General features: G+C 67.8%; 206 protein-coding genes, 2 tRNA genes and 6 pseudogenes (2 of these 214 running past the window's edge). 108 read left to right on the top strand and 106 right to left on the bottom strand.

Annotated elements, in window-relative coordinates; genetic code table 11:
* From OG194_RS21625 to OG194_RS21615, 3 genes are all read left to right on the top strand, one after another.
* Window positions 1-1580, top strand: partial view of a bifunctional metallophosphatase/5'-nucleotidase gene (locus tag OG194_RS21625; RefSeq protein WP_327402462.1) — the 3' portion only. 238 nt of this gene lie to the left of the window's left edge; the window shows 1580 of its 1818 coding nt (coding positions 239-1818); its start codon lies off the left edge, out of view; its stop codon occupies window positions 1578-1580.
* A gap of 107 nt (window positions 1581-1687) precedes the next feature.
* Entirely contained in the window at window positions 1688-2029 is a 342-nt protein-coding gene (locus OG194_RS21620; protein WP_327402461.1) for a hypothetical protein, read from the top strand.
* The gene (locus OG194_RS21615; RefSeq protein WP_327402460.1) at window positions 2023-2304 is read left to right on the top strand and encodes a hypothetical protein; all 282 of its coding nucleotides are present in this window, start codon (window positions 2023-2025) and stop codon (window positions 2302-2304) included. The genes OG194_RS21620 and OG194_RS21615 overlap by 7 nt, the downstream gene beginning before the upstream one ends.
* Window positions 2305-2320: 16 nt before the next feature.
* On the opposite strand, the gene OG194_RS21610 is transcribed toward OG194_RS21615, so the two are convergent.
* The 3 genes from OG194_RS21610 to OG194_RS21600 all read right to left on the bottom strand — a co-directional run bounded on the left by OG194_RS21610 (window position 2321) and on the right by OG194_RS21600 (window position 4033).
* Window positions 2321-2926 carry a TetR/AcrR family transcriptional regulator gene (locus OG194_RS21610; protein ID WP_327402459.1) on the bottom strand — a complete coding sequence of 202 codons (606 nt, stop codon included), beginning with the start codon at window positions 2924-2926 and terminating at the stop codon, window positions 2321-2323.
* 64 nt (window positions 2927-2990) lie between these two features.
* Complete coding sequence (locus OG194_RS21605; protein ID WP_327402458.1) at window positions 2991-3191, bottom strand: DUF397 domain-containing protein; 201 nt, start codon at window positions 3189-3191, stop codon at window positions 2991-2993.
* Window positions 3188-4033, bottom strand: coding sequence for a helix-turn-helix domain-containing protein (locus OG194_RS21600; RefSeq protein WP_442811604.1), 846 nt, complete (start codon window positions 4031-4033; stop codon window positions 3188-3190). The genes OG194_RS21605 and OG194_RS21600 overlap by 4 nt, the downstream gene beginning before the upstream one ends.
* A 115-nt stretch (window positions 4034-4148) precedes the next feature.
* On the opposite strand from OG194_RS21600, the gene OG194_RS21595 reads away from it, so the two are divergent.
* On the top strand, window positions 4149-4544 hold the full coding sequence (locus OG194_RS21595; RefSeq protein ID WP_327402457.1) for a hypothetical protein: 396 nt from the start codon (window positions 4149-4151) through the stop codon (window positions 4542-4544).
* 125 nt (window positions 4545-4669) lie between these two features.
* Window positions 4670-4960, top strand: a complete 291-nt coding sequence (locus tag OG194_RS21590; protein WP_033284835.1) for a hypothetical protein — start codon at window positions 4670-4672, stop codon at window positions 4958-4960.
* A 4-nt stretch (window positions 4961-4964) separates the two neighbouring features.
* Here OG194_RS21590 and OG194_RS21585 read toward each other — a convergent pair whose 3' ends face one another.
* Window positions 4965-5180 (bottom strand): tautomerase family protein, encoded by a 216-nt coding sequence (locus OG194_RS21585; RefSeq protein WP_019070350.1) that lies wholly within the window; start codon window positions 5178-5180, stop codon window positions 4965-4967.
* Between the two features lie 146 nt (window positions 5181-5326).
* Between OG194_RS21585 and OG194_RS21580 the strand changes: the two genes are divergently transcribed.
* Window positions 5327-6202, top strand: a complete 876-nt coding sequence (locus OG194_RS21580; RefSeq protein WP_327402456.1) for a helix-turn-helix transcriptional regulator — start codon at window positions 5327-5329, stop codon at window positions 6200-6202.
* A 44-nt stretch (window positions 6203-6246) separates the two neighbouring features.
* Here OG194_RS21580 and OG194_RS21575 read toward each other — a convergent pair whose 3' ends face one another.
* Window positions 6247-6873, bottom strand: coding sequence for a TetR/AcrR family transcriptional regulator (locus OG194_RS21575; protein WP_327402455.1), 627 nt, complete (start codon window positions 6871-6873; stop codon window positions 6247-6249).
* Window positions 6874-6985: 112 nt separating this feature from the next.
* Here OG194_RS21575 and OG194_RS21570 point away from each other — a divergent pair, with 112 nt between their 5' ends.
* A complete protein-coding gene (locus OG194_RS21570; RefSeq protein WP_327402454.1) occupies window positions 6986-7720 on the top strand; it encodes an SDR family NAD(P)-dependent oxidoreductase in 735 nt (244 codons plus the stop codon).
* Window positions 7721-7763: 43 nt separating this feature from the next.
* Here OG194_RS21570 and OG194_RS21565 read toward each other — a convergent pair whose 3' ends face one another.
* The 4 genes from OG194_RS21565 to OG194_RS21550 all read right to left on the bottom strand — a co-directional run bounded on the left by OG194_RS21565 (window position 7764) and on the right by OG194_RS21550 (window position 13242).
* A complete protein-coding gene (locus OG194_RS21565; protein WP_327402453.1) occupies window positions 7764-8414 on the bottom strand; it encodes a hypothetical protein in 651 nt (216 codons plus the stop codon).
* 90 nt (window positions 8415-8504) lie between these two features.
* Window positions 8505-10952: a dolichyl-phosphate beta-glucosyltransferase gene (locus OG194_RS21560; protein ID WP_327407158.1), complete on the bottom strand. Its 2448-nt coding sequence runs from the start codon at window positions 10950-10952 to the stop codon at window positions 8505-8507.
* Window positions 10953-11014: 62 nt separating this feature from the next.
* Complete coding sequence (locus OG194_RS21555; protein ID WP_327407157.1) at window positions 11015-11719, bottom strand: GntR family transcriptional regulator; 705 nt, start codon at window positions 11717-11719, stop codon at window positions 11015-11017.
* 167 nt (window positions 11720-11886) lie between these two features.
* Entirely contained in the window at window positions 11887-13242 is a 1356-nt protein-coding gene (locus OG194_RS21550; protein WP_327402452.1) for an aspartate aminotransferase family protein, read from the bottom strand.
* A 326-nt stretch (window positions 13243-13568) separates the two neighbouring features.
* Here OG194_RS21550 and OG194_RS21545 point away from each other — a divergent pair, with 326 nt between their 5' ends.
* Together OG194_RS21545 and OG194_RS21540 are read left to right on the top strand one after the other, a co-directional pair.
* Window positions 13569-15611 carry a serine/threonine-protein kinase gene (locus tag OG194_RS21545; RefSeq protein WP_327407156.1) on the top strand — a complete coding sequence of 681 codons (2043 nt, stop codon included), beginning with the start codon at window positions 13569-13571 and terminating at the stop codon, window positions 15609-15611.
* 119 nt (window positions 15612-15730) lie between these two features.
* Window positions 15731-17254, top strand: a pseudogene (locus OG194_RS21540) (substrate-binding domain-containing protein); the annotation flags it as partial.
* A 21-nt stretch (window positions 17255-17275) separates the two neighbouring features.
* Here the strand turns inward: OG194_RS21540 and OG194_RS21535 are convergent.
* The gene (locus tag OG194_RS21535; protein ID WP_327407155.1) at window positions 17276-17998 is read right to left on the bottom strand and encodes an SLATT domain-containing protein; all 723 of its coding nucleotides are present in this window, start codon (window positions 17996-17998) and stop codon (window positions 17276-17278) included.
* A gap of 261 nt (window positions 17999-18259) precedes the next feature.
* Here OG194_RS21535 and OG194_RS21530 point away from each other — a divergent pair, with 261 nt between their 5' ends.
* The 4 genes from OG194_RS21530 (at window position 18260) to OG194_RS21515 (ending at window position 21265) form a co-directional block, all read left to right on the top strand.
* Complete coding sequence (locus OG194_RS21530; RefSeq protein ID WP_026151362.1) at window positions 18260-18604, top strand: YbaB/EbfC family nucleoid-associated protein; 345 nt, start codon at window positions 18260-18262, stop codon at window positions 18602-18604.
* Between the two features lie 69 nt (window positions 18605-18673).
* Window positions 18674-19273 carry a recombination mediator RecR gene (recR, locus tag OG194_RS21525; RefSeq protein ID WP_327402451.1) on the top strand — a complete coding sequence of 200 codons (600 nt, stop codon included), beginning with the start codon at window positions 18674-18676 and terminating at the stop codon, window positions 19271-19273.
* Window positions 19266-19925, top strand: coding sequence for a DUF5063 domain-containing protein (locus OG194_RS21520; RefSeq protein WP_327402450.1), 660 nt, complete (start codon window positions 19266-19268; stop codon window positions 19923-19925). The genes recR and OG194_RS21520 overlap by 8 nt, the downstream gene beginning before the upstream one ends.
* Window positions 19926-20107: 182 nt before the next feature.
* Entirely contained in the window at window positions 20108-21265 is a 1158-nt protein-coding gene (locus OG194_RS21515; protein ID WP_327402449.1) for an eCIS core domain-containing protein, read from the top strand.
* A 17-nt stretch (window positions 21266-21282) separates the two neighbouring features.
* On the opposite strand, the gene OG194_RS21510 is transcribed toward OG194_RS21515, so the two are convergent.
* Window positions 21283-21678, bottom strand: a complete 396-nt coding sequence (locus OG194_RS21510) for a hypothetical protein (protein ID WP_327402448.1) — start codon at window positions 21676-21678, stop codon at window positions 21283-21285.
* Window positions 21679-21756: 78 nt separating this feature from the next.
* On the opposite strand from OG194_RS21510, the gene OG194_RS21505 reads away from it, so the two are divergent.
* The 4 genes from OG194_RS21505 to OG194_RS21490 all read left to right on the top strand — a co-directional run bounded on the left by OG194_RS21505 (window position 21757) and on the right by OG194_RS21490 (window position 24981).
* Window positions 21757-22575 (top strand): helix-turn-helix domain-containing protein, encoded by an 819-nt coding sequence (locus tag OG194_RS21505; RefSeq protein ID WP_327402447.1) that lies wholly within the window; start codon window positions 21757-21759, stop codon window positions 22573-22575.
* Window positions 22572-22763: a DUF397 domain-containing protein gene (locus OG194_RS21500; protein ID WP_327402446.1), complete on the top strand. Its 192-nt coding sequence runs from the start codon at window positions 22572-22574 to the stop codon at window positions 22761-22763. Before OG194_RS21505 ends, OG194_RS21500 begins: the two co-directional genes overlap by 4 nt.
* A 428-nt stretch (window positions 22764-23191) precedes the next feature.
* Window positions 23192-24310 carry a hypothetical protein gene (locus tag OG194_RS21495; RefSeq protein ID WP_327402445.1) on the top strand — a complete coding sequence of 373 codons (1119 nt, stop codon included), beginning with the start codon at window positions 23192-23194 and terminating at the stop codon, window positions 24308-24310.
* Window positions 24311-24402: 92 nt separating this feature from the next.
* The gene (locus OG194_RS21490; RefSeq protein ID WP_327407154.1) at window positions 24403-24981 is read left to right on the top strand and encodes a Uma2 family endonuclease; all 579 of its coding nucleotides are present in this window, start codon (window positions 24403-24405) and stop codon (window positions 24979-24981) included.
* Here OG194_RS21490 and OG194_RS21485 read toward each other — a convergent pair whose 3' ends face one another.
* Window positions 24982-25701, bottom strand: coding sequence for a sulfite exporter TauE/SafE family protein (locus OG194_RS21485; RefSeq protein ID WP_327402444.1), 720 nt, complete (start codon window positions 25699-25701; stop codon window positions 24982-24984).
* 154 nt (window positions 25702-25855) lie between these two features.
* Between OG194_RS21485 and OG194_RS21480 the strand changes: the two genes are divergently transcribed.
* Window positions 25856-26356, top strand: a complete 501-nt coding sequence (locus OG194_RS21480; RefSeq protein ID WP_327402443.1) for an SgcJ/EcaC family oxidoreductase — start codon at window positions 25856-25858, stop codon at window positions 26354-26356.
* On the opposite strand, the gene OG194_RS21475 is transcribed toward OG194_RS21480, so the two are convergent.
* Together OG194_RS21475 and OG194_RS21470 are read right to left on the bottom strand one after the other, a co-directional pair.
* The gene (locus OG194_RS21475) at window positions 26322-27611 is read right to left on the bottom strand and encodes a HAMP domain-containing sensor histidine kinase (protein WP_327402442.1); all 1290 of its coding nucleotides are present in this window, start codon (window positions 27609-27611) and stop codon (window positions 26322-26324) included. The two genes, OG194_RS21480 and OG194_RS21475, sit on opposite strands and share 35 nt — an antisense overlap.
* Window positions 27608-28309, bottom strand: a complete 702-nt coding sequence (locus OG194_RS21470; protein ID WP_327402441.1) for a response regulator transcription factor — start codon at window positions 28307-28309, stop codon at window positions 27608-27610. Before OG194_RS21470 ends, OG194_RS21475 begins: the two co-directional genes overlap by 4 nt.
* A gap of 196 nt (window positions 28310-28505) precedes the next feature.
* On the opposite strand from OG194_RS21470, the gene OG194_RS21465 reads away from it, so the two are divergent.
* The 4 genes from OG194_RS21465 to OG194_RS21450 all read left to right on the top strand — a co-directional run bounded on the left by OG194_RS21465 (window position 28506) and on the right by OG194_RS21450 (window position 33251).
* A complete protein-coding gene (locus OG194_RS21465; RefSeq protein WP_266860030.1) occupies window positions 28506-29777 on the top strand; it encodes an aspartate kinase in 1272 nt (423 codons plus the stop codon).
* Window positions 29777-30844, top strand: coding sequence for an aspartate-semialdehyde dehydrogenase (locus OG194_RS21460; protein ID WP_327402440.1), 1068 nt, complete (start codon window positions 29777-29779; stop codon window positions 30842-30844). The genes OG194_RS21465 and OG194_RS21460 overlap by 1 nt, the downstream gene beginning before the upstream one ends.
* A gap of 560 nt (window positions 30845-31404) precedes the next feature.
* Window positions 31405-31980, top strand: a complete 576-nt coding sequence (locus OG194_RS21455; protein WP_019063113.1) for a SigE family RNA polymerase sigma factor — start codon at window positions 31405-31407, stop codon at window positions 31978-31980.
* Complete coding sequence (locus OG194_RS21450) at window positions 31977-33251, top strand: hypothetical protein (RefSeq protein WP_327402439.1); 1275 nt, start codon at window positions 31977-31979, stop codon at window positions 33249-33251. Before OG194_RS21455 ends, OG194_RS21450 begins: the two co-directional genes overlap by 4 nt.
* A 68-nt stretch (window positions 33252-33319) precedes the next feature.
* On the opposite strand, the gene OG194_RS21445 is transcribed toward OG194_RS21450, so the two are convergent.
* Window positions 33320-34114, bottom strand: coding sequence for an SURF1 family protein (locus OG194_RS21445; RefSeq protein ID WP_327402438.1), 795 nt, complete (start codon window positions 34112-34114; stop codon window positions 33320-33322).
* A gap of 159 nt (window positions 34115-34273) precedes the next feature.
* Between OG194_RS21445 and OG194_RS21440 the strand changes: the two genes are divergently transcribed.
* Window positions 34274-36073 (top strand): S9 family peptidase, encoded by a 1800-nt coding sequence (locus OG194_RS21440; RefSeq protein ID WP_327402437.1) that lies wholly within the window; start codon window positions 34274-34276, stop codon window positions 36071-36073.
* A 94-nt stretch (window positions 36074-36167) separates the two neighbouring features.
* Here the strand turns inward: OG194_RS21440 and OG194_RS21435 are convergent, their stop codons facing one another.
* On the bottom strand, window positions 36168-38075 hold the full coding sequence (locus tag OG194_RS21435; RefSeq protein WP_327407153.1) for an NAD-binding protein: 1908 nt from the start codon (window positions 38073-38075) through the stop codon (window positions 36168-36170).
* Between the two features lie 180 nt (window positions 38076-38255).
* On the opposite strand from OG194_RS21435, the gene OG194_RS21430 reads away from it, so the two are divergent.
* Both OG194_RS21430 and OG194_RS21425 read left to right on the top strand, forming a co-directional pair.
* Window positions 38256-39347 (top strand): permease, encoded by a 1092-nt coding sequence (locus tag OG194_RS21430; protein ID WP_327402436.1) that lies wholly within the window; start codon window positions 38256-38258, stop codon window positions 39345-39347.
* Window positions 39344-40156, top strand: coding sequence for a TIGR03943 family putative permease subunit (locus tag OG194_RS21425; RefSeq protein ID WP_327402435.1), 813 nt, complete (start codon window positions 39344-39346; stop codon window positions 40154-40156). Before OG194_RS21430 ends, OG194_RS21425 begins: the two co-directional genes overlap by 4 nt.
* A gap of 27 nt (window positions 40157-40183) precedes the next feature.
* Here the strand turns inward: OG194_RS21425 and OG194_RS21420 are convergent, their stop codons facing one another.
* Window positions 40184-40627 carry a DUF5994 family protein gene (locus OG194_RS21420; RefSeq protein ID WP_327402434.1) on the bottom strand — a complete coding sequence of 148 codons (444 nt, stop codon included), beginning with the start codon at window positions 40625-40627 and terminating at the stop codon, window positions 40184-40186.
* A 288-nt stretch (window positions 40628-40915) separates the two neighbouring features.
* On the opposite strand from OG194_RS21420, the gene OG194_RS21415 reads away from it, so the two are divergent.
* The 4 genes from OG194_RS21415 (at window position 40916) to OG194_RS21400 (ending at window position 43101) form a co-directional block, all read left to right on the top strand.
* Window positions 40916-41716, top strand: coding sequence for a hypothetical protein (locus tag OG194_RS21415; RefSeq protein ID WP_327402433.1), 801 nt, complete (start codon window positions 40916-40918; stop codon window positions 41714-41716).
* 134 nt (window positions 41717-41850) lie between these two features.
* Window positions 41851-42177 carry a MerR family transcriptional regulator gene (locus OG194_RS21410; RefSeq protein WP_327402432.1) on the top strand — a complete coding sequence of 109 codons (327 nt, stop codon included), beginning with the start codon at window positions 41851-41853 and terminating at the stop codon, window positions 42175-42177.
* 212 nt (window positions 42178-42389) lie between these two features.
* Window positions 42390-42593, top strand: a complete 204-nt coding sequence (locus OG194_RS21405) for a cold-shock protein (RefSeq protein WP_019063123.1) — start codon at window positions 42390-42392, stop codon at window positions 42591-42593.
* Window positions 42594-42762: 169 nt separating this feature from the next.
* A complete protein-coding gene (locus OG194_RS21400; protein WP_327402431.1) occupies window positions 42763-43101 on the top strand; it encodes an SCO5918 family protein in 339 nt (112 codons plus the stop codon).
* Window positions 43102-43191: 90 nt separating this feature from the next.
* Here the strand turns inward: OG194_RS21400 and OG194_RS21395 are convergent, their stop codons facing one another.
* Window positions 43192-44250, bottom strand: coding sequence for a PucR family transcriptional regulator (locus tag OG194_RS21395; RefSeq protein WP_327402430.1), 1059 nt, complete (start codon window positions 44248-44250; stop codon window positions 43192-43194).
* A gap of 255 nt (window positions 44251-44505) precedes the next feature.
* Here OG194_RS21395 and OG194_RS21390 point away from each other — a divergent pair, with 255 nt between their 5' ends.
* The 3 genes from OG194_RS21390 to OG194_RS21380 all read left to right on the top strand — a co-directional run bounded on the left by OG194_RS21390 (window position 44506) and on the right by OG194_RS21380 (window position 52291).
* A complete protein-coding gene (locus tag OG194_RS21390; RefSeq protein ID WP_327402429.1) occupies window positions 44506-45147 on the top strand; it encodes a hypothetical protein in 642 nt (213 codons plus the stop codon).
* Window positions 45148-45252: 105 nt separating this feature from the next.
* The gene (locus OG194_RS21385) at window positions 45253-47400 is read left to right on the top strand and encodes a flotillin family protein (protein WP_327402428.1); all 2148 of its coding nucleotides are present in this window, start codon (window positions 45253-45255) and stop codon (window positions 47398-47400) included.
* Window positions 47401-47476: 76 nt separating this feature from the next.
* Window positions 47477-52291 carry a DNA repair ATPase gene (locus OG194_RS21380; protein WP_327402427.1) on the top strand — a complete coding sequence of 1605 codons (4815 nt, stop codon included), beginning with the start codon at window positions 47477-47479 and terminating at the stop codon, window positions 52289-52291.
* Between the two features lie 32 nt (window positions 52292-52323).
* Here the strand turns inward: OG194_RS21380 and OG194_RS21375 are convergent, their stop codons facing one another.
* Window positions 52324-52683: a hypothetical protein gene (locus tag OG194_RS21375; protein WP_327402426.1), complete on the bottom strand. Its 360-nt coding sequence runs from the start codon at window positions 52681-52683 to the stop codon at window positions 52324-52326.
* A 281-nt stretch (window positions 52684-52964) separates the two neighbouring features.
* Here OG194_RS21375 and OG194_RS21370 point away from each other — a divergent pair, with 281 nt between their 5' ends.
* Window positions 52965-54002: an acyl-CoA desaturase gene (locus OG194_RS21370; protein WP_327402425.1), complete on the top strand. Its 1038-nt coding sequence runs from the start codon at window positions 52965-52967 to the stop codon at window positions 54000-54002.
* Between the two features lie 6 nt (window positions 54003-54008).
* On the opposite strand, the gene OG194_RS21365 is transcribed toward OG194_RS21370, so the two are convergent.
* The 4 genes from OG194_RS21365 to OG194_RS21350 form a co-directional block, all read right to left on the bottom strand.
* A complete protein-coding gene (locus tag OG194_RS21365) occupies window positions 54009-54758 on the bottom strand; it encodes a GAF and ANTAR domain-containing protein (RefSeq protein WP_327402424.1) in 750 nt (249 codons plus the stop codon).
* Window positions 54755-55501, bottom strand: a complete 747-nt coding sequence (locus OG194_RS21360; protein ID WP_327402423.1) for an ANTAR domain-containing protein — start codon at window positions 55499-55501, stop codon at window positions 54755-54757. Before OG194_RS21360 ends, OG194_RS21365 begins: the two co-directional genes overlap by 4 nt.
* 64 nt (window positions 55502-55565) lie before the next feature.
* Window positions 55566-55955, bottom strand: coding sequence for an STAS domain-containing protein (locus tag OG194_RS21355; protein ID WP_327402422.1), 390 nt, complete (start codon window positions 55953-55955; stop codon window positions 55566-55568).
* A 184-nt stretch (window positions 55956-56139) separates the two neighbouring features.
* Window positions 56140-57540, bottom strand: coding sequence for a helix-turn-helix domain-containing protein (locus OG194_RS21350; protein WP_327402421.1), 1401 nt, complete (start codon window positions 57538-57540; stop codon window positions 56140-56142).
* A 200-nt stretch (window positions 57541-57740) separates the two neighbouring features.
* Here OG194_RS21350 and OG194_RS21345 point away from each other — a divergent pair, with 200 nt between their 5' ends.
* Window positions 57741-58508, top strand: a complete 768-nt coding sequence (locus tag OG194_RS21345; protein ID WP_327402420.1) for a DUF4232 domain-containing protein — start codon at window positions 57741-57743, stop codon at window positions 58506-58508.
* Window positions 58509-59042: 534 nt separating this feature from the next.
* On the opposite strand, the gene OG194_RS21340 is transcribed toward OG194_RS21345, so the two are convergent.
* The 3 genes from OG194_RS21340 to OG194_RS21330 form a co-directional block, all read right to left on the bottom strand.
* Window positions 59043-60569 carry a hypothetical protein gene (locus tag OG194_RS21340; protein ID WP_327402419.1) on the bottom strand — a complete coding sequence of 509 codons (1527 nt, stop codon included), beginning with the start codon at window positions 60567-60569 and terminating at the stop codon, window positions 59043-59045.
* A gap of 980 nt (window positions 60570-61549) precedes the next feature.
* Window positions 61550-62467, bottom strand: a complete 918-nt coding sequence (locus OG194_RS21335) for a hypothetical protein (protein WP_327402418.1) — start codon at window positions 62465-62467, stop codon at window positions 61550-61552.
* A 614-nt stretch (window positions 62468-63081) separates the two neighbouring features.
* Window positions 63082-63777: a hypothetical protein gene (locus tag OG194_RS21330; RefSeq protein ID WP_327402417.1), complete on the bottom strand. Its 696-nt coding sequence runs from the start codon at window positions 63775-63777 to the stop codon at window positions 63082-63084.
* A 173-nt stretch (window positions 63778-63950) separates the two neighbouring features.
* On the opposite strand from OG194_RS21330, the gene OG194_RS21325 reads away from it, so the two are divergent.
* From OG194_RS21325 to OG194_RS21315, 3 genes are all read left to right on the top strand, one after another.
* Window positions 63951-64301: a hypothetical protein gene (locus OG194_RS21325; protein ID WP_327402416.1), complete on the top strand. Its 351-nt coding sequence runs from the start codon at window positions 63951-63953 to the stop codon at window positions 64299-64301.
* A gap of 322 nt (window positions 64302-64623) precedes the next feature.
* Window positions 64624-65121, top strand: a complete 498-nt coding sequence (locus OG194_RS21320) for a hypothetical protein (RefSeq protein WP_327402415.1) — start codon at window positions 64624-64626, stop codon at window positions 65119-65121.
* Window positions 65122-65324: 203 nt separating this feature from the next.
* Window positions 65325-65900 (top strand): hypothetical protein, encoded by a 576-nt coding sequence (locus tag OG194_RS21315; RefSeq protein WP_327402414.1) that lies wholly within the window; start codon window positions 65325-65327, stop codon window positions 65898-65900.
* A gap of 172 nt (window positions 65901-66072) precedes the next feature.
* On the opposite strand, the gene OG194_RS21310 is transcribed toward OG194_RS21315, so the two are convergent.
* A complete protein-coding gene (locus OG194_RS21310) occupies window positions 66073-66519 on the bottom strand; it encodes a hypothetical protein (RefSeq protein WP_327402413.1) in 447 nt (148 codons plus the stop codon).
* Between the two features lie 658 nt (window positions 66520-67177).
* Here OG194_RS21310 and OG194_RS21305 point away from each other — a divergent pair.
* On the top strand, window positions 67178-67771 hold the full coding sequence (locus OG194_RS21305) for a hypothetical protein (RefSeq protein WP_327402412.1): 594 nt from the start codon (window positions 67178-67180) through the stop codon (window positions 67769-67771).
* Window positions 67772-68699: 928 nt separating this feature from the next.
* Here the strand turns inward: OG194_RS21305 and OG194_RS21300 are convergent.
* Window positions 68700-68897, bottom strand: coding sequence for a hypothetical protein (locus tag OG194_RS21300; RefSeq protein WP_327407152.1), 198 nt, complete (start codon window positions 68895-68897; stop codon window positions 68700-68702).
* A gap of 29 nt (window positions 68898-68926) precedes the next feature.
* Window positions 68927-70033 carry a DUF1152 domain-containing protein gene (locus tag OG194_RS21295; RefSeq protein WP_327402411.1) on the bottom strand — a complete coding sequence of 369 codons (1107 nt, stop codon included), beginning with the start codon at window positions 70031-70033 and terminating at the stop codon, window positions 68927-68929.
* Window positions 70034-70114: 81 nt separating this feature from the next.
* Here OG194_RS21295 and OG194_RS21290 point away from each other — a divergent pair, with 81 nt between their 5' ends.
* From OG194_RS21290 to OG194_RS21280, 3 genes are all read left to right on the top strand, one after another.
* Window positions 70115-70855 carry a GntR family transcriptional regulator gene (locus OG194_RS21290; RefSeq protein ID WP_327402410.1) on the top strand — a complete coding sequence of 247 codons (741 nt, stop codon included), beginning with the start codon at window positions 70115-70117 and terminating at the stop codon, window positions 70853-70855.
* Between the two features lie 276 nt (window positions 70856-71131).
* Window positions 71132-71569, top strand: a complete 438-nt coding sequence (locus OG194_RS21285) for an ATP-binding protein (RefSeq protein WP_327402409.1) — start codon at window positions 71132-71134, stop codon at window positions 71567-71569.
* Window positions 71570-71655: 86 nt separating this feature from the next.
* Window positions 71656-72384, top strand: coding sequence for a GntR family transcriptional regulator (locus tag OG194_RS21280; protein ID WP_327402408.1), 729 nt, complete (start codon window positions 71656-71658; stop codon window positions 72382-72384).
* A 13-nt stretch (window positions 72385-72397) separates the two neighbouring features.
* Here OG194_RS21280 and OG194_RS21275 read toward each other — a convergent pair whose 3' ends face one another.
* On the bottom strand, window positions 72398-72859 hold the full coding sequence (locus OG194_RS21275; RefSeq protein WP_327402407.1) for a hypothetical protein: 462 nt from the start codon (window positions 72857-72859) through the stop codon (window positions 72398-72400).
* A gap of 153 nt (window positions 72860-73012) precedes the next feature.
* Here OG194_RS21275 and OG194_RS21270 point away from each other — a divergent pair, with 153 nt between their 5' ends.
* From OG194_RS21270 to OG194_RS21225, 10 genes are all read left to right on the top strand, one after another.
* Window positions 73013-73369, top strand: a complete 357-nt coding sequence (locus tag OG194_RS21270) for an SCO3933 family regulatory protein (RefSeq protein ID WP_327402406.1) — start codon at window positions 73013-73015, stop codon at window positions 73367-73369.
* Between the two features lie 5 nt (window positions 73370-73374).
* Window positions 73375-74760: an FtsK/SpoIIIE domain-containing protein gene (locus tag OG194_RS21265; RefSeq protein ID WP_327402405.1), complete on the top strand. Its 1386-nt coding sequence runs from the start codon at window positions 73375-73377 to the stop codon at window positions 74758-74760.
* A gap of 3 nt (window positions 74761-74763) precedes the next feature.
* Complete coding sequence (locus OG194_RS21260) at window positions 74764-75393, top strand: DUF2637 domain-containing protein (protein WP_327402404.1); 630 nt, start codon at window positions 74764-74766, stop codon at window positions 75391-75393.
* 19 nt (window positions 75394-75412) lie between these two features.
* On the top strand, window positions 75413-75604 hold the full coding sequence (locus OG194_RS21255) for a hypothetical protein (RefSeq protein WP_327402403.1): 192 nt from the start codon (window positions 75413-75415) through the stop codon (window positions 75602-75604).
* On the top strand, window positions 75604-75795 hold the full coding sequence (locus OG194_RS21250; protein ID WP_327402402.1) for a mobile element transfer protein: 192 nt from the start codon (window positions 75604-75606) through the stop codon (window positions 75793-75795). The genes OG194_RS21255 and OG194_RS21250 overlap by 1 nt, the downstream gene beginning before the upstream one ends.
* Before the next feature lie 9 nt (window positions 75796-75804).
* Window positions 75805-75999, top strand: coding sequence for a hypothetical protein (locus tag OG194_RS21245; protein WP_327402401.1), 195 nt, complete (start codon window positions 75805-75807; stop codon window positions 75997-75999).
* Between the two features lie 13 nt (window positions 76000-76012).
* Entirely contained in the window at window positions 76013-76255 is a 243-nt protein-coding gene (locus tag OG194_RS21240; RefSeq protein WP_327402400.1) for a SpdD protein, read from the top strand.
* Between the two features lie 130 nt (window positions 76256-76385).
* A complete protein-coding gene (locus tag OG194_RS21235) occupies window positions 76386-77690 on the top strand; it encodes a replication initiator (protein ID WP_327402399.1) in 1305 nt (434 codons plus the stop codon).
* On the top strand, window positions 77683-77865 hold the full coding sequence (locus OG194_RS21230) for a helix-turn-helix domain-containing protein (RefSeq protein WP_043667491.1): 183 nt from the start codon (window positions 77683-77685) through the stop codon (window positions 77863-77865). Before OG194_RS21235 ends, OG194_RS21230 begins: the two co-directional genes overlap by 8 nt.
* On the top strand, window positions 77865-79034 hold the full coding sequence (locus OG194_RS21225; protein WP_327402398.1) for a site-specific integrase: 1170 nt from the start codon (window positions 77865-77867) through the stop codon (window positions 79032-79034). Before OG194_RS21230 ends, OG194_RS21225 begins: the two co-directional genes overlap by 1 nt.
* Window positions 79035-79129: 95 nt before the next feature.
* On the opposite strand, the gene OG194_RS21220 is transcribed toward OG194_RS21225, so the two are convergent.
* The 3 genes from OG194_RS21220 to OG194_RS21210 form a co-directional block, all read right to left on the bottom strand.
* Window positions 79130-79203 (bottom strand) — tRNA-Pro (locus OG194_RS21220).
* A gap of 54 nt (window positions 79204-79257) precedes the next feature.
* Window positions 79258-80037: a Pr6Pr family membrane protein gene (locus OG194_RS21215; RefSeq protein WP_327402397.1), complete on the bottom strand. Its 780-nt coding sequence runs from the start codon at window positions 80035-80037 to the stop codon at window positions 79258-79260.
* A gap of 177 nt (window positions 80038-80214) precedes the next feature.
* A complete protein-coding gene (locus OG194_RS21210) occupies window positions 80215-81141 on the bottom strand; it encodes a metallophosphoesterase (RefSeq protein WP_327402396.1) in 927 nt (308 codons plus the stop codon).
* A gap of 154 nt (window positions 81142-81295) precedes the next feature.
* On the opposite strand from OG194_RS21210, the gene OG194_RS21205 reads away from it, so the two are divergent.
* Window positions 81296-81763 carry a GatB/YqeY domain-containing protein gene (locus tag OG194_RS21205; protein ID WP_327402395.1) on the top strand — a complete coding sequence of 156 codons (468 nt, stop codon included), beginning with the start codon at window positions 81296-81298 and terminating at the stop codon, window positions 81761-81763.
* 127 nt (window positions 81764-81890) lie between these two features.
* Here the strand turns inward: OG194_RS21205 and OG194_RS21200 are convergent, their stop codons facing one another.
* Window positions 81891-84167 (bottom strand): transglycosylase domain-containing protein, encoded by a 2277-nt coding sequence (locus tag OG194_RS21200; RefSeq protein ID WP_327402394.1) that lies wholly within the window; start codon window positions 84165-84167, stop codon window positions 81891-81893.
* A gap of 407 nt (window positions 84168-84574) precedes the next feature.
* Here OG194_RS21200 and wblA point away from each other — a divergent pair, with 407 nt between their 5' ends.
* On the top strand, window positions 84575-84913 hold the full coding sequence (wblA, locus tag OG194_RS21195; RefSeq protein ID WP_019063745.1) for a transcriptional regulator WblA: 339 nt from the start codon (window positions 84575-84577) through the stop codon (window positions 84911-84913).
* 50 nt (window positions 84914-84963) lie between these two features.
* Here the strand turns inward: wblA and OG194_RS21190 are convergent, their stop codons facing one another.
* The gene (locus OG194_RS21190; protein WP_327402393.1) at window positions 84964-86415 is read right to left on the bottom strand and encodes an ArsA family ATPase; all 1452 of its coding nucleotides are present in this window, start codon (window positions 86413-86415) and stop codon (window positions 84964-84966) included.
* Complete coding sequence (locus OG194_RS21185; RefSeq protein WP_327402392.1) at window positions 86412-87389, bottom strand: ArsA family ATPase; 978 nt, start codon at window positions 87387-87389, stop codon at window positions 86412-86414. The genes OG194_RS21190 and OG194_RS21185 overlap by 4 nt, the downstream gene beginning before the upstream one ends.
* A 95-nt stretch (window positions 87390-87484) precedes the next feature.
* Here OG194_RS21185 and OG194_RS21180 point away from each other — a divergent pair, with 95 nt between their 5' ends.
* From OG194_RS21180 to OG194_RS21165, 4 genes are all read left to right on the top strand, one after another.
* A complete protein-coding gene (locus OG194_RS21180; protein ID WP_019063748.1) occupies window positions 87485-87643 on the top strand; it encodes a DUF4177 domain-containing protein in 159 nt (52 codons plus the stop codon).
* Complete coding sequence (locus tag OG194_RS21175) at window positions 87640-88107, top strand: RidA family protein (RefSeq protein ID WP_327402391.1); 468 nt, start codon at window positions 87640-87642, stop codon at window positions 88105-88107. The genes OG194_RS21180 and OG194_RS21175 overlap by 4 nt, the downstream gene beginning before the upstream one ends.
* A gap of 195 nt (window positions 88108-88302) precedes the next feature.
* Window positions 88303-89178, top strand: coding sequence for an NUDIX hydrolase (locus OG194_RS21170; protein WP_327402390.1), 876 nt, complete (start codon window positions 88303-88305; stop codon window positions 89176-89178).
* 520 nt (window positions 89179-89698) lie between these two features.
* Window positions 89699-90529 (top strand): MBL fold metallo-hydrolase, encoded by an 831-nt coding sequence (locus OG194_RS21165; protein ID WP_327402389.1) that lies wholly within the window; start codon window positions 89699-89701, stop codon window positions 90527-90529.
* Here the strand turns inward: OG194_RS21165 and OG194_RS21160 are convergent.
* From OG194_RS21160 to OG194_RS21150, 3 genes are all read right to left on the bottom strand, one after another.
* Entirely contained in the window at window positions 90526-91350 is an 825-nt protein-coding gene (locus tag OG194_RS21160; RefSeq protein WP_327402388.1) for a nucleotidyltransferase domain-containing protein, read from the bottom strand. The two genes, OG194_RS21165 and OG194_RS21160, sit on opposite strands and share 4 nt — an antisense overlap.
* Window positions 91351-91409: 59 nt before the next feature.
* Window positions 91410-92453 carry an outer membrane protein assembly factor BamB family protein gene (locus OG194_RS21155; RefSeq protein WP_327402387.1) on the bottom strand — a complete coding sequence of 348 codons (1044 nt, stop codon included), beginning with the start codon at window positions 92451-92453 and terminating at the stop codon, window positions 91410-91412.
* A gap of 73 nt (window positions 92454-92526) precedes the next feature.
* A complete protein-coding gene (locus OG194_RS21150; RefSeq protein ID WP_019063754.1) occupies window positions 92527-93201 on the bottom strand; it encodes a Crp/Fnr family transcriptional regulator in 675 nt (224 codons plus the stop codon).
* 252 nt (window positions 93202-93453) lie between these two features.
* Here OG194_RS21150 and nth point away from each other — a divergent pair, with 252 nt between their 5' ends.
* The 3 genes from nth to OG194_RS21135 all read left to right on the top strand — a co-directional run bounded on the left by nth (window position 93454) and on the right by OG194_RS21135 (window position 96319).
* The gene (gene nth / locus OG194_RS21145; protein ID WP_442811602.1) at window positions 93454-94332 is read left to right on the top strand and encodes an endonuclease III; all 879 of its coding nucleotides are present in this window, start codon (window positions 93454-93456) and stop codon (window positions 94330-94332) included.
* Window positions 94333-94416: 84 nt separating this feature from the next.
* Window positions 94417-95106 carry an NUDIX hydrolase gene (locus OG194_RS21140; protein WP_327402385.1) on the top strand — a complete coding sequence of 230 codons (690 nt, stop codon included), beginning with the start codon at window positions 94417-94419 and terminating at the stop codon, window positions 95104-95106.
* Between the two features lie 13 nt (window positions 95107-95119).
* Complete coding sequence (locus tag OG194_RS21135; RefSeq protein WP_327402384.1) at window positions 95120-96319, top strand: MarP family serine protease; 1200 nt, start codon at window positions 95120-95122, stop codon at window positions 96317-96319.
* A gap of 60 nt (window positions 96320-96379) precedes the next feature.
* Here OG194_RS21135 and OG194_RS21130 read toward each other — a convergent pair whose 3' ends face one another.
* From OG194_RS21130 to OG194_RS21105, 6 genes are all read right to left on the bottom strand, one after another.
* A complete protein-coding gene (locus OG194_RS21130; RefSeq protein ID WP_078623198.1) occupies window positions 96380-96559 on the bottom strand; it encodes a hypothetical protein in 180 nt (59 codons plus the stop codon).
* Window positions 96560-96719: 160 nt separating this feature from the next.
* Entirely contained in the window at window positions 96720-97670 is a 951-nt protein-coding gene (locus OG194_RS21125) for an alpha/beta fold hydrolase (protein WP_327402383.1), read from the bottom strand.
* On the bottom strand, window positions 97667-98152 hold the full coding sequence (locus OG194_RS21120) for a phage holin family protein (protein WP_327402382.1): 486 nt from the start codon (window positions 98150-98152) through the stop codon (window positions 97667-97669). The genes OG194_RS21125 and OG194_RS21120 overlap by 4 nt, the downstream gene beginning before the upstream one ends.
* 43 nt (window positions 98153-98195) lie before the next feature.
* Window positions 98196-99632: a Na+/H+ antiporter NhaA gene (gene nhaA, locus OG194_RS21115; RefSeq protein WP_327402381.1), complete on the bottom strand. Its 1437-nt coding sequence runs from the start codon at window positions 99630-99632 to the stop codon at window positions 98196-98198.
* A 211-nt stretch (window positions 99633-99843) separates the two neighbouring features.
* Complete coding sequence (acs, locus tag OG194_RS21110) at window positions 99844-101847, bottom strand: acetate--CoA ligase (protein ID WP_327407150.1); 2004 nt, start codon at window positions 101845-101847, stop codon at window positions 99844-99846.
* Between the two features lie 125 nt (window positions 101848-101972).
* Entirely contained in the window at window positions 101973-104498 is a 2526-nt protein-coding gene (locus OG194_RS21105) for a bifunctional SulP family inorganic anion transporter/carbonic anhydrase (protein ID WP_327402380.1), read from the bottom strand.
* 336 nt (window positions 104499-104834) lie between these two features.
* On the opposite strand from OG194_RS21105, the gene OG194_RS21100 reads away from it, so the two are divergent.
* Complete coding sequence (locus OG194_RS21100) at window positions 104835-106106, top strand: hypothetical protein (protein WP_327402379.1); 1272 nt, start codon at window positions 104835-104837, stop codon at window positions 106104-106106.
* Between the two features lie 21 nt (window positions 106107-106127).
* Here OG194_RS21100 and OG194_RS21095 read toward each other — a convergent pair whose 3' ends face one another.
* On the bottom strand, window positions 106128-107108 hold the full coding sequence (locus tag OG194_RS21095; RefSeq protein ID WP_327402378.1) for an ATP-binding protein: 981 nt from the start codon (window positions 107106-107108) through the stop codon (window positions 106128-106130).
* 101 nt (window positions 107109-107209) lie between these two features.
* Here OG194_RS21095 and OG194_RS21090 point away from each other — a divergent pair, with 101 nt between their 5' ends.
* On the top strand, window positions 107210-108034 hold the full coding sequence (locus OG194_RS21090; RefSeq protein ID WP_327402377.1) for an oxidoreductase: 825 nt from the start codon (window positions 107210-107212) through the stop codon (window positions 108032-108034).
* A 29-nt stretch (window positions 108035-108063) separates the two neighbouring features.
* On the opposite strand, the gene OG194_RS21085 is transcribed toward OG194_RS21090, so the two are convergent.
* The gene (locus tag OG194_RS21085; protein WP_327402376.1) at window positions 108064-108228 is read right to left on the bottom strand and encodes a hypothetical protein; all 165 of its coding nucleotides are present in this window, start codon (window positions 108226-108228) and stop codon (window positions 108064-108066) included.
* A gap of 153 nt (window positions 108229-108381) precedes the next feature.
* On the bottom strand, window positions 108382-109215 hold the full coding sequence (locus OG194_RS21080; protein ID WP_327402375.1) for an HAD family hydrolase: 834 nt from the start codon (window positions 109213-109215) through the stop codon (window positions 108382-108384).
* A gap of 584 nt (window positions 109216-109799) precedes the next feature.
* Between OG194_RS21080 and ssd the strand changes: the two genes are divergently transcribed.
* The 4 genes from ssd to OG194_RS21060 all read left to right on the top strand — a co-directional run bounded on the left by ssd (window position 109800) and on the right by OG194_RS21060 (window position 114548).
* Window positions 109800-110903 (top strand): septum site-determining protein Ssd, encoded by a 1104-nt coding sequence (ssd, locus tag OG194_RS21075; RefSeq protein ID WP_327402374.1) that lies wholly within the window; start codon window positions 109800-109802, stop codon window positions 110901-110903.
* 437 nt (window positions 110904-111340) lie between these two features.
* Window positions 111341-112498: a TadA family conjugal transfer-associated ATPase gene (locus OG194_RS21070; protein ID WP_327402373.1), complete on the top strand. Its 1158-nt coding sequence runs from the start codon at window positions 111341-111343 to the stop codon at window positions 112496-112498.
* Between the two features lie 87 nt (window positions 112499-112585).
* Window positions 112586-113446 (top strand): type II secretion system F family protein, encoded by an 861-nt coding sequence (locus OG194_RS21065; RefSeq protein WP_327402372.1) that lies wholly within the window; start codon window positions 112586-112588, stop codon window positions 113444-113446.
* A gap of 289 nt (window positions 113447-113735) precedes the next feature.
* Window positions 113736-114548 (top strand): type II secretion system F family protein, encoded by an 813-nt coding sequence (locus OG194_RS21060; protein WP_327402371.1) that lies wholly within the window; start codon window positions 113736-113738, stop codon window positions 114546-114548.
* A gap of 550 nt (window positions 114549-115098) precedes the next feature.
* On the opposite strand, the gene OG194_RS21055 is transcribed toward OG194_RS21060, so the two are convergent.
* The 3 genes from OG194_RS21055 to OG194_RS21045 all read right to left on the bottom strand — a co-directional run bounded on the left by OG194_RS21055 (window position 115099) and on the right by OG194_RS21045 (window position 116472).
* A complete protein-coding gene (locus OG194_RS21055; protein ID WP_327402370.1) occupies window positions 115099-115311 on the bottom strand; it encodes a hypothetical protein in 213 nt (70 codons plus the stop codon).
* A 76-nt stretch (window positions 115312-115387) separates the two neighbouring features.
* Window positions 115388-115606, bottom strand: coding sequence for a DUF397 domain-containing protein (locus OG194_RS21050; RefSeq protein ID WP_327402369.1), 219 nt, complete (start codon window positions 115604-115606; stop codon window positions 115388-115390).
* A complete protein-coding gene (locus OG194_RS21045) occupies window positions 115603-116472 on the bottom strand; it encodes a helix-turn-helix domain-containing protein (protein ID WP_327402368.1) in 870 nt (289 codons plus the stop codon). The genes OG194_RS21050 and OG194_RS21045 overlap by 4 nt, the downstream gene beginning before the upstream one ends.
* 118 nt (window positions 116473-116590) lie before the next feature.
* On the opposite strand from OG194_RS21045, the gene OG194_RS21040 reads away from it, so the two are divergent.
* The 7 genes from OG194_RS21040 to OG194_RS21010 all read left to right on the top strand — a co-directional run bounded on the left by OG194_RS21040 (window position 116591) and on the right by OG194_RS21010 (window position 124260).
* Window positions 116591-117106 carry an ATP-binding protein gene (locus OG194_RS21040; RefSeq protein ID WP_327402367.1) on the top strand — a complete coding sequence of 172 codons (516 nt, stop codon included), beginning with the start codon at window positions 116591-116593 and terminating at the stop codon, window positions 117104-117106.
* Window positions 117103-117489 (top strand): hypothetical protein, encoded by a 387-nt coding sequence (locus OG194_RS21035; RefSeq protein ID WP_327402366.1) that lies wholly within the window; start codon window positions 117103-117105, stop codon window positions 117487-117489. Before OG194_RS21040 ends, OG194_RS21035 begins: the two co-directional genes overlap by 4 nt.
* On the top strand, window positions 117453-118106 hold the full coding sequence (locus OG194_RS21030; RefSeq protein WP_327402365.1) for an ATP-binding protein: 654 nt from the start codon (window positions 117453-117455) through the stop codon (window positions 118104-118106). Before OG194_RS21035 ends, OG194_RS21030 begins: the two co-directional genes overlap by 37 nt.
* A gap of 690 nt (window positions 118107-118796) precedes the next feature.
* Window positions 118797-120764, top strand: coding sequence for an ATP-dependent nuclease (locus OG194_RS21025; RefSeq protein WP_327402364.1), 1968 nt, complete (start codon window positions 118797-118799; stop codon window positions 120762-120764).
* Complete coding sequence (locus OG194_RS21020) at window positions 120761-122521, top strand: ATP-dependent helicase (RefSeq protein ID WP_327402363.1); 1761 nt, start codon at window positions 120761-120763, stop codon at window positions 122519-122521. The genes OG194_RS21025 and OG194_RS21020 overlap by 4 nt, the downstream gene beginning before the upstream one ends.
* Before the next feature lie 182 nt (window positions 122522-122703).
* Window positions 122704-123714 (top strand): hypothetical protein, encoded by a 1011-nt coding sequence (locus tag OG194_RS21015; RefSeq protein WP_327402362.1) that lies wholly within the window; start codon window positions 122704-122706, stop codon window positions 123712-123714.
* Between the two features lie 207 nt (window positions 123715-123921).
* The gene (locus OG194_RS21010) at window positions 123922-124260 is read left to right on the top strand and encodes a histone-like nucleoid-structuring protein Lsr2 (RefSeq protein ID WP_327407149.1); all 339 of its coding nucleotides are present in this window, start codon (window positions 123922-123924) and stop codon (window positions 124258-124260) included.
* A gap of 187 nt (window positions 124261-124447) precedes the next feature.
* Here OG194_RS21010 and OG194_RS21005 read toward each other — a convergent pair whose 3' ends face one another.
* Window positions 124448-125050 carry a TetR/AcrR family transcriptional regulator gene (locus OG194_RS21005; RefSeq protein WP_327402361.1) on the bottom strand — a complete coding sequence of 201 codons (603 nt, stop codon included), beginning with the start codon at window positions 125048-125050 and terminating at the stop codon, window positions 124448-124450.
* Between the two features lie 176 nt (window positions 125051-125226).
* A complete protein-coding gene (locus OG194_RS21000; protein ID WP_327402360.1) occupies window positions 125227-126030 on the bottom strand; it encodes a TetR/AcrR family transcriptional regulator in 804 nt (267 codons plus the stop codon).
* A 123-nt stretch (window positions 126031-126153) separates the two neighbouring features.
* Here OG194_RS21000 and OG194_RS20995 point away from each other — a divergent pair, with 123 nt between their 5' ends.
* The 6 genes from OG194_RS20995 to OG194_RS20970 all read left to right on the top strand — a co-directional run bounded on the left by OG194_RS20995 (window position 126154) and on the right by OG194_RS20970 (window position 130156).
* Window positions 126154-126390 carry a hypothetical protein gene (locus tag OG194_RS20995; protein WP_327402359.1) on the top strand — a complete coding sequence of 79 codons (237 nt, stop codon included), beginning with the start codon at window positions 126154-126156 and terminating at the stop codon, window positions 126388-126390.
* Window positions 126387-126584, top strand: coding sequence for a hypothetical protein (locus OG194_RS20990; protein ID WP_327402358.1), 198 nt, complete (start codon window positions 126387-126389; stop codon window positions 126582-126584). Before OG194_RS20995 ends, OG194_RS20990 begins: the two co-directional genes overlap by 4 nt.
* Window positions 126585-126769: 185 nt before the next feature.
* Window positions 126770-126928: a hypothetical protein gene (locus tag OG194_RS20985; RefSeq protein WP_327402357.1), complete on the top strand. Its 159-nt coding sequence runs from the start codon at window positions 126770-126772 to the stop codon at window positions 126926-126928.
* An 11-nt stretch (window positions 126929-126939) separates the two neighbouring features.
* Window positions 126940-129126, top strand: coding sequence for a type IV secretory system conjugative DNA transfer family protein (locus OG194_RS20980; RefSeq protein WP_327402356.1), 2187 nt, complete (start codon window positions 126940-126942; stop codon window positions 129124-129126).
* A complete protein-coding gene (locus OG194_RS20975) occupies window positions 129119-129370 on the top strand; it encodes a hypothetical protein (protein ID WP_327402355.1) in 252 nt (83 codons plus the stop codon). Before OG194_RS20980 ends, OG194_RS20975 begins: the two co-directional genes overlap by 8 nt.
* Before the next feature lie 105 nt (window positions 129371-129475).
* Window positions 129476-130156 (top strand): replication-relaxation family protein, encoded by a 681-nt coding sequence (locus tag OG194_RS20970; protein ID WP_327402354.1) that lies wholly within the window; start codon window positions 129476-129478, stop codon window positions 130154-130156.
* A gap of 32 nt (window positions 130157-130188) precedes the next feature.
* Here the strand turns inward: OG194_RS20970 and OG194_RS20965 are convergent, their stop codons facing one another.
* The 13 genes from OG194_RS20965 to OG194_RS20905 all read right to left on the bottom strand — a co-directional run bounded on the left by OG194_RS20965 (window position 130189) and on the right by OG194_RS20905 (window position 146020).
* On the bottom strand, window positions 130189-131925 hold the full coding sequence (locus OG194_RS20965; RefSeq protein WP_327402353.1) for a diadenylate cyclase: 1737 nt from the start codon (window positions 131923-131925) through the stop codon (window positions 130189-130191).
* An 11-nt stretch (window positions 131926-131936) separates the two neighbouring features.
* On the bottom strand, window positions 131937-132578 hold the full coding sequence (locus OG194_RS20960) for a hypothetical protein (protein ID WP_327402352.1): 642 nt from the start codon (window positions 132576-132578) through the stop codon (window positions 131937-131939).
* The gene (locus OG194_RS20955; RefSeq protein ID WP_327402351.1) at window positions 132578-133495 is read right to left on the bottom strand and encodes a nucleotidyltransferase domain-containing protein; all 918 of its coding nucleotides are present in this window, start codon (window positions 133493-133495) and stop codon (window positions 132578-132580) included. The genes OG194_RS20960 and OG194_RS20955 overlap by 1 nt, the downstream gene beginning before the upstream one ends.
* Window positions 133496-133621: 126 nt before the next feature.
* Window positions 133622-134500, bottom strand: a complete 879-nt coding sequence (locus OG194_RS20950) for a hypothetical protein (RefSeq protein ID WP_327402350.1) — start codon at window positions 134498-134500, stop codon at window positions 133622-133624.
* Between the two features lie 331 nt (window positions 134501-134831).
* Window positions 134832-136250: a tyrosine-type recombinase/integrase gene (locus OG194_RS20945; RefSeq protein WP_327402349.1), complete on the bottom strand. Its 1419-nt coding sequence runs from the start codon at window positions 136248-136250 to the stop codon at window positions 134832-134834.
* Complete coding sequence (locus tag OG194_RS20940) at window positions 136250-136468, bottom strand: helix-turn-helix domain-containing protein (protein ID WP_327402348.1); 219 nt, start codon at window positions 136466-136468, stop codon at window positions 136250-136252. The genes OG194_RS20945 and OG194_RS20940 overlap by 1 nt, the downstream gene beginning before the upstream one ends.
* 89 nt (window positions 136469-136557) lie before the next feature.
* The gene (locus OG194_RS20935) at window positions 136558-137304 is read right to left on the bottom strand and encodes a replication-relaxation family protein (protein ID WP_327402347.1); all 747 of its coding nucleotides are present in this window, start codon (window positions 137302-137304) and stop codon (window positions 136558-136560) included.
* Between the two features lie 184 nt (window positions 137305-137488).
* A complete protein-coding gene (locus tag OG194_RS20930) occupies window positions 137489-139711 on the bottom strand; it encodes a type IV secretory system conjugative DNA transfer family protein (RefSeq protein WP_327402346.1) in 2223 nt (740 codons plus the stop codon).
* A gap of 299 nt (window positions 139712-140010) precedes the next feature.
* The gene (locus tag OG194_RS20925; RefSeq protein ID WP_327402345.1) at window positions 140011-140523 is read right to left on the bottom strand and encodes a hypothetical protein; all 513 of its coding nucleotides are present in this window, start codon (window positions 140521-140523) and stop codon (window positions 140011-140013) included.
* 123 nt (window positions 140524-140646) lie between these two features.
* Window positions 140647-142842, bottom strand: a complete 2196-nt coding sequence (locus tag OG194_RS20920; protein ID WP_327402344.1) for an SGNH/GDSL hydrolase family protein — start codon at window positions 142840-142842, stop codon at window positions 140647-140649.
* Window positions 142843-143155: 313 nt separating this feature from the next.
* Window positions 143156-143644, bottom strand: coding sequence for a DUF3846 domain-containing protein (locus OG194_RS20915; protein WP_327402343.1), 489 nt, complete (start codon window positions 143642-143644; stop codon window positions 143156-143158).
* 171 nt (window positions 143645-143815) lie between these two features.
* The gene (locus OG194_RS20910; protein ID WP_327402342.1) at window positions 143816-144175 is read right to left on the bottom strand and encodes a hypothetical protein; all 360 of its coding nucleotides are present in this window, start codon (window positions 144173-144175) and stop codon (window positions 143816-143818) included.
* Window positions 144176-144376: 201 nt separating this feature from the next.
* Window positions 144377-146020: a recombinase family protein gene (locus OG194_RS20905; protein WP_327402340.1), complete on the bottom strand. Its 1644-nt coding sequence runs from the start codon at window positions 146018-146020 to the stop codon at window positions 144377-144379.
* Window positions 146021-146072: 52 nt separating this feature from the next.
* On the opposite strand from OG194_RS20905, the pseudogene OG194_RS20900 reads away from it, so the two are divergent.
* The 3 genes and pseudogenes from OG194_RS20900 to OG194_RS20890 form a co-directional block, all read left to right on the top strand.
* A pseudogene (locus tag OG194_RS20900) lies at window positions 146073-146198 on the top strand (DUF4244 domain-containing protein); the annotation flags it as partial.
* Window positions 146185-146562, top strand: coding sequence for a TadE family type IV pilus minor pilin (locus OG194_RS20895; RefSeq protein ID WP_327402339.1), 378 nt, complete (start codon window positions 146185-146187; stop codon window positions 146560-146562). The pseudogene OG194_RS20900 and the gene OG194_RS20895, both read left to right, overlap by 14 nt.
* A gap of 50 nt (window positions 146563-146612) precedes the next feature.
* Window positions 146613-146957: pseudogene (locus OG194_RS20890) on the top strand (Rv3654c family TadE-like protein); the annotation flags it as partial.
* On the opposite strand, the gene OG194_RS20885 reads toward OG194_RS20890, so the two are convergent.
* Complete coding sequence (locus tag OG194_RS20885) at window positions 146923-149469, bottom strand: DEAD/DEAH box helicase (protein WP_327402338.1); 2547 nt, start codon at window positions 149467-149469, stop codon at window positions 146923-146925. The pseudogene OG194_RS20890 and the gene OG194_RS20885 overlap by 35 nt on opposite strands.
* 80 nt (window positions 149470-149549) lie before the next feature.
* Between OG194_RS20885 and bldG the strand changes: the two genes are divergently transcribed.
* The 12 genes from bldG to OG194_RS20825 all read left to right on the top strand — a co-directional run bounded on the left by bldG (window position 149550) and on the right by OG194_RS20825 (window position 169084).
* Window positions 149550-149891, top strand: coding sequence for an anti-sigma factor antagonist BldG (bldG, locus tag OG194_RS20880; RefSeq protein ID WP_003975386.1), 342 nt, complete (start codon window positions 149550-149552; stop codon window positions 149889-149891).
* Between the two features lie 118 nt (window positions 149892-150009).
* Window positions 150010-150447 carry an ATP-binding protein gene (locus tag OG194_RS20875; protein ID WP_327402337.1) on the top strand — a complete coding sequence of 146 codons (438 nt, stop codon included), beginning with the start codon at window positions 150010-150012 and terminating at the stop codon, window positions 150445-150447.
* 311 nt (window positions 150448-150758) lie between these two features.
* Window positions 150759-153167, top strand: a complete 2409-nt coding sequence (locus tag OG194_RS20870; RefSeq protein ID WP_327402336.1) for a sodium-translocating pyrophosphatase — start codon at window positions 150759-150761, stop codon at window positions 153165-153167.
* 204 nt (window positions 153168-153371) lie between these two features.
* Window positions 153372-153968: a small secreted protein gene (locus OG194_RS20865; RefSeq protein WP_327402335.1), complete on the top strand. Its 597-nt coding sequence runs from the start codon at window positions 153372-153374 to the stop codon at window positions 153966-153968.
* A 137-nt stretch (window positions 153969-154105) separates the two neighbouring features.
* Window positions 154106-155626 carry a class I SAM-dependent methyltransferase gene (locus tag OG194_RS20860; RefSeq protein WP_327402334.1) on the top strand — a complete coding sequence of 507 codons (1521 nt, stop codon included), beginning with the start codon at window positions 154106-154108 and terminating at the stop codon, window positions 155624-155626.
* Between the two features lie 759 nt (window positions 155627-156385).
* Window positions 156386-158716 (top strand): serine/threonine-protein kinase, encoded by a 2331-nt coding sequence (locus OG194_RS20855; RefSeq protein ID WP_327402333.1) that lies wholly within the window; start codon window positions 156386-156388, stop codon window positions 158714-158716.
* Between the two features lie 95 nt (window positions 158717-158811).
* A complete protein-coding gene (locus tag OG194_RS20850) occupies window positions 158812-159009 on the top strand; it encodes a hypothetical protein (protein WP_327402332.1) in 198 nt (65 codons plus the stop codon).
* Between the two features lie 409 nt (window positions 159010-159418).
* Window positions 159419-162259 (top strand): type I DNA topoisomerase, encoded by a 2841-nt coding sequence (topA, locus tag OG194_RS20845; protein WP_327402331.1) that lies wholly within the window; start codon window positions 159419-159421, stop codon window positions 162257-162259.
* Window positions 162260-162395: 136 nt separating this feature from the next.
* Window positions 162396-165734 (top strand): dTMP kinase, encoded by a 3339-nt coding sequence (gene tmk, locus OG194_RS20840; protein WP_327402330.1) that lies wholly within the window; start codon window positions 162396-162398, stop codon window positions 165732-165734.
* Between the two features lie 122 nt (window positions 165735-165856).
* Window positions 165857-167062, top strand: a complete 1206-nt coding sequence (locus OG194_RS20835; RefSeq protein ID WP_327402329.1) for a DNA polymerase III subunit delta' — start codon at window positions 165857-165859, stop codon at window positions 167060-167062.
* Window positions 167063-167181: 119 nt separating this feature from the next.
* Window positions 167182-168846, top strand: coding sequence for an alpha/beta hydrolase (locus OG194_RS20830; protein WP_327402328.1), 1665 nt, complete (start codon window positions 167182-167184; stop codon window positions 168844-168846).
* 164 nt (window positions 168847-169010) lie between these two features.
* Window positions 169011-169084: transfer RNA gene (locus OG194_RS20825), tRNA-Thr, on the top strand.
* Window positions 169085-169131: 47 nt separating this feature from the next.
* On the opposite strand, the gene OG194_RS20820 is transcribed toward OG194_RS20825, so the two are convergent.
* From OG194_RS20820 to OG194_RS20755, 14 genes are all read right to left on the bottom strand, one after another.
* Window positions 169132-170529 carry a tyrosine-type recombinase/integrase gene (locus OG194_RS20820; RefSeq protein ID WP_327402327.1) on the bottom strand — a complete coding sequence of 466 codons (1398 nt, stop codon included), beginning with the start codon at window positions 170527-170529 and terminating at the stop codon, window positions 169132-169134.
* A 76-nt stretch (window positions 170530-170605) separates the two neighbouring features.
* Window positions 170606-170809, bottom strand: coding sequence for a helix-turn-helix domain-containing protein (locus OG194_RS20815; RefSeq protein WP_327402326.1), 204 nt, complete (start codon window positions 170807-170809; stop codon window positions 170606-170608).
* A 491-nt stretch (window positions 170810-171300) separates the two neighbouring features.
* Window positions 171301-172776, bottom strand: coding sequence for an ATP-binding protein (locus OG194_RS20810; protein ID WP_327402325.1), 1476 nt, complete (start codon window positions 172774-172776; stop codon window positions 171301-171303).
* A gap of 2 nt (window positions 172777-172778) precedes the next feature.
* A complete protein-coding gene (locus tag OG194_RS20805) occupies window positions 172779-173627 on the bottom strand; it encodes a bifunctional DNA primase/polymerase (protein ID WP_327402324.1) in 849 nt (282 codons plus the stop codon).
* Window positions 173624-174274 (bottom strand): class I SAM-dependent methyltransferase, encoded by a 651-nt coding sequence (locus OG194_RS20800; protein WP_327402323.1) that lies wholly within the window; start codon window positions 174272-174274, stop codon window positions 173624-173626. Before OG194_RS20800 ends, OG194_RS20805 begins: the two co-directional genes overlap by 4 nt.
* Window positions 174271-175008: a DNA methylase gene (locus OG194_RS20795; RefSeq protein ID WP_327402322.1), complete on the bottom strand. Its 738-nt coding sequence runs from the start codon at window positions 175006-175008 to the stop codon at window positions 174271-174273. Before OG194_RS20795 ends, OG194_RS20800 begins: the two co-directional genes overlap by 4 nt.
* Window positions 175009-175092: 84 nt before the next feature.
* Complete coding sequence (locus tag OG194_RS20790) at window positions 175093-175557, bottom strand: hypothetical protein (protein WP_327402321.1); 465 nt, start codon at window positions 175555-175557, stop codon at window positions 175093-175095.
* 207 nt (window positions 175558-175764) lie between these two features.
* Window positions 175765-177891: an FtsK/SpoIIIE domain-containing protein gene (locus OG194_RS20785; protein ID WP_327402320.1), complete on the bottom strand. Its 2127-nt coding sequence runs from the start codon at window positions 177889-177891 to the stop codon at window positions 175765-175767.
* A 58-nt stretch (window positions 177892-177949) separates the two neighbouring features.
* Window positions 177950-178252, bottom strand: a complete 303-nt coding sequence (locus OG194_RS20780) for a hypothetical protein (RefSeq protein WP_327402319.1) — start codon at window positions 178250-178252, stop codon at window positions 177950-177952.
* 2 nt (window positions 178253-178254) lie between these two features.
* Window positions 178255-178572, bottom strand: coding sequence for a hypothetical protein (locus tag OG194_RS20775; RefSeq protein WP_327402318.1), 318 nt, complete (start codon window positions 178570-178572; stop codon window positions 178255-178257).
* 2 nt (window positions 178573-178574) lie between these two features.
* Window positions 178575-178973, bottom strand: a complete 399-nt coding sequence (locus tag OG194_RS20770) for an RRQRL motif-containing zinc-binding protein (RefSeq protein ID WP_327402317.1) — start codon at window positions 178971-178973, stop codon at window positions 178575-178577.
* Complete coding sequence (locus tag OG194_RS20765) at window positions 178973-179890, bottom strand: DUF2637 domain-containing protein (RefSeq protein WP_327402316.1); 918 nt, start codon at window positions 179888-179890, stop codon at window positions 178973-178975. The genes OG194_RS20770 and OG194_RS20765 overlap by 1 nt, the downstream gene beginning before the upstream one ends.
* On the bottom strand, window positions 179887-180333 hold the full coding sequence (locus OG194_RS20760; RefSeq protein ID WP_327402315.1) for a Pycsar system effector family protein: 447 nt from the start codon (window positions 180331-180333) through the stop codon (window positions 179887-179889). Before OG194_RS20760 ends, OG194_RS20765 begins: the two co-directional genes overlap by 4 nt.
* On the bottom strand, window positions 180330-180599 hold the full coding sequence (locus OG194_RS20755) for a DUF6284 family protein (RefSeq protein ID WP_327402314.1): 270 nt from the start codon (window positions 180597-180599) through the stop codon (window positions 180330-180332). Before OG194_RS20755 ends, OG194_RS20760 begins: the two co-directional genes overlap by 4 nt.
* 496 nt (window positions 180600-181095) lie before the next feature.
* Between OG194_RS20755 and OG194_RS20750 the strand changes: the two genes are divergently transcribed.
* Together OG194_RS20750 and OG194_RS20745 are read left to right on the top strand one after the other, a co-directional pair.
* Entirely contained in the window at window positions 181096-181890 is a 795-nt protein-coding gene (locus OG194_RS20750) for a GntR family transcriptional regulator (RefSeq protein WP_327402313.1), read from the top strand.
* Entirely contained in the window at window positions 181887-182552 is a 666-nt protein-coding gene (locus OG194_RS20745) for a YdcF family protein (protein ID WP_327402312.1), read from the top strand. Before OG194_RS20750 ends, OG194_RS20745 begins: the two co-directional genes overlap by 4 nt.
* A 199-nt stretch (window positions 182553-182751) precedes the next feature.
* On the opposite strand, the gene OG194_RS20740 is transcribed toward OG194_RS20745, so the two are convergent.
* The 3 genes from OG194_RS20740 to OG194_RS20730 all read right to left on the bottom strand — a co-directional run bounded on the left by OG194_RS20740 (window position 182752) and on the right by OG194_RS20730 (window position 186570).
* Entirely contained in the window at window positions 182752-183609 is an 858-nt protein-coding gene (locus OG194_RS20740; protein WP_327402311.1) for a trypsin-like peptidase domain-containing protein, read from the bottom strand.
* A gap of 19 nt (window positions 183610-183628) precedes the next feature.
* Window positions 183629-184297, bottom strand: coding sequence for a TRADD-N-associated membrane domain-containing protein (locus OG194_RS20735; RefSeq protein WP_327402310.1), 669 nt, complete (start codon window positions 184295-184297; stop codon window positions 183629-183631).
* A gap of 1089 nt (window positions 184298-185386) precedes the next feature.
* Window positions 185387-186570 (bottom strand): IS3 family transposase gene (locus OG194_RS20730; protein WP_327407148.1). Its coding sequence is split into 2 segments (ribosomal slippage): window positions 185387-186298 and window positions 186301-186570, totalling 1182 coding nucleotides; the frame shifts between segments, so codons are not numbered across the junction.
* A gap of 140 nt (window positions 186571-186710) precedes the next feature.
* Between OG194_RS20730 and OG194_RS20725 the strand changes: the two genes are divergently transcribed.
* Window positions 186711-187499, top strand: a complete 789-nt coding sequence (locus OG194_RS20725) for a thioesterase II family protein (RefSeq protein ID WP_327402309.1) — start codon at window positions 186711-186713, stop codon at window positions 187497-187499.
* Between the two features lie 27 nt (window positions 187500-187526).
* Here the strand turns inward: OG194_RS20725 and OG194_RS20720 are convergent.
* The 6 genes and pseudogenes from OG194_RS20720 to OG194_RS20700 form a co-directional block, all read right to left on the bottom strand.
* Window positions 187527-188339, bottom strand: a pseudogene (locus tag OG194_RS20720) (helix-turn-helix transcriptional regulator); the annotation flags it as partial.
* A gap of 11 nt (window positions 188340-188350) precedes the next feature.
* Window positions 188351-189049, bottom strand: coding sequence for an AfsR/SARP family transcriptional regulator (locus OG194_RS20715; RefSeq protein ID WP_327402308.1), 699 nt, complete (start codon window positions 189047-189049; stop codon window positions 188351-188353).
* A gap of 202 nt (window positions 189050-189251) precedes the next feature.
* Window positions 189252-190529, bottom strand: coding sequence for an MFS transporter (locus OG194_RS20710; protein WP_327402307.1), 1278 nt, complete (start codon window positions 190527-190529; stop codon window positions 189252-189254).
* Between the two features lie 69 nt (window positions 190530-190598).
* A complete protein-coding gene (locus tag OG194_RS20705; RefSeq protein WP_327402306.1) occupies window positions 190599-191168 on the bottom strand; it encodes an AfsR/SARP family transcriptional regulator in 570 nt (189 codons plus the stop codon).
* Between the two features lie 18 nt (window positions 191169-191186).
* Window positions 191187-191423, bottom strand: a pseudogene (locus tag OG194_RS47645) (winged helix-turn-helix domain-containing protein); the annotation flags it as partial.
* 193 nt (window positions 191424-191616) lie between these two features.
* A complete protein-coding gene (locus OG194_RS20700) occupies window positions 191617-192438 on the bottom strand; it encodes an SDR family NAD(P)-dependent oxidoreductase (protein WP_327402305.1) in 822 nt (273 codons plus the stop codon).
* 271 nt (window positions 192439-192709) lie between these two features.
* Here OG194_RS20700 and OG194_RS20695 point away from each other — a divergent pair, with 271 nt between their 5' ends.
* A complete protein-coding gene (locus tag OG194_RS20695; protein WP_327402304.1) occupies window positions 192710-193417 on the top strand; it encodes an SDR family oxidoreductase in 708 nt (235 codons plus the stop codon).
* A 265-nt stretch (window positions 193418-193682) separates the two neighbouring features.
* Window positions 193683-194435: a hypothetical protein gene (locus OG194_RS20690; protein WP_327402303.1), complete on the top strand. Its 753-nt coding sequence runs from the start codon at window positions 193683-193685 to the stop codon at window positions 194433-194435.
* An 868-nt stretch (window positions 194436-195303) separates the two neighbouring features.
* On the opposite strand, the gene OG194_RS20685 is transcribed toward OG194_RS20690, so the two are convergent.
* The 7 genes from OG194_RS20685 to OG194_RS20655 all read right to left on the bottom strand — a co-directional run bounded on the left by OG194_RS20685 (window position 195304) and on the right by OG194_RS20655 (window position 202201).
* Window positions 195304-198093 (bottom strand): AAA family ATPase, encoded by a 2790-nt coding sequence (locus OG194_RS20685; protein ID WP_327402302.1) that lies wholly within the window; start codon window positions 198091-198093, stop codon window positions 195304-195306.
* A gap of 71 nt (window positions 198094-198164) precedes the next feature.
* The gene (locus tag OG194_RS20680) at window positions 198165-198992 is read right to left on the bottom strand and encodes an alpha/beta fold hydrolase (protein ID WP_327402301.1); all 828 of its coding nucleotides are present in this window, start codon (window positions 198990-198992) and stop codon (window positions 198165-198167) included.
* 207 nt (window positions 198993-199199) lie between these two features.
* Window positions 199200-200069 carry an aldo/keto reductase gene (locus OG194_RS20675; RefSeq protein WP_327402300.1) on the bottom strand — a complete coding sequence of 290 codons (870 nt, stop codon included), beginning with the start codon at window positions 200067-200069 and terminating at the stop codon, window positions 199200-199202.
* 77 nt (window positions 200070-200146) lie between these two features.
* Window positions 200147-200425, bottom strand: coding sequence for a WhiB family transcriptional regulator (locus tag OG194_RS20670; RefSeq protein ID WP_327402299.1), 279 nt, complete (start codon window positions 200423-200425; stop codon window positions 200147-200149).
* A 103-nt stretch (window positions 200426-200528) separates the two neighbouring features.
* The gene (locus tag OG194_RS20665; RefSeq protein ID WP_327402298.1) at window positions 200529-201362 is read right to left on the bottom strand and encodes an alpha/beta fold hydrolase; all 834 of its coding nucleotides are present in this window, start codon (window positions 201360-201362) and stop codon (window positions 200529-200531) included.
* 54 nt (window positions 201363-201416) lie between these two features.
* Complete coding sequence (locus OG194_RS20660; protein ID WP_327402297.1) at window positions 201417-201851, bottom strand: GlcG/HbpS family heme-binding protein; 435 nt, start codon at window positions 201849-201851, stop codon at window positions 201417-201419.
* Between the two features lie 47 nt (window positions 201852-201898).
* Window positions 201899-202201 (bottom strand): tautomerase family protein, encoded by a 303-nt coding sequence (locus OG194_RS20655; protein ID WP_019064730.1) that lies wholly within the window; start codon window positions 202199-202201, stop codon window positions 201899-201901.
* Window positions 202202-202568: 367 nt separating this feature from the next.
* On the opposite strand from OG194_RS20655, the gene OG194_RS20650 reads away from it, so the two are divergent.
* The 3 genes from OG194_RS20650 to OG194_RS20640 all read left to right on the top strand — a co-directional run bounded on the left by OG194_RS20650 (window position 202569) and on the right by OG194_RS20640 (window position 204537).
* On the top strand, window positions 202569-202976 hold the full coding sequence (locus OG194_RS20650; protein WP_327402296.1) for a nuclear transport factor 2 family protein: 408 nt from the start codon (window positions 202569-202571) through the stop codon (window positions 202974-202976).
* 57 nt (window positions 202977-203033) lie between these two features.
* A complete protein-coding gene (locus OG194_RS20645; RefSeq protein WP_327402295.1) occupies window positions 203034-203324 on the top strand; it encodes a YciI family protein in 291 nt (96 codons plus the stop codon).
* 238 nt (window positions 203325-203562) lie between these two features.
* Entirely contained in the window at window positions 203563-204537 is a 975-nt protein-coding gene (locus tag OG194_RS20640) for a zinc-dependent alcohol dehydrogenase family protein (protein ID WP_327402294.1), read from the top strand.
* A 126-nt stretch (window positions 204538-204663) separates the two neighbouring features.
* Here the strand turns inward: OG194_RS20640 and OG194_RS20635 are convergent, their stop codons facing one another.
* The 5 genes from OG194_RS20635 to OG194_RS20615 form a co-directional block, all read right to left on the bottom strand.
* Complete coding sequence (locus OG194_RS20635) at window positions 204664-207453, bottom strand: helix-turn-helix transcriptional regulator (protein ID WP_327402293.1); 2790 nt, start codon at window positions 207451-207453, stop codon at window positions 204664-204666.
* 1615 nt (window positions 207454-209068) lie between these two features.
* Window positions 209069-209710, bottom strand: a complete 642-nt coding sequence (locus OG194_RS20630) for a hypothetical protein (protein ID WP_327402292.1) — start codon at window positions 209708-209710, stop codon at window positions 209069-209071.
* Window positions 209711-209834: 124 nt separating this feature from the next.
* Entirely contained in the window at window positions 209835-214586 is a 4752-nt protein-coding gene (locus tag OG194_RS20625; protein WP_327402291.1) for a putative T7SS-secreted protein, read from the bottom strand.
* Complete coding sequence (locus OG194_RS20620) at window positions 214586-215221, bottom strand: hypothetical protein (RefSeq protein WP_327402290.1); 636 nt, start codon at window positions 215219-215221, stop codon at window positions 214586-214588. The genes OG194_RS20625 and OG194_RS20620 overlap by 1 nt, the downstream gene beginning before the upstream one ends.
* Before the next feature lie 58 nt (window positions 215222-215279).
* Window positions 215280-215660, bottom strand: coding sequence for an SseB family protein (locus OG194_RS20615; protein WP_327402289.1), 381 nt, complete (start codon window positions 215658-215660; stop codon window positions 215280-215282).
* Between the two features lie 1451 nt (window positions 215661-217111).
* Here OG194_RS20615 and OG194_RS20610 point away from each other — a divergent pair.
* On the top strand, window positions 217112-222148 hold the full coding sequence (locus OG194_RS20610; protein ID WP_327402288.1) for a DUF3320 domain-containing protein: 5037 nt from the start codon (window positions 217112-217114) through the stop codon (window positions 222146-222148).
* A gap of 71 nt (window positions 222149-222219) precedes the next feature.
* Here OG194_RS20610 and OG194_RS20605 read toward each other — a convergent pair whose 3' ends face one another.
* Complete coding sequence (locus tag OG194_RS20605; RefSeq protein WP_327402287.1) at window positions 222220-223131, bottom strand: WD40 repeat domain-containing protein; 912 nt, start codon at window positions 223129-223131, stop codon at window positions 222220-222222.
* Window positions 223132-223312: 181 nt separating this feature from the next.
* Window positions 223313-223702 carry a hypothetical protein gene (locus tag OG194_RS20600; RefSeq protein WP_327402286.1) on the bottom strand — a complete coding sequence of 130 codons (390 nt, stop codon included), beginning with the start codon at window positions 223700-223702 and terminating at the stop codon, window positions 223313-223315.
* Between the two features lie 260 nt (window positions 223703-223962).
* On the opposite strand from OG194_RS20600, the gene OG194_RS20595 reads away from it, so the two are divergent.
* Entirely contained in the window at window positions 223963-224871 is a 909-nt protein-coding gene (locus OG194_RS20595; protein WP_327402285.1) for a hypothetical protein, read from the top strand.
* A gap of 570 nt (window positions 224872-225441) precedes the next feature.
* Here the strand turns inward: OG194_RS20595 and OG194_RS20590 are convergent.
* Window positions 225442-225714 carry a hypothetical protein gene (locus tag OG194_RS20590; protein WP_327402284.1) on the bottom strand — a complete coding sequence of 91 codons (273 nt, stop codon included), beginning with the start codon at window positions 225712-225714 and terminating at the stop codon, window positions 225442-225444.
* A 311-nt stretch (window positions 225715-226025) separates the two neighbouring features.
* On the opposite strand from OG194_RS20590, the gene OG194_RS20585 reads away from it, so the two are divergent.
* Together OG194_RS20585 and OG194_RS20580 are read left to right on the top strand one after the other, a co-directional pair.
* Window positions 226026-227285 carry a sensor histidine kinase gene (locus OG194_RS20585; RefSeq protein ID WP_327402283.1) on the top strand — a complete coding sequence of 420 codons (1260 nt, stop codon included), beginning with the start codon at window positions 226026-226028 and terminating at the stop codon, window positions 227283-227285.
* On the top strand, window positions 227282-227995 hold the full coding sequence (locus OG194_RS20580) for a response regulator transcription factor (RefSeq protein WP_327402282.1): 714 nt from the start codon (window positions 227282-227284) through the stop codon (window positions 227993-227995). Before OG194_RS20585 ends, OG194_RS20580 begins: the two co-directional genes overlap by 4 nt.
* A gap of 97 nt (window positions 227996-228092) precedes the next feature.
* On the opposite strand, the gene OG194_RS20575 is transcribed toward OG194_RS20580, so the two are convergent.
* A complete protein-coding gene (locus OG194_RS20575; RefSeq protein ID WP_327402281.1) occupies window positions 228093-228431 on the bottom strand; it encodes a DUF4333 domain-containing protein in 339 nt (112 codons plus the stop codon).
* Window positions 228432-228648: 217 nt separating this feature from the next.
* On the opposite strand from OG194_RS20575, the gene OG194_RS20570 reads away from it, so the two are divergent.
* Both OG194_RS20570 and OG194_RS20565 read left to right on the top strand, forming a co-directional pair.
* Window positions 228649-229041 (top strand): hypothetical protein, encoded by a 393-nt coding sequence (locus OG194_RS20570; protein ID WP_327402280.1) that lies wholly within the window; start codon window positions 228649-228651, stop codon window positions 229039-229041.
* A 160-nt stretch (window positions 229042-229201) separates the two neighbouring features.
* Window positions 229202-229519: pseudogene (locus OG194_RS20565) on the top strand (DUF5994 family protein) (its annotated part continues 138 nt past the right edge of the window); the annotation flags it as partial.

Below are 229519 nucleotides of genomic sequence, written 5' to 3'. Positions count from 1 at the left end.
CCAAGGGCAACTCCGTCGGCGTCGCCCGCGTCGCGACCCTCATCAAGCAGCAGCGCAAGGCGAAGGGCGAGGGGCACGTCCTCCTCGTCGACGCCGGTGACATCATCCAAGGCACCTCGCTGGGCTACTACTTCGCGCGCGTGGACCCCATCACGAGCGGCTCCAAGCACCCGATGGCCACGGCCATGAACCACATGCGCTACGACGCCGCCGCCCTCGGCAACCACGAGTTCAACTACGGCATCGACACCCTGCGCAAGTTTGAGCAGCAGTGTCACTTCCCGCTGCTCGGCGCCAACGCGCTGGACGCGAAGACCCTGCGCCCCGCCTTCGCCCCGTACACCGTGAAGAAGATCCGCGTCCCCGGCGCCCCCGACATCAAGGTCGGCATCCTCGGCCTCACCAACCCGGGCATCGCCCTGTGGGACAAGGACAACGTCAGCGGCAAGATGGTCTTCCCTGGCCTCGTCGAGCAGGCCAAGAAGTACGTCCCGCGGCTGCGCGCGCTGGGCTGCGACGTCGTCTTCCTCACCGACCACTCGGGCCTGGACGGCAGTTCGTCCTACGGCGACGAGCTGCCGTACGTCGAGAACGCCTCCAACCTCGTCGCCGAGCAGGTCCCCGGCATCGACGCGATCCTCGTGGGCCACACCCACGTCGAGGTCCCGTCGTACACCGTGAAGAACGAGGAGACCGGCGACGACGTCCTCCTCTCCGAGCCGTACTGCTGGGGCTACCGCCTGAGCGTCTTCGACTTCGAACTCGAACTCGTCCGCGGCCAGTGGAAGATCACCAGCAAGACGGCGCAGACCCTCAACCCCAACACGGTGGACGAGGACCCGGAGATCAAGAAACTCCTGGAAGCCGACCACGAGTTGGTCGTGAAGTACGTCAACACGTCCGTCGGCACCTGCACCGAGGACCTCTCGGCGGCGGAGTCCTGCTGGAAGGACGTGCCGATCATGGACTTCATCCAGCAGGTGCAGATGGACTCGGTCAAGGCGGGCCTCTCGACGGCCGACGCGGCCCTCCCGCTGATCTCGGTCGCGGCCCCCTTCAGCCGCACGGCCGACATCCCCAAGGGCTCCGTCACCATCAAGGACATCGCCGGCCTCTACATCTACGACAACACCCTCTACGGCAAGAAGCTCACGGGCGCCCAGCTCAAGGACTACCTGGAGTACGCGGCGAAGTACTACCACCAGGTCCCGGCGGGCACGAAGGTCGACACCGCGACCCTGACGAACGCCAACAGCTTCTGGGACTACATGTACGACGTGGCCGCGGGTGTCTCGTACGACATCGACATCGCCCAGGCCGAGGGTTCGCGGATCAAGAACCTCACGTACAACGGCACTTCGGTCACGGACGACCAGGTCTTCGTCGTCGCCGTCAACAACTACCGCGCGAACGGCGGCTCCGGCTACCCGCACATCGCCGCCGCGGAGACCGTCTACAGCGCCACCGACCAGGTCCGCGACCTGATGATCGCCTACGTCACGGCGAAGGGCGCCCTGGACCCGGCGGACTTCGCGGCGGTCAACTGGAAGCTGACGCAGGCGGGGACGCCGGTCTTCTAGGAGTTCCGGCAGTTCGCTTCCTGACAACCGCCTGCTGATTCCTGTGAGTTGCTGTGAATGATCAACTTAACGGCCTCCTCACACCGGACATTCACTAAGTTCCGTCCATGTCATACCGAAGACGGTTTTCCCCGGCGGCCGTACGAGGCACGGCCGCCGGGCTGACCTGGCGGGTACCGGTCCTGTTCCTGGAGGGGGCGCTCGCCGTGTTCGTCGCCGTAGGCCTCTACGGCGACGGGTCGAACGGCATGTGCGACTTCTCCACCCAGGACCTTCACCGGCACGTCGCCTACGCGCTGGGGGCCTCGCTGCCCGTGACCTGGGCGCTGCTGTACCAGGGCAACATCTGGCTGCGGTGCGTCAGTTGGACGGCCGTGGTCCTACGGCTGTTCTTCGGCACCGCGGCCGGGACGCTGATGCTGATCGCCGGGGGGACGAGCCTGTGCTGAAGCCGCTGCGCGAGGAACTGGTCGGGCTCTGGGCCGAGTCACTCCTCACCGCGACGTCCGCCGCGTGGTGGACCTACCTGGTGTGGGCCCACCGCAACGCTTTGTACGCCGACCCAGCCCCCGTGGCACCGATCCTCACGGTCGTGCTGTCGCTGCCGGTGACATGGACCCTGTGGCTTCGAGCGGTCCGACTGCGCGGTGCGAACCTGGTACTGGTCGCGGTACGCGGCATCGCGGTGCTGACGTTGTCCCTCTGGCTCTTCCAGGACCTGTAGATCTGTGACCCGCAGGTCAGTCTGGGCAGGCGAGCGGCAGGCCGAGGCAGGCGTGCAGTGCTTGGCTCAACCGCCCGTCGACAGCCGCACGTTCAGCGGCGGTGCCGGGTGACTCCTCCGGCGGGATGAGTGCGTACGGCAGTGCCGTGGTGAGCACGGCGAGCGTGGCCGTGTCCTGCTCGGTGCCGCTGGGCAGATGTGCGGTCACATGCTCGGTCAGCCAGTGCTGGGCCGTCCGGTGCCACGGGGTGTCCGGACGGAGAACGGCGGCGTACGTCAACGCCGGTTCGGTCCGCGCCATGGCCGCGACGACCGGATGCTCCCGCAGCAGCCGGGCCGCCCGCACCACCATGCGCACCCCAAGGCAGCGCGGTGGCGGCAACGGGCCGGGTACTTCCCGGGCCAGGTACAGCAGACGTTTCAGTTCCTGCATCGTGGCATCGCGGAGGAGCGCGTCGGGAGAGGCCCAATTCCGGTAGAAGAACGGGCGGTTGGTGCCTGCCAGCTGTGCGATGTGGGTGATGCCCACGCGCCGGGGTCCCCGCGCGGCCAGCGCGTCCAGAGTCGCGCGGTACACGGTGGCCATTCCGGGCGGTTCCTGCACCCGCTGTGAGCTGCTCATGTGAGCAGCTTGGCGCGGGGGGAGGTAGGTGTCTTGGAAAAGTGTGTCAGTTTCCCCGAAAGTGTCACACTTTTTCGGGGTAGGGGTGGGGGGAGGCGAGGAAGGTGCACCAGGCCGCGTCGGAGACGGTGACGATCCCGCCGCCCGGATTCTTGGAGTCGCGGATGTGGATGGTGTGGGGGCAGGTGGCTATCTCGACGCAGTTCCCACCGCCGTCGTCGCTGTAGCTGGACTTGAACCACCGCAGGGCGCGGGTGTCGCTCATCTCTCTTCTCCTGCCAACCGCTCGATGAGGCTCAGGGAGTCGTCGGGGCTCAGAGCCTGTGCGCGGATCTTCGCATAGCGGTGCGCCAGTTGGGACACTTCCGGCGGATCGCTGACCAGGATCCCTTGGTCCTCGATCTCCAAGTAGACGACGTGCTCGTGCTCCTTGGTCACCACGAGCTTCATGGAGCCGCGGGCCCCCGCGTACGTTCCGCGCAGCCCGCGATCCAGCGGCAGCACCTGAACACACACATTGTCCCGTTGCGCGTCCTCAGCGAGCGAGCGCAACTGCTCCCGCTGCACGTCCCAACTGCCGAACGGCCGCCGCAGCACGCTCTCTTCCAGGATCAGCTCGATCATCGGGGCCGGGTCGCGGTCGAAGAGTTTCCTGCGGGCCAGCCGCGCTTCGACGAGTTCCTCCCGCTTCTGCTCGGACACCGGCGGATAGCCGCCCCCGATCAACGCCCGCGCGTAGGCCTCGGTCTGGAACAGGCCGTCGACGACCAGCGTCTCGTACGAGGAGAGGGTGACGGCCCCCGCCTCGATCTCCGCGAACCCACGGAACCGGACCGGGTACTTCTCCAGCAGCATCCACTTGCGTGCCTTGTCGAAGACCCCGAGCCCGGCCCCGACCGTCTCCTCCAGCTTGACGAGCATGTCGTCGCTCGCGGGCTGCGCGCACGTCTCCATCGCGCTGATCGCCGAACCGGTGTAACCGATCTTCTTGCCCAACTCGGTCTGTGTGAGCCCCTGTTGCTCACGCAGCGCTTTCGCCAGGGCGGCGACGACATGCGCCGCACCACCCGCCTCCGACTTGTTCTCCGCCCGCGCCATCGCGGTCACCCCCGGACTCAACCGAACTCAACCGGTCACCAACACCCGCGCCCGTTTCCAACCGTCGCGGACGGTCGACGCAGAGTCATGGAAGACGCTAGCCGGACCAGCCGAAACTATCCGCATGGATACGCAAAGTGACCTGAAATGGATCCCCGCGACCGGCATCCAACTCCGCAAGGCAGGGGTCCAGTTCGACGCGGTGCGAGTGGACGGCGACGAGGGCAGAGACCTCGCGGACAGGCTCGCGCGCATGACGGGAGGGGCGCCGGGCCCCGTCGTAGAGGAGGCGACGGGCAACAGGGCGGTCTACTTCCTGGTCCCGGTCGGCAGCACGTCCCACCGCCCATGGCCACCGGGGGTGACCCGCCTCACCGCCGGCCCGAACCACATCTCGTACATCCCGGTACCGGCCCTCGACGGCCAGACCTGGCCCCTTACCTGGCGCTACCGCCCGACGGCCCCGGACCACTTCGTCCACACCCTGTTGCTGCGGACCGCCCTACAGCCCCAGGAGTGAAGAGCACCCCGGACCGCATCACCGGTGAACGGAAAAGGGGGCGCCCTCGCCGGGACGCACCCTTTGTCCGGGCATATCCTGAATCCGTCCACCCCGCGCACGCCGACCAGGAGAAGGTGACTGCGATGCGCATGATGCTGAAAGCGTCCATGGACACGGAGAAGGGGAACGACGCCATCCGGAACGGGACTCTCGGGAAGCTGATGCAGGAGACCCTGGAGCAGATCAAGCCCGAGGCCGCCTACTTCACCGCCGAGGACGGCAAGCGCACCGCGTTCCTGTTCTTCGATCTGAAGGACCCCTCCGACATCCCGTCGATCAGTGAACCGCTCTTCCTCAACCTGGGTGCCGAACTGACCTACACCCCGGTGATGAACCCGGAGGAGGTCGAGGCCGGTCTCGGGAAGATTCGTTAGGCGCTCATTCCTGCGGCGTTCCCTGGATCTTGGCGAGGGTCAGGACGCCGCCGCCGATGCCCCAGCCCGCGTCGGCGACCTCTTCGACCAGGACGAGCGTGGTGGCGCGGGCACCGTCGCCGAAGATCTCGGCGTACAGGTCCGTGGTGCGCGTGATGATCTGCTCCTTCTGCTCCGCGGTGAGGGCGCCGGCGGGGACCTTGAAGTTCGCGAAAGGCATGGTGTTCTCTTTTCTCGTGGTGCTTTGTGTGGTGCTTTGCGGGATGGGACAACCATCCGTCCGCGTCGCCCGCACCGCCACGGCTGAGCCCACCCAGGGGTTGGCGGCCCCTGGCTCGGAACTCGTGGAGAGGAGACGATGGGCGGGTGAACCTTCCCGAGCTCGCGGCGTTCCTCAAGTCCCGGCGTGACCGGGTCCGGCCGGCCGATGTAGGGCTGCCCGTCGGGCCCCGGCGCCGGGTGCCCGGGCTGCGGCGCGAGGAGGTCGCGCAGCTGGCGGGGCTGTCCGCCGACTACTACACCGAGCTGGAGCGGGGGCGTGGCGCACAGCCCTCGGCGCAGACCCTGGCCGCCCTCGCCCGCGCGCTGCGCCTCGGCGGCGACCAGCGCGACCACCTGTTCCACCTCGCCGACCGGCCGCTGCCCGAGTCGGCGCACGGAGTGGGCGCGCGGCATGTCCAGCCCGCGCTGCTCGGGCTGCTGGACCGGCTGGCCACCACCCCGGCCCAGGTCATCACCGACCTGCACGAGACCCTCGTACAGAATGAACTGGCCGCCGCTCTGCTCGGGCGGGCTCCCGAGCCGCGCGGGCCCGCCACCGGGTTCGCGTACCGCTGGTTCACCGATCCGGCCGCCCGCGCGGTCTACCCGCCCGAGGATCATGCGCACCACTCACGGGTCTTCGTCGCCGACCTGCACGCGGTCGCCGCCCGTCGGAGCCGTGACAGCGAGGTCGCCGGGATGACGGCGGCGCTGCGGCGGCGAAGCGCGGAGTTCGCCGCCCTGTGGGACACCCACGACGTGGGCCTGCGCCGCACCGATCACAAGCGCATCGTGCACCCCACGCTGGGCGTCATCGAGCTGGACTGCCACAGCCTGTTCAGCGAGGACGGCCGCCAGCGCCTCCTGTGGTTCACGGCCCCGCCCGGCACCGAGGGCGCCGCCCAGCTCGAACTGCTCGGCGTCATCGGCACACAGGACATGGCGACGTCGACCGAGGACACCTCCCGCACCGCCGGCTGAGACCGTCGGCCGACACAACGGAACGGTCACCCGTCACGCTCGCCTCATGTGAGCTTCAGGTGCGCCTCGATGTGGTCGAGCATCGCGTCCAGCGCCACTTCCAACGGCCTGACCTGGCGCTGGAGTTGGGTGAGCAGAAGGCCGCCCTGGAGTGCGGCGAGCGTCGCGAGGGCGAGGTCGTCGGGGTCGGTGTCGAGTTCACCGCGGTCGTGCATCGCCTGGAGGCCGCCGCGGATCGCCGACTCCCAGCGCAGGAAACCGCTGGCCGCCGCGAGCCGTGCCTCGGGGTTGGTCTCGGCGATCTCGCTGCCGAGGGAACCTATCGGGCAGCCGCCGCGGCACTGCATCCGGAGCTGGTACTCCACCAGTGCGTCCCGCCACTGCCGTAGGCCCCGCATGGTGTCGAGCCCGGCGAACAGCGGTTTCTGCATGTCCAGCACCGCCTCGGTCTGGAACTCGATCACGGCCAGCAGCAGTTCCTGCTTGTCGGCGAAGTAGTGGTAGATCTGCGAGCCGCTCACCCCGGCGGCGGCCCGCACGTCCTCCAGGGTCGCCTCGGTCACGCCCCGCTTGTACATGAGCTGCGCGGCGGCGGCCACGATCCGGCGCCGGGTCTCCCGCCCCTTGCGGGTCAGCTTCTTCTCGGGGGGCCGGCGTACCTCGGTGCTCATGCCCGCAACGCTAGCAGATTCTGGATTGGACAACCCATTTTTTTCGGACCAGTGTGGGTCACCCAACCCATTCCGGTCGTCCCAAGTGGCCGGACTCCTGGAAGGACTCGCCATGGAACTCTCCGACAAGGTCGCCCTCGTCACCGGCTCGACGGGTGGCATCGGTGCCGAGACGGCACGGCTGCTGGCCGCGGCCGGTGCCGAGGTCGTCGTCTCCGGCCGCAACGCCGAGCGCGGGGCCGCGACCGTGCGGTCGATCACCGACACCGGAGGCAGGGCGCGCTTCGTCGCCGCCGACCTCACCGACCCGGCCGCGCTGCGCCACCTCGCCGAAGCGGCCGGACCCGTCGACATCCTGGTCAACAACGCCGCGATCTTCCCCGGAGCGCCGACCGTGGACCAGGACCCCGGCACGCTCGACGAGACCCTCGCGGCCAACGTCCGCGCCCCGTACCTCCTCACCGCGGCCCTGGTTCCCGCGATGATCGCCAAGGGCTCCGGCTCGATCGTCAACGTCAGCACCATGGCCGCCCGCATCGGCCTGCCGGGGCTGTCCGTCTACAGCGCCACCAAGGCGGCGCTGGAGTCGCTGACACGCACCTGGGCGGCCGAGTTCAGTCCGGCGGGCGTGCGCGTGAACACCGTCGCGCCGGGTCCCACGCGGACCGACATGGTCCTGGCGAGCATGGGTGAGGAGAACGCCGTGCAGTTCGCGAAGACCACCCTGCTCGGCCGGCTCGCGGCCCCGCGTGAGATCGCCGAAGTGATCCTCTTCCTCGCCTCGGACCGCGCGAGCTACCTCACCGGCGCCACCCTCGCGGCCGACGCCGGACGCACCGCCGTCTAGCCGGGAGGGTGGGAAGCCGCGGCGGACCCATATGGCCGGCGTACTAGCTGAACACGATCATCGAGCCCTGCGCCAGGCTCCGCGTCGCCGCCGCGTGCAGCCCGAGCCACACGTGCCGCTCACGCGCGAACGGGCTGGGGTCGTACGGTGCGGCCACGGCCGGTTCCTCCAACTCCGTGGGAGCGGCGGGGGGTTCCGGGGTCGCCGGTGGGTTCGACGGGTCGATGCCGATCGTCGGGGCCACGAACTCCAGCTCGCGCAGGAGGGTTTGGGACGAGCCCAACGGGCCGCCGCCCGCGAGGAGTTCGTCGTTCGAGAGCGGGTGCGGGAAGTCGACGGGGACGTAGGCGCCCGCGTGGTCGTAGTGCCAGACCAGGTGGGACTGCTGGGCCGTCGTCTCGAACATCTCCAGGAGTTGTTCGTAGTCGCCGCCCAGGTCGTCCACCGGCGTCACCGGGAGACCGCAGACCTGGAGGAGGTAGGCCCGGCGCAGGAAGTGCAGCGCGTCGTAGTCGAAGCCCGCGACCGGGGCGACCTCGCCGGACAGGCCCGGCATGTACTGGTACACCGGCACCGGGGGCAGCCCGGCCTCGGCCAACAGGGAGTTGTAGAGCGCGAGTTCCTCGGCGAACGGATTGTCGGGGGTGTGGCACAACACGTCGACGAGCGGGACCAGCCACAGGTCACAGGCCAAAAGGGGGCTCCTCGGTTACTCGCTGCGCATCGTGGATCTCGCATGGTGGTCAGGCAAGAGTAGGGGGAAGAGTAGTCGGTGCGGCCCGGGTCAGCTCCCCTCGTGCAGGTCCCATACCCACACGCCGTGCACCCACTTACCGGGTTTGCCGACCAGCTTTTCCACAGCGGTGCGGAGCTTGTCGTCGTTGGGCTGCGGCGCGATCACCAGCGCGCCCGCGTGCCAGTACGCGAAGTCGACCTTGGCCTGCGCCTGCCAGTTCCTGCCGATGGTGGGGATGACGCCGGTGTAGCGCACGTCACGCAGCATGTTGGAGGTGTAGCGGGGCGAGGCGCCGTAGATGCCGATGCGGTCGTCGCCGTAGGGGCCGTTGAAGTAGCCGCCCGGCATCTTGAAGCCGAGGCCGGAGGCCGTCTGCCAGTGCAGGGGTTCCGCCGAGCCCGGGTCGGCGAGCGGGACCGGGACGATGGATTCGCCGGCGCGGACGTACGACTTGTAGGTGCCGTCCGTGAAGAAGGCGGGCACCGCGGAACGGTCAACTGCCTTCAGAGGCGCGGGGATGATTGGGATCACGGCCATGCACACGGCCAGGAGACCGATGTACTGCGTGCCGAGTTGGCGCGTCGCCGCCAGCTTGTCCACCGCTATCGCCAGCAGCATGCCCAGCGCCGGTGCGCACACCATCGCGACCCGGCCCTCGATCACCGACTCGAAGAGCGGCTTGTGGGCGAGCAGGGCCCACGGGCCCGGGTAGATCGTGTCCGTGAGCGGGATGCGGATCTTGGGGCCCATCGACAGGATCGCCGCCACGATCGCCGTGAACGCCAGCGCCTTGACCAGCGCGTGCTCCCACAGGCGTACGACGATGGCGAAGGCGAGGGCGACGAGCGGCCAGCCGTAGAAGGCGTTCTGCTCGGTGGGGTTGAGGGAGAGGGCGTTCGCGCGGGTCGCGTCGCCCGCGATCAGGGAGCGTTCGGCGAAGGAGAGCAGGGCGAGGGGGCTGTTGCCGGCGTTGTCGCCGTGCAGGACGCTCTTGTAGCTCTGCGGGCCCATGAACTGGTAGTAGAGCGGGATCAGGATGATCGGCGCGCAGATCCCGGCCGCGATGCCCAGGCCCTTCAGCAGGGGGCGCCAGGACGCCCGGACGACATCCCTGTCGAGGACTCCGTAGGACGCGGCGAACAGGATCATGCCGATCGACGCGAGGAGGAGCGGTTCCTCGCCGAGGAAGATCTGGTAGGCCGCCATCAGGCCGAGGACCACGCCGTCGCGGACGACCCGGGTGCCCGTGCACAGGCGCAGGGCGCGGTCGATGATCAGCGGGATCATGAAGAGGATGACGAAGTTCGGGTGCGCGTTGGCGTGGCTGACCATCGGCGGGGCGAAGGCCGCCAGGGAGGCGCCGACGAAGGCCGCGGCCCGTTGTCGTACGACGCGCTTCACGATCAGCCAGTACCAGGCGGCGGCCGTGGCCGCGAGGCCGAGCGCCATGCAGACGCTGAGCGAGACCGCGGGGCCGGCCAGCAGGGTGAGCGGCGCGAAGGGGACGGACAGGCCCAGCATGACCGTGTTGGCCATGAGGTTCACGCCGTCGGGGAAGCCCTGGAGGTTCGAGAAGAACGGGTTGTGGAGGTGGGCCACGTTGTCGGCCGTGACCGCGAAGAACCACTCCCACTGGTTCTGGTCCTGGAGCGAGTCGACCAGGTAGCGGTGGTCCGGGTCGAAGAGGCGGCCCGAGTAGAGGCCGACCGACATGAGGAGGAAGAGGACGACGACCAGGACGTCGACCGGGCGCAGGGAGCGGGCGCGGAGGCGGCCGAGTTCCGTGAGGACCTTGGCGTAGTCGAGGGGTCGTACCTTCGAGCCGGACTGGTGGGCCCAGCGCACCGGCACCTCGGCGACCTCCCAGTCGGCGCGGCGGAAGTGCTGGAGGACTTCCACGTCGATGCCCCAGCCGTTGATCCGGGAGGCGGCGAAGGCCTCGCGGGCGCGGTCGCCCTCGAAGAGCTTGAAGCCGCACTGGGTGTCGCGTATGCCGGGCACCGCGGCCTGGCGTATGAGGAAGTTGCCCGCGCGGCCCAGGAGTTCGCGTATCGGGTGCTGGTGGCTCTCTATCGTCGCGCCCGGCGCGGCGCGGGAGCCGATCGCGGCCGCTCGGCCCTCGCTCAGCTCCTTGTCGAGTTTCTCCAACTCCTCGATGGGCGCGGCCAGATCGGCGTCGGTGACCAGCACCCGGTGCCCGTGCGTGGCGGCGACCCCGAGGCGCAGGGCGTTGCCCTTGCCGCGGTTGCGGGGGCTGGTGACCAACCGCACCCGCGGGTCGGCGCGGGAGGTGACGACCTCGCGGGTCCCGTCGTCGGAGCCGTCGTCGGCGACGATGATCTCCCAGTCGCCGAAGCGGCCCTGGTTGTCGCCCAGGTAGGTGGTGATCGCGTCGAGCGTGGGCCCGAGCCGCCGCTCCTCGTTGTAGGCGGGCACGACGACACTGAGGTCCACGGCGACGACACTGGGGTCCACGGAAGAACTGGTGGGGTCCATGGAGGAACTGGTGGGGTCCACGGAGGCACTGTCCACGGCCGGAGCGGCCCTTTCCGGTCCGGTCACCGGGCGGCCAGCCGCTCGATGAGGTCGAGGGAGTGCGTGTTGTACGCCAGGACGATCGAACGCGCGGCCGGGGTGTCGCGGCGCGCCAGGGCATCGACCAGTTCGGTGTGTTCGGACCACAGTCGGCCGCGCAGATCGCTCAGCCGGCGCAGGTGCTGCACCGTGCACACCCAGGACTGGACGCGCAGCCGGTGCAGGAAGTCGCCGAGATACGGATTGCCGAACATGGCGCTCAACTCGCGCCAGTAGCGCAGGTCGTAGCCGATCAGGATGGTGAGGTCACCTGCGTCGGCGGCGCGCTGCGCCTCCTCGCCGCGGCGGCGGACACCGGCGAGCGCGGCGACCGTACGGGGGTCGTCGGTGCGGTCGAAGACGGGGTGGCCCTCGATCAGGGCCAGGAACATGCCCTCGGTGACCAGGGCGCGGGCCTCGATCATCCCGCGGTGGTCGGCCACCGAGTACTCGTGGACGCGGAAGCCGCGGTGCTGGTCGGCTTCCAGGAGTCCCTGCGCGGAGAGATCGACGAGAGCTTCCCGGACCGGAGTCGCGGAGACGCCGTACTGCTCGGCGATCTCCTTCACCGTGAACTCCTGACCGGGCTGGAGCCGGCCCGCCAGGACCTCGTCGCGCAACGCGTCGGCGATCTGCTGCCGCAGGGTGCTGCGGGTCACGGCGCCGCTGCCGCTGCTTCCTCCGGGCATCGTCGGAGCGTCTCCCTCATCGCGTTCGATGGCGTACTCGTATATGTCTACGAGCACGCCACCTTACGCGTTCGGGTTCCCGCCCTGCCCGAATGCGGGCACCAGGTGAACGGACCCGCCCATTCCGGGCGTTAAGAGGTGTATTTGGCGCCGAATTACACGCCGTTCTACGCGGTGAATTCGTCCGCGACGGAGAGCGCCGCGTCCAGCGCCGCGAGGCCCTCCTTCAACTCGGCCTCGCTCACGTTGAGCGGCGGGACGACGTGGGTGCGGTTCATGTTGATGAACGGCCACAGCCCCTGCTGCTTGGCGGCGCTCCCGAAGGCGGCCATCGCCGCGTTCGCCTCACCGGCCGCGTTGTACGGCACCAGCGGCTCGCGCGTCTCCCGGTCCTTCACCAGCTCCAGCGCCCAGAACATCCCGACGCCCCGCACCTCGCCGATGCTCGGGTGCCGCTCGGCCAGCGCCCGCAGCGCGGGCTCGACGACCGTCGTACCGAGGTGCTTCGCGTTCTCCACGACCCCCTCCTCGGCCATGACGTCGATCGTCGCGACGGCCGCGGCACAGGCCAACGGGTGCCCGGAGTACGTCAGTCCGCCCGGGTAGGGCCGCTTGCCGAAGGTGTCCGCGATCGCGCCGGAGATGGCGACACCGCCGAGCGGCACATAGCCGGAGTTCACGCCCTTCGCGAAGGTCATCAGGTCCGGTACGACGTCGAACAGATCGGCCGCGAACCACTCACCGGTCCGCCCGAACCCGGCCATCACCTCGTCGAGGATGAAGACGATCCCGTACTTGTCGCAGATCTCCCGGACCCCGGCGAGGTAACCGGGCGGCGGCACCATGATCCCGGCGGTCCCCGGAACCGTCTCCAGGACGATCGCGGCGACGGTCGCCGGACCCTCGAAGGCGATCGTCGTCTCCAGGTGCTCCAGCGCGCGCTCGCACTCCTGTGCCTCGGTCTCGGCGTAGAAACGGGACCGGTACAGGAAGGGCGCCCAGAAGTGCACGACCCCGGCCGAGGCGCTGTCGCTGGCCCAACGGCGGGGATCCCCGGTGAGGTTGATCGCCTGCTGCGTACCGCCGTGGTACGAGCGGTAGGCGGAGAGGACCTTGGGGCGGCCGGTGTGCAGCCGGGCCATGCGCGTCGCGTGCTCGACGGCGTCCGCGCCACCGTTGGTGAAGAAGATCTTGTCCAGGTCCCCGGGCGTCCGCTCGGCGATGAGCCGGGCCGCCTCGGAGCGGGCCTCGATCGCGAACGCGGGCGCGAAGGTCGTCATCGTCGCGGCCTGCTCCTGGATCGCGGCGACGACCTTCGGGTGTTGGTACCCGATGTTCGTGTAGACGAGCCCGCTGGTGAAGTCCAGGTAGCGCTTCCCGTCGTAGTCCCAGAAGTACGACCCCTCCGCGCCGGCCACGGCGAGCGGGTCGATGAGCTCCTGCGCGGACCAGGAGTGGAACACGTGCGCACGGTCCGCGGCCTTCACGGCGGCGCCGGCCTGGGGGTTGGGCTGAGGGGTCATGCGGCTGAGCGTAAATGTCCGCGATGCGGAAACGGAATCGGCGTCCTGTCTGTGGTCGGGGGGTTTCCGCGACAGGTTGTCCAGGGTGGGGCGAGCGGTCCGGTGCGGGGGGTCGCTGGAAGCCGGGGGTAAATCTAACCGTTGTCCGCGCACGTGACCGGTTAGAAATGACCCCAGCCTGTAGAGGGGAGCGTGGGTCCCCCGTTACGGAACCGTAGACAGCGCTCCGGTCATCGCGCCCTGTGCCCGCACTATTCTCGGTCTGTCGCGGAGCACAGGAGCGCGACCGGGGCGTGACCGGGGAATTCAGGGGAGGCGGCGCGGTCGTGGAGAAACTGGGGGCGGCCGATCCGCAGCGGATCGGGGCGTATCGGCTGCTGGCCCGGCTGGGGGCCGGTGGCATGGGGCATGTGTATCTGGCCCGGTCGGACCGGGGACGCACGGTCGCCGTGAAGCTGGTGCGGGAGGACCTCGCCGCGCAGGAGGAGTTCCGGGCCCGGTTCCGGCAGGAGGTGCGGGCCGCGCGGCGGGTCGGCGGCCACTGGACGGCGCCCGTGCTGGACGCGGACACCGAGGCCGAGGTGCCGTGGGTGGCCACCGGGTACGTCGCCGGGCCGAGCCTGCAACAGGTCGTCGGGCGTGACCACGGTGCACTGCCCGAGCGGTCGGTACGGATCCTCGCGGCCGGGCTCGCGCACGCGCTCCAGGACATCCACGCCGCCGGCATCGTCCACCGCGACCTCAAGCCGTCCAACGTGCTGGTGACCATCGACGGTCCCCGCGTCATCGACTTCGGCATAGCGCGAGCCCTGGAGACACAGGCCGGGGACGGGCTCACCCGCACCGGCTCACTGGTCGGCTCGCCCGGTTTCATGGCGCCGGAACAGGTGCGGGGCGACCGCATCACCCCGGCGTGCGACGTCTTCTGCCTCGGTTCCGTCCTCGCCTACGCGGCGACCGGCACCCTTCCCTTCGGCGCCGCCAACAGCGGTGTCCACGCCCTGATGTTCCGCATCGCCCAGGAGGAACCCGACCTGTCGGGCGTCCCCGAGGGCATCGCCGACCTGGTCCGCGACTGCCTCCGCAAGGACCCGGCCACCCGCCCCACCCTCAACCGCATCCTCGACCGCACGGGCGCCGAGGACACCGTCTCCGGCGGCCGGTCCAGGGACCCGTGGCTGCCGGGCCCGTTGGTGGCCCAACTCGGCCGCCATGCCGTGCAGTTGCTGGACACGGAGGACCCGGAGACGACGGAGTTGGAACGCGTGGAGGTGGCGGGTCAGGCTCCGGAACCGGAGAGAGGGGACAGCGCTGACCCGGAGGCGGTTCAGGGCGCCGCGCCTGTTTCACCAGCGGTTCCTCCGGTTCCCGCCTCCGCTCCCGCGCCCCCTCCCCCTCCCGTTTCCGCCCCCGTCGCCGTAGAAAAGCCGGACCTCCTCGGTAAGACACCCGCCGTCTCCGAGGCCTCGCCCGAGCACGCCCCCGCCTCCGACGAGTCCTCCCCGGCGCCACCCGCACCGGCGCCGGACACCCACCTCCCGACGGTGGTCGCGGACCCGGCCGGGGCCACCCGGACACCGCCCCCACAGCCCCCGCACCCGGCCTACGGCTACCCGCAGCAGCACCCCCAGCCGGCCGTCGCCCCCGACTACCCCCAGCCCCCCGCCCGCCAACTCCTCGGCTGGGGCGGCCAGGTGCCGTACAACCCCTACCCCCACAACGGCGGCCTCGGCGCCACCCCGCCCTACGGCCCGGGACCGGCCGGCATGGCCCCGCCGTACGGGGAACCCCAGCCGCCGCGCAGGAACGGGCGCTCCACCGTGCTGCTCGTCGTGGTCGCGCTGGTCGTCGCGCTGGGCGCCGGTGGTTCGGTGTACGCGTTGATGAAGGGCGGGAGCAACAGCGGCCGTACGAAGGCCGGTTCGGGCGGCCAGGCCACCAGCGCCGCGCCCACCACTCCGGGGCCGAGCACCGGGGAGCCGTCGTCGAGTCAGTCGCCCTCGCCTTCTCCGACGACGTCCGACGGTGCCGTACCCAGCGGATACCTCGGCACCTGGAACGCGTCCATCGACAACGCCGCGGGCCACAACACCCGCCAACTCACCATCCGGCAGGGGAAGGTGGGGTCGCCGGTGCTCACCCTCGTCGCGGACGGGCCCGGCTACCACTGCGAGTTCACCGCCGACCTGGCTCAAGAGCCGGGCGGGGAGAGCCCGTTGGCGATCGGGGCGTCCACCGTCACCTCCGGGAAGCCGCTCTCGTCGTGCAACCCGGGTTCCGCCACCGAGATCACCCTGCTGTCGTCCACCACGCTGGAGCGCGTGAGCACCAGCAACGGGGAGAAGCTGACGTACACGAAGGCGGGCTGAACTCCCTTCACATCAGCGCCAGTTGAACGTCACGCGAACTTCGGCCAAGCCCCCCTGCGTGTTGTCCGGTGCCGCTCGTACCGTGACCCCACGATCCGGCTGGGGAGCGGGGGCCCGCAGTGGAGTGGCTGAGCGCGGAGAACGTCGTCGCCGTGGGCACGGCGATGCTCGGCATCGTCGCGTCCGGGGTGATGGTCTGGTACGAACGCCGGGTACCGCGCCGGAAGCGGATCGGTTATCGCGTCCAGATGGACAACCCCATTGGTGACGACGTGCGTTCGGGCCGCGCGAACCGCCGCCTCGGCCTCTTCGACGAGGCCCCCGGCATGTCCGACGCCACCCTCGTCCTGCTGCGCATCGAGAACGACGGTTCGCAGAGCATCGCCGACAACGACTACACCGGGCGTGAACTCCACGGCCTCACCGCGGTGTTCACCGACCGCACGATCCGCGGCGTCTCGGTCACCCAGCCCGTCGGCACCGACCATCTGATGGACCACTTCACCCCGGCGGCCGGCCTCGGCTACGACACCAACACCCTGCGCATCCCGCGCGTCCCGCTCAACCCCCGCGACCACTTCAAGCTGCTGGTGCTGCTGTCCGGCGGCGACGTCGGCTGCGCGATCCGGCTCATCGGCGGCATCCGCGACGGCGAGGTGCACCCCAACCGCAGCGCCACCCCGGACGACAAGGCGCCCCTGTTCAGCCGCGCCTCCCGGCTGATCACCATCATGCTCACGGTGTGCGTGGTGACGCTCGCGGCGATCGTCGTGGTCCGCGACGACACCCCGCCCCCGATCGGCTGCGCCCACGGCACCCTCACCGTCACCGGTTCGACCGCCTTCGCACCGGTCGTCGAGGAGGTCGCGAAGAAGTACGAACGGGACTGCGAGGGCGCGAAGGTCGTGGTCGACCCGCACGGATCGACCGCGGGCGTACGGGAGTTGGAGGCCACCGGGCTCGCGTCGACGAAGGGCTCCCCGGCCGTCGTAGCGCTGTCGGACGGACCCAAGCCGAGCGACATGCCGCGACTGCGGGAGAACCGGGTCGCGATGTCGGTCTTCGCGATCGTCGTCAACGACGGCATCCACCTCGACGACCTGTCCACCGCGGACGTACGACGCCTGTACCGGGGCGAGATCAGGAACTGGCGGCAGCTCGGCGGGCCGGACCTCGCCGTGCATCTGGTCAGCCGGGACGCCAACTCCGGGACGCGACAGGTGTTCCAGCGCCGGGTGCTGAAGCGTGGGGAGATCGCGAATTCCTCTGTTGACTGCGTTCACAAGGACGATCCGACGGCGCCCGTCATCCGCTGTGAACTCGACTCCACCGACCAGGTGTTGACGCAGGTCGCCGAACTCCCCGGCGCCATCGGCTACAGCGAACTCACCCTCGCCTCCGGCGCCAAGGGCCTGCACACCCTCCGGCTGGACGGCCACCCGCCCTCCGTGGACGCCATCGAACACGGGACGAGCGCCTACCCGTACCGCGAGATCGAGTACGCCTACACCTACGGCCAGCCGCCGGCCGACTCCCTCGCGTCGAGCTTCCTGACCTACCTCTCGCGGGGCAACGGCCAGGACGTGATCCGCACCCACGGCCACATCCCGTGCTGGACGCCGGAGGGCCTGAAGCTCTGCGCCCAGCTCAGCGAGCGGATCGGCTCATCGGGGCTCGGGCGGCCGCTGCCTCGGCATGTTCGGGCGGCTGCCCCCGCCCCCCGGCCCCCCCGGCCCCGGCGGCATCGGGAACCTGCCCTGCACGACGGTCCCCTCCTGCCGGCTCCCCGGCACCACCGCGGACTGGATGCCCAGCGGCCCCGCCCCGGTCCGGAACTCCACCATCCAGTCGGCGGTCTCCACCCGGACCAGTTCCGTCACGTCCTCAGAGAAGCGCCGCAGCACCCCCAGGCACCGGTCCGCGGCCTCGCTCGCCGTGCCCTCCGCGGGCCCCAGGAACTCCCGCACACCCTCCGACGCCCAGTCGAACTGGAGCACCTGGAGACGCCGCTGCACGGCCTGCGCCGTAGCGACGTCCCGCATCCAGCCGGACGTCATCCCGAAGAACCGGTCCCCGGCCACGCACGCCGCCCCCAGCAGCAGCGCCGGATAGCCCCAGGAGGCGAGCCCGCCCGCCACCCCGGCGAGGTCCAGCAGGGGCAGCGCCGCCCCGGTGAGCGCGCCCAGCGCCGCGCCCGCGCGCAGCACCCGCGCCGCGCGCCGCTTCCACACCCGCTCGGTGAGATACCGGGCCGCCGTCTCCAGCGCCCCGTGCTCGACCCACCGGTACAGCTCGTCCAGCCGGGCCGTCGGCTCGCCCCAGTCCCCGAGCGGAAACGTCCGCCCGGCCAGATCGCCGCCTTCGGGCTGAATCTCCGGCTGACCCACCCGACACTCCCTTACGTCGTGTGACACCTGATGCTGATGTGCCGGACCCTTCCTACCGCCCAATGGGTGGCGAAGGATCTGGTTTCACCTCTTTTCCGCCCGGAAGTGGGTCTTGATCAGGTATAGGACACGGTGAAGACTCACTCGAAAGAGTGCCGAAGCGATGACTGCCCGGACCACGTAGGCTCGTGCCGAGCGGGGAAAACCTCGCCCATACAGCCGTATCCATGACTGACAGCCGTACGAAACCAGGAGCTGATCGTGATTCCCGGTGGTGGCCAGCCCAACATGCAGCAGCTGCTGCAACAGGCCCAGAAGATGCAGCAGGACCTGGCGGCCGCGCAGGAGGAACTGGCGCGGACCGAGGTCGACGGACAGGCGGGCGGCGGGCTGGTCAAGGCCACCGTCACCGGCTCCGGCGAACTGCGCGCGCTGAAGATCGACCCGAAGGCGGTCGACCCCGACGACACCGAGACCCTCGCGGACCTCATCGTCGCGGCGGTCCAGGCGGCCAACGAGAACGCGCAGACCCTCCAGCAGCAGAAGCTCGGCCCGCTCGCGCAGGGTCTCGGCGGCGGCAGCGGTATCCCCGGTCTGCCTTTCTAAGACGGCCCGCGGCCAACTACGGTACGTACGGCACGTACCGCACGACTTCCAGGAAGGGCAGGCAGTCCGTTGTACGAAGGCGTGGTCCAGGACCTCATCGACGAATTGGGGCGACTCCCCGGCGTCGGTCCCAAGAGCGCGCAGCGGATCGCCTTCCACATCCTCCAGGCGGAGCCGACGGACGTACGGCGGCTCGCGCAGTGCCTGATGGAGGTCAAGGCGAAGGTTCGCTTCTGCGCGACCTGCGGAAACGTCGCGCAGGAAGAGCTGTGCGGCATCTGCCGCGACCCGCGCCGCGACCTCACGGTGATCTGCGTGGTCGAGGAGCCGAAGGACGTCGTGGCCGTAGAACGGACTCGTGAGTTCCGGGGCAAGTACCACGTCCTGGGCGGCGCGATCAGCCCGATCGAAGGCGTCGGACCGGACGACCTGCGTATACGAGAACTTCTCGCGCGGTTGGCCGACGGTACGGTCACGGAACTGATCATTGCCACGGACCCGAATCTGGAGGGCGAGGCCACGGCCACGTACCTCGCCCGCATGATCAAGCCCATGGGCCTCAAGGTCACCCGCCTGGCCAGCGGCCTCCCGGTGGGCGGCGACCTGGAATACGCGGACGAGGTGACCCTCGGCCGCGCCTTCGAGGGGAGACGACTCCTAGATGTCTGACGCCACGCTCCATGCCACCGCACCGGACCCGGACGACTTCGCGGTCCAGATCGCGGACCAGGTCGAGAGCTTCCTGGTGGCCGTGTTCGAGGTCGCGAAGGGCGAGGACCCCGACTCGGCGGTCCCCTTCCTCCTCCTGGAGGTGTCCCAACTCCTCCTGGCAGGCGGCCGGTTGGGCGCGCACGAGGACATCCTCCCGGACGAGCGGTACGAGCCCGACCTGGGCCCGGAGCCGGACGTGGACGAGATCCGCGAGCGCTTCGCGGTGATGCTGGAGCCGATCGACGTGTACTCGGAGGTCTTCGACCCCTACGAGCCCCGCAAGGCCCCGGTACCGGCCCGTATCTCCGACGACCTCGCCGACATCATCACCGACCTCCGCCACGGCATGGCCCACTACCGCGCCGGCCGCACCACGGAGGCCATGTGGTGGTGGCAGTTCTCCTACTTCTCCAACTGGGGCTCCACCGCCTCGGCGGCCCTCCGCGCCCTCCAGTCCCTGGTAGCGCACGTCCGCCTCAACCAGCCCCTCCCGGAACTGGACGGCCTGGACACGGACGTGAGCATGGGCGACGAGACGCTGGAGTTCGAGGCGGGCGCGGTGATGGCGGAGGAGATCGCGGGGCCGTTGGGGATTCGGCCGGTGAAGTAGCCGACCGGCGTGGATCGGTGTGACTGAGCACACCGGTTGGCGAGTTGAGCAAACCCATGGGCAGCGGTGGCTGCCCATAAGGGCAAGGTCGTTGCGCCAGGGAGCAGCATCCACGCAAGGCGGTTTCACGCTGCGGTTGGGCATGGTGGAGTTCCCGGCAAGCCAAGGAGAGGTCCTCACCGATGCGCTACGACGACAAGGCCCGCACGTCCCCTCAGTCTCCGGCGCGGACGCCACTGAAGCCGGTGCCGTCCCGGACGCCGGCGGCGGCCGGTCCGTCCGGGGACCTGATGGCTTTGCAGCGCAGTATCGGCAATGCCGCCGTGGTGCAGTTGCTGGCTGCTCAGCGAGCCGAGGAGGAGCACCAGCACGGCGAGGGCTGCGGGCACCAGCCGGTACAGCGTTCCGCTGCCGAAGAGGTCCTGCGTTCGGCCGGCCGCCCGCTCGAATCCGCCAAGCGTACGGAGATGGAAGCCCGGCTGGGGGCCGACTTCTCCGATGTCAAGGTGCACACCGACGCCGTAGCCCAGCGTTCGACCGCCGAACTCGGCGCACGGGCCTGGACCTCGGGCAATCATGTCGTCATAGGCCAGGACGGCGGTGACGATCACACGCTGGCCCATGAACTCACGCACGTGATCCAGCAGCGCTCGGGCCCGGTCGACGGAACTGCCGGAGGCGACGGCCTCAAGGTCAGCGATCCGGGCGACCGCTTCGAGAAAGCGGCCGAGGCCAACGCCGCACGGGCCATGTCGCAACCCGCCCCCGCTGTGCAGCGGGCGACGCCGCAGGAGACAACCAGGTCGTCCGGCGTGGAGACATCCGTGCAACGGGCCCGCTACGCGACCTCGAAAACGCAGCGTGACCCGGACAGCGACAACTACGACTCGGATGACGACAACTTCGACACGTTGATCAGCCGGCTGACTCCTCCCACGGACTACTCGACCGTGGCAAGCATGGTCGCGGAGGGATCCGAGCACGGGGTCTACCTCTGGCGCGGCACCAGCCTGGCCACCGCCAACAGCATGGCGAGCAGGGGAAGCGCGGGGGGAAGGACGGCAGACCCGAGTGTCAGTGCGCCGAGCAGCGCGAGCAGCCGATCCCAGGTGGGACACGGCGGCCAGCTGCCGGAGTTCACCACGGGCACAGGGGTGGCCGAAGGCTTCAGCTTCCGGAACGCACTGGTCGTCGTCTATGTCGCCGCGAAGTATCTCTCCAAGGGCAGCTCCAGCGAGGACGGCTGGATCGCGGATCCCAAGGCGCCGCTCACTGTGGTGGACATCGTCGACCGCACCCGCCAGCAGGGTTCCGGCCGACGCGGCGCGAACGCGTCCTGAATCAGCCGACCGCCGCCTCAAAGCACCGCGAGCAACCGGCCCGCCTCCACGAAAGGGGCCGTGACCGTAGGTTCGCTGTACCAGCGCAGTGGCCAGGTGTTGCCGTCGAGCGCGGGAATCCCGATGTACGTGACGCTGCGCGTCCCCCTGCCGCCGAACTGCTGCACTCCCAGGGGCCAGTTGTGCCGGCGAACCTCCCCGGGCGCCAGCAGGAAGTACATCCACCGGAACCCCGCGGCCTCGCAGACAACAGGCCCCGCATCCCCGTCGGTCGCCTCGATGAGACGCGCGGCGACCCGTTCTCCCCGTACGCCCTCGATGCGTAGGGCGTCGAAGTGGACGCCGGTGAGGCGGAGTTGGTGACCGGACGCGGGGATCCAGTCCGGCAGGTGAATTGAGTCGGTCATGGTCACACGGTGGCGCGCACGAAGCTACGCTCGGTAGTGACTGAGGTGATACACGCAGAGGTGTATCGGTCGGAGGTGGGTGCTATGCAGGGCCAGTCCAACGCCAACTCCCTGCCACCGCCTGTGGCCTGGCGGTACAGCGGGAACCAGCTGAAGCGCTGGCGCACCAAGGCCAACGTGAGTCGGGAGGAGCTGGCCGCCGCCTCCAACTACTCGCCGGACACCATCAAGTCCATGGAGCAGGGCGTACGGATGCCGACGCCGCGCGTGCTCGACGTGGCGGATGGGCTGTGCCGGGCTGAGGGGTTGTTGAGCGCGGCCAAGGACTACTTGCAGAGGGAGAAGTTTCCGGCGCGGGCGCAGGACTTCTTGGATCGCGAGAAGGAGGCGATCAGCCGCTGGTCGTATGACGCCCTGTACATCCCCGGACTGTTGCAGACGAAGGGCTACACGCGGCTGCTGATCGAGAACCGGTATCCGCCTTTGGACGAGGAGACAGTGGAGGAGCGGATCTCCGGCCGGATGGAACGTCAGGCGATCCTCACGGAGCGAAAGCCGCCGGTGGCGTTGAACTTCGTCATTTACGAGGCCGCGCTGCGCAGTCCCCTGGTGGACGCAGAGCAGCTGCGCCACCTGCTGGAGGTGTCCCGCCTGCGGAACGTCGTGATCCAGGTGCTCCCCTTCGAGCGGGCCATTTCCGCAGCACTGTTGGGGCCCATGGTGCTGTTGGAGACCCTTGATCACGAGCGATTCGCTTACGCGGAAGGCCAGTTGGGGAGCAGGCTGTCGGCTGATCCGGAACTCGTCAGCCCTGTGACGGAGCGGCTTAGCATGATCCGCGCAGAGGCTCTCGGTCGTGCAGAGTCGGACCGTTTCATCGAACGGATGGTGGATCAGCCATGAGTGACCAGTTGACGTGGTTCAAGTCGAGCTACAGCGATGACGAAGGCGCCGACTGCGTCGAAGTGGCCTTCTCCGGCATCATCCACATCCGTGACTCGAAGAACCTCTCAGGACCCGAACTTGCCCTCCCCGCTCCCGCCTGGACGGCGTTCCTCTCCGGAGTCTCCGCAGTTCAGCCCGGAGCTTGAGGACCCTGTTGGCCAATCCCGTCAGCGGGTCGGGGCGACCCTGTCCAGCTGAGAAAGTGTGACACTTTCGCGAGAAGTGTCACACTTTTCTGGAGGGGGTGGCCCGGCCGCACCGGATTCGTCAACGGCATCCTTGAGCCCCGGGCTCCGGGCCCCGGGCTCTTTTCTTGGGTTCTGGGTTGGGTGAAATACAAACCAACCAACCAAGCCTGTACGTGAGTTGAGGTGGGTTTAACCCGAACGGGTGACATTCCATGATCGGCTTGCGCCGCAAGGTAAAGCCACTCTAGGTTCGCGGCAAACAAGCAAATAATTCGGCCCCGGTCGGTGCTACCAACACCGGCTCCGGGGCCTGACCTACGAATCGAAGAGAGTCGATCGTGGCTTACGCCCAGCCTAGCCCTGCCCTGCCGTCCCCGTCGCACCCCATGGCCAATACGGGCTACGGAAAACGCGCCACGGGTGACGAAGACCCGCACGCCGACCCGGACTTCGCACACCTGAGCCCCCGAGACGCCGAGATCGCCGTCTTCGTCGACCACCTCGACAACGGCCACGCCATGGGTCACAAGGTGATCGCGGCCGAGCATCCCCACTACGGCCAGCAGGCCTGCCGTACGTCTCTCAAGAGCCTCACCGAGGTCGGCCACCTGCGCTGGATCAAGGAACACATCACCGTCGAGGACAGGTCGATGCGGTGGGTGACGCGGACGTACTGGTCGCGTACGCCCAGGTCGGCGCGGTGGTGGGCCGAGTTCGCGCGGGAGCGCCACGGCAGGGACGTCACGCATGACTACCAGCCGGGCCTGGCGAGGACGGAGGACCCGGCTCCCGAGCCGGCGAGCGAGAGCGGCAGTGGGAGCGGGAGCGGGAGCGAGAGCGACGGGATCCCGGAGGCGGGCCCGACCTCCGAGCCCAACACCACCTCCAAGCCCAGCACCACCCCCGACCCCCGCGCCACCCCCGAGCCCAGCGCCGCGTACCGCGCACTCGTCCAACTCCGCGCCACAGACCCCCGTATGTCCCTCTCCGAAGCCGATTGCCGAGCGCTCGAACCCCTCGCCGCCGAGTGGTTGACACGAGGCGCCACCCCGGCCGACATGGCCCGCGCGCTGACCGACGGACTGCCACCCACCATCACGAACCCGGGCGGATTCGCCCGCACCCGACTGGAGAGCAAGATGCCCCCGAAGAAGGACGACGCCGCCGGGACCCGTCCGCTCCGCGCCCGTGTGACCCGCGTGCTCATGGCCTGCGCCACCTGCGACGCCGACGAGCGGACGGCGAAGATCATCAACGGCGTGTGCGAGGAGTGCCGCGCGGAGCCGGAGATGAGTGAGGAGGAGATCAAGAAGGGCTTCGAGGACATCGCCTACCTGGGAACCACGACGGCCCGCTTCCTGAAGCAGAAGCTGGAACGCCGTACGGGCGGGCCCGTGCCCGACACGTTCCGCTCCGTGCCGATCGAGGACCGCGTCCACTATCACTACCGCGACAACCGCGACCGCATCGCGAACGGCCTCCCGCCGAGGCGCTGGAACCCGTGACGGTCGAGATAGCGGCACGGAGGAGAGGGCGGAGGCCTATGAGCGTGCAGGACGTGCCGGTCGGGGCACTATGGAGTCGAGGAGGCGACGCCATGACCCCCAGGACCGAGCAGCAGCCCCAGATGTCCGTCGAGGAGTTCGAGCAGTTGGAACGCCATGCCCCCGAGACCGTGTGGCTGGAGTTCATCAATGGGAAGGTCCAGGTCAAGCCGGTGCCGGATGGCGACCACAGCGAGATCATCGCGTGGCTTCAGAGGTTGTGCATGCAGCAACGTCCCGAGCTGTGGCTGCATGGAGAGCGCGGCTTGAAAACGGAGCGATACCGCAAGGGACGTGCCCGGGCTGACGGTGTGCTCGTGCCGGAGGGCAGCCTCAAAGGCCATGGTGAGTGGTCGGAAACGGACCAAGCCCTGATGGTCGTGGAGGTCACGTCGCACGATTCCGACACGAATCAGCGCGACCGAGTCGAGAAGCCCGACGGGTACGCGGCAGCAGGTATTCCCGTCTACCTCCTCATCGACCGCGACGACCGCACAGTCACCGTGTTCACTCATCCCGAGGACGGCCGCTACCGGCAACAGGTGAACGCGCCGTTCGGCGCCCCCGTTGAGATCCCCGACCCCGTGAACATCACCCTGGACACCGACCCCCTCAAGGAGTTCGTCGACTGATCACAACCCCCACACCCCCTTCCCCACCGCCGTGACCCCACCCGCCAACGCCAACGACAACACCAGCACCCGCGCCCGCGGTTCGGGTATCCGCCCCGCGAGCCCCCGCCCGATCACCCCGCCCACCACCATCGCGGCGACGACCGCGACCCACCGCGCCCCACTCAACGACGGCACCCCGTTCGCCGCCACCGAGAACGCGTTGACGACGACGCCGTAGAACTGCGCGTTCGGCACGAACTCCCGTACCGTCCACCCCGCGTTGACCGCGTACAGGGAGATCGGCGGCCCGCCCACCCCCGCCGCCGCGTTCATGAAACCGCCCGCCGCACCCGCCGCCACCGCGCCCTTGGTGCCCCGCAGGGCCGGGACCCGGGCACCGCGCATCACCAGCAGGACGGCTGCCGTCACCAAGCCTCCCATCACCAACAACAGGACCGGCGGCGGCAGTTGGCGGGTCATCCACGCGCCCGCCGGTACCGTGCAGACCGCCGCCGCGCACAGCGGCACCATCGCGCGGGCCCGGACCTTGCGCCAGCCGCCCGCCAGACCTACGACACTGATCGCACCGGCGGCGCAGTTGGCGAGGACGACTCCCTGGGACGGGCCGAGGAGCAGGATGAGGGCCGGTACGGCGACCAGGGCGAAGCCCATGCCCGTGAGCCACTGGACGGAAGCGCCGAGGAGGACGATTCCGCCCAGGAGTATGTCGGTGGTCATGGAGCAACATCATTCAGGGGAGGGGGTACGGGCCGCTACACCCCGTTAGTTGGTCGAGCCCTGGCCGCCCCCTGTACGTCCGCTGCACGGGCCCTAACCAGCGGAAAGAGAGTCTGGAGTCATCCCAAAGAGCACCAGTACCACTGGAGTTGAGATGACCCGCAGATCCATCAGCAAGCGTGCAGCCGTCGTCACCGCCACCACCGCCCTCGCCCTCGGTACCCTCGGCACCGTCGCCGCGACCGCCGGGCCCCAGCGCGACGCCAAGCCCAGCAAGAAGCAGATAGCCGCCCTCTTCGACGGCTGGAACGCCGCGTTGCAGACCGGTGACCCGGCGAAGGTCGCGAACCGGTACGCGCCGGACGCCGTGCTCCTGCCCACCGTCTCCAACAAGATCCGCACCGACCGCGCCGAGATCATCGACTACTTCGACCACTTCCTGCCGAACAAGCCGGTCGGCAAGAAGGTCGAGACGATTGTCAACGTGCTGGACAGCAACTCCGCGATGGACACCGGCATTTACGAGTTCACGCTCACCGACCCGGACACCGGCGCCAAGCGGGTCGTCGAGGCCCGTTACACCTACGAGTACGAGAAGCGCGGCGGCAAGTGGCTGATCGTCAACCACCACTCCTCGGTGATGCCCGAAGGGTGATGACCACCGACAGTCCGTTCCCCGGTGCGTCCCGTAGGGTCACCGTTCCGCCGTCGTCCGTCACCAACTGCCGTACGACGGACAGGCCCAGGCCCGAACCGGAGCGCCCGGTGAGGCCCTGGCCGCGCCAGAAGCGGTCGAAGGCACGGGACTTGTCCGCGTCGGACATGCCGGGGCCCTCGTCCGTCACCGTCAACTCGACCTCGTCGCCCCGGAGTTCCGACCGTACGGTGATCGTCGCGCCGTCCGGCGACACCTCCAGGGCGTTCGACAGCACGTTGTCCAGGACCTGTTCGAGATGACCGGGGCTGGCCAGCACCAACGGACGGCCGTCGACGACACTTCCGCCGAGCGCGATGTGGACTCCGCGCTCGTCGGCGGCCGGTCTCCACACCGAGAGGCGTTCGGCGACGATCTCCCGAAGCGGGAGAGGTTCCGCCGCTGTTACCTTCGCCTCGGCCCGCGCCAGTACCAGCAGGCCGTTGACCAGGCGGCTCATCCGGACCACCTCCGCCGTCGCCTGTTCCACGTCCTCCCGTACGAACTCGTCGTCCACGCCGTCCGCGATGTTGTCCAGCGAGAGTCTCAACGCCGTTAGCGGGGTGCGGAGTTGGTGGGAGGCGTCGGCCACGAAGATGCGCTGCGAGGCGATCAGGGTGTCGAGGCGTTCGGCACCCTGGTTCAACGTCCTGGCCAGCGTCTGCGTCTCGTGCGGGCCCGTCACGGGGGAGCGGGCCGTCAGGTCGCCGTCGCTGAACTTGCTCGCCATGTCGTTGAGTTGGCGGAGGGGACGAGTCAGGCGGCGGGCCACGATCGCGCCCAGGCCGGCTGCCACCGCCAGGACCCCTACCGCGAGGATCGCGCGGAAACCCCAGATCTGCACCAGGCGCCGGGTCAGGTCGGAGGTCGGGTACGTGATGCGTACGGCGCCGACCGTGCGACCGTCGCGCCGCGCCGGTGCCGTCACCTCCAACTCCCCGTCGCCCCAGTGCGTCGCGGTCTTCGCCCGGGAGGCGGGCAGGACCTCGGCCGTACCGGGGGTCTCCTGCGCGTACGCCACGACCATGCGGTCAAGGGCGGCGCGTGAGGCGGCGTCGCCGCTCAGCAGGAGGGCCATGGTCTTCGCCTCGCGTTCCACCGACTGCTCGGTGTCACCGCGGAGTTGGGCGGTCAGCGTGAAGGCGACGGGCACGGTGAAGGCCGTCAGCGCCACGGCCACGAGCAGGACGTAGCTGACGATGAGCTGCCGGATCATGACGGCGACGTTCCCTCGGCGGTCGTAGCCTCCGTGATCTCCAGGCGGAAGCCGACCCCCCGTACCGCCTCGATCGTGATCGCGCCCGCCAACTTCCGCCGTAGCGCCGCCACATGGACGTCGAGCGTCTTCGTCGGGCCGAACCAGTTCGCGTCCCAGACCGCTTCCATGATCTGTTCGCGTGACATCAGCGCGCCGGGCTCCTCGGTGAGGAACGACAGCAGGTCGTACTCCTTGGGGGCGAGCGGGATCTCCTCGCCGTCGAGGCGGACGCGGGCCGCCTTGCGGTCGATGGTGAGGCGGGTGCCGTAGGAGTCGGGGCCGGAGGCCTCCAGAGCCGCCCGGGGCTGGGCGCGGCGCATCACCGCCCTTATGCGGGCGATGACCTCGCGGACCCCGAACGGTTTCGAGACGTAGTCGTCCGCGCCCAGCTCCAGGCCGACCACCCGGTCCGTCTCGTCGCTGCGCGCGCTGATCACGATGATCGGGACGTCGCCGCGGGCGCGCAGCGCCTTGCACACGTCGAGGCCGTCGGTGTCGGGCAGGCCGAGATCGAGCAGGACGACGTCGTAGGGGGCGGAGTGGGCCAGGGCGGCGGCGCCCGTGGTGACCCAGTCGACCTCGAAGCCGTAGCGGATCAGTCCGCGTCGCAGGGACTCGGCGACCGGCTCATCGTCTTCCACCAGGAGTACGCGCACACGGCGCACCTTAATGCTTGAAACTTAATTCACAGCTCTCACTTGTGACGCTCGGCACTTTTCCCGCACCCCTTAAGTGGGCATGCGCTGACCTGGGCGTCCGAAGCTTCCGAATCTCACCATGCGATACCGCGGAAGCGAATTTCGGGTGCTCGTTAAACTGAGCCGACACACCAGGACTGAGCGAGGAGCGCACGTGGGCCTTGTCGTGCAGAAGTACGGAGGCTCCTCCGTAGCCGATGCCGAGGGCATCAAGCGCGTCGCCAAGCGAATCGTAGAAGCGAAGAAGAACGGCCACCAAGTGGTCGTCGTCGTTTCCGCGATGGGCGACACGACGGACGAGCTGATCGATCTCGCCGAGCAGGTATCTCCGATGCCCGCCGGGCGTGAGTTCGACATGCTGCTGACCGCCGGAGAGCGGATCTCCATGGCGCTGCTGGCCATGGCGATCAAAAACCTGGGGCACGAAGCCCAGTCGTTCACCGGTAGCCAGGCAGGCGTCATCACCGACTCGGTCCACAACAAAGCGCGGATCATCGACGTCACGCCCGGTCGGATCCGCACGGCGTTGGACGAGGGCAACATCGCCATCGTCGCCGGGTTCCAGGGTGTGAGCCAGGACAAGAAGGACATCACCACGCTGGGGCGGGGCGGCAGCGACACCACCGCCGTCGCCCTCGCCGCCGCGCTGGACGCCGAGGTGTGCGAGATCTACACGGACGTCGACGGTGTGTTCACCGCCGACCCGCGCGTGGTGCCGAAGGCGCGGAAGATCGACTGGATCGTCTTCGAGGACATGCTGGAGCTCGCCGCCTCCGGCTCCAAGGTGCTGCTCCACCGCTGTGTGGAGTACGCCCGCCGATACAACATCCCGATCCATGTGCGGTCCAGCTTCAGCGGACTTCAGGGCACCTGGGTCAGCAGTGAACCGATTGGGGACCAGAAGGTGGAGCAGGCCATCATCTCCGGTGTCGCGCACGACACCTCCGAGGCCAAGATCACGGTCGTCGGCGTGCCCGACAAGCCGGGCGAGGCCGCGGTGATCTTCCGGACGATCTCCGACGCGCAGGTCAACATCGACATGATCGTGCAGAACGTGTCGGCCGCCTCGACGGGCCTCACGGACATCTCCTTCACCCTCCCCAAGGCGGAGGGCCGCAAGGCCATCGACGCCCTGGAGAAGAACAAGGGCGGCATCGGCTTCGAGTCGCTGCGCTACGACGACCAGATCGGGAAGATCTCGCTGGTGGGCGCCGGGATGAAGACGAACCCGGGCGTCACCGCCGACTTCTTCACCGCCCTGTCCGACGCGGGCGTCAACATCGAGCTGATCTCGACCTCCGAGATCCGCATCTCGGTCGTCACCCGCGCCGACGACGTCAACGAGGCCGTCCGCGCCGTGCACACGGCGTTCGGCCTCGACTCCGACAGCGACGAAGCCGTCGTCTACGGAGGCACCGGCCGCTGATGGCCACCACCGGAGCGACCGTGCGTCCGACGCTCGCCGTGGTCGGCGCGACCGGGGCCGTCGGCACGGTCATGCTCCAGATCCTGTCCCAGCATGCGGACATCTGGGGCGAGATCCGCCTGATCGCCTCCCCGCGCTCGGCCGGCCGCAAGCTGGCCGTGCGCGGGGAGCAGGTCGAGGTGGTGGCCCTGACGGAGGAGGCCTTCGACGGGGTCGACGTCGCCATGTTCGACGTCCCCGACGAGGTCTCCGCCCAGTGGGCGCCGATCGCCGCCGCCAAGGGCGTGGTCGTCGTCGACAACTCGGGCGCCTTCCGGATGGACCCGGAGGTGCCCCTGGTGGTCCCCGAGGTCAACCCGCACAAGGTGCGGCACCGCCCGCGCGGGATCATCGCCAACCCGAACTGCACGACCCTGTCGATGATCGTCGCCGTGGGCGCGCTGCACGCCGAGTTCGGGCTGCGCGAGCTGGTGGTGTCGTCGTACCAGGCGGTGAGCGGGGCCGGGCGGGCCGGGGTGGAGACCCTGCGCCAGCAGCTGTCCCTCGTGGCCGGTACGGACCTGGGCACCAAGCCCGGTGACGTACGGCGGGCCGTGGGCGACAACACCGGGCCGTTCCCGGAGCCGGTCGCGCTGAACGTCGTACCGTGGGCCGGTTCCTTGCGTGAGGACGGCTGGTCCTCGGAGGAGATGAAGGTGCGGGACGAGTCCCGCAAGATCCTCGGGCTGCCCAAGCTGCCGGTCGCGGTGACCTGCGTGCGCGTCCCGGTGGTCACCACGCACTCCCTCACCGTGCACGCCCGGTTCCAGGGCGAGGTCACTGTGGACGGGGCGCGCGAGATTCTCGCTACGGCGCCTGGTGTCGTCCTCTTCGACAATCCGGCCGCCGGGGAGTTCCCCACGCCCGCCGACGTGGTGGGCACCGACCCGACCTGGGTGGGGCGGCTGCGGCGGGCGCTGGACGACCCGACCGCGCTCGAACTCTTCGTCTGCGGGGACAATTTGCGCAAGGGAGCGGCCCTCAATACCGCCCAGATCGCCGAGCTGGTGGCGCGCGAACTGGCCTGAGCGCGGGCCCAACTCCCCCTGCCCCGCCGTAAATCCGCTGGCCAGTGCCGCCCGGGTTTGTAGGATCAGTGTGCGCGATGTGGCCGGATTAATGGTTGGGAACCCTTGAATCCAGCCACCTCCGCATCCGAAGATTTCACTCCCCGCTTCCCGCAACCGCGCGGCGAGCGGGGAGCGTCTTTGCGAACGCCCTTCAGGTGGGCGCGTGGTGATGCGGTCCGGGACGTGGGGACGTCCCGGACATTTCGTGACACAGGGGAAGAGCGGGTAGGCATGAGGGTGTTCGACGCACTGCCGGTTGTGCTGCCTGACACCAGACGGGTGGGTGATGACGCCGGGCAGGTGGGCGGTGACGGCAGACAGGTGTGTGGACTGTCTGTTTCGTCTGACGTAAATGTGACGGCCGACGCGTACAACCCCCAAGGGGGGAAGTGTGTCCAACTGGCGTGGCTCAGGTACTCGACTTCTCCCCCACTCTCGGCTCCGCTCGAGCGGGGGGACCCCCACCGGCACGCGGAACGGCCCTCCGGCCTCCGCGTGGATCCCGTGCGCCCGGCGGCATGCCGGTGATCGCGCCGATGCCCGCAGCGCGGCCCGCCCGCATCCCGAACCAGCGCGACGGTGTCGACGACGCCGTCGCGGCCGGAACGACGGTCGACCATCTCACCGAGACCTACCGGGCGCACTACCGCTCGCTGCTCGGCCTGGCCGCACTCCTCCTCGACGACACCGCCTCCTGCGAGGACGTCGTCCAGGAGGCGTTCATCCGGGTCCACTCGGCGCGCAAACGTGTCCGTGACCCCGAGAAGACCCTGGCCTATCTGCGCCAGACGGTCGTCAACCTCTCCCGCTCGGCCCTGCGCCGGCGCATCCTCGGCCTCAAGCTCCTCTCGAAGCCGATGCCGGACATGGCCAGCGCGGAAGAGGGCGCCTACGACCTGCTGGAGCGCGACTCTCTCATCAAGGCCATGAAGGGACTCCAGCGCCGCCAGCGCGAGGTCCTGGTGCTGCGCTACTTCGCGGACATGACCGAGGCGCAGGTCGCCGAGTCGCTCGGCATATCGCTGGGCTCGGTGAAGGCCTACGGCTCGCGCGGGATCGCCGCCCTCCGGATCGCCATGGAGGCCACGGCATGAGCGACAAGGCCGACGGAAACGGCACGGCCGAGGGAAACGGTTCGCGTGAGCGGCGCGAGCCGGACATCCGGCGCGGCCCGACCTGGGCGCGCAAGGAACCGCCGAACGAAACACATGCTGGGAACGGAACTGTGAACCACGGCCCCGACGAACAGAGCCCCACCGGGCCGAGCCTCGACGGGCAACACCCCGGAGGGGACAACCCCGAGAACCCCGGGGACACCCCTGAGAACTTCGGGAACTTCGGCGGGGACACCCCTGACAGGGACAGCCCCGAAGGCTTCGACCCCGACGAGTTGGCGCTACGGCGGCTGCTGCACCAGGCGGTCCAGGAGGTCGAGCCGCGCGACGGCACGCTGGACCATCTGCGCAAGGCGGTACCGGTCCGCCGGGCCCGCAAGCGCCAGGCCCTGGTCGGCATGGCGGCCACGGTGCTCTTCTTCGGCACCGCGATCCCGGCCCTCGTGCACGTCTCGAACTCCACCGGCTCGGACGCCGATCCGTCCATCATGGGCAGCAGCTCACAGGCGCAGGGCGGCACCAGCCAGGGCAAGGGCCCGGACGGCGGCTCCAGCACCTCGGGCGGCACCTCGGGGCGGGCCTCGCAGAACCCGGGCGGCCACAAGAACGACGGCACGGGCAAGACCCCCGGCCGCGGCACCGTGAGCGCGAACCCCTCGGCCAGCGCCGGGACGTCCGCGCCCGTCTGCACGGCCGACCAGCTCGGCGCCTCCAACTCGACGGTGGACGCCGCCGACTCGGCCGGCATCGTCTACGGCACGTTCAGCGTCACCAACACCTCCGGCATCAGCTGTACCGTCGGCGGCCCCGGCACCGTGGGCACCTCCGCCATAGGTGCGGCCGACTCCAGCAAGATCGGCGTGGCGCAGCACAGCTCCGGGGACGCGGCGACCGGCCTGCCCGACCCGTCGACGGAGGTCTCCCAGTTGGTGCTCCAGGCGGGCGCCTCCTATGTGGTCAAGTTCGCCTGGGTGCCCTCCGAGACCTGCCCCACCACCGGCACCAGCACGGGCGGCACCACCACCGGCGGTTCGACGGCCAGCCCGTCACCCAGCGAGGACACCAGCACCAGCAGCGGGTCCACGAGCGGCGACACCGGGACGTCCACCCAGCTCGTGGAGGACGGCACGCTCGACGGCAGCGTCCAGGTCACGCACACGGCGGAGGCGGGCTCCCCGACGGTCACGGCCACGGTGCCGAACGCGTGCGCGGGCACGGTCTACCGGACGGGTCTGCTGGCGGGGTCGTAGACCGGACCGCGGGTCTGTAAGTCAGTCAGCCGGGTCGGGGGACCCGGCTGTGTCTGTGTCCGGCCACGTCAGACGGTGGCGTGGGCCGCTTCCTCGTTCTCGTCCTCAGGGACGAGGCCCAGCTCCGCATCGCGCGCGAACTCCACCTCGCGGCGCAGCAGCCGGAACCACATGAAGACGACGAAGCCCGCGAAGACGAACCACTCGCCGGTGTAGCCGAGGTTCTGGAACGCCTTCAGGTCGAGGCCGGTGTTCGCGGGCGCGGTCGCCGGTACGGCCCTCATCCCCGAGTCGCCCTTGTCGAGCGTGATCCACGCGTCGTACAGGTGGTACGGGACGAGGTTCACCAGTGAGGCCGCGCTGATCGCGGCGGTCTGACCGGACGGCAGGCCGCCCTGGGCGCTGACGCCGTTGTCGCCTGGGGTCTCGGACGCTTGCAGCGAGCCGGTGACGGTGACCTCGCCGGTCGGCGCGGCCGGCGCTCTGGCCGCATCGGGCTTGCCGGGGATCCAGCCGCGGACGACGGGGAGGGCCTTGCCGCCGTCGGTGCGCAGCAGGGTCAGGACGTAGAAGCCGTTCTTCCCGTCCAACTGGCGGTCGGGGACGAGGAGTTGCCTGCCGTAGTGGCCGGTCGTGGTGGCCCTGCGGCCCGAGGTGTTCTGGTCGACCGGGAGCAGTGAGGCGAGGGGGCGGGCCGCTTCCGTGCGGTCGGTCTCGACCTGGCGGGTGGCCTGGTGGCTGCTGTCCACGCGCGCCTGGAACCGGCTCAGCTGCCACGACCCCATGAAAATGCAGAAGGGGATGGCGAGCAGTACGAAGACGTTGATGCCCCACCAGCGCGATGTCAGCAGAAACCGGTACACGCCGTCCACGGTACGGGGCTGTCGTGAGGCCGTTGGCCCGGGGGTCGGCCCGAGGGTTCACCAGGCGTCGGCAATGCTCCGGCCGGGTCTTGGTCGAAGTTATCCACAGGCTGAGGATCCGGTCAGTGCAATGTCTGTGTGGGCGGGCAGTATGGGGCCATGACTGAGAGCAACGGGTCCGAGAACACACCGGACTGGGAGAAGCGCTTCCGGGCGCCCCGCGTGTCCCTGCCCGACTGGGCGGAGGACGCACCCGACCGTTCCCTGTTCGTGTCGAACGCGACAGGGACGTATGAGCTGTACGCCTGGGACCGGGCGACGGGCGAGCAACGCCAGGTCACCGACCGGCCGAACGGCACGACGGACGGTGTGCTCTCCCCGGACGGGGAGTGGATCTGGTGGTTCGACGACAAGGACGGCGACGAGTTCGGCGTCTGGCGCCGCCAGCCCTTCAAGGGAGGCCCGGACGAACCCGCCGTCCCCGGCCTCGAACCGTCCTACCCGGCCGGGGTCGCCCTCGCCCGCGACGGCAGGACCGCCGTGGTCGGCCGCTCGACGGACGAGGACGGTACGACGATCCACCTCGCCCGCACCGGTGACGAGACCACGCTGATCTACCGGCACCGTGAGTCGGCGGGCGTCGGCGACCTCTCGCACGACGGTTCGCTGATCGCGATCGAGCACACCGAGCACGGCGACGCGATGCACTCGGCGCTGCGCGTCCTGCGCCCGGACGGCACGGCGGTCGCCGATCTGGACGACACCAAGGGCGGCACCGAGGAGCTGGGCCTTGAGGTCCTCGGCTTCGCACCGGTCGACGGAGACACGCGTCTCCTCATCGGCCATCAGCGGCGCGGCCGTTGGGAGCCCCTGGTGTGGGACGTGGTGAAGGGCGGCGAGACGGACCTGTCCCTGGACCTGCCCGGCGACGTGAGCGCCGAGTGGTACCCGGACGGCTCGGCCCTCCTCATCGCGCACAGCTTCGAGGCCCGCAGCGAGGTCTTCCGCTACGACCTCGCCTCGGGCGGACTGGAGAAGGTGCCGACACCGCCCGGTTCGGTCTCGGGCGCCACGGCCCGACCCGACGGCAGCGTCGAATACCTCTGGTCGTCGGCCGCCGAACCGTCCGCCGTGCGCTCGACGACGGGCGAGGTCGTCCTGGACCCGCCCGGCCTGAAGTCCCCCGGCTCGGTCGCGGTGGAGGACGTGTGGGTGGAGGGCCCCGGCGGCCGCATCCACGCCCTGGTCCAGAAGCCGGCGGGTACCACCGGCCCCCTCCCCACGGTCTTCGACATCCACGGCGGCCCGACCTGGCACGACAGCGACTCGTTCTCGGCGGGCCCGGCGGCCTGGGTCGACCACGGGTACGCGGTCGTCCGGGTCAACTACCGCGGCTCGACCGGCTACGGCCGCGCGTGGACCGACGCCCTGAAGTACCGCGTCGGCCTCATCGAGCTGGAGGACATCGCGGCGGTCCGGGAGTGGGCGATCGGCTCCGGCCTCGCCGACCCCGACCGCCTGATCCTCACCGGCGGCTCCTGGGGCGGCTACCTCACCCTCCTCGGCATCGGCACCCAGCCCGACGCGTGGACCCTGGGCATCGCGGCGGTCCCGGTCGCCGACTACGTCACGGCCTACCACGACGAGATGGAAGCCCTGAAGGCCATGGACCGCACCCTCCTGGGCGGAACCCCCGAAGAGGTCCCGGCCCGCTTCGAGGCATCCTCCCCGCTGACCTACGTCGACAAGGTCACGGCCCCGGTCTACATCTCCGCCGGCGTCAACGACCCCCGCTGCCCGATCCGCCAGATCGACAACTACGTGAAGCGGCTTGAGTCGCGGGGTGCGGTGCACGAGGTGTACCGGTACGACGCGGGGCACGGGTCGCTGGTGGTGGACGAGCGGATCAAGCAGGTGAAGCTGGAACTGGACTTCGCGGAGCGGCACTTGGGGAAGTAGGCAGCGTTTCCCGACGGGTTGATCTTCTCGGGAGTCGCGTGAGGAGCGGGGATCCGAACTCCCCGCTCCCTACGTCCCCGCCCGGCCCCGCTCCCTACGTCCCCGCCCGATCCCGGGGTCGCCGCCCCAGCAACTCCGCCAGCCCCCGCCGAGTAGCCGCCAGCACAACCCGGTCCGAGTCCCGCAGGACATACGTGTCGGGGAGGTCCCAGACCAGCCCCGACCGCCGTACGTCCTCGGAGGCGTCCCGCGTCGCCGTGTCCAGCGCAAGGACCCGCCACGACCCCGCCCGGAACGCCTCGGCGATCGTCTTGCCCTCCAGCTGGGGATGCCCGCCCACGGTCATCGCCGCGAACAGCAACACCCGCCGCTCGACAGGGATCGCGCCCAGGATCTGCCGCCCCATCATCGCTCCGGCAAAGGCAGGCGCGGCCAGGTGGGACACGCTCCGGCTCCGGGTCAGGGCGCCGGGGTGCGCGGCCCGCAGGGTCCGGTACACGGCGGTCGCGAAGTCGTCGTCGTACAGCCGGAGCACGACCCGTAGATCCGGTCGCACGGAACGGGCGTACAGCACCGCTTCGAGGTTCGTCGTGTCGGAGCTGGTGACCGCGAGGAGGGCGTGGGCGCGGTTGACCTTGGCGGATTCCAGGACGCCCTCCTGGGTGACGTCACCCAGGATCACCGGCACCCGCAGCCGGCGCGCGACCGCGAGCCCGCGGGCCTCGGGGTCGGCCTCGACGCACACCACGGGGATGTTGAGTTCGCGCAGCCGGGTCAGCACCCGGGTGCCGATCTTGCCGAGCCCGAGCAGCACGACATGCCCGCCGAGCCCCCGCGGCGGCTTGCGCAACGCGGACGCCGTACGGAAGGTGCCCAGCGCTTCCAGCACGGCGGCCAGCAGTACCGGCAGCATCAGCAACCCGACGAGACCGGAGAGGAGTTGAAGGATTTGCCGTCCCAACGGCGCCCCGATCGCGGGGTCGTCGATCGCGAAGAGATCGAGCAGCGTCAGATAGAAGGCGGTCACGGGATGGACCTGGGTCACCAGCCACAGCGACACGGCGAGCGCGATCACGCACGCCACCATGCCCGCCAGCGACCACCGCAGCCGCCGCGAGAAGAGCGAGGACCACGCCGGGACGACACCGCCCCCGCGCCCGACCGGCAACTGCGGTCCGGCGTACGACACCTGCTCCAGGACGACGGTCCCGCGCCCGGTGGCGGAGGCGACGGCCGCCGCGTCGGGCAGCAGGCGCGGGCCGTGTTCGCCCATGCCCTCGGAGCCGTCCGCGCCGGCCGGGTCGCTGCTGGTCGCCGAGAGCAGGGCGAGCGTGGCAAGGCCAGGATCGGCGACCTGCCCGGGCCCCGGCGGCGGCCGTTCCACCGCGCGCAGCAGCAGCCCGTCGGTCTGGACGACCTTGCTGGTACCGGCGAGGGCGGTGGCGGCCAGCGCGGGCGCGGCGGTGTCGGCGTCGGAGAGCACGGTGGTGGACGCGTCGAACCCGGCACCGGGCCCGCCGCCCGCCCCGTCACCGGTCGCCAACGCGGCGGCCTGGTCGAGGAGTTCCTCGATGTGCTGGCCCAGCCGCCGGTTGTAGAGGCGGATCACCAGCCGGATACGGGGGTTGAGGCGGCGGGCGGTCAGGGCGGCGCGGATGTTCGTCTCGTCGTCGTCATAGACGAGGGCCAGCGCGGTCGCCCGCTCCACGCCCACCTCGGCGAACACGGCCTCGGTCAGCCCGGCGACCTCCAACACCCGCTCCCCGCGCGGGGGTTCGGGGGCGACAGGTGCGGTGCCACCGCCGCCGTTGCCGTTGGTCCGGCCCACCGCCGCGTTGACCCGGTCGAGCAGCGCGGCCGAGGCGGCACGCGCGCGGCCGACGACGGGCGGCCGGGCGGTGGCCTCGGAGAGCGGGACGACGAGGGTGATCTGCTCGCCGTAGACACTGCGGAGTTCGACGGCGAGCCGGTGCGCGAGCGCGTCGTCGCCGCACACCACCATGTGTGCCCGGGCGTTGCCCGGAGGGGTCTGATTCGGAACGCTGCTCGCCACGAGGGGAAAGACTGCCCCAAGGAGGCGGGTGGTTCCAGTATTCCGCTGAACACCCGTGCCCCGACTGCCGTATGCAGAGACAGGGAGCAAAACTCGCGAAACCAGGCGTCTGCCGGAGGTACCTCACTCGTGGCCATCACCACCGAACCAGCCGCGCCGACCACGGAGACGCCGCCGGAACCGCACCTGAATCAGCACGCGGAACCGGACGCGAAGCCGGACGTGCCCGTCCAGGAGTCACCGGTCGCGCCCGCCAAAGCGGCGAAGGACGGCTGGCAGTTCAACTCGCCGCTCGTGCTGACCATGGTGCTGCTCGTGGTGGTGCTGGCGCAGGGCCCGATCCGTCAGGCGCTGTCCGCGCCGGTGATGCAGAGCTGGATGACGGTCTTCGTGGCCGTGGTCGTGCAGGCGCTGCCCTTCCTGGTGCTGGGCGTGCTGCTGTCGGCGGGGATCGCGGTGTTCGTACCGGCGACGTTCTTCACCCGGGCGCTGCCGAAGAACCCCGTGCTGGCCGTGCCGATCGCCGGCATGGCGGGCGCGATCCTCCCCGGCTGCGAGTGTGCGTCGGTGCCGGTGGCCGGGGCGCTGGTGCGGCGGGGCGTCACCCCGGCGGCGGCGATCGCGTTCCTGCTCTCCGCCCCGGCGATCAACCCGATCGTGCTGACGGCGACGGCCGTGGCGTTCCCGCGCAACCCCGAGATGGTCCTCGCCCGGTTCGCCGGCAGCCTGCTCGTGGCCTGCGTGATGGGCTGGCTGTGGACGCGGATCGGCCGCACCGACTGGCTGCGCCTGCCTGCCCACGAGCCGCACGAGGGGGAGACCAGGGGGGCCGCGTTCTGGGGCTCGGTCCGGCACGACGTGATGCAGGCCGGCGGGTTCCTCGTCCTCGGCGCGATGTCGGCGGCGACGCTCAAGGCGGTGGCACCCGCGAGCTGGCTGCGCACGGCCGCCGACAACCCGGTGGTCGCGATCCTCGCCCTCTCGATCCTCGCCGTGCTGCTGTCGATCTGCTCGGAGGCGGACGCGTTCGTCGCCGCGTCGCTCACCCAGTTCTCGCTCACGGCCAAACTCGCGTTCCTGGTGGTGGGCCCGATGATCGACCTGAAACTCTTCGCCATGCAGGCGGGCACCTTCGGCCGGGGCTTCGCGATGCGCTTCGCACCCGCCACCTTCGTCCTCGCCATCGCGGGCGCGGTCGTCACCGGGGCGGTGCTCCTGTGAACCGGCAGGCACAGGCGGCGGTCCTGTTCCTCGTCGGCGCGGCCCTCCTGCACGCGGGCTTCACCAACCTCTACCTGCGCTACGTCAAGGCAGGCCTCCAACCGCTCCTGCTGCTCTCCGGCGCGGTCCTCATCGTCACCGCACTGGCCACGGCCTGGTACGAGTGGCGCCGGACGCGGCTGGAGAAGGCCCAGGCGGAAGCGCACACGGCACACACGGAAGCCCACACGGAAGCCCACGCGGAGGACCACGCCGAGGACGAGGCTCACAAGGGAGACGAGGCCCACAAGGGACACGTCCACCGCGAACCCCGTATCTCCTGGCTCCTGATCCTCCCCCTCTTCGCCCTGATCCTGGTCGCCCCGCCGGCCCTCGGCTCCTACAGCGCGGTCCGCACCGGCACAGCCCTCCAGCAGCCGTACGGCCTTCTCAAGCTCCCCGACAGCAACCCGCTCACCCTCGGCCTGGTCGACTACGCGAGCCGCGCGGTCTACGACCACGGACGGTCCTTGGGCACCCGGCAGTTGAAGGTCACCGGCTTCGTCGCGCTGGACAAGTCGGGCTCCCCGTTCCTCGTCCGCATGGCCCTCAACTGCTGTGCCGCGGACGCCCAGCCGGTGAAGATCGCCCTGACCGGCAAGATCCCGCCGGTACTTCAGCCGGACACCTGGCTGGAGATCACCGGCACCTACACCCCCAAGCAGACCAAGGACCCCATCAACAACCGCCCGATCCCCTACTTCCAGGTCACCCAGGCCAAACCGGTCCCGACGCCGAAGGACCCGTACGACGAGAGCTGGAACCAGTAACAGCTGGGACCAGTAACCGGCCTGGTTTCAGAGGACGTTGGCGATCGCGGCGGCCATGATCGGCTCGGCCGCCTCCTCCGCCAGCTCCGGCGGTACGACCAGCAGGTCCCACCGGCCGCGCCCCGGCGCGAGCAGGACGACGGTGTTCGGGGCGTGCACGGCGGTGGTCCGGTGCAGCCGTACGACCTGGTTGGCCACCAGCATCCGGCCCGGGGCGGTCGACCAGACCCGCCCGTTCACCATCACGCTGACGATGTGGCCCCAGGTCCGGGGCAGCCCGGCGAGCAGCCGCGGCACCTCGGTGAGGACGTCGTAGGAGTGCGGCCACCAGGCTCCGTCGAGGCGGCGCGGTACGGAGGTGTGGGCGGCGAGGCGCAGCCGGAGGGCGGGCGGGGCGGTCTGCTCCACGTCCGTGGAAGAGGCGTCGGTGTCCGAGGCGGGCGAACTATGGGTGTCCGTGGGCGCGTTCATGTCGCGGTCCCTGTCCCCGGCCGTCCGTCGTGCGGCGGTCCGGTGCCGTGGTGCACTGGGAACGACGACGGCGCCAGAGCCGAGGTGCGGAGAACTCCCGGTACCCCTCACCGTACTCCCGGCCCGGGCGGACCGGCCTGCGCCGGAGGCACTCCGAGGCCCTCCGCGGTCCGCGGGCGTACCGTGAAAGGACCGAGGATTTCTCGCGCACCGGACCGCACCGGTGCCGTTCTCGGCGAACCACGACGCCGGGGCGGATGTGTCCGCGCCCGGGGCAGGGCTCAGCCCATGACCGTGAATGTGCCCGGTCGGCCGGTGACCGCGGAGGCGCCCGCGGCCCCTGCCGGACACGGCGGTGCCGGTACGGCGAGCTGGGAGACGACGTGGCCCGCATCCGGCCACGAGCCCGGCCCGTCCGGCCATGAGCGGGGTACGTCCAGCGGGGAACGCGGCGCGTCCAACCGCGAGCGCGGCCCGTCCCCCTGGGAAGGGGACCGCGTCCGCCCCCTCAGCCGCCGCCAGATCGAGGACCGCTTCCAGGACCTCGGCGTGCTGTACGAGGAGACCTGCGGCGGGACCCGCAGGGGCAACCGTTCCCGCACCGCCTTCCTGCGACGCCTGGCCGGTGACGTCCGGCGCCCCGGTTTCACCCTCCTGATCGCCGAGAACACGACCCTGACGGCCTGCGCCTACGGCTTCCCCGTGCGCGCCGCCGATCCCTGGTGGCAGGGCCACGACACCCGGCTGCCCCGGCTGCTGCACGGCCTCGCGGTCACCGGGGGACTCTTCGCGGTCTCCGGGATCGTCGTCCCGCCCCGCGTGCGCACCCACTACCAGGACCGGGAGTGGAACCTCGCCCGGCGCCTGCAACGCCGGCTGCTCGCCGATCACGCGCCGGCCCTCGGCGTCACCCTGGTGCCCCGCACCGACACCGAGACCCTGTCGGCGTACCGGGCGTGGGGCTGGCAGGACGTCGCGGGAGCCCCGTCGGACCCCGTGAGAGCACCCGAACGGAGCTCCCTGCGGGGCCCCGACGGTCTTGATCCACGGCTTCCGGGCGCCTGCCGGGTGCTGGTTCTGGCCCCCTGAGAGCGTCGACCGGCGTCAGAACATCTGTGCTCGCCGCCACAGAGATTCCCCGGGTGCGACTAGAGTTCCCGTACGGGGGAACCAGCTCCCGCGGCAGGCCGATCCCGCCCGGGCGGCCCGCAGGAAAGGTGTACATGCCCGCAGAAAGCCAGCAGCCCACGGCCGACCGGCTCGACGACGACGACTACCCCGCCTACACCATGGGCCGGGCCGCCGAGCTGATCTCCTCCACCCCCGGTTTCCTCCGGTCACTGGGTGAGGCCGGGCTGATCACCCCGACGCGGTCGGACGGCGGTCACCGCCGCTACTCGCGCCATCAGCTCCGTACGGCCTCCCGCGCGCGCGAGCTGGTCGACCAGGGAACGCCCATCGAGGCCGCGTGCCGCATCATCAGCCTGGAGGACCGGCTGGACGAGGCCCTGCGCGTCAACGAGGAGCTGCGCAGCTCATCCCATCGGTAGAAAACCTGATGTCTCCGAAACAGAAATTCACCGTTTCGGGCGGTGCTTTTCGAGCCCCTTTCCCCCGTCGCGGAAAAGGGTTCCGTGCTAGGCTGACTTCAGTTGCAGTTGTGGTTGCCAATTTTGAACCGGACCTCCGGTGCAGGTGATCATCACGGCGATGGAGGAGATTCGTAAAGTGCGGATCTCGTGCACTGCCTAGGAGTTAAGACATGGCCACCGGTACCGTGAAGTGGTTCAACGCGGAAAAGGGCTTCGGCTTCATCGAGCAGGACGGCGGCGGCGCTGACGTCTTCGCCCACTACTCGAACATCGCCACCCAGGGCTTCCGCGAGCTGCAGGAGGGTCAGAAGGTGACCTTCGACATCACGCAGGGCCAGAAGGGCCCGCAGGCGGAGAACATCGTTCCCGCCTAAGCACGCGAAGCTGCGAAACAGGGGCCCGCACCTTGGGTGCGGGTCCCTTTTCGTATCTGCTCATTTACTTGCCGTTCTTCGGCCACCCGCCGTTCTTCGGCCGTTCTTCCGCATTCCCCGCGGAGAAATCCTCCCCTCTCCGCCCGCTCGAACCCCTAGGTGAGGCACCATGCGCTGCGTGATCGCCCGTTACCCCTTCGATCTGACGAAGAGCGAGGTGGAGGAGATGCTCAAGGGCATCCGCCCGGAGCAGCCCGTCACCGGCCAGTGCGCCGTCATCAGCCGCAAGCTGTACCCGGTCAAGCAGGTCGGCGAGGTGATCACCAAGCAGGACCGCCGTGACTTCACCGCCTTCGAGGTGACCAGGGCCCTCTCCCGGCTCGGCTTCACCTGCCACGAGAACCCGCCCGCGCCCGCCACCCCGGCGCCCGCACCGGCTCCCGCCACGGAGAACCCCACGGACTCCGGCCCGGACTCGTCCTCGTACATCGGCACCACCCTGGGCTGACGCCTCCGCCCGCACGTCCCCGCACACCCCGAGCGACCACGCCGCCGAAGATCCATCCGGGCGCGAGGTCGCTCTTTGCGTACCGGCTCCTCACAGCTCCTTGTCGGGCCAGTCCAGCAGCCGGGCCCCGATGACCGCGGTCTGTAGCGTGTACCGCTGGCCGGGGTCCGCCGGGTCCGCGCCGGTCAGCTGATGGATGCGCTCCAGCCGGTAGGTCAGCGCGCGCACGCTCAGCGAGAGCCGGCGCGCGGACTCCGCCGCCACACAACCGGAGTCGAAGTACGTCGACAGGGTGTCCAGCAGCGGCCGCGCACCGCCGCGCGCCCTGGTCAGCGGGCCCAGCGCGTCGAGGACCAGATCCGTCATCGCCTGCCGGTCGCGTGTGAGCACCGGATAGACCAGCAGGTCGGCGGCGCGCAGGAGGGGGCCCTCCAGGTCGAGCCGCTCGGCCAGTTCGAGCGTGTTCAGGGCCTCCTCGTACGACTGGACGATCCCGCCCGCGCCCGGCTGCGGCCGGCCGATCGCCGCGCGGGTGCCCTCCGCGGCGGCGTAGGACTGCTTGGCGAAGTGGGCGAGGATGTCGTCCTGGTCGCCGGGCGCGACACACAGCATCCGGCCGGCCTTCGTGGTGAGCAGGATGTTGCGGTCGCCGAAACGGCTGATCATCGCGCGCTCCACCTGACGCGGCACCGGCGCGCTCTCGTCGTACGGCGTCGGGCCCTGGACCACGGCGACCGCGTGCGAGTGGGAGAGGCGCAGGCCGAAGCGCTCGGCGCGTTCCGCGAGCCGGCCCAGATCGCTGCGGCCGTAGAGCAGGTCGTCGATGAACTCCCGCCGCGCCGCCTCCTCTTGGCGTACGGCGAGGCGCTGCGCGCGTTCGTAGCCCTCGGCGAAGGCGTCGACCACCTGCTGTACCGCGGCAAGGGTGCAGTCGGCGGAACCGGGGGTGTCCGGCCAGGCGGCGCGGGTGGCCGCGAGATGGGCGTTGACCAGGGAGCGCAGTCCGTGACCGGCCTCGGCCGCCTGCTCGCCCAGGGTGCGGCGGGCCTCCAACTCGGCCCGGTTCAGGCGGCGTCCGGTGTCGGCGACCTCCGCCAGGAGCGACGCGTACCCCGCCAGATACTGCTCAGGTATGTCGCGTTCCGGCAACTCCGCCCCCTGTTTTCTTGACGCCCTGGTGACGCTTTCTTAGCGCGTCACCGGCATCAAGACCCTAATGAACACTGCCGGGTTCCGGCAATGCGCGGGCGTGCACCCCGCGTGCACCATGGCGCCAGGGGAGCACCGCGGAAGGTTCCGGTGCCGGACACCGGCAGGTGTACGGCACCGGAACCACGATCCGCGCGTCCCCGGAAGTTTTGACGCGTCGTGGACACAGCGGACAGGGAACGGGGGGCCGGGATCATGGGGGCGTTCTTCGCTGCCGCGACCGGTTTTCCCACCGTCGTCTTCACCGCCGCGCTCACCGTGGTCGTCCTGTTCTGGCTGCTGGTTGCGCTGGGCGCGGCGGACGCCCACGGACACGCCCATGCCCACCTCAACTCCCGTGCGCACGGCGACGGTTGGGGGCTCGGCGGAGTTCCGGTGACCCTCGCCTTCTCGCTGTTCACCGCCGTCGGCTGGCTGATCAGCTACTGCGCGAGCGTGCTGCTCGTCCCGTCCGGCCCGGTCGGGGCCCTGGTCGGGGCGGTCGTGCTGATCGGCACGGTGTACGTCTCCTGGCGGGCGACCAAGCTGTTCGTACGACCCCTGCACCGCCTGTTCCCCGACGAACACGGGCCGTCCCGGCTGGACTTCGTCGGGCTGACCTGCACGATCCGCACCGGGCGGGTCGACGCGGGGTTCGGCCAGGCGGAGGTCAGGTCGGCGGACGGCTCGGCCGCGGTGGTCCAGGTCCGGCAGACGGGCGGCGACTCCGGTGAGGGCGCCCTCGCCAGTGGCAGCACCGGACTGCTCTACGCCTACGACGAGACCGGCGAGTTCTTCTGGGTCGCGCCCTACGACAGCGCGCTCGACCCGAGGACCGGCCCCGGCACGACGGGATAAGCCGCCAACGCCTGTCGGCCTACGGCTGTTGCCTACGCCTGTTGGCCAACTCCTGTTGGCCCACGCACGTTTCCTCACCCTTCTCATCTCTTGGGGACCCATGTCATGAACGCCATCACCGTCGGCATCGGTGTGTTCGTCGCCGTTGTCCTGCTCATCGCGCTCACCCTGCTCCTGGTGGTCGGCCGGCTCTTCCGGAAGGTGGAGCAGGGGCGGGCGCTGATCGTCTCCAAGACGAAGAAGGTCGACGTCACCTTCACCGGGGCGGTCGTGCTGCCGGTGCTGCACAAGGCCGAGTTCATGGACATCTCGGTGAAGACCATCGAGATCCGGCGCACCGGGCGCGAGGGCCTGATCTGCCAGGACAACATCCGCGCCGACATCCACATCAGCTTCTTCGTGCGGGTCAACAAGACCGTCGAGGACGTCATCAAGGTCGCGCAGGCCATCGGCACCCAGACCGCGAGCGACCCGGTGGCGATCCAGGACTTCTTCGCCGCGAAGTTCTCCGAGGCGCTCAAGACCGTCGGCAAGCAGCTGGACTTCGTCGATCTCTACACCAAGCGCGAGGAGTTCCGGGACCGGATCATCCAGGTCATCGGCACCGACCTCAACGGCTACCACCTCGACGACGCGGCCATCGACTTCCTCGAACAGACGCCGATGACCCAGCTCGACAACCAGAACATCCTGGACGCGCAGGGCATCCGCAAGATCACCGAGCTGACGACCATCGAGCACGTGCGCACCAACGAGTTCCAGCGCACCGAGCAGAAGGAGATCACCCGCCAGAACGTCGACGCCCGGGAGACCATCCTGGAGCTGGAACGCCGGCAGGCCGAGGCGGAGATCAAGCAGCGCCGTGAGGTGGAGGTGCTGCGGGCGCGCGAGGAGGCCGCCACCGCGAAGGTGCAGGAGGAGGAACGGCTGGGCGCGCAGGCCGCGTTCCTCCGTACCGAGGAGCAACTCGGCGTCCAGCGCGAGAACCAGGCCCGCGAGATCGCCGTCGCGCAGAAGAACCGCGAGCGGGTCATCGCCGTCGAGAACGAGCGCATCGAGAAGGACCGGCTCCTCGAAGTCATCGCGAGGGAGCGGGAGACCTCGCTGTCCGGGATCGCCCGCGACAAGGAGGTCGAGGCGGAGCGGCGCGAGGTCGCGGACGTGGTCCGGGAGCGGATCGCCGTGGACCGTACGGTCGCCGAGCAGGAGGAGGCGATCAAGAAGCTGCGGGTGGTCGAGGAGGCCGAGCGCACACGGCAGGCCGTGATCATCGCCGCCGAGGCGGAGGCGCAGGAGAAACTGGTCAAGGACATCAAGGGCGCCGAGGCAGCGGAGGCCGCCGCCAAGCACCGCGCCGGTGAGCAACTCACCCTCGCCGAGGCCCGGTTGAAGTCCGCCGACCTCGACGCCCGCGCCAAACTGCGGCTCGCCGAGGGCATCCAGGCGGAGGCGGCGGCCGCCGGACTCGCCGAGGTCCAGGTCCGCGACAAGGAGGCCGAGGTCACCGTGAAGGCCGGCCGGGCCGAGGCCGAGGCCACGGGGGCGCGGCTGCGCGCGGAGGCGGAAGGCACCGAGGCCCGGCTGCGCGCGGAGGCCGAGGGCACCCGGGCCAAGGCGCTCGCCGAGGCCGAAGGCGCGCAGGCGAAGGTGCTCGCGCAGGCCGAGGGCGTACGGGCGAACGCGCTCGCGGAAGCCACCGGCATCGGCGAGAAGCTCAAGGCCGAGGCAGAAGGGCTCACCGAGAAGGCCGCCGCGATGGCCGCCCTCGACGACGCCTCGCGCGGCCACGAGGAGTACCGGCTGCGGTTGCAGGCCGAGAAGGAGATCCGGCTCGCGGGTCTCGACGTTCAGCGACAGGTCGCGGAGGCGCAGGCCACGGTCCTCGCGACCGGTCTGGAGCACGCCGACATCGACATCGTCGGCGGCGACTCGGTCTTCCTCGACCGGCTCATGTCGTCGATCTCCTTCGGCAAGAGCGTCGACGGCTTCGTCGCCAACTCCCAGACGGCACAGGCCTTGGCGGGTCCCTGGCTGGACGGTACGTCGAACATCGCCGACGACCTCGCCCGCGTCCTCGGCCCGGTCTCCACGGCCGACGTGCAGAACCTCACCGTCTCCGCGCTGCTGATGAAGCTGATGACCTCGGACACGGCGAACGCCGGTCAGGTACGGCAACTGCTGGACAAGGCAGGTGAGTTGGGCCTGGCGGACACTCCGCTGGCCGCGCTCAACGGCCACCCGGTGAAGGCCTGACCCCACCAACGGTCCGGAACTGCCGCACAGGGGACGGCAGTTCCGGACTCACCCCCTGAGAATCCGAGAGGGACCCATGACCACCGGCCTGGACACCGGCACCTACGAGGTCCTGCGCGACCGACTCGCCGCACAGGCCGCCGAACTCGCCCGCCGCGCGGAGACGCTCAACGCCCGCCGCACCGACGAGTTCGGCTCCACCCGCCTCGAACTCACCGGTACCGAACGCCTCGACACCGAGCACCCGGCGGCGCCGCGCGACCTCGTCGCCGTAGGAGACACCCTCCTCTTCGGCCGCCAGGTCTCCCTCGGTGTCACCCGGGAGACGACGGTCGCCGACGTCCTCGCCCTGCACGACCGCCACGACCTGCGCCGACTGCCCGAGGATGCCGTACCCGGACTCCTCGACGACCCGGACTTCGTGCGGGAGTTCACCGCCCTGCACCGGTACTACCGCCAGGCCCGCCTCCTCCAACTCCGTTGCCTCAACGGCAAGTTGCTGGCCGTCTTCCGGACCGGCGAGAAGGCCGACGACATCCGGGTCCTGCGCTGGGCACTCACGGACGACGGACGCTCGGCGACCTTCCTGGACGCGCACGGCGAACGCGACCACGTGTTCCCGCCGCCGTACGACGTCGACTGGACATCGACGACCCGCGACGACCTCGCCCCCGGCCGGCACCCGCACGTCCGGATCCAGGACGGGCTGTACGTCGACACGGTGGGCGGCACTCTCACCGTCAAGGTGGAGGACAACACCGAGACGGGGGAGGGGATTTACTCCGAACCGGTGGACGAGCCGTTGCAGTCGGCGGCCGACGCGGAGATCGCGTACGCGCGGGCGGGTGTGCTGGTGCTGCTGCGTGTGCGTCCTTACAAGGAGGAGGCCCACCGCTACCTGGTCTTCAACACGCTGACCAAGGGGGTCGTACGGCTCGACGGGATCGGGCTGTCGTGTCAGCGGCTGCCCGAGGAGCAGGGGATCGTCTTCCCGGGCGGATACTGCCTGGCCACGGGGGCTTACAAGACCTTCGAAGTGGACACCGCCGGGCTGGAGTTGGAGCGGGTGGTGCGCTCGCCCAACGGTGAGGACGTGCTGTTCGCGTACCGGGCGCGGGTGCCGGGGCGGAGCCTCCTGCTGCCGTACAACATGATCCGCAAGGAGGTCGCCAACCCGCTGTCCTGCCAGGGGTGGGCGCTCTTCGACGACGGTGTGCTGATGGTGCTGCGCGCGGGTGGTGAGAGGGAGGCGGCGCGCGTTCATCCGGTGCGGGTATGGCGTACTCCGTACGTCTCGGACACCTACGCCGCCGCTCGACTCGTCGGCTCCGGACCGCTGTTCCGCGTCGGGAACGCCGATCTCGTGCGCGGGATCTCCGACTGTCTGTCCCTCGCGGGTGCGGTCGCCGGGATGGAGCCCACGGCGGAGGTGTACGAGGCACTGGTCGGTTCGTGTGTCCGGGCGGCGGACTCGTACCACTGGCTCGGGGACGTCGAACTCGGGGATCTGGGCGGCCCGTTGGAGGATGTCCGGGTCACGGCGGAACAGGTCCTGGCCGAGTTCGAGACCGTCCGGACGCTCACCGCCCGCGCGGCCGACGCCCTTGACGATGCCACCGGCCGGTTCACCGGGCTCGTACGGCGGCTGCGGGGCGAGGTGCCCCGGGACGCGGCGGGGTGGGTCGCCGGGTTGACCGAACTCCGGCGCACGCAGGGGCACTTGCTGACGCTGAAGGAGATGCGGTACGCGGACACCGCGCGGATCGACGCGTCGGCGGCCGGGGCGGAGGCGGAGCTCGGGGCGTTCGGGCTGCGGGCGGTGGCGTTCCTGGCGGGTGAGGACGCGTTCGCCGGGCACCATGAGCTGATCGGTGAGTTGATCGCGGAGGCGGGGGAACTGGCCACCGTCGCGGAGTCGGCGCCGGTGGCCGCCCGTCTCGACGAACTCACCGACGGGCTGCGGACGGTGACCGAGGTGATCGCCGGGCTGGACATCGGTGACGCCACGGTCCGTACGTCGATCCTGGAGCGGATCGCCGAGGTGCTGGGCGGGGTCAACCGGGCCCGCGCCACACTGGACGCCCGGCGCAGGGAGCTTCAGGACCGGGAAGGCAGGGCGGAGTTCGCGGCCGAGTTCGCGCTGCTGGGCCAGGCGGTGACCGGCGCGCTCGCGGGCGCGGGGACACCGGAGGCCTGCGACGATCAACTCGCCCGGCTGCTGGTGCAGTTGGAGAACCTGGAAGCGCGCTTCACGGACTTCGACGACTTCCTCGCCGAACTGACCGGCAGACGTACCGAGATCTACGAGACCTTCTCCGCCCGCAAGCAGACGCTGGCCGACGAACGCGCCCGTAGAGCCGAGCAGTTGGCGGGCTCGGCGAACCGGGTCCTGGAGACGGTGGGGCGCCGGGCGGCCACACTCGTCGACGCCGACGCGGTCAGTACGTACTTCGCCTCCGACCCGATGGTGACGAAGATCCGCCGCACCGCCGGCCAACTCCGGGACCTGGGCGACCGGATGAGGGCGGAGGAGCTGACCGGACGGCTCGCGGCGGCCCGTGAGGAGGCGGTCCGTGCCCTGCGCGACCGCACCGACCTCTACACGGACGGCGGCCGGACCCTGCGCCTGGGCCGCCACCGTTTCGCCGTGAACACCGAGCCCCTCGACCTCACCCTGGTCCCCGCAGGCGACGGCCTCGCCTTCGCCCTCACCGGCACGGACTACCGAACCCCCGTCACCGACCCGGAGTTCGCGGCCACCCGCGAGTTCTGGGACCGCCCGCTGCCCTCCGAGTCGCCGCGGGTCTACCGCGCGGAACACCTTGCCGCCCGCCTCCTCGCCGAACACGGCGCCCAGGCCCTCGCCCAGGAACCCGACCTCGCCGCCCTCGTCCGCCGGGCCGCGCAGGAGTCGTACGACGAAGGCTACGAACGCGGTGTGCACGACCACGACGCGACCGCGATCCTGGCCGCACTGCTCCGCCGGTACGAGGGCGCGGGCCTGCTGCGGCACGAACCGGCCGACCGGGCACGGGCGTTGCTGTTCTGGACGCACGACACGAGTGCGGAGGAGCGCGCGAGCTGGACCCGCCGGGCGCGGTCGCTCGCGCGGGCCCGCGACGCCTTCGGACCGACCCCGGCCGTCGCCGACTTCCTGACGGAACTGGCCGAGCGGACCGGCGAGTCCGCCGCCGCGTACCTCTTCGACGAACTGACCACCGGCCCCGAGGGCTTCGTGATCAGTGCCGCCGCACGCGCCCTCCTCGACAAGTTCCGGCGCACGGTGGGGAGTTCGGCCTACGACGACGATGTGCTCGCCGTCGACGACCTGGCCGCCCGCCGCCAGCTGGTGGAGGCGTGGCTGACGGCGTACACGACGGCGTCCGGCATGGAGGCCGACCCGGGCGACCTCGCGGAGGCGGTGGCCGCCGAACTCTGCCCGGACGTACCGCGGTACGAGTCGGACGCGCGGCTCACGGAGACGGTCGGGGGACTGCTGGGCACGCACCCGCGCATCGAGGCGGGCTCGTTGTCGCTCCGGGTCGACGAACTCCTCGCCCGGACCAGGGAGTTCAGGGCGTCGGACGTCCCCGGTCATCGCGCGTACCAGCGGCGCCGTACGGCCCTGGTGGCGGCGGAACGTGCCCGCCTGCGCCTCGACGAGTACCGGCCGCGCGTGCTGTCGTCCTTCGTGCGGGGGCGGCTGGTCGACGAGGTGTATCTCCCGCTGGTCGGCGACAACCTGGCCCGGCAGATCGGTACGACGGGGGAGGGGCGGAACCCCGGCACGAGCGGTGGCCTGCTGCTGCTCATCTCGCCGCCGGGGTACGGCAAGACGACCCTCATGGAGTACGTCGCCGACCGCCTCGGGCTGGTGCTGGTCAAGGTCAGCGGGCCCGCGCTCGGGCACGGTGTCACCTCCCTCGACCCGGCCGAGGCGCCGAACGCGACCGCCCGGCAGGAGGTGGAGAAGGTCAACTTCGCGCTCGCGGCCGGCAACAACGTGCTGCTCCACCTCGACGACATCCAGCACACCTCGCCCGAACTCCTCCAGAAATTCATTCCGTTGTGCGATGCGACACGGCGGGTGGAGGGCGTGCGGGAGGGCGTACCGCGTACATACGACCTACGGGGGAAACGGTTCGCCGTCTGCATGACCGGCAACCCCTACACCGAGTCGGGCGGGCGTTTCCGGGTCCCCGACATGCTGGCCAACCGTGCCGACGTCTGGAACCTCGGCGATGTCCTGACCGGCAAGGAGGCGGTGTTCGCGCTGAGTTTCCTGGAGAACGCGCTGACCTCCAACCCCGTCCTCGCCCCGCTGGCCGGCCGCGACCGCGCCGACCTGGACCTGCTGATCCGGCTCGCGGAGGGCGACGCGACGGCCCGCGAGGACCGGCTGTCCTACGCCTGCGACCCCGCCGAACTCTCCCGGATCGTAAGGGTGTTGAGGCACCTGATCACCGCCCGCGACACCGTCCTCGCGGTCAACTCCGCGTACATGGCGTCGGCGGCGACGGCGGACACGGCCCGCACGGAACCGCCGTTCCGGCTCCAGGGGTCGTACCGCACCATGAACCGCGTCGCCCAACGCGTCGAGCCGGTGATGAACTCCCGTGAACTGTCAGCGGTGTTGGACGACCACTACACCGCCGAGGCGCAGACCCTGGGGGCGGGCGCCGAGGCGAACCTGCTGAAGCTGAGGGAGCTGCGCGGCACCCTGACCGGCGAACAGGCCGTGCGCTGGGGCGAGTTGAAGACGGCGTACGCGCGGGAGCGGGGTGCGGCGGAGGACGAACCTCTGCGTCGCGCGGTCGCCGCCCTCGGGGTGCTGGCCGAGCGCATCGGCGCGGTGGAGTCGGCGATCACCCGGGCGAGCGGCCCGGGATGATGCCCACCGATCCCTGAGCCCCCGCCCAACTGCTAGAGCTGGAGCAGCCGTTGGGTGATCTCGCGGTACTGCCGCAGCGCGTTGCGGAACTCCTCGGAGTCGGACTCGGACCCGGACTCGGGGTCCTGGTCGGCCCAGGCGGCGCGGAGGAGGTCGCGGCGGGCGGCGAGGGCGGTCACGAGCTGGGCGGTGGCCTCGTCGTAGGCGCTCTCCGCCTCTTCCAGGGCGTCGCGCGGGGTGTCCGCGAAGGTGTTGAGCGCGTGTCGCAGCCGTTGGAGGACCTTGTCGCGCTCGCTCGACGGGAGCAGCGGCTCCGGGCCCGGGGTGCGGCGTTCGGAGGGGGTGCGGTTCTGGCCCGCGGGTTGTTGGGCGCGTGTCTGGTCGTACATCATCGGGAGTCGCTTCCGTCCCGCCCGAAGGCGTTATTGGGATCGTCCGTGCACCGGCCACTGCCCTGCGCCGTGCTGCCAGTCAACGTGCGGCGACGGTTCGTGTCAACGCGGCGGTCACGCGCTCGCGGCCGACGCGTTCCGGTGTGTGCCGGAGTACCGTGGAAGGACCGAGGCCTTCGCGCGCCGATGTCCCGCTCCGGCGCCGTGCCCTCGCGTTTCCCTTCACAGGGGCAGCCCGTGACCCCGGCCGCGCCATCCGCAGCGAGGCCGAGGAGTTTGGCATGGCCACCGTCTCCACCCCACCACCTGTCCCGAAAAAGTGTGACACTTTCGGCGAAAGTGACACACTTCTGCCGGACACCTACCCCCCACCCCCGTCCTACGACGGCACCTCCCCCTTCCCGCCGGACGAGGGCCCGACGCCCGTCCGGGACGGCGGAGACCGGATCTACGTCGGCGTCACCGCGGCGATCGTCGTCCTGCCGTTCGTGGGGCTCGGCCTGGCCGGCTGGCTGCTGTGGGGGCGGCTGATCCACCCCGTCGACATCGTGCTCGCGGCCGTCCTCTACACGGTCACCGGTCTCGGCGTCACGGTCGGCTTCCACCGCGGGCTCACCCACGGCTCGTACCGCGCGGTCCGGCCCGTGCGCGTCGCGCTCGCGGTGGCCGGGTCGATGAGCTTCCAGGGCGACGTCATCGGCTGGGTCGCCACCCACCGCCGCCACCACGCCTTCACCGACCGGCCCGGCGACCCGCACTCGCCGTACCGCTACGGCACCCATCTGCGCGGCCAGTTGCACGGACTGTTCGACGCCCACGTCGGCTGGCTGTTCCGCAACGAGCAGACACCGCCCGAGCGTTACGCCCCCGACCTCGTCGCCGACCCCGCCATCCGGGCCGTCTCCCGCGCCTTCCCGTGGCTGTGCCTGCTCACCCTCGCGCTGCCGTTCGGCCTCGGCTGGGCCATCGGCGGCAGCTGGCTGTACGGAGTAACAGGCCTGCTGTGGGCGGGACTTGTGCGTATCGCGCTGCTCCACCACGTCACCTGGAGCGTCAACTCGCTCTGCCACATGATCGGTGAGCGCCCCTTCCGCACCCGGCGCCACGACCGCGCCACCAACCTGTGGCCGCTGGCCCTGCTCTCCTTCGGCGAGAGCTGGCACAACCTCCACCACGCCGACCCCACCAGCGCCCGGCACGGCGTCGACCGCGGCCAGATCGACCCGTCCGCCGCCGTCATCCGCCTGATGGAGCGCGCCGGTTGGGCCTACGACGTGCACTGGCCGTCCGCGGACCGGGTCGCCGCCCGCCGCGCCTGACCTCGGCTACGACGCGCGCGGTGGTGCCGGGATGGTCCTGGTGTCGAAGCCGCCCTCGATGATCTGCGCCGCGAGATCCGACAGACGCAGATGGCGGGCGCGGGCGTAGGAGCGGAAGGCGGTGAAGGCGTCGTCGACGGACGTGTTCCAGCGCTCCGCCAGCACACCCTTGACCTGCTCGATGAGGATGCGGCTGGTGAGAGCGTTCTGCAACTGGCTGTTCTCGACGTGCGACTGCTCCAGCGTGCGCTGCTGGAGCACCGCGATGGTGGCCACGTCGGCGAGGGCCTGGGCGAGGGCGATGTCGTCGTCGCCGAGGCGGTGCGGGGTGCTCTGGAAGAGGTTGAGCGCGCCGACGACCCGGTTGCGCAGCCGGAGCGGAATGGCGTGCGTGGTCACGTACCCCGTCTCGCGGGCCTGCGTCGCGAAGCGCGGCCAGGCCGCGGTGACCTCCGTCCGCGTCAGGTCGATGTTGGTGCGGGCGGCGCCGGTGCGGTAGCACTCGACGCAGGGGCCCTGGTCGTGCTGGAGCGCGAGGAGTTCCAGCAGGCGGGTGTGCTCGTCCGAGGCGGCGATGATCTGGAGTTCGCCGTGCGCGTCGACGAGCAGGATGCCGGCCGCCGACACGTCGAGCAGTTCGACGCAGCGCGCGGACAGCCGGTGCAGCAGGTCGATGACGTCGAAGTCCTCGACCAGAGAGTCCGCGACCTCCACGAAGATCTCGGCCAGACGTTGTTCGCGGGCCATGGCGATCATCCCTTTCCGGTGTCGGGCGAATACGGCCCGCTCATATCGTCGTCCAATTCGTCGCCGAAGCGCAGTCGGCGGGCGACCACGTCCGCCGCGACCTCTCCGAGGGGGCGTTCATTGCCGTAGGCGTGGGCCCTCAGGCGCAACAGGGCCTCCTGTATGGGCACGCCCAGTTGGACACTGATCATGCCGGTCGCCTGGTGCACGACCGGGCGGTTCAGCCCGGTCGGCCAGTCCGGCATCGCGTCCGGCCCGGGCGCTGTGCCGTTCGCGTGCCCGTTGCCGTTCAGGAACGCGCCGGTCAGCGCGGCCGTCAGGGCGGTGGCGTCGGCGTACTGCTGCTCGCTCATCCGTCTGTCCCCGGCGCACAGCACGGTCAGCACACCGACCCGGATGGCGCCGATGCCCAGCGGGAACCCGCACACGCCCTGGACGCCCATGTCGCGCGCGGCCGGCAGCAGCACGGGCCACCGCTCGGGGCGCACCCGGTCAAGGTCCGGCTCCAGCACGGGCGTGCCGGTGCGGACGGCCTCCGGGCCGGGGCCCTCGCCCAGGGTGAACTGGAGTTCCTCGAAACGGGCGCTCAGCCCGGGATGGCACCACAGCGGTTCGGCCGTGCGGGCGGGGCCGATCAGCAGCGACAGGGCGACGCCCTCGGCACCCAGCGCCCGGGCGCAGGCCTGCGCGGGATCGCCGCCCTCACCGAGGCGCAGCGACCGCAGGACTTCGGCCATGCCGTCGCTGATCACCGAGCTCCGTTCCGCGGCCGCCGGGGCGCTTCGAGACGATGCGCCGACCGACGTGTGCCGTACCCTACGTGGCCCGGCGCTCCAGCGCGCGGTCGGCGGGCACGCCCTTCCAGGCGTCCCGCACGCTCGTGTACCGGGGGAACCGCCCGACCAGACCGGCGGCCCGGAACACCAGTAACGGCCCCGGCCGGGAGTGCACGACACGCAGCCACCCGAGCCGCTCACGACACTCCTCCCAGGCCGCGCTCAACGGGTCCAGAACACTGCCGTCCATGAAGGTCACGTCGAGCAGATCGACGACGACGAAGAGCCGACCCGTCCCGTGCAGGGCCTCCTTGAGCTCCTGCGCGAAAGCCGGCGCGGTCGTCAGATCGAGCTCACCGCTCGCCCGCACCACGCGTGGTCCGTCTGGTAGTCCGCCTGGTTCGTCGAACAGATCTGGATGCGGGCCCATGTGCCCCATCTCCCCTGTAAGAGAGTGGCTTTCGCCTTCTTGCGCAGGGCCTCTGTTGCGCGGAACGAGACTGCACGGAGAGGGCCGGGGTCCTGGGCTGCCGTACGACGAGCGTACTGCCGGGAAGGGATATGCCGGGAGCCGTTTCCGGCTAATGGATACCGGTTTCGGCCTTGTCCTTGCCTCAGTCGGCCTGATGCGGTACCCACGCGCTGTCGTCCAGCGAATACCCGTAGCGCGGACGCCCGCTCATCCCGCTGGTGTGGAACGGCTTCCCCTGGTCGTCGATGCGCAGCACCCCGTGCCGGGTCCCGCTGGTCCACGCCAGCTCCAGATACCAGCGCACGTCATGGGAGGCCGCGGCGGCCGTGACGTACAGGACCTCGGGATCACTCTCACTCACCTTGTACGGCAGCCCCGTCTGGCCCGCCTTCGGCGTCGCCACCGGCCGCGTCGCGTCCAGCCCGACGTCGAAGGAGTGCGTGGGCACCCCGCCACCGCAGCCGACCCCGACATACCCCATGGTGTACGCGTTCCAGGCCAGCGGCGACCCGCTCTGCACCACCCGCACGTTCAGCGACTGGAGTACGACGGTCTCCTGCCCGGTGCCCTGAACCGTCAGCTCCAGGTACTGACTGTCCGCGGACACGGCCCCCAGCGCACTCACCCAACTCGGCGCGTCCTGCTCGGTGGGCGGCGGCGGCACCTTCCCCGCGTCCTCGTCGACCAGGTAGGTCTGACTGCACGGGCTCTCCCAGGCATACGGCCGTGAGGTCACCGTGAGTGGAACGGCGGCGGTCGCCGCGCCGCCGTCGGCCTTGTCACCCGGGGCGGCGGACGCACCGGTCTTCGCCGTGGCGGACTTGGCGGGGTTCGCGCTGTCGGAGGGCGAGGTGGAGGGGGAGGGCGAGGAGGTCGCCTTCGCCTTCGACGACGGGGAGGCGGAGGAGGTGCCGTTTCCGGTGGAGGTCACGGAGCCGGCTTCCTGCTTGCGGTCGCCGTTGTTGTCGCCGCCGGACACGAGACGGGGGACGAGTGCGGTGGCGGCGACGACTATGGCTACGGCGGTGGCGGCGAGGAGGGTGGTGCGGCGGCGGGGGCGATTGGTGTTGCGGGGGCCGGGGTTGGGGGTGGGGATGGGCGTGGTGGTCGGCTCGGTGCCGGTGCCGGTGCCGGTGCCGGTGCCGGTGGGAGTGGGAGTGGAAGGGGAGGGTGTGGGAGCGGAGGGGGTGGCGGGCGCGGGGGTGCTCGTGCCCGGCTCCGCGGTTGCCGTAGCGGCGGGGGTTGCCGGGGTAGCCGCTGTGGCTGTCCCGGCGGCGGCCTTCCGCTCCCGCTGGCGTGCACCGTCGGCCAGGATCCACCGGCGGTGGGCCTCGACGAGCTCGTCCGGGGTGGCCTTGCAGAGCCGGGCGAACCGTTCGACGGGGGCGTACTCGGTGGGCACGGCATCGCCGTTGCAGTACCGGTGCAGCGTGGACGTACTCATGTGCAGCCGCTTCGCGAGCACGCCGTAGCTCAGCCCCGACCGGTCCTTGAGCTCCCGTATCAGCGCCGCGAAATCGGCCGTCTCCTCAGGCCCTGCCACCCTGCCCCCATTCCAGTCGAGCGTTCCAGGGAGCCAATGTTCCCCCAGGTAAGAGCCGGTGCGAACGTTCCAGGTTCCCGTACATCCTGGCCGTCGTAGCGGCTGGGACGGAAGGCGGCACAAGCTGCGGTCATCAAAGCACGCAGCCCGCCGACAGGTTGGGCGGCGACAACTCCCTCCTCCCGAAAGGCACAACAGCCATGTCCGCGTTCACCGCCCGTCCCCGCACCCGCCTCTTCGCCGCCGCCACGGTCGCCCTCGCCGCGCTCTCGCTCACGGCGTGCAACGACAAGATGGGAGTACAGGACGAGGGCGTGGCCAACCCGACGTCTTCCACGGTGGGGACGCCGGCACCGTCGGGGACGAAGACGGGCGGGGCGGGACAGACCAGTGGGTCGACCGGGTCGACCGGGTCGACCGGGTCCACCGGGTCCACGTCGGGTGGCTCCTCGACGGGCAACAGCAGTGGGACGGGCGGCAGCACGGGCTCGGGCGGGACCAAGACGAGTGGGGGCTCCGGCTCCGGCACCTCGGCGAGCGGCAGCGTCCCGTGCAACGGCGCCAACACCAAGGTGACGGCCCAGCCGGTCTCGCGCCCCATCAACCACATGCTGCTCACCGTCACCAACACGGGCTCCAAGACCTGCGACCTCTACTACTACCCTGCCGTCAACTTCGACGACGCCCAGTCCGTACCGCCGGTGATGAAGGACTCCCAGCCCCAGGCGGTGACCACCCTCACCCCGGGCCAGTCCGGCTATGCCGGCGTGGCCCTCGCCGGCGGAGACAACGGCACCGGCACCAACGGCCGCACCGCCAAGTCCCTCTCCGTCTACTTCTTCGACCGCGACAACAACAGCATCAGCCCGGCGGCAACCCCGGCCCTGCCGACGAAGGGCGTGTACGTGGACGACTCGCTGAAGGTGACCTACTGGCTGTCGGACGCGCAGGACGCGCTGACGTACTGAGCGCCGGGGACGGGGACGCGGACGCCGGGAACGCCATAGGGCCGGTACTGGGATCAGTACCGGCCCTATGCACTACTACTTGGCTGTCGGGGTGGCGGGATTTGAACCCACGACCTCTTCGTCCCGAAGCAACTTGGGTGGGGGTGGTGCCTTGGGCTGGTGTGCCTCTCAACTGGGCTGATGATCCGCAGACGTCCGTGCGCGTCCGCTGTTGTTCGTCGGCGTTGTCACGCAGTTAGACACGCACTTGATCCTGTTCCCGGTGCGCAGCATTAACGCGACTGTCCGTGGGCCCACGGACAGTCCGCCTGCTCACGTCACCCCGTCCGCGCACGATTCATCAGTCGGCCTGTGGTGCACACGGCTCCGGAGGCCCTTTCGGCTGGAGCCAATGCACCGCTCAGAGGCTAAGAGGAAGCGACTGGCGAGCGCGCGGTCCCCATACCGTCCACAAGGTGCAGAGATTCCTTCGGACAGTGGTGAAGTGCTTCCACGAGGATGTAAAGAGAGGGCCAACGACGGTGTCAGGGGCGCCTACGCGCGAGGTCTGATCAACTTCTCGCCCCTCGGCACAGACGTCATCTGGTGAGGTAGGCCCATGAGCATCGACGTCAGGTCGTCCTCTTCCTCACTCGTAGCGAAGATGACCTGGCTTCCAGCGGCACCGTTCTCGGCAGCTCGCTTCAAGAGTTGCTGAAAGCTAAAGCGAGCAGCTTCTTGCTGACGCGGTTCATCAAAGATGAGTAGCTGGGGGTGATTTGTCTGAAACTCCCGTGATACCTCCATGAAGGAAAATAGATAGGACCAGATGACTCGAATCATGTCGCTTGCCGATAGATCGAACCCGAGATCGAAGCCTTCGTGATTAGGGCGATAGGTTTTCGGGGAGACGTCGATCGATTGAGGTTCGAGAGATCGGAATCCGTATGCTTCAAGCTGTGACGTCAGAGATTCCTTAAGCGAGCGAATCTTGACTTCGTCAGCAGCGGTCAGCTCTCTCCGCCTAAGAGCGGCTAGAGCCTCCTTGTTCTGCTGCCAAGTTGCCGCGAGCGAATCAAGCTCATCGATCGAAGACTCGATGGAGTCCCGGATTCCGCGTAGCGCAGTCAGCCTTTCCTCAGCCCTGAGCCGTTGAGCCAGTTTGGCGGCATCTGGCAGAGAGCTTGGGTTAATCAGGGCGTCCTTCTGCGAGCGGATCGTTGCTCGTAGACCCCCCATCTCTTCGCGCAACCTAAAAACCCTGACTTGGCTAATTTCTGCCACTCGGCTGGCATCTAGCTGCATGGAGCGAAATGTTGTCAGCTCCTTATCGAGGTGCGAAATGTTGTCCTCGATAGTCAATGGATAGTCTGTGATGTCGAAGCCGTCGGGAAGACTCTGGCCGCACGTGGGGCACGTTTCGTCAGGAAGACCGTAACCTCCAGTCGCCCCGAGCCGCTGTAAGAGGGCTGCGTCCTTGTGTTTCCGCAGGTCCTCCTCCAGTGCTTCGATGCGGAGTTCTAGAGACTGAACCTGCTTTTTAGCCTGTTCCCAATCCTCAATCGCTGAGGACAGTACGATACTGAGGTGCGTTGCCCTGTCTTGATTGAGTGACAAAGACTCTTCTATCTCAGGGGCGGCTTCGCCAACAGATGTGAGGCGCTGAGCAGTCTGCTCTTCTAGTTCAGATGCTAGACGATTAATTTCGTCGTCTAGTGAGGTCCAGCCGGATCCGGAGTCTACTTCTAGGGAGACCAGGCCTTCGCGCTGCCAGGCAGAATTCGGCTTCTTAGGGATTCCCCGTACGAGGATGCCAGCGCGAGTGGCGATATCTGAAATATTGCGTTCTACATTCTTCCAGTCTGCCTCGATAAGCGTGATAGCAGAATCGACCCTTTGAGACTCTAACACCATGTCTATGGCGTCTAGTGACAAGATGAATTCAGCGGAGCGTTTTGAGACGTCTTGAATCCCAAGGTAGGTCGGGATGCGCGCTTGGACCCCTGACCAACCGTGTTTCTGCTCAACGAAGAAGTAAGGGAAGAGGCACTCCAAATATAGGGTTCCTTCGCTGCCATCCATGCGAGTTACTCTAGGAAGTTCCCACCCAAGGAACTTGGCCAGTTCATAGTGAAATCCGGCTTCTCTCTGAGCAGAACCCGCCCTGCGAACAAAATACTCGCGCTGAGTATATGGAGCTCCAGAGTCGGAGAGAGTAGGGCCGCTTCGTGTCCTTATCAGGGTCGTGTCGAACCGTGCACTCTTGACTGGGCGGCCAATAGTTAGAATCTCACCCTGCCCGTTCTCGATTTCGATAGAGACACTCGACTCTTCGACGCGGTATTCTTGGCCGTCGACTTCGACCCTGTCGGTCATCGCATGCGGAAGCGGGATGTCCCGACTGGGGCTCATCATCCCTTCGAGGCCGAGCCCATAAATTATGGACTGAAGGCATGTCGACTTACCGCTTGAGTTATCGGCTCGGAGTATATTAAGGCCAGGCCCGAACTCCAGCACAGTGCCACAGGTGGGGCCAGAGGTGCGCACATTAAGAGAGAGTTTTCGGATCTTCAACATCTAAGACCTCCACTCCAACAGATCGCTCACGGACTTCTGAGTGATGCGCGCGGGTAATGTGGCAAGGAACTCTTTTTCTGGCGCTAGAATCTCCCTGCTAGCCCACAGCAGGGTAGCTAGGCGTTCCCCCTTATCCGTCAAGGAGACAGAGGAGTTTTCGTTCCTCCTCGCTAGGCCTGTGGCGATTGCAAGATTGATCGTTCGGGTTGTTGAGGGGTCATGCCTAATAATGAGGCCATTCGGCCTGTGATGCTCCAAAAACCATTCTTTGATGACTTTGCGGCCTTGAGCGGATCGCAACGCCCAAGCCAAAACGTGGATTTGCTCTAGATTTGCGGTATTTGCGCGACAACGTCGAAGAATTAGCACGGCCGAAGCAAGCCGCCAACCCGTGCGAAGGTCGCCAGGGATCGGGTCAGGTCGGCGAGTAAATACGACGTTGGTTGAGATACCTGAGAATGCCCGCTCTAGGACCGCAGCACTGCTCATGAAGCACTCTCGCTAAATTCGAAGTCCAATGGGCAACGCATGAGCCAATCGGCTATTGATCCCCATGACATGGCGTCAATAAAAGAATCATCAAGTGCGGGAACTTGGCGGGCCAGTTCCTCTTTTAGCGATCTCACGATGGTTGTAACGTCGGCCGCACTGTTGGTGCTACCAGGAGGGTACTCAAGGACTAGCTTGCGCTCTTTTCGCACCTTGCTCCCTGTTGCCGCCTCCCATTGGTCCGGGTACTTCTCTCGGAGGCGAGCCAGTGCGTTCTCGGAATCAAGAAATTGATTAACTAGTTGCTCAAGGTAAGTGCGACTGGAGCCGGGGGATAGCTTCAGCTTGGCAAGCTTACCGAGGGCTATCTCGGCTAGTTGGGAATTCCCCTCCATCCAGCTGTCTACCTCTCCTGGAGGGGTGGGGACGACATCGATTAGCGAAGTCGCTCGCTCCAGGATTTCGCTTCGCGCTTTAGCGTAGCTGGCATCAGTGGCGACGGTCACTTTGAAATCTTCTGTAATGAATGGAAGATTCTTCGACCGAACTTCTTCTGACTTGGTACTGGCATGTTGAACAAGTTGAGCAGAGTCGAAAATCGGCACGAGGAAGATGTATGTATTTATTTTTACATTTCCAAGAAGACGTTGGAGGTCCTTTTGCTTAGTGCTGAGCTTGCGCAAGTCGATCGAGAGCTTGTCTCGTTGTTTTCCGTATCGCTCTGAAGTGGATAGCGGTTCTACCGGCGCGTAGCACTGAAACGCTCGACCACAGAAGGTGAAGGCCTCAATTCCGAGGTCTCCTCCATGGCGAGCTGGCACCTCTTGTACCTGGTCTGCACCATAGTGCCGGCGAGCGAGCAGGAGGCAGTACTGCTCCCACTCATCGCCGGAGTAGTGATGTGTCGCCGTCAAGTAGCCCCCCCACCTCATGGGCTTATGACCAGCACGGACGCGCTGGTCCGCCTCGGTGTCGCCCCCGCTCCGGAGATCATAGGGAGGAATGTTTCCCATGTGGCGCGGTATTCAATCCCCGCTGTCTGAAAAACGAGGTTGGTGGAGCAGGTTTGGCCGGCGGTCTGCCCTACGTGAGGAGGCGGCCAAAAAGCCGTGGAGCCGACCGTCCCCAGCAGGGACTGAATGGGCCACAGATTTTTGCGCGTTGACCTGCATGCTTTCCAACTTTGGCGGTGTCCCTCGGGGTTCCGTACGGGGCCGTTCACCTGGGTTCACGGGCGGCTGATTCATGGACGGGAGTGGCCGTCTGGTCCCGCCTGAACGTCGGCGAACGGTGGTGAATGAGACGGAAGCTGAGACGGTTGCTTGGCGGCAGTCACCGATCAGCTGCTCGCTCGCCACTGCGGTGGCCAGGTGGCTCGCTCAGCAATGACCTCGCCTGGAACGTGAAGGCTGGCACGGGCCTTCTCGCATCTTCGAATATCCCTGGCGGGACTGGGGTTTGTATGAGCCTCAGGGAGGGCCAACAGCCACTTGCACCTTCTCAGGGCGCTTCGCTACATCAGCGGCTCTCACTCCTGCGTCAGTCTCTCGTTCCGCTGCTCCGTGTAGGCGTCGTACTCGTCTTGGTCCAGGATGCGGACGGGAAGCCTTCTGGACAGCGGTGCAACGCCATCCGCCACAAGGGTTACGACGAGAGCCGTGTCGTCGCGGCCAAGTTCCAGGACGTCGCTGAAGTCAAGGGCTGGAAGCGCTCGTGACCACTGTCCGTGGACGATGCTGTCGGTTCCGCCGTCCCACTGGATTGCCGTGACTCCCACGGTGGTCACAAAGTCGACTGGTTGCCACCCCTCCTGATCGCCGAGCCCCCCGAGACCTTTGAGTTCGACGCGGACGCCTACGTTCTTGGCGGCGTAGACGCTCTTGTTCTGTAGCGTCACCCTCGCGATCGCCTGCTTGAAGCCCAGAATTTTGCGTCCCCAGTCCCCTTCCTCACCGGGTGCCGACAGGAAGACTGGCTCGTTCGGGAAGCTGAAGTTGAACGTGATCTCAATGTCCAAAGCAGGGCGGCCTGTGGCGGCCAAGTAGGCCAGCAGCGCCACAAAGGCGGCCACGGCGGTCAGGAGACAGGTGTAGATCACCAGGGCCGTGTTCGCGATGGCCACTCGGTCATGAGTTCCAAGCCCCAGCGTCCAGCCGGCGACTGTAGAGCCCACAACGAGAACTGCACCAGTGACTGCGGCCGCGAGCGTCACAAGGGTGATCAAGCGTCGGGGGTCGCGAGGGAGTTTCACGGGTGGAGTGTTCCACTCGGGACCATACGGTGCGCGAGTTGCAGAAGTACGGGTAGCTGGATCGCTTGTCACAAGACGGACACTTCGCCGCACACCTGTCCGGCAGCCCGCCATGATGCCTCGTCAGAACCAACCTCGGGGGACTCATGCGCCGCACTACCATCGCCCTACTCGCTGTCTGCCTGCTCGCCCTCGCCGGATGCTCATCTGGCGGCGAACCGAAGAAGGAAGCCGTTACCGTCACAGCCACACCCACCGCGACCCCGTCGCTCAGCCAGGCGGAGAGCATGCGCCTGTGTACTGACGCTGTCGCCGGGGCGGCCCCGGGCTGGGAGGACTGGAACTTCAACCCCGGTGAGTGGCAGGAGGACCCGCGGACGCCGAAGGAGTGCCTGCCGTTGGCGGACGAGGAGAATCCGCCTAGCGGGAACAGGGCGTTCATGCAGGCGCTGCTCGATGGGCTGGGGAAGGCGGATGATCCGCGTGCTCGGTCGTAGGTGAGGCGGTCGTGCTATGGCCCCGCGGGTGTCCGGGCGGGGCCGAGGTCATGCGGTGGGCTTTCCACCCGGACCCCCGGTGTCCAGCTCAAAGGTGGAATCCCGGACGCGCGGATGCGGCAACACCCGGTCGGGCGGGATTGAACAACCTCGGAAGGGCCGTCGAGCTGGAGTGTGTTGGTTCCAGTACATAGGTCGCGGGAAGCGGCGAAGGCGAACCGCGAAGCGCTGCAGGAAGCCCTCTCAGGTGTGCGGCCGTTGGCCTCGTGTTAGCGGATATCGGTCATGTGGGTAACACGCTTGAGTGGACTGGATATCTCCGGTGAGCACGCTGGCCGGCGCCGTGGTCGGGGTGGGTTCCGCGCTGATCGCTGAGCGCATCCGCTCGCGTCGTGACCTGGAGAGGGAGGGCGCGCAAACACGAAGGTCGGTCTACTCCGACTTCCTCATGGCACTCAGCCGAGGGCACTCTGAGATGCGGATGGTCGTTCTCAAGCCTGACTGCCCAACCGGCGACCGGCTCTACGGTGATCTTCATCTGGCCTTGGACAGCTCGGGCGTCTGGAGACTGAGACAGAGCCTGTCGCTCACGGCATCGGCTGAGATCATTCGACTGGCGGTGAGCGCGTGTGAGGCCTTGACTCGTATGAGGGACGGGCTCATTGAGGATCCGGATGTCAGCAGCGATCTGTACCTTCGAGTGAGAGCCGACCTCTGGAGTGAGAATGCGCGTCTTCGGGAGGCCATGCGCAGAGACCTGGGCATGGACGGACCACCGGATCCCGAAGTTGGTCAGTACCGCTATCCGGCCGCTTCATGAACAACTGATGGGGGCTGGCCGTGGAGTGTCTTGCCTGTAGTGCGTAAGTCGGGTGAGCCGGTCACCCCATCCAAAGAAGCCCTCTGACCTGGCAAGATTCGCGCGCCACACGGCGATCGCTCGGCAGACTGCGTGGCCTGGCAGGCCCCGACAGTTTGCGTGATCAGCACACTTGATCATGGTCAGAGGATGAAGATGATCCGGTGTTCGAAACTGCGCTCACGATCTTTAGTATTCTGCTTCAAACGCTCGGGTTGGTTGCGGCTGCGACTGGCCTCTACAAGACGTTCAAGGACTCCTCAGCTCCTGGCGATCGCTTCTTCAGCAGCGTGCTGCCGAATCAAGTCGAAGTGGCCCGGCAGGTTTGGACTGCCTTTGACCGTCTGCTTCGATGTCTCCTTCGACGCCCTCGACCGGCTGTGACTCACGCTCTTGGTACGGCTCTGTCCGTCGAGTTTGCGGGGAGCGCCAGCGGGCTCGTTCAGTTCGGCCGGCTGCCGGACCTCGTGCAGGATGCCGAGGCCTTCAGGGTCGAGATTGAGAACCGCATGAACCGTGTCTTCAGGCTTGCCCAGGACGTGCAACACGATCTGGGCCAGGAGGCGAAAGTCCGAGGCCAGGAAGACCAGCGCCTAGGGGAAGACCTTCAGGCTCGTATCGCCAACATCGATCAAGAGGCGAAGCGGGCCACGATTCGAGGCTTGCGTGAGCAGGTGTTCGGGCTTTTCTGTGTTGCTCTTGGGCTTGTGGTGCAGAGCGCCCTTGACCTGGCCTTCTAATCCCGGAACTACCGTGTTCCCCAACTTGGCTTGGGGGATCGGCGTCTGCGTCGGTATCCAGCGCGCCGTCTCCGAGCAGGGGCGAGTAGTTGGCAGCTGTCGTTGTTGGCTGCCGGCGGACGGCCCACAGACGGCCCGTCGGACCGGGCACGCGAGGGGGCGGGCGTGATCGTCACAGTAGTGACCATATGGACAACACTCCGCCGGCCGCCGCGACGCCTAGGTGAAGTGCCACCCATAGTGCGTAGAGGCGCAACCTGAACAGCTTGGGGAAACGGAGCTGCTGCCTTTGGTAGGTGTCAGCCCATCCCGCGTCGATCGAGAGGCTCGGATGCAGGTCCCCTAGTTTCTTCCGAAGGCTCAAAGCTTGAGCGTCGTGGAGGGCTTGTCGTTCCCGATACTTCATACATGCCAATGCTCCATACGAGCCGAGCAGCATCATGGGCAGTGTGACCGCGAGCATCGTCGGCCCTAGTCCGCTCTGAGCGATGAATCCCAGCCCCGCTGCCACCACCAGGATGACGATGTTGGTGAGCGTCGCGCGTTGGTTCTCAAGCTGCCGCATCTGGTCGCGCTGATCTTTCCAGAGCTCAAGTAAGACGTCGCTACTGTCAGCCATGGCCCCCCGATCCGTCTCTTCCAACGGCAACGTACGGGCTGAGAGTGCAAGGTCGCTGTGCTTTCATGACGGAGCCATACCCGAGAATCGCCCTGTGCCCGGTGCTTGGGCGACCGCAGGATTTGAACCTGTGGCCTCATCCTTATCAGGTCGATCAGGGGGCGTTGGCGACGTGGGTAAACCGACCGCAGTCCTCAGCTGATCGTCCGCCGAGGTTCGACGCCGAGCGCCGTTGTTCGGGCCTGTTGGTGTCAAGCGTTGATGTCATTCGCCTGGGCGAGCTTGACAGGTCAGCCATTCACCGGAGCGAATCCGGGGGCCGTCTGCGCCTGAACCTACGACAGCCCGCCACGACGACGGGCTCGCCGATCGACCAGGCGCGCGTATGCCTCGCGGTACCCCCACCAACCTCAACCACGCTTCCGATTTGCTGACCAGTGCCACCCACATCGGCCAGCTGATGACGAAGATACGAGAGCTATCGGGTGGGAAACGAAAGCAGGCCACTCCGAGGACCCTGGGGGATGCGCGCAACCATTCCAAATGCAGAGATTCGAACAAATCATCGGACGTAAAGCCGCAGCTCAGGCGCCACTTAGGGGGTCCTAACGTTTTAACGTTAGGTCTCACGTTAGCCCATATGGTATGCTTGTGGCCCATGGAGGAGACTCGCACGCTTGAGACGGCCCTGGAGGTGGCCCAGCAGCAGCTGGCCGCAGCCGAGCACGCGCTCGTCGCCGCGCGGGAGCGCGCGCATCGGGAAGTGACAGCCGCGCGCGAACAAGTCCAGCGCCTCTCCATGGCCGTATATAGCCTGCGCGACGTTCTGGCGGCGCAGGGCGTTGACCCTGGACAGCTCCCCCAAGTTTCAGCCCACGTTTCAGCTGAGGCGGGAACGGCACACGTCGTCGGTACCGCAGAGGGTGCGACCTTGGATACGGCTGCCGTCGATGTGCATCAACCCACGGGGCTTGAGCCGCGCTCCTCCACGGATCGCGCGGTAGCGATCCTGGCCGACGCCGGCCGCCCTATGCGCATGTCTGAACTGCGCAGGGAGTGGGTCCGTCGAGGGTGGGTCAACCCAAACTGGAAGACTCCAGACGCGGCCATCACGATGGCCTTCCATCGCGCCAGAAAGGCCAGAAAGGTCGGTCGGATGCTGGACGGCTCGTGGGTTCTACCCATGATGGTGCGTGACGAACTGGCCCGCGCTCGCCATCAGGACGATTCCGGTGGGGGTGGCGACGAGTGACCCTCCCGAATGGGCCGTCCGTCACTTTGGCGTCAGGACGGCGACCAAGAAGCGCCGCATTCCACACAGTGCGGGTGCCCGGTGTACCCGGAGACCGCACCGTCCGGGCTCAGGCATACGGCGCCTGGACCATCGGCGGTCCTGAGCTCGAACCAGCCACTCCCGCATACACACGTCCCCGTACCTGGCTCCTCCCGCCGGGGCGCGGCCCGCCATGAGTTCAGATCAACAACAGTCACGTCATACCCCAAGAGAGGAACAAACGATGTTCGCAGGACGTCATCGGCCCCTGGGGCCGAACGGAGAGTGGAAGACCGGTCAGAGGGTGCCGGTGAACGGCTACTACGTCGACCAGTACGGAGTGGAGAGCCGTCACGAGGAAGGGCGGAACTTCCCGCCGTGCATCGACCGAAAGGGCGAGTGCGCCTACCGGACTCTGTCCCGCGCGGTTGCAGCCGCGTGAAACCAGTGATGCTAGATAGTTAGCGCTATCTGACATCTGAGTAACCCATCGAGGGGTGGAGGGCCACAGGCCTTTCACCCCTCACCCTTTTGCCCTTCGGCCGAGCACACTCCGCAGTCCGGGAGGTACCGGGTAGTAGACCCAACTACACAACTTTTGTCTATAGCTGGGTTGTAGATCCACCCGCGTAGCTTCGACGCACACATTTACAGTACCCCGCCTGTGCAACCCTGCACGCGCTGGGGGAGCCCTACGTAGAATCTCAGCCGACCGCTCAGCCGCAACGTACGTCTCTGAGCCCGGCCCATTCCCGTGAGCGCGGTACGGGCGCCGGCCGGGCTGGAGCGGGGCGGAGACAGGAGCGCAGGCCCGGCCGGGGGTCGGGCCGCGCGCGGGGAGCGGAGCGAGCCGCCTTGAACCCGTAAGGAAGGTTGTAACTCAGGTGCCTGATGGGCGTTGTGAGCCCTATGCGCGCTCGGGCTTCGAGGCTGCTGCCATGCTTCGGGATTCCGCTGCGGCTCGATGAAGGGCCTGGGCTACCTGCTCGGCGTCCTCTGGGGAGAGCTGCATCTCTTGGGTCCAGAGGATCGACAGCCTGATGTTGCCGGTCACTAGGTTCAGGGCAACGTCGGCTTCGGCCCCGGTGCCGGTGGCATCCTGCACAGCCAAGTTGAGGTCGCTCCTGAACACGCTCACGGTGACGCGGCCTCGGTGGCGGTGAGATCCCACAGCGGAGCTGCGTACTGCTTTGGCGCGGTCTCTATGAGTAGCGCTCGTATGGCTTCTCGCTGGCTGCCTGGGAGGCCCAGTGCTTCGGCGAGGCGGCGGAACGTCGTGTGAGTGACTCCGCGGCTTCTGGCCTCGTTCTCGAAGTGGTCGAGCTGAGACAGCACCGTACCGGGGTCGAACTCTTCCGCCGGCTGGTCCTTGAGCCAGGCTGCCTTGTTGCGTTCGTAGTCGATTTCCGAGTAGCCGCAGATCTCGCGGCTGTGCGTCTCGGCCTCGTCCAGAGTGGTCGTCGACAGGATGGCGCGCGCCAGCTCGTTGCGGCTCAGGGCGTCGTCCAGATCGACTTCATGGACCGTTGGGCCGTCGTCTGTGAGGGGAATGGGGAGTCCGGCGTCCCGTACTTCGCAGACGCCTCGTACTCCTCGTGCAGTTGCGGCGAGCATGCCGGTTGCCTCAGAGGGGTGCCATTCCAGGATCGAGCTGACCGGCTCTACGTCCTTCGAGGTGAAGGTGTGGACGAGAGGTCCAAGTAGGCCGTGCACCTGGGCGATGGGAAGTTCGCCGTCCAGACCGGGGCCGGCGACCAAGAGTCGGATAGGCGCGTTCACTTGGCAGCATGCGGCGAGCGTCAGAGCGTCGGCGAGCGGGCTCTTGAGTGTCGGTTCGTCGCCTCGCGCGAGGATGTCGCCGCCCACGTCCAGGAGATCGATCGACGTCGGCTCCAAGTGGCCGACCAGCTCTTCGAGTTGGCGTGTGATGCTTTCGGTGCCGTGCTGCGGATCAATCAGGGCGAAGGTGTGCGGGAGCTCCGCGGCAAGCCGGGGGAGGGTAGATCCGGCCGGAGCGATTGGACGGGCCTCAGATGGCACCGACCAGACGGACTGAGTGACGACTTCGAGTCCTGTGAAGTCGGAGGGGAGTCGGGGTCCCGGAACGGGGTCCACCAATAGGCGGTCCCACGCGTACGTGAGGATCACCGCCTGGTCCTCGTCGCCGTAAAGGGCGGCGTGAAGCATTGCGGCGGCGACTGCGTCGCCCCCTCCCCCTGCTGCGACGATCAACCGCGTCATGGGCCCAAGCCTACGGGGTCGGTCCTTGACCACTCACTCTATAGTGGCTAGAGGCTATAGCCACTTGGACGAGGAGGGGACATGCCTCAGATTGAGGAGGCTCAGCCGAAGTATCTCCAGATCGCGCACTTCATCCGTGATCAGATCCTTCGGGGTGACCTACGACCGGGGGACGAGGTTCCTTCGGAGCGGCAGTTGGCGGTGAGCTGGAAGGTGTCCCGGCCCACGGCGGCTCGGTCGTTGGAAGCGCTGAGCCATCAGGGGCTCGTAGAGAAGCGGCAGGGGTCCGGCACGTACGTGCGTAGCCTCGAAGTGAACCGCCGGGCGCGGGAGTTGTACGGGCGGGCCCGGCAGACCGGGAAGATCTACACCTCCGGTGAGTACGCGGTGATCTCGTCGGCTGGGTGGCTGGATGCGCCGGACCACGTTGCTGAGGCGTTGGGTCTCGTGAAGGATCGGCGGGCCGTGCATCGTCGGCGGGTCACCAACAACCAGGACGGGCCCCTCTCCCTGTCGACCTCCTGGTTCGCGCCGGACGTCGGGCAGCGGGCACCCAAGCTCCTGGAGCCGGAGCGGATCCAAGAGGGCACCTTGATGTACGTCGAGAACTCGACGGGGCGGCAAGGGAGTTACGCGGAGGACCGCATGTGTGCCCGGCCGGCGACTGAGGAGGAGGTCGTCGATCTTCAACTTGAGCCATGCTCCGCCGTGTTGATCGTGCATCACGTCGTCTTCGACCTCCAGGACCGGCCGTTGGAGTTTGCCGAAGCCACCTATCCCCCGCACCGCTGGGCGTTCGAGCAGGGGTATCCGCTCACCTGATGGGTCGTCACTTTGCTGAACCGCTTGCGCATCGCAAGTGGCTAATGCCACTATCCATTAAGTGGCTAAGGCCACTTGATCGGAAGGGGGCACGGGGTGACGAGTCAGCAGCCGGACCAGGGAGTGCGCTTACCTTGCCGGAGATGTCGGGGACGTGGCTGGAAGCGTGTCAGTTCGCGTACTTCCCTGGCGCTCGCCGCTGCTGCTGACCGCATCCGTGCCACATCGAAGCGGCGCTGCCTCGACTGCGACGGCAGCGGCAAGGAGTGAACGCGGATGACCTACGCGATCGACCACCATCCCTCTGAAGGCTCACCACGACTCGGCGCGATGAGCCTGCATCCGACTCCGGAGTCCGTCCCCCGGGCCCGACGTTGGTTCCGGAAGTTCATCGCCCCGTACAACCCGGCCTGCTCGGTCGAGGACTGCGTGCTGATGATCTCGGAACTCGTGACCAACGCCATCCGCTACGGGCGGGCTGACGAACCGTGGGTCGTGCGGGTGGAGTGGTTCCGGGACGGGGCCTCGCTCCGGGTCGAGGTCCACAACCCCGGATTCCCGGCGAACGTGCGGTTGCGGCATCCGGACGCGAACGATGCGCATGGGCGCGGGCTGCTGCTGGTCGACTCCATCGCCGAGTCATGGCACTCCGGGCCCAGTCGCTTCGGCGGCACGGTTGTCTCCTTCGTAGTGGCCAATGCCTGGCCGGCCTGAAGGGGCGCCTGGGTTCTCTTCCATGGGTACTGCCGCTAGTCTGGTTGACCGGTTGACTTGGCCAATCTCGACAGGCGGCGGCGTTGATGGCGTATGACGTGGAGGCACCGAAGTACGTTCGCCTCGCTCAGACCCTTCAGGGTCGCATCGAGGACGGCACATACGCCCCCGGAACCCGCGTGCCCAGCGAAAACCAACTGGTACAGGCTTTCGGGATGTCCCGCCCGACCGTCGTCCGGGCGCTGGAGCTGCTGAAGCGTGACGGCTGGCTGGAGTCCCGGCAGGGCTACGGCACGATCGTGCGCGGTCGTCCCGCGGTGGTCGAGGAGAAAGATCGCCGGGGGAGTGCGGAGCTCACACGTGATGAGTCTCGGGTCCCGGGGCGGCTGGTTGAGGTCGGCCGGGTCGCTGTTCCGGCGCGCGTCGCCTCCGTGCTTGGGCTGCCGAAGCGCGCCAAGGTCCTCATGCGCCGTTTCCTGGTCGAAGAAGACGGCGAACCCGTCGAGCTGGTCTCGTCGTACTTCCCCGCGGGCCTGATCGAGGGCACTGAGCTGGAGAGTGCCGCCCCCCTGAGTGGTGGTACCCGTGCGCACCTGGAGGCGCGGAAGAAGGTTCGGTTCGACCATGTGACGGAACGTGTCTCGGCTCGACTGCCGGACACTGGAGAGGCTCAGCTACTTGGTCTGCCCGATGGCGTCCCTGTACTCAGCGTCCTCGTCATCGCGCGCGATGCGTCGGGCCAGGCGTTGCAGGTCTCTGACGTGCTGCTTCCTGCTGATGGGCAGGAACTCGAAGACACCTACCGGTTGAGCTGACGAATTCTCTGGCTCATGTGCGTGGCTGACGGCTGGCCAGGCGGTAGACCATGTACGTAATTCCCAGGATGACGTCTGCCGCCGCCCACAGCCCGATGATCAGGCCCACGCCGATCGCGGTGCCGACGTTGCCGGCGTCGTTGCAAGTCTTCAGCGCGTCGCCGGTCATCCCCTGACATGAATCCGGGGTGCCGCTGCCGCTCGCAGCTCCGGTGATCACCCAGATCAGGAACAGGATCTGGACTGACAGGAAGACCCAGAAGAAGACGCGATGTCGCTTGCGGGGGAGAGGTGCTGCCTGCCTCTGGTAGGGAGGTTGGCCAGGCGGTACGCCTTGAGGCTGTCCCGGCCAGGACTGCGACGGAGGCGCTGGCGCCTCGGGATTTCGTGGGCCCCAGGACTGTTCTGGCGAGGCCTTGGGGTGCCCGGCGTGATGCAACCTGCTCATGATCCGGCCCTTCTGGGCGTTGCTCATTCCATCGTGCGCCTCGGGGATCACTTGTGCTCGCCGGGTCGCTGAAGACTGCTCGTGAAGCCACTTGACAAGTCAACCCGGCAACTCTAACTTCGAACTTGCTAAGTCAACCTGTCAGGTGATGGGTTGTCGATCTCAGAAGGAGAACTCTCTGTGCGTGTAATCCGAGTTGACGCCTCGTCCGCCACGATCCTGCTCACCGAAGCGCCGGCACCGAAGGTGCGCGACCGACAGACCGGTGAGATCGCCAAGGACGCCGTGAGCGGTGAGGCGCTGATGACCGTGGGCGTCGTCTACATCGACGAGGGCGACTCGTCGATCGTCCAGGTCACCATCCCTGAAAGCGGCGTTACGGAGGGCCTGACCGTTGGCGCTCCGGTGTCCCTGCCGGGGCTCATCGCCCGGCCGTGGGAGAGCGTGTTCAACGGCCAGCAGCGGCACGGCATCGCGTACCGAGCGACCGCGATCGCGCCGGGTGCCTTCCCGGTCCCGGTCGCTCAGGCGGGTTGATCGCCGTGACGGACCTGATCACCTTCGCCGAGTTGGGCGGGCCGCTTGCTGCGATAGGCGGCGCGGCCTACGCCCGGCACGCCAACCCGGCGGCGTACTGGTCCACGGTCGGGCTTCCGGTCTCGGTGGCCCGACTGTTGGCCTCGTACTCCTCGACCATGGACGCCTGCGGTCTGACCGTCGAGCCGTCCCGGTTGCGGATGCTGGCCATCAGGGCGACCACTCGCCGGGAAATTCGTCCAGTGCCGCCCCGCCGGGGCATCATCCGGCCCACCACGACCGGCCTGCGCGTCCGGCTCCGGCTCGCACCGGGCCAGGAACCCGCCGACGTCGCTGCCTCGGCGGAACGACTCCGCCATGCCTGGGGCGTGCACGCCGTGTACGTCAAGGACGTCAAGCCCGGTGTCGTCGAACTCCGGCTCATCGGCTTCGACGTCCTGCGCAAGGTCCGGATGCCTCGCCGAATGGACGGCGGGTTGCTCAAGGTGCCGGTAGCGCTTCGAGAGGACGCCACGGCGTTCTTACGGGACTACCGCGCCGTACCGCATGAACTCGTCCTCGGCGCAACGCTGTCAGGCAAGTCCATGTACCTGCGCAACCTGATCGTCGGGCTCGCTCAACAGCCCGTCGCTCTGGTCGGCATCGACTGCAAGCGGGGCGTCGAGCTGGCGCCCTTCGCCTCTCGTTTCGCCGCGCTGGCGACCGACCCTGACGAGGCTTCCGAGCTGCTGCCCGTCCTGATCAAGGAAATGGAGGACCGCTACGACCTGATCAAGGCCCGGCAGGGGATCGCACCCAACACCCCCGACGAGGAGATCACTTCAGACATCTGGGGTCTGCCGAAGAGCGAACGCCCGGTGCCCATCGTCCTTTTCGTCGACGAGGTGGCCGAACTCTTCCTCGTCGCGACCCGCAAGGACGAGGAACGGCGGGACGAGATGGTCACTCATCTCATTCGGCTCGCCCAGCTCGGTCGTGCGGCCGGCATCTACCTGGAGGTCTGCGGGCAGCGCTTCGGCGCCGAACTCGGCAAGGGCGCCACCATGTTGCGGGCCCAGCTCACCGGCCGCGTCTGTCACCGAGTCAACGACGAGGCCTCCGCCAAGATGGCGCTCGGAGACATCGCCACCGAGGCGGTCTACGCCTCCTGCGCCATCGCCGCCGAGATGCCGGGCCTGGCCGTGGCAGGCGACACCTCCGGCGGCTGGTCCCGCATCCGCACTCCCCACCTGTCACTCACCGACGCTGCGGCCACCTGCCGTGACGCGGCCCACCTCGCGCCGGACGTACCGGCGCTCAAGCCCTTCCAGCCGTACGTCTCGCCCGTACTCCTCAACACCCCCAAAGCAGCACCCGCCGTGCGCCTGACCTCCGAGACAGCGGGGGACTGAGCGATGAGCGCTCACCGCATGCGGCTGGACCCGGTCCTGGTCCAAGCGGCCATCGCCGCAGCCCTGTCCTTCGCCCATCTGCACGACCTCGCTGCGGCGGCCGGACAGGCGGGGTGGAAGGCCTGGGCCTATCCGATCAGCGTTGATCTGCTGCTCGTCGCTGCCTGGCGGCGCCTGCGCTCCGGTGCGGCGAAAGCCTCTGGCTGGTGCTGGTTCACCGTTGCTCTGACTACGTCGCTCGGGGCCAATGTCGCCACAGCCGGCCTGCTCGACCTTGGGAACGTCCCTGCCTGGCTTCGCATCCTCGTCGCGGGCTGGCCGGCTGTCGCCTTCCTCGGCGGAACGCTTCTCGCCCACGGCACCCAGGACGGCGACGAGGTGGCGGTGCCGAACCAGGGCGAGGCACCCGTGCCGCCCCTCACGCCAACTGCCCCTGAACTGCCCGCTGCTGAGCCACAGCCCGCCGCGCAGCCCACCGCCGCCCCTGTCCCGCCCGCCCTCGTCGCCCTCGCCCGCAAGGTCGCCGACGAACACCGGACACGGACCGGGACGGACATCGACACCCCGACCCTTCGCACCCGGCTCGGTGTCCCGCTTCCGCTCGCCGAAGCCATCGCCACCAAACTCACCTGACCCCGGAGGACTTTCCACCGTGCAGCCGTCCACGCTCCGCGCGCTCAAGCGTGCCGCCGAGCTGACCCGACAGAACCGCCTCACCGAAGCCGTGCTGATCGCCGAACCGGTGATCCTCGCCGCCGACACCTACGAAGGCGACGAGATCTTGCGCTGGCTGGCCGACCACGTCACCGACTTCACCGGCGAGACCGACAAGGAGTTGCCCTGATGCCTGCCAACCGCCGTTTCCGCCGCGTCGTACGCATCGGCCCCGTCCAGGTCGCCACGTACAACGACGACCGTGGCCGCGAGAAGCACATCGCCGCCTGCACCGCCCCGCGTTGTGGTGCCTCCGCCGACTACGACAGCCGCGCCGCCGCCGAACTCGCTGCCCGCACCCACCGCTGCCGCGTCCGCTGAGGAGCTCTCGTGACCGTCTCACTGCCGCTCGTCTTCGTCCTGGGCGTCATCGCCTGGGCCGCGATCAAGTTCCTCGGCGTCCGCATGTGGGTCGCCGTCGTGATCGCGCTGTTCGGCTTCTGGCTCTCTCACACATTCCTCGCCCCCGCCATCGAGTCCGGCACCCGTTCCGGGGTCGGCGTCGTCAACGGCACCGATCGCTGAAAGGAGCTCCGCCATGTTCCGCCCCAAGCTGCCCGACGTTCCCACCCCGCCGCCGACCCTCACCCACCACCAGCCGCACGTCCCGACCATCACCGCCGGTCGCTCGCTTAGCCCCTACGCGGTGCCGGTCACCGTCGTCCTCGTCGGCGGGGTCGTCCTCACCGCGCTCCTGGCGGCCGTTGCCATCACAGCCGTGTCGGTGGCCATCGCTGCGGTAGTCCTGCGCTCGCTCCTCAACGGCACCAATAGGCGTTGACCGGCCGCCGGGGCGGCAAACGCCGCCAAGCATCCCGCCGCCCCGGGGCCGTCCCTCCCAACCGCAGAAACAGCCGAAAGGAAGACCCATCATCACCCGGCAGACTCCGCCCCCGCTGGCGGAACTCTCCATGCTGGCCTCCCTGGGCACCATGCCCGAGCTGGCCAGGCAACTCTCCGGACTGGGCGGCTGCACCCGCCCCATACGTCTCGACGGCCACCGCACCGAATACGCGGTCGACACGGCAACCGGCGAGATCGGCCGAACCCTGCACCACCTCGACTCGACTGCCCTCCCCGCCGGCCAACTCCTCGTCCGCTGCAACAACCGCCGTGCGACTCGCTGTTCGGCCTGCGCCGAGACCTACCGCCGCGACACGTACCACCTGATCACTGCCGGTCTACGAGGCGGCAAAGGCACCTCGGACCAGGTCGCCACACACCCGCGCGTCTTCGCCACCTTCACCGCCCCCGGCTTCGGCCCGGTCCACAACCGCCCGTCCAGCGGGCGCCCTTGCCGCTGCGGTGCCCGGCACGCCGAGGACGACAGCACGCTGAGCACGCCCCTGAACCCGGACACGTACGACTACGAAGCGGCCGTGCTCTGGAACGCCCATGCAGGAGCCCTCTGGCGACGCTTCTCCATCTACCTCCGCCGGGAGATCGCCAAGCGGGCTGGCCTCACTCAACGAACCTTCCGTGACCATGCGCGCATCTCGTTCGCGAAGGTCGCCGAGTACCAAAAGCGCGGTGCCGTTCACTTCCACGCGGTCATCCGCATCGACGGCCCAGAAGGGGGCGATACCTCACCGCCGGCCTGGGCGACGGCAGAGCTTCTGACGGACGCCATCGAGGCCGCAGCGACCGCCGCCCGCATCAACGGCCCAGAGATCGACGGCCGGACGCATACCTTCGTCTTCGGCCGCCAACTCGACGTCCGTACGATCCAATCCGCCGACTTCGACAACGGCCAGGAACTCACCGAACGAGCTGTAGCCGCGTACATCGCCAAGTACGCCACCAAAGGTGCTGAGACGGCGACAGGCACCCTCGACCGACCTCTCAAGTTCCTCGCTGAACTGGCCCAAGCGCGCATCACGGACCACGCCCGACGCATGATCCGCGTCGCCTGGACCCTCGGGGCACGCCCCGAACTCGCCGAGCTCCGCCTTCGGGCCTGGGCGCACATGCTCGGATTCCGCGGCCATTTCTCCACCAAGTCCCGCCGCTACTCGACCACCCTCGGCGCACTTCGAGGTGCTCGCGCTGAATGGCGTCGTGCCCAAGTCGCTCCGGTCATCGACACCGATCCGGACTCGACTCTCGTGCTCTCGCACTGGGTCTTCGCTGGAACGGGCCTTTCCCGTGGCGAAGCCTGGCTCGCCGAATCCCTCGAACCCGCCCCCGGCACGGAAGGAGAACCAACACATGCGTGACGACGAACTGTTGACCGTGGTCGACGTCATGGCTCGCTTGAAGGTAGGGCGGTCCACGGTCTACGACCTGATCCGCACCCGGCGTCTGCGTTCCGTCGCCATCGGAAGGTGTCGGCGTATCCCTGCCTCCGCTCTCCACGACTTCATCTCTGGGCAGTCGGAGCGTGCTGCCTGATGACCAAGCGTCGTAGTCGCGGTGACGGCGGGCTCCACTGGGACGAGAAGAGACAGCGTTGGATCGCCACGGCGAACCTCGGTTTCGACCCGAGCGGGAAGCGGATCGTGAAGCGGGGGAGTGGCAAGACCAAGACCGAGGCCAAGAACAAGCTCAAAGAGGTGCTGCGGGACCACGAGGACGGCCTCGCCATCGCGCCCACCAACTACACGGTGAAGGACGCGGTCACGGACTGGCTCGCCTACGGCTTGGCCGGCCTCGACCCCAGCACCGTCGAAACGGCCACGCTCATGAGCGAGAAGCACGTTATTCCGTCGCTCGGTGCCCGCAAGCTCCGTGACCTCAGCGCGGAAGACGTGGACCGTTGGTTGGCCACCAAGGCGAAGACACTCAGCACGCGCACACTTCAGGGCCTTCATTCCTGCCTGAACCGTGCGGTCAAGCGGGCCATGGCGCGGGACAAGGTGAAGCGCAACGTCGTCGAGCTGTGCTCGGTGCCGCAGGGACAGGCGGGGCGGCCGTCCAAGGCGCTCACCTTCGTCCAGGCCGAGGCCGTACTGAAGGGGGCTGCTGGAACCTCCATGCACGCGTACATCGTCGTCGCGCTGCTGACCGGTGCCCGTACCGAGGAACTGCGGGCGCTCACCTGGGATCACGTCTTTCTGAAGGGGCGGCAGAACTTCGACCCGCCGCAGCCTCCGCACATCGCCGTCTGGCGGTCGGTGCGGCGGAGCGGGGACACCAAGACCCGGAAGTCCCGGCGCACCCTCGCCCTGCCGGCGCGCTGCGTGGAAGCGCTGTGGCAGCAGTTCGAGGAGCAGGGGTGGGACCGGCTCGCCGCTGACGAGGAGTGGGAGGAACACGGGCTCGTCTTCTCCTCGGCCGTGGGCAAGCCGCTCGATGCAGCCAACGTCCGCCGTGCCTTCCGCCAGGCGCTCAAAGACGTTGACGGTGTCGACGCTGCCGAGTGGACGCCCCGGGAGCTCCGGCACAGTTTCGTGTCGCTGCTCTCCGATCGGGGCGTTCCTCTGGAGGAGATCTCCCGGCTCGTCGGGCACTCGGGTACGGCCGTGACCGAGGAGGTGTATCGGAAGCAGATCCGGCCCGTGATCCAGACCGGTGCCGTGGTCATGGATGGCATCTTCGGCGCGGATCCGCGCAAGCCCTAGGCACTCAGGAATCGATAGTCACGCAGATAGACACGCAGTAACGTCAGAGGGCCCTTACCGAATCGGTAAGGGCCCTCTGAACTGCTGTGTAGCTGTCGGGGTGGCGGGATTTGAACCCACGACCTCTTCGTCCCGAACGAAGCGCGCTGCCAAGCTGCGCTACACCCCGATGTCGCCACTTATCTTGCCTGAGCTGCTGCTCGCCGTGGCGACATCGTTTACTTTAGCCCACCGGTGGCCGGAGACGAAATCCGGTTTTGGCGCGGTGGCGGATCAGGTTGGGGCGGGCGTGGTCGAGGGCCACGAGGAGGACGGAGAGGGCGTAGAAGGCGAGGCCGAGGAGGAGGGCGTTGCCCAGGACGCTCTTGTAGCCGTGCTGTTCGACGTCCAGGAAGGTGTAGAGGTAGCGGCCCGGTGTGCCGGGGAGAATCAGTTCGCCCCGGGCCAGATACACCGCCAGGTACGTCATCGGGTACAGCAGCCACGTCGTCGCCATCCGCAGATGCAGCCGGCCGGGGGCGGTCAGGAACAGCCAGTCGATCACCGCGGCGATCGGGATCACCGTGTGCAGGACCTGGTTCGTCACCGCCTGCCAGCCGCTGAGGGGTCCGCCCGTCATCGCGAACGGGCTCGACGCGTGCGCCAGGATCAGGTGGTACACCAGGCCGGTGATCGTGATGTAGAGCAGTGCCGCGCCCGTGACCAGGGGGGAGAGGGGGCGGCGGGCCGTCCAGGCGCGGCGGGCCGTGGCGATCATGACCAGGGCCAGCAGGATGTTGCTCTGGATCGTGAAGTACGTCAGCACCCGGATCGGGCTGCCGAGGAAGAGGTCGACGGTCACCGCCGCTGCCGCGACGAGCGCGACCAGCAGTCGGTACGCCGCTGTCAGCGGGCGACGGTACGGGGCCACCACCGCGGTGGCGGGAACGGGTGAGGCGAGCAGCGCGGGCATGCCGGGTACCGCGGGGAGGTCCGGGATGTCCCTGGGTATCGGGGCGGTCATGCCCTCACGCTAGGCAGCGGGGACGAATCGGGCGATACGGGTGGGCTGGACGAGGTACTTCAGTGACCGCGACCTCACGAGGACCCTCGCAGCAGTCCCCGGTACTTCCCTGTACCCGTCCCCCCCGGAACCCTCAACTCCCCCCTGCTTCCCCACTCACTACCGACTACCGACTACCTACTCCCGCCCCACCAACGTCAACAAAGTCGCCTCCGGCGGACAGGCGAACCGCACCGGCGTATACCGATTGGTCCCGCACCCCGCCGACACATGCAGATACGACGTCCGCCCCTCCACCGAGTGCCGGGACAGCCCCTTGACCCGGTCCGTGTCCAGGTCGCAGTTCGTGACCAGGGCGCCGTAGAAGGGGATGCAGAGCTGGCCGCCGTGCGTGTGGCCGCCGAGGATCAGGGGATAGCCGTCCGCCGTGAACGCGTCCAGGGCCCGGAGGTACGGCGCGTGCACCACGGCCATCGAGAAGTCGGCGTCGTCGGACGGGCCGCCGGCCACGCGCGCGTAGCGGTCACGCTTGATGTGGGGGTCGTCCAGGCCGGTCAACTCCACCGACGCGCCTTCGAGTTTCAGCGTCCCCCGCGTGTTCGTCAGGTTCAGCCAGCCCGCCGCGTCGAAACCGTCCCGCAGGTCCTCCCACGGGTTGTGGACGGCTCCTACGACGGGCGGGTTGCCGTTCAGCCCGTGGCGGCCCGCGGTCTTCTCGAACAAGTACCGGGCGGGGTTACGGGGTGTGGGGCCGTAGTAGTCGTTCGAGCCGAAGACGTACGCGCCGGGGAAGTCCATCAGCGGGCCGAGCGCGTCGAGGACCTCGGGGACGGCCTCCGGGCCGGAGAGGTTGTCGCCGGTGTTGATCACGAAGTCGGGGCGCAGGCCCGCGAGTGAGCGCAGCCAGCGCTGTTTCTTGCGCTGGCCGCCGACCATGTGGATGTCGGAGACCTGGAGGACTCTGAGCGGGCGCATGCCGGCCGGCAGCACCGGGACCGTCACCCGGCGCAGACGGAAGGAGCGGACCTCGAAGGCCGCCGCATAGACCACACCGGCGGCACCGGCCGCCGCAATTCCCAGAGGTACTCCGTATCGCGCGCGCATACCGCCATCGTGTCAGACCCCACTGACACCCCGTCGGCCGCGGCCACTTAAGAGGCACCTTGAGCGACTCCTTGAGCGGCCCCTCAAGCCGCCCCTCAAGCAGGCCCTTAAATCCGTGGGCGGCCGGACTCACGCACCTGCGAGAATCGGACTCATGACCACCACGCTCAAGTCGAAGCTGCAGGAAGACCTCAACGCCGCGATCAAAGCGCAGGACAAGCTGCGCTCCTCCACGCTCCGGCTGACGCTCTCCGCGATCACCAATCAGGAGGTCGCTGGCAAGGAGAAGCGTGAGCTCTCCGACGACGAGGTCCTCAAGGTGATCACCAAGGAGGCGAAGAAGCGCCGCGAGGCCGCGGACGCCTTCGCGCAGGGCGGCCGCCCCGAGTCGGCCGCGCAGGAGACGGCGGAGGGCGAGATCCTCGCCGAGTACCTGCCCAAGCAGCTCGGCGACGAGGAGCTGACCGCGATCGTCACCCAGGCCGTCGAGGAGGCCAGGGCGTCCGGCGCCGAGGGCCCCCGCGCGATGGGCGCCGTCATGAAGATCGTGAACCCGAAGGTCGCCGGCCTGGCCGAGGGCGGCCGCGTCGCCGCCGTGGTGAAGAAGCTCCTCGCCGGCTGAGCCGCCACTCTGGAGAAATCCGTCCGGAGAATCGCATTTCTCTGCGACGACGGGGGCGCCCCTTTCGAAAAGGGGCGCCCCCGTCGTCGTAGACGAAAAGCCTGAACAGCGGATGACCGACGGGGAGTCAGCCCCTGTTGCCGCCGTTCCCGTTGCCGTTGTTGCCGCCGTTGTCGTTGCCCTGGATGAAGCCGTCGGGGAAGGAGAACGTCGGGGTCGGGGTGGTGCCGCCGTCGGTCGTGCCGGTGGTGCCGCCGTCGGTCGTCAGGCCGCCGTTGTCGTTGCCCCCGTTGTCGTTGTTCTTGCCGCCGTCGTTGCCCTTGTCCTTCTTGACGGGGTCCGGGATGTTGACGAGCTGGAAGGACTGGGCCTGCTTGCCCTCCAGGGCGCCGGACATGGCGTCCTTCCAGATCGGGCCGGGGGTGTCGGCGCCGTAGACCTCGTCGTGCCAGACGCCGCCGATGCGGATGCTGGTCATCTCGACGTTCTGCTTGGGGCTGCCGACCCAGACCGCGCCGGCCAGGTTCGGGGTGTAGCCGACGAACCAGGCGTTCTTGCGCGCGTCCGTCGTACCGGTCTTACCGGCGCTCTCGCGGTCGGTGAGGCCGGCCTCCTGGCCGGTGCCGGAGTCGACCACGCCGCGCAGCACGGTGTTGATCGTGTCGGCGGTCTTCTTGCTCATCGCGCGCGTGCAGGTGGACTTGGGGACGGCGAGCGACTTCTGCTCGTTGCCCACCTTCTGGGTGATGGACTCGATCGCGATCGGGGTGCAGTAGGTGCCCTCGTTGGCGAACGCCGCGTACGCGGTGGCCATCGTCAGCGGCGAGAGGCCCTTGGAACCGAGCGCGATGGCCGGGACCTCGGGGATCTTGTCGCCGTTGCCCTGCACGACGCCGAGCTTGTTGGTCATGCTCACCACGGGGCACAGACCGATGTCGGAGATCATCTGCACGAAGTAGGTGTTGACCGACTTGGCCATCGCCTCCTTCAGTGCGTACGGACCCTTCTCCGACTCGCTCTCGTTCTCCACGGTCGCGCCGCCGGTGTTGACCCAGTTCTTGCCGCTGCAGGTCGAGACGGGGCTCGGGTAGTCCATCGAGTACGGCGCCGGGTACTGCTGGGTGGCCGGCAGGCCCTGCTCCAGCGCGGCCGCGGCGACGAACGGCTTGAACGTCGAACCGGTCGGGAAGCCGAAGTTCGAGCCTCCCATGTCGGCGTTGACCGAGTAGTTGTACTCGGTCTCGTTCTTGCCGTAGCCGTACGGCCTCGACTGGCCCATGCCGAGGATCTTGCCGGTGCCGGGTTCGACGAGCGTGGCCGCCGCGGCGACCGAGTCCGACTTGTAGATGTGGTCCTTGAGCGAGGCCTGCACCGAGTCCTGCGCCTGCGGGTCCAGCGTCGTACGGATCGTCAGGCCGCCCTGGTTCCAGATCTTCGCCCGGGCCTCCTTGGTCTTGCCGAAGACCGGGTCGCTCAGGAAGACGTTCTCGACGTACTTGCAGAAGAAGCTGGCGCCCTTGACCGCGGTGATGCAGCCGTTCTTCGGCTGGCTGACCTTCATGCCGAGGTCGGTCTTCTCGGCCGCCAGGGCCTCCGCCTTGGAGATGTCGCCGACCTCCGCCATGCGGGCCAGCACGGTGTTGCGCCGCTTCTTGGCCTCGGCCTCGTCGTTGATCGGGTCGTAGCGCGTGGGGGACTGGACGATGCCCGCCAGCAGCGCCGACTGCTGGAGGTTCAGATCCTTGGCGTGCTTGGAGAAGTAGCGCTCGGACGCGGCCTCGACGCCGTAGGCCTGCTCTCCGAAGAAGGTGATGTTCAGGTAGTTCTCAAGGATCTTCTTCTTGCCGAGCTTCTCTTCGATCTGGATCGCGTACTTCAGCTCCTTGACCTTGCGGCCGAGGGTCTGCTGGGTGGCCTGCGCGACCTTCGTCGGGTCGTCACCGGCCTCCTCGACGAAGTAGTTCTTCACCAGCTGCTGGGTGAGGGTCGAGGCGCCCTGGGACACCCCGCCGCTCTGCGCGTTCTTGTTGAGGGCGCGCAGGACGCCCTTCAGGTCGATCGCGCCGTGCTGGTAGAAGCGCGAGTCCTCGATCGCGACGATCGCCTTCTGCATGTACGGCGAGATGTCCTTGAGCTCCACCACCGTGCGGTCACGGGAGTAGACCGAGGCGATCTGGTTGCCCTTGCTGTCCAGGATCGTGGTGCGCTGGCTGAGCTGAGGGCTCTTCAGACTGTCCGGGATGTCGTCGAACCCCTGGACCGACCCCTTGGCCGCTAGTCCCAGCGCGCCGGCCGCGGGCATCGCGATTCCGGCCATCACGGCACCGGCGAGCACACTGACACCGAGGAACTTGGCGGTCTGTTGCAGGGGGGACAGACCACCACCCGAGCGCTTTTTTGGCATGGGGGCAGCCTACGTTCTCATTCGCCGGACACGTGTATAGGCGTTGGCCTAAGCTGCTCTCAACTGTCACAGCAGCGCGGTCACGTATCAATACGTCCGGCGACCCCGAATCGTTCCGGTCGTTCCCGGATTTTTTCTCGGAGGCGTGTCCGAATCCGCCTCCTGTGTCACCTGGTGCCCCTTGTGGCGCATGTCAACTGTCCCGCTTTGCCGGGAAAGTCACGCATGTCGTCAGCTCACTCCCCCGGGTGATCTGCCGCTTACCCATAGTCCGTTCGGGCCATTCAAGATTGGGCCCGAAGGGGGTGTTGCGCTGTGCCCACCTTCCGTAACGTCCTCAACTGGCGGCGGTGAATATGCCGCTGCCGCCGTGGGGGAGCCTCGATTCGGGAGAGGACGGCGCCGGTATGGGCTGGGTTACCGACTGGAGTGCGCAGGCGGCCTGCCGCACTACCGATCCGGATGAACTGTTCGTTCAAGGAGCAGCGCAGAACAGGGCGAAGGCAGTGTGCACCGGATGTCCGGTACGCACGGAGTGCCTCGCCGATGCGCTCGACAACCGCGTCGAATTCGGCGTGTGGGGAGGAATGACGGAGCGGGAGCGCCGCGCACTGCTGCGCAGGCGGCCCACTGTCACTTCATGGCGCCGGCTACTGGAGACCGCGCGTATCGAGTACGAACGAGGGGTCGGCATCATCCCCCTCGACGACGACGAGATCTACGAGAACTACGCGGCGGTGGGCTGACGCCGGTCCCGTAGGGGCCGATCGACCCCGGGCGATCCCCGGGGTACGCGTCAGACCTTCGTCTCGGGCAGCTCCGGCCGACCGGCCGCGAGCCGGTTCCCGATGTCCCGCAGCCCCGCGAGGTCGTGTACATCGCCGGGCAGCGCGGCCACTTCGGCGACGGCCACCTCCGGGTGCCGCGCGGTGAAGCGGTCACGTGTGCGCTGCTCACGTGAGAGCAGCCGCATCCGCTCGGCATGCAACGTGAGCAGGCCCGCGGTGAGTTGGTCGACGGAACGCCCGTCGTCGGCCGGCTGATCGTCGGTGTCGTCCGTGGCGGCGGACCGCTCCTGGTCCGTGTCGGCGGGGGAGCCTTCGTCAGGAGCTGTGGCGCGAACTGCTGCCTCGGTGACGGGCGATGACGCGGGAGATTCTGAACTGCCGTACGTGTCGGGAGAGTTACGAAGTCCAGCTTTCCCGCCCACCTGATCGACAATGCGGGGCTCCTCAAGATTTTCCGCGGCGGCGAGTGCCCGCTCGGCCGACAGCCGGGCGGCTCCGCTGCCGTGCACCCGGTTGAGGACCAGACCGGCCAGCGGCATCTCCTCGGCCGCCAGCCGCTCCACGAAGTACGCCGCCTCGCGCAGCGCGTCCCGCTCCGGGGCCGCGACCACCAGGAACGCCGTGCCGGGCGCCTGGAGCAGCTTGTACGTCGCGTCCGCGCGCGTGCGGAAGCCGCCGAAGGTGGTGTCCATCGCGGCGATGAACGTCTGGATGTCCTTGAGCAGTTGACCGCCGAGCAGCTTGCCGAGCGTGCCGGTCATCATCGACATGCCGACGTTGAGGAACTTCATCCCGGCCCGGCCGCCCAGCTTGGCCGGCGCGGTCAGCAGCCGGATCAGCTTGCCGTCCAGGAACGAGCCGAGACGTTTCGGCGCGTCCAGGAAGTCGAGCGCCGAGCGGGACGGCGGGGTGTCCACGACGATCAGGTCCCAGTCGTGCTGGGCGCGCAGCTGGCCCAGCTTCTCCATCGCCATGTACTCCTGCGTGCCCGCGAAGCCCGCCGAAAGCGACTGGTAGAAGGGGTTGTTGAGGATCACGGCCGCCCGCTCGCGGTCCGCGTGCGCCTCGACGATCTCGTCGAAGGTGCGCTTCATGTCGAGCATCATCGCGTGCAGTTCGCCGTCCCCGTCGACGCCCTTCACGCGCCTCGGGGTGTTGTCCAGCGAGTCGATGCCCATGGACTGGGCGAGCCTGCGGGCCGGGTCGATGGTCAGGACGACGACCCGGCGCCCTCGCTCGGCGGCCCGCAGCCCGAGCGCCGCCGCGGTGGTCGTCTTGCCGACCCCGCCGGAGCCGCAGCACACGACGATGCGCGTCTCCGGGTCGTCGATCAGTGGATCCACGTCGAGCACGCGCGCGTGGGAGATGTGGTGGGAGCGGGAAGTTTCCTGTGAACGGTCGGTGCCTTGTGAACGGGAGTCGTGGGCGGGGTCCTGATCGCGGGCCGGGTCCGGACTCATGACATCCCCTGCTTCCGCAGCTCGGTGGCGAGTTCGTAAAGGCCCGCGAGGTCCATGCCCTCGGCGAGCAACGGCAGTTCGTGCAACGGCAGGTCCTGCTCGCCGAGCACGGCCCGCTGGTCGTGCTCCAGCGCGTACCGCGCGGCGTACTCCTCGGCCTGCGCGAGCAGCGGATCCACCAGCTTCTCGGCGTTGCCGCCGCGCCGGGCCCCGCCGAGGCCCGCGGACGACAACGCCTGCGCCACGGCGGTGCGCGGGACGGCCCGTACGAGATCGAGGTCGGCCGCGTCCAGCACCTCGGGGCGGACCATGTTCACGATGATCCGACCCACCGGCAGCCGGGCGGCCCGGAGTTCGGCGATGCCGTCCGCGGTCTCCTGGACGGGCATCTCCTCCAGCAGCGTCACCAGGTGCACCGCCGTCTCCGGCGACTTCAGCACCCGCATCACCGCCTGCGCCTGATTGTGTATCGGGCCGATCTTCGCGAGCCCGGCGACCTCGTCGTTGACGTTGAGGAAGCGGGTGATGCGGCCGGTCGGCGGCGCGTCCATCACGACGTAGTCGTAGGCGAACCGCCCGCTCTTCTCCTTGCGGCGTACGGCCTCGCAGGCCTTGCCGGTCAGGAGGACGTCCCGGAGTCCGGGCGCGACCGTGGTGGCGAAGTCGATCGCGCCGAGTTTCTTCAGGGCGCGGCCGGCGCTGCCGAGTTTGTAGAACATCTGGAGGTAGTCCAGAAGGGCCAGTTCAGGGTCGATGGCGAGTGCGTACACCTCCCCGCCCCCGGGAGCGACGGCGATCTTCCGCTCCTCATAAGGCAGCGTCTCCGTCTCGAAGAGCTGCGCGATGCCCTGGCGACCCTCGACCTCGACGAGAAGCGTCCGCTTCCCCTCGGTGGCCAGGGCCAGCGCGAGGGCCGCGGCCACCGTGGTCTTGCCGGTACCGCCCTTGCCACTGACGACCTGGAGCCTGCTCACGCCTTCGAGCCTAACCAGTCCGCGCCCGAACCAAGCGGGAGGCTGTGGATAACGCGACGGCGGAGGGGTGGTCGGCAGCGGCTAAAGTCGGCCGCATGACCAAGTGGGAATACTCGACAGTGCCGCTTCTCGTACACGCCACGAAGCAGATTCTGGACACCTGGGGCGAGGACGGCTGGGAGCTCGTCCAGGTCGTGCCCGGGCCGAACAACCCCGAGCAACTGGTGGCCTACCTCAAGCGGGAGAAGGCATGAGCGCCGTCGACGCCCGGCTGGCCGAGCTCGGTCTGACCCTGCCGGCGGTCGTCCCGCCGCTCGCCGCGTACCAGCCCGCCGTGCGGTCCGGGGTGTATGTCTACACCTCCGGCCAACTGCCCATGGTGGACGGCAAGCTCCCCGTCACCGGCAAGGTGGGCGGTGAGGTCACCGCGGAGGAGGCCAAGGAACTGGCCCGCACCTGCGCGCTGAACGCCCTCGCCGCCGTCAAGTCCGTCACCGGTGACCTCGACCGCATCGCGCGCGTGGTGAAGGTCGTCGGCTTCGTCGCCTCGGCCTCCGACTTCACCGGCCAGCCCGGTGTCATCAACGGCGCCAGCGAACTGCTCGCCGAGGTCCTCGGCGACAAGGGCGTGCACGCGCGGAGCGCGGTCGGCGTGGCGGTACTGCCGCTGGACTCGCCGGTCGAGGTCGAGATCCAGGTGGAGCTGACGCAGGCGTAGTCGTTGTCCCGGGGTGGACGACGAGCGGGCTTGATCGTTGTCGCTGTCCCGGGGCGGGTGATCGGCCGTGGTCGCCGGCTTGCGAGTGCGGTGGGTGCAGTTGCTGCCCCGGGTGCGGGATCGGGCGTTGTCGCTGTCCAGGGGTACGTGTTGTTGCCTCTCGAACATCCGCGCACTACGGGATAGCCTCCGCCCATGGCGAACGGTCAGTGGTACCCGGCGGAGTGGCCCGAGCGCATCAGGGCGCTCGCGGAGGGTCGACTCACGCCGGTGGAACCCCGGCGGGCGGCCACGGTGATGCTCCTCAGGGACACCGGTACCGACACCGGCCCCGCCGTCCACATGCTGCGCAGACGCGCCTCCATGGCCTTCGCCGGGGGCGCGTACGCGTACCCGGGCGGCGGTGTCGACCCGCGCGACGACGACCATCACGTCCGCTGGGCGGGCCCCACGCGCGCGTGGTGGGCGAACCGGCTGGGCGTCGACGAGACCGCGGCCCAGGCGATCGTGTGCGCGGCGGTCCGGGAGACGTACGAGGAGGCGGGCGTCCTCCTGGCCGGCCCCACCCCCGACTCGGTGGTGGGCGACACCACAGGCCCCGATTGGGAGGCGGACCGCGCCGCCCTGGTCGCCCGTGACCTGTCCTTCGCGGAGTTCCTCGACCGCCGCGGCCTGGTCCTGCGCTCCGACCTGCTGGGCGCGTGGGCCCGCTGGATCACCCCGGAGTTCGAGACCCGCCGCTACGACACCTGGTTCTTCGTCGCCGTCCTCCCGGAGGGCCAGCGCACCCGCAACGCCTCCACGGAGGCCGACCGCACGGTGTGGATCACCCCGGGCGAGGCGGCATCGTCGTACGACAAGGGCGACCTGACGATGATGCCGCCCACCATCGCGACCCTGCGCGGACTGATCCCGTACGGCAGCGCGGCGGAGGCGTTGTCGGCGGCCCCGGAACGCGATCTGACCCCCGTCCTTGCCCGGGCCCGCCTGGAGGCCGACGAGGTCGTCCTGTCCTGGCCGGGCCACGGGGAGTTCACGAAGCACATTCCTTTGGGCGGGGCGCCCGCATGATCGGTTCGGGGAGGGGCGGGTGTCGTGCGGCGGGCACGGCGGGGAACGTCTCGCGCGCGGCTGCTACGGCTTGCGAGGCCGTCGGTGTGACCGGTGCCGGGGAGGCGGCCTGCCGTGCGGCTGTTGCGGCGCGGGGTTGTTCTCGCGCAGCTGGTCCGGAGGGCGATGCCGACCGCGTGATCGGTTCGCCGAAGGGCGGCTCCTGTAGGACCGCTTCAGCGGAAGGCGCCCTCCGTAGGGTCCGCCCGGCGAGGGGTGCCTCACGCATGATCGCCCCGAAGGAAGACGCCCTCCGCGCGGCCGCCCCGGCGAAAGACACCTCCCGCGCGGCCGGCCCGTGCGACCGGCCCGGCGAAAGACGCCCTCCGTGGCACCGGCCCGACGGAAGACGCCTCCCGCCGATCCACCCCAGCGGAAACCACCGGACCGAAACCCGCCCCACCGAAACCCACCCCCACATGACCGCCCCACCTGGCACCACCCCCCACCCGACCCCCCGCCCCACGGAAGGCGCCCCCGTATGACCGACGCAGCCGCCCTCCCCGGTCAGCCACGTGGCGGGGTGTTCACCGGCCCCGCCACCGCCCGTGCCGTCAACGTGCTCGCGCCCAACGCGTCCGCGATGACGCTGGACGGGACGAACACGTGGATCGTCGCGGAGCCGGACTCCGAGTTGGCCGTGGTGATCGATCCGGGGCCGTTGGACGAGGGGCATCTGCGGAATATCGTCGACATCGCGGAGAAGGCGGGGAAACGGGTCGCGTTGACCCTGTTGACCCACGGGCACCCCGACCACGCGGAAGGTGCCGTCCGGTTCGCCGAGTTGACCGGTACCAAGGTGCGCGCGCTGGATCCGGCGTTGCGGCTCGGGGACGAGGGGCTCGCCGCCGGGAACGTGATCCGGGTCGGCGGGCTGGAGTTGGTCGTGGTGTCGACGCCCGGGCACACCGGGGACAGCCTGTGCTTCCATCTCCCGGCCGATCAGGCCGTCCTGACCGGGGACACCATCCTGGGGCGCGGTACGACCGTCGTGGCGCATCCTGACGGCCGCCTGGGGGACTACCTGGACTCGCTGCGGCGGCTGCGGTCCCTGACCGTCGACGACGGCGTCCACACCGTCCTGCCGGGTCACGGGCCCGTCCTGGAGGACGCCCAGGGTGCCGTGGAGTTCTATCTCGCCCACCGCGCCCACCGGCTCGCCCAGATCGAGACGGCCGTCGAGAACGGCCACCGGAGCCCGGCCGAGGTCGTCGCCCACGTGTACGCGGACGTCGACCGCTCCCTGTGGCCGGCCGCGGAACTGTCCGTGCGGGCCCAGTTGGACTACCTCACGGAACACGGCCTCATCTAGTCAGTGGGGCGTGACGCCTTCACGCCGTGCACGCGCGCGTACTCCTCGGCCAGCCACTGGCCCAGATCGTCGACGTACGACCGCAGGAGGCCCGCGTCGCCCGGCGGGTCGTATCCGGACTCCGCTGCCTCGTGCAGGGCCTCCGCCCGCTCCGGGTAGTACGCGGCGAACGCCTCTGCCATCTCCCGTAGGTCGCTGGTCCAGCCGTTCCAGCGGGGCATCACGAGCGTGAAGCCGGTGCGGACCAGGTGGCGGGACATGAAGCGGACCAGGGGGCGGCGGGCCGCGTCCGTGTCCTCGGCCGTGGCGATGCGTTCGCGCCAGCGGGGGAGCAGTAGCCCCAGGTCGCCGTTCGTCTCCCGTGCCAGCCGCGCGTCGGGGCGGTAGCGGGGCAGGTCCTCGGCCAGGTCCTCGCCGAGCAGCGGGGTGCACAGGCACGCCACGAACCACCCCAGGTCGTACCTCTCCGGCTCGCTCAGCAGCCGTGCCCGGCCGTACAGCAGCGTGCCGACGCCGTCGATCTCCGGGAACTCCTTGTCGAGCGCCTCGCCGAGGTTCCGGGCCCCGGCGCGGTCCTCCTCGGTCGGCTCCCGCCGGGTCACCACGAGCAGGTCCAGATCGCTGCGCCCCACGCGCGCGGTGCCGCGCGGGATCGACCCGTAGAGGTACGCGCTGTTGAGGCGTCCCCCGTAGAGGTCGATCAGCCGGTCGCGCGCGGCGGCGACGACCGGCCGGAAGGCGTGCGGGACACGCCCCAAGGAGCCCTCGCGCTCGATGTATCCCTGGGCGTCGAGCCCTCGGTGGGGAACGGTTCCGGCCATGGGATCACTGTGCCGGGAGACGGGCCCCCGGGGAGTGCTTTTCCGGCCGCCGATCTGGGTCATCGCCAGCGGAAGACCCGTAGTCCGTGGCTGTAGTCGCCGGCCTCGCAGCCCACCGCGACCAGGTCGCCGGACGCGGCGACGAGCGAGTCGAACGCGGTGCCGGGCAGCCTGCGCCGGGTCACCACGCTGCCGTCGGCGGGGTCGAGCACGCTGAGGCGGCCGCCGTACTCGTGCACGACCAGCAGTCGGCCCCGGTGGGCGAAGACGCCGTCCTGGTACGTCTCCTTGCCGTGCCACTCCCACAGGAACTCGCCGGAGGAGACGGAGTACGCCCCGAGCCGGTTGCCCCGGTCGAGCTCGGCCCTGTCCTTGGGGACCAGGCCGACCACCAGGACGTCACCGGCCACCGCGACCTGCTCGCCGAACCTCTCGTACCCCTCCGGGAGGGCCAGCGTCACGGCCTCCGTCCCGCCGTCGCCCAGAACCAGGAGGCTGTGCCCGCCGCGCACGCCGCGTGTCCTCAGGGATGCCACGAAGGGGCGGGCGCTGATCACGGACGCGCTCTCCACGCGCGGGTCGGTGAGTTCGTATTTCCAACGGACCTCCCCCGTGTCCACGTCGAGGGCGCGCATCACCGGCCGCGCCTCCCAGTCCTTCCAGGACTCCCCGGCCGTCGCGAGAAGTCCCCCGCCGAGGGCGACCTTGGACGGTATGTGCCCCAGCTGGGCCGCGTCCTGTTTCCGGCGTCGTACGACCTCGCCGGTGCCGATCGCCAGCGAGGTGAGGCCGACGCGTTTCGTGTCCCGGCGCCCGTCTTCGTAGTGCATGACCACCCCCACGCCGTCCTCGGCGTCGGCGGACACCAGCCCGACGACCTGGTCGCCGGGCGGCCGCCAGGTCCACAGCGGATCGCCGGTGGTGGCCCGGAACGCCTGTACGCCGTCGACGCGGGCGATGACGACGGTGTCGTCCGTCAGCCACAGGCCCAGCGGTTTTCCGCCGAGGTCGCCCTTCTCGTCGGGCGTTCTCCACAGCCGGCGCGCCGATCTTCGCCACCAGGAGTGTTTCCAGGCCGAATCCGACGCCTTGTCCTCGTACATCCCCACCCCTGGCGATACGCGAAGGGCCCCGCCGTACGAGCAGGGCCCTTCGAAGTCGTACGAAATGCTGTGGCTAACGCGAGCGCTTCGCCAGCCGCTCCACGTCCAGCAGGATCACCGCGCGGGCCTCCAGACGCAGCCAGCCGCGGCCCGCGAAGTCGGCGAGGGCCTTGTTGACCGTCTCGCGGGACGCGCCGACCAGCTGGGCCAGCTCCTCCTGCGTGAGGTCGTGCACCACGTGGATGCCCTCCTCGGACTGCACGCCGAAGCGGCGGGAGAGATCCAGCAGGGCGCGGGCCACGCGGCCGGGGACGTCCGAGAAGACCAGGTCGGACATCGCGTCGTTGGTCTTGCGCAGCCGACGGGCGACCGCGCGCAGCAGCGCGGAGGCCACCTCGGGGCGGGCGCTCAGCCAGGGCTGGAGGTCGCCGTGGCCGAGGCCGAGCAGCTTGACCTCGGTCAGCGCGCTGGCGGTCGCCGTACGCGGGCCCGGGTCGAACAGCGACAGCTCGCCGATCAGCTCACCGGGGCCGAGGACGGCCAGCATGTTCTCGCGGCCGTCCGGGGAGGTGCGGTGCAGCTTCACCTTGCCCTCGGTGACCACGTAGAGCCGGTCGCCGGGGTCGCCCTCGTGAAAGAGGGAGTCCCCGCGCGCGAGGGTCACCTCACTCATGGAGGCGCGCAGCTCCGCGGCCTGATCGTCATCGAGCGCCGCGAAGAGCGGGGCGCGCCGCAGAACGTCGTCCACGAGTTCTCTCCTTGTCGACCTGCTCAGGGGATGGTGCTCCCCGTTGGTACCAGGGGACCGTGCTCCCCATTTTGCCGGACCGTCCAAACAGTGTGATCTGTCACAAGGATGCCGCACTGGTGTCCCGAGGTAAGCGGCAGGGGTCCAATTGGGGGCTGATCTTCGGGGTCCGGGGCGGATGTCAGTGGCGGGCTCTAGGCTGGCCGGGTGTCCAAATCGCCGGTGAGAGCACAGGCCAAGGGGGCTGGGCGGATGGTTGTACCTCGTGATTCCGCTGTGGGCGAACAGGGCCCTGACGGCGGCAAGGGTGGCGGCAGGAAAGTGACAAAGGGGGCAAAAGTGGTGGTCGGCGTGAAGAGTGAATCGCACACCGCCCTCGTCCGCCGTGCCCGCCGGATCAATCGAGAACTGGCCGAGATCTATCCGTACGCCCACCCGGAGCTCGACTTCGAGAACCCCTTCCAGCTCGTGGTCGCCACGGTCCTGTCGGCGCAGACCACCGACCTGAGGGTCAATCAGACGACCCCGGCGCTGTTCGCCAAGTACCCGACCCCCGAGGACCTGGCCGTCGCCGACCCGGAGGCGGTCGAGGAGATCCTCCGCCCGACCGGGTTCTTCCGGGCCAAGACCAAGTCGGTGATAGGGCTCTCCAAGGCCCTGGTCGCCGACTTCGGCGGCGAGGTGCCCGGCCGGCTCGAAGATCTCGTCAAGCTGCCCGGTGTGGGCCGCAAGACCGCCTTCGTGGTGCTCGGCAACGCCTTCGGGCGGCCCGGAATCACCGTGGACACGCACTTCCAGCGGCTCGTACGGCGCTGGAAATGGACCGAGGCGACCGAGCCCGACAAGATCGAGGCCGCCGTGGGAGCGCTCTTCCCGAAGAGCGACTGGACGATGCTCTCGCACCACGTGATCTTCCACGGCCGCCGGATCTGCCACGCCCGCAAGCCCGCGTGCGGCGCCTGCCCGATCGCCCCGCTCTGCCCGGCGTACGGCGAGGGCGAGACCGACCCGGAGAAGGCGAAGAAGCTGCTCAAGTACGAGAAGGGCGGCTATCCCGGCCAGCGCCTCAACCCGCCGCAGTCCTATCTGGACGCGGGCGGGAAACCGGCGCCGCCACTGGGATCGGCGTGAGGCGAATCGGTGTGACATCGGGGGCCGGATGACGGAACGATCTCGGAGGTATCGGGCGTTGATCAGTGGGAACGGGGGTGGGGGATGACACGCGCGAGCAATACCCAGGGTGTGGTGCTCAGCAAGGACGGGCTGCCGGGCTGGCTGGATCCGGTGGTGCACGCCGTGGAGACGGTCGAGCCGCTCCAGTTGAGCCGGTTCCTGCCGCCGAAGGACGGGGCAGGGCGGCAGTCGGCGGTGCTGATCCTCTTCGGGGAGGGCGATCAGGGGCCCGAGCTGCTGCTCATGGAGCGGTCCAGTTCGCTCCGTTCGCATGCGGGGCAGCCGTCCTTCCCCGGTGGTGCCCTCGACCCCGAGGACGGTGATCCGACGGGTGACGGGCCTTTGCGGGCCGCTCTCCGCGAGGCCGAGGAGGAGACCGGGCTCGACCCGGCCGGAGTGCAGCTCTTCGGGGTGCTGCCCAAGCTGTACATCCCGGTGAGCGGCTTCGTGGTGACGCCGGTGCTGGGCTGGTGGCGGGAGCCGACACCGGTGGGCGTGGTCGATCCGAACGAGACGGCACGCGTGTTCACGGTCCCCGTGGCGGATCTCACGGATCCGGCCAACAGAGTCACCGTCACGCACCCCAGCGGCTTCCTGGGTCCGGCATTTCTGGTCGAATCGACCCTCGTCTGGGGCTTCACGGCCGGAGTCATCGACCGCCTGCTGCACTACTCCGGTTGGGAGCGGCCCTGGGACCCCGAGAAGCAGGTCCCGCTCGACTGGCGGTCATGACAGGGTGTCCGTCGTGAATGTGCTGGACATCCTGCTGCTGGTCGCCGCCGTGTGGTTCGCGATCGTGGGCTATCGCCAGGGGTTCGTCGTCGGCATCCTGTCGGTGATCGGGTTCCTGGGCGGCGGTCTCGTCGCCGTCTACACGCTGCCCGTGATCTGGGACGCGCTGACCGACAAGTCGGAGGTCAGCACCACCGCGGCCGTCGTCGCGGTCATCATCGTCATCGTCTGCGCCTCCGTAGGCCAGGCCCTGACCACCCACCTCGGCAACAAGCTGCGCCGGTACATCACCTGGTCCCCGGCCCGCGCCCTGGACGCGACCGGCGGCGCCCTCGTCAACGTCCTCGCGATGCTCCTGGTCGCCTGGCTGATCGGCTCCGCGCTGGCCGGCACCACCCTGCCGACGCTCGGCAAGGAGGTCCGCAGCTCCAAGGTGCTGCTGGGGGTCTCCCGGGCGCTGCCCGCGCAGGCCGACACCTGGTTCGCGGACTTCTCCTCGGTCCTCGCGCAGAACGGTTTCCCGCAGGTCTTCAGCCCGTTCGCGAACGAGCCGATCAACGACGTCCAGCCGCCGGACCCGGCTCTCGCCTCCAGCGCGGTCGCCACCCGCGCCCAGCAGTCCATCGTCAAGGTCATGGGCACTGCCCAGAGCTGCGGCAAGGTCCTGGAGGGCAGCGGCTTCGTCTTCGGCGACCGCCGCGTCATGACCAACGCGCACGTCGTCGGCGGCGTCGACGAACCCACCGTCCAGATAGGCGGCCAGGGCCGCAAGTACGACGCCAAGGTCGTCCTCTACGACTGGCACCGCGACATCGCCGTACTCGACGTACCGGACCTGAAGGCGCGCTCCCTGCAGTTCGCGACCAAGGACGCCACCAGCGGCAACAGCGCGATCGTCGCGGGCTTCCCGGAGAACGGGTCCTACGACGTCCGTGCCGCACGCGTGCGTGGCCGCATCACGGCCAACGGCCCGGACATCTACCATCGCGGCACGGTTCGCCGCGATGTGTACTCGCTCTACGCGACCGTCCGCCAGGGCAACTCCGGCGGCCCGCTGCTCACACCCGAGGGCAAGGTGTACGGCGTCGTCTTCGCGAAGTCCCTCGACGACCCCGACACCGGGTACGCGCTCACCGCGGACGAGATCCAGCCGGACATCGTCAAGGGGCGCAGTGCCAACGAGCAGGTGGACAGCGACAGTTGCGCGCTGTGAGAGGTGCCCGCCGTGAAAGGTGTGCGCACTGAAAGGCGTGCCCTGTAGGAGGTGGGTGCGTCAGCCTCGGGGATGACGCAGCCGTACCGAGACCCAGCGGGCCCGGCGGCGCAGAATGCGCGGGATCCCCACCCTGAGGTCTGTGCCCTGGAGTTGCGGGGCGCCCCGTTGGTGGGAGCTCAGACCGTGGTCCGAGCGGCGATTGCGTGCTGCGTCACTGTAGTCGTGCGTCCAGCCCATACCCCGACGTCTGCCCCTGCCCCAAGGTCGATAACCACCCCTTGGGGCCCCAATTGGCCTATGCGCGAGGCAAGTAGCCGTTCGTAGGACAGGTGTTCATATCCGGATACCGGGCGCAGCGGACCGGTCACGCACCGGTCACGAATCGGTCACCCACCGGTCAACGATCCGGTTCGGGATCCTTGAGCCAGTTGACCAGTTCGGTCGAGAAGGCCACCGGGTCCTCCTCGTGCGGGTAGTGCCCGAGACCGTCGAACAGCCGCCAGCGGTACGGCGCTTCGACGTACTCCCCGGAGCCCGCGGCGCTGCGGGTGCGCAGCACCGGGTCGAGCGAGCCGTGCAGATGCAGGGTCGGCACCCGCACCGGCCGCTTCATGCGCCGGTTGAACTGGATGCCGTCCGGGCGCGCCATCGACCGCACCATCCAGCGGTACGGCTCGATCGAGCAGTGCGCGGTCGACGGGATCAGCATCGCCCGCCGGTACGCCTCGACCGCCTCGTCGTCCGGCAGGCTCGCGCCGGACCAGTCGCGGATCAGCTTGCCCACCAACTCGGCGTCCTCGGCGAGGAGTTGCCGCTCGGGGATCCAGGGGCGCTGGAACCCCCAGATGTAGGAACTCGCCGTCGACTGCCTGACGTCGGAGAGCATCGCGTTGCGCCAGCGCCGGGGGTGCGGCATCGAGGAGACGGCGAGTCGGCGCACCAGCTTGGGGCGCATCGCCGCCGCCGTCCACGCCAGATAGCCGCCCAGGTCATGGCCGACCAGCGCGGCGTCCGGTTCGCCGAGCGAGCGGATTACGCCGGTGACGTCGAGGGCGAGGTTGGCGGGGTCGTAGCCGCGCGGGGTGCGGTCGCTGCCGCCGACGCCCCGCAGGTCCATGGCGACGGCCCGGAACCCGGCGTCGGCCAGCGCGCCGAGTTGGTGCCGCCAGGTCCACCAGAACTGGGGGAAGCCGTGCAGCAGCAGCACCAGCGGTCCGTCGCCCACCTCCGCGATGTGGAAGCGGGCGCCGTTGGCCGCGACATCCCGGTGGGTCACCTCGCGCCCGCCGGGAATGTCGAGCCGTACGACCGAAGCAGGTTGCGCCCAAGGATTGGCGGGGTCCGTCATGAGGACGAGCGTGCCACAGCCTCGATGGCTTCGGGGACACGGTCCTCGATCGCCGCGCGGGGATGCGGCTTGGCGTTGCCCAGGACGCCCGCGGTCTCCTTCACCGAAGCGGCCACCTTCTGCGGGCCCTTGCTCTTCGCCGCCTTCTTAAAGAAGAGCACGCCCACCAGCCCGAGGACGACCGCGACGAGCACGTTCGCGGCGAAGGAGAGCAGGAAGCAGAGGGCCATGTTCCAGCCGCTCCAGGTCCGAATGCCGTACGCCAGCGCGAAGTTGAGCATCGGCAGGGAGAACAGCAGGACCACCGCGGCGACCGTGAACGCGCCGCCGCCCGCTACACCGCGCTTGACGTCCTGCTTGAGCTGCGCCTTCGCCAGCGCGATCTCGTCGTGCACCAGCGCGGACATCTCGGTCGTCGCCGAGGCGAACAACTGGCCGATGCTGCGTTCGGCGCCGACCGGGCTGCCGTCGGGTGCGCTCATCGCGTACTCCCTCATCTGCATGTGTTTGTACCGTCTGGTCAGATCATGCCGGACCGTCGTTGTCCTCGCCTGCCCCGCCCGCCACTTCGGCAAGCCCGCGTCGCTCGGCGGCCTTCACCTCGGCGAGCCTGCGGTGCTCGGCGGCCTTGCGCTCGTGGATCTCCGCCATGCGCAGGTGGTACGACGGCTCGTCCTGCTCGTAGATGTCGGGGATGCCGTCGAGGTCCTCGTCGCGCTCCTCGTCCTCGTACATCCTGCGGTACCTGGCGTTGCGCAGCTTGAGCAACACGGTCGCGCCGAGGGCCGCGACGACGGAGCCGACGAGGACGGCCGCCTTGACCTCGTCGGTGAGCATCTGGTCGCCGTCGAAGGCGAGTTCCCCGATGAGCAGCGACACGGTGAAGCCGATGCCGGCCAGCGAGGCGACCGCGAACACGTCCGGCCAGGCGAGGTCGTCGCTGAGCGAGGCCCGGGTGAAACGGGCCGTCAGCCAGGTCCCGCCGAAGATGCCGACCGCCTTGCCGACGACGAGTCCGAGGACCACGCCGAGGGTCTCCGGTTTGGTGAACACGTCGCCCAACGCGCCGCCCGAGATGGCGACTCCGGCGCTGAACAACGCGAACAGCGGCACCGCGAGGCCCGCCGACAGCGGCCGTACGAGATGTTCTACGTGCTCTCCGGGGGAGTGCTTCTCGTCCTCGCGGGTGGTGCAGCGCAGCATCAGGCCCATCGCGACACCGGCGATCGTCGCGTGGACGCCGCTGTTGTACATCAGCGCCCAGATGACGAGCGCGAGCGGGACGTAGACGTACCAGCCGCGCACGCCCCTGCGCAGCAGCAGCCAGAAGACGGCCAGGCCCACGGCCGCCCCGGCGAGCGCCACGAAGTCGATGTCGGCGGTGAAGAAGACCGCGATGATCAGGATCGCGAACAGGTCGTCGACGACGGCGAGGGTGAGCAGGAAGGCGCGCAGCGCGCTCGGCAGCGACGTGCCGATGACCGCGAGGACGGCGAGCGCGAAGGCGATGTCGGTGGCCGTGGGCACCGCCCAGCCCTGGAGGGAGCCGCCGCCGGTGAGGCTCGTGAGGGTGTACACGAGTGCCGGTACGGCCATCCCGCACAGGGCCGCCACGACGGGCAGGGCGGCGGCCCTGGGGTCGCGCAGGTCGCCGGCGACGAGTTCGCGCTTGAGCTCGATGCCGGCGACGAAGAAGAAGACGGCGAGGAGGCCGTCGGCGGCCCAGTGGGCGACCGAGAGGTGCAGGCCGAGGGCGCCGGGGCCGAAGTGGTAGTGGCTGACGCTCTCGTAGCTGTTGTGCAGGGCGGGAACGTTGGCCCAGATCAGCGCGGTGACCGCGGCGATCAGGAGGAGGACACCGCCGACGGTCTCGGTGCGCAGCGCGTCCGCGACGAAGTTCCGCTCGGGCAGGGACAGCCGTCCGAGCACTTTGCGGGCGGCGGTGGGGCGGGGCGCGGTCACGGGGAGACCTCCGGGGTGGCGGGCAGCACAGAGCACTTGCCGACCAGACTTCCCGGCGCACCTTGTCGCGTCCTTGACGCTTTACTTAGCTTACCTAAGGTGCGGCGGGATGAGCCCTGCGGATCTCACGTTATGCGCGAATGGGGCGCCCGGCATGTTCGCCGCCGGGCGCCCTTCATCGTCGTATGCGCAGGTCAGTCCGCTGTCCTGGTCAGTCCTCGCTCGGCGCGGCCGGGAGCTTGTCCTGGATCAGGGTCATGACTGTGGAGTCGGTCAGGGTGGTGACGTCTCCCAGCTGCCGGTTCTCCGCCACGTCCCGCAGCAGGCGGCGCATGATCTTGCCGGAGCGGGTCTTCGGCAGCTCGGCCACCGGCAGGACCCGCTTGGGCTTGGCGATCGGGCCGAGGACGGCGCCGACGTGGTTGCGCAGGTCCGCGACGAGGTTCTCGTCCTCGGCGTTCGCCGTGCCGCGCAGGATCACGAAGGCGACGATCGCCTGGCCGGTCGTCTCGTCGGCCGCACCCACTACGGCCGCCTCGGCGACCGCGGGGTGGGAGACGAGTGCCGACTCGACCTCGGTGGTGGAGATGTTGTGCCCGGACACGAGCATCACGTCGTCCACCCGGCCGAGCAGCCAGATGTCGCCGTCGTCGTCCTTCTTCGCGCCGTCACCGGCGAAGTACCGGCCCGGGAACCGCGACCAGTACGTGTCGAGGAACCGCTGGTCGTCGCCCCAGATCGTGCGCAGCATCGACGGCCACGGCTCGGTCAGGACCAGGTAACCGCCGCCGCCGTTCGGGACCTCGTTCGCCTCGTCGTCGACGACCGTCGCGGAGATGCCGGGCAGCGGGGTCTGCGCGGAACCGGGCTTGGTCGCGGTCACGCCCGGCAGCGGCGAGATCATCATCGCGCCGGTCTCGGTCTGCCACCAGGTGTCCACGATCGGCGTCCTGTCGGCGCCGATGTGCTTGCGGTACCAGATCCACGCCTCGGGGTTGATCGGCTCGCCGACGGACCCCAGGATGCGCAGGCTGCCGAGGTCGAACTTCGCGGGGATGTCGTCGCCCCACTTCATGAACGTGCGGATCGCGGTCGGCGCGGTGTACAGGATCGTCACCCCGTACTTCTGGACGATCTCCCAGAAGCGGCCCTGGTGCGGGGTGTCCGGGGTGCCCTCGTACATGACCTGGGTCGCGCCGTTCGCCAGCGGGCCGTAGACGATGTACGAGTGCCCGGTGACCCAGCCGACGTCGGCCGTGCACCAGTAGACGTCGGTCTCCGGCTTGAGGTCGAAGACGGCGTGGTGGGTGTACGCGGCCTGGGTGAGGTAGCCGCCGGAGGTGTGGAGGATGCCCTTGGGCTTACCCGTAGTACCGGAGGTGTAGAGGATGAACAGCGGCTGCTCGGCCTCGAACGCCTCGGGCGTGTGCTCCGCCGACTGCCGCTCGACGATCTCGTGCCACCACACGTCCCGCTCGTCGTTCCACGCGACGTCCTGGCCCGTACGGCGGACCACGAGCACGTGCTCGACGCCGCTGTCCGCGCGGTCGACCGCGTCGTCCACGGCCGGCTTGAGGGCGGAGGGCTTACCGCGCCGCCAGCCGCCGTCCGTGGTGATGACGACCTTGGCGTCCGCGTCCTGGATGCGGGTCGCGAGCGCGTCCGCCGAGAAACCGCCGAACACCACCGAGTGCGCGGCGCCGATGCGCGCGCAGGCCAGCATCGCGACCGCGGTCTCCGGGATCATCGGCATGTAGACGGCGACCCGGTCGCCCTTCCGAACTCCGAGCTCCAGCAGGGCGTTCGCGGCCTTGGAGACCTCGTCCTTCAGCTCGGCGTACGTGATTGCGCGGCTGTCGCCGGGCTCGCCCTCGAAGTGGATGGCGACGCGATCGCCGTTGCCCGCCTCGACATGCCGGTCCACGCAGTTGTACGCCACGTTGAGCGTGCCGTCCTTGAACCACTTGGCGAACGGCGGGTTCGACCAGTCCAGCGTCTCGCTCGGCTCCTTCGCCCAGCTCAGGCGGCGGGCCTGCGCGGCCCAGAAGCCGAGCCGGTCAGCCTTGGCCTGCTCATACGCCTCCGCCGTGACATTGGCGTTCGCCGCCAGGTCGGCGGGGGGTGCGAACCTGCGCTCCTCGCGCAACAGGTTGGCCAGGCTTTCATTGCTCACGGCATCTGCCTTTCCCAGGGTGTCCGTTGTGTCCCGGGCCAGCTCATCAGACCCGGGGGTCCGATGACAAGGGTCGCCGAAATATTGGTTTAGACCTGTCATCGGACCCGCTGGGCGATGCGCGTGACGGGGGTCTTTCGTACCCACGGACGCCGGGTGAACAAGGTTCAGGCCGACATGTCCGCCACCCCCACCCCGTCGAACACGTCGTCCCCGTCCTCCCCGGTCAGCAAGTACGCCTGCGCCTCGCCGACATGGAAGTACATCCCGTGCAGTTCCAACGCCCCCTCCCGCAACGCCCGAGCCACCGACTCGTGCCCCCGCAGATGCTCCAACTGCTGCACCACATTGGTCAGACACAACTGCTCTACGGCGTCTGCGGGCGCCCTTCCGGCCAACCGAGCCCAGGGTCGGCCGTCGTCGGCCATCCGCTCCAGGCTCGGCACCCCGTGCCGCAGCCACCGCTTCAGCGGCGTCTGGGCGCCCCCGGGCTCGGAGTTGAGCAGCGCCTGCATGGCTCCGCACCCGGAGTGCCCGCACACCGTGATCGATCTCACGCGCAGTACGTCCACCGCGTACTCGATCGCGGCGGCCACCGAGTCGTCCCCGCTCTCCTCGCCGGGCGGCGGCACGAGGTTGCCCACGTTCCGCACTACGAACAGGTCGCCGGGACCACTGGAGGTGATCATCGACGTCACCAGCCGCGAGTCGGCACAGGTCAGGAAGAGCTGCGAGGGCCGCTGCCCTTCCTTCGCCAGCCGGGCCAGCTCGCCCCGCACGAGCGGTGCGGTGTTGCGCTGGAACGCGCTGATGCCACGGGCCAGTTGGTGACCGCCGGGGCCGGTGTCCTTGCCGGTGCCGGGGTGGGGTCCGGTGCCTGCGTCGCCCGGTGTGGCGGTGCCGGGTGCGGGACGGTCCGTGGGCTCGCCCGGGTGTCCGCTCGGCGGGGCGGACCGCGGGTGGTCGCACTGATGGTTGCGCCAGGGCGTCCAGGGGTGGCAGCGGCAGGCGGTGGACGTCGTCGGCTCGCCGGCCGTGGTGCGGGCCGGGGCCTTGGTCGTCGTGCCGCTCGTCGCTGTGTCGGTCGCGGTGTCGGCCGGTGTCGTGTCACTCCCGGTGCGGCCCGGCTCGGTGTCGCGAACTCCCGTACGGCGCCCGGTCAGTTCGGCGGAGCCCCCGCGCGCGGTGTGCGCGGTCTGCCAGTCCTGAAGTGACTCGTACGCCGCGTGGTCCATGAACGAACCGTCCAACTCCACGACGACGTGGGTGCCTTGGGGTACGAGATGCAGGGTGCGGCTGAGCCGCGGCACCGCGAGGAACGTCAACTGCCCCCGGACGTGTACGTGATGGACTCCTTCCTTCTCGTCGTGCGTGATGCGGGTGTGGGCAAGGCGGTTGAGGGCGACGGCGACGGCCACGGTGACCCCGAGGAGCACGCCCTCCAGGACGCCGAGGAAGACCACGCCGAGGGTGGTGACGGCGTAGACCAGCACTTCGCGGTGGCGGGTCACCGTGCGGATGTGGTGCAGGGACACCATCTGGATGCCGACGGCCATCACGAGTGCGGCGAGCGAAGCGAGGGGAATCAGCTCCAGCACCGGGACCATCAGCAGCGCGGCTACCACTACGAGAACGCCGTGCAGCATCGTGGAGTTCCGGCTCACGGCACCGGCTTGCACATTCGCCGAACTCCGTACGGCCACGCCCGCGACGGGCAGTCCGCCGAGCGCGCCGGAGACGATGTTCGCGGCGCCCTGGCCCAGCAGTTCGCGGTTCAGGTCGGAGCGGCCGACGCGGGCGGAGAGCCCGGGCTGCCCGGCGACCAGCTTGTCCACGGCGACGGCGCCGAGCAGCGACTGCACGCTGCACACCAGGGTGGTGGTGAGGACAGCGGCGGCGATGCCGAGCACCAGGCCCTCGGGGAGTCCGGCCAGCGCGTGACTGCTCCAGGACGGCAGGTCGACCTTGGCCAGGCTCAGCCCGGTGAGCGAGGCGGTGAGGGTGGCCCCGGCGACGGCGACGAGCGCGGCCGGGATCTTGCGCATCAGGTGCCCGAGCCGACCGGGGACGCGCGGCCACAGCAGCAGAAGGGCCAGCGTCAGCACGCTCATCGCCACGTCGGCGGGGTGCAGGTCCGCCAACTGGGCGGGCAGGGCAAGGAGGTTGGCGAGGACCGAGCTCTGCGGGGTGCCGCCGAGCACGATGTGCAGCTGGGCGACGGCGATGGTGACACCGATGCCGGCGAGCATGCCGTGCACGATCGCGGGGCTGACGGCGAGCGCGGTGCGGGCCACGCGCACGCAGCCCAGGGCGAGTTGGGCCAGGCCCGCGAGGACGGTGACCGCGCAGGTCGTACGCCATCCGTAACGGTGGATCAGGTCGGCGGTGACCACGGTGAGCCCGGCGGCCGGGCCGCTGACCTGGAGGGGGCAGCCGCCGAGCAGTCCGGCTACCAGGCCGCCCGCGGCGGCGGCGACCAGGCCGGCCTGGAGGGGCGCGCCGGTGGCGAGGGCGATGCCGAGGGACAGGGGGAGGGCGATCAGGAAGACCGCGATGGAGGCCGACACATCGGCGCCCGCGACACGGAAGCGGCGGGGCGAGGGCGGCGGCGGGCTGTGCGGCTGGTGGATGCGCTTCGTCCGATTCGCGTTCGAATTCGAGTCGGTGGCGCGGGTACGTACGCAGGCTGACATGTCTTCCCGTCTCCTCCGGGGCAGCGCGGTCGCGGAACTGGTGGTCCCCGTCGATGGCGGGGGTCGGTCGCGGCCGTGGGGTCACGGCGTGCAGCGGCGGGATATCTCAACGCTCGGTAAATGGATCGTAATGCAGAGTAAAGGTCGAGCATAGGGTTTGCGAGCAAATGGGCTAATAAGTCACTACGGAGAGTGAAGTGAGAATTTCATCGGCTTGTCGTACTAATCCCACCTTCGGCCCCGTGCGACCTTGGCGGCGCTGCCGGGATTCCCGGCACATCACCAGAAAACGCCCTGACCGGCGTCGGTCCGAACGAAGGAAGAAGGTGGGCGGACATGGCCGCCACCCAGAGGATCACCGCGGGCGCCGTGATCGCCGCGGCCTGTGCCGCGTCGCTCGCCGGTTGCGCGATCGGTGACAACGGTTCCCCGCAGGGGGCGCACGGTCCGCACAAGGCGGCGCCCGCCCCGGCACCCAAGAGCGGAGTCCGCCTGATCGGGGACGGCTCCACGTCGTACACCGGGGCGCAGCCGCATCTGCCCAGACCCGAGCGGCTCAAGCCCGGCCAGAAGCCCCCGCAGTTCGTGGTCTTCTCCTTCGACGGCGCCGGCGAGGACAGCCAGAAGTTGTTCTCCCACTTCCGCAAGGTCTCCAAGGCCAACCACGCGAACATGACGTACTTCCTCAGCGGCGTGTACATGCTGCCGGAGGACAAGCGCGACCTCTACAAGCCCCCGGAGCACTCGCCCGGCAGCTCGGACATCGGCTTCAACGACGAGCAGGGCATCGCCGACACCGTGAAGCAGCTGCGCCTGGCGTGGCTGGAGGGCAACGAGATCGGCACCCACTTCAATGGCCACTTCTGCGGCAAGAACGGCGGGGTCGGCGAGTGGTCGGTCGCCGAGTGGAAGAGCGAGATCGCCCAGGCGAAGCAGTTCGTGAAGACCTGGAAGACCAACTCCGGGATGAAGAAGGCGTCTTCACTGCCCTTCGACTACGACAAGGAACTCGTCGGCGCCCGCACGCCCTGCCTGGAGGGCCAGGCCAACTTCATGAAGGCGGCCAGCCAGCTGGGCTTCCGCTACGACACCAGCGGGGTCAACGACCAGATCTGGCCCAAAAAGAAGGAGGGGCTGTGGGACCTGTCCATGCAGCTCGTCCCCTTCCCCGGCCACACCTACGAGCAGCTGACCATGGACTACAACTTCATGGTCAACCAGTCCGGCACGCAGACCCAGGGCGACCCCGACAAGTTCGACCAGTGGGGCGACGAGATGCGTGACGGCCTGCTCAAGGGCTTCGACCGGGCCTACGACGGCAACCGCGCGCCCCTGGTCATCGGCAACCACTTCGAGTCCTGGAACGGCGGCACGTACATGCGTGCCCTCGACGAGGTCATCGAGAAGGTCTGCAACAAGTCCGAGGTGCGCTGCGTGTCCTTCCGGCAGCTGTCCGACTGGCTGGATGCCCAGGACCCGGGGACCCTGGCCAAGCTGCGCACCCTGAACGTCGGCGAGGCGCCGAAGCCGGGCTGGACGTCCTTCCTGACCGGCCGCCCCGCCCCGGCCCCGAAGGGCGTCCCCGGGGCGCCGGCGGTCAAGCAGTAGACGATCGAGAAGGGACGCGCCTCACACCGTGGCGGTGACGCTCTCGTCGAGCACGAACCCGGGGTCGACCTGCGCAGCCAGGTCGGCCCCGGTGCGCTCGTTGCCCCAACTCTGCGCGTTCTTCAGGTGGAAGTGCACCGTCTGCCGCGTGTAGCGCTCCCAGTCACGCAGTTCGTACGTCGCGTCGGCGGCGATCTCCAGCAGGCGCAGAGCGCTGCGGTTGGCGTCCTCCAGGAGCTCGAACCGGGGCGGCCGGCCCTTCTCCATGGCGCGCACCCAGTCCGAGTGCCCCACCGTCACGAGCAGGTCGTCCCCGACCTCGGCGCGGAGGAAGTCGAGGTCGTCCTGGTCCCGCACCTTGTTGCCGACGACCTTCAGGACGACTCCGAAGTCGCGGGCGTACTCCTTGTACTGGCGATAGACGGAGACCCCCTTCCGGGTCGGCTCGGCCACCAGGAACGTGATGTCGAAGCGGGTGAACATGCCGGAGGCGAAGGAGTCCGAGCCCGCCGTCATGTCCACCACGACGAACTCGTCGCGCCCGTCCACCAGGTGGTTCAGGCACAGCTCCACCGCTCCCGTCTTGGAGTGGTAGCAGGAGACCCCCAGGTCGGCGTCGGTGAAGGGGCCCGTGACCATCAAACGGACGGCGCCGCCGTCGAGTTCCACCGGTCGCGCGCAGGCGTCGTAGACCGGATTGTTCTCGCGCACCCGCAGCAGCCGGGAGCCCTCGCCGGGCGGGGTGGTCTTGATCATCTGGTCGGCGGAGGCGATGCGCGGGTTGGTGCCGCGCAAGTAGTCCTTGATCAGGGGGAGGTGCTCGCCGAGTGCGGGCAGTGCGGCGGCCTCGGACTCGTCCAGGCCGAGGGCGGGGCCCAGGTGCTGGTTGATGTCCGCGTCGACGGCGACGACCGGTTGGGCGGTGGCCGCGAGGTGACGTACGAACAGGGAGGACAGGGTGGTCTTCCCGCTGCCGCCCTTCCCGACGAAAGCAATTTTCATGTTCACGAAGCGTAGTCGTGGCGTAGCTGTACGTGGCAGGTGTGCGTGAAGAAGACCACTCAATCGTGGGGTGCACCTCTGGGATGGCTAATGTCGTACTCATGAGTACGACAGGTGCGACCGCCGATCCGCTCGCGGCCCTGGGCATGCTGCCCGGAGTGGCCGAGTCCGTCGAGTCCATGCGCAAGGCCGTGGACCGGGTCTACGGGCACCGCGTCATGCGGCGCCGCAGCAACGAGCTCACCGCCGAGGCGGCACTGCGCGGCGCGCGTGGCTCGGCGGCGCTGTCCGGGGCCGACTGGGCACTCGAAGAGGTGCGCCGGCGTACCGACTTCAGCGGTGACGCGGAGGCCCGCACGATGGGCGCGGCCCTCCGGCTGTCCTCCGAGGCGGGCCAACTGCTGTCCATCTGGCGGCAGTCGCCCCTCCGGGTGCTCGCCCGGCTGCACCTGGTGGCGGCCGCGAGCGACGACGGCACGGTCGGTCGGCCGCGACAGCAGGGCGAGCCGGTCGACGAGCCGCTCGTCGAACTGCCGCTACCGGGCGCGGCCGAGGTGTCCGGGCGCCTGGACGGGCTCGCGGACCTGATCATCGCGGGCGGCTCGGCACCGGCGCTGGTGACGGCCGCCGTCGTGCACGGCGAACTGCTCGCCCTGCGCCCCTTCACCTCCCGCAACGGCCTGGTCGCGCGCACGGCCGAGCGGATCGTCCTCATCGGCAGCGGCCTCGACCCGAAGTCGGTCTGCCCGGCAGAGGTCGGCCACGCCGAACTGGGGCGCGCGGCCTACCTGGCGGCGCTGGACGGCTACGTATCCGGCACCCCGGAGGGCATGGCCGCCTGGATCGCGCACTGCGGCAGGGCGGTCGAACTGGGGGCGCGCGAGTCGACGGCGGTTTGCGAGGCGCTCCAGCGCGGGGCCGCCTGACAGCGAAACGGCCCTCTACTGGAGGGCCGTCAAAGGGATGCGGCGGTACGAGGATTCGTACCGCCGCTGGCATGTTCCACCGTGTTACCAAGCGTCCTCGAAATATTGCCCATCAGGTCGGGAACAATGCCCGTCACCTGGTGCGGCTGGCCCGTAATCGACGGGTCGACGTCGCGTGGGTGCTCGGTGGCCATGCGCGGTCCGTGGGGCCAAATGCGGTATTAAGGTGATCCTTTCGGATGTCCTTGGTCTCGCGGGCCGTTGAATCCTTTGTACTCCAGCCCTGAGGGAAGCGGAACCCCTGGTCGCGGTTCTTTACTTTTACGTTCAAAGGGTTACCAACCGGCTTAAACGGTCACCGCTTTGCGCCGGTTCGCGTACCAGACGAGCCCCGCAGTGGCCGCCGCGGCACCCACGGCCGCCGCCACGACCAGCGCGGGGCGGGGCGGTACGGAGAGCGCGGGCAGCCGCTGCTTGAGCCGGACCGGGCGGTTGAAGTCCAGAATCGGCCACCCGCGCGCGAGGGCCTCGCGGCGCAGCGTGCGGTCCGGATTCACGGCGTAGGGGTGGCCCACGGACTCCAGCATCGGCACATCGGTCGCCGAGTCGCTGTAGGCGTAGCAGCGGTCGAGGTCGTACCCCTCGGACTGCGCCAGCTCCCTGATCGCCTCGGCCTTCGTCGGGCCGTACGCGTAGTACTCCACCTCGCCCGTGAAGCAGCCGTCGTCGCCCACGACCATGCGGGTCGCCACCACCCGGTCCGCGCCCAGGAGTTCACCGATCGGCTCGACCACCTCGGCGCCCGACGTGGACACGATCACCACGTCGCGGCCGGCGGTGTGGTGCTCCTCGATGAGGGAGGCCGCCTCGTCGTAGATGATCGGGTCGATCAGGTCGTGCAGCGTCTCGGCGACGATCTCCTTGACCTGCTGGACGTTCCAGCCGCGGCAGAGTGCGGACAGGTACTTCCGCATCCGCTCCATCTGGTCGTGGTCGGCGCCGCCGGTGAGGAAGACGAACTGCGCATAGGCGGTCCGCAGGGCGGCCCTGCGGTTGATCAGTCCGCCTTGGTAGAAGGACTTGCCGAAGGTGAGCGTGCTCGACTTCGCAATGACCGTCTTGTCCAGGTCAAAGAAGGCTGCTGTGCGAGGCAAGGAGTGGTTTTCCACAACCCAGAGCATAGGCGCAGCCCATTCGGCGTAAGGTGAGGCGCGTGGGTTTGCCTGAGAGGCCTCTCGGGTACACCATGGAAGTCACGGATCGTTCGCGACCGTGCTAACGCGGTCCGGCTCCTCCCCCCCCGAGTCGGCCGTGAAGGCGACCCCCACTCTCCCCCCCGGTGGGGGTCGTCGCATGTCCGGACGCTTTTTCCCTCCCTGTACGTGGTCGTGAGGCCAACCCGAGGCGGCTGGTGCCGCCTCTTTTTCATGCCCAGAAGCCGTCACCGCGTGTAGCTGCCGGACTGCGCTGTGGAACTCGTACAGAGGTGAGTACAGGGGTCACCGGTATGAGTGAAGGCGATATTCACAGGCCCTGAGTTGTCCACAGTTTTCGACCAAGATCCACACGATTTCCGCGATGCCCGCACCGTGATTCCAACGCGTCCTCGCTCGCGGCGAGTTCATGGCCCGTTCCGTTTGTCGGACGCGTTTGGCCGGTTTCTGTCGGCCGTGCATATGGAGGGCCGGTCGCCGGTTCTCCACACCTTTGGAAATCGCGGGCCACAGAGGTGACGCGAGAGACACAGCGATGGGGGATGGAAAACATGGCCGGAACCGTCACACACGATCCGCCGCACGCCGCCGGAGGGCGACAGGGCGGACCGCTGATCGTCACCGAGGACGTCGAACTCCTCGACGACCTGCTGCGCCTGTGCGCCGCGGCCGGCGCGACACCCGAGGTCCATCACGGGGTGCCGGAGCGCCAGGGCGGCTGGGAGACGGCCCCGCTCGTCCTGGTCGGCGACGACGCGGCCCGCCGGGTGCGTGGGGCCGCCCGACGGCGCGGGGTGGTGCTGGTCGGCCGGGACCAGGACGACTCCGGGGTCTGGCGGCGGGCCGTCGAGATCGGCGCCGACCACGTCCTGATGCTGCCCGACGGCGAGCAGTGGCTGGTCGACCGCATCGCCGACGTGGTCGAGGGCGTCGGCCGCCCCGCGCTCACCGTGGGCGTCATCGGCGGCCGCGGCGGGGCCGGAGCGTCCACGCTCGCGTGCGCCCTCGCCGTCACCTCCGCGCGTGAGGGGCTGCGCACGCTCCTGGTGGACGCGGATCCACTGGGCGGCGGACTCGACGTACTCCTCGGCGGCGAGACGGCGGAGGGCCTGCGCTGGCCCGCGTTCGCTGCCTCGCGCGGCCGGGTCGGCGGCGGCGCCCTGGAGGAGTCCCTGCCCGAACTCCACTCGCTCCGGGTGCTCAGTTGGGACCGCGGCGACTGCGTCGCCATCCCGCCGCAGGCGGTACGGGCGGTGCTCGCCGCGGCCCGACGGCGCGGCGGCACGGTCGTGGTCGACCTGCCCCGCCGTATCGACGACGGGGTCGCCGAGGCCCTCGCCCAACTCGACGTCGGCCTCCTCGTGGTCCCCGCTGAACTCCGTGCCGTCGCGGCGGCCGGCCGGGTGGCGTCCGCGGTCGGCATGGTCCTGCGCGACCTCCGCGTGGCGGTGCGCGGACCGTACGCCCCCGGTCTCGACGACCGGGAAGTGGCCCGTCTCCTCGGCCTGCCGCTGGCCGGCGAAGTGCCGGTCGAATCGGGGCTGTTGCGGCCGCACGAGGACAAGTCGCCACCGGGGACGGCGGGGAGGGGGCCGTTGGCGCGCTTCTGCCGGGAGTTCCTGGAGCGGGCGTTGGTCGAGGTGGGTGGCGTATGAGGCGGCTGCTGCGGAGTGCGGGGGACTCCGAGAGGGGTGGTGCGGCGGGGGTGCCTGGGCCGGTGGGGACAGGCGGTTCGGTGGGTGCACCGAGGGGTGCGTCCTTGGGGGACGGCGGTTCGACGGGTGTCCCGGGGAGTGGAGCGATCGGGGCTGAGCGGGTGCGGGATTCGGGGGGTGCTTCGGAGCGGTGGGTTTCGGGTGGGGTCGAAGTGAGTCGGGCCGCCGGGGGCGATCGGGTGCGGGGTTCGGGTGAGGTCGGGGTGAGTGGGGCGGTAGGGCGTGAGCGGGGGCGGGATTCGGTGGGGGGTTCGGGGCGGTGGGCTTCGAGTGAGGGCCCGGCGAGTGGGGCCGTTGGGGTCGATCGGGCGCGGGGCTCGGCGGGGGCATTGGGGCGGTGGGCTTCGAGTGAGGGAGGGGCGGGTGGCGGGGCGGGGATGCCCGTCGGACTGCTCGACGGTGTGCGGCGGTGGCTGGCCGAGAGCGGGGGTGAGCCGACGCCCGCGCGGGTGGCGCAGGCTTTGCGGGAGCAGGGGCGGGTGCTGGGGGACGCCGAAGTGCTGGGCGCCGCCGAGCAGTTGCGGTCCGAGCTGGTGGGCAGCGGCCCGCTGGAGTCCCTGCTCGCCGACCCCTCCGTGACCGACGTCCTGGTGTCGGCCCCGGACCGGGTCTGGGTCGACCGGGGCGGCGGCCTGGAGCTGACCACCGTCTCCTTCCCGGACGCGGCAGCCGTACGACGCCTCGCACAGCGGCTGGCCGCGGTGGCCGGACGCCGGCTGGACGACGCCCGCCCCTGGGCCGACGCCCGGCTGCCCGACGGGACCCGCCTGCACGCCGTACTGCCCCCGGTCGCCGTCGGCTGCACCTGTCTGTCGCTCCGCGTCGTACGACCGCGCGCGTTCACGCTGGACGAGTTGGTCACGGCGGGCACGGTGCCGCCGGGCGGGGACCGCATCCTGCGGGCGCTGATCGAGGCTCGGCTCTCGTTCCTGATCAGCGGCGGAACCGGAACCGGCAAGACGACGCTGCTGAGCGCGCTGCTCGGGCTCGTCGGACCGGGTGAGCGGATCGTGCTCGCGGAGGACTCGGCGGAGCTGAAGCCGGACCATCCGCACGTCGTACGGCTGGAGAGCAGACCCGCCAACCAGGAGGGCGCCGGACTCGTCACGCTTCAGGACTTGGTCCGCCAGGCACTCCGGATGCGGCCGGACCGGCTGGTCGTCGGTGAGGTGCGGGGGCCTGAGGTCGTTCATTTGCTGGCAGCCCTGAATACGGGCCACGAGGGCGGGTGCGGGACCGTCCACGCCAACGCGGCGGCCGACGTCCCCGCCCGCCTGGAGGCCCTGGGCACGGCCGCCGGCCTCGACCGGGCGGCGCTGCACAGCCAGTTGGCGGCGGCCCTGTCGGTGGTCCTGCATCTCGTACGGGACCGGGCGGGGCGGCGACGGATCGCCGAGGTCCATGTCCTGGAGCGGGATGCGTCGGGGTTGGTGCGGACGGTGCCGGCGTTGCGGTGGGGGGTGGAGGCATTCGCGTACGAACGGGGGTGGGAGCGGTTGCGGGAGTTGATTCGGGGTGGGGGTGAGGGGGGCTAGGGGGGGCGGGTGAGTCGGAGGGGCCTATGGACGTGAGTGCGGGACGGGCGGCAGTGGCAGTGGCGGTGGCAGCGAGTGGGAGTGGTGATGGGTGAGGTGTCGGTCGGGGTGGTCGCGGTGTGTGCCGGGGGCCTGGTCTGGTTGATGGGTGGGCGGCAATTCGGGGCCCGGCGGGCGGAGTTGTTGTTCTCGGGTGGTGGCGCGGTGGGCGTTGGGCCGCCCTCGTGGGAGCGGGCTGTCGGTGAACTGCGGCGGATCCGGGGGCGATTGCGGGCTGAGTGGTGGTCGCTCGGTGTCGGGCTCGTGTTGGCGGTGCTGGGGGCCTCGGTCGTTCCGGTTGTCGCGGGGGCGGTCGGGGTGCCGTTGCTGCGGCGGGTGCGGGTGGCCGGGGAGGCGCGGCGGGCGCGGGAGTTGCGCGGGGACGCGGTGATCGCGCTGTGTTCGGCGCTCGCCGGGGAGGTGCGTGCCGGGCGGCAGCCGGGGGAGGCGTTGCTGCGGGCGGCGAGTGACTCCGGTGGGCTCGGTGAGGCGCAGGCCGGGGTGTTGGCGGCGGCGCGGTTCGGCGGGGATGTGCCGGGTGCGCTCACCTCGGCGGCACGACAGCCGGGCGCGGAGGGGCTGTTGGGGCTGGCCGCGTGCTGGCGGGTCGCCGTGGACCAGGGCGCGGGGCTCGCGGCGGGACTGGACCGGCTCGAAGGGGCGTTGCGTGCCGACCGGGAGCAACGGGCCGATCTTCGCGCCCAGTTGGCGGGGGCGCGGGCCACCGCGGTGATGCTCGCGGGGTTGCCGGTGCTCGGGTTGTTGCTGGGCGCGGCGATGGGTGCGGATCCGTTGCGGGTGCTGTTGCACAGCGGGGCGGGGTTGGGGTGCTTGGTGGTCGGGGGGTTGCTGGAGGGGCTGGGGTTGTGGTGGGCGATGCGGATTGTGCGGGGGGTGGAGGCGGCGTGAGCGGGAGTGGCGGTTGCCGGGAGGAGCGGTGCGGGGGGTGCTGGTGGGCCGGGTTCGGGGTGGGTGGCTTGGGTTGTTGCGGGGTGTGGGTGGGTGGGGGCTTGTCGCGCAGTTCCCCGCGCCCCTAAGGGCATAGGGGTTCGCGGGGTGAAGGGTGCGGTGGGCGCCCCCGCGGTGGAGCCGCATGCCGATACGACCCTGCGCCCCTGAGGGCATCGGGGTCGGCGAGAGGCCGGAGCGGTGTGGGTGTGGAAGCGGAAGTTGGCTGGAGTCGGAGAGAGGAGGCGGCGTGAGTGCGGAAGTTGTCCACAGGCTGGGGGTTGTCTTGGGGGCGGTGTCGGTCGTGGGGTGGTTGGTGCGGTGGCTGGACGGGGTGCGGTGTGAGCGGAGGGCGCGGCGACGGTTGGCCGGGCTGCTGCTCCGGGAAGCTCGGGACGTTCGGGAGGCCAGGGAAGTGGCTTCTGCCGGGCGGCGGTTCGAGGCTCGGGAACTTGCGCGGAGGTGGCTGCCCGCAGTGGGCGTGGTGGGTGCCGGGTGGGTGTTGGTCGGTGGGGTCGCCGGGGTTGTGGTGGGTGCCGTCGTCGCCGTCGGGCTGTGGCAGTGGCGGCGTCGGCAGGTGGCCGACGACACCGTCGCCGAGCGCGATGCCGCCACCGCCGCCCGCCAACTCCCGCTCGCCGCCGATCTGCTGGCCGCCTGCATCGCCGCCGGGGCCTCGCCGGTGATCGCCTCCCAGGCAGTGGGAGAGGCCCTCTCGGGGCCCTTGGGGGAACGGCTGGCGCGTGCGGCGGCGGAGGTACGGCTCGGTGGTGAACCGGCTGATGCCTGGCGGAGGTTGGCCTCGCTTCCGGGTGCCGGCCCGCTGGCCCGGCTGCTCGAACGGGCCGACGAGTCGGGGCTTCCCGCCGCCGGACCGGCCGCGCGGCTCGCGGCGGAGGCTCGCGCCGACTGGACCCGCACCACGACGGCACGGGCCCGGCGGGCGGCCGTCCTGATCACCGCACCGGTGGGGCTGTGCTTCCTGCCCGCGTTCATCGCGGTCGGCGTGCTGCCCGTGGTGATCGGGCTCGCGGGCGGGGCGGTGGGAGGGGGTGGCGGCTGACGGGAGGAGCGAGGGCGAGCGGTGACGGACGTAGGACGAAGAACGGCTGACGTATGGCGGGCAGTCGCTGGACCTCAGCGGCTGACCGAGCGGGCAAGTGAACCGACAGGAAACTCACGGGGGTTGAGATGTACAAGGCAGTGCAGGCAGTGCAGGCAGTAGCGGTACGGGCCGTGCGAGCGGTGCGGGTACGGGCACGGTTGGGTGCCTCGGCGCGCGGGGATGCCGGGATGGCCACCGCTGAGTAGTCAAATGTCTGGCTATGCACCCATCCCGACAGGGGTCAGTCTACCGCCCTGACGGCCTGTAGGGCAGTCCTGCGGAGCGGGCAAACGCGCAGCTCAGGGTGGGTGTGGCGCGTGTCTCGGGCGCCGTTTGAGGGGCGTTCCGGGTGTCGCTGTGCTCGACTAGCCACCGATCGCCGACGGGTGCCGATCTGGCATTAATTGCGACCAATGAACGGGCAAGATCGACAACAAGAAGCGCCCGACCCACAGCGAGGGGGCGGGCGCTCAGAGCACGGTGTTCAGGGGCCGACCTTCCGGCCAGTTCAGTCCTCCACGATGAAGGTGATGATCGGTCCGGCAGCGCCCCAATGAACGATCGAGTGTGATGTGACGCGTCCTCGACCGATGGCGTCGGCCAGTGCCGGGTATCGCTTAAACAAGGCATCATGGTTGAGATCCACAACGGCGGGAGTGCCAGGCGTTACGTCGATCCCGAAATCGCGAATACTCCAGAGAACAAGCCGCTGTCCTGCCATCTGCTACCTCTCTGCCAGCAAGACCCGACCGTCAGTCGGTCGGGTCTTGCTTCTTGTTGCTGGTCAACATCCAGGATCACACCTGGCTGAACTCGCCGTCCACGGCACCAGCAACGAACGCGGTGAACTCCTCGGTCGAGAACGTCAGCACCGGCCCCGACGAGTCCTTGCTGTCGCGCAGTGCCCGGCTACCGCCAGGTATAACGGCCACTTCAACGCAGTTGCCGTTGTCTCCTGAGTACGACGACCTCACCCACTCCAGTGGGCTTGAGCCGGGTTGAGTGTGTGGCTTCATCGGCCCTGTTCCATTTCGTGAAGGGCGTTTTGGATGAGCGCCCGGGACTTGCTGACATTGGCTGCGGCCATGTTGAGACGACGGAACCGTCCCGTGTACGTCTCCACGTCCGCTGCGTCTTCGTAGTAGAGGGTGCTGGTGGGTGACTCGGTGTAAACAACGTCCGTTTCCGCCGAGGTTGGGAAGCTCATGATCACGAACGGCCCGAAGAGGCAGGCGTTCATGGGGTCCTCGCGCGGCAGGATCTGAAGCTCGATGTTCTGCTTCTTGCTGTCCGCGACCAGGGACTCAAGCTGTGCCTTCATCACGTCACGGCCGCCGACCTGGTGGTACAGCACGTTCTCCGCGAGGATCACCCAGAGCTGGAGCGGGTTATCCCTGGTCAGGATGTTCTTCCGCTCCCGGCGCACGTTGATCTGTGCTTCGACACGCTCTTTGCCAGCGTCCGGTGCCTGCAAGCGGATGAGTGCGTCGGTGTACTCAGGCGTCTGCAATAGACCGGGGATCAGGTTGGTCTCGACGTTGTACAGCTCCGAGGCGTCCCACTCGACGGCGGCGTAAGCCGCGTACGCCGGATCAACCACGTTGACGTACCGACTCCACCAGCCCTTTTGCTTGGCCTCGCGAGATAGCTTCTCGATCGCGGCACGCTCGGTGGGGTCGGTGACGTTGTACGCATCCATCAAGGCGCGAAGGTCGGGCAGACGGATGCCCGACTGCGCGTTCTCGATCCGGCCAACCTTCGATTCCGCCGACCCAAGCACTTTGGCAGCGTCGGCGTGCGTCAGTCCGGCAGCGCTCCGCAGCTCACGCAGCGTCCGCGCCAACCGTCGTTGACGAAACGTCGGGTTGTTGTTGATGGGCACCGGTCGGCCGCCTCTCTTACTCCTTCTTGCAGGTCAAGTGTGCCGCTCGCCTCACCGTGAGGGCAACAAGCATTCGGGTCCACTCAAAGTGGGGACTTGACACTTTGGGGTCTCCACGATGCACAGTACCTACTGTGGCGGTGTGTCTGCTCGCACGGTGCTGGCCCCACTCGCCGCCCGCCCGCGAACCCGTCCGAGGGGACCGAGTATGGCTGAACCCAGGTCGTTGCAGGTGCGGTATAGGAGATACCGCCCATCTGTGCCGGTGGCTCGTGCTAAAGCCAGAGATCTTGCCAAGGAGTGGTCGTTAGCTCCACACCTCGCCGACTTCCTAGAGTGGGTAGTCACCGAATTGGTGACGAACGCAGTGATCCATGGCCGGGCAACCCGAGGAAGTCGTGTTTCGGTGGCCTACCACCTTGACGACGACCTTCTTCGAGTAGAGGTCCGCGACGCAGCTTCGGGTTCGGTGCGCGTGAGTCCTTCCGACTACCCGGACGGAGAGGTTGCTCCAGGGGGTCGTGGACTTCAGATCGTGGCGGCGCTCGCTAACGACTGGGGCGTGGAGCCTCGGGTCATCGGGAAGAGCGTGTGGGCCGAGATCGCCGTGTCCTCGAAGGAGGGGACGGCATGACTGGTGACACGATCCACCCCCGTCCGCTGTGCGCTGGGTACCTGCGCCGACTGGACGGCATCGACGCGCAGGTGGAACAGCAGCTCGTCGTGAACATGTGCGCCCTCGCAGAGCGCGAGGGTTTCACGCTGACGCTGGTGTTCATCGAGAAGCAGCCCGGTCACGTCGTGGCCCTGCACGCGGTGACTCGGTACTGCCAGAACCACGACATTCGCAACGTGATCGTGCCGAGCAGCGAGCACTTCAACCATCTGCCCTCGCTCGCGTACCTCGCTCAGGAACTGCTCCAGCAAGACATCGGCGGTCGGGTATGGATCGCCGCTTCTACCGAGGAAGAAGACTCGTCATGCCCGCCGATCACCAAGAACGGCGGGACAACATGACCGCCGCCAACATCGTGACTCCGATCCCTCTGTTCACTGCATCGCTTCGGTTGACCGCGATCCCTGCGGCTGTGGCGTACTCACGGACGTTCGTCCGCCACACGCTGACGCGGTGGCAGCTCGAAGAGCACGCCGATACGACGACGCTCATCATGAGCGAACTCGTCACCAACGCCGTGAAGGTCAGCGGCATCACCGACCTCAAACCAAAGCCGTGGCAGATCAAGCCTGAGCACGTCATCGGGATACAGCTCCGCGCCATCGGTGCGAGTCTGTACACCGAAGTGTGGGATCGAATGGAAACGGCCCCCACCCAGAAGAACCCGACGCTTGAGGAGACAAGTGGGCGCGGTCTGCTCCTCGTTGATGAACTGGCGGAGCAGTGGAACGTCTACCGTTCGCCGTTTGGCGGGAAAGTCGTCTGGGCTGAGCTGCCCATCGGCGCGCCCGTAGAGACGTCGTCCTTCAACCAGCTACACCCTCCGATCGTCCTACCAACCGGCATCCAGGCATCACGAGGGCCGGTTGAAGATCAGGCGCGTACCGCGCTGTTCGACCACCTGCTAGAGACGACGCTTTCGGCGATGGCTGCGTCACGGGGGAACGATGCGACCTAGGGGCTGTGGCCGGCTGACGGTGGATCGCCTCGACCAAGAGCGAGTTGGTGCCTGATGAAGCCGCAACAGATATGGGGACTATTCGACTGGTACCAAGGGACCTGCTTCCGCTGCGAAGCGCTCGGCGTTCCCGTGGCTCACGTCGGGGAGATGGTCGTCCGGGACACGGAGCTGCCGCTGTTCGCATGTCACCACTGCATCTTCCGCATGCAGCAGTCGCACTGGTTCAGGACGACCAGACGAGCATGGCCGCTGCGTCGGTTGCAGCTCCCTGGAGCAGCAGAGCCACGCGCTTCATGTCCTCAACTCGGCCGCTGGTCACTGTTTGGCAGGAGGCGGAAGGGGAGACATCGGTCTAGTGCGTGATCCGCGGAGGCTTGGTCAGGCCGACCTACGGGCGGCGGCCGGCGCGCGGTAGAAGGGGGGAAGCAAGTGACAACTTCAGAGAACAAAGAACACCCCATGACCATCGTCATGGGGTGTTCTTTGGTGGGACGGAGCGGAGCAGTTGCCTCCGAAGACCTTCCGTATGTCTGTTCGGTCGAGTCGGGCGCTGTCGTATTACCCGTCAGTTCGCCTGCGCAGCAAGGGAGTTGTGTGGCAAGGTGCCAGGGCTTCCTTATGTGACACATGGTACAGAAGGAGGCTTTTGTTTAGAATAGTAGACATGGAATATATGAGGACCTATTTATGAGCAACGAGAAAAAAGAGCCTGGGATGTACTTGCGGAGTCTCCGCCTCAAGAACTTCCGATCCTGTTATGACACGGAAGTCGAGTTTCAACCAGGTATCACGCTTCTCGTTGGCGAGAATAACTCTGGCAAGTCCAATGTGATCGAAGCGCTGCGACTTGCAACCGCACCTCTAAACCGTAGAGCTACGAGATACTTTGATGAGTCCGACCTATCTCACGGCCAGGAAGGTCAGGAAGCTGAACTCCACGCGTCTTATGACGGTCTGACGAAAACTCAGCGCGCGCATTATATTACAGCTTTGGACGTCACCACCAACCAAGCCATCTACTCGGCAAAATATGCGATCGACTCAAAGCGTCGACACAACGTGCGATCGACCTTCACAGCTGGCCCTGTGGGTGGAACGGACGCCGAGCCCGAGAAGCGCGAGCAGATCGCGCACGTCTATCTTGCACCACTGCGAGATGCCAAGAGGGAACTCGATTCGTCAGACGGAAATCGGCTCCTCAGAATCATCCGACACCTCACCACCGAAGAAGAGCGAGAAGACTTTTTAAATAGCGCCAACGATTCATTCAAGGAACTGAAGAAGCACGGTGTCCTGACTACCACCACGGGCGAAATTCAGGGGCACCTCGGTGAACTGACAAACTCCGTACGTGGGCAAAGCGTCGAGGTTACATTTGCCGACTATGAACTGAACCGGTTGGCGCGAAGTCTCAGGGTAAAGATGGCAGAACATGGCATCGAACCCGCCGATCTCACAGAGTCTGGATTGGGATACGCCAACCTACTCTTCATTGCTACGGTCATCCTGGAACTGCGTAAGGCTCAAGATGCCGAACTGACACTATTTTTGGTTGAGGAGCCGGAAGCTCACCTTCACCCGCAGTTGCAGGCTGTGCTACTTGATTACCTGCGCGAGCAGTCCGAGGCTTCGCCTAATGACGATACTCAGAAGCCAGCCGGTCGAATCCAGGTCATCGCCACGACCCACTCGCCGAACCTCGCCAGTAGCGTTGGTATCGAAAACGTTGTAGCGCTCCGGACCAAAATTGAAAAGGAAACGATCAAAAATGGCGAGGGCACCGAGGAGGTAGCTCGCCGCAAGACACATGTGCTTCCCCTGTCTAAGATCAACCTTAGCGATCCTGAGCGGCGGAAGATTAACCAGTACCTGGACGCAACGCGAGCCGGACTCCTCTTTGCCCGTCGAGTAATCCTTGTTGAGGGAATTGCGGAGGCTGTACTCCTTCCTGCGATTGCGCGCTACTGCATGTTCGGTGACGACAACGACCCTGAGCAAGTGAAGTTGCGGCGGAAATTTCATGGGGTCACAATCATCAACGTGGGTAGCGTCGACTTCGCGCCGTACATCACACTTTTGCTCTCTGAGGTGAATGGCTGCCGTTTGCTGGATCATTTGACGGTTGTCACCGATCGAGACCCAGATCCGGAGCTACCGAAGAAGAAAAAGAAGAAGGATGAAACAGAGCAGAACGAGCAGTCTCAGGAGGACTCCGATGCCACCTCTACGGAGCTAGGCGAGGAGGAGGATGGAGATCGCACGGCCAATCGCACCAAGGTAAGCAATCGGAAGGAACTTCTCACTGAACACGCTAGGCTCATTGACGCCACCGACTATCTGACGGTAGCCGAGGCACCTCACACCTTGGAAGCAGACCTTCTCGCGCCAGAGGGAAATGAACCAACGCTAAAGCAGGCGTATTTGAATCAACATCCGCAGTCGCAGCATCATTGGCAAGACATCACGACCCACGAGAAGGGTCGTGCCTTCGGCTTCTATCAGAAGCTTTGCAAGTACGACAAGTTCATCAGCAAAGGTCAGTTCGCCCACGATGTGGCGCTCTCCATTGAGGACAAAGAGCCCTTTAAAGCACCCGACTATCTGGCCGAGGCCATCCGGGGTGTGTTGGAGGACGGAACGGGTGGTGCGAGTTGAACGCCATCAGCTTGACCGAAGCCCAGCAGGCTCTCGTTGACGCAGAAGAGAGCCTCTTCGCTGCCGCCTGCCCAGGAGCGGGAAAAACTCGCGCTATGGTGGCACGGTTCTTGAAGCGAACCGCCGAAGAGAATCGCCAGGGTGTGGCCCTGATCTCCTTTACTAACGCAGCAGTCGATGAGGTGCGACGTCGGTGCGGGGATCAGGTGGATTCCCTGAAGGCACCAAGTTTTGTCGGGACGTTCGACACCTTCATCCATCGATTTATCGTCACGCCGCTTTTCGTGAGGGAGTACAAGGTGCCCCCGAAGTACGTGCAAAGCTGGAAGGACATTTCAAGCACGAACTTCCGCATGAGTGAGATTCCTCGGTCCGGGGAACTTGAATTCAGTTGGTTCGACTTTGATCGCAACGGTGGTGCCACTCTTGTTATGGATCGAGTTGATCCGCGCTTCGGTAATGCTGAAGCGAAGACAGCACTCTTGGCGAATCGAAACAAAGCGGAGAGCAGGGCCTCGCACATCTTTGGCAAGCTGCTTGAAGCGGGCACTGTTAGTTGTGACGCAGCCCGGTTGCTAGCCGAATTCTGGGTGCAAGACAGTGAGGCTATGGGGATCATCGGTCCGCTGTTGCAGTCACGCTTTTCAGAAGTGATCGTCGATGAAGCGCAGGACTGTGGTCGCGAGGAGCTACTCGTCTTGCAGTACCTTCTTGATTGCGGCATCAGGGTCGTGATGGTCGGTGACATTGACCAGTCGATCTATGAATTCCGTGATGCGACACCAAGCGCCGTCCAGGACTTCGTGAAGAACCTGCCGATGCAGTTGGAGCTTGGCAACAATTTCCGTAGCTCTCCGGCGATCACTGCCTTTAATAGTGGACTCCGGTCAGGTTCCCTAGTCGAGACGGCTAGTGGGGAGACGTCGACACTGCAAATTCCGGTGCAGCTTGTCGAATTCTCAGCGCTTGATGACATTGTTCCAGCGGCGTTGCAGATTGCCGAAGAGCATGAGCTAGCGGCGAGCGACCTTATGCTCCTCGCTCATGCCGGAGCTCATGGTATGCAGGCGGCTGGTGTAGTTGCTGTTGGGGGATCAGGGAACAATAGGGTCCTTTCTATCGCTGATGCAGGGTTCAAGCTCAGGTCGACAGAGTTCAATTCGCAGACACGCTTGAAAGTCATTGGCCAGGTAGAGCGCGCCGTCCTGGCGGCGCTCACCAGTGGTAAGGATTTTGAGCACAAGGGTCTTGAGGCTATTTGCGAGAAGCTCGGCATTGAAACGCGATGGCTCCGCAACTTTGCTGTACGTATGGCCGTCGTACTCGATGCTGAAGGGAAGACCGCGAAGGAATTTGCGGTTGAGGTACGAGAATTCCTCAAGACTGCCGATTGGGGTGATGCGACTCCTCCGGCAGCCGGAGATCTCGGGAATCTGTTTAAGGCGCCAAGGGAAGTCGATTGGGGAAACGTCGCCAGCTTGGGAGACAATCCCCTGATTCCATACTCAACGGTGCATGGCGTGAAAGGAATGGAGTTCCCAGGCGTCGTGCTAGTGCTCCCGGATACGCCAAGAAGCAAGGCAACGGACGAGGTCTTGGATGCCTGGGAGAGCGGTCAGGATATTGAATCTCGACGCGTACTCTATGTTGCCGGTTCTCGTGCACAGAAGTTGTTGGTGTTCGCTGTCTATAGCAGGCACATCGATCGTGTCGTTGCTCTTCTCGACGCCAAAGCCATTCCGTACGTACGTTCTTGAAGTGGATCTCAGCCGTCTGGATCGAACCGACCTAGCGCAGGCCGGCCACGCGTGGTGGGTCTGTCGATTCCAGACGAGCGCAGCCCTCGGGTTGATTGCAACGTCCTCGGAGGGCATGCACACCGTGGCACGTCAGTAGAAAAGTGATGGAGGTTGTCAGACTCGACGCCTACCGTTGGTTCATGACGGACGACCAGCTCATGCCGATCACCAGACGTAAGCCGCTTGATCCCTACTCTTCGCGTGCGCCGCATCTGGTCGGCATCGTCGACACCAACGCCCTAATGAGCAGTATCGAGAACGACTGCCGCAAGGGCTTCCGGTCGCGGCTGCTGCGGATGAGCGACAACGGCACTGCTGTCTTGTACGCCGCTGACCACGTCTACGAAGAGGTCTACCGGCGACTCCCGAGGATGACGAAGAGCAGTCCGGTGCCGCTTGAAGATCTCTACGCCCACTTTGAAGCCGAGTACCTTCCGGCGTTGCGGTTCGTCACGATGTCGGACGTGGACGCCCCGGATGCTCAGGTGTTGGCGATTACCGATCCGGACGACGTACCGACAGGATGGTTGGCCAAACTCATCTCACCGTGCGTCGTGTTCTCAGGTGACCGTGACCTCAAGGAACCGGGGTTCGCTCCAAAGGATTGGCAGCGGGCGGCAACTTCCGCCGTAGATGTTTCTGACGGTCACATGGGCCAGCTCCTCACAGTGAACGTTGCCGCCCTGCCCGTCAGGGGTGTGGTGGAGCTGATCTCGTTCTCAGGTCGCAAGATCGGCATCCCTCCCTGGCTGCTTGGTGTCGTCGTCCTTGGCCTGGGCGCGCTCCTCTTGAAGAAGCCGGATCGACGTAAGGCTGCCACTTTCGTTGCAGGCAAAGTCTTCGAGTACATACTCGAAGAGTTGGCACGCTACGAGACACAGGAGCGACAGGGTATCGAGAGTTTGCGTAAGGTCATCCTGCCTGCACCGACACGGCCAACGATCCGACAGCAGGTCGCGATCACGTTGGCGCGACAGAACGACCCGCTGCTAGCCACAGAGGTACACGAGCTGCTCCAAGAGCACTTCCCGGATGAGCCGGTGGTCAGCGTCCGGGACGTACGGGTTGCTCTGGAAGAAGGAACGGAGTTCGTCCGTGTGCAGCGCTACCGATGGCAGCTCGGCCGCGAGGTCGGTCCGCGGTCGTCTTGAACGAGGCGATCCAGCGCGGGCCGGCCACGGCCTGGTGGTCGGTTGGTTTCAAGTGGTACCCCCAGAAATGAAGAACCCCGAGACCAGTAAATGAAGTCTCTCCACACTGATTTTCTGGCCGCGTTGCGCGTGTGGTTGCTGCACTGATAAGAAGTCAGCAACATCAACACGTTGTTCACCTGGAACCCGAAGAAGGACGAACCCACGATGGCACAGCAAACCATTATTCAACTGCTTGATGACCTCGACGGGTCCGAGGCTTCCGAGACGGTCGTGTTCGGCCTTGACGGCAAGACCTACGAGATCGACTTGAACGAGAAGAACGCGGCCAAGCTGCGCAAGGTGCTGGCTGCGTACGTCGACAAGAGTAGGAAGCTGAGCCAGGCTCGCGGCGGCAGGCGTGGAGGTGCAACTCAGTCGGCAGCTGCAAGTGGTGACACCGCTCTGATCCGTGCGTGGGCCAAAGAGAACGGCTACGACGTGAACGACCGTGGCCGCGTTCCGGCGGAGATCAAAGAGGCGTACTCGAAGGCAAAGGCCGCCTAGCGCTCACAGGCTCACCGCAAGGTCGCCGATGCAGTTGGAGTCTTGGGTTGCGTCGACCTAGCACAGGTCGGCCGCTGCCTCTTGATGGGCTCGTTCTAACTACACACCCCAGAAATGAGAAACACCCCGCCAGCCTTAACGGGCAGCGGGGTGCTCTCGTTGAGGGTGCGGGGTGGTTGGTGGATGTCTACAGAAGGTGGGCGAGCATGAGGTCGGCAGCGTCTTTCCCGGGACGTTCCGGGTGCTGCACGATCCACGTCAGGAGCCCAGACAGAGCGAAGTCGGCGATGTCATTCACCAGGGTGGCACTGTCCTGGGCATGCGCATCGGTGCAACGCATCAGCAGCTTGCCGATAAACTCCGCGAGGTCACGGAAGCTCAGGACGTGCGTTGCTTCGTCGCCCTCGCTGTGGCTACGAGAGTCACGGCTTAGAGGAAGAAGTGCGACAGCCATCGCCGGTTGTTGGGCCAGGCATACAGCCAGATTCCAGATGAATGTCGTGAAATATGGCTCGGGCGACGTCATGATGGGAAGTCGCTTCTCCATGTCCGCCATGAGCCTCAGAACTGACGGTGCGTAGGCCGCAATCGCCAACGCTTGCTTCGTCGGGTAGTGACTGAAGATCGTTGCGGTGCCGACGCGAGCCAATTTGGCGACGTCGTCACGCTTCACACCGTGGTAACCATACTGATCGAACAAGGTTCTCGCAGCGGCCAGAATCACTCTGTTGGTGCGCTCGCGCTTGGTAGCAGCGGCACGCTTGCGTGAGCCGGACTCGTCTGTTGACACACTTCTCTCCTTAAGGCTTCGGGTCAGGCGTGCCAGCAACTACGAGCTAGTTGACGGGACGCTTGACCCGAAAAGGAGAGGGGGCAATTACCGATTACAGTAATCTATGTGTATTTATAACAGATATTGGACAATTGGTCAATATCTGCAAGATGGGTACAGCTGTCGGGTAGGTCCTAATCCAACCACCCAGATCGCTTTTTCTTGTCGTACCAAAGGTTGGCCTTCTGGATGGCAGACGGGATGCGCTGGAGAATAACATCTTTACTGACGCTAACGCCGATGCCAGAAAGTAGCAGCTTACCGACTTGTTCGGTCACGCGAGCTGGCATGCCATCGTCGTTAACCCCAGAGAGAGAATGATAGACGGTGAGCAGAATTGCTCGCGCATGGTAGGAACTCATTACATCGGGATCTTCGAAGAAGAACTCAAAGTGGCCTACCTTCTCTTTTTCGAAGACGTTCTGCATGAGCATCCCCGTCAGAATCGCATTGATTCCACGGTTAATCGTTTCCGCAAGGCTCAACTGGTCATAGTCGGCAAGTCGAAATCGTTCCGTTTGCTCAGACTGAGCCTCAAAATACGAACGAACCATGGATGACGTAAGTGCACGGTGATCGTCACTGGTCTTGACTACAAGATAGATGTAGCCGATTAGGGCGTCCACATATCTTGCTGATGCTCGGAGCGGATCTTTGTCGTCTGCGGCTCGCGGTGGATGCAGTTCGCATTTGAGCCATTCGACCGCTGGTGATAGCAGCCGTTGATACACACGACTCAACACTCCATATTTTGTTCTGAAGTGGTTGTGCACTGTTGCTACGCCAACCCCAGAAGCCTTAGCAATCTCGTCCCGAGTGAAGTCGCCCTCGGGCAGCTCACCGTAGAGCGCGAGCGTCCCACTGATGACCTGCTCCCAAGTGCGCTTGCGCTTCGTCTCGGCGGCTCGCTGGCGGTAGCTCCACGCTTCCTCGGTCATGACGCCAGTCTAGATGATCGCGGAAGCATCGGTCACAGTGACCCTTGTGTCCAACCGACTGATCTGTCATCTTGAACCCATCGAGCTAGCCGCCTGGTCGGCTCGGAGGTGAAGGAGAGGTTCATGGAGCGGGAGATCGAGGCCGTAAGTCCCTACGACCCACGTAGCCACGCGTACGGGGTGGGTGTCGAGTTGGCGAGGCGCCTGCGAGAGGACGGCCAGGCCCGGCAGCGTCGCACGCACATCAGGCGGCGGATCGTCCACATCATCAACACGGAAGAACGGATCGTCACCGAGGAAGAGATCACGACCGAAGAGGACGCTTTCGGCCGCAACCTCATGGGAGGGGATTACCGATGACCGGGTTCATCATTCTGGCGGTCCTGGCCTTCGGGCTGTACCGCATCGTCAAGTGGCTCAACAAGCATGTGGCTCCTCGGATCATCCGGTACCAGCGTGACCAGAGGATCGAGACGGCCATCCGGTACGGCATGTACGACGATGAGGCGGCCAATCGCATTGCCCGTCAGATCGAGGAAGAGCAGCGCCAGTAAGCAGCTCTCCGGCCCCCTCATTGTCATCGACTTCACGCCTGTAGAGGAAGACAGCCAAGAATGCTTGGCCATCGTCACCTTATACGCCGTGATGACGAGGAGGGGGCCGCGCTATTGGTCCATCCGTTCTTCATCCCCGCCGGCCGAGCGCGTCGGTCGTCGGCATCTACCCCTCGGAGGGTGTCGTGAGAAAGGCCCGAAGTGTGTTGGTGACGCTGCTCCTTGGCGCGATCGCCGTCAGAGCGGTGTGGTGGGCAATTGCCCCGTTGGTGCCGTACCTCGTGAGTGGACTCGCCATCGTGTTGGTGCTCGGCTTCATCTACTACCGCATGACCAAGTGGTGACGGCCGTGTCTATGAAGCGCGAGACCTACGACCTGACGTTCCCCGCCGACATGAAGGCTGACCAGGTGGCGACGTGGCTGCGTGCGGTCAGCGGCACACTCACCAGCGGCCCCCGTCGCCTACTGGGCGTGTCGTCCATCGTGATGGAGGTGGAGGCAACTGAGCGGGGGATCACGTACCGGCTTCAGGTACCCGAGGAAACGGCGCACTTCGTCGTCAGTCAGTTCCGCTCTATGTTGCCCGGTTCTACCGCTCAGCCGGCGGCGGCCGAAGAACGCCGCCACTCATGGACAACCGCGGTGGAGCTTGGTCAGACGAACCCACGCCGCAGCCTCGGCGGGATGGACGCGGAGTCCTTGTCGGCGAGCGTGCTCACGAACATGCAGGCACTCGGCCGAGGTGAAGCGCTGCTTCTCCAGTGGGTAGTTTCCCCGGCAATTCGTGAGCGCCTACCGCAGGCGCCGGCTGAGGGGATGACCCCCGGTTCTATGGGGCGGCTCCTGGGCGGCAGGGTGGACCGGGACTTGGTCGCCGACCGCAGGGCGAAGCTCGCGGAACCCAACTTCCTCGGGGTGCTGCGGGTGGCGGTGAAGGCCAACGCTTCCGCGCGTGCGGACCAGTTGCTTGTACAACTTCGATCCAGCCTCGCCAGTGTCGGGGGAGCCGACAACCACTTGAAGCGACGGCTTGTGTCCTCGCGCAAGGTGGTCGAGCGCGTCCACCAGGCCACCGTGCCCACGGTATTTCCGGCCGTACTGGCTGCGTCGGAGTTGGTGGGGTTGCTGGCCTGGCCGATCGGGAACCCGTATGTCGCGGGGCTGCCTGCAAGCCGGACGCGTCAGTTGGTCGCCACGGGAGCGATTCCCCGGACCGGCCGGGTACTCGCGCGGTCCAACTTCCCCGGCAATGAACGGCTGCTCGCTCTGTCTCCCGAGGAGTCCACCTGGCACCTGCAAGTCGTCGGGCCAACCGGCAGCGGGAAGACGGCGCTTCTTACCAACCTCATCGCGCAGGACATGAACGCCGGTCGCGGGGTGGTGCTCATCGAGAGCAAGGGGGACTTGTTCAAGGCGGTACTCGACCGGGTGCCGGAACACCGGGTTCATGACGTCGTACTCCTGGACGTGGGAGACACCGACTATCCGGTCGGCTTCAACATCTTGCAGGGCAGCCCTTTCGTGGTGGCGGCGGACATCCAGAGACTGTTCGATCATCTGTATCCGCAGGACGCCCGGGGTGTGCGGGTACGCCAAGGGTTCTATCACCTGATCCTGACGCTCATGATGAGCGCCGGGATCTCCTCGCCCATGACGTTCGCGGATATCGGGCCGCTGGCGGTGCCCAGGGCGGATCAGGTGGAGTTCTCGAAGAACCTGGTTCGTGGGGTCGCCCATATCGAGGACTTGGCGGCGTGGTGGGCTGGAATAGATGACCGGATGCGCGCTTCGCACTTCCAGCCGCTCATGGATCGGATCTGGCAGCTCAACAACCGGCCGTCGATCCGGAACATCATCGGGCAGAGCGCCAGCACGATCGACCTACGCGACGTGATCCGGGGAAACAAGATCCTGCTCGTGAACCTCGGTCGGGCGACGGAGGGGAAGGACACGGCCGGACTGCTGGGCTCGCTCCTCCTCAATGCTGTCTGGAGCGTGGTGCAGGCAGGTGCGGCTAATCCGGCTCAACCCACGATGCTGTACCTCGATGAGTTCCAGGACTTCATCAACCTGCCGATCGCGCCCGCCGACATGTTCGCCCAGGCCCGTTCGCTCGGCCTCGCGATGACGGTGGCGCATCAGTTCCTCGGACAGCTCACCCGCGAACTCCAGGACGCCACCCAGAACAACGCGCGCTCGACGGTGGTGTTCCAGACCTCGGCGGACGAAGCCCGTTCTTTTGCACGGCAGTTCGGCCGCAGCGTCACCGAAGAAGACTTCCTGAACCAACGCCGTTTCGAGGTGCTGATGCGCCTCGCCACGAGCGATGGGGTGAGTTCACCAGTAACTGGCGTGACTCTCCCACCTGTTGATGCAACCGGCTCTGCGGATGAAGTGCGGCGCCGATCGAGGGCGACTTACGGCCGCTCCGCGGCAGCAGTGAACGAGGAGATTAAGCAGCGGCGCGGCGGTCAGCCGGCCCCGGCAGCATCTACCCGTCGACCGCGCTTCGGTGGACCGAGGAGTTCAAGCGATGCGTAGCGTACAGAACTTGCTGTCGGAACTGGCCTACGTCGGGCGCAGCATTGAGTACCTCGAAAACGTGCTGAGCGATGTCGAAGCCGTGGCGGAGCGTCTTGGTCGACGCATCGGAGACGACCCGCTCCTTGAAGGGATGATCGAGCACGAGACCAACGTGTGGGCTGCCGCCATGAAGCACCAGTGCGACGCCGCGACGCGGACCGCCGAAGTCTGGCGCGAACGAATTCAAGGTCTGGAGACGTAGGCGAACCCCGTAGGGCAGGAGTAGGCCGACCGTAGGTCTACCCCTGTACCCGTAGCTGGTCTGACCAGCAAGAACACCGTGACCTATCAGGGCGGAGGAACCACCGTGGAACTGACCCATCGCGACTACGACGTTCTCAAGCTCACGCGCACCTTTGGGCAGCTTGCTTCGACGCACCTTACGGAGCTGCTGTTCGCGGATAGGTCGCATTCGGTGCCGGACAAGGTACTTGGTCGGTTGGTGCGACTCGGCTACCTGTCGCGGGTAGGTCGTCGTGCCACTGGCGACAAGGGCGGGGCTGGGGCGTTCGTGTACCAGCTCGGCCGTGCTGGTCGTCTCCTCCTGGACGTCGAGGGGCGACCGTCTCCCAACGTCAGTAACCACGCCCTCATGATTGCGGACACCTACCTGGATCTGCGGCGAGCCGAGAAGGCGGGTGTCCTCACCGTGAAGCGCTGGGACGTTGAGTTGCCGGTTCCTCCGGTGGTGCGGGCGGATTTGTTCGTCTCGCTGGATTTTCCAGGGCAGCAGCGCAGCAGTAGCTACTTCCTAGAGATCGACCTCGGTACGGAAGCCCCTGTGCGTATCCGAGAGAAGGTCGCCGGGTACTGGCGCGCGGTGCAGGTGAGTGATGCGGAGTTCTTCCCGTACGTGGTGTTTGTGGTGTGTCAGCAGGTGCGGAAGAACGAGATTGGACGCATCTTGCGAACACTGCCCGAGGAGCAACAGGAGATGGTGTGGGTGGTCTTGATCGGGGAGCTTATCCCGCAGTTGATGAAGCTCTAGGGTGTTGTCAATAGTTCGGCGCAGCGTAGCACCTAAAACCAATATGTATCATTCATTGCAGAATTGGGTTTCAATCGAACTTCGCCAACCTGCATTCCATTGTTCTCCATTCGCCACTCCTCCAGTTCATCTCGCGCTTGATTCAATGAATCACATTGCGCTTGAGATAGGTAGAATGTGAGCGACTTGATAACATCCCAGGCGCGATAGGTGCTTTCGAAATCTGGCGGCCGGTTAGTTGCCAGTTTAAGAAAATTGGATACAGCCTTCTCGACGTCCTCTTTGCGCACGCGTTGCGGCATGTGAGGCAGGATGTCAATGCCGCCATCTGCGCTATACACCACGACGATAGCTGGTGGCGAATCGTTTCCCAGATACCTCACGGCATTGTTGAGTCGGCTACCACGGGCTGGATCTCCCTCGCCGCGAGCTGCGCCGTCGAGGATTACCCCGATTGCATGGCACTGACCGCTCGGATTCAAAAGAACGGCACCGTCCATGTTTGTGAGCTGTGTAATCAACTCTGGAGCAAGACGCGCAGGCGCTACCGACCAACATTGTGGGGATAGTCTTTGCGCCTCTTCTGCCGCATCGGCGGAGATTACCAACATTGCTCCGTGCCTGTGTTGTCCAGCGGCACGAGCTGCCTCAAGTAGAAGATCCTTGTCTCCTTGCGGAAACAGCCGCTCTGTCAGGTCGATGAAGTAATCTTCGTCCAATACATACATCGGCAAACTGGGAATTCCGTCGCGGACAGCAAGGAGGGCGACACCAGCATGAGAAAGCTCCCATACGCCACGAGACACAAAAGTTACAACGAAAACAGACTCGGTCGTTGCGTCATACTCAGGCTTGATACTCCCTAGGCCGTAGACTTGCTCACCGTCGAACAGAACATCTGCTGTCGTTCCACTGGCCTCCAAGATTTTGCGGACACCCAACATATTTCGAGCGCTCATCGGCCGGCTGAGACTCACCATTACTTTGATTGCCGAGTTGTCTGACTTGGCAAGCACTAGCCGCCCAGAGCCTTCACGTCCTTCGTACGGCAACGTGGAAAGGCTGTTCATCAACAAGTGAGCGTCACTACCGAACAAATATCCGACGCAATACAGCAGGGCATGCATCATGGATTCGGTGGCGGAACGTACCACTTCTCCCGGGCTAGCGCCAAGAACCCGAAGGTCAGCCCCAGCATCAGGGAGATATAGCGAGCGTCTAGCTAGTCCTAGTGCCTCCGAAGTGACGGCATGGAACAGTGACGGGTGAATTTTAAATCGATCCCGCTTGACTGTAGAAATCCGCGGCACAGCAGCAACAGCTTGCCGATCAACACTGATGACGATGTGTACAGCATAATCATCAACGCGGATCGCATCACCAGCGAAGAACACTCTATCTTCTTCGCCAGGCAATGCGGATAAGGTTTCTTCGAGAGCTTCGGCCCTCATTCGATTCTTTAGCCCAGCATGGAAACTGTCATTCATCCGAGGATCACTGTGAAAGGAGTTGCTGTCCGAGTTGGCGGCGTACTTCTGATCCGCCAACTGCTGTACGTCTTCAAGGTCTGATGGCTTATATCGAACCTCACCTTGTTCGATACAAATGCTGTACTCATGTTGGCCGGAGACTTCAAATCCAACCAGTATTGTCTTTGGGTTACCGCTGAATCCGATTGCCTTGAAAACTAAACCAATCTCGGTATCCAGGGCACTTCGAAAAATATCTTGATAGCCCCATATGAACTGATCGATATAACGCTTAGCCATCGCCTGAGCCCCTAGCCTTCCTTCACGTACGGTCGGGCATCGTTGAATCCGTCACCTGCAAGAGCGGCTGCTGCGCCACTGTATCGAGCAGGTGACCACTCGCCCAAATGTAGCTCTCCTTGTGTTGGACGGTCCGTGAAGTAGGAACCCTGCAATCCTTCTCCGGACTGCAAACCGATATCAACCTGAGCAGCGCCCCTATGAGGCTGACTCCTGTCCCGCACTCCAGGCCGTGGTGTATTGAGGTACTGCCAACTGAGTCGCCAACGCCCGTCAGGATCTTTGATGAGTTTGGCGCGCTCGCTAACCGACTCCGATTCAACTGTAAAGAGAGTAACCGTGACTTTAGAAGCCGTCTGGGAGATAAACACAGCTGTTGGTATGGGAGGCACTCGTGTCTTATCAGGCCTGATATACTCCGACACCATTTCACCGCGCCAGGTTCCTGCGATCAAGGGGACGCCCGTGAAGTATCGCACGAATTTCCACTTCCAGATGAATCGTTCCCATAGCGCGAACACCAACGTGGCGATCAATCCGCCAATAGAGAAGATACGGAACGGGACCTGCGTCAGGCCCTGGCCATCGAGCACCGCCAGAACCAATCCCACTGCCGCAGCGATGGCAATGCTGATACGTACTTTGAGGTTCATCAGTCGCCCAGTTCCAAGTGCTGCCAGGTTTTCAACGCGAGTTGATGTGCATCATCTATCGACCACTTCTGACGATCGCCGAACAGCGGTTTAATGTCGTTCGGCTCGTTCCAGCTTTTTGCGGTGCCATTCGGTTTGGTCTTGTTCCAGATGTGTCGAACAATGGCCGTAAAGTCATCCGTAAGCGGCGTGTCACTCTGGTGGTTGAAGAAGTTGTCGGGTACGCAGTAGACGAGGCACTCCATGAAGTAGCTTGGCAAAGCCTCGATTTTCCCTGCGGTCACCAAGTCGTTTTCTACGCGCTTCAGGATGCGTACCATCTGCTTGTAGCGCATCCCTGTTCGGTCATGGTGATTCTTAGCAACGCCATTCGCGTACTGCTGTTCTGGGTAGTTGATGACCCACTCACCGTTAGTGCGCAGAGTTCTGGTGCCCTCGAAGTAACGCACGTTGCCTTGAGCGTCGTAATAATATTTCCGATGTCGGAAGGAGGGCACGACATCTGCTTTTACGCGACCACCGTTTTCGGCGATCTCAATCGCTGTCGAACCTGAGGTGTCACAGTCAGTGCCGTACGCGGCACACATTGCCTTTTCGAGCTCGCCCCGGAAATCCGCACCGGCATATCGCTTGCGGGTGATGGGGTGGCGAACAACTTTGTCGCCCTCACGCAAGTCTGCGTCATTGAAGTAGTAGAAGCCTTCATGAATGACAGCGATATCGACGTCACTGTCAGCGCGTACGTTGGTGTTGTTCTTGTATGACCCCTTCGGCAAGAGACTCAAAGTGATGTCAGTGAAGCCGCTCCATCCGTTGACAGCGGCGCGAACCATCCGCTTCGCTCGCTCCTGCTTCTCTTGTTCAGTATTACTTGACCGCGCTTTATAGCGGGTTAGTTTCTCTTCCAGCGCTGTCACATTTTCTCCCCGTGTCAGATTTATTGCCATTATGCGCTCGATGGGATATTTTTTCAAGGCTCCGAACAGGCGAGCGACGTGGCCCCTCTCTGTAATTATGGATCACCTGTTCTATCGTACGAGCGACTAAAGGCCGGGCTGGCTGCGAGTAGGCATGTCTTGTCCTTCTGTCATCCGGGCCACCTTGAATATCGCTACACTCCCCAAGAGCGGTGAGGGACCGCCGCTAAAGGGGTAGTTGTCCGCTGCTCCGGCATAGAGAGCGAGCCCTTTTTCTGCGAGCTCCTCCAAGATGGCGGTGATGCTTCGCTGTGCGTCCCGTACCGATGAGCGGGAGAATTCGATGTCTCCTGAGATGTCGCTCCAGTCCCTCAAGGTCTGAATGGCACCATCAATGACATCTTGCTCCTCGTCGGTGCAGTCGTCCGGCTCGACGTGCTCGAACCACCCGAGGCAACCTGAGAGGATCGGCCAGAGATCACGACCACTTTTTACGTGGCTGAGTAGCACGACTTCAAACTCGGGCTCGTCCACCGTGATGACGTCGATGATCCTGTCGATCTGCTCACGTCCGAGCTTGCAAATCTCATCGGCGAGCGTCTTGAGTCCCCATACCTCGATGGTGACGCCTCGGTACAGGGGACGAAGCTCGTTGTCGATGAACTGGTCAACCTCGCCCGGCAAGGTGTCGTTGGTGAGGAAGCGCCACACCCTCACGGCACGGTGCTCCTGGAGGCAGCCCTCCAAGTCACTGCGGATCTTCACCTTGGTCTTGTCGATCCGTTCACCGCGTGTGGCGTGCGCCGCGAAGAACACCCGAGCCTTCGGGCAGTACCCGTCGTTCTTGGTGTCGCCCTTCGGCCCAGCCGCCCGCACAGGCTGGTAGTCACCGGGGTACAGCTCCAAGCCGAGCCGATCCATGCAGTCTTGGAAGGCATTGCCTTCAAGGCGGAGGAGCTGGCCTTCAACAAGCTTCCTCATCGAGTTGCTGTCCACGGTAACCATTACCCCACGCTCGATCGTCGTGCGTCGTTGGATCGGGTGGATCTAGTGGCTGCGGCCGGCGTCGCGTAGGTCGGTCGGATCATCCTTGCGCGGTGGCGCGTCTCTAGGTCGGAGGAGTCCTCGTCGCGCGGTGTCACCCGCGGACACCCTCTAAATGGCCCGGCGACATCGCGTGCTGGGTCTATTGTTTTGACTGGTATCTCAACCTCTATTCTCATCTGTATTCATTTTCTCACCATTTAGTTGTTTTTCCAATCGTTCAATTATGCCTGTCGGCAAGGCGAACATAGGTGACTTATGGCACTCGGCCGGCATGGGTGAATGACTTAATCTATGCGACACGTTCCGCCTCCATGTCACCGTCGTCTTTGACGACTAAGTTGACGACAACGATGCCCAACATCAGACGCCTTCGACAGTCCATTAAAGCCCTATCCACCTCTATCTTGCGTTCCGTGACACCGTTCTGAATAGTCTTGCCAAGGATGAGGTCCAGGGTTAGAGTCCCTGTACCCGCACCAGGGAAAGAATCCAACCATCGTGTTGGATTTTTTCTTGTTTGACGACTAAGTTGACGACAACCACTGTTGTCGAAGACGGTCGCTAGCGTCCTCGAACTCTCCCTCTGGATTGGTTTTTCTGGTATCAAGGCGCTCTCCATACGTTCAAGGGCATTGCGGTTCGTACTGCTATCGCCGTGCTGGTAAAGCTCCTGGGTTGTAGTGATGCGGGCATGACCAAGGATGATCTGAGCATCTCTCGCTGGTATACCGAGATCCTTGAGCATTGTTGCGGCCGTGTGTCGCAACGCATGAACCTTTATGATCCGTAGGCCGTATTGCTTACAGATCGCTTGAAACGAGCGCACGAAGTTGCGTGGCTCTATTGGTGTACCGGCAAGTGTCGTGAAGACTAGCTCTGACTGGATCGATCGTGCTTTCTGCTCGGCATGGTGATCCTGTAACGCTTGGATGAGCGGACCTACTAAAGGTAGGTTACGATTTCCAGCCTTCGTCTTCACTGGCCCTTGGATGAGGTTACGCCCAACTCTCTGGAGCTGCTGCCGAATACGAAGTTCGGAGCGTTCAAAGTCAATGTCCCTCCAGCGCAGGCCGAGAACTTCACCTCTTCTCAGACCGTAGAGTAGGAGGAGCAGGAAAGCCGGATAGAGTCGATGGAGTTGAGTGGCCTCAAGGAATCGTGCCGCCTCGCTGACGGCCCATGGTTGAACCTCGACACTTTGGATAGCTGGCAGTTCAACCAGATGGGCGACGTTCCGAGTGATTAGCTCCTCGCGCTGAGCTCGTGTCAGAGCAGAACTGAGTACCTTCTTGATGATGTGAACTTTTGCGATTGAGTGTCCGTCTGCAAGTTGCTTATTTACGTACGTTTGCAGCAGCGGGACGGACAGCTTTTGTATCGAACGACTTCCGAGGCCAGGTTTGAGGTAGAGACGAGTAATCTGTTCGCACTGTGCATAAGTGGCGGGTCGCCGATTGGGCTTGACCACCTCGGCAAGCCAGTAGTCTAGATAATCCCCCAGAAGCCATGTCCTGTTGGGCGTTGGTATGCCTTTAGCTTCTTGGGCCTTTAACTCGCTCAGTTTCGCCTTAGCCTCGGCGCGGGTCGCGCCATAGACGCTAACCCGCTTCTGCAATCCGTTGGTAGTGAGGACGTAGGCTTTTGCCTCCCAGCGTCCGTCTTTGCGTGGGGAGACCGTTCCGTCGCCGTTTGCACCACGGCGAGCCATCAGGCTAACGACTCCTTCCAGCCCTTCAATACGTACGCTTCAATTGAGTACAGCGGGATCAATGTCCGCCGCCCAATCTTGATCGCTTCAAGCTGTCCCGATCTCAGCAGGTCGTACAGCTTCCACTTGCTGATCCGCAATTTCATATACGCTTCACGGACGGTCAGCAGGATCACGCTGTCCCCTCCGGGAGTTAGCTGTTTAATCACTTCATTCATAGGAATTTCCTCCTTCTCTCTATCTAGTTAATCCTAAATCGTTGACTTTGTTAACGATTATGGTGGACTTCGACAGTGTGGTTTCGACATCACGCGGCAGCCCCTTGGTTGTTTTCGCTTAGAAGTTGCGGGCCGTCATCGAGGAGTCCGACATCAAAGAGCACCTGGCCGTCGAGTGCGAGCTTTCCAATCACACTCGCGATTCGCTCACGTCGGCGTTCGGTTTCTACGAGCCACACAACCTTTGGGAAGACTCCGCGCCATTGTTGCTCCATGCCACTGCGCCAGTAGTCGATGTACCGCTGTGACTTCCTCTGGATGGTGGGCAACGTCTCGGTGGACAGGTCGACCTCGATGAACGCGCTGTACTCGGTAGCCGCTCGGCCTATCCGCGCGTACGCATCCGGCTTGATCTGTATCAACTCGCCACCGGCTCCGGTGAAGTGACGCCAGTTGGCGGGCTCCGCGTCGTAGGCCAGTAGCTCTGTCGTACCTTCACGGTGGCGCTCGACCAGTTGGACGTAGAGTTCTGCGACGGCGAGCATGTGGTCTTGGAAGTACGGTTTCGACTCCCAGACACGGCGACGTCGACCGCCGAGCGGCCCGTCTGTGTTGAGGACGGCTTGGCCAACACCACTCAGTCCGTAGATGTAGCCGGACGATCCCGCCCGTACACCCCCGATGATCCGAGAGAACCGCACTACGACGCCGAGCGTCGTAAGCCGAGTCATCATCAATTGCGCACGGCGGGTGCGAGCACGGGGCGATCCATCCGTCACGGCCAGGCGGCGAATCTGGTTCAGGCTGAGGAGCCGAACGCGGTCGAGGGACGCCAACACAGCATGGTCACGCGGACTGAGCCGAGAACGCAACCGTTCCACCCGCGCCGTGGGGATAGAGAGTGGTCTCACCATAGGAACACTCCTGGTGGTGAGAGTTTCTTTGGTGCCTCCTCTCCAGTAACAGAGGAGTACCGACCACCGCGTACGACACGATGCGAAGCACGGAGCGAAGGGCAGGTCATGCCGTCCTCCGTGGCTGTTGCCCTATGGGTCCGCCTGGTGATTGGTCGTTGCCCTGCCAGCGCTGACGAAGCGTTGCGTCGAGCCCAGCGCCGTCGACCCCGTACCGCGCCACACTCTGGCGGCGTAGGTCAGTGGGATCACTGAGGACGCGGCCGTCCGGCTGACGCGTACGGATAAGGAACGGTTCGCTTGGCTGGTGGTTCACCAGGACTTCGGCGTACGCCTCGTGGGCCCCGAGGAGTGCGAGGTCATCCGCGACCAGGCCGCCGCCAAGAACGCTCGCTAGTGCCGAGCCGTCCTCACTGCTGGGGCGAAAGACAACACGACTGCGAGCGTTGGCGATGAGTCCGGCCCGCATCTTTGGCGAGAGCTGGCCCATGTGCTGATGCGCCACGGTGAGCCCGACACCAAGGCCGCGCGCCTGGGCGAACATGTCGCCGAGGTCTACGGGGAGGCGCAGGTAGTTCTGAACCTCGTCAATGACCACCATGGCCGGCTGCCGGTGGGTCGAGGGCATCAAGGCTCTGCGCTGCATCGCTTGCCAGAGCTGCGTCACCAGCAACGCCCCGATCATCTGGGACGTCTCGCTTCCGATGACGCCGGTGTTCAGGTTCACCAGCACGATGCGCGGACGGTAGAACAGCTCGTCCAACCCGAACCGCGGCGAGGCTTGGCCGAGGAGTCTTCGGATGGCGGTGCGGCTGAGGAAGGCGCGCGTCTTGTTCAGTACGGGCGCGACGACTTGTTGCCGCTCTGCTTCTGACAGTCCGTCGTACCAAGAGAAGAACGGGGCCAGGACGAGCGGGTCGTTGACACTCGCGAGCACTCGTCGGCGGAACGCGGCGTTGGTCAGGATGACCGGTAGATCGGCGAGCGTGCTTTGGTCGCTGCGGGCAAGCGCCACCAGGGCGTGCATGAGGACATCGGCACTACGTGGCCCGAGGCTTGTCCCATACAGCTCACGGAACAAGTGCAAGAGATGGTCGGCGCGTTGCTCCGCGTCCTCGGTACTCCCGGCGAGCGGATTGAACCCGACGACCTCGCCGAGTGATCCCGGCTCGATGATGACGACGTCCTCACGACGCTCCGCGGGTACGCCGGCCAACACTTCTTCTACGAGGTCACCGCGCGGTTCTAGAACGAAGACACTTCGGCCTGCGTGGATGTCGGCTCGGAGGAGCTGTGCCAGCAAGGTTGATTTGCCGCTTCCAGTCGGTCCGACGACATGCAGGTGGTGCAGGGAACTCTCCGTCGGCAGGGTGACCAGTCGATCGCGCTGACTTGGGTGCAGGCCGGCGCCGAGGACGCGGTCGCGCGGTTGGTGACGCCGTTCTACCGGCACGGTGATCTGCGGTGGTGCCGGGTACTGACGACCGTGCGCCGTGCGTAGACGAGCAGCTCCATCTACGGGCCACCCGATGACGGCGGCTAGTTCGGCAGCATTGAGGATGCCCGACCACCGCAACGTCGCTGCTTGGTCAAGCTGGCTCACGTCACGCATCGTCGGGCGGCTGATGCGCAGTTCTGCATGAGCGTTGCTGACGAGCTGGAGCGCCGCGCCTAACATCCGCACGATGGCGCGGGCGTACTCAGGATCGCGGGCACGAGCACCGATCCGGCCGCGTACGGCGAATAGTGGCTCGGCGGCCTTCTGCTTCCAGAGTCGCCGATCGTCCGCCGTCTCGTGAGCAACGGCGACTAGGCCAAGAGCGCGGGCGGCGTTGAACGGTTCTGGTCTGCTGCGGCGTGATTGTGCAGGCCCGATGACCCATTGGACGGCAGCAGATTCGCCCGTCCCGAGGGCGTTCATGATTTCGAGGAGTCCAGCCGTGACGCTGGCCGCCATGTCTGTCCTCAGCGGCTGCCCGAGGCCAACCGGCTGAATGGTCGCCGTGACCATCGGTACGGGACGTGGAGGACGGTAGAGGGGAACGAGTACCAGGCCCGGAAGCTGCGCCGTGAGCTGTCCCGGTAGTTCGCCGCTGATCTGTTGGTCGACACCGACCAGCCAGCGAACATCGCCACCTGATGAACCGCGCATCTCAAGGACGACGGCCGGCGTGCGCTTGAACCAGCCGATCACTGGCCGGTAGGCAAGCGGCTGAAGCGCCTTGACCACCTGGGCGACGCTCAGCTCGTGAGGAAAATGCACCTCGAACCAGATCGGGCCCGAGTGGTCTGGTGGTCCTCTGCGCTTGATAGTGGGGTTTTGTGTCATGGCATCCCTCCTTCCAGTTACACGGGTTCTTGGAAGTTGAGGGCGTCAAGAAGAAGGCTGAACACCAGGGTTCAGGGAACCTGCGCTGACGTAATTACTCAACTTTTCATTTGGGAGCAATCTCGTCGGGCGTCTGTGGTCTGCTGTCGATCGGGGCGGTTGCTCTTACCTCTTACTATGCCTGGCCGGTATTGGGGTTAGCTGAGGCGGAGTGGAGGCGACGGTGCGGGGTTGGCTGAAATCAAAAGATCCACCGCGATGCGATGGACCCGATACCTAAGAAATCAACATGTAGCCTGTTACTTCTTCAATTTTCCCATGAGCCCCACTCCGCCAGCTATCGCAAGGATACTTAAGATTGCCAGAGTGAAGGGGTTGCCAAAAAGTGCATAGGCCAAGAAGGGATTGGCATCTGGACCATTTCCTCCCCATGCGGAAGTTGCGGCAAATGGCAAGAACGCAAGAAACACAATGAGGAGTATTCGGACAATAATCCTTGAGAGCTTTCTGATAGGTCTGCCCTTGAGGGTATTATAGATGTACCCTAATCCAAGCAATGCGATGAGTAAAGCCGGAAAGGGTGGAATTAGAAAGGCATCAAGGAACGGTGGTGCTATATGTAATAAATAGTCAGCTGACATTATGAAGATGTATAGGCAAATGACAACCATGGCGCCGACCGGAAAGATGAGTAGCCACCTGTCTGGACTAAATCCGGTGTCCGAAGGCGTTTCCGCTACGATTGGCGGCTGATTACTGGAGGCTATTGATTTCTTCTTTTTTAGAGTGGTGGATTTTGAGGTATTTGTCATCTTCTTACATCATAACAATTCGCGATTTTGAAAACAATAGATGAAATTGAAGAAGCCCCCAGTCCCGTACTGCTGTTGTGCAGTTCGAGGGACCGAGGGCCGTGGCTCTTCAGTTACGTCGGTTTACCCAGCGTTGATCACCGGTGCGACAAGTGTGGCGTACCCCTGCTGCCCGAGAGCATTGGGGTGAAAGACGTACGCCTTGTTGGTGAGCGCCTGGTCGAGGTTCTGGAACCAGGTGGTGCTGCTGGTGCCGCAGATCTCATGCCCTACGAACGGCGAACTGCTCCCGTCTGCCGGGATGTAGCGCAGTCGAGCGTTGCCGACCGCACCCACCGTCGTTGAGATCTTCTGGTCGAGCTGCGTCACAATGTAGCGAGCCGCCCGAGCATTGCCGTAGTGGGTGGTTCCTTGGTACAAAGTTGGGCATCGAGCATCGATGGGATCGTTGACCAACTTGTTGGCCACCACCTGCGGGTACCCGATCACGTAGACCTTGGCGTTCGGTGCCATGGTCAGAATGTTCTGGTAGGCCGCAGTGAGCTTGGTTGCCAAGTCGCCGTTAATGTGATTCAGCGCATTGGTGTATGCGGGTGTATCAGAGTCGCACGAGCTATTCGGCAACGCACAAGCGCTAGCGAAGTCTGAGAACCCGATGTCGTTGCCCCCGATGGTGATGGTGACAAGTGTCGTCGTCGTGTCCGGCCACCAGTCGGTCTGGAAGCTCTCGTTCCACCGGTCGTAATCCCAGATATTGCCCGTGACTGCCCCCGAGCATGCTCGGAATCCAGCTGTGGTCAACGTCGGGATCTTGACGCTACTTCCAGAGAGTACCTCCGGGTAGGCGACGCTGCTGCGGTGACAGGTGTTGATGGTGGAGTCGGTCCCCGCCAAGAACGGCGAGTTACCTTCTCCCGATGAGAACGAGTCACCGAGCGCCCAGTAAGCCGCTGTCGGTCGTTGGGATTGAGTGAGTACGCTCCCGCGCGGATAGTCCATGCTGGCCCCGGTCATAGTGATCGGGTACAGCTTGGTGCCCGTGCTGCCACTGGGGCAGCTCTTGACGCATTGAGCGACGACGTACAGGCCATTCGGCCCGGATATCGGCCCGTTGAACCCGGTGGTGATCAGATCGTAGCCGTAGAGTGAGCCGGATGCCGGGGTGGCATTGCCGCTCAACGTCTGCGTTCCCGTGAGAGCACCAGTCGTCGTGTCGATGAACGACACCTGAATGGCGGGGACGAGGGGCGTTCCGGAGTTACCCGTAGCGACCCAGACTTCGCGGACGAAGCTGACCTTGCCGCCTGTATCGGAGACGAGAGTCGGCCTGTCGTAGGAATTCCCCAGCCCGTCTGCGTTCGGCAGGGTGACATCGCTGCCTACCTGGATGCCGAATGCGTTGAGTGTCACCAGGTGATACTCATAGGTGGTCGGCGTGAACGGGACGTTCGGTGCGCTCATCTTCTGTTCGTAGACGAGTGCGACCACGCCGCCATTGGCGAGGCTTTGCATCCAGATGCCATTGACGTTTGCCCCAGGCACCGAAACCTGCGTACTCCACGTGGTCTTACTGACTGTGGGGTCGTAGATCGTGGGGTCGAAGGCGACAACGTTGATGCTTCTGTAGCCACTGCCCTGAACGTACTGGTCGTAGTACAGCTGCCCCGTGGCGTTGAGCGACTGCTGATCCGTGACGTTTGTACTACCCAGGAACGTACCGCCGTAGCTGTAGTACTGAGCGCCTCCACTCTGCTGCCCGCGCACCATGACGCCATCCTTGTAGGGATAGACGTTCATGGTGCAATCGTTCGGGCCCTTGACGTCCATCACCTTCGTCGGCACGGTTTGGCCGGCTGCGAGGGTGGGATTGAGCCCGATGATGTGAACGCCATCCGACTCGCGGACCGTGGCATAGACGTTCCCGTTAGCACCTACGGCGTATTGGGACGGCAGACTGGAACTGCAACTCAGCGGATACTTCCACTTGAGCGTGTTGCCGTGGTACGCGAGCAGGTCCGGGCCGGATACTCCGTAGAGGTCACCGGTCTTGTCCACGACGGGGAACTCGATGCAGTTGTTGGCTCCATCGATTTGCGGCGTGGTCGGGATGTCTCGCGTCACGACGCCCGAAGCGTTGTATGTGACGAGATCCGTTCCCTCACACCCGACAGTGACGTCACCAGCAGGGCTGGTAACGATGGCGTTGTGTGCGATGTTGACGGGTGTCCACGAAGTCGTGAACGACGTTGCTGCGTTCGCCGTCCCCGAAGAGACCGCGACCAGACCGAGCGACATCAGCATGCCCATCAAGATGGACACGATCGTCACTCGTGTTGAGCGCCGTTTCTGACGCATGTGGTGTTTCACCATCTTTCATTACTTGGTTGAACCGAGTTTTTAACGTGCGGAAGCGAAAAAAAGAAGGCCTTGCCGCATTCGGCATGGCCGCACCCATTGATCGCCCCTGTTTGACTGAGAGCCAGGTGTATTTATGACAGGTTTCTCCATTTCTGCAAAGCCGTAGAATTTACAACAATCAGCGCAAATTAAAAGACTTCCGCCTCCCTTACCTTTTGGAGGTAAAAGAAACCCCCTCCGAAGAGGGGGAATCCCACGGACTAACCGCGACTTGCTATACGCCGATGATCCGAGCACTTCTGACGGTGGCGAACGTTTCTTCGTGGATGATGGCGTAGTTGTACGCCTCCAACCATCCGGTGAACGTCACCGCCTTACGCGACCAAGGGCCGTTGGGGTGGTGTAGGAACTCAACGCCGTACGTCTCGGTTTCGAGGAGCAGCTCTATCAACTGCTGGGGCACCGACTTGGTGAATCCGCGTCCATCGGCGCTACCTACGAGGATTGCGTCCCCACTGATATACGCCTGTCCGCGGAGCCCCTTGGAGTGCTGCCACAGTAGAACGGTGGCACGTAGGTTGTAGGGCAGGGACCAGAGCATCGCTTCGTCATTCGCGAAGATCGAAGCCGGCGGACTGTCGAAGTTGAACGCCTCGTACGAACCGCCGACGATGCCTTGCATGGTTTCCACGTTCTCCGCGTCGAACTCAACCCGCTTGATGGGCTGCTCCTCGACGCAGGGGAAAAGGATGCCGGATATCACGTAACCACTTGCTCTCTCGACCGTGGGACTGTGTCTGGAGTGACGGTCATTTCACTCCAGATTTGAACCTCACGGTGAAGTTGTTAAGCCCCGCCCCGATGGTCCTTTCGGGCCACCAGGACGGGGGATTTCCGTGCTACCGGGAGCGTTGGCAGAACGGAGCTAGGGGGGTTAGCTGCCGTTGCCGACCTTGGTTCCGGGGACGCGGCCACGGGTGCCGCGTGCATCCTTCAGAATCTGAGGCATGTCGGTTGCAGCCTTGTTGAACTCCTCCAGGGGAACGTAGGCATCGCGCTTCTTACCGTCGGGCGTCGTGATCTCGATGATCACGAGGTCATCGCTGATGTCCTTGAACGCGCCCAGTTCGGTTGCCAGGACGTCCAGCGCTTTCGGCTGGTCGATGTCCGGGTGCTGCCGGACGACGACTGCGGCGAACTGCTTGTCGGTCCCCTGCTTACCGCTAAGGTCTGAGACCTTCTGACTGACGATTGCCATCTTTCTGCTCCACTCGGTGTTTCGGTGCTCGGTCAAGGCTTGTTCCTTGTCCGTACTCTTATTAAGCCAAAACGATTTTACGGAGCGCTTGGGAAGTTTGGTTGGTGAAGGCTGCTGGCGTATAATTAGTGATAATGACGGCAGAAGATCTAGACCGATTGCAGAAATCGACAGCAAAAAGCGGAGTGCCCCTAAAAGTGGAGCACCCCGCTATCGTTGCCAAGCTGGCACTATTGGTTAGTGAAGCCAGACAATCTCAACTGAGTCGGGATCGAAGCGCCACCCGTTCCACATCTTCCCGCCAGGCATACTCGGGTGAATCACGACCTTCTCGACCACAAGCCGGATAACGCTGGCTCGCCACTCGATGCTTGCGTTGTCCCAGATCGCGCGTAGGCCGCCGTCGGTTGGGACAGCAAGGCTCTTTGCCTTGGCGCTCATGAGTTGCTTCTTCTCGGTGTCGAGCTTCGCCATCTTGTCGAGGACCGTTTGCTTCATGATGCGGTAGTCCTCCTTTTCGTGATCGCCTGCCGCGTACTCGGCAGCCAACAACTCGCGTCGCGCTTGAAGTTCAGCAAGTCCCTGGATCACTTCGGCCATGCGGAGTTCATTATCTGCTGGAACCAGTGCACGCAGGATGTCTGGTGAGTCGAACCGGTACAGCACTTGCTCTGTGACGAATGCTTCGACGGCATCGGCGATGCGGAAGACGGAACAACACCCGGAGCGGCTACCGTCTCGATTCCATTTCTTGCAAGCATACCGCCGTTGGTACTTGATGGTTCCGTCTGCGAGTGGGTACGTCTTTCCTTGGCCGTACATCACTCCGCCGCAGTACTGGCCTTTCCTCTCTGTGTCACGCCACGTACCGCCACATTCCGTGAAGCCGCTCAGCAGATAGGTGCGGGCTCGGACACCCCCTTTGTTCACCCAGTACTTTTCGCGCCCGTTGAACATGACCTCCATGGCGTCGTGTTCAGCGCGGGTGAAAACGTACGGCCACTTCGCACGGTGCCGCTCGTTCTTATGAATCCGCGTGCCGCCAGTCTCCGGGTTCTTGAGACACGGGCAATCAGTGGGGTGGCCGGTGGGGTCGAACTGCACATAACTTTCGTTGAGCATCGTGCGCCTGAACTTGCCGATGTCCCAACGCCCGTCGCAGATAGAGATCTTGTCCTTGAGCTTGGTCTTTTGGCCTACCCTCGTTGTCTTTATGCCTTTGTCGTTCCAGTTCTGAACACACGTGAACTGGCTGTCTCCGGCGAGCGTCTTGCGCTTTCCTTCGTGGAGCGCCGCGATTTCATCGTCCCGTACTTGGTACGGGTCGACGATGTCCTTCTCTTTGACCGGGTCGTACCCGATGACTTTTCCGTACCCGAAGGTGCGCGGACCGCCATCCCACTTTCCCTCGCGAGCATTCTGGAGCTTTTTGCGGAGGGCGAGTTCTTGGATGTCTTCAGCTGTACCTGCATCCATGACGTTCTGGATGCGGTCCATCTTTCGGTTCGCCGACACTGTGAGGTCAAGTGATTGGCCGCGTACGTAGCGGTACTTGACGCCGTGGAACCGAGCGAGTTTGAGCTGTCGCTCGTTCTCTTCGGGCTTACGAGTGAGGCGCGCTTTGGTGTAGGACAGCACGACCTTGACCGGGCCAACTTCAAGTTGACCCATCATGTCTTCGTAGTCCGATCGGTACTCATCGCTGTTGGTGCTAGCGGAGATGTCGTTGTCGCAGTAGATGCGAACGAGGATCAATCCGAGCTGTGCGGCGAGTGCCTTGATGTCTTCTTCTTGGCGCTGAACACCAAGCTCTTTACCTTCTCGGTCATCGCTTATGCGCAGATAACCGAATGCGAGTTGTCCCTCCAATTGGTCGAGCATATTCGTTTATTCCTTTTCATGATCCATTGTAATGGATGCATAGGAATTTGACGAGTACGCGATGGGGCTGGTCGCGGCGGTGGCGTTCGCGGTGGTGCTCTACAAGGTGGTGACCAGCGGGGCGGTCAGCGCGGAGTTGCAGGACATCGTGAAGCGGGCCCTCGATGCGAAGGTGTGAACGCCGGGGCGGGGACGAGGGGTTCGTGACGGCGGAGGCGGCCGTGGTGCTGCCCGTGCTGGTGATGTTCGCGATGGCGCTGGTGTGGGGGTTGTTGGTGGTGGCCGCGCAGATCCAGTGCGTGGACGCGGCCCGCTCCGGCGCCCGCGCCGCGGCTCGGCAGGACCCGGCCGACGCGGTCGTCCGGGTGGTCCGGGACACGGCCCCGCGCGGCGCGGAGGTCACCGTGGCCCGGGAGGGCGACCAGGTCCACGTCGTCGTGGTCGCGAAACCGCCGGTGCTCAGCGGTCTGCCCTTCGAGGTGCGGGAGGAGGCCGTGGCGTTGGCGGAGGAGACGGTGGGCGAGGGGAGGGCGGGGCCGTGAGGTGTCGTATTCGGGCCGCTGCGAGGCGCCGTGTCCCGGCCCTGGAGCACATGAGATCCCGTCACTCGGACCGTGGGTCCGCCACCGTGTGGAGCCTCGGGGCGATGGCCGTGATGTGCGTCGTGTTCGGGGTCGTGCTGGCCCTGGGGCAGGCCGTCGTGGCCCGGCACCGTGCGGCCGGCGGTGCGGATCTCGCGGCGCTCGCGGCGGCCGACCACTGGGCGGAGGGCGGTACCGGGGCCTGCGCCCGGGCGGAGCGGGTGGCACGGGAGCAGGGGACGCGGCTCGTGCGGTGCGCGGTCGTGGGCGAGACGTCGGACGTGACGGCGTCGGCGGGCCGGGGCCCGTTCGCGGCGGAGGTCAGGTCACGGGCGGGACCTGCGGGGCCGGTACCACCACCGCCCCTGGCACCACTGCCTCCGGCACCACAGGTGCCTGCGCCTCCAGCGGGCCCTGCGCCTCCGGTGCCTCCCGCAGCAGCTCCCTGAGTAGCCGCACAGCCCCCCGCTTGTGCAACGGATCGTTGCCGTTGCCGCACTTGGGGGACTGGATGCAGGACGGGCAGCCGGCGTCGCATTCGCAGGAGGCGATGGCCTGGAGGGTGGCGGTGAGCCAGGCGTGGGCCGTGTGGAAGGCGCGTTCCGCGAAGCCCGCGCCGCCCGGGTGGCCGTCGTAGACGAAGACCGTGGGGAGCAGCGTGTCCGGGTGGAGCGGGACCGAGACTCCGCCGATGTCCCAGCGGTCGCAGGTGGCGAAGAGGGGGAGCATGCCGATGGAGGCGTGTTCGGCGGCGTGGAGGGCGCCGCCGAGGATCTCGGGGTTGATGCGGGCCGCGTCCAACTGGTCCTCCGTGACCGTCCACCAGACGGCGCGGGTGCGGAGGGTGCGCGGGGGGAGGTCGAGTTTCGACTCGCCCAGGACTTCGCCGGTGATGACACGTCTGCGGAGGAAGGAGACGACCTGGTTGGTGACTTCGACGGAGCCGTAGCACAACCGGCCCTGGCCCCAGGGGATTTCGATGTCCGTCTCCAGGACGGAGATGGCCGTGGTGTCGCGGGCGACCGTCGAGTAGGGCGGGTTGGCCTCCTCGACCAGGGCTACCGAGTCCTCCAGGTCCAGGGAACGCACGAGGTACGTGCGGCCCTGGTGGAGGTGGACCGCGCCTTCGTGGACGGTCGTGTGGGAGGCGGCCTCGTCGACCGTGCCCAGGAGGCGGCCCGTGCCGTTCTCGACGATCTGGACCGGGTTTCCGCCCCCGCCGCGGATGTCGGTGAGGTCGGCGGCCCGTTCGCGGCGCGTCCAGTGCCAGGCCTTCGCCCGGCGGCGGAGCAGCTTCGCGGTCTCCAACTGTGGCAGCAGGTCCGCCGTCGCCGGGCCGAAGAGGTCCAGGTCCTCTTCGGTGAGCGGGAGTTCGGCTGCCGCCGCGCACAGGTGGGGGGCCAGGACGTAGGGGTTGTCCGGGTCCAGGACCGTGGACTCCACCGGCTGGTCGAACAGGGCCTCCGGGTGGTGGACGAGGAAGGTGTCCAGGGGGTCGTCGCGGGCGACCAGGATGGCCAGCGCTCCCTGGCCGGAGCGTCCGGCGCGGCCCGCCTGTTGCCAGAGGGAGGCGCGGGTGCCCGGGTAGCCGGCGATCAGTACGGCGTCCAGGCCCGAGACGTCGATGCCGAGTTCGAGGGCAGTGGTGGCGGCTAGGCCGAGCAACTCGCCGGAGTGGAGGGCGCGTTCGAGGGCGCGGCGTTCCTCGGGGAGGTAGCCCCCGCGGTAGGCGGCGACCCGGCGGGCCAGTGAGCGGTCGACCTCGGCGAGGCGTTCCTGGGCGATCAGCGCGATCAGCTCGGCGCCGCGCCGGGACCGTACGAAGGCCACCGAGCGGACTCCCTGGACGGCGAGGTCGGTGAGGAGGTCGGCCGTCTCGGCGGTGGCCGTACGGCGGACGGGTGCGCCCTTCTCGCCGTGGAGTTCGGTGAGCGGGGGTTCCCAGAGGGCGAACACCAGTTCACCGCGGGGCGAGGCGTCGTCGGCGACCTCGACCACCGGGAGGCCGGTGAGGCGGCGGGCGGCGACCGAGGGCTCGGCGGCGGTGGCGGAGGCGAGGAGGAAGACGGGGGAGGAGCCGTAGCGGGCGCAGAGGCGGCGCAGGCGGCGGAGCACCTGGGCGACGTGGGAGCCGAAGACGCCCCGGTAGGTGTGGCACTCGTCGATGACGACGTACTTCAGGGACTTCAGGAAGGAGGACCAGCGCGGGTGCGAGGGCAATATGCCGCGGTGGAGCATGTCGGGGTTGGTCAGGACGTAGTTGGCGTACTGGCGTACCCACTCGCGCTCTTCGAACGGAGTGTCGCCGTCGTACACGGCCGGGCGGACGGCATTGCCCAGCGGTTGTGAAAGTTCCTTCACGGAGCGGAGCTGGTCCGCTGCCAGGGCTTTTGTGGGCGCGAGGTAGAGCGCGGTGGTACCGCGGCCGTTCGGCGCCTCGGAGCCGTCGAGGAGCGCGGAGAGGACCGATACCAGATAAGCCAGCGACTTGCCCGAGGCGGTGCCTGTGGCAACGATCACTGACTCGCCGTCGAGGGCGTGCTCGGCGGCCTGTGCCTGGTGGGCCCAGGGGTGTTCGATACCGGCTTCCTGGACGGTGGCGATCACCTCCGCACGAATCCGGTCAGGCCAGACGGCATGGCGGCCCTCGCGCGGGGGCAAGTGCTCCGTATGAGTGATGCGCGAAGCCCGGCTCGGTCCCGACGCCAGCCGGTCCAGAACCGTGCTCGGCGAGAGGCCGGACACGGGGTCCGCCGAGGGTCGATCGGTTCGCTGATTCTTGGCCATCGGCACCGAGTGTGTCACTGGCGTGACGGACAATGGAGCCAAGGCGTCGTGCACGCCCTGCGGTAAGTGATTGAATGCCATCGCGGCTGGCGAACCGTCCTGGGGGCTCTGCCGAGGTGTCCCATGGGATGACCGCTCGATAGCAAGGTGCTGGAGGATCCGTGGACCTGTCCCTGTCGACCCGTACCGTCGGCGATCGTACGGTCGTCGAGGTCGGTGGCGAAATCGACGTATATACCGCGCCCAAGTTGCGCGAACAGCTGGTCGAGCTGGTGAACGACGGGAGTTTCCACCTCGTCGTTGACATGGAGGGTGTCGACTTCCTCGACTCCACCGGGCTCGGTGTGCTGGTCGGCGGCCTGAAGCGGGTGCGTGCCCACGAGGGCTCGCTGCGCCTGGTCTGCAACCAGGAGCGCATTCTGAAGATCTTCCGTATCACCGGCCTCACCAAGGTGTTCCCGATTCACACCTCGGTCGAGGAAGCGGTGGCGGCCACCGACTGACCGACCGTTTCGGGAGCGGCGTGTGACCGCTCCCCGATCGGCCGTATAGACGACCGGTGGACCGGGCTTTCGGCGGCCCGGCCCTCCGACAGCACGCCCGTAGTCCCGAGGGGGATGCATGGCCACCGTTGAACTCCGCTTCAGCGCGCTGCCCGAGCACGTCAGGACCGCCCGACTGGTGGCGGCAGCGGTGGCGCGCAGGGCCGGAGTGGACGAGGCCGTACTCGACGAGGTCAGACTCGCCGTAGGTGAGGCCTGTACCCGTGCCGTCGGGCTGCATCAGAGCAGTGGGATCACCGCCCCGGTGAAGGTGCTGCTGATCGAGGAGGAGAAGCAGTTCTCCATCGAGGTCGGCGATGAGGCACCACGTTCGGCTCCCGGCGACAAGGCGCCCGGGTCCCTGGGCGACGATCCGGACGCGGAGACCGAGGAGGACGAGATGGGTCTCGCTGTCATCAGCGGGCTCGTCGACGACGTCGAGGTCACCGCGGGGGAGCACGGCGGAACGATCCGTATGACCTGGCCGACGACACCGCCGGCCACGGCGCTTTCCTGAGAAAGCGCCGCACACCACAGCCGAAGGGCCCTGCTGAGCAGGGCCCTTCGGCATTTCCGGGCGAGTTCCGCGACGGTGCGACGGCAGGGCTTCCCCGGTGCGAAAGAATTCGTGAATCAATTCACGATCAATACGGATCGACGTCCCGATCATCGCCTTGATCGGCGCCCCGATAATTTGATCAAGCATCAATGCTTTTAAGGCATTACTATGCGAAGACCAATTCCGTTTGCCGCGCACTGTTTTGATCAGGTTCCGGTACCTACAATCCGTCCACATCTTGAGCTCAGCACAGGCGTCAAGGAGGACGAATGGCGGGGCTTTCTACCCCTCAGCAGTTTGACCACCCCACAACCTTCGCAGCAGCAGTTCTGACCGACGACAACCGCATCCTCGTGATGGTGATCGGCCTCGTGGCGCTGGCAGCGCTCGTGGTCGCGGGCGTCCTGGTCCGCGAGGTGCTCGCGGCCGGCGAGGGCACGGACAGCATGAAGAAGATCGCGACGGCGATCCAGGAGGGCGCGAACGCCTATCTGGGGCGGCAGTTGCGCACGGTCGGCGTATTCGCCGTGATCGTTTTCTTCCTGCTTCTGCTGCTTCCCGCGGACGACTGGAATCAGCGCGCCGGACGATCGATCTTCTTCCTGATCGGCGCGGTGTTCTCGGCGACCACCGGCTATATCGGCATGTGGCTCGCCGTACGCAGTAATGTCCGCGTCGCCGCGGCGGCCCGGGAAGCGACCCCGGCGGAAGGTGAGCCCGAAAAGGATCTCACCGCCGTCTCGCACAAAGCAATGAAGATCGCTTTCCGCACGGGCGGCGTCGTCGGCATGTTCACGGTGGGGCTCGGTCTGCTGGGCGCCTCGTGCGTGGTGCTGGTGTACGCGGCCGACGCGCCCAAGGTGTTGGAGGGATTCGGCCTCGGTGCCGCCCTCATCGCCATGTTCATGCGCGTCGGCGGCGGCATCTTCACCAAGGCCGCCGACGTCGGCGCCGACCTGGTCGGCAAGGTCGAGAAGGGCATCCCGGAGGACGACCCGCGCAACGCCGCGACCATCGCCGACAACGTGGGCGACAACGTCGGCGACTGCGCGGGCATGGCGGCCGACCTCTTCGAGTCGTACGCCGTGACGCTGGTCGCCGCGCTGATCCTCGGCAAGGCGGCCTTCGGCGACTCCGGGCTCGCCTTCCCGCTGCTCGTGCCGGCGATCGGGGTGGTCACCGCCATGATCGGCATCTTCGCGGTGGCGCCACGCCGGACCGACCGCAGCGGCATGTCCGCGATCAACCGGGGGTTCTTCATCTCCGCGGCGATCTCGCTCGTGCTGGTTGCGGTCGCGGTCTTCGTCTATCTGCCGTCGTCGTACGGCGATCTCGACGGAGTCACCGACGCGGCGATCAAGGGCAAGGACGGCGATCCGCGGATCCTCGCGCTCGTCGCCGTGGCCATCGGCATCGTGCTCGCCGCGCTGATCCAGCAGCTGACCGGCTACTTCACCGAGACCAACCGCCGTCCCGTGATGGACATCGGCAAGACCTCGCTCACCGGCCCGGCCACCGTCATCCTCGCCGGGATCTCGCTGGGCCTCGAATCGGCCGTCTACACCGCCCTGTTGATCGGTCTCGCGGTCTACGGGGCGTTCCTGCTCGGCGGCGCCTCGATCATGCTGGCGCTGTTCGCGGTGGCGCTGGCCGGTACCGGTCTGCTCACCACGGTCGGTGTGATCGTCGCCATGGACACCTTCGGGCCGGTCTCCGACAACGCGCAGGGCATCGCCGAGATGTCCGGCGACGTCGAGGGCGCGGGCGCGCAGGTGCTCACCAACCTGGACGCGGTGGGCAACACCACCAAGGCCATCACGAAGGGCATCGCCATCGCCACCGCCGTCCTGGCGGCGTCGGCGCTCTTCGGGTCGTACCGGGACGCGATCCTCACCGCCGCCAACGACGTCGGCGAGAAGGTCTCCGGACCGGGCGCGCCACTCAACCTGATGATGGACATCTCCCAGCCCAACAACCTGGTCGGGCTCATCGTCGGAGCAGCGGTCGTCTTCCTCTTCTCCGGGCTGGCGATCAACGCGGTCTCCCGGTCCGCCGGGGCCGTGGTCTACGAGGTGCGGCGGCAGTTCCGCGAGCACCCCGGGATCATGGACTACACCGAGACACCGGAGTACGGACGCGTCGTCGACATCTGCACCAAGGACGCGCTGCGCGAGCTGGCCACGCCCGGTCTGCTCGCCGTGCTCACGCCGATCGCGGTCGGGTTCACGCTCGGCGTCGGCGCGCTCGGCTCGTTCCTGGCGGGCGCGATCGGCACCGGCACGCTGATGGCGGTCTTCCTCGCGAACTCGGGCGGTGCCTGGGACAACGCGAAGAAACTCGTCGAGGACGGCAACCACGGGGGCAAGGGCAGCGAGGCCCATGCCGCCACGGTGATCGGCGACACGGTCGGCGACCCGTTCAAGGACACCGCGGGTCCGGCCATCAACCCGCTGCTGAAGGTGATGAACCTCGTCGCGCTGCTCATCGCGCCCGCGGTCATCAAGTTCAGCTACGGCGACGACAAGAACACCGGGGTGCGGATCGCGATCGCGGTCCTCGCGTTCCTCGTGATCGCCGTCTCGGTGTACATCTCCAAGCGGCGCGGGATCGCCGTGGGGGACGACGGCGACGACACCGACCGGACGGCCAAGTCGGCGGATCCGGCGGTCGTTTCGTAGGCGGTTCGTAGGCGGTTCTACGAAGTCCGGCTCAACGGGCGGGCGGGTGGCGCGAGTTGTGGGCGCCGCCCGCCCGTTCTGTGTGTTCAGGCCCTCGTCGTGAGCCTTCTCTCGCTTGGTGCAAATGGCTTCAAAAGGACTTCTATCGGACCTTAGGCCCGGAGGTGCGGCCTGTCCGCCGTGTATGTTCCGGGGCCGAGAGCCATGGAAGGGACCAACCCGGTGAACAAGAAGCTCGCGGCCGCACTGTCCGGCGGTGCGGTACTGGTACTGGCGCTGTCGGGATGCGGCGGCAGTGGCGACGACAGCGATGCCAAGCTGGACGCCTGGGCCAAGCAGGTCTGCGTCGCGGTGCAGCCGCAGGCGAAGAAGATCGAGGCCGCCAACACGGCGATCCAGAAGGAGACCTCGGACAACAGCACCCCCGAAGAGGTCCAGAAGACCGACTCGCAGGCCTTCCAGGACATGTCCGACGCCTACAAGGCGATCGGGGCCGCCGTGAACACCGCCGGGGCACCGGACGTCGACAACGGCGCGAAGAAGCAGCAGGACGCGGTGAAGGAGCTCAACGGCATCTCCACGTCGTACGCCACCCTGAAGGGGCAGGTGGACGCGCTGAACACCAAGGACCAGGCGAAGTTCGCGGACGGCCTCAAGGACATCGCGACCTCGCTGGACAAGCTCAGCACGAGCGGGAACGACGCCCTGAAGACCCTCGAAGAGGGCGATGTCGGCAAGGCGATGACCAAGCAGGAGGCCTGCAAGACGGCTACTCCGGTGGCTTCGTCGTCGGCGGCCTGACGCATTCCCTGTAGGCAGCGATCTTTCAGTAGCTGAAAGATGCCCCGGTACGCGTGCGTGCCGGGGCCTTCGCATGCGCGGGGGCCTTGTCGGTCGGTGCCACCCGGGTTGTCGGTGGGAGCGGCCACAATGGGGGTGTGAGTAACTCCACCCTGCCCACCCTGCCCGTATCCGACCGCCCGGAGGTCGCCGCCCGACTCCGGGACGCCCTGCTCGGCGCCGCCTTCACCGCCGACGGACTGCTCGACCTGCTCGGCGCCCCCGCGTACGCGGCGCTGGCCCGCAGCGAGACCGTGCCGGCCCTCCGGGCGACCAGAGGCGACACCCCGCTGGAGACGCTGGTCCGGCTGTTCCTGCTCCAGCAGCCCGTGCCGCACGCACGCGTGGCGGACGTCCTGCCCGTCGCCGCGTGCGTGGAGAGCGGGTGGCTGGTCTCCGTAGGCACCGACGAGGTCGCCGCGACCGTGGACGTACGGCCGTACGGCGGGCCCGACGGCGAGGACTGGTTCATCGTGTCCGACCTGGGATGCGCGGTCGGCGGGGCCGGCGGGATCGGCAGCCGTGAGGAGGGCGTCGTCCTGGGGGTGGGCGGCGCGTCCACCACGCTCGCGGGGATCACCGTACGGATGCCGGTCTCCGCCGCGCTCGACCTCGGCACCGGTTCCGGCATCCAGGCGCTGCACGCGGCCCGGCACGCCACGCGCGTGACGGCCACCGACCTCAACCCCCGTGCCCTGCGCATCACCGCGCTCACCCTCGCGCTGTCCGGCGCGCCGGCCGCCGACCTCCGCGAGGGCTCGCTCTTCGAGCCGGTCCGGGACGACGAGACCTACGAACTCATCGTGTCCAACCCGCCGTTCGTGATCTCGCCGGGCGCCCGGCTGACCTACCGCGACGGCGGGATGGGCGGGGACGATCTGTGCCGGTCGCTCGTTCAGCAGGCGGGCGATCGTCTGCGCGAGGGCGGATTCGCGCAGTTCCTCGCCAACTGGCAGCACGTGGAGGGGGAGGACTGGCAGGACCGGCTGCGCTCCTGGGTGCCGCGCGGGTGCGACGCCTGGATCGTGCAGCGCGAGGTCCAGGACGTCACGCAGTACGCCGAGTTGTGGCTCAGGGACGCGGGCGACCACCAGGGCGACACGGCCGCGTACGAGGCGCTCTACGACGCGTGGCTCGACGAGTTCGAGGCGCGCAAGGTCAAGGCCGTGGGCTTCGGCTGGATCACCCTGCGCAGGACGGACTCCGACGCACCCTCGATCACCGTCGAGGAGTGGCCGCACCCGGTCGAGCAGCCGCTCGGCGACACCGTGCGCGTGCACTTCGACCGGGTCGACTATCTGCGCGCCCATGACGACGCGGCCCTGCTCGCCGCCCACTTCAGACTGGCCGACGAGATCATCCAGGAACAGGTCGGCCTGCCCGGCGCCGAGGACCCCGAGCACGTCGTGCTCCGCCAGCACCGCGGCATGCGCCGGGCGACCAAGGTCGACATGGTCGGCGCGGGCTTCGCCGGCGTCTGCGACGGCACGCTGAGCGCGGGGCGCATCCTGGACGCCATCGCCCAACTCGTGGGCGAGGACCCGGTTCTGCTCCGTGACCGGACGCCGGCGCAGATTCGGTTGTTGGTGGAGCAGGGGTTCTTGGAGCCGGTGGGGTGACTGGTGTGCGGCGGCGGACTGGCGTGGCGGGGTGACTGGTGTCCGGCGGCTGACCGGCGTGCCGGGGTGACTGGCGTCGGTGGCTGACCGGCGCAGGCGACGAACGGGTGCGGACGGCTGACTGGCGCCGGGCGGCGGTCGGTTGAGGGCGGCTGGCGTGGGGCGGCGGTCGGTTGGGGGCGGCTGGCTTGCGAAGGGCGGCGGGCGGTTTCGGACGGCTGACCGGCATGGGTGGCGACCGGTTGTCGGCGGCCGACCGTTTCCCGAGGATGGAGCGGGCCTGTTGCTCTCGGGTCGACTGGCAGTTCCCGGAAGGGAGTTGGTCCCGGCCGGGCGGTTGTTCTCGGTCGGTGCCTGCGTCTGCCGACCGACCGGCCGCTCGCGTCTGCCGACCGTGCCTCGGCCGCCGGACTGCCGCGCCGTCGACTGTGTCTGTGGCCGACCTGTCCCTCGCGCCGTCGACTGTGCCTGCCGCCGATTCGTCCCTCGCGCCGTCCACCGTGCCTACGGACGCCCGACCATGACGCCGCCGAGTGCCCGCCGTATCCGCCGATCGCCCTGCCGTACGGCGCCCCGGCCCCTCGCCGCCCCTGTCACGCCTGAGGCCTCCCCGTACCGCTGAGCCGCATGTGTCCGCACCCGGCGAGATTGTTCGGATCGGTGCGGAGAAGCCCTCTTGTCAGTGGCGGGTGCGAGGCTAGTTTCGGAGACAGGTTCCACGCGTCCTCGGGGGAGGCGCGCCGTCTCGGGGGAGGCGTGATGGCCGGGGATACGCCGGAACAGGACGAGGGCAGGGTCGTCGACGGCCGCTATCGGCTGCTGCGCGTGCTCGGCGCGGGCGGCATGGGGCGCGTATGGCTCGCGTACGACGAGGAGTCGGCCTGCGAGGTCGCCGTCAAGGAGATCGCGCTGCCGGGTGCGTCGGGGGATGGCGGCGAGCGCGCGCAGCGCATCGCACGGGCTCGCGGTGAGGCGCGGCACGCGGCCCGGTTGCGCGGCCATCCGCATGTGGCGACCGTGCACGACGTGGTGCTCCACGAGGGCCTGCCCTGGATCGTCACGGAGTACGTCCCGGACGGCGTCGACCTCCAGGCGGTCCTACGGCGTTCGGGCCCGCTGCCGCCCGCCCTGGTGGCCCGCATCGGGCTCGCCGTCCTCGACGCGCTCACCGCCGGACACCGCATCGGCATCCTGCACGGGGATGTGAAACCGGCCAACATCCTTCTGGCGCCGGACGTTTCGGGCGATCCATACGCGCGCGTGCTGCTCACCGACTACGGCATCGCCCTCCAGCCCGAGGCCCACGAACCTCGCCTCACCGGCACCGCCGGCACTCCCGGCTACCTCGCCCCGGAGCGGGCTCGCGGTGAGCCGCCGACTCCGGCCGCGGACCTGTTCTCCCTGGGCGCCACGCTGTACGCCGCCGTTGAGGGCCGCGGCCCGTTCGACCGCCACGGTGACTCGGCGACGCTCACGGCTCTGCTCGACGAGGAGCCGACGCCGACCGTCCGTGCGGGTGAACTGGCGCCGGTGCTCCAGGGGTTACTGGTCAAGGACCCGGCGTTGAGGTCGACGCCTGAGATTGCGGCGCGGGGGTTGGAGCGGGTGGGGCGGCGGGTCGGTGCGGCGCCGGGGAGCGGGTCGACGCCGGAGGGCTTCTGGCCGGCGCCGGGCGACCTGGGTTCGGCACCGGGCGGCTTCGGCCCGGCACCGGGTGGCTGGGAGGCGGCCGATCAGCCGCAGGGCGCCGCGCCGGGCCACATCGCGAGCGGGCCGCGCGGATACGCCATGGGCGGTCCCTACGTAGGCGGTCCCTACGCCCCGCGGACGCCGGGAGGGTCCGGGGCCACCCCTCACGGCTCGGCGCCCTACGGTGACCAGCCCGCGGCCCCTCCCGGGGGCTCCACGCCCGCGGGCCTGCCAACCCCTGGCACCCCGCACACTTCCGGCACTCCGCCGACTCCCGGTACGCCGAACACCCCGGGTGGCTCCGCATCGCCGTACGGCCCCCAGGGGCAGGCTGGTTCGGGTGAGGGCGGCGGGCCGTACGGTCGATGGAATCCGTACGCGAACAGCCCCACGATGCCTTATCAGGGCGGCTGTCAGGGTGCCCGGCCGGAGGCCTACCCGGCCGGCGCGCCCACGCCGCCGTACGCGGGCGGTCAGGGGCCGACGTATCCGGGTGGCCCGGGGCCTGTCGGCGGTGGGCGGCGCCGGGTGCCGATCGCGGCGATCGTCGCTCTCGTGGTGGCCGTCGCGCTGGTCGTCGTCGGTGGGGTGTGGGCGGTGAGTTCGCTGAGCGGCGGCAAGGACACGGCGGCGACCAAGAAGGCGTCCCCCTCCGCGTCGGTGTCGGCCGGTTCCGCCTATCCGTACGGCGAGGGAGTCGGGCTCAAGAAGGCGTTGCGGACCGGGGATTGTGTGCACGCGGTGTGGTCCGGGACGGCGTTCGCGTCGCGGCCCGAACTGAGGGTCGTGAGTTGTGCGCACGGCGTTCCGGACGGGCAGGTGATGGCGGTCGACGCGGCGAGCGACTTCGCCGACGCCCGGGCTCACGGGGGCGAGCGGTGCGCGGGGAAGGTGGGGGAGGCGGCCCGGGCTCTGGCCGACGCGGGCGTCTACGCCCTCACTCCGACCGAGGCGGGCTTCGGGGCGGCCGGGGGCGGTACGGCGTGTCTCGTGCTCGGCCGGCATGTGCCGATCGGCGGGGAGATAGGGCGCTTCCGGAGCACCGGGTCGAGCGTGTGGACCACCGAGATGAGCCTCGGTGACTGTTGGCTGTACGTCGACCACAAGACGTACTTCACCGCGACCCTGACCGACTGTGCCGATCAGCACACCGACCAGGTGATCGGTTTCGTGACGGCCCCGCGGACGATGACGTTCCAGGAGGCGCTGCGGCAGGGGAACAAGCTGTGCGGCAACAGGTTCGAGTCGACTTGGGCGCCCGGATCCGACCGTTCCGTCTTCGGGTATCTGTCCGACGAGAGCAACTGGAGGGCCGGTTTCGACTCGGTCGTGTGCACTGTGGGCCAGGCCGATCGGTCCCGGACGACCGGGGCGATATCGTCCTCCGGCACGACCGCGTGAGCGCTGTCCGCCGCGAATTCACCGGGAGTTGGCCTGTCCGTCGCCCATGGGTGCCAGCCTCCCGGACCGGGGTATCAGGTCGGGAGGGGACACGTATGGAGAGCGGGCCGGCGATCTTCGCGGGGTCGGTGTTCGCCCTGTTCGGAGCCGCGCTGCTGCTGTGGACCGTGGCCAGGGTCCGGCACCGCGAACCCGTCGCCCAGGGTGTGAGCCCGGTCGCATCGGCGACCCTCGCGAGCCTCGCCGCGGTCGTCGCCCTGCTCCTCGGAACCTGGTGCTTCCTGCACGTCTGAGCCCCGCGCCGGAGCTGCGGCGCGGCCAGGTGGGAGATCACCCTCCGGATGGCTCCGAAAAGCCCGGTGGGGACTCCGGGCGGCAGGAATGGCGGTAGTCGGGTTACCGTTCGAGTGGCCGTTGCGGGCTTTTCCCGTTTGACACGGGGGCGGGATGTACCGTCACACTCCGCAGCGTCACCATGACCCGACCCCGGGACTGAGCACCCCCGGGGAGATGCAGGCACGTCCCCACGCCGCCCGGCACGCAGTCTCGCCGAGCCGGTCGAAGGCCCTGGTAGCCCCGCTACGAGGACCTCCCACCGGATCACCGAGAGCACGTACCGAACGACGCGGAAACGCACCTGCTCCTCCCCGGAGCCGCCTGCCCCGGGGGAGGCCCCAGCGTCGACCGGAGAGAAGAGCGAAGTTGTCCCCGACCAGCGAGACCGCACACGGCGGCCGCCGACTCGTCATCGTCGAGTCCCCTGCCAAGGCGAAGACGATCAAGGGCTACCTGGGCCCCGGATATGTCGTCGAGGCGAGCGTCGGGCACATCCGCGACCTTCCCAACGGCGCCGCGGAGGTGCCCGAGAAGTACACCGGCGAGGTCCGCCGCCTCGGTGTGGACGTCGACCACGACTTCGCGCCGATCTATGTGGTCAACGCCGACAAGCGGGCCCAGGTCAAGAAGCTCAAGGACCTGCTCAAGGACTCCGACGAACTCTTCCTCGCCACCGATGAGGACCGCGAGGGCGAGGCCATCGCGTGGCACCTTCTTGAGGTCCTGAAGCCCAAGGTCCCGGTCAAGCGCATGGTGTTCCACGAGATCACCAAGGACGCGATCCGCGCCGCCGTCGCCAACCCGCGCGACCTCAACCAGCCCCTGGTCGACGCCCAGGAGACCCGCCGTATCCTCGACCGCCTCTACGGCTACGAGGTCTCACCGGTCCTCTGGAAGAAGGTCATGCCGCGCCTGTCGGCCGGCCGTGTCCAGTCCGTCGCCACCCGGCTCGTCGTCGAGCGTGAGCGCGAGCGCATCGCGTTCCGTTCCGCTGAGTACTGGGACCTGACCGGCACCTTCGGGACCGGCCGGGCGGGCGACGCGAGCGACCCGTCGACCCTTGTCGCACGCCTCCAGGCCGTCGACGGCAAGCGCGTCGCCCAGGGGCGCGATTTCGACTCCCTGGGCCAGATCAAGGGCGCGAACACCCTCCACCTCGACGAGACCAACGCCCGCGCGCTGGCCGCCGCCCTGGAGGACACGCGGTTCGCCGTCCGGTCCGTCGAGTCGAAGCCGTATCGACGTTCTCCGTACGCCCCGTTCCGTACGACGACGCTCCAGCAGGAGGCCAGCCGCAAGCTCGGTTTCGGGGCGAAGGCCACCATGCAGGTCGCGCAGAAGCTGTACGAGAACGGCTACATCACCTACATGCGTACGGACTCCACGACCCTGAGCGAGACGGCGATCACCGCCGCCCGCGCCCAGGTGACGCAGCTGTACGGCGCCGACTACCTGCCGGCCCAGCCCCGCGTGTACGCCGGGAAGGTCAAGAACGCCCAGGAGGCGCACGAGGCGATCCGCCCCTCGGGTGATCGTTTCCGCACGCCCGCCGAGACCGGCCTGACCGGTGACCAGTTCAGGCTGTACGAGCTGATCTGGAAGCGGACCGTCGCCTCCCAGATGAAGGACGCGGTCGGCAACTCCGTCACCGTGAAGATCGCGGGCACCTCGTCCGACGGCCGGGACGTCGAGTTCAGCGCCTCCGGCAAGACGATCACCTTCCACGGCTTCTTGAAGGCCTACGTAGAGGGCGCCGACGACCCGAACGCGGAGCTGGACGACCGCGAGCGCAGGCTGCCGCAGGTCGCCGAGGGCGACGCGCTCAGCGCCGAGGAGATCACGGTCGACGGGCACGCCACCAAGCCCCCGGCCCGCTACACCGAGGCCAGCCTCGTCAAGGAGCTCGAAGAGCGCGAGATCGGCCGCCCGTCGACGTACGCGTCGATCATCGGCACGATCCTCGACCGCGGCTACGTCTTCAAGAAGGGCACGGCCCTGGTGCCGTCCTTCCTGTCCTTCGCCGTCGTCAACCTCCTGGAGAAGCACTTCGGTCGGCTCGTCGACTACAGCTTCACCGCCAAGATGGAGGACGACCTCGACCGCATCGCCAGCGGCGAGGCGCAGGCCGTGCCGTGGCTGCGGCGCTTCTACTTCGGCGAGGGCGAGGCGACGGGCGCCGCCGAGGCCGGCAACGGCGACGGCGACCACCTGGGCGGCCTCAAGGAACTCGTCACCGACCTGGGCGCGATCGACGCCCGCGAGGTGTCGTCCTTCCCGGTCGGCAACGACATCATGCTGCGCGTCGGCCGCTACGGCCCCTACGTGGAGCGCGGCGAGAAGGACTCCGAGAACCACCAGCGCGCCGACGTGCAGGAGGACCTGGCCCCCGACGAGCTGACGGTCGAGCTCGCGGAGGAGCTGCTCGCCAAGCCGAGCGGTGACTTCGAGCTCGGTGCCGACCCGGAGTCGGGCAACCAGATCATCGCCCGCGACGGCCGCTACGGCCCGTACGTCACCGAGGTGCTCCCCGAGGGCACCCCGAAGACCGGGAAGAACGCCGTCAAGCCGCGTACGGCCTCGCTGTTCAAGTCGATGACCCTCGACACGGTGACGCTCGCCGACGCCCTCAAGCTGATGTCGCTGCCGCGCGTCGTCGGCAAGGACGCCGAGGGCGTGGAGATCACCGCGCAGAACGGGCGCTACGGGCCGTACCTGAAGAAGGGCACGGACTCCCGCTCGCTGACGGCCGAGGACCAGCTCTTCACGATCACCCTCGAAGAGGCGCTGGAGATCTACTCCCAGCCCAAGCAGCGCGGCCGGGCCGCCGGCAAGCCGCCGCTGAAGGAACTGGGCACCGACCCGGTCAGCGAGAAGCCCGTCGTCGTCAAGGACGGCCGCTTCGGTCCGTACGTCACCGACGGCGAGACCAACGCGACCCTCCGCTCCGACGACAGTGTCGAGGAGATCACCCCGGAGCGCGGCTACGAGCTGCTCGCCGAGAAGCGGGCCAAGTCGCCCGCCAAGAAGACGGCGAAGAAGGCCCCGGCGAAGAAGACGGCGGCCAAGAAGGCGCCCGCCAAGAAGACGACGACGGCGAAGAAGGCCGTGGCGAAGAAGACGACGACGGCCGCCAAGAAGACGACCACCGCCGCCAAGACCGCGACGGCCAAGAAGACGGCCACCTCCAAGGTGACGTCCGAAGACTGATCGGACGGTTGGGGAGCGCACGCTTCCTGCACCACAGGGTCGCGAAACGAACGCCCCGGCATCACTTTGGTGTCGGGGCGTGCGCAGGTCCGGGCGGGCGCGGCTTGTTGTCGGTGGCTGCCGATAGGCTGAAAGCATGACGCCAGCCGAGCAGCCAACGGCCCACCAGCCGGCCCCCGACGACGCCCTTGTCGCGGACTCCCGCGAGCGTGCCGTCCGCGCCCTGCTGCGCCAGCCGCAACTCAAGCGGTTGTGGAGCGCACAGCTCGTGACGGGTGTCGGTGACACCCTCGCCCTGCTGGTCCTGGTCGTGCTCGCCTTCCAGGCGGCCATCGCCCAGGGCTCGTTCGGTGGTGGTTATCGGGGTGTGGCGTTCGCGGTGGCGACCGTCTTCGGGGCGCGCATCCTGGCGACGCTGCTCTTCGGGGCGGTGCTGCTCGGCCCGCTCACCTCGCTCACCTCCCAGGAGGGTCCGCTCGACCGGCGCTGGACCATGGTCGGCGCCGACGGTCTGCGGGCCGCGCTGCTGATCGTCGCCCCGCTGTGGATCGACTGGACTCCGGACAACGCACTGGCCGTGCTCCTGGTGACCGCCTTCGTGACCGGGGTCGCCGAGCGCTTCTGGACGGTGTGCCGCGAGAGCGCCGGGCCCGCCCTGCTGCCCGCTCCGCCGCTTGAGGGCGCCACGGTCCGGCCGCTGCCCGACCACATGGACGCGCTGCGCCGGCTGTCGCTGCGCACCAGCTTCGTGGCGATCCCCCTCGCGGCCGCCGCACTCGTCGTGGCGGCCCTGCTCAACAACCTGCTGGGCACGGGCGTCGCCTGGTTCGACCAGCACCACGCCGCGCTCGGTTCGTACGTCGCGGCCGGCCTGTTCGCCGCGTCGCTCTCCGTCCTGACCGCCCTGGAACTGCCCGGAATCCGCACCCCGCGCGCGCGGTCGCCGCTCGAAGGACTGCGCCGCCCCCGGACGGGCACCGGCGTCGACAAGGGCCGTACGGGCGCGATCGCGCTGCTCGTGGTCGCCTGCGCGGCCGTCGCCGCGGCGATCTCCGCCGCCGTCGCCGTGTCCGTGCTCCAGGCCCAGGATCTGCACGGCGGCCCGGTGACCTTCGGACTGCTGGTCCTCGGACTGACCGGCGGGGTTGTGGTCGGCATCCGTACGGCACCCGCCCTGCTGCCGACGCTGTCGCGGCGCCGCCTGCTGACCCTCGCCATCGCCTTCACCGGCATCGCGCTGCTCGCCGCGGGCCTGGTCCCGGACGTCACCACCGTGCTGCTGATCGTCACGCTCGCCGGCATCGGCGCGGGCGTGGCCGCCAACACCGGGCACACCCTGCTCGACCAGGAGGCCGAGGACTACCGGCGGGCCCGCACCACCGAGCACCTGCACGCGGTCGTACGGGTCGCGGTCGCGCTCGGCGCGCTGATCGCCCCCCTGGTGGCCGCGCTGATCGGCCCGCACCGCCTGGAGAACGGCAAGTTCGTGTTCGCGCACGGCGGCGCCGCGTTCACCCTGATGCTGGTCGGCGCCCTGCTGCTGCCGGTCGCCGCACTGGTCCTGGCCAAGGTCGACGACCGCGCGGGAGTGCCGCTGCGGCACGATCTGCGCGACGCGCTGCTCGGCGGCGACGACCCCGACACCGTGCCCGCGAACACCGGCTTCTTCATCGCCCTGGAGGGCGGCGACGGCGCCGGGAAGTCCACCCAGGCCGAAGCCCTCGCCGAGTGGATAAGGGGCAAGGGACACGAGGTCGTGCTCACCCGCGAGCCCGGCGCGACACCGGTCGGCAAGCGGCTGCGGTCGATCCTGCTCGACGTGTCGTCGGCGGGACTGTCCCACCGCGCGGAGGCGCTGCTCTACGCCGCCGACCGTGCGGAGCACGTCGACACGGTCGTACGGCCCGCCCTGGAGCGCGGCGCGATCGTCGTCTCCGACCGCTACATCGATTCCTCCGTCGCCTACCAGGGCGCCGGCCGGGACCTGTCCCCGACCGAGATCGCCCGCATCAACCGCTGGGCGACCGACGGACTCGTCCCGCACATGACCGTCCTGCTGGACGTGGACCCGGAGACCGCCCGCGAGCGGTTCACCGAGGCGCCGGACCGACTGGAGTCGGAGCCCGCCGAGTTCCACGCGCGCGTACGGTCCGGTTTCCTCACCCTGGCCGCCGCCGACCCGAGCCGCTACCTGGTGGTCGACGCGGGCCAGGAGCCCGAGGCCGTCACCACGGTGATCCGGCACCGCCTCGACACCGTCCTGCCGCTCTCCGAGGCCGAGATCAAGGCCCAGGAGGAGGCGCGCAAGGCCGCCGAGGAGGAGGCCCGCCGCAAGGCCGAGGAAGAGGCCGCGCGCAAGGCCGAGGAAGAGCGCCTGGAGCGTGAGCGTCAGGAGCAGCTCGCCCAGCTGCGCGCCGAGGAGGAGGAGCGCAAGCGGCGCGAGCTGGAGGAGGCCCAGCGTCGAGAGGCCGAACGACAGGCGGAAGAGGCCCGGCAGCGCGCCGAGGACGCACGCAGGCGTGCCGAGGAGGAGAAGGCCCGCCTCCTCGCCGAGGAAGAGGCCCGCGCCGCCGAGGAGACCCGCCGCAGGGCGGAGGCCGACCGGCTTCGCAAGCAGGCCGAGGACGAGGCCCGGCTGCGCGCCGAGGCCGAGGCGCGGCGGCTGGAGAAGCAGCGCAAGGCCGAAGCGGCCCTGCTCGCTGCGGAGGAGGCCCGCCGCTTGGCGGCGGAGGCGGCGGCCGCGGCGGAACGGGCGGCTCGACAGCCCACGGCTCCTCCGGTTCCGGCCGCTCCTTCGGCTCCGGCGGGCAGGCCTGAGGCGTCGACTGTGCCGACGCCGGTGGTGAAGCCGGGTGCGGGGACTGGTGACGGTGCGCGTGGGCGGTCGGCGGAGGACACGGCTGTGCTGCGGCCGGTGAGCTCCGGCTCCGGTTCCGATTCCGGTTCAGGTTCCGGGGACGAGACGGCCGTGCTGCGGTCGGTGTCCGGAGACTCCGAGGCGTCCGATTCCGCGGTGCGTGACTCCGCGGTGCGTGACTCCGAGCGGACGGCCGAGCTGCCGCAACCGCCCGCTCCTGCGGGGGCCGCGGACGAGACCGCCGTACTGCCGCCGGTGTCGGCTGCGGAGGAGACGGCCGTGCTGCCGCCCGTGCGGTCCGATGCCGCGGACGAGACCGCGGTGCTGCCGCCGGTGCGTGGTCAGGAGCCGTCGGACCGGGTGCCCGCGGGCTTCTTCCGGGACGAGCGTCCGGGCGACCGGACCGAGGGCGGCGAGGACCGTACCCGCGAGCTTCCCCAGGTCGACGAGCAGGGTGCGCCCCGGCGCCGGCCGCGCCCCGACTGGGCCGAGGAGACTCCCCTGGACGACCTGCCCTCGCTGGCCGACGAACTGCTCGGTCCGCGCGAGGACGGCGACTTCGACCGTGACGACGACACCGGGCGTGGGCGGGGTCGTGGCCGGGGGCGCAGGGGCTGACGGAAGCGGGGGCGGTGACCTGTGCGTCGCCCCCCCCGAGCCGCTCCTCGACCCCCGTTGTCAGTGGTGACCCGCACAATGGATCGCGTAACCCCAAAGCGTGACGAAAGGGCCGGTGACCCATGACCGTGTGGGATGACCTGGTGGGCCAGGAGAAGGTGAGCGAGCAGCTCGATGCCGCCGCTCGGGACGCCGACGCCTTCGTCACCGCGGCGACCACCGGCACGGCCCCGCCGGAGGCGTCGAAGATGACGCACGCCTGGCTGTTCACGGGGCCGCCCGGCGCGGGACGCAATCAGGCGGCGCGGGCCTTCGCCGCCGCACTTCAATGCGTGAGTCCCGACCGCGCGCTCGGCGGCAGCCCCGGCTGCGGCTTCTGCGACGGCTGTCATACGGCGCTGATCGGCACCCACGCGGACGTCACCACCGTCGCCGCGGTGGGCGCGCAGATCCTCGCCGACGACATGCGGGACACGGTCCGCAAGTCCTTCACCTCGCCGGCGACCGGCCGCTGGCAGATCATCCTCGTCGAGGACGCCGAGCGGCTGAACGAGAAGTCGGCCAACGCCGTCCTCAAGGCCGTGGAGGAACCCGCCCCCCGCACGGTGTGGCTCCTCTGCGCCCCCTCGATCGAGGACGTCCTCCCCACGATCCGCTCCCGCTGCCGCCACCTGAACCTGAGCACGCCGTCCGTCGAGGCCATCGCCGACCTGCTCGTACGGCGGGAGGGCGTCGAGCCCGCCGTGGCGATGGGGGCGGCTCGCGCCACGCAGGGCCATGTCGACCGGGCCCGCCGCCTGGCCACCGACCCGGACGCACGCGCGCGGCGGACCGCCGTACTGAAGCTGCCGTTGCGCGTCGAGGACGTCGGCGGGTGCCTCAAGGCCGCCCAGGAGTTGGTGGACGCGGCGGCCGAGGACGCGAAGCAGCTGGCCGAGGAGATGGACGACAAGGAGACCGAGGAGATGAAGGCCGCGATGGGCGGCGGCCAGGGCAGCCGGATGCCGCGGGGCACGGCCGGGGTGATGAAGGACCTGGAGGACAAGCAGAAGCGCCGGAGAACGCGTACGCAGCGCGACAGTCTCGACCTCGCGCTGACCGACCTCACCGCGTTCTACCGGGATGTGCTCGCCCTCCAGTTCGGTTCCCGGGTGGCGATCGCCAACGCGGATGCCGAGGACGCGTTGGAGCGGCTCGCGCGCGCCGGCTCCCCGGAGTCCACGTTGCGCCGCATCGAGGCGATCGGGGCGTGCCGCGTGGCGCTCGACCGGAATGTGGCGCCGTTGCTCGCGGTGGAGGCGATGACGTTGGCGCTCAGAGCCGGCTGAGTGGGCCGAGTCGGCTGCGGCGGGCCGACTGTCTGGGCGTGAGGTTGACGGCGTAACTCGTCCGGGGCGGATCGTGCACGTACGGCATTCAAGTGATCGCACAGCGTTACGCTCGCTGAATGCACATGAGGCGCCCCCTTCGCCGGTCGGACCGGAGCAGTCAGCCGAGCCGGCCGAGTCAGCTCAGCGAGGTCGAGGTCGAGGCCCGTCGAAGTCGTCGGAGCCGGCGCAGTCGTAGGACCGGCGGCACATTGCTCGCCGTAGCCGCGCTGCTCGTGTCCGCGTGTTCCCCGGGGAGCTCGACGACCGCGACGAGTCCGGCCGCGGACGTGGCGCTGGCCGCGCTGCCGCAGTCGACGCCGTCCACCCTGGCGTCGTACTACGGGCAGAAGCTCGGTTGGCACACCTGCGGTGTCCCCGGTTTCGAGTGCGCCACGATGAAGGCACCGCTGGACTACGCCAAGCCCGCCGCGGGGGACATCCGGCTCGCGGTCGCCCGCAAGAAGGCCACCGGCAAGGGCAAGCCGCTCGGTTCGCTGATGGTGAACCCGGGCGGGCCGGGCGGTTCGGCGGTCGGCTATCTCCAGCAGTACGCCGGGATCGGCTACCCGGCCGAGGTGCGCGCCCGCTACGACATGGTCGCGATGGACCCCCGCGGCGTCGCCCGCAGCGAGCCCGTCGAGTGCCTCGGCGGACGGGCCATGGACACGTTCACGCAGACCGACACCACCCCCGACGACCGGCGCGAGACCACTCGACTCGTCGGCGAGTACAAGAAGTTCGCGGAGGGCTGCGGCGCACACTCGCCCGATGTCCTGCGCCATGTCTCGACGATCGAGGCGGCGCGGGACATGGACGTCCTGCGGGCGGTGCTGGGGGATCAGAAACTGACGTACGTCGGGGCGTCGTACGGGACGTTCCTCGGGGCGACGTACGCGGGACTGTTCCCGGACCGCGTCGGCCGCGTCGTCCTGGACGGCGCGATGGACCCGTCCCTGCCCGCGCGCCGCATGAACCTCGACCAGACGGCGGGCTTCGAGACGGCGTTCCAGTCCTTCGCGAAGGACTGCGTACGGCAGACGGACTGCCCGCTCGGCGGCAAGGGCACGAAGCCCGCCAAGGTCGGGACGAACCTCAAGGCCTTCTTCAAGAAGCTCGACGCACACCCGATCCCCACCGGCGACGCGGACGGCCGCAAACTGGGCGAGGCGCTCGCCACCACCGGCGTGATCGCGGCGATGTACGACGAGGCGGCCTGGCCGCAGTTGCGCGAGGCGCTCACGTCGGCGATGAAGGAGAAGGACGGCGCCGGGCTGCTCGTCCTCTCCGACAGCTACTACGAGCGGGACGCCGACGGCCGCTACTCGAACCTGATGTTCGCCAACGCCGCCGTGAACTGCCTCGACCTCCCGGCCGCCTTCTCGACCCCCGACCAGGTTGAGCAGGCCCTCCCCGCCTTCGAGAAGGCGTCCCCGGTCTTCGGCGACGGCCTCGCCTGGGCCTCCCTGAACTGCGCGTACTGGCCGGTCAGGGCGACGGGCGAACCCCACCGCATCGAGGCGAAGGGCGCCGCCCCGATCGTGGTCGTCGGCACGACCCGGGATCCGGCGACGCCGTACCGGTGGGCCCAGGCTTTGGCCCACCAGCTCTCTTCGGGGCGGCTGCTGACGTATGTGGGGGATGGGCACACCGCGTATGGGCGTGGCAGTACGTGCATTGACTCCGCGATCGACGCGTATTTGCTGCGGGGGGCGGTGCCGGGGGAGGGGAAGCGCTGCTCGTAGCGTTGGTGGGGGTGCGGTCTGGGCTGTGGTGGGAGTGCGGTCCGGGCTGTGGTCGGGGTGTGTCCGGGGTACCTCCGGGGGTGCTTCCGGGGGGTGTACGGAGCACCCCCGGAAACTGTGTAGACTTTCCGACGTTGCTGATCGCACCATGGTGTGGACAGCGCGCCGCCTTAGCTCAGATGGCCAGAGCAACGCACTCGTAATGCGTAGGTCTCGGGTTCGAATCCCGAAGGCGGCTCTGTGGAAGCCTCAGGACTCACTCGCCGTGACCTGGGGCTTTTGCTTTTAGCGGATGCGGCGGCGGCGCTGAGCGCGGGCCGCGCGACGGTCGGCGGTCTCAGTTCTGGTCTCAGTCACGGGTTCTGGCGCCGCTTCGGACGCGGGCATGAAGTGGTCGCCCATACGGCGCATCGCGTCCTTTGAGAGGTGCGACCGCCCCTTCACGTATCGCCGGGTCTGGCTGATCTGGGTGTGGCGCAGGATCTCCATGATCGTGGGCATGTCCACCCCGAGTTCGTTGAGGATCGTGCCGGCGGTGTGACGGCTCCCGTCGTAGAGGCGACGGTCTGTGATGCCCGCCTCTACAAGCAGTTCCTTGAACTCCTCCCAGTCGGCGCGCGGATCGAGGGGGCGACCATCTGGCCGTGTGAAGAGCGCGTCGAACTCCTGCCACGCGTCCCCAGCGACGGCGCGCATTTCCTCCTGCTGCTCCTTATGCGCGTGCAGGTAGGGGACGAACGGCGGCGGAATCGGCACAGGGTTCGTGCTCTTCTTGGTCTTCGGACGGGTGAAGACCAGGCCACCCCCCTTTCGATCAGGGCAGGCAGTGGCGTGCCGCCGGCAGTCCTTCGGGCAGGGCTTGGGGCAGCCACGCTTGTAGTTCTTGTGTGTCCGGCAGTCCGGGGGGCAGGGTTCGAATCGGTGCAGGCGTTCACCGCAGGCGCGAGCGTCCGCGCACCCGTGGCGCCAAGTGAGGCGCTGAAGCTGCCACTTGGGGTGAAACAACTCCGCTTCGAAGTCGACGTAGGTCCACCGCAGGCCCAGGGTTTCCCCTTGACGGAATCCCATCCCGACACCCACGCACCACCGCATGAAGGTGGGCCGCTTGGCGGCGGCTTGCAGGAACGCCTTTGCCTGCTCGGTCGTGAACGGGTTCGCCTCGGTCTCGTCGATCGAGGGTGGGTCCACGAGCGTGGCCACGTTCTCGCCGATGATGCGGCGGCGGTGGGCGATTTTCAGTGCGCGGGAGAGGATGCGGTGGACCTTGACCACGTGGGATGGTGCGTGGCCGTTGTCGAGCATCTTCCGGTACATCCGTTCCAGGTGCTCGGGGGCGAGCTTGTCGAGGCGGTGCTGTCCGACGCCGGGGACGATGTCGTTGCGGGTCTTGGACCAGTAGTCGTCCAGAGAACGGGGCTTGAGCTTCAGGCTCGCGATGTCGGTCAGGTACGTCGTCATCCACTGCTCTACGGTCGGCTTGCGGCCGGCCTTCGGGGCGCGTCCCTTGTCTCGGAGTTTCTCCAAGTCGCGGACTTTGCGGCGCACTTCGGGTTCGGTGCGTGCCCTGCGGTGGCGGCGGTCGGGGCTTCCGTCGTCTTTGACGCCCATGGTGACGCGGCCGTGCCACCAACCGTCGCTGCCCTCGTAGACGGATGACTCCATGTTCGGATTGCGGGGGCTCATGTGCTCCTCTGTGTTCCTTCATACGGGAGGCGGCCCCGGACGTTGGTCCGGGGCCGCTTCGGGGGGTGCGCCTGCGTTAGTTGGGCTGGGGTTCCATGGCGTTCACGAATGACTCAAGGTCGCTCCGACGGATGCGGCGGGAGCGGCCTCGCTTGACGTACTTCAGGGCGCCTTCAGCCATCAGCTCGTAGACGGTCGAACGACCGAATCGGAGGACCACAGCGGCTTCCTTTGGGGTGTAGAGCAACTGGTCGGCGGGGGCGGCTATCGCGGTGCTCATCCGGGTGCCTCCTGGGCAATTCGTCTTCGCCTTCAGGGAGTTGCGCGGGGGACCTTGCCCGCGCCTGTCCGAGGTGTGGATTTGTGCGTCATTGCGTCGCCAGCGTCATTTAGGCCTCTGACCTGCGGTTTTAGATGACGCTGGAGGTGAGGCCTGCGTCATGGGTGCGACATGGGCAGCGTCATCCGTGACGTGGCCCATGACGCAGATGACGCAGGATGACGCAGGCACGGCCGTCTCCGTCATGCCTGTATTCGCAGATCAGGGGCCGTTTTCCGGCTCGCATGACGTAGATGACGCAGCGTCTTCCCTCTTAGGACAAAAGAAGGGGGTGTTCTGGTGTAGTGCGCGCTGCTCAGAGCGCGAAGAAGGGGCCGCTACGCGGCGCGTCCTTGGAGCGGCGCGCTGCGCCGAACAGCAAGAGGAGCACGCCTCCGCCGGGCGGGGGTGGTGCTCTTCTTGCTTGTCCGCGTGAGCGTGTGGAGCACGGGTCAGAGCATCCGCTGCTGCTCGTGCGGTGGCGCCGGGGTGGGGCGGGTCAGTTCGAGGTAGCGGCCCTGACTGGTGCGGCCGGAGTCGATGAGGACACCCCGCGCGGCGAGGGTGGGCTGTAGGCGCTTGAGCCGGTCGGAGAGCACCTTGCCGGTAGTCGGCCACCCCTTGGGCACGGCCCTGAGTTCGTCGCCGCTGTAGAGGCGGCTGAGGCAGGACAGCCACTCCGTGGAGGTCATGCGCTGTGCCATGCCCGGCTCAATGGTCTCGGCGTGCCTCAGGACGGTCTGTGCCAACAGGTCGCCCTCGATCACGTCGTCGTTCAGGTCGTCCAGCCGGGCCCGGTACGCGGCCAGCGCCCCGAGCCCGGTGGCCGCATCGAGCTGCGCGCAGAGGTGGGCGAAGTCGGCCATGCGCAGGTCGGTGGGGGTCTCCGCCTGCGCCGCGCGGACCTTGACCGTGAGGTCGAGCAGGGACCCGAGCACGACGGGCAGAACTTCCGCGTACTCCGCCCACAGTTCCGCCTCGGTCCGCCGCACGCCGGGCCGCTCCAAACGGAGCGGGAGCAGGCGTTCGGCGAGGTCGGGCCGGATGACACCGACGTCGATACCTGTCAGCAGCAGCGGCCGGCGGTAGCCGACGCGGAACACGTCCCCGTCCGTGAACAGGGCCCGCTTGACGCTCTCGGCTCCGGTGACGATGCAGCACATCGCGTCCGACAGGTCAGGCGACATGTGCGAGAGGTTGTCCAGCGCCGTGACCCATCCCGCCGCGACCGCCGCGATCAGGTTCTCCTCATCCTTCGGAGCCCGGCGCAGGTCCCCGCTCATGCCCTCGATGATCCGCACCAGCATCCGCCCGCCGGTCGACTTCCCCGCTCCCTGCGGCCCGGTGAGGAACGGCGCGGGCACCGGGACGGACGGACCGAGACAGCCGATCAGCCAGGCGATGGCCAGGCACTCGTTCTCCGCGCCGGCGAAGTTGCACAGGCGCATCAGCAGGTCGATGCCCTTGCCGTTGGTGTCCTTGACGGGCAGGGGGAGTTCACCGGTGAGCTGGGTGCGCCGCCAGCACACTTCCTGCGGGTCGGGGACGGTGATGTCCCAGCCGGTGGGGTGGATGCGGACGGACTGTCCGTCGTCGCGGCCCAGGTCCAGCCAGGTCGCCCCGTCGTAGCCGGGGGCGACGCGGATGTGCACGGGCTGTACGTCCTCGGTCAGTGCGAGGGCTTCGATCAGGTCCAACGCCTCTTTCAGGGCCGACCCGTTGAACGCGCCGCGTCCGTCGCGGTAGAGGCCGACCATGAGTTCCTGGCGGTGGCTGCCGGTCGTGCCCTGGGAGCGGATCGGGCGGGCGATGGGCTGGCCGTTCTTCTGCGCGTACACGGTCCCGTCCGGAGTGCGGAAGTACCGGAAGTGCGCTTGCGCGTAGTCGGTGATGACCTCGCGGGCCGGGGTCTTCTCGTCATCAGCCATGGTCACAGTCCCAACGTGGTCAGGGCGTTGGTCCACGCGTCGGTGCAGTGCCGGGGCGTTTCGCCCTTGGCCTGCGCGGCGGTGAACAGCCGGGCGACGTGCGTGTCCGTGAGGCAGCCGCACCGCCCGTGCGTGGAGAGCACAGCGAGGAACGTCCGGTACACGGTGGCGTGCACCGCCTCCCGGGCGCCGGTGATGCGCTGCTCAGCCATCGCGATCCCACGGTCCAGGAACACGGGCGTACGGTGCCGGCACACCCCGCTTTGGCCTCCCAGGGGTGCTGAGAGGGGCTTTGGCGCCCTGCGGGCCGCCGGGGGGTCCGTTAGTGCCAGAGTGCGCACAGCATCCGGGAGAGCGGCCATGGCGCCGCTGCCCCATCCGAGCCAACGGGCGTACCCCATAAGGGACTTGACGTCGACACCGGGCCGTACCGCGTTGGCGGACGGCATGACGCCCTGGTAGATCCAGTGCTCACCCCGGGGCGTTGGCACGGTCAGGGTGGCGGGCAGGGTGTCACGGGCCCGCGCGATGGCTGCCGCGTTGTCGAGGTCGACGACGGTCAGTCCTGCGCCGCCGGGGTGGTAGGCGACCGCCGCCGCCTGTCGCCATGCCGCCTCCCACTGGGGGGAGTTGAGGACGTGCGGGTCGGTGGTTGCGGCGGCCCACGCGTGGCAGACGCCGGGGCAGGTGCAGGGGCCGGGGGTCTTCATGTTGGGCCGGCCGCCGCATGCGTTCTTCGCGCAGGTGCGGCAGTTGCCGAACGGGACCTTCCCCGCCCGCAGCGGCAGCACCGGCACGCCGAACGTGGCCAGGTGCAGCGCGGTGTTCAGGAGGCTGGTGGCGGTGGTCATGCGGCGGCCCTCCCTTCGAGGGCGAGGAACTGTGCGGCGATCCACTGGGTGTAGGCGGGGGGTACGGCTTTGCGGGCTTCGAGGTTGGTCATCCAGGTGCAGCCCATGGCGTCCGCGTACGCGCGCTCGCCCTTGTGGACGAAGGCGAGCAGGTCTTTGCGGTGCCAGCAGGGTGCGACCAGCTCGCCGCCGCCGCCCCACGAGGTCTCGAACGCGCGGTGGCGGCGCAGGTTGAGGCCGAACTGGGTTCCGCACAGCAGGTAGTCGGGGCGCAGGATGCCGGTGGTCGCGGTCTCGGGGACGTTCTCGATGACCCACGGCCGCCCGGTGGCCTGCATGACGTCGCGTCCGGGGCCGATCAGGTCGGGGTAGTCGTCGGGGTTGGCGCGCGACCTGGTGACGGTGGCGTAGCGCTCGCACGGCCACGAGCCGTGGACCAGGTCGAAGGCGTGTCCGTGTTCGGCGGTGTAGTCCAGGCCGTCGGCCTGGATGAACGGGAAGGGGTAGTTCGGCATGGGCGCGATGTCGACGCCCACCACGTCGAATCCGGCGAGGTAGTAGCCCATGGACAGGCCTCCGGCGCCGCAGCACACGTCCAGCACCCGAAGCCCGTTCGGCCGGCGCAGCGGCAGCACGCGCGCGTTCATGCGGCGGCCTCCGTCCGGGCGGTGGCGAGCATGTCGAGGGCGGCGCGGCCGATGAACTCGGTGAAGGCGGGCGGGATGGCCTCGGTCAGTTCCTCGCGCACGTCGGTCCACGTGATGCCCATGGCCGACTGGAGTTCGGGAATCGTCGGTTTGCCGCCGCCGTTGCCGTACGCGGCGACGTAGGGGCCGTCGAAGTACTGGCCGTGCCGCCACCCGCGCACGCGGCCCCGGTGGGGGACGTGTTCCGGCTGCTCGGCGGTCCAGCGGCCCAACTCGAAGTTGCGGTGGCGGATGACTCCGAGGCCGTACATCTCGCCGCACAGGGTGATGTCTTTGCGGATCTCCGCGCGCCCGTTGGGCTGCTCGATCACGAAGGGCAGACCGGTGAGTTCGAGCAGCGCGCGGGTCGGGGCGACCAGGTCCACGTGGGTGCCGCCCCACCCCTGGGAGGCGTTGGTGCCCACGGTCAGGGCGCATCCGTGCTGGCAGGGCGGGGAGGCGTGCACGAACGCATACCGGTAGATCTCGCCGGTGCTGATCAGGTGGGCGAGGTAGGTGAGGGCGTCTCCGTGGTGGTAGGCGAAGGGGTAGTTGGGGCGGTGGGCGATGTCGCAGCCGTCCACGTCGAACCCCGCGCGGTGGTAGCCCGTGGCGGCGCCGCCGGCGCACGAGAACAGGTCCAGCAGTCGCGGCCGGTGGGCGCGCTCTCGCCGGATGTCAGTGGGTTGGGTCATGCTGGAGACCTCCAACAGGTCTGTTGAGGACGGGTTGGACAAGAGCGGCCCCGGTTCTTGCCGGAAGGGGGGCCGCTCTTGGCGTCACTGCTCGTTGTTCGTCTTGGCCCACACCCCGGTGGTCCGGGTGTGGATGTTGCGCTGGTCCTGGTAGACCGGGCCGTCGTAGTGGTGGTGGACGTCCGGGGCGGGCTTGGCGCCCTTGAGGAGCCGGGCGAGCGCGAGGACCAAGGCGGTGGGCGCCCCGAAGACGAGGCCGCACACGAGCGGGTCGGCGAACTGGGACACGTACATGAGCACGGCCGCCGTGCCGCCGACCATGGTGGTCGCGGTGGCGCCGGCGAGCATGAGCACGCTCGCGTCGGTGGCGCCCTGGCTCATCGGGGGGCGTCCGGGCTGCGTGACGGGCGGGGTGTCGCCCCGGGCGGGGACGGGGGTGGTGTCGCGGTAGGCGGTGGGCCGGTAGGCGTCGGCGATGATCCGGCGAGCCTCGGCAGCCGCTTCGACGTCGCTCATCACGGCGTCCTGCGGGGTGGTGTCGGGGTACATGCGGAATCCCTTCCGAACACGGGTTGGGGAGGCGGACACACCCCCTTCAGGGGGTGCTGTGGAGGGGGTTTTCGGGGGCTGACCTGGGGTGCCTCCCCGCCTCCCCAAAACGATGTTTCCGCTGATCAACATGGGGGAGGCGGGACGGGGAGGCGGTTGGGGAGTTCTCCCCGCCTCCCCGCGCCGGGCGGGTGTTCCTCCCCGTGATCAGGAGGCGGAAGCGGAACCGTCCGTGTCGCGTTCGGCGAGGGCGGCGGTGATGTCGTCGCGGCGCACGACCATCCGCCCGTGGGACTTGTAGGCCTCGATGCCGTAGGACTCCAGCACGCGGCTGAGATCGCCGAACGACCAGGCGCCGTAGGCGTCCTCGCTCAGCGCGGCGAGCCGCTTGATGATGTCCTGCGTGAACGCGCGCTTCCCGTCGCCGGCCACCGCGTCGATGTCGGCGAGCGGGTCACGTGCCTCGCCGCGGTCGACGGCGCGCAGGGTGGTGACTCCGTTGCGCAGGGCCTTGGCCCGTTCGGTGATGGCGTCGGCGCCGGCGTCGTCGATGAAGTGGGTGCGGACCGTGATGGAGGACTGGCCCTTGGGGATGGCGATCCCGTCCGAGGCGACGACCAGGGTTCCCTTGTCGAGGCCCTGGCGGAGCAGGTGCGGGGCGGCGCCGCCGTTGACGGCCTTCTCCCCGAGCGCCATGACGGCCTGCGATTCGGTGCCCAGGGCGAGCGAGGCCCGGGTGTGGGCGCCCTCGCGGACCAGTTTGGGGAGGTTCTGGTCGGTGGGGTCCTGGGTGCCTTCCCACATCAGCACGTCGACGACGCGGCCCTGGTTGTGGACCTTGCGCACGGCCATGAAGTAGCGGGAGGTGGCCTTGGATCCGCCGTAGGGGCGCTTGTCGTCGTCCTTGGCCGGGCACATGAACGCGACCTGCGCTTCGTCGACGATGCCGATCAGCGGCTCGAAGACCGTGGAGGGGTCGCGGCGGCGCTGTTCCAGCCGCTGTTCCATCTCTTCGACCAGGCCTTCGACCATCTCGGTCGCCGCGATGACGTCCTCGTCGGTCGGGCCCTGGATCAGGGTGGTTGCCAGGCCCTCGAACATGGCCCAGTCCCCGGCGCCCTTCAGGTCGGCGATCCGGAACTCGACAGTCTTGTCGAGCGCGGCCCACAGGGCGAGGGCGCGCAGGGCTGCGGTCTTGCCCTGGTTGGACAGACCGGTGATGAGCAGGTGGCGCTGATACAGCGACAGTGCGGCACCGTCCCCGCGCAGGTCCTGCCCCCACGGGGCGCGGCCGGTCTTGTAGTTCGCGGTCAGCGTCTCGTCGGTGACCAGCGGAGACGGGCCGATCGGCTCATCGAGCGCCCCGGAGTCGGCGACCCACAGGCGGACCGTGCGGGCCGCTTCGGGGATGGTGATGAACACCTCGTGCTCGTGCCTCGTGAGGTTCTCCGCCAGCTTGCGGCGGCGCTGCTGGACCTCGTTGGTGGACACCCCGGAGGGCAGGGTGACGTCGACCTCGACACCGCATCCGGCGATCCGGATCGGACCGAGCATGGACGCGCCGGCGTCGCCCATCTCCTTGATGGCGTTGCGCAGCGCGGGCACCCCGAGGTCGCGCAGCGCCTTGACGACGATGGATGGGGTGATCGGCTCACCCTCCCCGTTGCGGACGTTGGCGGGCAGCGCCCACTGCGGGGCAGCCTGCTGTTTGCTGCCCACGGTCCACAGGGCGAGCAGGGCGAACAGCGGACCGAGGACGATCGCGGTGGGCCAGATGATTTGCACGATCCGGATCAGGGTCGCGATGAACTCGATCGTCGCCTTCAACGGCGTGATCACGTCGCGGATGTCGTGGTTGTTGATGGCCATCACGACCCCGAGCGCGACCAGCACCCCGACGCTCATGGCGGCACCGACCCCGACACCCTTGGCCGCTTCCACGGGCGAGTGGAGGAGGTCCATGCGGCGGTGGTGGCGGGCCTGGCGGAAGCGCTGCAACCGGTCCTCCCACTCCTCCGCCACCTCCAGGTTCCCCGCGACCTCGGCGGCACGGATCATGCGCTCGTAGCGGGCCCCGGTCTTCCCGTCCCACGCACGGCGGGCCACGATCCGCCCGCCGTTGAACGTGTAGAGGCTGTGCCGGGCCACCGCACGGGCGGCGGACTTCGTGGTGTCGTGGGTGACCGCCGTCTTCACGGCACGGCCGGAGCGCACCCACAGGGGGACCAGGGGCGCGGGCGGGGCGTCGGGGACCACGGTCAGGACCGTGGGCGCCGACGCCGACTCGGGGCCGGTGGGCGGGGCTTTGACGAGTCGTACGACGTTCTCGGACATGCGGGAACTGCTCCTGACTGCCCTTGCGGGGGCGGGAGTTCGAGGAAAGACGAGGGGGTCAGCGCTGGTGCCGGCTGCGGTTCTCGGCACGGCTGAGCTGGGACGGCTCACTACGGGGGCCGTCGAACCAGCAGAAGGGGCGGGTCGTGTCGGCGGCCTTGAACACGCGGATCGCGGCGCCGGCCGGAGCGTCGGGAAGGGCGTAGACGCGGCCCCCGTCCAGGGAGGCGAGGATGCGGGCGCCGTGGTGCTCGCACCCGTCCGCGCCGGCGCCCACCGTGTCCAGCACGGTCACGGCGGGCGGTCCGTCACAGGGGGTGGGGTCCTGCGGGTGGGCGGCGGCGCAACGCTGCTGGTCCACGCTCACCACCACCCCGACGCCTTCTTCGCGGCCTTGGCGCGGGCGGCCTCGGTGATGAGCCGCTGTTTCTCGGAGTGCAGGGCGGTCAGTTCGGCGTTCAGCCGCATCTCGGCTGCGGAACCGGTGGTCTCCATCTGCTGCTCGGCACGGCCGGGGTTCCTGCCGCGTACGACCTGGTAGGAGCCGCCGGCGATGGCGCGCGCCATCGCCCGGCGCTCCGAGCCGTTCAGCGGCCACCACTCGCCCTTGCGGACCGCTTCCAGCTTGTTCGCGGTCTTCTGGATCTCGCGGTCCAGGCGGCGGATCTCGGATTTCGACATGCTCAACTCCCGTCCGGAGCAGGGGTGTTGGTGGGGTAGGCGCACAGCACGCACATGCCGAGCGAGCGCGGCATGCAGTAGCTGTAGACGACACCGCAGACCGGGCACGTCTGGCGGGCGAGCATGGCCAGCGCGAGGGCGCCCCACTTCCGCGACGTCATCGGCCGTACCGGCAGCGCGAGGTCGATGCGGTACAGGTAGGCGACCCGGACCGTGCCGGAGCGTCGGTTGATGCGCATGACCTGCGCCGCTATCGGCTGACCGCCCGGACGCAGGCCACGCGCCCGCAACTGGCGGCGGGTGGCGTACTGCTCGTCGCTGGGGGCGTACTTCCAGGGGAAGGTGGGGACGCCGTAGCGGGCTCCGGAAGGGTCGTAGCACTTGCCGTAGGCGGCGGACATCACGGCGTCCCGACAGCCGTACCGGCGCGCTCGGCAAGCAGCGCGTCACGCAGCATCCGGGCGTTCGCCGGTGAGGTGTGGATCTCGCGGCGGATGCCCTCTGCGGTCACCTTCGCGTCCGGCAGTCCCGTGGTCGCGGTGCGGGCCTCGTCGAGCAACTGCGCCTGCGTGCGCTTCGGTCGGGGCGATCGGCCCGCCTCGGGGACGCGGCCGGTCGCCGCACGCGGGCGGGTCGATGCCGCCGCAACCGTTGTCCGCTTCGGAGTCGACCCGATCGAGTTGACCGAGGTCGACTCGATGGCGGGTGCGGGCTTGAGTGGGAGAGTCGACTTCAGGAAGCCGAGCGGCACCGGATTGGGCGTCGGTACGGGGTTCGCCACGGCGGGCGTGTTGATCGGTGCGGGGGTCGATTCGGGCAGGTCAGCCGTAGACCGTTTCATTGTGGTCTCAGTAGATTCCTCCGCATTTGCGACCGGGGTCGGAGTCGGGGCGGGCTGGTGGTGCAGGACCTTCGCGACGAGATCGGAACCGAAGTAGATCGACCCGACCGGAAGCGACGTCGCCAGCAGCACCAACGCCCAGTTGGCGGGGTCCCAGTCGGCCAACCGTCCCCAGTCGACCGTGGCACCATGCAGGGCGGGGACCAGGCCGTGCACGTAGTTGAGGACCAGGGACGCGCCCGTGTAGGTGCCCAGCACCCGCAGTGCGAACTTCCGGTCGTTGCCGGCGAGTACGAGGGTGGCGACCAGGGCGAGCGCCATCAGGCCGTCGACCACGAACGGGTACAGCGTCGCGGCGGTGTGGTCCGCACCGATCGCGTTGGCGATGTCCCGCAACGCGTTCCAGGACACCCGGAACGCCATTCCGACCACCACGACCAGCGCGGTGATGAGCAGGCTCTTCCCCAAGCGGTTCACCGCACACCTCCCGCCGCGATCAGCGCCGCGAGAACGAGCAGGGCGCCGCCGGTCAGGGTCAGGTCGACCGCGCGGCGCAGGCAGGTGAACTTGGCGACCGCCAGGCGGGACAGCCCCGCGATGTCGGCAGCAAGGTCACCGGATACCGCGTCGGCGATCTGCTCGGGGGTGAGGGTGGCCCACAGCGGGAAGCCGTGCCGGCCGCTCAGGTTGGGACGCGTCGACCGCAGCAGCAGCCCCGCCGCCGCGAGCAGCAGTCCCATGCCGAGCACGCCGACCACCACGGCGGGCGGGTTGAGCGGGAGGCCGTGCGCGATGGTCCAGGCGCCGGCCAGGACCGCGCCGACGAACGCCAGCAACAGGGCGGTCTTGTTGTCGGTCCGCGCAATCTCCGCCTTCACCTCGGCGTGCGCAGCGGTCAGATTCTGATTGGTGGTGCTCACGCGCCCACCTCCGGAAGCATCCCGTCGGTGGTGCGGTTGGCCTGCTCACGGCGGGCCGTCAGCAGGCGGCGCCAGGCGCGGCGGATGCGCTGCTGGTCCAGCTCGCTCGGGGTGCGGTCCAGGGTGATGATCTGCGCGTTGAGCAGGTCGACACCCGCCGTGATAGCGGGCATTTCCTGCTCGATCGCGTCCAGTTCCGCGTTCGTGGGCTCGATCCAGTCGGCGAAAGCGGTAACAGCCTCTTGAACAGTGACGATGTGCTTCATTGGGTCGTGTTCCCTCTCAGCGTGGAACGGCCCGAACAGCGGCCCCGGTGTTCGAGCACCGGGGCCGCGCGCCGTTGAAGTCGGGTTTCCGGCTCCCCTCAGCGCTGCTCGTACGAGACGAGCAGCGGAGGCAACCGGCCGCAGCGGATGAGCTGCGGAAAGGTCGGGTTGCGCTGTACCGCGCTCGGGACAGAACCCGTGCGCGCCCGCCCGCTTGTTTGCGGAGGTGGGGCAGGTTTCCCTCAAACACTCTGTTGAGTTCTCAAAGAACAGACCCTCCCCAGCAAGCGCGGTAACCCCTGGTCAGAGGGGTTCTCGTCCTCACGAGACCCGCCGGGCGCTCTGCGGTAGTGCAGGTCGAAGCAGCCCAAAGAGGGCCTTTTCCGTTCGCTGTCCTAGGACTGCGAGCGGCCTGAGAAGAGAATGCACCGCAGTCCTGGGACTGTCAACAGTCCTAGGACTGTGCTTCACTGGGACGCGTCGAAAGGAGGTCTGCGTGGCACCGAAGTGGCGCGAACTGGCCGACAGGTTCGCGGAACAGATCAGAAGCGGCGAGATCAAGCCGGGCGCCCAGTTGCCCCAGATCAGAGACCTGGTCGCGGCCGGCGAGGGGTCAAAGGACACCGTTCACAAGGCGTACAAGGAGCTGGAAGCTCAGGGGCTGGTGACGTCCTCGCGCGGCCACGGCACCGTGGTGCGCCAGCAACAGCCGCTCAAACGGCTCGGCATCGCGCGGTACGACAAGGCGAAGTGGCGGGACGGTGATGAGGTCGCGTTCATCGCGGACCGCGTGGCGTCTGGTCGCTCATACCGCCGGAACGAGCAGACCCAGACGGTCAGCCGAGTCAAAGCATCGGCAGCCGTGGCCGCAGCTCACGGCTTGCCCGAGGGGGCCGATGTCTACGCACGGGCGCGCGTGGTGAAAGAGGGCACGCAACCGACTCACACCCTGACCAGCTACTACCGGCCCGAGCACGTCGAAGGAACCCGCATCGTCGACCCGACCCCGGGCCCTGCCGGGCGAGGCGGCGGGTTCCGTGTCCTGTACGACGCCGGATACGAGATCGACCACATGACCGAGGAACTCTTCGCGCGGGTGCCCACGGCGGAAGAGGCTCAGCTACTCCAGCTCTCGGCGGGTGAGTGGGTGGTGGAACTGCACCGCACCACGTACACGGCCGATGGGACCGTAGTTGAGTTCGCCATTGGGGTGCATGCGGCGACGCGGTTCGCATGGTCCTACGACTTCAAAGTGCCCGACTCAACGAAGGCGGAGGGTGAGAGCAAGTGATCCCTGCACAGGCATGGCCGGATGTCCGACTTCTGTGGGACTACCACCGCATGCACCACACCCCACGGCCCTGCTCCGTGGCTGTCGGATTGGGCAGTCACGACCTCGGCGTGGCTGACGTGACAGCGGAGCTGTATCACCAGGGCATGGCGCCAGTGATCGTATTCACAGGGGCGACCAGCCCAACGACCCGAGCACGCATGCCGCGTGGCGAGGCTGTTCACTACCGAGAGCGGGCGTTGCAACTCGGGGTGCCGGATTCCGCCGTACTCCTGGAACCGCATGCAACGAACACCGGCGAGAACATCGAGCTCAGCAAAGCGGTGCTGGCAGAGGCCGGCGTCACGGTCTCGTCTGTCCTGCTCGTGAGCAAGCCGTATGAAGAACGGCGCTCCTACGCCATGATGCGAAAACTCTGGCCCGAGGTTGAGGTCGTGTGCGCGTCCACGCCGATGGGCTTGGAGGAGTACACCGACTCCATCGGAGACGCTCGCATGGTGATCGACATGATCGTCGGAGCCCTGCAACGAGTGCTCGTCTTCCCTGGATGGGGTCTGGCCATCGAGCAGGCTGTGCCGGATACCGTCGTGGCCGCGTACGAGCGCCTACGTGACCAGGGATTCACGAGTCGACTCATCCCGGACGCGGCGCAACGTACCTGATGGGGTGCTGTTCGCTCCGCCTCATCCTCTGACCAGTACGAACAAACCTCAAAAGCGAGTATGGCGTAAGACGCAGGGATCCCAAGTCTTTTCGTCCGTAGACGTACAAAGGGCCTGGTCTAATGGGCCGGGCCCTTCGTATTTTTCCGTCTCCGAATCCCGCAAAGAAGCTAATCGCATAATTGCCTCAGAGGGTTTTCTAGTTCACTTTAGAGACTCTCCGCTGTCCCATCTTGGCGAGACAAGTATCAATGGTCTCCAGTATTGCGTGGCGATTGAAGACGATCCCCAAGTCTAGCTCGCGCGCGAGAGCGACATGAGGAACGTGATTCGCCACTACGGGTTCGTCAGTTACTTGCTGTATCGATGCGGCGATGATCCCTACAAGGACCATCCGATTGCCGGTCGTGACATTGGTTGGCCCGGATCGATACGTTCCTTCGTTGAGGAGGAACACGGGACTTCCACTGCTTCCTCCGAAAATGGAACCATCGACCAAGAAAATCTTCTTTCCGCCGAATGGCATCTCAATCGGGGTGGCCGATATCCCTCTCCTGGTGATCGGGGTGAGGTGGAATGGATCCTGATGGCCGCTTGGGTATCCGATGAACGTTATCTCCTCAACCGCATCGATGAAGATTTCTTCCTCGGTGAACTCCATGAGAGCTGTAGGTATGGTCTTGTAGAAGAGGTCGCTAATCGTGTTGATTATTTTAGAAATTGGTATGACGGCGATATCGACCTGTGGATCCGGGTGGCCAATCCAGGCATCTCCGCTGATCGCGATGTCGCGGCGTTCCCCGTATCTCGGTTCGCCAGTTTCGGGCGACTTTGCCAGGAATCCAAGAATTATTTGATCGGTGCCCTCAAGCACATGCTTATTGGTGACGATTAGAGGGACGACGAGTTCATCCCCGACGAAGGCGTGAGCGAAAAATCCGGTCCCCACGGTACCCAGGCCTTTGTTGCTTATTCTGATCGTCGAGAAGAGCAGTTCTTTGGATGAGGTGTTAATCTTCATGGTTGCCTGTATTGGGATTTCTGAGATCCTGGCCACGCGTACTCATATAGATCATCTACTTTGACTCGCCTGGCTCAAGTTCTCCAGTGGAGTTTTGCCCTTGATCAGGGAAAACTCGGTTGACCATATTTTCTGGGCTCGACTGCATATCCAATGCCTTCATTGCGGCAGCGGCATTCAGACGGTCACGCGCGACTGGATCCCCGACTCGATCGATCAAAGTAGTTGCCTTTTCGAGTCTGTGATCCTGATCGATTTTGACATCCAGACGGTCGGCCTGCTCAGTCACGTGAGCACGAGCCCGTCTTGCGTGAACAGCAAGAGCGCCCCCTCCCACGGTGAAGAGGGCGCCTGTAAGGCTCGTCACGATCGGCAGGTAACTCAGGTCGGGGTTCCCGGCGTGCACCAACGCCAGTACGCCGCCAGCAAGGATTACAGCCGCGCCGCCGGACATGAAGCAAATACTGAGCCGGAAGGTCCACTCAGCCTGTTTGAGTGAATACCTGAGGAAGTCGAAAAAGAAGCGCTGACGCTGCTCAGCCAGGCTCTCACGCTGGGCTTCTGCTGGCGACGGCTCGGCAGGTGCCCCCGTGCCGACGTTGTTCACGACCATGTCGGCACCGCTCACATGGAACGTGTTGAGCTGCACGCCTCGCCCAGTGAAGTTGACGCCATACGGGCTGGTCGGCTCCGGCTCCTCTGCCTCACCGGTTTCGTTCTTCACCTGAATCCCCCGCTTCCTACGATCCCCAACCGTCAGGGTAGCGGCGGACAGGTGTGGTGGGGGCGGTCGAGCGAGAACTGTCGGTCGGCGTCTAGAGGCTTGGCTCAAGTTGCTTCAAGGGATGAAGCGGTCGTGGTCTCAATCGTGGTCTCAATCGCCACTCGTTCCGGGGTGGTCCGTTGGTTTCCGGTGAAGTCCGGCAGGGCACCTGACCAGCCGTGCGAGGCTTTCTGGGAACGCTCATGGACGCCCCCGGACCAAGATCGGACAACTCGTAATGCGTAGGTCTCGGGTTCGAATCCCGAAGGCGGCTCCAAGGTAAACCTCAGGTCGGGCCTATGACCTGGGGTTTCTTGTTTCGGGTGACCTTGGAATCTCGATAAATCGGGCACTGTCTGTCTGTGCATCGTAATGCGTGGGTCGGAGATTCAGGTTCCGTGACCCCATAGGCGAACTGAGTCTCTGACCTGGTCTTTTTCGCGTCCGGGAGGATTAAGTCAGGCATACGCGATGAGTTTCGGTGGACAACCGGTGGACAGGCGTGCGCGTCGCTCCATCAGCGGGCGCTGTCGCCGCTCCTGGGCCCGTGGGTGAAATGCGGTTGGCATCGATGGGACGACCGGCGGCCCGACTGTCCGGTCCTGACAGGCCTCACGTTCGGCTCGGCTTCTGAAATTGGTCCTGGCTGTGCGCATGTTCAATGGTCGGTCCGGGCGCGGGGGGCGAAGGGGCGCTCGGTGGGCTGCGCTGCCGCCCGTGTCCGGGCGTGTGCGCGTTCGCCACGGACCGGCACAGGGCCAACAAGGCGCGGCCGCGCGCCAAGGACGTCTGTCACACCTTCGGCACAGCACCGAGTCGGCGCCCACCGAAGACACTTCAAGGAGCGCTGGCGGTATTGCAGGGCAAGCGGTCTGGACCAGGAGAAACTGCTCCCGGCCCAGACCTTCAATGCACGCTTGGCTTGCCTCTGGGGCGCTTTCAGGCGACGTTGGTGACGTTGTTCCAGAAGGTAGCTGTGCTTACGACGTTGTGGGCGCCGAGGGTGTAGCCGTTGGTTGGGCTTTGCCCCGCTGCGTAGACATCTACGAGCTATGCAGCCAGATTCAGGCTACTTGATGTGATTGCTTGTCGTTCGAACTCGACTGGGCTGAGATGGCCGAGGGCGGAATGGCGGCGCCGGTTGTTGTACCAGGCGAGCCAGGAGAACACCGCCATACGGGCCTCTGAATTCTGCCTCCAGCGTTCTCCGTGGAGGAGCTCTCGTTTGATGCTGGCGAAGAAGGATTCCGCCATCGCATTGTCGTAGCTGGAGCCAACTCGCCCCATAGAGCGGCGAATTCCATGCCTGCGGCATGCCACGGCGAAGGCATCCGACGTATATTGCGTGCCGCGGTCCGAGTGGAATACCACACCGTCGACAGATCCGCCACGGGTAGCGACAGCGGCCTCGATTGCGTTGATGACCAGATCGGCCCGCATGTGCTCGGCCATCGACCAGCCGACCACCCGCCGCGAATGCATGTCGATAACCGTCGCCAGATACATCCAGTCGTTCCCGACCGGCAGATACGTGATGTCGCCGCACCAGCGCACATCTGTCCTCGGCGCGGTGAAGTCGCGACCCACCAGGTCCGGGGCCTTGGGCGCTCGTGCGTCCTGGACGGTGGTCCGCTTCCCCTTACGCAGGTGGCGGCCGGTGATGCCGGCGGCCCGCATCAGCCTCGCGACCCGCTTGTGATTCACTACCGGACCCCATTCCCGCAGCTCACGCGTGATCCGGGGGACGCCATAGGCGCCCTTGGTCTCGGTATGGATGCCGCGGATCTGTTCGGTCAGATCCGCCTCGGCCGCCGCTCTGGCCACCCGGGCAGGCCCGGCAGCACGCCAGCGGTAGAATCCGGATCGGGAGACGCTGAAGATTCTGCACAGCCGCTGTATGCCGTACTCCATGTGGTGGTCGGAGATGAACCGCCAGCGGCCGGTCATCGACCCATCTCCTTCGCAAAATACTGGGCCGCCTTCTTCAGGATCTCCTTCTCCAGCTCCAGCTCACGCACCTGCTTACGCAGCCGCTTCAGCTCCTCCCGCTCCGCCGGGGTCATCAGCTCACCGCCCCCGACAACAGCGGCAGCCTCGGCAGCACGTACCCATTTCCGCAGGGACTCGGTGTTGACGCCGAGGTCCTTGGCCACGGAGTTGACGGACCGGCCGGCGGAGGCCACCAGCTTGATCGCGTCCTGCTTGAACTCCTCCGAATACCGGGATGTACCCACCACGACACCTCCATGTCAGATCCCACGATCTGATCCTCAAGAGATGTCCACAAACGCGGGCAAACCTCAACGTCGGACAAGCCCCTGAAGCTGGTCGCCATCGAAGTGCGCACCGCTCCGCCGACCGCGAAGGACGACCGATGAGCATCGATGGCGCCGCGAGCGCTCCCTCCTGGCTCACCGAACTTCACCGGCCCCAAGGGCGGGCCCGGCGCCGGGTCGTGGTCTTCCCGCACGCCGGTGCCGGGCCCCACGCGCTCACGGCACTCGTGGACCTGTTGCCGGCCGGCACCGAGGTGCTGGCCGTGTCGTTGCCGGGCCGGGAGCGGCGGCTCACCGAGACGCCCCAGACCACCCTGACCAGGGTGCTGACGGCCCTCGCGACGGAACTCGCCTTGCGTGAACCCCTCCCGACCACAGCGTTCGGTTGCAGTGTCGGAGCTCTGCTGGCGGTACGGGCCGCCCATCAGCTGCCCGAGCTGTTCGACGGCGTCGTGGCCGCATCCCAGGCCCCCGGGCCCGGACCCCGCCCGCCCCTGCACGTCACCGGCGAACAGGATCTGCTCACCGTCCTGGACCAGGCAGGAGACATCCCCGAGATGATCCTTGAGGACGCGGACATCAGGGCGTCCATCCTGCTCAGGCTGCGTGCGGACATCCGGCTCGGAGCCGAGGCGGAACAGGACTTTGCCGACGTCCGGCTGTCCGTGCCGCTCACCGTGCTCGGCGGGCTGAGCGACCCGCTGGTCCCGGCGTACGGCCTGTCAGGCTGGGTACAGCACAGCAGCGCCGACTGCCGGGTGGTACTGCTCACCGGCGGTCACTTCGCCTTCCTCGCACCCGAGCACCGTCGGGTCGTGTCGGCGGTGCTCGGCGACTTCGTCACCGCCACCAGTACGCGCGGCGCCGCAGAAGCGGACGCTGCCTGACTCCGGCTCGTCCAGGAGGGCGGACAACCGCCCCGCCAGAGCCGAACCCGGCGGCGCCAAAGAGGCGATCACCGTGGCCTCCCCGCCGTCCGAGACCGCGAGCTCCATCGTCTCCAGCTCGATACGGCCGAGCCTGGGGTGCAGGATCGGACGGCGCCGGGTGCGGGCGGGCGCCACCGCCATGGTCTGCCACAGCCTGCGGAAGTCCGCGCTGGTCGCTTCCAGCCTGCGCACCAGGGCTCGCGTGGCCGGTTCGGTGACGCGGTCGCCGAGCCGGTCGCGGAACTGGCCCAGGATGGCGGCTGCCTCCGTCTCCCATTCCGGGGAAAGCGCCGTGACCCGAGGATCCATGAAGGTCAGCCACAGGAGGTTGCGGTCGTCGCTCGGCAGCCTCCCCAGATCTCCGCACAGCATCTCGTAGCCCCGGTTCCAGGCGATGACGTCGAGGCGCCGGTTGGTCAGCACCGCCGGATTGGGGTCGAGCTGCGTCAGCAGCATCCGGTGCGGCGCCCCGCACTCGCTCGTCCGCGCGGTGTCGCGGGCCGGCGGTACGTGGCCCGCGAGCCGGAAGAGGTGGGCCCGCTCTGCAGGGTCCAGCCCGAGGACGCCGCTCAGCCGCGCGAGGACGCTACGCGACACACCGATTCCCCGTGCCTGCTCCAGCCAGGTGTACCAAGTCGCGCTGATGCCGGCGAGGGTGGCGACCTCCTCCCGGCGCAGGCCCGGTGTACGGCGCTGGCCCAGGGTGCTGATCCCGACGTCCGACGGTTGCCGCCGGGCTCGCCTGTTGCGCAGGAACTCGGCCAGTTCGATGCGGGCCGGCCCGGTCGCCCGCCCCATGTCCACGGAGCTCACTGGGCCAGGACGCGGGCCGACTCCGGCAGGCTGAGCATCGCCGCCCTGAACGGGGCCGGCTCGACACCCAGTTCCTTTCTGAGCCGCGTGGCGTGGAACTCGTAGTACCGACGGGCCTGAGCCATGTTGCCCTGCAATAGGTATGCCTGGATGACCCGTTGGCAGGAACTCTCGCGCAACGGATCCGTGCGCAGCGCTACCAGCGCGTTCTGGAGACCGAGTCCGAACCTGCCGCGTGCCAGCAGCCGGCCGGCCAGTGTGTCCAGCGCGTCGAGCCGGAGCTGACGCAGGCGCTCGCGCTCGACCACGATCCATTCGTCGTGCCAGTCCGGCAGGAGTTCGCTGTGGCGCAGCAGCAGCGACCCGTCGACGGGGATGTACGTGTCACATTCCAGAACCGAACGTGCCACCTCGACGAACTCGTCGACGTCGGCCGCGGCCTGCTCGGTCAGGGACAGCAGTGCACGACGGGCGTCAATGAGGCCGGGCAACTCCCGCTGAATCCGCCACAACCCGTTGCGCAGACTGCCGAGGGCCCGTTCCTGGGTGGCATCGGGCCACAGTTCCCCTGCGACCCGATGCCGCGCGGTGGGTCCGTACAACGCCAGGTAGGCGGCAACCCGCCACACGCTGCCGGGCGTCGGAGACGGTACGAGCGGGCCGGCTCCGAATCCGTCCAGGAGCCTCACTGCCACCGGACCCGTCCGGGTCTGCGCGGTTATTCGTCCGTGAGCGATTGACTGCATCAGGCTGCCTGCCACGCTGGATCCCCCATATACGGTGTCTGTCCGGCTGGATGCTTGCCGCGTCAACAGTCGCAACAAGATCCAGCGGCTTGTCCCAGCACCGCCAGAGCCCGCCCAGCGTCCCGATGAATTTCGCCTATCGCGCCGCCGGTCAGAGCCGTACGCCGTCCGCCCCGCGCGTCTGCACGCGCCCGAGCGCGGCCCGCAGTATGGCGACAACAAGCGCGCAGGCCCCCATCCCGGCGCCCACCAGACACGTGGCGCCCCAACTGCCGCCCTGCCCCCACACCGACGCGGCCACGGCCGAACCCAGCGTGCCGCCCACGAAGTACATGACCATGTACGTCGTCGTGATCCGGCTGCGCATGGCCGGGTTGCCCGCGTAGATCACACTCTGATTGGTGATGTGGGCGACCTGGATGCCCATGTCGAGGAGGACGGTCCCGACGATCAAAAGGGCGAGCGACCCCGGCCAGGCGCCCAGCACCAGGAAGATCGCCACCACGACGGCGAATGCCGCGAGGGTGGTCGGCGTCTGAAGCCCTCGGTCCGCGAGTCGCCCCGCGGCCGAGGCGCCTACCACCCCGGCGCCGCCCAGTAGTGCGAAGAGCCCGATCTCAGCTGGCCCGAACGAGAACGGCCGCGCCTGAAGATGCAGCGGCAGAACGGCCCAGAACGCGCTGAAGGCGCCGAAGGCGAGCGCCCCGTACAGGCAGCGCTCACCCACCCTGGGCGTGCGCAGCAGGATCCGCGGCAGGGAGCCGAGCAGGCGCAGATAGCCGTCACCCTGCCCGTCCTGCGGCTGACGCGGCGCGGGACCGGTTGCCACTCCGCTGGGCAGCGCCCAGTAGAGGGCTGCGACGCACAGGGCCATGAGCGCGGCGGCGAGCCAGTACACGAAGCGCCAGGAGGCGAGTTGGGTGAGGGCGCCGGCCAGCGTGCGGCAGAGCAGTGTGCCGAGGATGAGGCCGGTCATGATGGTACCCACCACTCGGCCGCGCGCCGCATCGTCCGCAAGGTCCGCGCCCCACGGGACCAGAATCATCGCCGTCACGCTGCACAGCCCGAGCAGTACGAAGAGCACCGGGTACGAGGCTGCGGGAGCCCAGGGGATGGCCACGCACACCAGGCACGCGGCGGCAAGCAGCAGCGTGCACAGCCTGCGCCGGTCCACCCGGTCGCCCAGGGGCACGACGAACAGCAGGCCCAGCGTGTATCCCCCTTGTGTCAGTGACAGCAGATGAGCAAAGTCCTGCGACGGACGGTGGTGTGACGCTGCGATCTCGGGAAGCAGGACGATGACGTAGTAGAGGTTCGACACGCACAGGCCCGCCACCACCGCGAACACGCGCACGGTACGGCTGTTGGGGCGCAGGGGTGCGGCGCCGGATCCCGTGCTTTCGGGCCGCTGCCGCGAGAGTTGGCTCATGGCGACTGATGGTGCCGCCGCGCAGCGGCGGCAACCAGAAAGAGTTGGTACTGGTGCAATGGCTACCAGTCAGCATCTCTCGTTGTGAGGCCTGCGGCCGTGAACGGATCCGGCCGCAGGCAGGTCACTCGCGAACGGCTCAAGGATGGACTGGCGCAGCGCCATGACCTCCGGAGAGGGGTCGAGGCCGAGTTCCTCGTTCAGGCGAGACTGCAGCATATGGTAAATACGCAGGGCTTCCACGCGCTGCCCACTTTGATGGAGCGCACGTATCAAAAGCGCGTGAAAGTTTTCATGGAAGGGGTTCGTCTCCACGACTTCGGACAGTGCACCGATGACTTCGTGATGGCGTCCCATCCGGAGATTCAGCTCGTAGCACTGCTCTGTCACGGCAAGCCTCAGTTGCTCGATCCGACGTGCTTGAACCTCTATGACGGAACCATGCGGAACGTTTTCGAGGACGGAGCCGTGGAATAGTTCCAGCGCCTTCTCTAATAGCACGCCAGCAGCTACAAAGTCCCGCTCACCGAGGGCAGCGCGCCCTTCTCGCACCCTTTCCTCGAAAGATGTGAGATCGAGTTCCTGAGTCTCCACCTTGAGGGAGTAGCCGCCCGACTCTGTAACCAGCACGTCATGCATGATCCGACTGAGGGGTTCTTGAGTGGCTTTCGCAAGGAAGCGTCTGACCTGGGCTATGTAGGCCTGCAGCGTGGCGCCTGAGGTCTTCGGCTGAGCATCCCCCCACAGCTCCCTGGAAAGCGACGAGGCAGAAACGAATCTGTTTGGCTGGAGCAGCAGAAGGGACAATGTCTGTTGCTGTTTCGGGGCACGGGGAACAGACCATCCGCTACTTGCGGACGAAACGCCCAAAGACCCCAGAACGCGGAATTTCATGCCGACTCCCCCATAGACATGACTCCAGCGGACCGCGCCATTGCAGCCGCACCACACTCCTCATCCTTGCACCACGCATATAAGCAACGCGTTTCAAGCGTGCCAAGTGATCTTAAAGTCCATGCCGCCGGAGGTCACCTACGGCATGTATGAACTCGCATATCCGCATATCGGACAGTCGTTGTTCCAGATTTCAGAGAAACGCGACCAACAAATCCTCGGTGACCTGTCGGAGTTCTCGGCGGACTGATTTCTTGTAAGTCTTCGAATTCGCCCGGCTGGAACGCGTTCCATCGAAATAGTGACCAGTCGACTCGCCGCCCCGGCCGACGGCGAGGTTGAGTACCGGCTCGACTCCGGCCGCCGCGGATGTCCAAGGGGCAATGCCCGCTTCGCGCACCTGATATGTGTCCATCAAGTTGGCCGGATGCACGCAGTTGACGTGCACATCGGTCGCCCCAAGCTCATCGGCCAGGTCGAAGGTGAATGCTGCGAGGGAGAACTTGCTGCGGAAGTACGCGTCGGCGCCGTCGTAGTGCCGCTCCATGTGGATGTCGTCGAAGTCGGGCGGCGCCTGCCCCACCGATCCGACATTCACCACGCGTGCGGGCGCACCCGCCTTGAGTTGCGGCAGAAGCAGCCGGGTCAGCAGCACCGGGGCGAGATAGTTCACCGCGAACCGCAACTCATAACCGTCAAAGCTCAGTTCCCGCTTCTTATGCGGTGGCGGGCCGCCTCCCACTCCGGCGTTGTTGATCAGAACGGTCAGCTCGGGATGGTCCGCACCCACCCGTCCCGCGAGGGTGCGGACCTGCGCCAGATCGGCCAGATCGGCCACATAGCCCTCCACCTGACCGCCTGCGGCCCGTATCTCGGCACCAACCGCTTCCAGACGTGCCTCGTCGCGGCCGTGCGCCAGTACGCGGACCCCGCGCGCGGCCAGAGCCAGGGCAACCTCCCTGCCCAGTCCGGATGTCACACCGGTCACCAGCGCGATCTTCTCGTTTTCGGCCATCTCGGCTACCTCCAAGGACGCCACCACAACTCCCTCGCGCATTCCGTCGCGCCGTGGAGTTTCCTCTCCACTCTGGCCGAAACCAGGACCCCAGAGCGAGGTCGATCCCTGGTGCTCCTTGCACCAGTGTCGTCCCCAACCCCCACTCACCAGCGAAGCTGGTAGCGGTGCCACCAGCACCCCGCCTCTCTGTACGCCTCTTCCACACCGTGAATAGTTGAGGGGAGGCCGGGACCGGCCCTTCGAGTATGAGGACGATGTCAGGGGTCACATGAAAGGCAGTCATGTCGTGGTCATCGGAGGCACCTCGGGAATCGGCCTCGCCACAGCCCGTGCCGCGCTTCGTGAAGGTGCCCGGTTGACCATCGGGGCGCGCGGAGCGGCTCGGCTCTCCAAGACCGCCGCAGAACTCGGGCCCGGCGTATCGCACGGCGTGCTGGACGTCACCGATGAGTCGTCTGTCCGGCGTTTCTTCGAAAGCATGCCGGACATCGACCACTTGGCGCTGTGCCCCGGCGCCCAAGCCATCGGTTCCATCTACGACGTCGCAGCCGATGACATCTTTCGCTGCCTCTACACCAAGCTCGTCGGCCAGCTCCTCTGCGTCCGCCATGCGGCCCCCCGAATGAATCGCCACGGCTCGATCGTCCTGCTTGCAGGCTCCAGCGGTTTCCGGCCCGTCATGAGCATGAGCGTCAGCGGAGCGGCCAACGTGGGCGTCGCAGCAGCCGGCCGCACCCTGGCCCTGGAACTTGCCCCGATCAGAGTCAACGTTCTCGTCCCCGGCCTGATCGACACTCCTGGGAGTCTTCGCGACTCCCAGGACCGCCGTGACGCCTTGGACAACTCCGCCGCACGGCATATCCCCTTGGGCCGCATCGGAAGCCCCGAGGACGTGGCCACGGAGGTGTTGCACCTGTTCTGTAGCCCTTACACCACGGGAAACGTGCACTTCGTGGATGGCGGCGCCCTGCTGTAACGCGCGCGGCGGACGCTCACACGGCCGTGTGCCACGCCGGACCGATTTCCCGGTCAGTTGCTGTGGCAGGTGCAAATCCTGTTGCCGCGAGCGACGAGTGAGGTGCCGTCCGTACCGTAGATCGGCTTGGACAATCCGGTTCCTCAACCAGCGTGCCCTGCCGAGCCGGGCATCTCGGCTCGGCGAGGGCCGGGTGGTACGCCCGCTGCCTGCATCTGAGCCGGGGGGTCTCCTTCCACCGCTTGGCCGTGAGGCGCAGGCGGCCTTGGCGGCACCGGACTCGCGCCCGGCCGAGGAGGCGCTGGTCGACCTTGCCTGCCAGGTGAAGGTTTACGACCGTTTCCGCTCCGAGGATCCGATGGAGGCGGCGCGGTTCGTCGTCTCCGATGCCGTTGCCGCACTCTTGGACAGGATGCTGACCCGAGTGGACAGGACGCTGACCCGAGACGGATCGGCTGCGCCGGCCGAGCACGCGATGCCGCAACCGCCGGAGTCCCGCTTCGGCTGGACACGGACCGGGTTCGGCGCCGTGAGCGAGAGTGAGATCTCGCTCGCCCCGGTCATCGCGTGCCTACTGCGCGGACCCGACGCCTGGGCGGCTTGCGCCGACGGATACCTGGAGGCACTCGACCGGCTGGGCCGTGCGCGGTCGATGCAGGAAGGGGAGATTCCCGCAACTGACCCGCAGGGCTGCGTGGTATCCACCCGTACGGCTCCCTTCCCGTCCGACTTGCCCATATCGGTCTTGGAGCCGCCGCGGCATACGGGGCTTCGTCTTGGCCGGTGGTATGCGGTTCAGGCGCACGGGTTCCTGGAACGGCTGTCGGATGACGTCGACCTCGTCACGGACACAGCCGACGCGATCGCCTTCTCCGAGGGCGTCGACAGGCTGCCGAGATTCTCGATGAACGGCTCGGCGAGAGATGACCCACCCAACTGTGTTGACCGCGAGCACCCACAGGCGCAGGCGACTTGGCCAGCTTCGGTGTCTCCGAGACCCGAGCAGGGGACACGATGATCGAACCCGGCGAGGGTACTTGTCGAGGTCATACAGTTTCCTCTGTTCGTCTCGCTGACCGGTCGACGGTGTCGTCGCGAGCAGGCTCCAGTCCCGCCGGCGGGCCGGCGGCAACCCCGTCGGTGGACAGCCGGTGGACAGACGCCTTTGGACGGTGCAGCATCGGGCGACATGTGTCAGCCTGTCGCACATGCTCTGATCAGGCCGAACATCACTGGACAGCACGAGAGAGCATCACGCAACACGATCACTCATGGTCTCGTAATGCGTAGGTCTCGGGTTCGAATCCCGAAGGCGGCTCTGAGAGGCCCCAGGACTCACTCGCCGTGACCTGGGGTTTCTTGTTTTCGTTGACCTTGGAATTCGGGCTAAACGGACGCGTGCGGTCTGTGCATCGTCATGCGTAGGTTCCAGGTTGACGGTCGGTGGCGATTCCGCCCTGCAAGGCTTTGAACTGGCCTTTTGTCGCCTGCTGTCGATCTGCCTCGCCCTGTTCGGAATGACGTGGTGGCCATTTGGTGGCCAAGCGTGGAGCCGCCATGCAAACGGGCTCCCGCTCGGCCGCGCAACTGGGGGCCGCAGGGGAACGGTTGTTGTGCCGACCCGACAATCAGGCGTTCCAACTGCCCCTCGTTTGGTTGCCGGCCCTGACAGACCTTCTCGGCCTCTGCCGGCCGGCCTCCGGCGAAGTCGGGCCAGCGCCTGAATGGTTCGGCGACGACGGTGCCGACACTGACGCGATGTCCGAGATCCTGCTGGATGCTCAGGCGGATCAACCACCTTCTCGCCCGCCCCGATGGGACAGGTGCGGATGTCTTGGCGTGATTCGACGGAGACTGGTCTGGGCCGGGACTTGTCCGGCGAGACGTCAAGGCGGCAGCTCCTCGTTTGCCGTGAGGGCAGTGAGCGCGTCGCGCAGGCCGGCGCGGGCGGTGACGCCGAGTTTTGGGAACACGTTGTAGAGGTGTCCGCTGACCGTGCGGGCGGACAGGTGCAGCCGTTCGCCGATCGCCTTGTTCGTCAGGCCCGAGGCCGCGAGCGTGGCGATCTGCAACTCCTGGGGAGTGAGCGGGGTGTCCGTCGAACCGGTCTGCCGTCGGGATACGCCGGTCGCTCCCAGTTCGTTTCTGGCGCGCTCGGCCCATGGTGCGGCTCGTAGCCGGTCGAAGATCGTCAGCGCGGCGTTGATGCGGATGCGTGATTCGACGGTGGCCCGTTCCCGGCGGAGGTGTTCGCCGTAGGCCAGCAGGATGCGTCCGCGTTCGAAGGGCCACAGGTTCTCGGGCGCCGCTGCGAGGGCCCGGTCGAAGTGGGCGTTCGCCGCCTCTCCCTCGGACACCAGCGCCTGCGCTGCGGCCACGAGCATTGCCCAGCGGGTGGAGATCTTGGTGATGTCCATCCGCAGCATCGCTTCGACGTAGTCGCGGGCCTGGTCCGACCTGCCGGTTCGGACGGCTGCCTCTACGAGGTCGTAGGCGACGAAGAGTTGGAGTTGTCGGGCGGTGCCTGGTTCCAGTCCGTGTGGGCTGATCTTGGTGGCCTCGGTGTACGCCGTCTCGAAGTCACCGCGGCCGATCGCCGCGAGGGTGCGTACGCGGTACACGTGCTGCGGGACGATGAAGGCCTGGCGCGGGATCGACCAGGCCAGCATTGCCTCCAGCGGTTCTTCCGCCTCGTCCTGCTGGCCTAGCGCGGCTGCGGCGAGGGCCTTGCTGTAGTGCAGGAACCAGACGAAGTTGACGTATCCGTAGGACTCGGCGCGCTCCAGTCCCTCTTCCGCGAAGCGCTGGGTGTCGTCCCATCGGCCGGCGAGGTAGCTCTCCGCGCACAGCAGCATGAGGGCGTTGGTGACGGAGGCGACGGCTCCCGTGCGGGCGGCGTCCTGCCAGACGCGCAGCAGCGGCTCGCGCAGGTCGGCGAGGCGGTCGACGTCGTTGGCGACATAGCCGACACGGATGATCTGGCTGGGGTCGAGCTCGGTCGTCAGGGTCGCGATCTCCTGGTCCAGGGTGTGCAGGGCCTCCGGGGAGACGAGGGCCGGATTGGACACGACCTCGGAGCGGATGAGCAGGCCCTCGGGCAGCAAGTCGCGGTATTTGTCGACCAGTTCGAGGTACGGGTCCCACATCTCCTTGCGCCCGTTGAGCGAGGCGATCACCGAGAGGACCCAGATCGCGGCGTTGATCTCCTCCGCGGTCGGCTCCGCCCCGGGGGCCCGGAGGGCGGTGGTGAGCACCCGGAAGGCCGAGACGACGTCCGCGTCGGAGTACAGCATGAGCGAGGCCGCGGCCGAGGCGGTCGCCAGCGAGCCGACGTCGGCGTCCAATCGGCGCGCGTCGGCGAGGAGTTGGGAGACCGACTGGAGATCGCCCATCACCTCGGCCGCGAAGTGCGCGGCCCCGGCCAGGCGTTGCGACCGGTGCTCGGGATCCGGGCTCAGATCGGCCGACCGCGTCATCGCCGCCACCGCCGCGGACGGGTCCCCGCGTTTGAGCGCCTGGATCGACTCGTGCTGCAGGAGGGTGGCCACCTCCTCGTCGGGGCCGTAGGACGCGTCGGCGAGGTGCCAGGCACGGCGCCCCGGATCGGCGCGCCGACACCCGGCGAGTGCCCGGTGGGCCCTGCGCCGCTGCTCGGGACGGGCCAGTTCTACGACGGCGGAGCGCACCAGCGGGTGGCGGAAGACGACGGAGTGGCGGCTGTCGACGACGATGATCCGCTCGCGTTCGGCGATGTCGAGGTGGTCGGCGGCATCGGGCCCCACCACGCTCTCGGCGGACAGCGCCTGGCCCGAACCGTCCAGGGCGAGCAGCAGGAGCAGGTCCCGGGTCTCCGGTGCGAGCGCGGCGATCCGGGCGGTGAAGATCCGGGTGAGCCGTTCGGTCAGCGGCAGCACGGTGGGGAGCATGTCCGCCGTGGGGTAGCGGTCCGAGGCCAGCGTCGCGGGCAGTTCGACGAGGGCGAGGGGGTTCCCCTGGGCCTCGGAGACGATGCGCCGGCGCACGTGCTCGGCCAGGTCCGGGTAGCGGGCGAGGAGGAGGGCCTCGGACTCGGCGTCGTCCAGGGAACGCATGGTGAGGCTGTTGACGTCGCCGCGAGCGCGCAGCGGCTCTCCGGTCGTACGGACGGTCGAGAGCACCCGTACCCGGGTTCCGGCGACCCGCCGGGCCACGAAGGACAGGACGTCGGCGCTGGCGTCGTCGAGCCACTGGGCGTCGTCGACGATGGCGACCAGCGGCTGTTCCCGTGCGGCGAGCAGGAGCAGGGACAGCGCGGCGGTCGAGATGAGGATGCGTGAGGGGGTCGAGCCCTCGCCGAAGCCCAGTGCCACGCGCAGAGCGCTCTCGTGGTCCGGGCCGAGTTCCGCGAACAGCGGGACCAGCGGCACCAGCAGCTGGTTGAGGCCGGCGAACGCGATATTGGCCTCGAACTGGGCGCCGGCCGCCCGCAGCGTCCTCATACCCCGGGCGTCGGCGAGGTCGGCGGCGGCGTCGAGCAGGGCGGACTTTCCCACACCGGGATCACCGAACAGGGTCAGCGAGCCGCCGAGCCGGGCGGTGTCGTCGATCACCGCTCGGATGAGGTCCAGTTCGCTGGACCGGCCGGTCAGGCCGGTCGCGATGCCCTGGCCTTCGGTGCCCAGGTGCTCTGCGCTCATGAGGAGGCGCCTCTTTCTCCTGTCAGTCCCGACTCTATTCGACGCCGTACCGCACTGCGTCGTTGTGTTCTCTAGGGGGCGGTGGTCCTGGCGGCGTCCTCGATGAGGTGGGTGACGGTGCCGGGGTGGGAGATCAGCGCGACGTGGGAGCTGTTGATCTCGACGGTGTGCGAGTGGGCGCGCTGGGCCTCGAACCGCTCCAGCGGTGCGCCCAGTGCCTCGTCCTGCCGGGCGACCAGGGCCCAGGAGGGGATGGTGCGCCAGGCGGCGGCCGTGGCCGAGGAGGCGAACGCGGCGGCGGCGACGGGGCGCTGTTCGGCGCCCATCACGACGGTCTGGGAGGCGGGCAGGTCGGCCGCGAACACGGCCCGGAAGCGGGCGGGGTCGACGTACAGGTCCGAGCCGTTGGTGCCGTCGGAGTTGCTGAAGGGCACCGGGCGCAGGGCGGGGGCCAGTTCATTGGTACCGGGGAACTTGTCCGACAGCGTGCTCAGTTTCTCGCCCTTGTCCGGGACGAGCGCGGCGATGTAGACGAGGGCTTTGACCTGGGGGTCGCCGGCGGCTGCCTGGGAGATGACGGCGCCGCCGTAGGAGTGGCCCACCAGGATGACCGGGCCCTTGACACTGGCCAGGACGCTGGCGACGTAGGTGGAGTCCTCGGCCAGGCCGCGCAAGGGGTTGGCCGGAGCGATGACCGGATAGCCGTCGCGCTGCAGGCGCTCGACCACGCCGTTCCAACTCGAAGCGTCGGCGAAGGCGCCGTGCACCAGTACCACCGTGGGTTTGGGGGTGGCGGGGGTGCTGTGGGCGGAGGCCAACGGGATCAGGGACAGGCTGGCCGAAGCGGTGACGGCGGCGGTGATCAGCAGGGTGCGCGGGCGGGGGCGGGGGATGGACATGGTGGATCTCCTTGGGTGGGGGTGGGGGTGAGGGGGAAGCCGGGGCAGGCGGTGCTCCATGGGCTGTCAGGACGAGGTCCAGCAGGTCGGTCGTGCCATGCAGTTGCTTGCGTGTGGAACCCCCTGGGCCGGAGGCTCGTGCGACCCGGCCCAGGGGGTGGCTGCGGGGAGGGGAGTGCGCAGGGCCTGCCAGGGGCGGAGCGCTGGTCAGACGGCTCGGCTGAGTGCCTGGAACTGGGCGTCGGTCAAGGTGATCTGTGCGGCCCGGGTGTTCTCCTCCAGGTGGGCCACGCGGGAGGTGCCGGGGATGGGGAGCAGTACCGGGGAGCGCCGCAGCAGCCAGGCCAGGGCCAGCTGGGAGGGGCTCGCGCCGTGCTCCTTGGCGAGCGTGTCCAACGGGCCGCCCGGGCGCGCGAGCCGGCCGGTGGCCATCGGGAACCACGGGATGAAGCCCAGGTTTTCCCGCTCGGCGTACTCCAGGACGTCCTCGGCACCGCGATCGGCCAGGTTGTACAGATTCTGCACGGAGACGATGTCCGCGATCGTCCGGGCTTCCTCGATCTGCTCCACGGTCACCTCTGACAGGCCGATGTGCCGGATCTTGCCCTCCTGCTGCAGCAGGAGCAGCTCACCGACCTGGTCGGCCAGCGGGACCTTGGGGTCGACGCGGTGCAGCTGGTAGAGGTCGATCCGCTCCACGCCCAGGTGGCGCAGGCTCAGTTCGGTCTGCTGCCGTAGGTACTCGGGGTGGCCGAGCGCGCGCCAGTCGCCCGGGCCCGAGCGGGAGAGCCCGCCCTTGGTCGCGATCACCAGGTGCTCGGAGTACGGGTGCAGGGCCTTGCGGATGAGCTGCTCGCTGACGAACGGGCCGTAGGAGTCGGCGGTGTCGATGAAGTTCACGCCCAGCTCGGCGGCCCGGCGCAGCACGCGCACGGCCTCCTCGGGGTCCTCGGGGTCGCCCCACACTCCGGGGCCCGTCAACTGCATCGTGCCGTAGCCGAGCCGGTTGACGGGCAGGTCGCCGCCGAGGCGGTAGACCCCGGAGGAGTCGGCGGGGCGTGCGGTGTCCTGTGTCATGGTCTGCCTTCTTGATCGGATACGGGTTCGTCCAAGACTTCGGGCGGGGTGCCGACGCTCGCGCGGGTCGGCTACGTTCACGCGGCCCTCGACTCGGGGCGTGGGATGTCACGCTGGTGTTCGGTCAGGCCGCCCCAGATTCCGTACGGCTGACGGGTGCTCAGCGCGAACGCGGCGCACCTGTCGAGGACCGGGCAGGCCCGGCAGACTTCTACGGCGCGCTGTTCGCGCCTGCGCCGGCGGTGGCCGCGTTCGCCGGGAGGCGAGAAGAACACGGCCGATGCCATGCCCTGGCAGGCGGCGTCTGCCTGCCATTGCCAGGCGTCGAGCAGGGGGACGAGGGGACTGGCGTTCATGGTTGATTTCTTCTCCGCGGAAATAGGAGTGGCGGGCGGGGCGGGTGGTACGCGGGCGGGCGGGAGTTGGCAATGGCCGGGCTCCCGCCCGCCCGCGTGACGACTACGAATCGAGGAACTCGACGAGCGCCGCGTTGACCTGGTCCGCGTGGGTCCACAGCAGCCCGTGAGGGGCGTCGTCGATCTCGACGTACTGCGCGTCGGGCACCGCCTTGGTGAACTGGCGGCCGGTGGCGTCGATCGGCAGGATCCGGTCGGCGGTGCCCTGAAGGATGAGCGCCGGTACGTCGATCTTCGCGATGTCGGCGCGCATGTCGGTGTGCCAGCTGGGCACCACGGCCGAGGACGCGAACGGCGACATGCGCGTGGCGGTGACCCAACTGCCGCGCACCGCCTGCTCGCTGATGCGGGTGCCGAGGTTCACGTCGAGGTTGTAGAAGTCGTCGAAGAAGCTGGTGAACCAGGCGTACCGGTCCTTCTCCGCGGCGGAGACGATCCCGTCGAACACGGCGGCGGGCAGCCCGGTGGGGTTGTCGGGGGTCTGCAGCAGGAACGGTTCGATGGGTGCCAGGAACGCGACCTTGCGCAGGTTGTCGGTGCCATGGGTGCCGATGTAGCGGCCTATCTCGCCGGTACCCATCGAGAAGCCGACCAGGGCGACGTCCTTGAGCCGCAGCACGTCGAGCAGTACGTCGAGGTCGTTGGCGAAGGTGTCGAAGTCGTAGCCGGTGGTGGGCTGGCTGGACTGGCCGAAGCCCCGGCGGTCGTAGGTGATGACACGGTGTCCGGCCTTGAGGAGCGCCGGGATCTGCAGCTCCCAGGACTTGCCGTCGAGCGGGTAGCCGTGGATCAGCACGACGGGCGAGCCCTCGCCGTGGTCCTCGTAGTACAGGTCGACGTCGGTGGTGTTTTCCTTGGCGACGGTGATGTAGGGCATGGCTTCGCTTCCTGTGTGGGTGGAGAAAGATGAGGGGAGGGGAGGGGTGCCGGTTCAGCGGCGGCGCAGGGCCTGGACCGCGAAGGCGGCGACCTCGTGGTCCTGCGCGGGTGATCCGCCGCCGGCTCCGAGCGCCCCGACGACGACCCCGCGGGCGTCGGTGATCGGGACGCCGCCGGCGACGAAGGCCAGCGGGAGCGTGGTGGCGGTCTGGATCGAGGACAGCGGGGCGCCGGACTGCACGGCGGGGGCCAGGTCCGCGGTCGCGGCGCCGAAGTACACGGAGGTGCGGGCCTTGGCCCGGGAGGTGTCGATGGAGGCGAGCGCCGCGCCGTCCATCCGGGTCACCAGCACGGTGTTGCCGCCGCCGTCGAGGACCGTGAAGGTGTACGGGACCCCGAGCTCAGTGGCCTTGTGGACGCCTGCGGCGGTGGCCGTGGCCGCGTCGTCCAGGGTGAGGATGACGGGCGAGATCTGCGTGATGGGCATGGCCGTTCCTCTTCAGGTGGTGCCTCTTCAGGTCGTGCCGGGTGGTGTCACTTCTCCTGGTAGGGGGCGGCCTTGGCGAGGTCGGGGCGGGTGACGGGGTGGCCGTCGATGGTCTGGTAGGTGGCGGCGGAGCGGCCGAGGGTGTCGAGGAGGGTGGCGGGGCCGGCGAAGGGCTTGCCGCCGATGTGCCAGCCGTCGGTGTGGAGTTCCTCGATGAGGACCCAGACGATCTCGCGGAAGGCCTCGGATCCCTCGAACTTGACCATGACCTCGGTGAGGGCGGCGGCCATGTCGTGCTTCTCCTGGGTGGTGAACACTCCGTCGACGAGCTTGACGTTGACGAACGGCATGGGGTGCTCCTTGGGTCGGGATGCGTCGTCCCTGCCGAGCGGCGGGGACAACTGAAGCGTCGCCCCGGGGCCCCGCACGCCGCACCAGTCATCCGACCTGACTGCGAAGGGTCTTTGCGTGGCGCCGCCCTCGGGTCAGAGCCGCGCGGCCTACGGCGACACCCCCGCACCCGGTGCGCCGGGTACCGGTGACGAGCGCACCGGGCCGCTGCCCGTACCCGCCCAGTTGGGACCGGGTCGGTGAAACCCGGGTCGGATGACTCATGCCCCGCCGTGGGGCGGCGACGAGCATGGACATAGGGACGGCACAGCCGCCGAATCCCTCACCGTCCGCCCACCATCTCTCACCGATGAAACGAGAAACCCCATGTCCGAGAAAACCAACAAGCAGCTGGTCGCGGAGGCGTTCGACGCCTGGGCCGCCGGTACTGGCGGAGTGTTCGACCTGCTGGCCGAGGACGCCGACTGGACCATCGTCGGCAACAGCGTCGCCTCCGGCACCTACCCCACCCGCGAGGCGTTCATCAGCACGGTCATCGCCCCGTTCAACGCCCGGATGAGCAGCCCGCTGGTGCCGTCCGTCCGCGCGCTGTACGCCGACGGAGACACCGTGGTCGCCCTGTTCGACGCGAGCGCGACGGTGCGGGACGGGTCGCGCTACGACAACACCTACGCCTGGTTCCTGACGATGCGTGACCAGCGGATCGTGAGCGCTGTCGCGTTCTTCGACAGCGTCGAGTTCAACGACTTCTGGGCCCGGGTCCAGCCCGCCTGACCCCCGCCGCCACACCCCACCCCTTGACCGCCCCTCCGAAGATCGGAAGTGCACGCCATGTTCATCGTGATCCTGGACTACACCGCGCCGCTCGAAGAGATCGACCGCCACCTGGAGGCCCACAACGCCTGGCTGGAGGAGAACTACGCGGCCGGCCACTTTCTCGCCTCGGGCCGCCAGGACCCCAGGACGGGCGGCGTCGTCCTGGCCCGGGCCGCCGACCGCGGGGCACTGGGCCGCGTCCTGGCCCTGGACCCGTTCGGCATCGCCGAGGTGGCCACGCACACGGTCATCGACTGGCGCCCCTCACGCGCGAGCGCCGAGGCCCAGTGGCTGCTGCAGCCGTGATCCCCGCGGCGACGACATCCGTGGGCTCTGCCGGGCTCAGCACCCCGCGCGCCCACCGGCGGGTGCCGCACGCAGGGCACGACCTTCCCAAGGAGAACCCCGCCGCTTTCACGGCAGCGGTCCTCGACCCGGCGAGCCCGGTGACCCCGGCGCGAGCGGCCCGCCACCAGCTCCACCGCCCCGCGTGACGGTGCCCACCACCCCGACCCACCGAAAGACAGTGACCATGCGCGCAGCCGTGCTCAGACAATTCGCCACCCCGCTGGAACTGGCCGACATCGCCACACCGGTGCCCGGCGCCGGCCAGGTCCTGGTCAGGATCGCCGCCAGCGGCGTGAACCCCCTGGACACCAAGATCCGCGCCGGGCAGGCCGCGCACGCCCGTGCTGTCCTGCCCGCGGTGCTGGGCCTGGACCTGGCAGGCACGGTCGAGGAGGTCGGGCCACAGGTGACCGGCTTCGCCGTCGGCGACGAGGTGTATGGGCTGAGCGGCGGCGTCGGCGACCTCCAGGGATCACTGGCGCAGTACGCCGCCGCCGACGCCCGCCTGCTCACCCACAAGCCCGCCGCTCTGACCATGCGGCAGGCCGCGGCGCTGCCGCTGTCGGTCGTCACCGCATGGGAGGGACTCGTGGACCGGGCCAAGGTCGGCGCCGGGCACAAGGTCCTGGTACATGGCGGAGCAGGCGGCATCGGCCACGTCGCGGTGCAGATCGCCCGTGCCCGCGGCGCCGAGGTCTTCGCCACCGCCTCGGCTGCCCACGCCGAGACCGTCCGTGGGCTCGGCGCCACCGCGATCGACTACGCCACCACCGAGGTGGAAGAGTACGTCGCCGCCCACACCGGCGGCGAGGGCTTCGACATCGTCTTCGACACCGTCGGAGGCGCCGTCCTCGACAACTCCTTTGCCGCGGTGCGCACTTACACCGGCCACGTCCTGAGCGCCCTGGGCTGGGGCAGCCACAGCCTGGCCCCGCTCTCCTTCCGCGGCGCCACCTACTCCGGGGTCTTCACCCTGCTGCCCATGCTCACCGGCAAGGGCCGCGAGCACCACGGCGAGATCCTGCGCGAAGCCGCCGCCCTGGCCGACGCGGGCCTGCTCAAGCCACTGCTGGACCCCCGCCGCTACGCCCTGGACACGGTCGCCCAGGCCCACGCGGCCGTCGAGGACGGCTCGGCCCACGCCAAGATCGTCGTCGACATCGACGCCTGACCCGACGGCAAGGAGCCCGGCAGCGCGACCATCGCGCCGCCGGGCTCCTTGCCGTTCAGCGCCTACTGCGGCGCGCGCCCGGGCTCCCTCGCCGTACCAGTCACCCGACCCGGCTGTTCTCCCTGGCTACGGAAACCTCGGATCATCGTGCTGCTCGCCCAGCGCGGTGAGCGCGTCGCGCAGGCCGGCGCGCGCGGTGACGCCGAGCTTGGGGAACACGTTGTACAGATGCCCGCTGACGGTGCGCGCGGACAGGTGCAGCCGTTCCCCGATCGCCTTGTTCGTCAGTCCCGATGCCGCGAGCGTGGCGATCTGCAGCTCCTGCGGGGTGAGTTGGACCTGGCTCACGTCGGCCGGGCGGCGCGACAGGCCGGTGGCGCTCATCTCGTTCCTGGCGCGCTCGGCCCACGGCGCGGCCCGCAGCGGGTCGAACAGCGCCAGTGCCGCGACCAGGTGCACGCGCGACTCGACGGTGGCCCGCTCCCGGCGCAGCTGCTCGCCGTACGCCAGCAGCACCCGCGCACGCTCGAAGGGCCACAGCTCCTCGGGCGCCGCCACAAGGGCCCGCTCGAAGTGGGCGTTCGCCGCCTCTCCCTCGGACACCAGCCCCTGGGCCCCCGCCACGAGCAGCGCCCAGCGGGAGGAGATCTTCGCGATGCCCATGCGCAGCATCGCGTCGACGAACCCCCGGGCCTGTTCGGTGCGGCCGGTCCGTACGGCCGCCTCGACCAGGTCGTAGGCCACGAACAGTTGCAGTTGCTGGGCGGTGCCGCCTTCCACGCCGTGCGGGCTGACCCTGACCGCCTCGGTGTACGCGGTTTCGTAGTCGCCGCGGCCGATGGCGGCGAGCGTCCGCACCCGGTACACGTGCTGCGGCACGATGAAGGCCTGGCGCGGGAGCGACCAGGACAGCATCCACTCCAGCGGCTCCTCCGCCACGTCCTGTTGGCCCAGTGCGGCGGCGGCCAGGGCCTTGCTGTACTTCAGGTACCAGACGAACTCCAGGTATCCGTAGGCCTCGACAAGTTCCAGGCCCTCCTCGGCGAAGCGCATCGTGTCGTCCCAGCGCCCGGCCAGGTAGCTCTCCCCGCACAACAGCATCAGCGCGTTGGTCACCGAGGCGACGGCACCCGCCTGCCTGCCTTCGCGCCACACCCGCAGGAGCGGTTCGCGCAGGTCGGCGAGGCGGTCGACGTCGTTGGCGACGTAGGCGACACGGATGATCTGCCCGGGGTCGCGCTCGGTGGCCAGGGCGGCGATCTGCCGGTCGAGGGTGGCCAGTGCCTCGGGCGAGGCGGTGGCGGGGTTGGTGGCGATCTCGGAGCGGATCAGCACGGACTCGGGCAGCAGGTCGCGGTACCGCTCCACCAGCTCGCGGTAGGAGTCCCACATCTCCTTGCGCCCGTTGAGGGCGACGGTCAGCGACAGGATCCAGATCGCCGAGTTGACCTCCTCCGCGGCGGGCTCGACGTCCGGGGCCCGCAGCGCGGCGCTGATCACCCGGTACGCGGAGATGACGTCCCCGTCGGAGTACAGCAGCAGTGAGGCCGCCGCGGAGGCGGCGGCCAGCGAGCCCACGCCCGCGTGCACCCGCCGGGCATCGCTCAGCAGGCTCGACACCGACCGCAGGTCGCCCAGGACCTCTGCGGCGAAGTACGCGGTCGCCGCCAGCCGCTGCGAGCGCTGCTGGAGGTCCGGACTCAGGTCCGCCGAGCGGGTCATCGCCGCCACCGCGGCCGTCGGGTCCCCGCGCTTGAGGGCCTGGATCGCCTCGCGTTGCAGCAGGCTGGCCACCTCCTCGTCGGGGCCGAAGGAGGCGTCCGCCAGGTGCCAGGCCCGGTGCCCCGGATCCAGCGCCCGGCCCTTGGCGAGCGCCCGGTGGGCTCTGCGCCGGGCCTCGGGCCCGGCCAGTTCGACCACCGCGGAGCGCACCAGCGGGTGGCGGAAGACCACCGTGTGCTGCCGGTCGACCACGACGATGCGTTCGTGTTCGGCGATATCCAGCTGGGCCGCGGCACCGGAGCCCACCACACCCTCGTCGGACAGCGCCCGACCCGAACCGTCCAGAGCCAGCAGCAACAGCAGGTCCCGGGTCTCGGGCGCGAGTGCGGAGATGCGGGAGGTGAACGTCCGACTGAGCCGCTCGGTCAACGGCAGTACGGCGGGCAGGGCATCGGCGGTCGGGTACCGGTCCGGGGTCAGCGTGGCCGGCAGCTCGACCAGGGCGAGCGGGTTCCCCTGCGCCTCGGTGACGATGCGCCGGCGCACGGGCCCGGCCAGATCCGGGTAGCGCCCGATCAGCAGCGACTCGGCCGCCGCATCGTCGAGGGAGCGGACGGTGAGGCTGCTCCCGTCAGCGGCCGGCGGCTGCCCGGTGGTGCGGACCGCCGTCAGGACACGCACCGCGGTGTCGGCCACCCGTCGGGCCACGAACGCCAGCACGTCGGCGCTCACGTCGTCGAGCCACTGGGTGTCGTCGACGAGGACCACCAGCGGTTGATCCTGCGCGGCGAGCAGGAGCAGCGACAGTGTTGCCGTCGCGATCAGGAGGCGCGAGGGAGTCGGACCGTCGCCGAAGCCCAGTGCCACCCGCAGGGCGCTCTCGTGGGACGAGTCGAGCCGAGGGAACATCGGAGCCAGCGGCACCAGGAGTTGGTTGAGCCCCGCGAACGCGATGTTGGCCTCGAACTCGGCCCCGGCCGCCCGCAGCGTCCGCATGCCGTTCTCCAGGGCAAGATCGGCGGCTGCGTCGAGCAATGCGGACTTGCCCACTCCGGGTTCGCCGAAGAGTGTGAGCGAGCCGCCCGACTTACCGGTGTCCTCGACGACGGCCTTGATGAGGTCCAGCTCGCCGGCACGTCCCGTCAGGCCGGACGCGGCCCGGCGGTGTTCGGGCCTTTCCCGCTCCGCGGTCATCGGGATGGCTCCTCTTGCCGTGTGAAACCTGCTGTCGGTCACCTCACGGAAGCGCAAGGAGGTTGCGTAAGCGCACCGTGCGCAGGTCCTGGACGAGACGCGACCAGGGCGCCTCGCCGTCGCGACCGCTGCATGACCATCCGCCGTGTTCGAAATCCCCCTTGGTTGTGCCAACCCTATGCGACGGCGCGCCGCACAGTCCTTCTGTCCGCGGGGTCGGGGAAGCGGGTGATTTGGCCCAAGCAGTGTCCGGTAGGTCCTGAACCGCCTGACGCATGCCCCGGCCAACGGGGTCGTCCGAAGGTCCCAGCGACCGAGACTGGTCTTTCCTCAAGACCCTGCATCGTGGACGGGCCATCACGGGAACCGTGACCGAGATCGCTGAAATGGGGGCCTCTCTGGAGCGACCTGCGGGACATCCGGCATGTGTGCGAAGGGGTTGTCGAAGGCCGACAATCTCGGTGAACCTGCTTCCCGTCACCAGCAAGGGCCCTCCCGGTGGCCGGCCGGTGGCCGGACGCCTTTGGACGGCGCGGCATCAGGCGGTACGGGTCAACCTGCCACGCATGCTCTGATCAGGCACAACGTCACCACGCGGCACGACGAATCACAGGACGACACGATCGCTCATGGTCTCGTAATGCGTAGGTCTCGGGTTCGAATCCCGAAGGCGGCTCTGTGGTGAACCCCAGGTCAGGACTCTGACCTGGGGTTTCTTGTTTCGGGTGACCTTGGAATCTCGGCAAATCGGGCACTGTCTGTCTGTGCATCGTAATGCGTAGGTCGGGGGTTTGGTTTCTGTGACGAGATTGACGAGCTAACGCTCTGACCTGGCCATTTCCTTGCCTTCAGCGGACGGGTCATGCTGGTGCAAAGGGTCCCGGTGGACAAGCGGTGGACAGCCGTGCGTGACCCTCCATCAGGGGGCACTTGCGGCCCCTGGGCGATGGGCGAAATCCGCTGGTCTCCGATGGGGCGATGGGTGTCGTCGGGACTGTCCGGTCCGGACAGATGTCCCGCCCGGGTCAGGTCCTGGCGATGATTGGCCGTGAGTGCAGGTATTGGCCCATCGGAGCAAGGGCATTGACTGCGCCGGTGCATGCGGGAGCGGCGTCCTGTTTCAGAGTGAGATCAGCCCTTCAGATTCGGTGCTCTCCGCGCGCTGGGTCCCAAGACACGTGGTCCGGCAGGGCGCGGCGGAGCTCCCTGGTCATCTACAAGTCGAAGTCCCGGGCCTCGTCCGTACGAAGGCTGCCCGGCCGGACGGCGGGTGTGGTGAGAACCCGGGCGGAATCCTCCCGATCGGCGGCCTGGTGGGGCAACTGGAGCTCGGCGCCGATCAGTTCACGACTGTGCTGGTCGAACCTGAGCTCGTTGGGGGTGTCCGCAGCCAGGCTGACTGCCGAAGGTGTCGCGCAGGAACCGCCCACGTTCCTCGACGTTTGCGTACATCGCGATGCGCACACGGAAGTCCCGGAAGTCCAAACACGGGGTGATGTGCAGTGGATCGGCTGTCACCGTCGTGGTCCAGTCGTCGTCGAGGGTGAGTCTCATGGGGAGTGTCGCCTCATCCCCAGCGCCTTCACGGCACGGAAACGCCCCGTGTCGAACTCGGTCACCAGTTTCCGTAGTCGTCGACCATGGTGGCGATGAGGCCGAGCAGGGCATCGGCCCGGTGCCGGTCCTCTTGTTGGTTGCGCAGGGCTTCATCGGCCGCCCGGAGGCGGGCAAGGGCTGCCGGTTCGCCGTCCACCAGGTCATCGACCAGCGGCGTACTGACCAGGTCCAGGCACTCGGTGAGCAGTCGGCGGGTGGTGTCGGACGGCAGGTGGGGATCGGGGTCGGCTAGCCCGGGGGTCAAGTACCGGGCGGGGTCGGTCAGGCTCCAGCCGACGACTGCGCCCTGCTGGACAAGGAGTGCTACGTCTGGGGCGATGCCGATGCGGGCCTCCAGCGGCTCGTCGAGGACGTCGAGGTCGCGCAGACAGGTCAGCACGGCATCGCCGGGGGCGCGGCACAGAACCGTGCACATCTCGTGCCGGAAGTTCTTGACCTCGTCCGCACGGAGCCCGCCCGGGCGTACCGCGGGCATGACGGGAAGGCGGGCGGCGTCCTCGGCTGAGGCGGACTCCTCCGGCATCCGGAGTTCGGCCCCGACCAGCTGTCGGCCGCTCGGGTCGAAGCGGAACACGTCAGGGAGGTCCCAGAGCCAGTCCTGGCTGCCGAACGTGTCCGCGAGGAACTTTTCTCGTTCCACCCTGTCCGTATAAGGGGAAATGATCAAGAAAGTACCCAGGAGCCGGGGAACGAGGTGGAGTGGTTCGTCAGTCACGGTCGCCCACCAGCCGCCGTTGAACTTCAGTTTCGTCGTCATCACTGCCTCATCTGATCCGCACTGCCGGAGGCTGGAAGCCGCCGTCCTTGGCGGGAATCGTGCCCTTCACGATGGCCTCGTCAGTCACCGGCGCACCGGGGTCCGTGAGCTTGCCGCCGAGCGCGTTGGCCCCGGAGTGGCCCTTGATGCCCGACGGTCCGTACGCCGTGATGGCCTGGCCCTGGGTGTTGCCGGGGCCGTCGATCACCACGATGTCGTCGCCCTGTCTGAAGGTGAATGTCCCGGCCATGCCCGTCGAGTGGTAGACGGCGTCAGGGTTCTTCAGGATCTCGATGACCCGTTCGTCAGTGAAGGCGTGTCGGGTGTCCCCGTGGTAGTCGAAACGCTTCTTGAACTCCCCGTTGTTCGCCCTGTCGATGATGCCGTCCACGATCTTGTCGATCCGCTTCTGGGCCCGCTCCTCCCTCGTGTATTTGGGCATGAGCCCCAGCGGGTCGCACCCGCTGTGCGGGTTGTCCACGTACGCGAGGGGATTCGGGGCGGGAGCGAGGCCGAGGGGGTCGGGGGAGGTGTAGCGGCCGGTCTCGGGGTCGTAGTGGCGGAAGCAGTTGTAGTGGAGGCCGGTCTCGGGGTCGTAGTACTGGCCAGGGAAACGCAGTGGGGTGTATGCGTGGGCGTCACGGGGCCAGGCCGTGGTGCCCCAGAGCGTGCTCCGGGTGCGCCAGGCGATGTCGCCCGTGTCGTCGATGAGTTCGGTCGGTGTGCCGACGAGGTCCGTGGCGATGGCGAAGAACCTGCGGTCGATCTCCTCCTGGCGGTCGTCGGCCGTGAGGATGCGCTCGGTCTGGGCCAGGGGGACGACGTCACGGTGGTCCCAGGTGAGGGCGACCGTGTGCGGGACGTCCGGCTGGTGGCTGGTCTGTTCGCACAGGGTCAGGCCGTCCCAGGTGAACCGGACCTCCTCGACCACGCTCTCGCTGTCGGCCGTCAGGCGCTGTTTCGCGGTGCGGCGGCCGAGCGGGTCGTAGCGGTATCTCCACCGGGTGCCGTCGGGGGTGGTCACGGAGGTGAGGCGGTTCTCCGTGTCCCATGTGTAGCGCCAGGTGTCCGGCTTGCGGGAGAGGCGGGTCTTCTGCCGTAGGACGACCCGGCCGAGGGCATCATGTTCGAAGCGGACGTCTCCGGCGCGGGTGAGGGTGGTGCCGGTGTAGGCGCGCGATCCGGTGGCCTCGCCGCCGGGGTGGCCGGAGGGCCAGGACGCGGAGGTGTGGTTGCCGGCGTCGTCGTAGGCGTACCGCTCCGTCCATCCCTGGGCGTGGACGGCGGTGACTCGGCCCACGCGGTCGAGATCGAAGGTGCGGGCGCCCGACAACCGGTCCACGACAGAGGTCAAGTGGCCGTCGGCGCGGTAGGAGTAGGCGCGGCTGTTGACGTCGCGGTCCCCGGCGGTGATCTGCTGCGTGGCGAGCCGTCCGGCTTCGTCCCAGGCCGAGGTCATGGTGATCGCGTCGCCGAAGACGCGGGCGAGCTCCCGGCCGGCGGCGTCGTGTGTGAAGTCGATCCGGTGATCGCCGCTGGTCAGGCGGTCGGGTAGTCCATCGGCGCCGTAGGAGTAGGAGGTGACGTGACCGGTGGGCGTGGTGCGGTGCGCGCGGCGGCCGAGGACGTCGTAGGCGTAGAGGATGGCGCGGCCGTCGACCAGTTCGGCCTTGGTGAGTCCGCGACGGTCGTACTGGTACCGGAGTTCGCTGTCCGGTCCGGCCGCCTCGACCAGGCGTCCTGCCCTGTCGTAGACGTAGTTCGTCACGTGGCCGTCGACGTCCTTGCGGACCACCTGGCCGAGCTGGTCGCGCTCGAACGCGATGGTCCCGCCGGGCGCGTCGACGCGGGCGGAGAGCCGGCCCGCGGCGTCCACGCGGTAGGCGAGGGTGCGGCCGTCGAAGTCGGTCTCGGAGACGACGTCGCCGGCGGCGTCGTACTCGTAGGTCCAGGTCAGCCCTTGCGGGTTGATGACGCGGGTGAGGCGCAGTTCGGCGTCGTGTTCGAACTCGTAGCGGGCGCCGTCGGGTCGGGTGCGGGCGAGGGGCAGGTCGAAGTGGGTGTACTCGAAGCGGGAGACGCCGCCGGAGGCGTCGGTGTGGGTGAGCTGGTTGCCCTCGCCGTCGTAGGTCCACGACTCCGTCGCGCCGTCGGGGCCCGCGCGGCGGGCGAGTTGTCCGTCGGCGTCCCATGCCAGGCGCGTGACTTCTCCCGTCGGGTTGGTGATGCGGATCGGGCGGCCGAGGGCGTCGCGCTCCGTGCGGGTGGTGGCGCCGGCCGGGTCGGTCACCTCCACGGGCAGCCCTGCCGCGTCGCACACCACGCGTGTCGTGGCGCCGAGGGCGTTGGTGAGCGAGGTGAGCCGGCCGGCGTGGTCGTAGGTGTAACGGGTGGTGGAGCCGGCCTGGTCGGTGACCGCCGTGCGGTTGCCACGTTCGTCGAACTCGTGGAGCGTGCGGGCGCCGTCCGGCCCGACGACCTCCACCGGCAGACCGAACGGGCCGCGCACGGTGCGCAGTTCGCTTCCGTCGGGGCGGGTGACGGAGACGACCCGACCGTCCTCGTCGTAGGAGAAGGCGGTGGTGAGACCCAGCGGGTCGGTGCGGGTCAGGAGGTTGCCGCGCCGGTCGTGGGTGAACCGGGTGGTGTGGCCGAGCGGGTCGGCGACGGCCAGGAGACGGCAGCCGGGGCCGAACAGGTAGCGGGTCGCGTGCCCATCGGCGGTGGTGAGCGTGGTGGTGCGGTGGCCCGTCCCGGGGGCGGGTTCGGTGTAGGCCAGGGTGATCTGGACGTGGCCGGCCTCGCCGCCCTCCGCCACGACGCGGTCGTGGTCGTCGTAGACGTAGTCGTAGCGGCTCGCGTTGGAGTCGATCCAGGCGATGACGCGGCGGCGGTCGTCGTAGACGAAGGTGGTGGTGGCACCTGACGGCTTGGTGACCGTGGTGAGGTTGCCGTCCTGATAGCCGTAGCTCATCAGGGGCAGATCCGCGCCGCCCTCGCCCGCGCCGGCCAGGGACAGGGCGGTGACCAGGCCGTCGGCGACGGACAGCTTCACCTGGTGGCCCGCCGAGTGGACCAGCGCCAGCGGCAGGCCGTCTTCGCCGCGGTCGACGGTGATCGTGTGGCCGTTGCGTTCGGTGATGTCCGACAGCCAGGCCTCGCCGTCGCCTCCCGGTTCGCTGCCGGACGGGGCGGTGAAGTGGAAGGCGAGTCCGCTGTCGGGGTCGGTGACCGTGTAGTCACCGTCGGCGTCCCGGGCCAGCAGGGCGCGGGACCTGCCCGAATCCGGCGTGGTGGGCGCGCCGGGGGCCGGGTGCGGGTACGGGATCAGGAGGCCGTCGGCGGTGACGTGGACGACGCCGATGGCGTCGATCTGCAGGTGCTCGTCGACGGTGGATGTCCAGGCGGGCCCCAGGAAGCGGCCGACCGCGCAACCGGACTCGGTGCGGCGGGTGAAGACCAGTGGCAGGACACCGGGGAGTTCGACGTCGGTCTGGGGCAGGTACATCCGGCCCGTGGCGAGGTCCACCGGGTCGCCGCCGGCTTTGCGCTCGCCGTCCGGGGTGCTGTGAGCACCGTCCGGGGCGTCGTCGATCGGCTTGCGCGCCCGTGCGAGGTCCTCGGCCCCCTTCGCCCCGTTCTCCGCGAGCCGGGCGCCGTCGACAGCGGCCTCCTCGGCCCCAGCCTCCGGGATGAGGAACTGGGGAGCGAGTTCGCCACCGACCCCGCCGGGGTCCTGGAGGAAGGAGTTCCAGAGGTTGTCGGCGGTCTGGGTGGGGTGGGTGACGAGGTTGACGGCGCCGCCGAGGAGGTCCAGCTTGGCCTGGAGCGCTTCGTACGGATGCGTGATCGCGTACGGATCGAGCGGGTTCGCGTTGCGGGCCAGGTTGTTCAGGTCACCGAGCCCGCGCATGAAACCGCCGAAGAAACGCATGTCCTCCGTCTTGGCGGCATCCCAGGCGTCGACACCGTCGAGTTTGAGCTGGCTCAGGGCCGACGGCTCACTGGGGGCGTGCTGCAGGGCGAGCCTGATGCGGTCGGCGGCCTCCGCGGCCAGGTGGGTGCGCTGCCGCCGAGCGGCGGTCAGGATCTGCTCGGCCGCGTGCTTGGCCTCGTCGCCGGGGTCCTGCTCCGACGGCCTCGGGCCGGGTGTCTCCTTGCCCAGTTCGACAGCGCGGTTGTACGTCTCCACCTTCTGCCGGTGGGTGTCCGAGGCGGACTTTCCCTCGCGATACCGCGCCACGGCCTCCTGCGCCTGGACCTGCGCCCATTCCACCGTGTGCGCGAAGTTTTCCAGGGCCGAGGCAGCCTCCCCGCACGCCTCGGCGGCCTGGCCCCATTTGACCGGGTGCGTCGCGAATTTCTGCCGGAAGGTGTTGGCGGCCTCGCCCTTCCAGCCCGACGAGTCGAGGTTCCGCATGCCCGTCGCCACGGCGCCGAAAGCCTGCGCGAAGTGCTGGAAATGCCCCGCGTTCTCGCGGAGCATCGACGGGTTGCCGTGGATGAGTTCCTTCGGGTCCTCGGTCTCGCCCAGTTGCTGCTCGTCAACGTGCGCGCCCAATTTGGACGCGGTCTTGTCACCCCAGTCGTCGACTTTGTCGGCCGCGTCGTGCGCACCAACGTAGTCGAGCGCGTCGCCCACACCATGGGCGCCCTCGTCGATGTAGTGGCCCGCCGTCCGCTTGGCGTCGTCGTACCCGGACTTGACTGACCCCACGACACTGTCGAACCCGCTCTTGAACCCGTCCGTGAGCGACATCAGCTGCCGTCCCCGCCCTGCGGCCGCGGCCCCAGCAGCTTCTCCAAGTCGGCGTCGCGTGCCTGGTCATCCACCCCGGTGATGCCCGCGACGGCCGATGTGACCGGGTCCCCCGGGATGCCCTCGGTCGTCGCGACGTCCCAGAGCATCCCCCTGCCCGTCTCCTTCGCGGAGTGCACCAGGTTGTCGCGGTCCTTCTCGCCGTAACCCGTCGTCAGCGCGGAATGGTTGATCTGGTCCAGGCTCTCCTGCGCCACCTTGTCGTTGGCGGCGAAGGGATCTCCGACGACGGAGTTGTAGGCGACCTTCAGGGATCCCTTCACGTACTCGTCCGTCTGGTGGAAGGTGCCGGCCGAGAGCCCCATCGCCTCCGCGAACGCGTTGCCCTCGTCCATCAGCCCGCGCACTCCCCACTGCCACCGCTCGCAGAAGGTGTGCAGCATCGCGCCCAGTTGGTCGTCGCCGACGTCCTTGCCGTCCATCTCCAGGCTGGTGAAGCCGCGACCCGCGCCCGCCCACCCCTTCATCGTCCCCAGCGAATCCAGCTCGCTCAGAGCCTTGTTGATGCCCTCCGCGATCAACTCCAGCCCCTGCACCCGCAGATCCGGCTGACCGCCCCCGTCCGGCGTCGTCATTACCGTCCCCCCGTCGGTCGTCCGGCCTCGGCACCCGAGTCCATATCCCACACGTCACTCATACGTGTTCCGGTTTCGCTTCCGGTGCTCCAGCGTCGATGTCCGGCCGGTCCACGGCGACCGCCTCCGGCACGATTCCGACCACCGGCGGCAGCACCAATCCCTGCTCGCCGTCTCCGGCGTCTATCAGCACCCCGCACGGCAGCCCGGCCTCGGCCACCGCCGGTACACCGGCGTCCAGCACCGCGGCGCCCCACACCGCCCGGTACCGCCACGGCCGGTCGCTCTCCCCGCGAGCTCTCGCATACCGCGCGAGCGCGGCCTCGTCGCTGAACGCGAGCAGCCACCGCGCCCCGTGCGTCTCCACCGTCAGAGCGGCGCCGTTCTCTCCGTACGGAACGAGGACGTGACGGCGACGGAACTCGCCGATTCTCACCATGACTTCGCGTCGGTGCGCGCGGAGTCGAGCGGCCTGTTCCGGAGAGAGCGGCACCTCTGACCGGGCAGCCTGCGGTGCGGCTGCGGCTGCGGCTGCGGCTGCGGCTGAGGGTGTGGATTCCGGACTGGCCGGTACCTTGCCGGTCGCCGTGGTCGCCACCACTGAGGTTGACTTCGCGATAGCGAACTTGCTGCTGTCCGAGGGTGGTCGTGGTACAGGGAGGACCTCGGCAGGAGGCGCCGATGCGTGGCTCGCGTACAGAAGGGTCTGTTCCGCGATGTCCGCAAGCGCCGACCTGGGCGACTGGGTCTCGGTCTCGTTCGTTGCCCTCGCCGATTCCGTCGGCTCCCCGCCGCCCACAGCGTCTTCCCCCAACCGGAAATGTCTTGTTCGACTGCGGATATTTTCGACCAGTGAACAAAGTGTCATGTTCACACGCGCGGACTGATGCAGGCAACGTCTATCGGATCAGCAACATGCAAAGCATGGGTCAACTGTCCGAGTTGGCAAGGGAATCGACGCTGGTGCACGACATGGAACGAGCCGAGGCGGAGGCGCGATAGCAGGCTGGGCAGAACGGGGTGGACGTGGCTGCAACGATGCCGGTCGTGGCTTTGATCATGGTGAGTGAGGGCGGTGGTCGGCTGACGGTCGAGGTCTCGGCGTGGGAGTACGGTCAGGACTCCGGCGAGTCGGGTGGTCCGTCGTGATGACCAAGCGATATGGCCACGCTGGGGTGGGTTGTCAGTTGTCGACAAGAGCCTTTGCGCTGAATTACGGTGCGGGTCGGTAGCCCCTCGATGGTCGGTTGCTCCGCCCTTGCGACGTGGGCGCGACCCCGTCCGGTGGACAGCCGGTGGACAGACGCCTTTGGACGGTGCATCACGGGGTGGCATCGACCAACCTGTTGCACGTGCTCTGATCAGGAAAAACATCACTCGGCAGCATGAGCAGGCACCACGCAACACGATCACTCATGGTCTCGTAATGCGTAGGTCTCGGGTTCGAATCCCGAAGGCGGCTCTGTGGAAGCCTCAGGACTCACTCGCCGTGACCTGGGGCTTTTGCTTTGCTCGGGGTGGGTTGCGGCGTGGCGAGTCGGACGGCTCGGACGACGTGGACTTGAGCTGAAGCCTGATCCAGGTTCGCCTCGTGAAGCAGTCAGCGCCTGAGTCCACCACCCCCCGTACCGCCCAGGCGCAAGTCGCCTTGCCGCGGAAGTGGGCCGGGCATCGATCTACCGCTCCGAGGACGGAGCAGATCTCCAATGTGACTGGTGTGACGGACTGTCAACACTGAATAATTACCGGACTTGGGGGGATCCGGGTGGGTTGCCTCCTGCGCGTCTTCTGTTCCGGAGGTACGTCTGTATGCCCAGTTCGCGCACAATCGGAGCCGCACAGCGTGGCAGTGGCGGCTCTGCGGGTGACAGTGACCCCGCCCTCGGCCGGTTGAAGGTCGTTCTGGACAGCTGGCGCAGTTCGTTGCTGGACCTGGGTGGGCGCAACCGCCTGCTGAACTTCCGCCATATGAGGACCGGCACCCTGGCGGTCACGGCTCCTGACGTCTCCGCGGTGCTCGCCGGGCTCGTTCGAGGCTGGTCCTTCGCTCCTGTGGAGGACGTGGAGGACGTGGAGGACGTGGAGGACGTGGAGGACGTGGAGGACGTCGAACCCGCGCAGGGTGACGACGAGGGGGCTGCCGCGGACAGTGAGGTGTTCTACGAGTACGACACCGTCCCCGTCCCCGTTCCCGTCCCCGTCTCCGCAGGCCGTCGTACCGATCGCACCTCCGGCCTGGTGACGCAGAAGACCACGCAGACGAGTCTGGACGCGTCGCTCTACCAGCTGCGCCAGAAATCCGGCCAGATGTACAACGACTACGGTCTGTGGGTCCTCTGGCTGGGTGTCGGCATGCTGGACTGGCGGGAGGCGGGTGCGGAGGAGACGAGTTCCGCTCCGCTGCTGCTCGTACCCGTGGAACTTCGCAGGGACGGCCGGGGACAGACACGTCTCCACTTGGCGGAGGAGCAGGACCGGATCCACAACCCCGCGCTCGCGGTCAAGCTCGAACGGATGGGCGTCGACTGGACCCCGGTGGCCGACTGCGACGTGACCGACCCCGGTGCCGTTCTCGCGGCCGCCCGGCAGGTCGCCGGGACGCAGGACCGCTGGTCGGTCGACGAGCGTGTGGTGCTCGGTCTGTTCGCCTCGCACAAGGAGGCCATGTACCAGGACCTCCAGCAGAACGAAGAGCGCATCCTCGCTCATCCGCTGGTCCGGGCCGTCGGCCTCGGACCCGACGCGGGGTTGCCCGACGACCTGATCGGCTTCGAGCCGCCGGAGCTCGATCGCATCGACGAGATCCAGCTGCCCGAACGGACCCCACTCGTGCTGGACGCGGATTCCTCGCAGCGGCAGTGCATCGCGGCTGCGGTGGACGGCCGTTCCTTCGTGATGAGCGGTCCGCCCGGTACCGGTAAGAGCCAGACGATCACCAACATGATCGCCGCGCTCATGCACGCCGGCCGTTCCGTTCTGTTCGTCAGTGAGAAGGCCGCGGCCCTCGATGTGGTCCGCAACAGGCTTCGCGGCGTCGGCCTCGGCGACTTCGTGATGGCCCTCCACAGCGGCGACACCAGTAAGAGGTCCGTGGCGACGGAGCTCGAACGGGTGCTCACCACCGAAGTGCGGATCACCGGCGCGGCCGAGCACGAACTCGACCGGGCCCGTCGGCTGCGCGAGGAACTCTCCGCCTACGCGGCGGCGATGAACCAGACCCGTGAACCGCTCGGCCGTACTCTCCACGATGTCCTGGGGTGCCTGGTTCTCCTGGAGCGGGCCGACACTCCGCCGCTGACTCTCGGCGCCAGGAGCACGGGCACGGTGAGACGGCTTGCCGCCGGGCAGTTTCAGGGAATTCTGGAGGCAGCGGGCACCATCGGCCGGGCCTGGCGGCCGGCAGCGGAGGGCGAGGCGTTCGTCTGGCGCGGCCTGAAGGGGGACTCCGCCGCCGCCTCGGTGCCGGCCGAGGCCGCGGACGCGCTCGCGGACCTGCGGACGGCCGCTGAGCGTCGCCCGTTCGGGGCGACGACTCCCGAACCGCGCACGGTGCACGACGTACGGCAGGCCGTACGGATCCTGGAAGCGGGCCTGCCCGGCCGGGATCCGGCCGCGGCAGTTGGTACCGGTCTGCCGGACGATCCCTCCGGAAGCCTCGCGCAACTGGCCGAGTTGTTCGGACTGTCCAAGCCGGAGAACGCCGAGGCCGCGTTCGGCCTTCTGGAGCTCGCCGATCTGGCCTCCGCGCCGGTGCGGCCGCCTGCCCGATGGTTCGACGCCGAAGGCTTGGGCGAGGCGCATCGAGCTGCCGAGGAGATTCGGGAGGCGCTCGCCGCTCGCGAGGCCGCCCGTACGGCAGCGGCGGATGTCTTCGGCGAACAGGTACTGGCGGCCGAAGGGCTGGCCGCGCTGGCCGATAGGTTCGCCGAGCAGTACCGGGGTGTGTTCGCGCGCATGTCCGGCCCGTATCGGAAGGACCGCGACACGGTGGCTGGGCTCACTCGTGTCGGTGTTTGGGACAAGACCCTGCCGCAGCGCTTGAACGATGCCCTGGCGTGGCAGACCACCGCGGCCGAGGTCGCGCGGCTGGTGGCCCGCCACGAGACGGTCCTGGGCGGCTACGTCCCTCGTGACGAGGGCGAACTGGCCTCTCTGGACGCGGTGTTGGCCGTAGCGGACCGTATCGCGGCACTCGCCCACGGAGTCGCGGACCGGGATCTCCTCACCGCCCGCCTGGCGGACGGCACCGAGGTCGACCCGATGCCGGGGCTGCTGGCCCGCGGCATCCGGGGCGCGTTGGCGGGTTGGTGCGACACGGCGACGCGTCGTGCCGCACGCTGGGCGGAGTCCTCGACCGCGCTGAACGACCTCTTCGAGGAACCTCGCCAGGTTCAGTTGTCCTTCGCCCTGTTCGGTACGTTCGATCAGGCCCAGCAGGCCGTCGACGAGCTTCGGGCCGATCCGCGGGGCCCGGAGGAATGGCGGGCGTACCGCTCCGGACTGGATGTTCTGGCACGTCACGGCGTCGACGAACTCGTCCCCCGCGCTGTCGAACGAGGCGTCCTGCCCGAGCAGTTGGGTGCGGTCGTGGAGCAGGCGGTGCTCAAGTGCTGGGCGGACGACCTCCTGGCCACGGACGGCCGACTGACCACGAGCCGCTCCGCTGACCTGGACGCTCGTGTGGCGGACTTCAAGGAGGCCGACCGACGACTGGTCGCTGCCGCGAGCGGGGCCGTGATCGAGGCGTGCAACAAACGCCGACCACGCCGGTTCAGCGGTGGAGCGGCTCTGGTGATCAAGAAGCAGGCGGAGCTGAAACGTCGCCACATGCCGGTGCGGGAACTGCTCGGCCGCACCCGTGACGTCGTCCGGCTGATCAAGCCGTGCTTCATGATGAGCCCACTGACGGTCAGTCAACTCCTGCCCGCGGACTATCACTTCGACGTGGTGATCTTCGACGAGGCATCACAGGTCCGCCCGGCCGACGCCATCAACTGTGTGTACCGTGCGGACTCCCTTGTCGTGGCCGGTGACGAGAAGCAGCTGCCGCCCACATCCTTCTTCGACTCGTCGGTCGAGGACGACTCCGCCCAGTACGACGAGGACGTTCCCGACAGCTTCGAGTCCCTGCTGCATGCCTGCAAGGCGGGAGCCCTGCGCGAACTGTCCCTGCGCTGGCACTACCGCAGCCGCCACGAGGACCTGATCACCTTCAGCAACAGGTCCTTCTACGGCAACTCCATGGTGACCTTCCCGGGAGCACTGGACCTCGGCGACGACATCGGCGTCGAGTTCTTCCCCACACAGGGCGTCTACGACCGTGGTGGCCGGCGGGACAACCGTAGGGAGGCGGAGTTCGTCGCCGGACGGGTCATCCACCACTTCGACACGCGCCCCGATCGCACCCTCGGCGTCGTCGCGCTGTCCCAGGCCCAGGCGGCAGCCATCGACCAGGCCGTCCAGCAGGCCCGGCTGCTCCGACCCGACCTGGACCCCTGCTTCACCGAGGACCGGCTCGACGGGTTCTTCGTCAAGAACCTCGAATCCGTCCAGGGCGACGAACGCGACGTCATGATCATGTCCATCGGCTACGGCCCCGACGAGCACGGCAAGTTCGGCACGAACTTCGGGCCCATCAACAAGGAGGGCGGCTGGCGGCGCCTCAACGTTGCCGTCACCCGGGCGCGATTCCGCATGGAGGTCGTCGCGTCCTTCCGCGGCGGTGGCCTGGCGGACAGCCCGAACGAGAGCGTTCAGCACCTCAAGCGGTATCTGGAGTACGCCGAGAACGGTCCCGCCGTCCTCGCGCAGGACGTGATCCAGGCCGATGCCGAGCCGGACAGCCCCTTCGAGGAGTCGGTGCTACAGGTGCTGCGCGACTGGGGCTACCGGGTACAGCCGCAGGTCGGTGTCGCCGGATACCGCATCGACATCGGCGTGCGTCATCCGGAGTTCCCCGGCGCCTACGCGCTCGGCATCGAGTGCGACGGTGCGATGTACCACTCGTCGAGGACGGCCCGCGACCGCGACCGACTGCGTGAAGAGGTGCTCGCCGGGCTGGGCTGGCGGCTGCACCGAATCTGGGGCACCGACTGGTACCGCGGGCGGGCCGCCGCCGAGCTGAGGCTGCGTGAGGCGGTCGAGTTGGCGGTCGAGAGGGGACCGATGTCGGACTCCGCGCCGGCGCGGCAGGGGACGCGCTCGGCGGTGGTCACCGAGGGCGACGAAGGGAAGATCGCCTCGGACCCCAGGCTGCTTCCGCTGCTCACCGACGTGCCCGTCTCACCCGGTGCTTCGGAACCGCAGCACGGGTTGCCGCCAACTGGCCTGGCGTCCACGGACCATGAGCGCGTTCCCGTCGACACGGAGCCCGACCGGCCGTGGAGCTCCCTGTACGAGACGGGCGAGATGACCGTGTCCTCGCCGCACGAACTGCACACCCCGGAGGCCAGGCCGGCTCTGCGCACGCTGCTGACCAGGGTCATCGGGATCGAGGGCCCCATCCACGAGGAACTGCTGGTGCAGCGCGCCCGGGAGGCGTGGGGCGTGGCCAGGGCGGGCAACAGGATCCGCGACAACGTACGGGAAGTGGTGCGCGGTCTCGTCCGCTCGGGGAAGGTCACCGTCGACGACCTGTTCCTTGACGTGGCAGGACGAGAGGAACTGGAGGCCCGCGTTCCCGGAGAGGGCGACATCGTCCGCAAGGCCGCGCACATTGCTCCGGCCGAGCGGCAACTGGCCCTCTGCGAACTCGCGGCGGAGTGTCCGGGCATGTCGCGGGACGAACTGGTCCGGCACACAGGCGAGTTCTTCGGCTGGCGTCGCATGGGCCGGGACATCCGCGGCTTCCTGGATCTCGACATCGAGGAACTGCGCCGACATGGCAGGCTGAGAGAGGTGGACGGGCAGATCACGGTGGTTGGATGACGGAAAACGGACGGACTGAGCCCCGTCGTCTTCCGGTGAACGGTCGACTCCCAGCGCGTCTCGCGCAGACGTCAGTTCCGCCGCCAGAGATAGGCGGTGTGGTCCATCCCGACGGTCGCGACGAGCCGGGGGTCACGGCTGAAGGCGAGGGCGGTGACGGGTGCGTTCGCGTCCAGGGGGCGGCCGAGGGGACGGGGCCGTTCCGGATCTTCCACATTCCACAGTCGTACGACGTGATCGACGCCGATCGCCGCGAGAAGGCGACCGTCGGCGCTGAAGGCGAGGGTCGATGCCCGGCCGTTCTCCGCCGCGAACGGCGGGCCCGCGCGGCGCGGTTCGGCGGCGGAGATGTCCCAGAGGCACAGCATGCCGTCGTCGGCGGCGGTGGCGAGGATCGTTCCGTCCGGCGAGAACTGGGCCGCGCGGGCGCCTTGTGGGATCTGGCCGTTCGAGGTGGGTTGCCCTCCGCGGGTGTCGCCGGGGGTGACACTCAGCAGCTGGGTGAAGTGGGTCGCGTCGGACACCGCGAGCATCACTCCGGACTGGCCTACATGGATCGCTCGGACCTCGTTGCGTGGCTTGTTGATCGACCAGATGCGTTGCCCGGTGTCGGTCCGCAGCCCGCGGACGTCCTGGCCGTCCGCGATCACGAGTGTCCGGCCGTCGGGGCCGATCCCCAGAGGCGCTCTACTCTTCACGCCGCGCCCTCCGGGGGCGACCCGTTCAGGATGCTCCGGTTCCGTCACATCCCAACTGTCCAGTCCCTTCGGCGAGATCGTCAGCAGCAGATGGCCGTCCTTCGGCGAGAACGCGAGTACGTCGGCGCCCAGGTCGGTCCAGAGCCGTCCGTTGTCGACCAGCCGCCACTGCTCGATCCCGACCTCCCGCCCTGGTCCATCGTGCGACCACGGAACCGGCAGTATCTTCTGCGCGAAGGTGGCCATGAGGCAGGTCAGCACCATGGCGAAGGCGGTCAGGAACACGGAGAACCCGCCGACGGCAGGGCGGGGTTCTTCACGAGGGAGGCGACGCTGTCCGGGTACCGATTCTGGAGGCAACGGCCGTGCTCCCAGCGCCAGTACGAACCGCCCCGCGCTCCGCTTCCCGGCCGAAGCGGGCGACGGCTCCGCTGCCAGCGCCCGGATCAATCTCCCGCCCCGGCTGTCAGCGCGCGGCATCGGACCTCCCGCTTGTCGGCACATCGTCACCCTCGTGCGGGGCGGACCACACGGGTTCACCTACCGTCGGGTTGCCGTCGTGCAACGGGACGAGCTGGAACAGCTTGGCGACGATCAGCGGTGTGGCGACCCCGGCCGCCAACGCGGCTGCCTCGCTGTCGAGATATCCGGACGCCCCCAGCGCCGCCGCGAGTCCGCACCCCGCGAACAGCCGCAGCCCGATCGCCACCAGCAGCACGGGCCGGTCGGCCTTGCTGTGCCACGGCCAGCGCCATCGATGGTGCGGACCGCTCGGGCGCATGGACGCGGAGAGATTCAGCGCCTCGGCGACACCACTTCCCAGCAGTCCCCACAGCGCGGCTTGCAAGCCAGTCACGAGGGAACGGTAGCGGAGAGTGACGTGTGGACTGCGTACGGCGCCGCAGTGGCTGTCCGGACGGGGTTCTGAAGGTGCGTCGCTTTTGTCGGCAGCCACCTGTTTCCGGAGATCCAGGCAATCTGGTTGTGGCGTGCGATGCGTGCACCTGGGCTGAATTCAGGTACGGAGCTCGGGACAGAACCTGGGCCACCACCGGTCTCTTCGAGGTACGGAGCGTTGGATCGCGCCTTCGCCACCACGGGGTCGCATCGTCGACGGTGACGAGCCTTGCGGATTCCGCCCTTGCGGCACCGATCGTCGATGCCCTCAACCAGATCTCCGCCCTCGCCACCGTCCCCCTCAGCATCCATGATCTCCGTGGTCGCCGCGTGGCGAACTATCCGCGGAAACACTTGGTGGCGCTGACCGACCGGACTTCGCGTGCCGACCTTCTGAGCGGTGCGCACAGCTTGTGGTACGAGTACACCTGCCTACAGCTTCACCAATCACTGGCGGATTTGGACGAGGCTCTGACACCGGTTCCTGAGCCGGTCAGGATCGCGGTCGGCGCGGAACTGGAAACGGAAGCAGGACAGTTGACCGAGGCGCTCGCCGATTTCTCGGGGGAAGCACACCTGCCCGAGACGGAGGGTCGGCGTGAATGGGACTTCGGCCATCCGTTCGTGACGTATGACGGCGGCGTGGAAACGCTGGGTCGTGAAACCCGCGAGCAGTTGGATCTCCTCGAAGAGGGGATCACCACGGAAGAGCGCGAGAAGGCCATCGCGGACCTACGGGTGCTCGCCACCGCCTGCTCTCGGTTCTCTGGCGAGTCGGTCATGCTGGACCACGCCTACCCGAGGATTTTTGCCGAACCGTACGATGCAGACGGCTACTACTTGTCGATCCACGCACCGGAACCAGGCGACGGCAGCGACGATTCCTGGGACATCGACATCAGCCGCTGGCAACCCGACGACCCCAACGAGTCGTACGAGGAATGCAGCAGCGCGACGGGTGGGACGGTGCTTCGCTGTGCGCTGCCCGCGGCGCCGACCGCCGATGAGATCGTCGATCTGCTGAATCGGGTCGACCGAGAGCCGGACTTGCTCATCAAGTGGGCCGAGACGAGTGTCGGAGAGTTGGTCGCGGGACACTTCGTCGTGACCAAGCGCTACGACGACTGAAATCCGGCCCCGCATCAAGTCACCGTCGACCGGGGCGCGTTAAGCCGGCGCTGAGCCGCTCGGTTTCGACCATCCGGTCAACGGGGCTTGGCCGACTGGGTGTTCGGCGGCTCCGTGGGCAAGTCGGCGACCGGTGGATCAGGCGTCACAGCGTCAATCAGTCCGGGCGTGGCCCCGCACCCCGCGCCACCTCCCGCAGCAACGGCCGGTTGGCCGCGCCGGCGCCCGCCACCCCGCGAAGCCCAGCGCCAGGCAACCTACGAGGAGAGCCAGCCCGCGGGCGTCAGATGCGGCGTTCGGCCGGCGAAGGTCAGAGGGGCCGCGCAGAACAGGCCCGTCAGTACCGACTCCGTGCGCCTCGCCGTCTCCAGGACGTGGAGGGGGATGCCGTGATGCAGGTTGAGGCGATGGCGATGGTGAAGCTGGCGGCCAGGACGCTCAGGGTTGCGAGGTGGAAGTCGTGCCCGTCGCCACCCACGTAGTCGTCACACCGACCGTCGCCCCGATTGGCGGCTACGGAGAGGGGCATGCCTAGGTTGCCGTGTCGGCCGCCGCCCAGTAGGCGCCAAGTCACCGTCCACGTCGTGTTGTTGAGGGACCTCGTCGGCGGCCTCCTCCGTTCGCTACGGCTGCCCGTGCGCCCGGATCGCCTACGATCCGGCCGTCCCGCACCCTTATCGTGCGGTCGCACCGGCGGGCGACCGACTCGTCGTGGGTGACCACCACCAGCGCGGTGTTCTGGGCCTTGGTGACGCGCACCAGCAGGCTGATCACCTCCTGGCTCGTTGTCCGGTCGAGGGTGCCGGTCGGTTCGTCGGTGAAGACGACCCCGGCGCCGGCCACCAACGCCCCTGCCAGGGCGACCTGTTCGGCCTCGCGGTGGGGTGCCGCCGAGCCTCAGGGGGAGGGCCACGTTCGCAACTCGCTGCGGTGCGGCTCGCGCAGCTGGTCGAGTCGCTCGCCGTTCAGCAACACCTGTGGAGAGCGCGATGCCCTGCAACACCGGCGGAGGAACAGGAGGTGGGGTGGGGTTCATGTGTCCAACATCCTTCTCCGTTACGGCAGTTCGTCTCGGCCGGGCGACCGGCTCGCGTCCCCCGCGTCGTCCTTTCGGCCGAGGTCGGGTGACAACAGGCGCCCCTACGCTGCGAGTTGTGCGAGAACCGGACGAACGCAACCTGCGCAATCAGAACCTGGCCGAAGACCAGACGCCCCTCTCCCGGCTGTCCCGCCGTACCGCGCTCACCGCGCTGGCGATGGTCATGGCGTTGTTGTGGGTGCTCGATGTGGCCTCCGTCGTCACCACCGCCGGGCTCGAAGGGAACGGGGTCTGGTGGCGGGTGGTGCCCGGTGTCGTGGCCGCCGTGGCGCTGTTGTCGCCCGGTACCGAGGTGCGCGCGCTGACCTGGGGCGCGGGGGGTGCCGTGGCCGTCTCCTGGGCGGTCACGCTGGGGCTGTTCGGGTCCGTGACGTCGACGTTCGGCGGCTGGGGGCTGCTGGAGACGCTGTGTCTGCTGCTCCTGCTGGTCCGTACGGCGAAGGACGTGTCGTCGCCCTGGGCGGCGGCAACTCTGGGTGCCGCGGTCGGAGTTGCCGTGATCGCGGCTCCGATGCGGTTGGACGTGAACGGGGTCGTCTTCTCCTTCCTGCTGACGTTCCCCACGGGTGCCGCCGTCGGGCTCGGTTGCCATCTGCGGAGCCTTGACGACCGTAGGAGGCGCGCGGTCGCCGATGTGCGGCAGAGCGAGCGGCTTGAACTCGCCCGGGAATTGCATGACTTCGTGGCCCACCACGTCACCGGGATCGTCGTGCAGGCGCAGGCCGCGCGGGCTGTTCGGGAGAGTGCGCCGGAGCAAGTGGACGTGTTGTTGGGGCACATCGAGCGCGCCGGGTCCGAAACGCTCCAGTCCATGCGGAAGTTGGTGCGGGTGCTGCGCGAGGACGACGGGCGGGCGGTACGGCCGGGGGATCTCTTCGCCGAACTCGGGGAACTGGTCGCGGCGTTCGCCGAACGCGATGCCCCCGCCACCCTCCAGGTCACGGCCGAGGTGCGACAGGCCCGGCCCGATCCCGAGGTGGAGACGTCCGTGCGGAACGTGGTGCGGGAGGGGCTGACCAACGTACGACGGCATGCTTCGGGGTCGCCGTCCGTGTCCGTGCGGGTCGCCTTGGCGGGCGAGGGGGACGGGGACGGGCGGCGGCTTCGGGTCGAGGTGCACAACGCGCCGTCCTCGCGGCGGGCCGCGCCGAATGCCGAACCGCTGGGCGGGCGCGGCGGGTTGGGGCTCATCGGGCTGGCCGAGCGGACCGAGGCGGTCGGGGGCACGCTGCACGCGAGCCGGGCCGAGGACGGGGGGTGGCGGCTGACGGCGGAGTTTCCGTTGCGCGGGGCTGTGACAGGATCGCCCGCATGACCGATGCCAATGGCGGTGCCGGCGCGGGTGGTTCAGGGCGGCGGATCCGGGTTCTGATCGCCGACGACCAGGAGATGGTGCGCACCGGGTTCCGGCTCATCCTCCAACTCCAGCCCGACATCGAGGTGGTGGGCGAGGCGGCGGACGGCGCGGAGTGCGTGGAGCTGGCCAGGCAACTACGGCCCGACGTGTGTCTCGTCGACATCCGGATGCCCGAACTCGACGGGCTGGAGGTGACCCGGCTGCTCGCGGGGCCGAAGGCCGTCGATCCGTTGCGCGTCGTGGTCGTGACCACCTTCGACCAAGACGACTATGTCTACGGTGCGTTGCACGGGGGCGCCTGCGGGTTCCTGCTGAAGGACGCGGGTCCCGGGCTGCTGGTGGAGGCCGTACGCGCGGCTTCGCGCGGTGACGCGCTGGTGTCGCCCGCCGTGACCGTACGGCTGTTGGAGCGGATCGGTGAGCAGCGGCCCGCGGCGGAGGCCGCCCGGCGGGCCGAGGCCTCCTCAAGTCCCCTGACAGGACGGGAACTTGATGTGGTGCGGCTGGTCGCCGAGGGGCGGACCAATCAGGAGATCTGCGCCGAGCTGTTCGTGTCGCTCTCCACCGTCAAAACGCATATGGCCAGCGTCCAGGGCAAGTTGACGCTGCGGAACCGGGTGGAGATCGCCGCCTGGGCGTGGCGGTGCGGCGTGGTCGGCGACCGCTGAGCCGGTCGGCCGCCGTGGCACCACGTCACCTGCCTTGTCACACCAACCCGCCGTCACGCCAACCTGCCTCGTCGCACCGCCTGCCGCGCCACGCCGCCTACTTCGCCAGGCCGTAGTCGAAGCTCACGCGGTCGCCGTGCACCCCGGTGACGGAGATCAGCATCTTCTTGGTCTGGCCCTTGAAGACGGCGGTGCACGCCACGGTGTAGTCCATCTTCGCGCGCAGCCCGCTGGGGCAGCTCACGGACTGCGGGCCGTCCTGGACGAAGGGGATGGCGTAGTTCTCCTTGGCCTGCTTCTCGACCTCGGCGCGCGGCACCATGTGGTCCGGGCCGCTCGCGGTGGCGACCGACGAGTTCTCGAACACGTTCCATGCCACGACGACGCCGCCGGCCAGGACGGCGGCCGCGGCCAGGGCGATGACGATGCGCTTCATGCGGAGCTCCTCGATTCGCGGTGCGGCCGGTCCTCACCGGCTGCTGTCCCCAGAGCCTCCTCCCGCGCGGGTGCCCGCCGCCTCGGCCGGGCGGCCGGTTGCGGGGCCGGGCATCGGCCGGAAGTACGAGGGTCGTTCGGCGGGCTGCCTCTGTTTGTCGGGGCGTCCGTACCGTAGTCGTACGGGATGATGACGCGGTCGAAAGCGGGGGCCTCGTATGGCAGTTGAGGGCTTTCGTCCGGCTCGCCAGATCCGCGACGAGGACGCGTGGTCGTCCCGCCCGGGGTGGGCCGGCCAAGCGCATGTGCGGGTGTGGCGGACGGCGTCGGACCGGGTGGCTGTGGTGATCAGCGGGCGCGGCGCGGAGAACGACCTGGAGACCGTGCTCCCCCTGCTCCGCGGCGAGTATCCGGACGACACGGTCGGCTTCTTCTTCCACCGTCCGATGGACTGGGCGGCCCCGGCGTACTACGCCGAGCTGACGTCGGGCGCCGACGGCACGGTGACCCTGACGCACATCGCGGGCGACACCCTGGCCGCGCGCCTCGGGCCCGCCCTGTACGAGACCGAGGACCCGGACGACCACTCGACCGGGTGGGGCGGTGCCTGAGCCGGCGGGGTCCCCCGGGACGGAAAATCGCCGGTGTCGTGCTGGGGAGTACGCTCGAAGTCACCGAGGGTATTCCGCGCACCGGCCTCCATGCCCGTGTCGTTTTCGGAGATTGATTACGCCGGGCCGGTCGCGACCGGCCCAGAGCAGGGTTCGCGTAATGACTGCGCCCGTTGCACCTGTTGCCCCTGTTGCCCCCGTTCCCTCCGCCCCCGCACTCCGTATGTCGCTCGCTCCCCTTGGTTCCGCGCCGGCTGTGCTCGACGGGGCCTGGTGGCCCCGGTCCCGGGATCTCGCGGCCGAACTTCCCTCGCTCGTTGCCGTGCTGGATTCGTTGTGGGGGCGGATCACTCGGGTCACGGTGAACCCGACGCACTGGCCGGCCGCCTTCCCGCGCAAGGTGCCGGTCGACGGGCACATCGTGAAGGTGGGCTGGTTCCTGGCCGAGCAGGATCCGCACCAACTGCTGCTCCTGTCG

This window comes from Streptomyces sp. NBC_01288, from assembly GCF_035982055.1.
In the GTDB taxonomy this organism is placed as follows: Bacteria; Actinomycetota; Actinomycetes; order Streptomycetales; family Streptomycetaceae; genus Streptomyces.
This window is presented reverse-complemented; position numbering and strand designations above follow the sequence as displayed.

Coding starts and splice junctions, on each gene's coding strand:
- OG194_RS20800 (WP_327402323.1), bottom strand. CDS start 174,274: ATGAACGCGCGCGTGCTGCCGCTGCGCCGGCCGAACGGGCTTCGGGTG.
- OG194_RS21260 (WP_327402404.1), top strand. CDS start 74,764: ATGAGCGCTCACCGCATGCGGCTGGACCCGGTCCTGGTCCAAGCGGCC.
- OG194_RS21175 (WP_327402391.1), top strand. CDS start 87,640: ATGAGCGCCGTCGACGCCCGGCTGGCCGAGCTCGGTCTGACCCTGCCG.
- OG194_RS21080 (WP_327402375.1), bottom strand. CDS start 109,215: ATGCTCTGGGTTGTGGAAAACCACTCCTTGCCTCGCACAGCAGCCTTC.
- OG194_RS21515 (WP_327402449.1), top strand. CDS start 20,108: ATGCGCTACGACGACAAGGCCCGCACGTCCCCTCAGTCTCCGGCGCGG.
- OG194_RS21035 (WP_327402366.1), top strand. CDS start 117,103: ATGACTGGTGACACGATCCACCCCCGTCCGCTGTGCGCTGGGTACCTG.
- OG194_RS20795 (WP_327402322.1), bottom strand. CDS start 175,008: ATGACCCAACCCACTGACATCCGGCGAGAGCGCGCCCACCGGCCGCGA.
- OG194_RS21085 (WP_327402376.1), bottom strand. CDS start 108,228: ATGGCCACCGAGCACCCACGCGACGTCGACCCGTCGATTACGGGCCAG.
- OG194_RS21015 (WP_327402362.1), top strand. CDS start 122,704: ATGACGGACGACCAGCTCATGCCGATCACCAGACGTAAGCCGCTTGAT.
- OG194_RS21275 (WP_327402407.1), bottom strand. CDS start 72,859: ATGAGCAACGCCCAGAAGGGCCGGATCATGAGCAGGTTGCATCACGCC.
- OG194_RS20940 (WP_327402348.1), bottom strand. CDS start 136,468: ATGAATGAAGTGATTAAACAGCTAACTCCCGGAGGGGACAGCGTGATC.
- OG194_RS20790 (WP_327402321.1), bottom strand. CDS start 175,557: ATGTACCCCGACACCACCCCGCAGGACGCCGTGATGAGCGACGTCGAA.
- OG194_RS20570 (WP_327402280.1), top strand. CDS start 228,649: ATGGCAGTTGAGGGCTTTCGTCCGGCTCGCCAGATCCGCGACGAGGAC.
- OG194_RS20850 (WP_327402332.1), top strand. CDS start 158,812: ATGGAGAGCGGGCCGGCGATCTTCGCGGGGTCGGTGTTCGCCCTGTTC.
- OG194_RS21070 (WP_327402373.1), top strand. CDS start 111,341: ATGCCCGTCGGACTGCTCGACGGTGTGCGGCGGTGGCTGGCCGAGAGC.
- OG194_RS21280 (WP_327402408.1), top strand. CDS start 71,656: ATGGCGTATGACGTGGAGGCACCGAAGTACGTTCGCCTCGCTCAGACC.
- OG194_RS21160 (WP_327402388.1), bottom strand. CDS start 91,350: ATGGCCGGAACCGTTCCCCACCGAGGGCTCGACGCCCAGGGATACATC.
- OG194_RS21490 (WP_327407154.1), top strand. CDS start 24,403: ATGACCCCCAGGACCGAGCAGCAGCCCCAGATGTCCGTCGAGGAGTTC.
- OG194_RS20885 (WP_327402338.1), bottom strand. CDS start 149,469: ATGGCATTCAATCACTTACCGCAGGGCGTGCACGACGCCTTGGCTCCA.
- OG194_RS20675 (WP_327402300.1), bottom strand. CDS start 200,069: ATGACACAGGACACCGCACGCCCCGCCGACTCCTCCGGGGTCTACCGC.
- OG194_RS21105 (WP_327402380.1), bottom strand. CDS start 104,498: ATGTCAGCCTGCGTACGTACCCGCGCCACCGACTCGAATTCGAACGCG.
- OG194_RS20705 (WP_327402306.1), bottom strand. CDS start 191,168: ATGCATGACGTGCTGGTTACAGAGTCGGGCGGCTACTCCCTCAAGGTG.
- OG194_RS21065 (WP_327402372.1), top strand. CDS start 112,586: ATGGGTGAGGTGTCGGTCGGGGTGGTCGCGGTGTGTGCCGGGGGCCTG.
- OG194_RS21475 (WP_327402442.1), bottom strand. CDS start 27,611: ATGATCCGGCAGCTCATCGTCAGCTACGTCCTGCTCGTGGCCGTGGCG.
- OG194_RS21205 (WP_327402395.1), top strand. CDS start 81,296: ATGACCACCACGCTCAAGTCGAAGCTGCAGGAAGACCTCAACGCCGCG.
- OG194_RS21225 (WP_327402398.1), top strand. CDS start 77,865: ATGACCAAGCGTCGTAGTCGCGGTGACGGCGGGCTCCACTGGGACGAG.
- OG194_RS21420 (WP_327402434.1), bottom strand. CDS start 40,627: ATGAACGCGCCCACGGACACCCATAGTTCGCCCGCCTCGGACACCGAC.
- OG194_RS21210 (WP_327402396.1), bottom strand. CDS start 81,141: ATGCGCGCGCGATACGGAGTACCTCTGGGAATTGCGGCGGCCGGTGCC.
- OG194_RS21285 (WP_327402409.1), top strand. CDS start 71,132: ATGACCTACGCGATCGACCACCATCCCTCTGAAGGCTCACCACGACTC.
- OG194_RS21345 (WP_327402420.1), top strand. CDS start 57,741: ATGTCCGCGTTCACCGCCCGTCCCCGCACCCGCCTCTTCGCCGCCGCC.
- OG194_RS21375 (WP_327402426.1), bottom strand. CDS start 52,683: ATGATGTACGACCAGACACGCGCCCAACAACCCGCGGGCCAGAACCGC.
- OG194_RS21305 (WP_327402412.1), top strand. CDS start 67,178: ATGGAGGAGACTCGCACGCTTGAGACGGCCCTGGAGGTGGCCCAGCAG.
- OG194_RS21180 (WP_019063748.1), top strand. CDS start 87,485: ATGACCAAGTGGGAATACTCGACAGTGCCGCTTCTCGTACACGCCACG.
- OG194_RS21480 (WP_327402443.1), top strand. CDS start 25,856: ATGACCCGCAGATCCATCAGCAAGCGTGCAGCCGTCGTCACCGCCACC.
- OG194_RS21010 (WP_327407149.1), top strand. CDS start 123,922: ATGGCACAGCAAACCATTATTCAACTGCTTGATGACCTCGACGGGTCC.
- OG194_RS21250 (WP_327402402.1), top strand. CDS start 75,604: ATGCCTGCCAACCGCCGTTTCCGCCGCGTCGTACGCATCGGCCCCGTC.
- OG194_RS20695 (WP_327402304.1), top strand. CDS start 192,710: ATGAAAGGCAGTCATGTCGTGGTCATCGGAGGCACCTCGGGAATCGGC.
- OG194_RS20770 (WP_327402317.1), bottom strand. CDS start 178,973: ATGTCCGCCGCCTACGGCAAGTGCTACGACCCTTCCGGAGCCCGCTAC.
- nth (WP_442811602.1), top strand. CDS start 93,454: ATGGTTGTACCTCGTGATTCCGCTGTGGGCGAACAGGGCCCTGACGGC.
- OG194_RS21155 (WP_327402387.1), bottom strand. CDS start 92,453: ATGTACGAGGACAAGGCGTCGGATTCGGCCTGGAAACACTCCTGGTGG.
- OG194_RS20775 (WP_327402318.1), bottom strand. CDS start 178,572: ATGTCGAAATCCGAGATCCGCCGCCTGGACCGCGAGATCCAGAAGACC.
- OG194_RS21025 (WP_327402364.1), top strand. CDS start 118,797: ATGAGCAACGAGAAAAAAGAGCCTGGGATGTACTTGCGGAGTCTCCGC.
- OG194_RS21495 (WP_327402445.1), top strand. CDS start 23,192: ATGGCCAATACGGGCTACGGAAAACGCGCCACGGGTGACGAAGACCCG.
- OG194_RS20645 (WP_327402295.1), top strand. CDS start 203,034: ATGTTCATCGTGATCCTGGACTACACCGCGCCGCTCGAAGAGATCGAC.
- OG194_RS20710 (WP_327402307.1), bottom strand. CDS start 190,529: ATGAGCCAACTCTCGCGGCAGCGGCCCGAAAGCACGGGATCCGGCGCC.
- OG194_RS21570 (WP_327402454.1), top strand. CDS start 6,986: ATGGAACTCTCCGACAAGGTCGCCCTCGTCACCGGCTCGACGGGTGGC.
- OG194_RS21595 (WP_327402457.1), top strand. CDS start 4,149: ATGGATACGCAAAGTGACCTGAAATGGATCCCCGCGACCGGCATCCAA.
- OG194_RS21410 (WP_327402432.1), top strand. CDS start 41,851: ATGCCCGCAGAAAGCCAGCAGCCCACGGCCGACCGGCTCGACGACGAC.
- OG194_RS20625 (WP_327402291.1), bottom strand. CDS start 214,586: ATGTCGCTCACGGACGGGTTCAAGAGCGGGTTCGACAGTGTCGTGGGG.
- OG194_RS20980 (WP_327402356.1), top strand. CDS start 126,940: ATGAAGCGCGAGACCTACGACCTGACGTTCCCCGCCGACATGAAGGCT.
- OG194_RS21415 (WP_327402433.1), top strand. CDS start 40,916: ATGACCGTGAATGTGCCCGGTCGGCCGGTGACCGCGGAGGCGCCCGCG.
- OG194_RS20960 (WP_327402352.1), bottom strand. CDS start 132,578: ATGAACCTCAAAGTACGTATCAGCATTGCCATCGCTGCGGCAGTGGGA.
- OG194_RS20810 (WP_327402325.1), bottom strand. CDS start 172,776: ATGGCTGATGACGAGAAGACCCCGGCCCGCGAGGTCATCACCGACTAC.
- OG194_RS20925 (WP_327402345.1), bottom strand. CDS start 140,523: ATGACAAATACCTCAAAATCCACCACTCTAAAAAAGAAGAAATCAATA.
- OG194_RS20700 (WP_327402305.1), bottom strand. CDS start 192,438: ATGGCCGAAAACGAGAAGATCGCGCTGGTGACCGGTGTGACATCCGGA.
- OG194_RS20855 (WP_327402333.1), top strand. CDS start 156,386: ATGGCCGGGGATACGCCGGAACAGGACGAGGGCAGGGTCGTCGACGGC.
- OG194_RS21130 (WP_078623198.1), bottom strand. CDS start 96,559: ATGGGCTGGACGCACGACTACAGTGACGCAGCACGCAATCGCCGCTCG.
- OG194_RS20650 (WP_327402296.1), top strand. CDS start 202,569: ATGTCCGAGAAAACCAACAAGCAGCTGGTCGCGGAGGCGTTCGACGCC.
- OG194_RS21310 (WP_327402413.1), bottom strand. CDS start 66,519: ATGGCTGACAGTAGCGACGTCTTACTTGAGCTCTGGAAAGATCAGCGC.
- OG194_RS21325 (WP_327402416.1), top strand. CDS start 63,951: ATGCGCCGCACTACCATCGCCCTACTCGCTGTCTGCCTGCTCGCCCTC.
- OG194_RS20870 (WP_327402336.1), top strand. CDS start 150,759: ATGGCGGGGCTTTCTACCCCTCAGCAGTTTGACCACCCCACAACCTTC.
- OG194_RS21440 (WP_327402437.1), top strand. CDS start 34,274: ATGACTGAGAGCAACGGGTCCGAGAACACACCGGACTGGGAGAAGCGC.
- OG194_RS21170 (WP_327402390.1), top strand. CDS start 88,303: ATGGCGAACGGTCAGTGGTACCCGGCGGAGTGGCCCGAGCGCATCAGG.
- OG194_RS21030 (WP_327402365.1), top strand. CDS start 117,453: ATGCCCGCCGATCACCAAGAACGGCGGGACAACATGACCGCCGCCAAC.
- OG194_RS20615 (WP_327402289.1), bottom strand. CDS start 215,660: ATGGTGAGAATCGGCGAGTTCCGTCGCCGTCACGTCCTCGTTCCGTAC.
- OG194_RS20575 (WP_327402281.1), bottom strand. CDS start 228,431: ATGAAGCGCATCGTCATCGCCCTGGCCGCGGCCGCCGTCCTGGCCGGC.
- OG194_RS21585 (WP_019070350.1), bottom strand. CDS start 5,180: ATGCCTTTCGCGAACTTCAAGGTCCCCGCCGGCGCCCTCACCGCGGAG.
- OG194_RS21000 (WP_327402360.1), bottom strand. CDS start 126,030: ATGACCGAGGAAGCGTGGAGCTACCGCCAGCGAGCCGCCGAGACGAAG.
- OG194_RS21555 (WP_327407157.1), bottom strand. CDS start 11,719: ATGCCCGGAGGAAGCAGCGGCAGCGGCGCCGTGACCCGCAGCACCCTG.
- OG194_RS21355 (WP_327402422.1), bottom strand. CDS start 55,955: ATGGGCCCGCATCCAGATCTGTTCGACGAACCAGGCGGACTACCAGAC.
- OG194_RS20930 (WP_327402346.1), bottom strand. CDS start 139,711: ATGACACAAAACCCCACTATCAAGCGCAGAGGACCACCAGACCACTCG.
- OG194_RS20865 (WP_327402335.1), top strand. CDS start 153,372: ATGGAAGGGACCAACCCGGTGAACAAGAAGCTCGCGGCCGCACTGTCC.
- OG194_RS21120 (WP_327402382.1), bottom strand. CDS start 98,152: ATGAGCGCACCCGACGGCAGCCCGGTCGGCGCCGAACGCAGCATCGGC.
- OG194_RS21435 (WP_327407153.1), bottom strand. CDS start 38,075: ATGGTGGTGTGCGGCGACGACGCGCTCGCGCACCGGCTCGCCGTCGAA.
- OG194_RS21500 (WP_327402446.1), top strand. CDS start 22,572: ATGAGTGACCAGTTGACGTGGTTCAAGTCGAGCTACAGCGATGACGAA.
- OG194_RS21505 (WP_327402447.1), top strand. CDS start 21,757: ATGCAGGGCCAGTCCAACGCCAACTCCCTGCCACCGCCTGTGGCCTGG.
- OG194_RS21405 (WP_019063123.1), top strand. CDS start 42,390: ATGGCCACCGGTACCGTGAAGTGGTTCAACGCGGAAAAGGGCTTCGGC.
- OG194_RS21215 (WP_327402397.1), bottom strand. CDS start 80,037: ATGACCGCCCCGATACCCAGGGACATCCCGGACCTCCCCGCGGTACCC.
- OG194_RS21390 (WP_327402429.1), top strand. CDS start 44,506: ATGGGGGCGTTCTTCGCTGCCGCGACCGGTTTTCCCACCGTCGTCTTC.
- wblA (WP_019063745.1), top strand. CDS start 84,575: ATGGGCTGGGTTACCGACTGGAGTGCGCAGGCGGCCTGCCGCACTACC.
- OG194_RS21380 (WP_327402427.1), top strand. CDS start 47,477: ATGACCACCGGCCTGGACACCGGCACCTACGAGGTCCTGCGCGACCGA.
- OG194_RS20965 (WP_327402353.1), bottom strand. CDS start 131,925: ATGGCTAAGCGTTATATCGATCAGTTCATATGGGGCTATCAAGATATT.
- OG194_RS20905 (WP_327402340.1), bottom strand. CDS start 146,020: ATGCTCGACCAATTGGAGGGACAACTCGCATTCGGTTATCTGCGCATA.
- OG194_RS21450 (WP_327402439.1), top strand. CDS start 31,977: ATGAGCGACAAGGCCGACGGAAACGGCACGGCCGAGGGAAACGGTTCG.
- OG194_RS20620 (WP_327402290.1), bottom strand. CDS start 215,221: ATGACGACGCCGGACGGGGGCGGTCAGCCGGATCTGCGGGTGCAGGGG.
- OG194_RS20950 (WP_327402350.1), bottom strand. CDS start 134,500: ATGGTTACCGTGGACAGCAACTCGATGAGGAAGCTTGTTGAAGGCCAG.
- OG194_RS20725 (WP_327402309.1), top strand. CDS start 186,711: ATGAGCATCGATGGCGCCGCGAGCGCTCCCTCCTGGCTCACCGAACTT.
- OG194_RS20580 (WP_327402282.1), top strand. CDS start 227,282: ATGACCGATGCCAATGGCGGTGCCGGCGCGGGTGGTTCAGGGCGGCGG.
- OG194_RS21095 (WP_327402378.1), bottom strand. CDS start 107,108: ATGAAAATTGCTTTCGTCGGGAAGGGCGGCAGCGGGAAGACCACCCTG.
- tmk (WP_327402330.1), top strand. CDS start 162,396: ATGACGCCAGCCGAGCAGCCAACGGCCCACCAGCCGGCCCCCGACGAC.
- OG194_RS21290 (WP_327402410.1), top strand. CDS start 70,115: ATGCCTCAGATTGAGGAGGCTCAGCCGAAGTATCTCCAGATCGCGCAC.
- OG194_RS20990 (WP_327402358.1), top strand. CDS start 126,387: ATGACCGGGTTCATCATTCTGGCGGTCCTGGCCTTCGGGCTGTACCGC.
- OG194_RS21140 (WP_327402385.1), top strand. CDS start 94,417: ATGACACGCGCGAGCAATACCCAGGGTGTGGTGCTCAGCAAGGACGGG.
- OG194_RS20835 (WP_327402329.1), top strand. CDS start 165,857: ATGACCGTGTGGGATGACCTGGTGGGCCAGGAGAAGGTGAGCGAGCAG.
- OG194_RS21200 (WP_327402394.1), bottom strand. CDS start 84,167: ATGCCAAAAAAGCGCTCGGGTGGTGGTCTGTCCCCCCTGCAACAGACC.
- OG194_RS21605 (WP_327402458.1), bottom strand. CDS start 3,191: ATGAGCGACACCCGCGCCCTGCGGTGGTTCAAGTCCAGCTACAGCGAC.
- OG194_RS20665 (WP_327402298.1), bottom strand. CDS start 201,362: ATGCCCTACATCACCGTCGCCAAGGAAAACACCACCGACGTCGACCTG.
- OG194_RS21400 (WP_327402431.1), top strand. CDS start 42,763: ATGCGCTGCGTGATCGCCCGTTACCCCTTCGATCTGACGAAGAGCGAG.
- OG194_RS21165 (WP_327402389.1), top strand. CDS start 89,699: ATGACCGACGCAGCCGCCCTCCCCGGTCAGCCACGTGGCGGGGTGTTC.
- ssd (WP_327402374.1), top strand. CDS start 109,800: ATGGCCGGAACCGTCACACACGATCCGCCGCACGCCGCCGGAGGGCGA.
- OG194_RS20670 (WP_327402299.1), bottom strand. CDS start 200,425: ATGAACGCCAGTCCCCTCGTCCCCCTGCTCGACGCCTGGCAATGGCAG.
- OG194_RS21560 (WP_327407158.1), bottom strand. CDS start 10,952: ATGGACCCCACCAGTTCTTCCGTGGACCCCAGTGTCGTCGCCGTGGAC.
- OG194_RS21575 (WP_327402455.1), bottom strand. CDS start 6,873: ATGAGCACCGAGGTACGCCGGCCCCCCGAGAAGAAGCTGACCCGCAAG.
- OG194_RS20995 (WP_327402359.1), top strand. CDS start 126,154: ATGGAGCGGGAGATCGAGGCCGTAAGTCCCTACGACCCACGTAGCCAC.
- OG194_RS21340 (WP_327402419.1), bottom strand. CDS start 60,569: ATGGATGGCAGCGAAGGAACCCTATATTTGGAGTGCCTCTTCCCTTAC.
- OG194_RS21055 (WP_327402370.1), bottom strand. CDS start 115,311: ATGGCAGGACAGCGGCTTGTTCTCTGGAGTATTCGCGATTTCGGGATC.
- OG194_RS20895 (WP_327402339.1), top strand. CDS start 146,185: ATGCGAAGGTGTGAACGCCGGGGCGGGGACGAGGGGTTCGTGACGGCG.
- OG194_RS21460 (WP_327402440.1), top strand. CDS start 29,777: ATGGCCACCACCGGAGCGACCGTGCGTCCGACGCTCGCCGTGGTCGGC.
- OG194_RS21235 (WP_327402399.1), top strand. CDS start 76,386: ATGCTGGCCTCCCTGGGCACCATGCCCGAGCTGGCCAGGCAACTCTCC.
- OG194_RS20945 (WP_327402349.1), bottom strand. CDS start 136,250: ATGGCTCGCCGTGGTGCAAACGGCGACGGAACGGTCTCCCCACGCAAA.
- OG194_RS21230 (WP_043667491.1), top strand. CDS start 77,683: ATGCGTGACGACGAACTGTTGACCGTGGTCGACGTCATGGCTCGCTTG.
- OG194_RS21485 (WP_327402444.1), bottom strand. CDS start 25,701: ATGACCACCGACATACTCCTGGGCGGAATCGTCCTCCTCGGCGCTTCC.
- OG194_RS20755 (WP_327402314.1), bottom strand. CDS start 180,599: ATGAAGCACATCGTCACTGTTCAAGAGGCTGTTACCGCTTTCGCCGAC.
- OG194_RS21620 (WP_327402461.1), top strand. CDS start 1,688: ATGTCATACCGAAGACGGTTTTCCCCGGCGGCCGTACGAGGCACGGCC.
- OG194_RS20815 (WP_327402326.1), bottom strand. CDS start 170,809: ATGAGCACCGCGATAGCCGCCCCCGCCGACCAGTTGCTCTACACCCCA.
- OG194_RS21100 (WP_327402379.1), top strand. CDS start 104,835: ATGGCCGCCACCCAGAGGATCACCGCGGGCGCCGTGATCGCCGCGGCC.
- OG194_RS21385 (WP_327402428.1), top strand. CDS start 45,253: ATGAACGCCATCACCGTCGGCATCGGTGTGTTCGTCGCCGTTGTCCTG.
- OG194_RS21295 (WP_327402411.1), bottom strand. CDS start 70,033: ATGACGCGGTTGATCGTCGCAGCAGGGGGAGGGGGCGACGCAGTCGCC.
- OG194_RS21050 (WP_327402369.1), bottom strand. CDS start 115,606: ATGAAGCCACACACTCAACCCGGCTCAAGCCCACTGGAGTGGGTGAGG.
- OG194_RS21190 (WP_327402393.1), bottom strand. CDS start 86,415: ATGAGTCCGGACCCGGCCCGCGATCAGGACCCCGCCCACGACTCCCGT.
- OG194_RS21455 (WP_019063113.1), top strand. CDS start 31,405: ATGCCGGTGATCGCGCCGATGCCCGCAGCGCGGCCCGCCCGCATCCCG.
- OG194_RS21090 (WP_327402377.1), top strand. CDS start 107,210: ATGAGTACGACAGGTGCGACCGCCGATCCGCTCGCGGCCCTGGGCATG.
- OG194_RS21040 (WP_327402367.1), top strand. CDS start 116,591: ATGCACAGTACCTACTGTGGCGGTGTGTCTGCTCGCACGGTGCTGGCC.
- OG194_RS20805 (WP_327402324.1), bottom strand. CDS start 173,627: ATGACCACCGCCACCAGCCTCCTGAACACCGCGCTGCACCTGGCCACG.
- OG194_RS20830 (WP_327402328.1), top strand. CDS start 167,182: ATGCACATGAGGCGCCCCCTTCGCCGGTCGGACCGGAGCAGTCAGCCG.
- OG194_RS20655 (WP_019064730.1), bottom strand. CDS start 202,201: ATGCCGTTCGTCAACGTCAAGCTCGTCGACGGAGTGTTCACCACCCAG.
- OG194_RS21370 (WP_327402425.1), top strand. CDS start 52,965: ATGGCCACCGTCTCCACCCCACCACCTGTCCCGAAAAAGTGTGACACT.
- OG194_RS20975 (WP_327402355.1), top strand. CDS start 129,119: ATGCGTAGCGTACAGAACTTGCTGTCGGAACTGGCCTACGTCGGGCGC.
- OG194_RS21365 (WP_327402424.1), bottom strand. CDS start 54,758: ATGATCGCCATGGCCCGCGAACAACGTCTGGCCGAGATCTTCGTGGAG.
- OG194_RS20660 (WP_327402297.1), bottom strand. CDS start 201,851: ATGCCCATCACGCAGATCTCGCCCGTCATCCTCACCCTGGACGACGCG.
- OG194_RS20875 (WP_327402337.1), top strand. CDS start 150,010: ATGGCCACCGTTGAACTCCGCTTCAGCGCGCTGCCCGAGCACGTCAGG.
- OG194_RS21610 (WP_327402459.1), bottom strand. CDS start 2,926: ATGAGCAGCTCACAGCGGGTGCAGGAACCGCCCGGAATGGCCACCGTG.
- OG194_RS20820 (WP_327402327.1), bottom strand. CDS start 170,529: ATGAGCCCCCGCAATCCGAACATGGAGTCATCCGTCTACGAGGGCAGC.
- OG194_RS21590 (WP_033284835.1), top strand. CDS start 4,670: ATGCGCATGATGCTGAAAGCGTCCATGGACACGGAGAAGGGGAACGAC.
- OG194_RS20685 (WP_327402302.1), bottom strand. CDS start 198,093: ATGAGCGCAGAGCACCTGGGCACCGAAGGCCAGGGCATCGCGACCGGC.
- OG194_RS21125 (WP_327402383.1), bottom strand. CDS start 97,670: ATGACGGACCCCGCCAATCCTTGGGCGCAACCTGCTTCGGTCGTACGG.
- OG194_RS20680 (WP_327402301.1), bottom strand. CDS start 198,992: ATGTCCATCCCCCGCCCCCGCCCGCGCACCCTGCTGATCACCGCCGCC.
- OG194_RS21550 (WP_327402452.1), bottom strand. CDS start 13,242: ATGACCCCTCAGCCCAACCCCCAGGCCGGCGCCGCCGTGAAGGCCGCG.
- OG194_RS21520 (WP_327402450.1), top strand. CDS start 19,266: ATGTCTGACGCCACGCTCCATGCCACCGCACCGGACCCGGACGACTTC.
- OG194_RS21240 (WP_327402400.1), top strand. CDS start 76,013: ATGTTCCGCCCCAAGCTGCCCGACGTTCCCACCCCGCCGCCGACCCTC.
- OG194_RS20785 (WP_327402320.1), bottom strand. CDS start 177,891: ATGTCCGAGAACGTCGTACGACTCGTCAAAGCCCCGCCCACCGGCCCC.
- OG194_RS20635 (WP_327402293.1), bottom strand. CDS start 207,453: ATGACCGCGGAGCGGGAAAGGCCCGAACACCGCCGGGCCGCGTCCGGC.